Origin of the sequence: Nocardia transvalensis (genome assembly GCF_015477765.1) — a bacterium.
Classification (GTDB): domain Bacteria; phylum Actinomycetota; class Actinomycetes; order Mycobacteriales; family Mycobacteriaceae; genus Nocardia; species Nocardia transvalensis_A.
In genome coordinates this window covers 284,596-457,308 of sequence record NZ_JADLQQ010000008.1, presented here as the reverse complement: position 1 = coordinate 457,308, position 172,713 = coordinate 284,596, and the positions used below count along the sequence as shown (strand labels likewise).

Here is a 172,713-nt window from a genome sequence, read left to right as displayed (position 1 = left end):
TACACCCAAGCCGACCTCGACGCCATCGCCGACGAACTCAACCAACGACCTCGACAAACCCTCGGCTACAAGACACCATCAGAAGCACTCAACGACGCGTTGCGATGACCGCCTGAAGCCGCAGGCATTTCCGGATGCTTCATCCGACCGTTGCTGGCTAGATGTCGTGGGGCGGGTCGTTGGTGGTGGTCTTGTCGAGGGTGCCGCTGACGTAGCGGATTTCCCCGACGCGAATGTCGTCGTTTGTCAGTGGCGGAAGGTCGTTAGCGGCGAGCAGGTCTCGGATGCTGATCGCGTTCAGCGTCCAGCCCCGGTCGGTCAGGTAGGGAGCCGCTTCGTTGCGTTTGCCGTAATGCCGCAGCCCGGCCATGTCGGGAGCGAAACCGTGCGCGCTCCAGCGTTCGGACATCCGGTGCAGGCGTTGTCTGGTCTTGTCCTGTTGGCCGGGTCGGGGGTTCGGCTTGCTTTCGGTGGCTATTCGGCTTTCCGGTGCGCTGAGTTCGGTGATGGTGTCCAGCAGGCGGTCCTGCGCCTCGGGCGGCAGGTAGTCCAGCAGGCCTTCGGCGCTCCACGCGGTCGGGCGGGCGGGGTCGAATCCGGCGGTGCGCAGTGCGCTGGACCAATCGTCGCGCAAATCGGCCGCGACCGTCTTCCGGTCTGTGGTGGGCGCAGCGCCCAGCGCGGCCAGTGTGCGGGTCTTGAATTCGATGACCTGCGGCTGGTCGATCTCGTACACCACGGTTCCGGGTGGCCAGCGCAGTCGATACGCGCGGGAATCCAGCCCCGAAGCCAGAATCACGATCTGCGCGATGCCCGCGTCGGTCGCGTCGAGGAAGAACTCGTCGTAGAACTTGCCGCGCACCTTGCCCACATCGATCCATGTCGGCTCGACCAGGTCGTCGGGAGGCAGGTCGCCGGTCGCCAGCCGGGTCAGCAGGTCGATGCCGACCGCTCGGACGAGAGGTTCGGCGAACGGGTCGTCGATGAGTGAGGGGTCGGCGCGGGTGGCGATCGCCCGGGCCGTCGCGGCCATGGTGGCGGTCGCGCCGACACCGGATGCCGGGTCCCCCGCGTGTTTGTCGCGACTGGTGAAAGTCATGTTCTGCTACCCGAGTTGCTGGAGGAGCCCGGCCGCGTCCTGATAGGCCCAGGTTTCGGTAACCTGCCCATCTGCGAGGCGGTAAATCCTGATCGCCCCGAACTCGACGTGCCGTCCGGTAGCCGGCAGGCCCTGAAACTGGCCGTCATGGGTTCCGGTGAACCACAGCCGCACCACGACGCGGTCACCTTCAGCGATCATGTCGTCGATACGGACGTGCAGATCCGGGAATGCTTCGAAGAGGATCTCGTGGAGTCGTTCGGCTTCGCCGCGAATCGCCGCAATCCAGTACTCCGCCAGCCGATCCGGGCGCTTGTCGTTGAAGACCTCGTCCAGCATGGTCTGGATCCGTTCCTTGTTCCTCGACGCGGACACCTGTCACCTCCATCGTGTAGGACATGCGCCCTAAGAGTAGGACACATGTCCTGTCCGAGGCTAGACTCGGGGCTGTGCCGAAGAGTGGGAATTACGAAGTCCTGGCGTCGAGCTCGGCGGAACTCAAGCGCAAACAGATCATCGAAGCCGCACGAGTCGTGCTGGCCCGAGACGGACTGGGCGGATGCACCGCTCGCGCGGTCGCCGACGCGAGCCCGCTGACCAAGAGCGCGATCCACTATTACTTCCGCGATATCGACGAAATCGTCGATTACGCCGTCGCGGCGCATCTGGACGCGATGCTCACCACGCTGCGCGAGGTCGCCGCCGATGACGCCGCATCCGAGCAGCGCCTGTGCGCGGTTGTCGAAACCTATTTGGCGACGTTCGCGGAACGGCCGTACGCGGCGTTTCTGTGGTTCGAATACTGGATCGCCGCAGGACGACGCAATGCCACCGACGCCGTCGCGGCCATGCTCGCGCAAGTCCAGGAGCTCCTCGAAGACCTACTGTCCGCCGCGCACGCCGCAGACCCTGCCACGTCCTCCCGCCGCCTACACTCCTGGCTCCTGGGCACCGTCGTGCAGCAGCACGTACGCCCGCTGGACCCCGGCGCGCTTCGCGCCGAAATCGACAGCTTCGTGGCCACCCTCACCGGTCCACCGACGACCCGAGCAAGTGAAGGTGGTTGACGTCCGGACTCGCCGACCGGCACACCCACCACCCAGTTCGACGATCCTCGTCGAGGTGATCACATAGATATCCACGCAATACGCTGTGTAATCGGCAATACAGCGCGGTCGGCTGCCGCCGCCGCGATCGATCGCACTGCAAATCTGGAACACGTTTCGCTCATCGGATCACGTACTGGCGGTGGTCCCACGACTGGCAGGGAGGGTGGTCCCTTCTTCACCCTGGCAGGCGATACCCGCCAAGGCCAGCAAGCATCATCACTCGTCCTCCGGGCCAGCTGGCCCTTGGCTGATGTCTAGGGGGCGATCGGGTCGACGGTGAAGAGGTCGGGGTGGGCGGTGCGAATGTATTTGACCGCCGTGCTGGTGGAGAGCCCGAAGATCCGTTGAAGGTGAACGGGGTCGGCGCTGTGGCGGGCCTCGTCCAGAATTCGGTCGATCCGGAGTTTCAGGGGCGAGATCCCGAAGGGCCGGAACATCATCTTCACGGTGTAAGGGCTGATGGGTGGGTGGCTAGGGTCAACGGCGGTGCGTTGAGTGACTAGCAGATGAGGGTTGGCGCTACGTGGCCATCGCCTGTTCCGCTCCCGCAGCCAAGCCGTGATCAAGGTGAGGGTCAACTCGTCCAGGAACACGAGGTGGCGTGTGTATGGCCGCCGTACCACCAGGCGACCGGCCGAACGGTCGAGATCGTCGAGCTCGAGGTGCCGAAGGTCTTGTGTGGCCAGAGCATGGATCGCCACCAGGGCCAGAGTGAACCGGGTCATCGGCCTGTCCGTTTTGTCGATCAGGCCGCGCAAGTGGTCGCTGGGCAAGGGCGTGGGCAGCGGGCGCGCAATGCCCAGCCGGACGCCGCGGGCAGGGTCACGGAAGATACGTCGCTCCTGTTTGAGCGCCGCGAACAGGGACCGCAGGCCGACGTGAACGGCCCGGCGGGAGGGGGCGGGCGCGTTCATGGCGGCCGCTCGGATCTGCTCTTGGGTGATGCTGCGCAGGGAGTCGGCCTCGAAACTCCAGTCCTGCAGCGTCGGCTGAATGTAGCCGAGGTAGTGCCGAATCGTGGACCAGGCCCGGACCGGATGGCGAAGCCGGCCGCTGCCCCGCAGCACCCGCGTCCAGGCGGTCACGTCACCCTGAAACCGGGTCGGCATGGAGTCGATCAGCCGCTGAGCGGCAAGCTGGTCGGTGTCGTCCTCGCCCGACGGGTCCGGCACGAGCAGGTTCTGGTCGCGGAGAAAATGGCAGACCCGCGGGTAGCTGCCGAATCCCGACGAGGCCAGCGCTTTGACGTCGACTTCGTGGATGGGCGCCGCAGCGCCGAGCCAGGCCAGCAGGATTCGCAGTACTCGGGTGTTCGCGTTCCGGGTCTGTCCGAGCCATGCTTGGTCCCGACCGCGCTGGTCGAAGGCATCCAGCAGTGTCTGGGCCTGGAGGGTCAAAGCGGGCAGATTCTCGAGGTTCACCCGATGCCAGTCCCGTGGCAAATCCTCGATCAATGCGATCTGATGAGGGTTGACCAGGTGAGGCGAGAGCGATCGGGCGGCCTCACGTTCGGCCGCAATCTGTTTCAGGCGTTGCCCTTTGCGGCCTCCGCCGCGGTTCTCGTAGCCGAGTTTGCGGGTGTTCAACGTGAGCGCGAGTTCGCCGCCGAACCAGAGCTGGTCGGCCGGCGGTTGGTCTGGGGCGTATTCGGCCAATAGGACCTGGCAGAACCGGCAGAGGTCGTTCTTGATCGGCAGGTGGCGATGGCATCGCCTGCAGGTCCCCGGCGGATGGATCTGGGACCAGCTCCAGCACTGCCGACAGCGTTTCGTGCGGGCGCCTTCCCAGCACAGGCAGTGCTCGCAGCTGCGGAGACCGTCTGTCGGTATTGCCCGCGCTTCGAGTTCGTCCAGCAGCCCGGTGCGGCGTAACGCTTCGGTGATCATCCCGCGCAGTTCAGGAAGATCCTGAAGGTCTTGTTCATAGACCCATGGCTGATCGGCGTCCCGAGCTGCCAGGGCCAGGCGGGCCATCTGTAGGGCCAGGTGCTGCCAGGAGCCGGTCCGGCCGTGTTCGGATCGCAGCTCGGCGATGGTGGTGGCCACCGCCCCGAGGTCGGCGACCGGTCGATCGCTGATGCGCCGAGCATGCTCGATGGTGAACGTCCGATGTAGGCGAAACAAGGTGAGCTGGCCGAGCGGTGCCGAACGACACAAGTCGGGCTCGTCCCGCGTCAGGCGGACCGGCTCCGCCCAGCGTGGAAAACGGAAGGGGTGGCGCTGGTCCGGGTCACGGCGCAACACCTGCGCCTCGGGCTGGACGTCCCCAGTAAGGAGCAGGACAAGTTGAACGCTCCGTGGGCCGGTCGTGGTCCGCTCCATCTCGGCTCGGAGCCAGTCGAGGTCGCATCCTGTCCGGATGTCGATCAGGCAGGCTCGGCAGAGGCTGTCCCGATTGGCCTTGGTGCTGTGCCGGCAACGGCGGCAGCACCCGACCTTCCCGCCGACGGGCTTCCAGGCAAAGCACCGGGCGCAGACATCGACCTGGTTGACCTCTCCCCAGCTCCAGCAGCGTGCGCAGCTGCCGACCCGGGAGAACTTCCATGCCATACCGGATCAGTTCGGCGGCAACGAACGAGGCGCCCGGCCACGTGCCGGCCGCGGGGTCGGCCCGGCCGGCCGCTCGGCCCGCTGTTCCCCGACCGCCCGAGACTGGTCGTCCTTGTGGACCTGGTGGCGTTCGGGTTCGGCTTCCAGCAGGTCGGCGACCGTGCAGTTCAAGGCGGCGCAGATCTTGTCCAGGTCATCGAGCCGGAGGGTGACCGGCTTGTTCGACCACAACGCGGCAACCTTCGACAACGAGGGTTCGAACCCGACTTCCTGGAATGCGGCCTGTAGCTGGGTCGGTCGCCAGATATCCTGCTTGGCGGCCACCCACCGGAGATTCCACTTCATCGACTCACACCTCCCTGCTCAACCGTCGAACCGCGCGATTCGACGATTCCAAGCTGTGTCGTTCCGGATCCGCCTGGACGGACGCGAGGTACCCGACCGTCGTGCTCGCCCACTCGTGACCAAGCAATTTCTGCACGTCCCAGAGCGGCATTCCCGACTCGTAGTGATGGGTGGCGCAGGCGTGACGCAGTAGATGCGGGTGCAGAGTCGTGATCGGGCCCGGCAGACGACCGGCAGCCGCGGTCTTCAACGACCGGCGAAAGGTTCCCGCGGTCACCGACGGCGCGATGGGCAGGTTGAGTCCCGCGACCGCCGTGGGTAGGCGCTCCGACGGCCACAGCGGCGCGAAGGGGTCGGTGGGGTCATCGCAGAACTCTCCCCGGACCTCTTCGACGTACCACCACAACAGCTCTCGCCCTTCGGCGAACAGGAACGCCTCCCGCTCTCGCGGTCCGGATCGTCGTGCGCCCTTGCCCCGGACCAGAAACCGGCCCCACCGGCCGTTCTCCCAATGAACGTCACCGAGCCGGACACCGCAGAGTTCAGCCGCTCGAACCCCTGAGATGTAGGTGATCTTGGCCATCACGTAGTCACGGACGGCCACCGGATACTTGCGTGCCACAGACAGATCCGCCCGCCACGCCGCGAAGAACTCCTTCAACGCCCGCCGCGACGGCGGAATCCGCAAACCGAAATCGCCGCGGTGCACCGGCCGATTGAACACATCGATCGGCGACTCGACCGAGGCACCGAACCGTCGGCTGATCTCTCCCGCGTAGCGCTGCTCCAGGAACGCGAAGTAGCCGTCGATCTGGTTCAGCTTCTTGCGCACCGTCGCCGGCTGCCGACGGCCAGGCCCGGTGAAGTAGCGATCCAGCTCCTTGGCAGTCAGCTCCCAGGGCACGCAGTCGTAGAACGAGCAGATCTCCACCACCGGCCGGATCAGGTGCTGCAACGTCGAAGCCGCCAAACCGGCCACGTCCCGTGCCCACACGTACTCAGCCAGCGTGTCCCGAAAAAACGCCTGCGCGTCCTCCGGATCCGCAGCCGCCGCAACACGACTTTGCAGCGTGACCACATCGGCCAGACCCTGCTCAACACAGCCAGTCGCCGCCGACTCGGCCTCGCCGACAGCACTCCTCACGACCTCGAGACGGGAAGGAGAATCTGCCACGAACCGGCACATTACTATGATTACTCGCAAAATCTGCCAGTTACTGGCAAACCTTCACACGAAATGGTTTCGACTCACGGCAGCATCGTCACCTGGTCCGAAGCACGACAGGAGACCATCTTCCCCGAGGGGAACCCGCACGTACTCCGGTAGGTGGTGCGGGGACCTGCTACGGGTCCATCGAGAAGCGATGCGCCGGTTCGACACCGTGATCAGCAATCCGCCGTTCGGCAGGGCCACTCGGACGGTGAACGCTCCGGGGTATCGGGGTCCGCGGTTCGAATACCACGCGATCGCAGTGTCAGCTCAGGTCGCCCGGCGCGGAGTGTTCCTGCTCCCGCAGTCCTCGGCCCCGTTTCGGTACAGCGGCCGCCCCGGCATGGAGCACGATCACGCCGACGAAGAGTACCGGCGCTTCCACACATCGACCGGGATCACACTGGAGCCCAGCTGCGGCATCGACCCCAGCCAGTACCGCGAGCACTGGCATCAACCGGCCATCGAAACCGAGGTCGTCACCTGCGATTTCGAAACCGCCAACCTCACGCTGCAGCGTCGGCGCGCGTCCACTGTGATCTCGACACGATGCAGCTTCGCCCGACCCGGCTACTCAGGCTCGGCAGCCGCCTGACCGACAGCTGGGTGTCCGACGCCATCCCGGCCGAATCCGCGCTGGTTCGAAATCCATTACCGAGAGGAGTTTTCCTATGTCCGTTGCCACGTCCGTCCGGCACGCCGAGCTGGGTGATCTGGTGAGGTTGCTCAACCTGCAGCAGGCTGCCAAGCTCGACGTCGTCGTCGCGGCCTCGGCGATCCGGGCGCGCGATGGCCTGCTCGATCTATCGGGAATCGAGCCGGTGGTCGATGAACGCGGAGTCACCTCTGTCGAGGGGGCGTATCGTCCGACCGCCGCCGCAGATTCCCACATCGGCGCCAAGCTCAAGATCCCTGTCGGCTATCTGAAGTGGCTGCGTGAGCAACAGCGCACCGATCTCTACGACGCCAATGTCAACGGGCTGCTGCATCCCCCGCCCGGCAGCGAACCGACTGAGACGCAGTCGGATCGGTCGTTCTTGTTGCGGCTGTTCACCTCCGATGACCCCAGTGAGCCTGGGGTGCTACGCGCGTTACTGTCGGATCGGTACGGGATCATCGACAACCTCGATGTGTTGACCGCAGTGCTGGACGGGATCCGGCTCGCCGACGCCGAGGTCAGTGTCCGGTCGTGTGACCTGACGGAATCCTCGATGCACTGCAAAGTGTTCTCCCCCAAGGTATCGGCTCTGGCGCCGGGCTTTCTGGCCAACTACCGCAACCCCTTCGCCAACCCGGAACTCGAGGCCGAACGCCGCCGAGTCGCTGGTCAGCTGGATCGATGGCGGCCGATCGCCGCCCGCGAAGGTCGCGGCTACGCGCCGGGCCGCGAGCCGGTGGTGTTCGCCGGATTCCGGTTCTCCAATTCCGAAATCGGCCATCACGCGGTCACATTGAAACCGGAGCTGGTGATCAGGATCTGCGGCAACGGGCTCACCTTGCCATTGTTCGCCTACACCAAACGCCACCTCGGCGACAAACTCGACATCGGCGCCCTGGCCTGGTCGCAGGACACCTACCGCAAACGCCTCGCGGTGATCACCGCCGAAACCCGCGACAAGGTTTCCGAATGGCTGTCACCGCAGTTCCTCGCGGCACGCATCACCGAACTCGAACGCCACGCCGCTGCCCCGGTCACCCAGCCGGACAAGACGATCGAAGTCGTCGCCAAACAGCTGGGCTTCAGCGAGGACGAACGCGCCGGAATCCTGTCGCACTTCATCGCGGGAGGTCAACTCACCGCCGCTGGAATCGCCCACGCCGTCACCAGCTACAGCCAGACCATCGCCGACGCCGACCGCGCCGACACTCTCGACGGCCTGGCCCTGCAGGCCATGGCCCTGACCTGACCCGCGTTCGCGCACCCGCTCTGGGTGCGCCGCCTTTCCCCACTCTGATTGCGCCGCACCGCGGCCCGTGAACAGGAGGTCCGTTCGATGCCCGAGACGCTCACTCACGCCGACTACGTCCTGGCCGAGCATCTCGGCGCTGCTGGCAGCGCTGCAGCGCTGAGCGAGGCGACGCGGGAACGCTGGCACGCCGATCACCCAGGCTGGCAGGGCAAGCACTGGGCCTACAGCGACCCCGACGAGCACACCGCACGGCACCTGCATCCGATCAACGTCGCACCTCGCCCCAAGAAGCAGCACTGACCCCGCCCTGCGCACCCAGCCAACGGATGCCGACACCTCGCACCGCCAGTTCATCCCGAACAGGAAAGCGCCGGAAAGCTTCTCGCTGTACGGCGCTTTCCTGTCTCACGAGAGGAGGCCACCGCATGCTCACTGACACTGCCGTCGCCATCGAACCCGATTCCACCTCCGATCCCACCGTTTCCACGACCGAGACCGATTCCACCACCACCAGCGATGGTGCGGTCCCGCCGAAGGCCGAGGCGGTGTATCTCGATCCCGCGGAGCTGGAGATCGCCGAGAATGTGCGCCAGAGCTTCCGGCTCGAGGACTACCCCGAGTACACCGACTCGATCCGTGAGCACGGTGTGTTCAACCCGATCAAGGCGATCCGGATGCCCGACGGTCGAATCGTCGTGCGCGACGGGCAAGTTCGCACTCTCACCGCGCTCGCGTTCGAGCAGCCCCGGGTGCCGGTATGGCTGCTCGACGCGGACGACACGGTATCGGACAAGGAGTTGGAGATCGCGCGGATCGTCGAGCAGATCACGGTCAACGACCGGCGGATCGCTCTCACCGACGGCGACCGCGCCGCCGGGATCGCCCTGGCACTGGATCTCGGGGCATCGGTGACCCGGATCGGCAAGGCGCTGCAAACCAAACGCGACGAGATCAAGCTCGCGGGCAAGGTCGGCGCGTCCCCGACCGCGCGCCACCTCGTCGACGACGGGCAGTTCGATTTGGAACAGGCCGCCCTCATCGCCGAATACGAAACCGTCGGCGACACCGACGCAGTCCAGCGCCTGACCAACTGCATACGAAGCTATTTCACCTACGAGGCCAAGAAGATCGCCGCCGACCGTGACGAGCAGCGCATCCACCTGACCGCCGCCCGGCCCTACGCCGAAGCCGGGTTCGGCGTGCTGACCGACTACCCCTACACCGACGCACCCGACGCGACGCTGGTCCCGGCCACCGAACTCGTCGACGCCGACGGTGTCGCGGTCGCCGCCGACCGCATCCACGCCGACCCGAGCGGGTGGCTCGTGTGGCTCGAGTTGGACGACCAGCCGCTGCTCGTCGAGACCGACACCGGCGTCGTCGTCGATCCCGACACCGTCGATTGGGCGACCGCGCGCGACCCCGAACGCACGCCCCAGGACGGGATGCGCCACGCCAACCAAGTCGACCAACGAGACAACTGGCTCGCCGAGTACTTCCTGCCCGTCGACGCGCTCGCCGCAGCGAACCTCAGCCGGACTGTCCCGGCCGACAACGACAGCAACGACGAGAGCCCCGCCAGCGCCGAACACAGCACCGACACCGCCGACGACGAGCTTGCTGCCCGGCGTCGCGCCGACGCCGAAGCTCGAGCTGCCGCCGCCCGGGAGGAACAACGCCTCGCCCTGCGACGGGTGCGCGAGCTCAACAAGCAAGGCGTGGCGGCGATGCAAGCCCGCCGAGAGTTCGTGACTCGGCTGCTTGCCCGCAAGACCCTGCCGACCCAAGCCGTCCGATTCATCACCGACTCTCTGATCGCGGATCCCGGGCTGCTGTCCGAGTACAACGCCCTCGACACCGCGGTGGAATTGCTCGCCCTCACCGGCCAGGGCTACTCCCGTCAAGACCTGCGCCGCGCCATCGAAACCGCCAAACCCGCTCGCTGCCAAGTCATTCTGCTCGGCCTGGTGCTCGGCGGCTACGAAAAACGGACCGCGAAAGACTGCTGGCGCTACGCCGACCGCGGAGTCAAACGCTACCTGACCTTCCTGCGCGAGCAGGGCCACCAACTCGTCCCCGTCGAACTGGCCGCCCTCGGCGAAGTCGACTCCGACCACATCGACATCGACACCCCCGCCGCCGAACCGCAAGCGGCATGACCCTCACCCACTCCAGGACCGGCACCGCCCAACCACGGCGGTGCCGGTCCTGCGCCCAAGGACGGCCAACCGACAACCCAGGAGCCTGGATGCAGATCACCGAACAACCGACCATCACCGCTGTCGCGGTCACCGACGAGGGCTACCGGGCCCGCACCCTGTGCCTGGTCGACCACCATCCCGCCGACGTCATCCTCAACGTCAACATCACCGACCCGTCGTGGTCCCGCTACAGGGTGGGCGTGTTCGACCCGATGACACTCGAATGGCGCCTGGTCTATCACGCCCACGGCACCGACTATCCGCCCGTGCCGACCCATCCCCACGCCGCAGGCACGCTCGAAGCACTCCAGGCCCTGGCAGTCCAGTTGCGTGACACGGCCGAGTGGATTGTGTCGACCGCGCGGGACCTCCGGCCCCGTGGGTAGCTCGGCCCCGCCGATTTCACCAGGCACGAGGAGCTCGCTGTGACTGCTCTCGATCTTCTGCGGTCGGCTGCATTGGCTGCCGCCGCCCGCGGCTGGCCGGTCTTTCCCCTCCGCCCACAGGGCAAAACGCCTGCCCTGCGCCGGTGGCAGCACTACGCGACCACCGAGATGGACCACATTCACCGCTGGTGGTCCTACAACCCGCGATTCAACGTTGCCGTCGTTACCGGTGAACCGAGTGGCCTGCACGTCATCGATCTCGACCCCAGCCATTTCCCCCATCCCGCAACCGATCTGGACGTCGCGTTGGAGCAGCTGGCCGCGTGCCTGGGGGAACCGGCACCGCTGACGTTCACCGTCGCCACCCCCGCCGGCTGGCACCTGTACTACCGCGCGCCGACCGAACTGTCGCTGCCGTGCACGATCGGCCGCCTCGGCGCCGGAATCGACTCTCGCGGATGCGGCGGCTACATCGTTGCACCCGGCTCACGAACCCCGCTCGGCACCTACCGTGTCACCGACCCGCGCCCGATCTCGAACCTGTCCCCACCGTTGGTCACGGCGCTCACCCCAGCGCAGTTGCCTGCGACCCTGTCGAGCGCGGTCGCGCCGACGCACCCGGACTCGTATCTGGCGGCGATTCTGCGCTGCGAAGCGGACCGGGTCGCTCGGGCCCGGCCCGGCCTACGCAACATCACGGTGTTCCGGTCTGCACTGGTCCTCGGTCGCCTGGTCGCAGCGCACGAGCTCACCGAACATCACGCCCGCAGCGTCCTGCTCGATGCTGCCCGCGGACATATCGGGGTCGAAGGATTCACCGCCACCGAACTCGACCACGCCATCACCAACGCCTTCAGGTACACGGCCAACCGACCTCGCCATATTAGGAGGAATTGCATTTGATGCAACATAGTGCGGCTTTCGGGGACGGATGTTTCCGCTGCTCATAGCGGTTTAGGTGCCAGCGGCGTGTCGCACCGGAATTATGTTTCAACTGACCCGTTCCGGAGATGCATCAACGTTGCCTCTGATACAACGTTGGCCGTGACTTCGATGCTCCCGGTTCGGCTCGTTTGGTGTTGGCGGACAACGTTATTCATCTGGATCCGGCACCGACCGCGTTCGAGGCAATGCTGGAGGGGTGGCGCCGTCACCAGTCAGCCAGGTATCTGCGTAATGCGACAATCGACCCGCGAGTGCGCCTGATACGGCGGTTCAACCAGTTCACGGGTTTGTATCCGTGGCAGTGGACTTCGAGCGACGGGGAGGCGTTCGTCGATCATCTCCGCGGCGGGGACCGGGGAATCCGGTTGTCCACGGCGCGCGGCTACGAGGTGACGATCGGCCTGTTCGTCGAGTATCTGCGGGACCCGCGTTATGACTGGATGTCGGTGTGCGAGCAGTACTTCGGCGATGTTCCGAAGCCCATTTTTCATGAGGGCAACTCGAACTGCGCACCGGCTCGAGTACGAGGCGGACCCGCGCCGTCGACCGTTGACCTACGACGATCACCGCTGTCACCGACCTCCCACCGATCGTGATCAGCGACCTGTTCGGCATCGCATCCGGCGCCGCGAGCACATGGGCACGCCTCGCCCAGAACAGCTGGACCGACTACCTCTCCACCTGACACACGTCGATCTCCGAACACTCAGCGCCTCTACCGCACCCTACTCGTCATCGCCTCGACCATGGCCTGGCTCCCATGATCAACAGGTCAGGCCCCAGGAAGCGTTGCGGTTCTTGCGCGACCAGAATCGGGTGGCCGTCAGGTTGCGGATGGGCCGGGTGGTGGTCCTGGTGACGGAGTCCTCCCTGGTGCGCTCTTTCGATTTGCTGCTGCTCAGACCGCCCGAACTTCGGCGAGCCGCTTGACTGCGAACTGGTCGGTCCCGCTGGGGTCCCAGCACACGGCGGCTTCCCAAGCGGCCCGCGCTTGCGCGGCGATGTCGTACGCCTCGTCGTTGAGACCGGCGGCGTTGTGCGGCAGCGCCAGGTCGAGGTCGGCGATGTCGACGTGCGACTCGTCCCAGTCGATCATCGCGACGCGATCCGCGGTCATGCGGATGTTGCGCGGGTTGGGGTCGCCGTGGACGACGCACGTGCTGCGACCGATGACTCGCGACCACGCCGCTCGGCATCGAACGACACCCTCAGGCGGCATCGCGCTGAGGTCGACCTTCGTTCCGGTCTCGGCGTGCAGGAGGTCGGTCGACGATCGCCAGCCCGGGCGTTGGGGCCAGCCGCGCGTGAACCGATGCAACTGGCGGAGTGTCTCGGCGACGCGACGCCAGTCGGCTTCGGTCTCGGGCGGTCCGCCCTCCACGTAGGTCATCACCACCAGACCGTCGGCGAAGTGCCGCCCGTCCATGGTCGGGATCGGCACCGGCACCGGCATCCCTTCACGGTCGAGGTATCGCAACAGGTCGGTCTCCCACGCGAGATCAGCGTCACTGCGTTGGCCGAGACGACCGACTGCGAGGTACCCGTTGACGCGCACGCTCCACACCTCGTTGACGCCAACTCCCCCAGTCAGCGGTTCGACGCGAACGACGTCATCACCCCACTGCTCGAGTGCCTCCCATCCCACCGGCCACATCCTCGCAGAGGCTCATGAAGCGCTCAACGAGATTGCGCCAACCAGTCACGGACGATTGTGTCGGGATGCGCACCGAGGACCTCCCTCTACAGGCCGCCCCAACGTGGTCGAGCCGGTTATCCCGCCCGGTCCGACCAGCCACCTGGTACCGCAGTGGCATCCAGCAATAACGCACGGTTCGAATACTTGCCCTCCACCAGTGCCTGCACCGCTGATCCTCCAGCAGTTCCTCCCTACGCCCAGAGCCATCAGCATCGTCGAGCCACCGAGGAGGCATCAGTGTCGACCCCGCCGCCGCTGCGTTTCGCCGCGACCCGCTGCCCGTACTGCATCACTCGGCGGCATCAGCGTCTCCCCGGGCACCGTCTCGAGCTCTACACCCTCCTCGCGCGCGAGATGCCCTACTGCCCACCGTTTTTCGCCATTCGTCGCGGCGTTCTTCCATGCAGAGTTCGACACTCTGCCCGATCGCAGTCCGCAACGTCTGCGACGGTTCGTCGCCGAGACACATGCCCGATGGCATGACGCCACCGACACCCCGTGCCCGGATTCGAACTAGACATCCGCCCGGTCGCCGACCGCCGCCGTCGGTGATCCGGGGCCAGTTCGCTCACATCGGCGCGGTTTCTCGGGCGGCGCTTCATTTTTCGCGCTTCAGGAAGGACTACCCGATGGAGTCGACGGAGTCGATCGATCTGTGGTTTCCATTGTCCGAAGTCGGTGAGATCGCCGAACACGCTCTTGCCGCCGACGAGCATTCCCCCTCCATCAGCCAGTACGACAACGGCGATCCGGGTGGGCCAGCGTTGGTGTGGGCCAAAGACGATGGCACCTATGTGCTGAGCAACGGACTGCCCCGTCAGCTCGCCGACCCAGCAGATCCCGACGGCTGGTCCAAGGTCGCGTTCGCCGAGGGTTGGGGCCGGGGAACCGGCAGCGAGATCGGCGCCACTCCCGTCGGCGGGGACGATTTCTCCGAGCACTTGGACCTCGACGAACCGGTGACCGGCGGCGGCACATTGATCGACATGATCCGCGACTACACCGACCGCGACGGATGGATGATCATCACCGTCATGCCCGGCTCGTTCGCAGTCTCCTTCACCACCGACACCCCGGCCTGAATCCAGCCTTCTCCCTTCGTTCGCGACGCACACGGCGGCTGAGTCCATCAGTCCCTTTCCCGGCTGGTATAGGCCCCCTTTGGCGGGCACTTCGCCTTGTTTCCGGCCAGCCCAGGTGACCCTCTCCCGCGGCCGCGTCCGTGCCTGTCCAAACGCGCGTCCGGCACAGCACCAGCTACGTCCCGATCTCCAGGGTCGCGCCATCAATTCCGTTCCTGACAAAGGAGTAGCGAGTCATGCCCACAGTCAATACCTACATCGGCAACCTCGTCGCACCGCCCGAACTGAAATACACATCGGCGGGTGTTCCGTTCACACACTTCACCATCGCCGATACACCGCGGCGCTTCGATCGCACGTCCGGTGAATGGAAAGACGGCGACGCATTGTTCTTGCGCTGCAACGCGTGGCGCGACGCGGCAGAGAACCTGGCCAACAGTGAGCTGCCGCGCGGAGCCCGCGTGATCGTCACTGGCCGGTTGAAGCAGCGCACCTATCAGACCCTCGAGGGCGACAAGCGCACCGTGATCGAGTTCGAGGTCGACGAGATGGGTCCGTCGACCCGGTGGGCGACCGCGAAGGTCACCCGCGTTGCCCGAAAGACCTCCAGCAATGGCGCAAGTCAGGGTCCGGCGACCGACGACCCCTGGAACATGCCCAGCGGTCCCGATCCGGTGTTCGCCGGAAGCGCTGTCGGTGGTTTCGCTGACGAGCCCACGTTCTAAAGCCGAACAGCCGTCATCAACGTCGGTCGAGGGGCGCGATGCCCGTCCGGCCGGTCGTCCAGCACGCGCGAGGGCTACCAGAACGGCGGCCGGGGCGGCAGGGCCCGCGCCCGGCACCACCGAATTTCCCTCTCCTTGTCGACGCGCGTTGCGGCTGGCATCAGAAATTCGCTGGTGCACGCCCCGGCGCGTTCCCCACCGCCCCGGCCGCCGTCCCGGTCGACACGCCCTCGAGCTGGCCGACCGGCCAGCCGACCCTCGCTGGGAGGTCACGTTCCCGCGGCGAGGGTCTCCCGCTGCACGCACGAAGGGACTTTCTGATGACCAGCACCGAATCTCAGTCCTTCTCAGAGGCGATCGCTTATATCTCCTACCTGCTGGACCAGGGCCGCCACGACGACGCCCACGACGCGTTCGAGCATGCGCTCACCGAGCTCGCCACCGACGAGGACCTCGATCGACTCACCCGGCTCGCCGACACGTTCACCCGCGCCCCATATCTCAGTGCGCGCGCGTATTTGCGGTCGCTGTGGCGGCGCGCGGACGCGGACCTGAAGCAGTGGCTCGACACCTTCGTCGCTCGCACCGATCCCGGGTTGTATCGTCCCGCCGAGACGCAGCCGCGCTGGATCCGCACCGTTCCGCTCACCGCCGCCTCGGCGGGCGTCCGGCATCTCGCCGCCACCGATGACACACCGGTCATCGATCGCGACCCGTCTACGGCGACCGAGATCGCGGCCAAACGCGCCCGCCGCAAGCCCGAGCACATCACCGCGGTGCTGACCAAGCGTCGCAGTGTGCGCGAGCCGCGTGTGGTCACCGACTACATCCGCACCCGATTTCTGCTCGATACCGACCCCGCGCCGCAGCCGTCGGTGTGGGACCGCCACTACGTGCGCCAGGTCGCCGATCAGGTCCGCGCCGAACGCGACCGAGCCGGACTGCGCACCCGTGAGGACTTCGACGCCCACGCGATCGCCTGCGCCCGAACCGGGCTCACCGTCCGTGACGACGACCGACCGGAATTCATGGCGAACGGCAACGGCCTCGACTATGACCGCGCAACGTTGCCGCCGCTGCAGGGCTGGGTCTGCGTCTACTGCTTCGCCGAACGCGCCTGCAGCGACCACTTCCGCACCGACGCCGACGGACACCGCCTCAGCGATGACGGCCTGTGCCAGCGCTGCCGCGACACCGGCCGCAGTGGAATCGACCCACTCTCCCACGGATTCACGCTCGCCGACGAAGTGGCCGCCTACTGCCAATACCTCACCGATCACTACCCCGCCGCCGCACCCGCCCTGCTCGACAGCCTCCGCCAGCGCTCAATCGGCCAGGTGCGGGGCCTGGTCACCGCGTTCCTCGACCACACCCGCAACCCGTCGACAGCCGAGCAACCGATCACCACACTTACTCCCGTCCAGCTCCGACGCGGCCAGTGCTGTAACTGCCGCGACCACCGGCTGATCGACATCGACGACCTCTGCGAGGACTGCCGACTGCTCTTCCCCGCAGCCGCCTAAACCCGCTCGCCCCCACACGCGAGTCCGCTGTTCTCCGGTCCGCCGCGCTGTCCACTCCCGCGCGGCGGACCGGCCACCACCCGCAATCCATCAACGCATCCGCGCTACGCACACCCTGACTCGACGCGCACTACCGCGCGGTCAGCCGCACACAACCTTGAAGGACATCTATGACATCACGCCGCATCCTCATCACCGGCTCCCGCGCGTGGCTGCATCGGCCCACCATCCGCATCGCCCTCGCCGCCGTCTGGTCACCCTCGGCGATCCTGGTCTCCGGCGCATGCCCGCGCGGCGCGGACTATCTCTGCGAATCCTGTTGGACGCACTGGGGCGGCCGCGTCGAGCGTCATCCCGCCGACTGGCACCGCCACGGCCGCGCCGCCGGATTCGTTCGCAATCAACGCATGGTCGACCTCGGCGCCGACATCTGCCTGGCCTTCATCCACAACCACAGCCCGGGGGCGACCCACACCGCTGAACTCGCCACCGCCGCAGGCATTCCCACCCGCATCTTCCGCGATCCGGTCCAGGCCCACGCCCTCCAGCACGCCGCCTGACCGCTGTCTCAGCGGCGCGGCGCCGTCCAGCCGACGAGCGCCCACCTCACCACCCATCCCTCACTCGCGCAACCAACGCCCTCCCTCCTCAACACCTCTCACATCCTCGCCACCGCACCCACCTCAACCGCACCTTCCCTCCCCAAACCCCTCAACTACGCTCCCCTTCACCTCCCTCACCCCTCCCCACTCATTCACGACAAGCAGACCTCTTGCATTTCAGGTCACAATTCGATAACAACCTAGGGTTATCGTTCAGCTTGATGCAATTTGCGTATCTCAGATCGCTTGAGAGTAACCAGATTTCAGGGGTCTGATGGACATGTGACAGCGACGCTGCACAAAGTCCTAGCGGGAAACGGATATCTGTATTACCTGCGGCAAGTAGCTGCCGCGGACGCAACGAATCGCGGGCCGGGAAGCTTGGCCGATTACTACTCGGCGCATGGGGAAGCGCCAGGCCGCTGGCACGGTTCTGGGCTGGTCGCCTTGGGGATCGATGCGGGCGATCTGGTGACCGAGCAGCAGATGAAGGCCCTGTTCGGGGAGGGCCGGCATCCGGATGCCGACGCGATCCAAGCGCAGGTGGTCGACGTCGAGATGGCCAAGGGCGCGAAGCGGAAAGATGCCGAACGCGCTGCGGAAGAAGCAACACGATTGGGGAATCCATATCGGGTCTATTCGGCCGATAACGCGTTCCGCCGACGCTGCGCTGATGCGTTTTCCGCACACAATATCGCGCAGGGGTTGGACCGCTTCGCGGCGGTGCCTGATGACATTCGCGCTCGCATCCGCACCGAAGTCGCCACCCGGATGTTCCTCGAACAGTACGGGCGCCCGCCTCTGGATGCGCGCGAACTGTCCGGATGGGTGGCACGCAATTCCCGGCCGCAGTCGGCGGCGGTGGCCGGTTTCGACGTCACGTTCAGCCCGGTCAAGAGCGTGTCGGCACTGTGGGCGATCGCGCCGAAGGAGATCTCGGAGCGCATCGCAGCGGCTCACGAACTCGCGGTCGACGACGCCATCAGATGGCTGGAGCGGCACGGGATCTACACCCGGTTGGGCCGCAACGGCGTCCGGCAGGTGGACGTGGAGGGCATCGTGGCAGCGCGATTCACCCATCGCGAATCCCGTTGTGGCGACCCGGATCTGCACACCCACATGCTGATCGCCAACCGTGTCCGCGCTCTGGACGGAAAGTGGCGCACTCTCGACGCCGCGATGATCTACCGCCTGATGGTCACCGTCTCCGAGATCTACAACAGTCGCCTCGAACAGCATCTGGAGGAGGATCTGGGCCTGCAGTTCGTCGAGCGGCCGGGCACTGATCCTGCGAAGCGTCCGATCCGCGAAATCATTGGCCTGCCTTGGGTACTCATCGAACACTGGTCACAACGTGACCGAGCCATCACGACCCGCCTCGGCGAGCTCGCCTCCCTGTTCCAGCAGCAGGTCGGGCGCGAACCACTACCGAAGGAAATGTTCGCGCTGATGGAGCGGGCCACGTTGGAGACCCGACCGACCAAACATGTCTTGCGGTCCTGGGCCGAGCAACGCAGCCAGTGGCGCCGCGAAGCGCAGGCGATCCTCGGCGGCCGGAAAGCGGTCGCGCACGCGGTCTCCCGAGTGTTTCATCAGCCGCGACGACCGCGACCGATATTCGATGCGGCGCGGATCTCGCGCACGGCGGAGCAGGTGCTGGCGACGGTCTCCGCGGAGCGCGGGACCTGGCAGCGCCATCATGTCCGCAGCGAAGCCGAACGCCAACTGCGGGGCCAGGTGTCCCGTGATGAGTGGGAGCACGTGACCGACGCCGTGGTCGATGAGGCGCTCGCGCCACCGCGGATTCTCGCTCGAGGCGATCCCGACATCGCCGCCGAGCCGGTGCTGCGTGACGTACCGGCACTGTATCGGCGACGCAGCGGCGCCAGCGTCCACACCATTGCGGGGGTCCAGTCCTATACCTCGCCGCGCCGACTGGCGGTGGCGGCCCGCCTGATCGACCTGTCGATGCAGACCGGTGCCCGCACGATTCCCGAACACCTGGTGGCATCAGCGATCCGTGAATACAACAACGACCCGCGCAATTCCGAGCGGCAGTTGAACGCTGGGCAGGTCGCGGTGGTCACCGAGTTCGCGACCTCACCGAGCCGGATCGCGACCGTGTCCGCGCCTGCGGGCACGGGAAAGACCACCGCGATGCGGGTTCTGGTCGACGCGTGGCATGCCTCCGGCGGCACCGTTCTCGGTGTGGCGCCGACCGCCGCGGCTGCTGCAGTGCTCGGCGAAGCCACCGGCGCACGCGCGGAAACGGTCGACAAACTGCTGACCGTCCTCGACAACCACACCCCCACACCGGCCAATCTCGCCCTCCAGCACTCGTTCTATCCAGCTCCACTACCGCAATGGGTCCTGCAGATAGACCAGACCACGTTGGTCATCGTCGACGAGCACGTGCGGCTCGGCGACGACAAACGATTGCGACTGCTCGAGTTCCTCGTTGGCAGGGACGCGACGATCCGGTGTGTCGGCGACGACCACCAGTTGCCGTCGATCGAGGCCGGCGGCACCAACGTCGACACCGCTGACGCGACCTTGACCCACGTCGTCCGGTTCACCGACAGGGCCGAAGCGTCGGCCAGTCTGCTGATCCGCGAGGGCGATCCGGCCGGGCTCGGCTTCTATCTCGACCACCAACGCGTCCACGGCGGTGCACCCGGGGCAGTCCAGGACCAGGCATACACGAGTTGGATCGTCGACTATCTCGGCGGCCGCGATGCCATCATGCTGGCACCAACCCACGACATCGTCACCGAACTCAACGCCCGCGCCCGGGCCGAACGCCTCGCCCGCAACCCGAGCCCCGTCGGCGCGGAAGCCAAACTTGCCGACGAGCTTTACGCCTCCGTCGGCGATGTCATCTCCACTCGTCGCAACAACCCGCGTCTGCGGCTGGGCGGGCGGGACTGGGTGCGCAACGGGTACCGGTGGGTCGTCGACGCGGTGCGAGCCGATGGCAGCCTCGTCGTCACTCACCTGCGTCAGGGCCTCCAACGCGGTCATACGACCGTTCTTCCTCCGGCGTATGTGCGGGCGCATGTGCGGCTCGGGTACGCCACCACCATCGACTCCGCGCAGGGCATCACCGTCGGCATCTGCCATGTCGTGCTCACCGGATTCGAGTCTCGAAACCAGCTCTACGTCGCCATCACTCGGGGCGCGCACGCCAACCAGGTCTATGTCCCCACCGCGATCGACGGCAGCGAAGCCTCCTTCTGGACCGAACCCGGCATCATGCCACGCACCGCCGTCGAGGTCCTGCTCCGTATCCTCGCTCGCGACGCCGGCCAGGTCTCTGCGCACTCCGAGCTGCGCGATGCGCTGGACCCGCACAACCGGCTCGGCCGTGCAGTCGACATCTACCTCGACGCGATCGGCCTCGCCGCCGAGCACGCGCTCGGTCGCGAAGCACTCGAACGAATCGACACCGCCGCCGAACGAATCCGGCACGGCCTGACCGACGCCGCCGCCTATCCCGTCCTTCGCCAGCACCTGGCGACCATTGCGCTGTCCGGCCGCGACCCGATCACCGCCCTGCATCAGGCAGCCGGTCAACGCGAACTCGACACCGCCGCCGACGTTGCCGCCGTGCTGGACTGGCGCCTGGACCCCACCGGCGCACACTCCACCAGCGAAGGACCCTTGCCCTGGATCCGCGGCCTACCGAACCGACTTCCCGACGACCTGGTCACCGAACACCTCCGCGCCCGCAGCCGAATCGCCGCCGACCTCGCCCACCAGATCACCCGCGACGCCACCACATGGACGGCCGCGACCGCGCCGATCTGGGCGCGCCCACTGCTCGGCCACCCCCACCTGCTCGCCAGCCTGGCGGTATGGCGAGCCGCCCACCACCTTCCTGACACCGATCTCCGCCCCACCGGACCCACCCGCTACCCCGCACTCGAACGCACTCACCAGCAGCTGCTCGACGCGCGTGTCACCGACACTCTCGGCGACCTCCACACCGCCGTCCACGCCTGGTCCGCTCTCGGAAAACGCATCGACGCCCGCCTCGTCAACGACCCCTGGTGGCCGGTGCTGGCCGACCGCCTCGACACCGCCGCAGCCGCCGGAATCGACATCGAAACCCTCCTCCCCCAAGCCGCCGCAGCCCGGCCGCTACCCGACGACATGCCCGCCGCCGCGCTCTGGTTCCGCCTCGGCTTCGACCCCTCCGCCCTCACCACCGCCACCAGCAACCGAAACCTGCAGCCCACCTGGATGCCCCACCTCCACACCCTGCTCGGCGACGCCGTCGCCGCACAACTGATCACCGACCCCGCATGGCCCTGCCTCGTCGCCGCCATCGACGGCGCCACCGGCACCGGCTGGACACCACAAGACTTGCTCGCCACCGCACACGAACTCCTGCTCACCGCCCAACCCGACCCCAACACCGGCCCGCGCCCCGACCAACTCACCACCGCCCTCACCTGGCGCATCGAAACACTCCTCCAACCCGGCAACCACCAACCCGAACACCCTTCCACCACCGAAACCACAGCCCCCGCAACGAATATGGACACCACAGATCCCACCCCAGAAACATCGTCCTCCGAAACTCCGACGCATCAGACAGCACCAGATTCCCGCGCCATCGACCCGACATCGCATGTGCCCGAACGGCTTCGCGTCATCGCCGAGCTGTTCCGAACCGGCCACATCCACAACGCCGGCAAAACCTTCCGCGAACTTGTCAACGACCTGAGCGACGACGAACGCGACATCATCACCCGCGTCGCCAATACCCTCTACCAGAACAGCTTTCCCGTCGCCCGCGCCCGACTACAGTGGGCCGCCGACCGCTACCCACAACACCGCGCCCTCATTCACGCCTGCACACCAGACACCGATCCCCATGTCTACCAACCCGACACGGCGCCAACCACATCAGGACGAGGCGAGCGCCGCCGCACGGCCCCACGCGACAACGAGCAGACCGACCCACCCTCACACCGCACATCGCCACGACCACCGGACCGCAGCGCCGCAACAATAGACGCCTATCTCGCCACCCGAGCCCACGTCGACGACGACCCCGACCACATGCCGCTCCCCCAAGCCGTCGACCATCACTACCGGTCCACCGCCCACGACAACAATCCGCCCGACGGCTACGCCGTCGACTACGACCACGCCGCAGTTCCCCGATCCAGTGGATTCTGTTGCTTTAGTTGCGGAATCGAACGCGCGGTCATCGCCACCCCACCCGGGCGCCGCGGCGACGACGGCCTCTGCGAGGACTGCCGCGACGACGGGACACCCGCCATCCCCGACCACGACCCCGCCGACCACATCCCTGCCCGCTGCGCCCACATCACCAGCACCTACCCGGCCACCCAAGCACGCGCCAAACTCGCCCACGACTGGCGCCACGCGCCCACGCGTCGCGACCGCCACGCCATCGCCGACTGGGTCCGTCAGCACCCCTTCCCCGACAGCCCTGCCACACCCACGTTCGACCCCAACGACCCGATACAAATCCTCACCGACCACCAACTCACCCAACACATCACTCACGTCCAGCAACGCATCGCCCTCCAAGCCAACGACACCACCCTCTTCGATCCAGCACCCACCAGCCACCACGACAGCGAGTCCGATCAACCGACGGTCCACCGCGGCTGGCTGCGAAACGAGCTCGCCGACCTGACCGCCGAACGCGACCGCCGCGCTCAGCTGACCCCAGAACAAGCCGCCTCCGAACAGGTGTTGCGACAGCATCACCGACAAGACACCGACTCACCCTCGCAGCTCGACTTCAGCCCACCAGATGGGCACGCCCACGCTCCAGACAACGACATCGGCCTATGACGAAGTACCCACTCCCCGGCATCTGCTCAGCCATCAACAGCGGTCGTAGGCACGATCCGGCAGTCCTCGAATTCTGTTGCGGCACTAGCCCGTTTTGTTCAGGATCGTCGACAACAAGGAACCGGGTGAACTTCGGCAACCGGGTACGCAACATCTCGCCCCCAGTCGTGGCCAGCACACGACGGACCTCGCCGACATCGCGACTGAGAACCAACTCGGCATACTCACTGCGCAGACCGACCTGCCGGGTGAACAACTGGTACACGGTGTCCTCGGACAGCTCGAACCGCTTGGCCGTCGAAAACCCCAGCGTCACATACAGTCCCGAAAGAAACTCCGCCTTCGCCGCCACCACCGGCGTCAGCGCCGGCACCTGTCCGGTCAACACCGAGCTGCCGACACTGGCGAACCACGCCAGCACTTCCACCAGCCGACGCACCGCCGTCAGCCCATCCTCCTCGGCAACGACATAGCCGTCGTGCGCCGACCGGTTCCGCAACCGCTGGATATCACGCAACGCCTCTATCACCGTCGCGCTACGAATGAACGGACTGCACCCCTTGATCAGATCGTTGAGCCCCTTGCCCGCCGGATCACCGGGCACGTCATGATGCCGCCACAACTGCTTGAGGATCCGCTCGGCGAACTTCCCCACCAGCGAGACCGTGTACTCCGGATAGCCATCACCCAACGACCGGATCGGACGCTCGAAATCCAACCCCAGATGCCGAGCGATACGCACGTGATCACTGAGCTCCGACTTCAACCGCTACAACCGGCTGTCCAATATCGGACTCATCGCCGTCCGTTCCTATCCGGCCGTCCCGGTGATGAAGGCGAACCTGTCGGCGAACTCGTAGACCTCGCGCGAGGTATCCATCTGCGCGATACCCGCCTCCAACGCGGCGTCGTCGAACTCCGACAACAGCGACATGTACCGGTTGCGCACCATCTGCAGATAGCGCTCACGGGGGAACGACAGCGCAAAGCTCTCGTAGCTCAGCTCGACGGCCAAGCCCGCGTCCCGCACCGCCGCGGCAATCACCTCCGGCTCGGGCTGCAACTGCTCGAACAGCCTCAACGCCGCCGGAAACAACGGGTAGTCGATCCGCGCCGGCAGCATCACAACCAACAACCGCCCCGACGGGCCCAGCATGCCTCCCAAGCCGGTCAGCACCGCGGCCCGGTCAGCCTCATGCACGTGATGGATTGCTTCCTTCACCAGGACCGCATCGAACACGTTGTGCGGCAAAGTGATACGACCCCCGACCACGTCCTCTACCGAAGCCTGGACCGGCAGCAAAGCCGGGTCTTCGGGAAGCTGAGCGAGCATGCCCGCCGACGGGTCCACGCACACCACCCGCTTCGCGTAACCGACGAGATCCCGAGTGAACAAACCGGTGCCGCATCCGATATCAGCGGCCCAGTCCACCGCCCGATCATCGGGGAACAACCGGGACACGATCGCGGAGGTCATCCACGACACGAACTGCGGGCTGTAGGACCAATTCGCCTCGTACTCGGCCGCGAGCCGGTCGTAATGCTCCCGCGCCTGCCCGGACACCCCATCAACCCCCTGTCCCACGGTTTGTCGCTTCAACCATGAACCGGATCCCCGGATAGCGCAGCGATCCTGCGTAGACCTTCCAGAATGATGATCCTTCCCCCGAGGAAAGAGCGTGGAAACATTTGCGCAGAATCATGCGATCGGTGTCTTCGTCCCAATCGTGCAACACGGTCGACAGCGTGATCGTGTCATAGCCGCTCGGAAGCTCATCATCAGCGAGGAAGTCACCCGGCACGGTCGCCACCCGGTGATCCAGGCTCGCATCAGCGATCTTGCGGGCCGCGATGTCACACACGAACGCCAATTCGAACACCGCCGCACGCAGATCCGGAAATGCGCGGCACGCCTCGATCATCAGGGCACCCGAGCCTCCACCGACATCCAGAACAGCTTCGCGCTGAGCCAGATCCGGCACCGCTCGCGCCAGCACGGGGACGGTGAAGCTGGACATCGAGTGCATGGCTTTCCAGAACATCGACAGCAGGATTTGGTCGTCGTTGTCGAAAACACTGGCCTGCTTGTCGGGATCCCAGGTGGTCGGCCGATTCGTCCGCAGTGCCGTAGGCAGATTGGTCCATCCGGGATGCCCGCGGCTGTCGGCATAGCGGATGAATCCATTGAAGTAGTACCGACGCCCCGGCACCAGAACGGTATCCGACAGCGGCGAGTTCACATACCACTCGCCTTGCTTGCCCAACAACCCGAGTGCGCATGCCACCAGAAGCACATCTGTCGGCCGATCCTCGCTACCCAGCGTCTCATCGAGTGCGTAGCTGAGTCGTCGAATCCACTCGCATGCCAGGCAGGGCTATCCACACATGAACCCGGAGAGCTCTGATCTAGTCTGGCATCGGATGCGAACGGGCGCTTGATGATCGATCATGTTGCTGGTGTTCTGATCTTGGACCGCTGATGGTCCTGTTCCCGCATGTGGATGGGTTGAAGATCGACGGGATGGACTCGACAGGACTGCCGGGTGCGGCTCGATGTGAGCACTCGTGGCGAACCAGCCCCGTGCCCGGACTGCGGGAATGTTGTCGCGTCGAGTCCACAGTCGCTACCAACGGCGATTGTCCGACACCGCGATCACCAGCCGGGAGGTCCTGATCCGGTTGCGGGTACGACGGTTGTTCTGCGACAAATCCGACTGTGGCAAAGGACTTTCGCCGAGCAGGTGCCGACGCTGGCGTCTCGGCTTGCCCGCCGAACGACGATACTGCAACGGTTGCTGTGCGCGGTCGCGCTGGTGTTGGGTGGTCGTGCCAGGGCGAATCCCCAGGGCTTCGTCCGAATCTGCCTGCTTGCACCAAACTCCGGGACTGGAGCACAGGCGACCCCAGAACAGACACATACCCCGTAGGCCGACGGTCGATACCCAAACACAGCTGCTATCAACGCGGAGACCGTCCAGCACGAGATCGCCAAAGCACGCCATCCTCAGCAGAATCATCAGCTATGCCTTCGGCTCCAGAACGACCTGAACGCGCCAAACCCAGCCATCAGCCTCCGAATCCTGTAAACGTGATGCGCGTCGAGAAACATGCAGGTCACAAAGTCTCCTCCCCACGCACGTGGGGGTGCGCCGATCGAGGTGAGGATTTCGGTGGCGCTGGTTTCCTCCTCCCCACGCACGTGGGGGTGCGCCGGTGCGTGTCGACGGCGTGGTGACCGATGAATGCTCCTCCCCACGCACGTGGGGGTGCGCCGGTCGACATCTCCACGTTGTCGCCCCAGCGCAACTCCTCCCCAGGCACGTGGGGGTGCGCCGCGTAAGCCCGGCCTACGACGGGACGTGTTCCTCTCCTCCCCACGCACGTGGGGGTGCGCCGGTGATTCTTCCGGCCTACCGCTACGAGCCAGCCTCCTCCCCACGCACGTGGGGGTGCGCCGCCCTATACCGGTCATGTCTCGCCAGGGTCGAACTCCTCCCCACGCACGTGGGGGTGCACCGATAACAAGCGTGGGTGTTGCGACGGCCACCAGTTCCTCCCGACGCACGTGGGGTGCGCCGTTGCAAGCCAATCCTCGGTACCTACAGCTCAGTTCCTCCTCACGCACGTGGGGGTGCGTCGGGGTGCATCGGTCCGACGAACGCGCCACGATCCTCTCTCCACACGTGCGTCCCCGCAGCCAATTTCCACGCGCAGTCCGGTATCAGAAGGCGCGTGTCGCATGTTGCGTCTGGGAGTGCGACTGTTGGCCAGGTGTTTCTTCGCATTTTCTGCGGATTTCTTCATTCACGACGAGCGTGCGGGGCCTTCGATAGTGCATGCTGTGTGCAGCCAGGCGCGAACATCAACCTGGCAATCGTGTTATCCGGTCCGGAAGAGGACAAAGTGGTGTCGTAGAGCGACTCGTACGCAACCAGTGCTCGGGGTCAGAAGTCGATATCGACCATGTCGGCGTCCGATTCGCCTGGCGGGAGGAACCGCACGAGCTGTAACCCGTCGAAATCGGCGATGCGGCGGCGACGTTCGCCGGCGGTTTTGATCTGGAAGCCCTGTTCGTTTGCCGCAGGATGGATGCATACGGCTTCGCCGTCGCCGACCGAGGCGGCGACCGCGTCCCATAGCTCGTTTCGGACCTTTGCTGACACCGCGCCGACATAGAGCCCGGCGGTCGGCTCTATCAGCCACCGGGACAATGCACCTCGAACATGCTCCGGCACCGCAGTTGTCGAGATCACCAGCATCGTTGCCATCAGAATCCGGAGTCCAGGTCGTTGCCGTAGTTGACACCGGAGGGCAACGAGCCCAGCGCCGGATCCCAGAGGTGGGTGATATCGCCTGTTCGATCGGGCGAGTCCCCCGCGGCTTTGGGGTCGATTATCTTCTGGATGGTCGTGATGATCTCCGGCATGAGTTTCAGCAGTCGGAAGTCCTCACGGAGTTTGCGGCCTGCTTCCCTTTCCGGATCGGTCGATGCGTGTAGCGAGAAAGCCAGCGGAACTGTCACTTTCATCTTGAACAGGTCGGCTATGTCGTAGACGAACGCCAGCTGAGTTCCACTGTGTACAAAGCCGAGAGCGGGTGAACAGCCCAGCGCGAGCACGGCTGCGTGCACGACGCCGTACATGCACGCGTTCGCGGCGGATAACGCCAAATTCACTGGATCCTGGCTATCCCAGGAGTTCGGGTCGTAGTTGCGGCGGAATCGCTTGATGCCATATTGCTGGGCGAGGATGCGGTACATGGCTTTGACCCGCTGCCCTTCCAATCCCCGCAGCTGCGAAATTGTGACACCGGCCGGACTGTCGCCGAAGCGGTAGGTGTACATCCGGCTCGCGACTTCGGTGCGGGCACCGGTGTCGGCCCAGGCGGTGGCCTGTCGTTCCAGCCAGGTGGTTGTCAGTGACGCGGGCACGATTCCTGCGTAGCTTCGTACTCCTCCGGCGCCGACGCATACCAGGCTTGTGCCGTGTCGCGCGAAAGTTGCCATTCCGGGCTGCGTAATAGAGGTGCCTGGCCCTAGGAGCACGCAGGCCAGCGCGGCGGTGGGGAGATAGACTTGCTCGATGCCACGAGGGGATTCCACTCGGGCGCAGACGCCGGTGTCGTCCTGCACGATTCGGACTGATTCGAGGTACAGAAACGACAGGGAGTCGGCGATCCGTGGCAGCATCGCCAATGTCGGCGCGCCGAGCTTGCTGCGCGCGGCCGACGGCGTGGTCACCGTGCTACCGCTAAACTCAGCAGGCCACAGCCGTGCGATTTTCCGCGCCCGACGCCGTCACGAACGGCTCGGCGCAGCGACTCGGGGTCGGTCACGGCGGCGATACCGTCGAAGCGGGTGACCGCGTGCCGCACTCGATGCTTCGGGTCCGCCTCTGCTCGGTGTCCTCGGAGGTAACCTGCGGGGGTGGTGGTGAGGGTTTTCAGGTGCAGGCCGCATTCGGGTGCTCGGCGAGTCCACCACTGGCCGATCTCCTCGCCACGGAGTGCGGCGAGTTTGCCCGCATCCTTGTTGCCGCGGCCCAATCGCTTTACGGCGTTTCCGGCGAGGCGGTAGTGGACGAGCAAGTCTGTTTCGAGGGCGTCGAGTAGTGGCGTCAGGTCGCGGATCGCGACGGTGCCGTAGTTCGATGGTATGGCGGTCAGGTTCGGTTCCCGCGAGCTTTGAACGAGTACCTGTGTACCAGTTCGACTTTCGTCGATCCGGTACAGCAGTCCAGCTTGCTTGCGGGGGTTGTCGCCGAGCTCCGGCGGCATCAAACCCATCACGCGCTGATGCATTCTGATTACGTTGCGCACATCCGCGCGCACCATTGGGTTGGCGAGGTTCAGCTCGATACGGGTGAGCCACAGCGTCACGAGACCCCCATGTACTCGAATAACGCCGAGTAGTAGGCGTTGGTGTCCTCCTGCCACAGCTGGTCCGGAATCTCGGTGAAGGGGAACCGGGTGACCGATCGACTGCGGTACCGGCGCTGCAGCGGATCGAAACTTTCAGGGATGTCTGCGAGTTCGGTGATCGTCCCGGCGCGATCGACACAGTCGGCGACGAAGTCGATGCTGGGGCGTTTCGCCGCCGGGATGGGGACCTTGTACTTCAGATCATGGCTGGCGTCTGTGACATCGGCGCGCAGCAGCAGCGGCTGCTCCGGTGGGCAGGAACGCCGCCCCAGATACGGTTGCCACCAGGGGGCATCCAATGCGGCGGCCAGGGTCCCGACAACCTCCTGTGGACCTTGCACGGCAACAGTGAACACGGCATCCGACAGGTAGTGCCGCCGGGTGACGATGGTGCCTTTCCCCGCCTGGCGGCGTTTGCCCTCGGCGGTCAGTGCGGTGCGAGCGGGTTCGTTGCCGCCGCCGATGGTGTGGAAGTCGGAGACGATGGTGCCGGGACGGTCGATTCGAACGGTCAGCTGTAGAGGTTCGAATTCGGTGAGCGGTCGGCCACGTTCGAAACCGCGGGCGGCGGCGAACATTCCGATCAGTCCAGATCGGGTCGGGAAGCGTTGGGTGTCGCGGACCGAGAAGGCGCTGTGCTCACCCCAGCTCTGCAGCGGCGCGGCGAGGCGAAGGATCAGTCCGGTCATGAATGCTCCTGCGCGAACGCCGTGGCCAGGGCGCGGTCGAGAAGATCGGCGAAGGCGTCCACGCGTTCACCGAGTCCGGTGAGGTCGTTGTCATCGATGGAGGCGTAGCCGTCCCAGACGATGCCAGTGTCCTGCCACAGCTTCCGTAGCCGGGACGCGTAGGTCGACAGTGCGTGTCGCGATGGTTCGGCCCAGCCGCCGCCCTGCGCCCGGACCGGCGACTCGAAGGCGGCGGCCAGCGACACTGGCCGGTCGGACCGCACGGCCACATGAATCAGATCCGGCAGAGTTTGGGCGGCAGTGGAGTGTTGCTTTCCCGAGGGAATGGTGCGGGTGAACGCGGTGAGGAACTCTCGGGTCAGTTGCTGAGCCATCGCTGCCTCGTCGACACCGAGATTGCGTTGCAGACCGGCGATGTCGATGTTCGCGTAGCGGTAGAAGACGCCGGCGGAGAACTCGGCATCGCTCATATGACCGCTCCCTTTGTTCTCCGGCCGGTTCAGGTCGTCGACCGCGGTGAAGAAGTCGATCTGCGGCTCCGCGGCATGGGTGGTGAAAGCGTGTGCGACCTGCACCGCACCGTCGACATCGCCGCCGGGCAGTTCGGCGAGCATGCGGCCGAACAGGTGGATCGTGCCGTTTCGCGTCTTGAGAATGTTCGCGACCTCGTCGGATGGCAGCACGGGCTTGCGCTTGGTGGTGCCAGACTGTGCCGCGATCGCGTCGCGGTGTTTTTCCGCCAGGTCGGCAAGCGCATCGAGTGCGGTCACCGGCAGGTACAGCAGCACCGAGCTGCTCCCGTCATCCTCGGTCTTGAGGCCGACGTCCTTACCAGCGACGGCCGACTGCAGCACCTGGGCGCCGGCCGCGTCTGCCAGTTCGGCGGCCCATCCGCGATCCACCAGCCGCTCGCTGACAGCTTGCGCAACGCGCCGCGTCCGTTTCGTTTCCTGGCCGACGGCGGTTTCCACGGCCAAACGTGTCACGCGTTTCCATGCCTGACTCGAGATCCGGGTGCGCTCGACCCCGCCGAAAGTCACTTGTTTGGGCGACCCCAAATCGTCTCTGTTCAGGTTGCCGTACGGGACTGTGTGCAGCAGATGGATGTCGACGAACCGGGCGGTGGTCACTGATCCTCGCTTTCGGAGCTTTCGGAATTCTTCGCGGCGGTTTTCTTCTGGCCGGCTGTCAGTGCGTGGTGGGTGCGGTAGAAGTCCTGCAGCCACCGCTTGGCGATCCGGTCGCGTCCGTACGGCCAGTCGGCCAAGTCGACAACGAGCCGGGGCCAGTCGATTTCGACCAGTTCGGCACGTAGCCGCATGACTAGGCGGGGAAGGTGCTGATGGATACCGTGCAGGTGCTGTCGGCACAGCAGGTGCAGGTGTTTTTCCATGCTGTCGAACTCAACCTTGCCCAGCGCGGCCGCACGTCCCAGCGTCTGCCCCAACGTCTGTCGAGACTCCCAACTATCAGCGTCGAGCTCGACCTCACCGGGGTCTTCGACATGTCCGGCGTCGGCATTGTCGCGGGCGTCATCGCGCGCATTCCGCGGCTGGGCGGCGATCATCGACGCCACTGCGTAGAACGCGCGTTCCGCTGCCTGGCCGGCACCGGCAGGCAAATAGGGCGCGACGATCCTGTGCGCGTTCCTGGCTTGCTCACTGTCCGGGCCATGGCGCAGCGCCCGCCGTAGCGCCGCGCGGCTCCCACTGCTGGAGTTCACGGCGTGAATCACTTCGGCCACCATGACGTTGGCCTGGGTCCGAAGTGTGTCCCGCCTGCTGCTAACGGTTGCTGGTCGGTCAGACATGCTGAGACTCCCTGGGTGTGGAGGTAGCGGCCGCAGCGTAGATGTAGCCGCGCGCGTTCTCGATCGCGCGAATACCACGCGGGGACCGGGTCCCCGCCGTGACCGCGTCATAGATGCCGAGCGCGAGGTCGACGAATCGGCGTGCAGACTCGTCGAAATTCCTTGTCCGGACCTGATGCCAGAAAACGTCTTCCGCGCCGTGCCAGTACCGGCTGGACGCGATCGCGGGCCAAGGGCCCGGCTTGATGTCCTTACGCGTCGGGCGGCCGTTCCCGTTGGACGGGTCGTTGACCGCTATCCACGCATTACTGAGCGCCCTGACCAGATGACGTTCGGCACGCTCGGCGCCAGCTCGCGCCCTGCTGATGGCGAGAACAGACTGTGGGTCGGTCAACACCGCCAGCACCGGCGGGGTCTCCGCGGAATACCACTGCCTGTCGCTAACTTGCGCACGATCTTGATCGAATCCGAAAGCCCGGACCCGCAACCGCTCCAGCATCCCGTCGGGCAGGTGCTCGGCCTGGTCGAAGATCGCAGGGCGGCGCGATTTCGCGATGCTGATGTCCTGCAACAACAGTCCATCGAGGTCACGCCACAACGCCCTGTTCGCGTCCGCCGGCCGCGGATACAGCTCCCCCTTCTGACTGACCTGATAGATGAGGAAGGGATCCTCGGCCGGTCCGTGCGGCAGGCGCCACGCCCAGGTGAGGTAGGCGTCGGCAACGGTTCCCGCGTCCGGCGAAGGCACCAGCAGCACCGCGTGGCGAAACCGACCGACAAGGCAGCCTGCGACCCCTGTCGCCGGTGGTGGTGCCTGGAGCGGATCAGACATGCCGTCGAGTTCCCACGGGGCCTTGTCCCCGTAGTCCTCGTCACAGCCGCCTGGATAGGGGATGCTGGCGACCAGCGACTCGAACACGTTCGCGCCGATCGGGTGATACGACACCAAGCCTCGCAGCGGACCAGCGGTGGTATTGGCCTCTTTCCGATTTCCCACCGTCCTCGCGGTGCAGCGTCCCGGTGCGCCGTAGAAGAGCTGGCCGATCAGATGGTGCGCAGCCTGCGCGGCCGACAACGGCACCGGCACTTGATCGCGATGATGTGTCATCCACGGCTGGTTGTTCCCAGCCGGTCGACCCAGCACCAGTTTGTTCAGGCCGCTGGGCGCGGCACACTCTCGCGCCAGCCGTGGATCCTGCAACCACGGCCGGTCAGGGTCGAACAACCGAAAGCGATCGGCATACCTCTCACCGAAATACACATCGACTGCGACCCGATCGAACCGGCCATGCCGCAGAACATCGTCCCGACGCTCCCGCCACCGCGCCCTGCGACGCCGGTCGCCGCGCCTGCCCGGATCGTCCAGACCCGTAACCCGCGCCGCAATGACGGTCAGAATCCGCCACAGTCCCGCAGCGACCGGTGGCGGACCGACCGCGATGTCCTCGATCACGTGCGCTGCCGCGAACAAATCCCACAACCCCAGCGACGATGGCAGAGCTCCAGGCTCGCATCCGCCACTCCGCAAGCTCGCAGAGGGTAGGTCAATCCCCTCCGGCCCCGCCGCAGACCACCGCAGCGGGACTACTGGCATAATTCGGACGTCACCGGTGGTCACTGTTCAGGCTCCATCATCAGCGACCCGGAACATGCTCGGAACCCGAGGTCCCCACAAGGTGGGGGTGTGCCCGGGGAGGCATGACCTGTGAAGCCAGAGGTTTCCTCTCCTCACACACGTGAGGGCTACTACCGGGACCGGCCAGTGCTGCAGCGAAGAACAGCAGCGTGACCACGGCAACGGGAAGCGACCACTGCCCGGGCAGACGTTTGATGGTGAGCTTGAGTTCCATGGAGACCACGGGGTTGAATCTACAACCTTAGCGGTCAATCCAAAAGGGGGAAGCATGGCAAGTTAACCTTTCATGTGAGTCCAAGCTCGTTGTCCAACCGGCAGACCCTGCCGCCCAACTGCACCCGTCCGGGTCGGTCGGGCCGCTCGACCAGAAGAAGGATTTTGCGTAGGTAAGGGTTCTTGTCCCAGGTTCCCGGTGGAGCGTTCTCAGGAGCTGGATGAGCAATCCAGGTCGCGGGAACGGGAATCGACTTGGCCAGAACGGTTTTCACCTGACCTTTCGTCAATCGGCCCTGGGGCCCCGGGCCGTGCTGCGGCAGTGCGATGGTGTGATCGCGGTCGAGCCATCGGCCGTCGTCGCCGTCGCTGTAGCACCAGACGACTCGTCCGGAGTCGGCGCCGAGCCGAGTGGTGAACATGGCGTCGTCGATCTCGCGATCGGTTAATTCGTATAGGTCGGCATCAAGGTCATCGGGGTCGGGTACGACGACCATGTCGGCCACCGCTCGCTTGACCTGCTCGTCGGCCAAATTCTCGATGTCGTCGGTCGCCATAGTGCCGTCCGCGAACGATTCGTCATACACCTGCTCCATAAGCTCCTGCACGTCATCGGGAATCGTAATCGTGCACTCGACAGGTCCACCCGGAACCGTTGATGCCACACCATTTCCGGCCGATCCCGCCGTTCGTGCCAACAGCACCTCTCGCGTGCGCCGTAGCAGTGCCCGCGGGTAGACGTATGGCCACGACAGCGGCCACTGTCCCGTGTTCATCGGCATCAGTACTTCCAGGCGTGGAGTCTGTGCCCATTCCGCGCGGCGGCTACGAAGGTGGCGATGACCGCGTCCGGCGCGCTGCAGAAGCAGCGCCACGGGAGCGAGATCGCTGATGATCAGGTCGAAATCAAGATCAATCGACTGTTCGATCACCTGGGTGGCCACTACCACTCCGCACGGCCGGTCCCCGTCCTTCCCGTACGCGGCGACAATACTAGTCGTCAGCTCCTCGCGTCGGTCGGCCGGAAATCGAGAGTGCAGCAATGTCAACGACGGCGGCGATCCGCCACTCGCCCGCACGCCGGCGAACCACGCCTTGAGGTCACAGTAGGTCTGCTGAGCCTCGGAGACGGTATTGCAGATGATCCCCGCGCAACCGTCCGCGGAGGTCACCAACGGCTCCAAAACGTCGCGCAACACCAAGATACGGTCAAGACCGCCGTCCGGACTCTGCGGGACCTGGCGCAAGCCAACCGCCAACTCGGTTCGAGGACAACTGAAATCGAACACATCGATAGTGCCTGTGTGTGCATCGGCATACAGCCAGCCGGGGTAGCGGAACGAGAAATCGTCCAGCCGGTGCCCAGCGCCTTGGAGATACGACTCGACCAGCCGTTGTGCGACTCGCTGCGGCAACGTCGCCGACAGCAACACCACCGGAACACCCAGTCGACCGAGCCAGGTCAGTACCCGGCGAAGGAGCTGCTGCATATAGGCGTCGTAGGCGTGGACCTCGTCGACAACCAGAACCTTGCCAGCCAAGCCCAGCATGCGCAGCATGTTGTGGCGACCTCGCACACCGGCGAGCAGCACCTGATCGATCGTCCCGGTGCCCCACGGCGCCAGCAAACCACGCTTGGCGCCCAACAGCCATTCGACGACAGCGATCATGAAACGTTGCGCGGCAGCCTCATTCGAATCCTCGCCGGTAACCACCTCCGCGTCGGGCCCGTCCGGCAAATATGCTGAATTCAGCCAGGCCATGCTGTGCAGCAAGGCTAGAGACGCTGGCTCGACGGCACGACGCGAACCGTACTCCGACAACCGCTTGTACATAGGGTCCGCAGTTGCCATGGTCGGCAACGCGAAAAAGATCCCTGACGCACCCACCGTCTCGCCACACAGCCGAGCAGCAGTCAGCGCAGTCTCGGTCTTGCCGAATCCCATCGGCGCCACGATCAGCAGCACCCCCGGGGCACCGGTCAGCAACCGGGGAAGATTCTCCGCCACCGAGCGTTGCAACGCATTAGGCGTCCTCGGGGGCAGCAGTCGGTGTTCATCCGCGAAACTCCCGGACTGCAAACACAACCGTCCCAAGCCTGCCTCCCGTATCAGCACTGGTGTGTCCACCACTGCCGCACGGAAGTAGCGTTCCAGCGAGTCGCGATCACCCCGCTTCGGCACCCTTGCCAGCCTCGGGATGAGGAAGTCGGCCTGACTGACCAGCCAATCAGCCAAGATTACGACGCCGCACGCCACCGCAGCGGCTGCCGGATCCAGATCGGAAATCGGATCAGGTTCCCCCACAAGGTGATACACCACGTCCACCAAAGCTCGACGCTGAGACTCCCATGCCCCGTCGCCGAGCTCAGGCACCAATACCAGAGGCACAGCAGCCGTACGCCGATCCAGGCGGAAGAAGCAGCCGTGATGGCCACCCAGCAACTGAGCAACCAGAAGCGCGGCGTCCTCGCCGAACTCCTTCTCGACCAATGCCAACCTCAACCAGACATGGGCGGCGTAGTCATGGCCTTGCCGCTCCCCCACAGGCACCGGATACTCCCCGGCACCGAACCCCGCCGGGTCCTGCATCTGAAAACACGCCATTACCTTGCCGATATCGTGCAGTCCCGCCCAGAACATCAGCAGACGCCGAGCATGCTCAACATCCACACCCATTCCATCGGCAAGAAACTTCTGAAGCCCGTCCGAAAGGTACTGCTCCCAAAGCATTCCGGCCGCCGCGCTAGCATCCAGGAGGTGACAGACCAATGGATACGGCCCGGGCAGTCCTTTTGACTTGCCCCACAACCGCAGATCGATCTCACTCTGATCACCCATCATGCCCCTCGGAACAAAGCTCGCGACTACGACCGAGACACTACGGCGACGCACCGACAAAAACCGCGAGACCGCCTGACCGCCTTTGGAATCGCGCTACCCAACCCAAGTGGCGGACAGACCGTCACGATCCTTACACCAACACTCCAACGTATGACACGCCGAACCATACAATTCCGTCCGGTCGGAACATGACGCCGCCAATAACCACGAAACGCCGTACAGGCTCGAAGCAGAGCAGGTCAGCAAGTGTCCTCCCCACGCACGTGGGGGTGCGCCGTGGGCGACCGCAACGGCGGTCGCGCTGATGTCGTCCTCCCCACGCACGTGGGGGTGCGCCGTCGGCGGTGTCGAAATCGGCGGGATCGGCCCCGTCCTCCCCACGCACGTGGGGGTGCGCCGGCCGTGAGAACTTCTTCGGACCGGCACCTGAGGTCCTCCCCACGCACGTGGGGGTGCGCCGCCTCTCGACGAACTGCGTTCCGACACAGCCCGGTCCTCCCCACGCACGTGGGGGTGCGCCGCAGCGAGGGCACAAGCTCATCCGGGCGGTGAGGTCCTCCCCACGCACGTGGGGGTGCGCCGCCCATTCGGTCGGCCACGATCGGCACGATGTCGTCCTCCCCACGCACGTGGGGGTGCGCCGTACTCATGTACCTCCGCGAGGACAAGCCGCACGTCCTCCCCACGCACGTGGGGGTGCGTCGACTGCGGGCCTGGCAATTGGCTCCGTGATCGAGTCCTCCCCACGCACGTGGGGGTGCGCCGCCGTATACGGCGAACTACCTGCGCGGAATTCTGTCCTCCCCACGCACGTGGGGGTGCGCCGATCAGTGGCGGGACTGCGGCATCTGCGACAAGGTCCTCCCCACGCACGTGGGGGTGCGCCGCATGAGCGGGTGGCGTCGCTGCAGGATCGTCGTCCTCCTCACGCATGTGGGGGTGCGCCGAATGTGCGCGTGAGCATTCGAACCGCTTCGTCGTCCTCCCCACGCAAGTGGGGGTGCGCCGCGCGCCCGGGCATGGTGGGCGGCCGTGCGACAGTCCTCCCCATGCACGTGGGGGTGCGCCACAACGGTCGACGACATCCGTACCTCGCTCAATGTCCTCCCCACCACGTGGGGTGCGCCAATGCCCGCGCCTGACGGTCGGGGGCGGTCGCGTCGTCGTGGGGCTTACCGCGCGGCCAACGGCGGCCATTCGGGTCGCTGTGTTCGGCCGCGCGGACGCGGTCGATCAATTCAGTGGGGCCAACGGTTGCCAGAATGCGCAGGACCTCGTCCCATGTCGCGAGCTGGAATCGGTCCACCAGGCGCGCGGCGCCGTCGCTGAGCGCGGCGAATGCAGCAAGCTCTGCGACCGGTAGCCTTCCGGTGATCGCCTCGTCGGCGGCGGCCGGGTCGGCACTGGCAACCCAGAATCCGTTGTCGCCCGGCTGATTGCGGTGCGCCCGCATCGACTCGACGTAGGCAGTCAATGCGTTGGCGTGTTCGGCGGTGCCGCACGGCAGTTGGTCGAGCCGGCTCCGGTACGGTGCGCCGACCAGCGCCTCCCGGTTGTCGGTGATGGTGAACGCGCCACCGGTTGTGGTGCCCAGCAGCAGGGTTGAATCGGCGAGCACGAGGTAGTCCAGATACCCGTCGTCGAGGCGGGTGACGATGACCGTCGCTGACGGGCTGCCGGGATGTCGAAGATCACAGGTGGCGCTGTGCGACGCTGCGACCTGTTCTATCGCTGCTGCCAGTGCATGAGTGAGCCGTATGGGTGCCTGAGCGGTGCGGAGAAGGGTGGCACCGAGGTTGCGCGCGTACCAGGCGACTCCATGCAAGCAACCGGTCGCTGATCTGGGCGGGTTGCCTGCCCCATCGATGAGGACCAAAACCTGGCCGGTGCGGCCCACGAAGTCCTCGTTCTGGCGACCAGGCACCGCTGCGGTAGCGGTGGACACATACATGACTTGACGATGCGGTCGTATGCGGATCCGCGTTGCATCGTATGTTGCGCATGCGACTATTGCGCATGCGACTAAGGTACGGAATCAGCAAGGACAGACGGCTTTCCAACGACCGTTATCGCCGATGTCGCGGAACCGAGTGCTCGACCCAACTGGCTTGATCGTCTAGAAACGCATCATGATCTCGTCACCGATCGCTGCGACCGTGACCCCGTTTCGGCCCGACGGTGCCGTGGACCTCTCTGCGCTCGGTGACTACCTCGGTCTGCTGCACGACGCTGGCGTGACGAGTCTGTTGGTCAACGGTACGACCGGTGAGTTTGCCAGCCTGACCGTGCGCGAGCGCCGCCAGCTCGTGGAGTTCTGCCGTAGTCGCTGGCGTGGCACGCTGATCGCCCACGTCGGTGCCTGCGCCCTCGATGACGCCCTCGATCTCACCGAACACGCGAATGACCTGGCCGATTGTCTGGCGGCGATCGCGCCCTACTTCTTCGCCCACGCCCCCGAAGCAGGGCTCGAGAACTTCTTCGCCCAGGTCTTGGGCCGCGCGCAGAAACCGGTTCTGCTGTACAACTTTCCGCGGCACACCCAGGTCAATCTAAGCCCTGGCATGGTGGCGAGGCTCGCCGCGGATTTCCCCGCCCTGTTCGGGGTGAAGGACTCCGGCAAGGACCTCACCGCCAGCCGGGCATACAAGGCGGCGTCCGCACGGATACAGGTGTTCCTGGGTGACGATCGGGTCGGGCCAAGGGTGCGCGAGCTGGGTGTCGACGGCGTCGTCACCGGTGCCGGTGGCCCGGTGGCCGAGCTTCCGGTTCGCATCGCCGCCGCCGTGGCCGCCAGGGACATCGAGGCTGCGGCGCACCTGCAACGGGTATTCGACCGCTACACCGAGGCCCGGAAAACCCTCCCCCTGAGCGACATCGCCTTCGCCAAGGCCGCCCTCCAGACCCGTCTGCCCGGGTTTCCCGCCCGTGTGCGTCCGCCCCTGACCGCGGCCGAACCCGCTCAGTGGCGCCTCATCATGACCGCAATGCACAACACCCTGACCGAAATGCGGCCACTCGGATAACACCACGGCACCGCCCCGTCACCTGCCTCACCACCCGCTCGCTACAGACGAGACAGCGCGCGGTGCCGCAGTCAGTTGCGGATGACCGAGTCCACCAAGGCGTGAGCAGTTTCCCGCAGACCGCCGGTCAGGACCGCGGACTCGTATGCGGGCCAGTCGGCCAGCTTCGAGACGTCACGATCGGCGCCGCGGATGGTCATGCGGGCGCGGATCTGCTCGGCCGCACTGTCCACCCAGACCGTGATCACCGGCAGCGACTGCGGTGCCCCGACCCGACTCTTCAGGTGATCGGTGAATCGCTCCCCCGCATCACCGGCGGCTTGGATGAGACTCAGGAACGGCGCGTCCACGATCACCGGGATGCGGGCAGCTACAGTCGTTGCCATGCGGATCAGGCCGTCGTAGACGTGTGGGGCGACAACCGACTTGTAGGCGTCGCTGTCGCGATCATCGGGGTTGCCGGTCAGCCGTGTCATCACCGCCGACTCCAGCCCCGGTGCGAAGGCGTCCTTGTCCAGCACCATCGCGCCGGTGACAGCAGCCAGATACCGTGCGGCAGTGGACTTTCCCGATCCGGGAAACCCACACAACACGATCAATCCGCGCCCGTCCAGGCGCCGGGCGCAATCGGCCAACGCCTCCATCACCGATGCCGACAGCACAGTCCTCACCGCGTCGCCATCGTCATTCCATGTAGCATGCACCGGCGTCGAGTCGTCGGTTTCGAACACCCGCATCGTGTCGGTGACTTGCGGCAGGTTCCGCATGACGGCGGCTGTGCCGTCCGATGCTGGGCACGATGACAACTGTGACTGGGATAGTTCGCCGGTTGTGATGCGCCGCAGCCATTTGCGATCAAGCGCGGTCTGCAGGTCGGTGCCTCGATGATGGGCTAGCAGGATCGTGTGGCCCAGCAGGTCGGCGATCTCGTTGTCGACCGAATCATTCAGCTCTGCAGGCGATTTGCCACGAGAGCGCCCCTGCCCCGTGGCGGCGAGGAACTGCTGCACCAGTTCGCCAGCTTCCTCGGCGATCTTCAGCACCAGCCACTCTGGTGTCCGCTGAAATCCGTGCCGCTGCGCGTACTGCCGAGAGACCGCGTCCAGCTGTGCACCCAGCCCATCCCAATCCATGCGCTCACCCTCTCAACTCCGTCCTACAACTAGTCCATCGCAGCTACGTCCGCCGCAAGAACCCACGGTCTCGGCAGCCACCGCTACCCGCAGTAGCCAGCTAGCCACGACTTCTCAGCAGGACTGATCAGCACACGATCAGCATCCGCCGCGCAGCGCTGCTTCAACTTGCACTTCGCCGATCGGCGCTTCCAATCCCCACACAGATGCGGCGGCCTGCAGCTTCTGTGCCAGTTTCCGCACCAAGAACTGCTGGTTGTCCGGGGTGAGACCGCCTTCGGCGATGAGTTTGGCGTAGCGGACAGCGTCGAGGACTGCGGATTTGATTTGCTCGTGGACGAGGTAGATCTGTAGATCGTGCTCCCACTCGCTGTGCGCGGCTTCGGGTTCGGCCGCCGCCCAGGCCGATACAAACCGTTCCTGCTCGTCAGGAAGGTACCTCATTTTGTGCAGGTGGATCGCGACGTCGTAGAGCGGATCGCCGTACAGGGCCAACTCCCAGTCCAAGAACACGGTTTCACCGTTGCGGACGATCATGTTCTTACGGTGCAGATCGGCGTGGATGAGCCGAAACGGTCTGGGTCGCAGGGCGTTCCATGTCCCCACCAACGGTTCGAACGGGTCAGCCGGGATCCGCAGCCGCCGAAACAGACGGGAGTGGCCCCAGCGACGGTCCAGATACGCCTGCCGGGTGACACCCCACAGACGGCGGGCGAACCGCTGCGGGTCGTCATCGAGCCCGCCCGGGGTCGGCGGCAGGGCACTACGCGGGATGGCTCGCAGCTGAGCGAACAGTTGCGCGACATCGGAGGGAACATGCGCCGGTACCGGGTGTCCGCGCGGGGCGAGCTGGTCCAGTACGTCACCGTCGATGTACTCGTGAATTTGATACGCCGGACGCGCGGACTCCCAGGACAGGACAGGAACCGCCGCAATGTGGGGCGCGATCGCGGCCAAGACCTGTGGCTCGGGCCATTGGCGATAGTCCATCAAGTCCGCACCCTCGACAGGGATCCGCACATTGACCGCACGCGTACCGGCCGCCACACGAATGTTGCGGTTGTAGAAGCCCGCAGCGCCCTCCGGATGCGTGCAGGCTTGCCGATAGAGGGAATGCGGGTCGACCGATGCGAACCCTGCGGAATCCGCTGGAGTCGACCGAAACGCCTGGTGTCCTGTGACCATCGGACTCGCCTCCCGTGTCATCGCCCCAGGATGCCATCGACCACCGACAGCTGGGCACGCCCGAGAACACCCATTGGGTTCAGTCTCGGGACGGGATAGGTGCCAGCCAGGCACCGCGTTGTCACGGAAGCTTTGCCTCTCTTGCACGAGTTCGTGGTGGTCGTCGAGGCTGGTGATCTTTTGCCGTCCCTCTGGGGAGGCGTTGACGACGGCCGCCGGTGCCAGGCTGAGAGAGCGCCACGCAATGAATCAACTTTCGGCAACTGGTCCCGAAAGTGGCTGGGCGAAGCCAGAATCGAATGTGTGACTGACCTGGTGTTGACTGCGGAGCGTCGTGACGAACTGGCCGCGTTACTCGGTGACGAGCAGCGTCTGCGAGCCGAGTATCCGAAGGTGGCGGACTACCTGGACGCCGCGCCGATGCTCGCGGGCACGGGTGATGACCAGGCCGATGCCGCATTCGATCTACGGTTCGTACACTACATGGCGAGGGATAAGCCCACTACCGGAAACCCGTATTGGGACATCGTTTCGCCATCGGTGTTCGACCGCAACGGTCGCCGCGTGGTGAACGGCGGTCGGTCGACCGGCAGCGCACGCCTCGGGTATGCCGCCTGATTCGACCAGTTTCGACAGCTGGTCGACCTGCCGGACGAGGCGATGTCGGTGGATCCATCATTGCCCGTCCGGCGGCAGATCAACCGGCATGGGCGGAACCGGCTGGCGTTCGGACACGTCCATCCATTAACGGTGAATATTCCGACACGCCGTCAGCGGGCAACTCACCGACACCTAGTGCCGTGAACCGCCCACCATGGGGTGGGGCGGTGGGAAGATCGGCCCCATGAGCGACGAACCCGAACCTGATCCTCAACCCACGCAGTTGAAGTCGAACCGGACAACCTTCTACTGCCACTGCGGCGGCGTGGCGCAATCGAACAGTCCCACTCCCACCGTTCTGAAATGCCCCAGGTGCGGCGCGAAGTGGATCCCCAGAGCGCTTGCTGGATGGCGGGTCTTCTAAGCCGAGAGGAAGGGCAGTTGTCCGCCTATGACGGCCAGACCATGCCGGCAGCCCACCGGTCTGCTGCGCGCGAAGAAATCTCGTGATCGACGCTGCCGATGCGACAAATCGTTCGCCTGCTAATTGATTCGTGTGCATCAAAAGCAAGGCGAGCCAGATAACGAGGCCGAGCACGAGGCAGATCAGCAGCAGGACAACGACCACCACGAGGACCGCGAGGAGGAGGGCGGGACTGCTGAAGCGCTCCGCGGCTTGGGCTTTGAATCTCGTCCGCTTCCTCCAGATCAAATCCCGTTCTCAACCCATGGCAGCGAGCCGATCCGGCTCCCCGTCCTCGAGCTGACAACGATCATTGGAGTTGGAACTCGCATCAGGGGTGGACGGAGAACATGGTGAGCGACCTCGCAGTACTGATGATCGACATGCAAAACGGCTACATCGCCGACGATGGCCTTCGAGACGCGTTGGGTTGGCCACCGATCTGGCGGCTCCCCGAAGTCGTCGACGAGTGCCGGCAGTTGCTCGACGCGGCCCGGGCTCGTGGCGTCCCGGTGATCTACTCACGGCAGGTGACCAGCCCTGCTGGGACATTAGCGGCAAACCCCCGCGCCGCGCGGCATCTACGCACGCGGCGGTCCCGGCTGCCGAACCTGTCCGCTGAGCAGGTGCAGTGGCGTAGCGAGATCATGGAATCGGTCGCGCCGCGACCTGGCGACATCGTCATGGAGAAAACCCGGCACAGCTTCTTCACCTACACCGAACTCGACCCGGTCCTGAGAAGCCTTGGAGCACAACGCCTTATCGTCGCTGGGCTGCAGACGAACGTTTGTGTGGAGGCCACGGTGCGGGCCGGACTGGAACGCAATTACGAAGTCGCCGTCGCCGAGGATGCCGTCTCCACTGACGGACCCAACCTGCACCAGGCAGGGTTGAACTCTATGCGAGTGCTCTACGTCGAAGTCGCGCCGTGGCGAGCACTGATCGCCGACGGCGCGACCTGGGACCGCGCCTTCACGACACCGAACTACGGCCGCGACCCGCGGTACTGGAGCGAGCCCGTCCCTGCTACCGACTAGTAGCACCCTGACCAGGTCCTGCGTTCATCTGCCGCTATATGTTCAGCTGGATGGGGAGTCGAACGCAGGCCCAGCCGGATCACCGCCTGCTACGGCTTGTGGGCCAGGATGATGCTGTTCGTCGTCACCGATTCGCAGGGGATGCGTTTCACGTCGGTGAAGCCCGCGTCGGTCAGCCAGCGGGTGTACTCCCCGCCCGAGTAGTTCTTGCCGCCTTCGGTTTCGACCAGCATGTTCACCCCGACCAGCGCGGCCCGCGACGGTCCGGTCCGGTCGTCGTCGAGCAGGTCCTCCAGCACAATGATCATCCCGCCGGATGCAAGTGCGCGGAAACACTTTCCGAGCAGCGCACGGCCGGTTTCCTCGTCCCAATCGTGCAGGACCGCGGACAGACCGATGGTGTCGTATCCCGTGGGCAGTGCGTTGTCGGCGAGGAAATCTCCCGGCACGGTAGCGATGCGGGCCTCGAGTCCCGCCGCAGCGATCTTCTGTGCCGCGATCTCGCAGACGTGCGGAAGCTCGAACACGGCCGCGCGGAGCGTCGGCACTGCCTTACATGCCTCGATGACCAAAGCGCCTGATCCACCGCCGACATCCAGAAGCGCATGACGTTCGGCCAGCACCGGCAGCGCCCGCGCCATCACACGCCCGGTGAACGAACTCATCGAATGCATGGCTTCCCAGAACATCGACAGGACGAGTTGGTCGCCCTGGTCGAACACGCTCGACTGTTTGTCCGGATCCCAGGTGGTCGGCCGGTTCGTCCTGACAGCGGTCGCAAGCTCCTGCCAACCGGGGTACCTGCGCCGATCGGCGTACCGGACGAAACCGCCGAAATAGTAAGGACGCCCTTCGACGAGAAACTCATCCGACAACGGCGAATTGCGGTATCGCTCGCCGTCTTTGATCAGAAGCCCCAGGGACGCGCAGGCCGCCAGCAAGATATCGGCAGGACGATCCTGAATTCCCAACTCCCGTGCGACGTCCTCGCGACCGAGCCCGCCCGGTCGAGCAGTCACTTCGAACAAGCCGACCTCGAGTGCCGCGGCCAACGTCGACGCCGCCCAACCACCCTGCACGATCTCGAATAACGGAATCGGGGTCAAACCTTCAGGTGTTTCCCGGTCCGCTGCCGAAGGTTTGGTGTCGATGTCGCTCACTCCTCGCCTCCTCGACCAACTGGCCACGCGCACTTCCCATCACGAAACGCCGACCTCAAGTTGCCCCCTCGCAACAGCCTGACCGTGAGCGATATCTCTACGTCGGCCCAGTACCCGAATACACGCCGACGCTAACAGATAACGCACTGCGCCACACAGCCTTTCGACATAGTTGAAGGGCAAGTGAGCCAATACCTCAGGGACACAGGGCCTCCCACCCTAAGTCGTGCGACTACAGGTGCCTTGGTTTCCTTCGTCATGGACGGTGGTCGCTGTCACGATGGCGAGCTGTACAAGATGTCGATCAGGTTGTCGGCGAACTGCAGCCACTGGGCGTCGCCGAGAACCTCCGCCGTGGTTGAGATGGACCGTGGCGCTGCGGCCATCGCTAGTGAGGTGCGATGCCGACCAGCAGACCGCGGCACTCCGGCCAGTGCCCGTCGCCCATTCCGCGGCTTTCTTGTCGATGACATCGGCATGTTTGGTCAGCGCGTTCCGAGGTCGCGCAGGGCGATGACGCGTGCAGGACATTGCCGAACGCAACACACTGGTCACGGGCGGCGATGGCGAAACGAACCGAGCACCGCCCGGGGTGGGTACCGAAGTATGTCGGTCGAAGGGTTGCTTCGCGTGGGTCGCGGTCGTTTGCTGAAGCAAACTGTTGAGACGGCTCAGTTCGCGCCATTCGGCTATCGGCGCGATGGCTGGTTGGGCAGTGAGAACCTGCAGGCAGACGTGATCGACGCCAGGCGGCGAAGTGGGCCTGTACGCGCTCGGCGATGGCGGCGAGTGCGCCGGGCCCGCCCCGGCCACCAGTGCGCCGACGACCCGGTCGGGCGGGGTGCCGGACAGCTCGTCGAGTCGGCGACGGTAATGCCCAGGGTCGTCTTCGTGTTGGTTCGAAGCGTTACCGTTGGCGTCATGCGTTTCGGCCGATTCCAATCGGGTGATCAGGCCATGTGGGGCTGCGTGCACGACGAGGTGATCCTGCGGCTCTCCCATGCGCCATGGGACAGCCGCAGCATTCGGACTGGTGAAGAGATCGATCCGGCCGCAGTTCGGCTCTTGGCGCCCGCGGAACCGAGCAAGATCGTGGCGGTCGGCCGCAACTACGCCGACCATGCTGCGGAGCTGGGACTAGCCACGGCCGAACGACCCCGGATCTTCTTCAAGCCACCGTCCGCCGTGATCGGACAGGGCGAGACGATCGTCCTGCCGCCCCAGTCGGCCGAGGTGCACCATGAGGCCGAACTCGCGGTGGTGATAGGTCGCCGCTGTCGAAATGTGCCATCCGACAGGGTTTCTGGCGTGATTGCCGGTTACACCTGCGCCAACGACGTGACTGCGCGGGACCTCCAACGCCGTGACGGACAACCAAGTTACGCGAAGGCGTTCGACACCTTCTGTCCGCTGGGGCCATGGCTGGTGACAGATCTCCCGGCGGGATGTCGGGTGCGGTGTCGGGTCAACGATGTGCTGCGCCAGGACGGTGAGGTTGCAGACATGCTGACTTCGGTGACTGAGCTGGTCGCGTATATCTCCGAGGCAATGACCCTGCTGCCCGGCGATGTTGTGCTGACCGGGACCCCAGCCGGCGTCGGCGTGCTCGTCGCCGGTGACACCGTGACTGTCGATATCCCGGGTGTCGGGGAGCTCACGAATCCCGTCGATGCGGCGCGCTGAACATCAGGTCACGCAGGTCCTGCGCCTCCGGCAGAAAACGGACGGGCCTCGGAAGCTGACTGTAGAACTCGCGGCCGTAGCGGATCACCAGGCCCTGATGCTCGGGCGGCACTGCTGCGATGGCGTCGGCGGCGTGGGCACATGCGCTGCGCGGACTATGGGTGACCAGCATGCAGCGTGCGCGGTCGAGTTCGATGAGCGCCGGGTCAAGATGCTCGGCAGGACGATACAGCGCCAATGCTTCGCGGTGCATCTGCTCGGCTTCGGCGGTCATACCCAAATAGGTGTAGGCGCTGCCGGTGGTGAAGTAGAACTGCCGCTCGGTGAATCCGAGCGCGGGATCGCGCAGCGCTGATGATGGCATCGCGTTGAAAACATCTTCGGATGCGGCGAGCCGTGATCGCGCCTCATCGGTTTTGCCGACCTTGGCCAGACTTCGCGCCTGTACTACCAGCGCACGGGCCCGTGCCGGTGTCGGTGCGTCGCCGAGCAATGGTTGCGCCTCAGCGAGGCTACAAAGCGCCTGAGTGGGCGCGCCGTGGTAGAGGCTTACGATTGCGGACCGCACCAGAGCGGTGCCTGCCAGTCGCCGGTCGCCCGATTCCTTCGCTGCGAGCCCGGCAGTGCGAAACCAGTTCTGAGCGCTTCGGCGATCGCCCTGGGCGGCGAGGAAGATGCCCGCGAGTACCGCCAGCTGTCCGCTGACTTGGCACAGTGTCATCCGATTCCGGGTCGACTGCCGCATCGCCAGATGTCGCCGCAGCGCTGCAAAATCGGCGGCCACGTTGGTGAGCAGTTCGGCCGGGGCCACGGATTGATACTGCTGCCCATACGTGCTCGGCAATCCCTCCCACCGGTCGAGAGTCGCCTTGGTGACGCAGTCGGGCGCGAGCACGCGTTCGACACTCCGGCGTAGGTTCTCGAGCTGGTCGAGGACCGAACTTGACACGGCTGCCGATGAAGTAGCTGCGATGCCGCGCAGCAACTGTCGACGGTGCACGTCGTCCTCCTCATCCCCAAGGTGGTCGTCGCCCTGCGGCATCTGGAACCACAGTAGGTCGGGTGGGATGCGCAGGGCATGCGCCCAACGCATGAGCTTTGCCAGATCGGTAACCGGGGGCCCGTGGACGATGCGAGATAGCTGCGGCTGAGATAAGGCGCACCAGTTGGCGACCGTTGCCTGCGAGATCGGTTTCGGGTGCCAACTGTGCTGCCGATACGCCTCCAGGACACGACCGATGTGGTGAGCGTCGAGCGCTGCGGCGATGTCTGGATCACCCCAGAAGGATCGGGGTACTCGAGGTGCCCCGACTTGGGAAGACGCCAACCGGCGATGGCATGCACCGCAAAGCCCGGTGCAGTTGTCTTGCGCCAGGCGCGTACCGCAAGAACAGAAGCGCAAGGGCATGGAGGCTTCCTGATCCGGATTCGCCGCGTGTCTGCGGATAATAGCGTCCACCTCTGACTCGCGCAGCGAAAAAGGCCGTTCGGGCCAATTCATGCGTCGCGCGCATATCGAGCATACGTGAGACATACCACACTCAGGGAGCCATTGCGTTCCAGACGCCCGTCCTTCGCTCCGGCTTTCCGCCGGAATCGAGGCATCGCCAGTTAGCGGGGCACCCGAGTTTCGCTGGGAGGTATCACCGTGGTCCGCCGATCAGCCACACGCCCCATCGACCGCACGACGTGCCCATTCCGGTGGGCCCGCGACCGCCGTCCCCACCGCAGCGCCCTACTCCCCTACCTGTCCGACCTGCTTGCCGTCCTGCAGATCGCTGGCATCGTGCCGAGGTCGTGTCATGTCTGAGCCGCTGCCGAATATGAGCCGTCTGGTCGCGGTGTGGGACGGGGAGGAGAAATCGGCAACATCGCTGGAACACGCCACACAAGTCATGCTCACGATGTGGATGACCTCTCTCGCCGACCTCGATATTCTGCGCCCCGGCGCTTGGTCGGAGCCGAGTCGAATGAACGAAGCGAAGGACCTGGCCCGGACCATCGCGCGCGTCATTGACGACGAAGTGACCTGGCACCTGGGCAATCGAAACGACACCGTGGTCCTGGTCGATGACGACTTGCCCGAGATCGTCACCGTCGGTGAAATGGTCGGCCACCTCGCCATGCTGGCCGTGTTGGTCCACAAATGGCCGCACGACCGCGACGACTGCCCGCTCGCCCCCGCATTCCGCCAGACCGGACACCGCTACAACCGGCTCACAGCAGCCCTAGTGGCAGGTACGCGCCGTCAGCCTCGCCGCCGATCCCATGGCGCGGCTCCTGTCCCCCGGCCACGACGGATCGACCTGGGGGTCCTGCCTCGGCACACCGACGGCTCGGTGCCCTGGAGGCTGTCATGACCGGCCACGCCGACCGCGACCCCACTCGAAGCGTGCCCGATGCGATGGCCGAAGCCGCCGCGTACAGCCAGTGCCAGCTGTATCGGGAGGTTTACCGGATCCCGGCCGAGGTCGTGCCGGACGCTGACGGTATCGCGTGGGTGCAGATGCCAGTCTGCGCCAGCTACAGCGCGGTGTCGGTGCCGACAGGCCTTGCCCGGCACGCGTTGGGGCACCTGCACGTAGCCGCGATCGAGGACCGGCTGGCGCAGCAGACCACGATCCTGGTCTTCCCCGACACCCTCACCCCGCGCCAGCGCGGGGCACTGGACCGGTTGGGGATCACCGTCGCCGCCTACGGCAGCCGCATCCGACTGCCTATCGGCGGCAACGATTACCCGTTGTGGTGGGCCCGAACACCCACTGCGCCCGCCTACTTCGTACGCCTGTCCGAAATCGCCGCGACCGCAGCATCATTCGAGAATGGGCCGCGGCCATGACAGCAGCGATCACAACACCGGAAACCAACGTCCTTCATCACCGCACGACACGCTGTACGGTGCACCGGTACAAGCAGGGCCGGGTTCTCGACATCCTGAAAATCATCCCGCCTCTCGGAACGGTCATTGTCCCCTCCGCCCCGCTGACACTTAGCGAGACCCTCCACCGGATACCTCGCGAGATATGGGCCGCTCTGGTCAAGCACACGGGGGTTGGGTAATGCGGCACAACGACGACGGGATGTCAGCGGCCATCCGCGAACTTCGCACCCGCGCACTCATCGAGCCGTTCGGACCCATCCGGCCCGAGCACGCCACCAACGGGTGGGAACTGCACGGCGACGACAGTGAATGGCGGCTGATCAAACGCACCGAGGGCTTGGTCCTGCGCGTGAAGCCAACCACCCGCACCACGTGCGCGTGGACGGTCAAGGCCGAAGATGGCCGATTCCTGCGGGAAGCGTCCGCGCGAGATGTCGAGGCCGCGAAGGCCGACGCCGAGAACTGGGCCGCCACGAAAAGCGACGGCGCGAACTCTCCGACAGAAGCGGAACCTGCATGACGAGCCTGCCCACAGCCGAGCGACCGCTCGACGCAGTCGCAGGCAATTACAACCGTGCCGCGGCGCTGCACCCCGCGGGACAATCTGCTCCGCTGCCACGGGATGGCCTGACCGCGCAGTTGGCCTGCTACTGGCACCGCTCCGGATGCGGGGACGAGACGCCGCGAGATTCGTTCGGCAGCACACATTCTCGGCGGACCCGCCGACCTGGGGTGAGCTCACGCGTGTTCTTCGATACCAACCATCAGACCGAGGCCGGTGGCCTCCGGGCAACCTGGCGCCCGGACCACCAGCGGATCGTGATCGTGGGCGTAGACAACACAGCCGACGGTTCGGCAGTCATTTTGCTGTCGCCAGGCGACCGCCCCGACCTCGTACAGGCACGGGAACGGTGGCCGGACCTGACGCACCTGTGGGACGCCGTAAGCCGCGACTTCTGGTCCGTACTTAGGAGGCCGGGGTGAGCGTCGACCTCGAGGGCATGGCGCATGATCTCGGCTGCCTGGCCGACGAGATCACCGCTATCGCTGCCAATCTCGGCAGCCTGCGTACCGAAACCACGGCGCGACTTGACGCTATCACCGCACAGCTGGCCGTCATCGTGGCCTGGATCGAACACCAGCGAACCACCTAGTACTCGCTTCTCCTGATGTCTTTCAAATCTTAAGGAACACAATGGAACTGATCTACAGACTCGCCCAGGCGGTCTCTTGTGCGTGACGCCGATAATCGACAATCAGCCGCCGCAGCGCTGTGGGATCCGCGACAGCTCAGTCACGAGACCTGGCGACAGATCGGGATCGACCCGGCCACGCTCAGCTCCGACATCGGCGGGCTCGACCACGTCGACGGGTTCAAACGCTGCGGCGGCTATGACGGCGCCCGGACCTACCTGGTTGATGTATGGGCGCAGATCTATACCGTTACCGACTTCCAGCGGAAGAAGATCGGCGCCGACTTCGTCCCGGTCACCATCGACCACCGCAGCGGGCTAGGCTATCGTCCGGCGTTCCGACCCGCTGACCACTACAGCCTGGTTTTCCCATCGATCCACGGCTCCTACAGCGTCGAGGTACTGAGAGTCGATCCGCGAAGCCAGGTCGAACCCCGAGACCACGCAATCAAGGTCGCCAAAATCGTGGTCCCCCTGCTCCCAGAGTGAGATCGCGATCGGACTGAAAGCCGCCAAGGGGTGCGATTCGCAAGCAGCTCCAGACGGCGCATTGTCCCCAAACCTTCGGTTCGTACCCGCTGATAAGCTTCCTTCACCGAAGCTGGGCTGGCCCATGCCCGGCAGTCGAGACCGAGGGGGTGAGTGGCCGTGGCCTTACCGGACAAGGGGCAGAGGGCTGGGCAGGCGATGTACGAGGCCGCCAAAGCAGGGGAATTCCGGATGCCGGAGGAAGGCGCACTGCGTCTGGCCGCAGCCTGCGACAAGCTGGCGGATGGCCTGTACGACGAAATAGCGGCCTCATCGCGGCTGACTCGAGTCACAGGCTTCCCGGATCTGCCTTCCGGTCGAGCACTGACGCAGGGATTCAGCAACAAAGGGCAAGAGTATATGGATACGCTTGCCGCCTTCCGGGAAGCGGTCCTGCATTACAAGGCCGCCTATCTGGCTGCCGGAAAGAAGTTCAACGAGGCCGATGACGCAAATCGGGCCGCGATCAAGGCGACTGAGGTCTATCTTGAGGACAACACATGACAATCCACGCACCTAGCGACCGCGTCCCACAGCATCGTATTCGCTGGGGCGTGGCGGGTGTGGCGCTGGTTTTGCTGCTGGCCGGATGCGGATCATCGTCAAACGGCACCCCTCGGGCGCAATCGACCACTAGCACCAGTGATGCAACAACTTCGAGCGCGACCGGCCCCGGGATTCGGCCACCATTCCCAACGTTGACAGCACCAGATCTTCAGCCGCCGAAGCAGCAGAACGAGAACCGGCCAGACGTAGCTTTCGACCCCTGCACCTGGATCGATGACGAGACGATCAAGCGCATCGGTTATGACCCCGAATCCCGAAAGCGCGCGACTGACATCCACGCCGAGTACACATTTCTGGGCTGTGAATTCAAGACCCCGAACAAGGCATACGTGCTGAGCATTCTGTCAGGGAATCGCACGATGGACGAAGGCCGGGCCAAGGCGGGCTTGGACGGCGACCAAGTCGAAGACGTCACGATCGACGGCCACGCTGCGATGATTGTCCGCCAGAAGCGGCGAGCATTCTGCAACGTGCTGCTGCAGACAAAGGTCGGCTATGTCGACTTCGGTCGGATCATGTTCGGAGACAAGATCGAAGGCCCGATTCCGGAGCAGTGTGCGGGCATGGTGGATTTGGTGCGGGCTGTCATTCCGCGGATCGGGGACAACTAGATAGAGGGGGCGGGAGGAATGGCCGATGACAAGGCGAAGGATGTCGCTTTCGATATCCAGGTGAAGGTGTCCTCGCTGGGGCATGTGACTGGTTTCGGTCCGGCTGGCAGCGATCCGGCGTATGTGCCGGATCGTGAGGTGTTCGACGCCTATACCCATCAGCAGATCTGGGATCAGGTGCGACAGAAGCTGGATCCGGGCGCGCTGGGGCAGATCGCGGCCGAGTGGAAAAACCGGGCCGACAAGCTGAACGAACTGTTCACCGCGTTCTCCCAAGAGGTGAAGCGCGAATTCACCAGCTGGTCGGGAACATTCGCCGGCGCGGCACAGAAGTCGACGGATGAGTTCGTGTCAGGCGGCAATGAGGCGCATACGACAGCGACTGCGGTGCAGCAGCTGATGAGCCTGAATTCCGAGAGCGCGCAGACGGTCAAGGCGTCGATCCCGCCGCCGCCACCGCCGTATGTGCCCGATCCGGATCCAGTGGCGGAGGCCGCCGACGGTGGTGCTCGGTTGCGGACCTATCAGAATGCGGCGGCGGCTGCGCAAGCGGATGCGCAGGACACTATGAACTTCGTGTACAACCCTACTCAGCCGGCCTCGGGAGACAGCGTGCCTCGGTTCATGCCTCCTCCACCGCCGCCTGGTGATCAACCAGGACCTGGCGGCGACCAGCGTGGATCGGGTGGTACGGGATCGGTTGGCAGCATCGGCAATTCGTCGGGCACAAGCGGAACCGACTCCAGCAGAACCGAAAGCAGTGGCGATTCCGGTGAAGAGAAGCCCGGTGATCAGCCGGCGAGCGACAGTCAGCAACCCGGCAACACCTCGGCCAAGACACAACCATCCTCGACTGGCAGCCCAGCCGCGACCACGACACCGTCCTCACTTACCGGTGGACCGGCTGGCCTGCCCGGCGACGGCTCCCCGGTCCTGACCACGCCGTCGAGCACGACGTCGGCAGGAGCTGGCGGTGGCCACGTCGGTAGCTCGGGACCGGGAGGAATCGGCGTCGGTGGCCCGAGTCTGCCCGGCCGAGGCGGCGGTGCAGTCTCCGGAAGAGCGCCGGGGAGATCGGTTCCGGGTCAGCCGGTGCCGACGACCGCACCGGTCGGGGCGCCGAGTGCTCGGCTTGGCCAGATGCCTGCGGGAGCGCCTGGGATGCCGATGGGCAGTGTGCCACAGGCTGGTCGCGGCAAGGACTCCGATGAGGAGCGCACGAAGTCCAGCCCCGAGTATCTGCGGCGACGGTATGAGGAATTGTCGTCGCTGGATCCATCGGTGCCCCCGGTGTTGGGCGGCGACGCTTTCGATGAGCCACCGCTCTCGCACCGAGGTACAGGCAGCGGGCAGCGGAGGGGCGAATAGTGCGGTGGGTGTTCACGCCCGATGAGTTCACGCACGTGTGGGCTACCGAGACCGGACAAGATCGTCGCCCCTACCCCATCAACCTCGCTCCGCGCGGCACGGTCGGCACCGAAAACGCCAAGGCCGCCCTACGGCTCACCGAGCGGTTTCCGTTCAACGGTGACCCGGACCTGACCGGCACACTGACGTTCCTTGCCCGCAGCGACGTCACCACCATCACCGCGTTCGGTGACCGATACGAGAACGGGACGCGGCTACCGGACCCTGTGCTGGCGCTCGGTGTCGTCTTCTCCGACTGGGGGGCAGCGATTCTCGCCACCACAGACACGGTGACGGTCGTGTCCTGCCATGCCCGCAATGTCGCCAAGCATCTGGTGCGGGCGATCGGTTCGGCGCCAGCAGGATCGTTGCCGACGATGCGGGAGCCACGCCACGCGGTGCTCAGCCCCGACCCAGGGCAGTGGCAGGAGACCGACGCCAGTCGCCGCGCGAAACAGTTCCGGCAGGTGCTGCGCCGGCCGATCGATGCTCGCGGCTACCTCACGGTGACGGTCCTGCCGGAAGATCCGATGTCACCGGCACCGCGGCATCGGACCTGGTTGGACTTCACCGGCGACGGGCGCTACCTCTTGGCAGTCGGCGACCAGATGCTGTTGGCACCTGCTGGTGACGACGGCTTTGCCTCGTACATCAGTCGACTGGCGGAGATCCGCTGACGGGTCACGACGGATGGGAACCCGGTTCGTTACTGCCTGTCGTTGCCGAAGGCGGGCGGGTGCCATCTCTGTGATGACTTCTCGGCTTCATATGGCCTGGCCTCGTCGTGTACTAGCCAGCTCGTGCGCTGGTAGTACGGATCGATGTCATCGTCATAATCGGTCGGCCCGACGAGAGGCGGAGGTGCCGCCCGTCGAAAACTCTCCGGCTGTGGCGCTGCCCCGGATACAGGAGGTAGCTCGGAGGTTGGAACCGGCTGCGGGTCTGCTGGGGGTGTGGGCGTTATGTCCTGGGTCTTGTTCTCTTCCTCTGCGGCCTGTGCCCACATCGCCGCGTATTCGGGCGGCAGGTCGTGATAGCTGCCGGTGTTCACGGTTGGCTCCCTTCACGGTTCACCGTCGGAATTAAGACCACGGTATCGCGCGCTACTGGGGGCTCGGCCCGATCCACTCCGGATACTGCACCGCCACTGGCATCATCGGTGGCTGCCACCCTGGAGGCGCGTCGAGCGTCCCGTCTGGTTGGACCGCGAAGTCTGGGAAACGTTCGTGCCACCAGGGGGTGCAGCCCGGCGCCGGGATCTCATTCGGCCAGACCCCGTTGAGCTCGGTGACATTCCAGGTCCCGAAAACGTCCCAGGTCGGCGGCATGTGTGCGCGAGGGTCGGCATGATCCGGATCGGTGTCAGGGATACCCGGATTTCCAGGTGTGGCGGTCGAATTGTGTAGACCGATCTTCACGGCACGAGTGAGCCATTTTTCTTGTTGCGGAGCATCGCGATCTGCGGCCACGAAATACCAGCATGTAACCGCTGTCACGTCGGTGCTGGTAGCGGAGAGGTCGGCGATATGGGCGAAGATGGTGCGTGGGGCAGGTTTTCGGGCTGGATCTTGCGACGCGAGCCCGCGGAGGAAACCGACCTTGGGATCGTTGGCTTGGACGGCTTTCGATATTGCCCGATCGAAACCGGGATAGGATTGATCGGGACCGACGAAGTAAGCATAAGTCCACGCTTCAAAGCTGGCGCGCACGAGTTCTTCAGATCGATCCGTCAGATTGGCACTGGGTCCCGTCGACCAAACGTATGAGTAGTTGATTTCCGGATAACGCACGGTCCTTGTCGGTCGGGGATCATCCGGCTCACGCGATTCGGGCGCGTGTGAGCAACCTGTTAGAACCGAGGCAAGCAGCATCACGCCGAGGAGCGCACCCCTGCTACCCATCTTTGCGAACGACCGCAGTGTAGCTGTTTTGCATCATGTTGGAATCTCCACCGATCTGGGACACCATCTGTTGAAAGGCTTTCAACTTTTGCTCGTCATTGGCCATCTTCGGCCAGACCGTATCGTAGTCCAGCAACTTTCCCTCAGGACTGAATGCCCATGGGTAATCCTGCTGAAAATCAGGCGGCAGGCCATGGAACTGCTGCCGGAAAGTCAGGATCGCGTTGTAGTCACGGTCGAAGTTGACACCATGCAGCGTCGGAGGAGCATGCGGCTGAGGCGGGGGCCCGATCAGTGCTTGTTTCATCGGATCACCTCCCGAACCCATTGCCCAGCTTCCGAATTTGCCAATGTCGTCCCCGAATCCATAGCCGGTTCCGGTCGACGTCTTCAACAGCTCGTACGCCCAGGACTTCCGCATGTAGGCGGCTTTCGCCGCATCGTCTTGGTCCTTGTATTCATCGGCCGTTTCGAGCAGCATCCCCTTGTCCACGAGCCCGTGCAAGGTACCCGCGGTCGACAGCCAACTGCTGGAGTTCGGTCCAGTTGGATCGACGGCATAGTCGCTTTCCGCAGCCAGGATTTGGTTCATGGCTGCGGCGTTGAAGAACTTGCCAGACTCGGTATCAGTGTTCATCAACGCAAAGATATTGGCGGCGCCGCTGTAGTTGATGACCTCTGGTGCCTTCGGGTTGATCCAGCTCTTTCCATCGTGGGCTACATCGAAGCCCGGCTTGTTGGGCTGGTCGACACCTGCGAGGTCCCCTACGTAGGGAGCCATGCTGTGCGAGACGGTCCGCAACAAGTCGGGGTTGAGCTGACCGACCGACTTCCCATCGGCCCCAGGGATGTTCGACAGTTTCTTCCACGCGTCGTCACTGCTGGCCGCCTCACCGACTGCGGCCATGATGCGTCCGGTCCGTTCCGCGGTGACTACGTCGTTCCGGTCAGCCGGATCCTTGACCGAAGCATCCTGATCACCGAATTGGAACAGTGTCGACGCGGCCTTCCCATCATCGGTCCAATCGTGTTGCAACACATCGGTGATGAACCGCTGGCCGTGGGCCTTATCCGTGGCCACGGCCTCGACTGCTACCTTGTCGCTACCCACGGCACTAAAGATTCCCTCAGTGAGCGCCCGGTCACTGGTGCCCTTGCCGTCGACATTGAACGACATCAGGTCCTTGTCCCGTTGCTGCTCGTATGAGGTCTGGGCTCCCAGGTATTGGCGGCCCACGTCGAGCAGCTGTCGATCGAGTGCACTGCCGGCCTTATACTGGGGGTCGCCCGCAGCAACGATCTTCGCGATCGCCTGATTGTCGGCAACTCCGTTGAGGTAGTACTTGGCTGGAGCGCCGACACCGCTCAGGTTGGGCTCGATCACCGCCAGATCCTTGCGGGTCAGTGACTCCTGTATCTGTTTCGGAAGCAGGTTCGCGTCACCGTGCGCCGGAATCGCTGGGTCACCGGTGATGCCCGCGGTGACGGTGCTGGTGGAGATGAACTGCAGAGAGTTGGCCAACCCTTTCTGGGCATCCGGCGGCAGCTTGCTCATGATCTGCTGGATCTCCTGAGGGCTCTTACCGTCCAGGGATCGGCTGATCTGGTTCAGGTACTCCATGTGCGACGCAGGGATCGTCACCGTATCCCCTCGTTGCAGCGCGGCGGTCTGCTCGGGTGTCAGCTTGCCGGCGTCGATGAGTCGCTGGATCTCGGCGTCGGTCATATGCTCGGGATCGGTGACCAAGTGCTTACCGTCCGCCTTGCCCTGGTCGGCGCCAAGAGCGGCAGCGGAGGCAAAAGCGAGCGCCAGATCGCTGCGGGCACGGTTCAATCCGTCTCGAACGGCGCCGTCAGCGGCCATGGCAGCCCGGGCGGCGTCGCCGAGGTCCCGGTTCATGTCGGCCAGCTTCTGGGCCTCCCCGGACCCGATGACCGACAGGAGCGGCGTGACCGACCAGCCGTTCTGCGCGCACTCGGCCAGCAGGCCGCGAGCCCTTCGCAGCGGCTCGTTGATCGCGTCATGCCCTTGCCGGGCTTGCGTTGCGAGGGCCGTCAGTTTGTCGGCCAGGGTCTGAATGGTTCGCAGGTCCCCGGTTGCACGGTCGTGCGCGGCAACGGCGGCCTTGCCCTCCCAGTAGTTTCCGTCGACCTTGGTGACGGCATCGACGTACTTCTGGAAGATCTCTTCCAGACCGGCGCCGATCTCCTCCCAGGAGTCGGCATACCGGTTCAGGATTCGCGGATTGCAGGTCCGCAGCCACTCCAGCGGCGTCCTCGCGGTCACTTCGGCTGCTCCACAGTCCAGTTGCCGGTCGCGGAGCTGTATACCTGCACCAAGGCGTCGGCCGCACTGTCGTCCTTGTCCTTGAACTGCTTGGCGACGTTCGTCATGACATCACCAGTTTCGCTCAACCGTTCCTTCGCAGTTGGAATCAACGCCCCCTGGATCAGGTCGCGCGTGATCTGCGCGGCTGCAGTACCGGCCAGCAACGGTTCCTCGGCTTTCGTGTCGGGGGCGTTCTTCGCCTTGACCTCGCTAGCCTTCTGCGCGAGATCATGCAGCGTCGCGCTGAGTTTGCCTAGGATTTCGAGGTCAACTTTCAGACTCATACGCCCCCAAATGCGGAGAATCAAACGGAACCCTGCCGAACCGGACGCTATCGCACCGGTCGAACAAGGGTCAAACGCCGCCAGCCGAGTCGTAGCCGTTCGAAGGAAGCATAATCTTCTGGCGCCTGTCAGGCAGTTGCGTGTCGTGGGTCCCCAGGCAGCGGCCTGGCGGCATCGTCGAGCGGCGCCGACGCGGTCCCACATGGCAGGTACCGACTAGGACGAGTGACTGTCATTGTGCCGCCGTAGATTCCCGCCGTGCGGCTCACACGTACAGGATCACGTGAGCCAACACGTTTCAGGCCCTTGACGATGAGCACGAGCATAGTATCACCTCCTCCCCGCTAACGGTCGTTTCTGCAGCGGCCAGTCAGTGGGTTTCCGTGCCGAGTTCGATGGTCGCCCGCGTGTGCCCGTTCTAAGAGAGGTGGATGAGGCAATTACATTGCTGCCTTTAAACAAAGACAGCAAGACAGTATCAGCGGCCGTATGTCAGTACGTCGTTCCGGCCCCATCGGAGTCCAACGTCGCCGGGGATCGAATCGAACGGGTACTCGGCAGAGGCCGGATGGCACGGTGTATCTCGCGCAGCATCCCCGCTTGCCCCGACACGTTGCTATCAAGCTGCTCGACCCGGAACTCGTCGGTGACACCGAGATTCAGGCACGGTTCGAACGCGAGGCCAATCTCGCCGCTCGTTTGGAGCATCCGAACATCGTCGCGGTACAAGACCACGGTGCGGAGGGGCAGGTCCTCTGGATCGCAATGCAATACGTTCCTGGCGCCGAGACCGCCTCGCTCGGCGTTATCGACCCCAAGCGTGCACTCCGAATCATCACTGACACCGCCGAGGCCCACCACAACAGCGTTCTCCATCGTGACGCCATACCCGCAAACATCCTGCTGGCTCATGGCCAACCCGGCCAACCAGACCAAGTACTGCTGGAAGACTTTCGCATCGCACGGCTCCACGACGATGCACAGCAGCTAGTGCGGAACGGATCGTTCACCGCCACTTTGGCCTTCATCCGCCACCGAACAGCTGCCCGGCTTTGCGGTCGGCCCGTTGCTCGCGCAGACGCCACTGCGCTGCCGATCCGCGATGCGAGCATCTGCACCCGTGCCTCTGTGGCGGTTTCGTCGACCGCGATCCTGACGCCGTGATCATCCGGCCCAGCTATGCCGACGACCACTGGACCACGCCATCGCGGACGAATAAAGGACACCGCGAAAAGGTCGGTGCCTCCACCTGCCGCTACCGCAGCTGCTCGGCATATTCACCTAGAACGGCCTCGTTCTCGACGATTTCATCGAAGGCGGCTCCCCAACCCCGACGGTACTGGCGGTGAAGGCACGCACGGCACTTTGATTCGTAAAGGAACACACGCCATTCGGCTAGAAGCGTGCACTCACGAGATCAACTGCCTACCAACAGCTCTACTCACCCGAACGCTCACGCAGCGACGCGGGGCTGGACCGTGACCCGTGTGCCGGATGGGCAGGCAAGTCCACGCCTCGACGGCTGGCCCTATTGGGTTTGGGCAGAGTCAGTTCACAGCGGCGGAAAGCCGGTTGCCCAAGGCAGCTATCGCATCCATGTCACCTCGGATCCCCGGTTGCCAGGGCAGCACCAGTCGGTCCTTGGTTTTGTCGACATACCGCGGGATCACGTGCAGGTGGAAGTGAAACACCGTTTGCCATGCGTCGGCACCACAGCAATTGAGCAAGTTCACCCCATCGGCACCGAGCTCCTTAACTGCCGCCTTGGCAACCCGCTGTGCGGTCAGGGTTACCGCTGCCAGGTCGTCGGCCTGGATATCGAGCAGGTCTCTGCTATGCCGCTTGGGGACAACCAGCAGGTGGCCGTCTGAGCCGGGGTTGATGTCCATAAACGCGTACGTCGTGTCGTCTTCAGCGACTTTCACGCTGGGGACGTTGCCGGCCACGATGCCACAGAACACGCACTGATCGCTCATGACCGCCAGGCTAACGCACGCCGCGGGCGACACCATAGATACTTGGTGACGAGCTGGGCATAGGATTGCGCAAGCGCCATTGAGACGTAGGTGCGCTAGCGGCGCAGCGATGACAACCCGGCACAGCGCCTGCGCTCGTTCATGTGCTACCTAGGTGTCAACGGTGCTCCGCTGGCTAAGTACACCTGCTTAAGACTGAACTGTCGGAAGGTCTCATCAGAGTATGCGCTTTGGGTTTGCTCGTGGTTCGAGTCCACTTGCTCGGTTGGACGTCTGAACTCGATTGAGGGAAGCGGTAAAGCTTTGTCCGAGACCGGCGCCGTACGGGTGTGCTGGGACCGCGAACGGCTAATCTGAGACCAGCCCGTGAGGCTCGTGAGCAGTGCGCTGCGGGTTTTCGGCTAGGTCTTGGACCAGCGCAAACCTGACTGATGGAGGTACTCGGAGCGAACGTGTTCTGCGGAATCGACTGAGCTGAAGGCCACCACGACGTCAGGTTTATTGACAGGGCTGGGAAAATGTTGGCCAAGAAGCGGATTGGCAATGATCTCGCCAGATTCACCGTGCTGCGTGAGCTGCTCGCCGAGGCATGCCTCACCGTCGAGGATCCGTTCCCAGTCTCGATCGAGACACCCGCGTGGGCTGATGGTGACCGCGCTGGTAGCGCTGGGCGGCCGGTGTACGCGATCAATCCGATGGCCGTGCACCGCCACCGGGAATGCCACTCGGTCGCGCGTGCCGAATCCGATCACGCCGACGCGATGACCTCGGAGAACTTCTGCGTGTCAACACTCATCTGCACCGCAAGCTTCCCACCGATAGCGAACTGGCTCACGCGATTCGGTACCCGACTGCGGCAGGTGATCGCTAAGCGCGATTTCACCCTAGCTGACCTCTGAACGGGACCGGACCGGCCAGCGCGGCCCGGCCGCCGCCTGATATAGGCGACATCTACCGATCCTGGAGATCAGGCCGACTTCGGATCTAGCAGATTCACCGTCACTGTGCGTTCGACTACCTCGAATGGTAGATAGCCCCGCCACCTTCGTCCTGCACACGATCGCCATGTTTCAGCTGCACCAGTCGAGTGGGACCCAGGTCTAAAGCGCCTTGGGCAGCTGAGTGTCGGCACCGTTTGCGTAGATATCGCGGTAAAGACGCAGGGCGCTGGCACTGAGCTCGTCCAGGCATCGACCGCGGAAGCGAGCTGGATCGAGTTCGATCGGCAGAGGAATGTCATCGCGAATCGCTGCAGTGAGGGCTGCCGCGACGCCGCCAGCATGGGCGACCCACACGGCCTGCGCGCCCCACAACCCGGGTACGTCGGAGTATGCACCAACGAGTGGCAGGTTGTCCGGTGTCATCGCGAAGACGCCATTGACCCGCACTGTCGGAGTGAATCGGCTTTCAGCGGGGAGCAACCGCATCGCGGACCTAATCGGCGGTGAGAAGATCTCATCGGTCCACGCCAGACCTGCGTCGCCTGTGGCGAGTTCGGTTTGCGTGACCGGTACGGGAGCGTGGTCATAGCTGCCGATGCCGATACGGTCGGTGTGCACCCGCGCGTAGACGTGGTGCTCCGGCCACCGCACGAACGGCCCGGGGCTCAAACTAGCGTCCGGAGCGGAGTACACATAGGGGTGAGCGACCGGGAACAGGGGCAGGTCGATGCCGAGCAAGCTCATCAGGGTTGGGCCCCAGATACCGCCGGCAAGGACGACGTCGTCCGCTCTATATGCGCCGCTGTCGGTGGTCACAGTGAGTTTGCCGCTCTTACGGCAGATACCCGTTACGTTCTCGCCGTTGAGGATTCGCGCCCCCCGTGCGTGCGCCTCGGCGCGAATGGCCGCTGCCAGGACCAGTGGTTCCGCTGCTCCGTCGAGCGGATAGCCCCACGCCGCGCACACCGATTGAGAATCGACCACTGCGGGCACCCGCTGCCGTAAATCGGCAGGAGAAAGCTCCTCTACAGGCAGTCCTACCGCACGGGCACCGGACGCACGTCTCGCGAGCTTAGTAGCGCCTTCGGCACTAGTGGCAATCTCGATTCCGCCGGTTCGACCGAACCCCACACCGACGATGTCGTAGACGGCGGCACTCGCCACAGCCAGATCCGTGAGCACAGGCGCGTTGTTGTAGAGGCCCACGAATCCGGGCGCGTAGCCGGTCGAGCCTCGCAGTGCGTCGCGATGACCGCGCTCAAGCACTACGACCTCAATCTTATTATGCATCGCCAATTCTCGTGCCAATGAGCAACCGACAACGCCGGCACCGACTATGAGTACTGTCCGCGGCATGATTGACCCTCCCTCTCCCTGCTGATGACACCGACTACCGATCGTACTGAGAGCCACGGCCGGAAGTACACTGAGATTGAGACCTCAGTAAGGAAGAAGATTGTGCGGCGAAACTCGCTGCCAGCGTTCTCATGTCGGTGACCCGCAGAGAATTCGAGATATGGAGACATCGCATTACCCTTTGCGTTCCGGTAACCGCGACTCTCCTTTTCCTCCGAATGCATTCCATAGGAGTCCCCGATTCCCAGGTTCGGCCCGCTGCGAGCGTGTACCTGGGTCCATGCAGTGTGGGGGACTTCGTTCCCGTGCAGTTGAAGGCAGCCTGCTTCGCCCTGTTGCGCGACTGGGAACTTGAGCTTGCGCAGCTATCCACCTACCACAACCTCCATTTCAAGAAAGGTCGTGCAGCTACAATAGCAGTGTGTGGCGCGCTGCCATGCCGAAACCGGCAGCGCACCAGCAGGTTACAGTGCGGCTTCGATCGCATCTTTCACGGCGGGATCCTTCGGCTCGGTGCGCGGCCGAAAGCGGCCGAGCACGGTACCGTCGCGCCCAATGAGGAACTTCTCGAAGTTCCACTGGATATCCCCGGCCGCACCCTCGACATCGGCGGCCCGGGTCAGCTCGGTGTACAGCGGATGCCGGTTCTCGCCATTGACATCGTTCTTCGCCAGCAGCGGGAAGTCCACTCCATAAGTGGCGGAGCAGAATTCGGCGATCTCCTCCGCGGTGCCGGGCTCCTGACCCTTGAACTGATTGCACGGGAAGCCGATCACGGTGAACCCGCGCGGCCCGTAGGTTTGCTGAAGTTCCACGAGGCCGGCGTACTGGTAGGTCAGACCACACTTGGAGGCCACGTTCACTAGCAGCACAACCTTCTCACCAGCCAGTTCGGCCAGGGTAGTAGGTTTTTCGTCTAGCGTGCGTAGCGGTATCTCACGAAGGTTCGTCACGAATATAAATCCTAAGGACGAGTTCGCGAATAGTCACCTGTTCAGGCTTAGCGCGCACCACGCGGCTCCGAGGTCCAGTGGGCGCAATCACCGCCGCACGGTCGACAGCACCGACCATCGGCAGTTGCAGCCGTGCAGAACCCCGTCAGCGACGTTTCCCACAAACACCGCAGCGCGTGGATAGTGCCTGAATGCAGCCCGGATGATCGACTGTCTGAAACATAGACACCCGGGCCCAAATTTGGCCGTCGTCGACGGATGCTAGACCGACACGCGATACCTCGCTCCCCAGACCGCGCTAGCCCGGTTGGCGATGCGGGTGGCCCCTATTTCATACCTGTTGGGTGGAGCCACGCTCACACAGTAATGACCAAATAGCCCTTGGCCCTCAAGCTCTCGCAAGTTCCAGTGCGGCTATCACCGCATCGGCCACCAGATCTGGCGTACGGCCGGAGGTAGAGACGACAACACGAGAGACTTCGCAATAGAGCGGGCGGCGTTGCTCCATCAATTTCCGCCACCGCTGCCTCAGGTCGAGTGCTAGCAGGGGGCGTGGCGTATCCAGGTCCAATCGCCTGATGGCTTCGTTGAGGTCGACGTCCAGAAACACCACGGGTAGCCCTCTCAACAATGCCCGGGTGTCCTCGTCGGTCACTGCCCCGCCTCCCAGAGCCAACACTCCCCGGTGTGCGGCGACGGCGACCCGCACCGCACCTCGTTCTAGCAGGCGAAAGTGGGGTTCACCATCCTCCGAAAAGATCTGCGGGATAGGTTTTCTCGCCATCGCCACAATATCGGCGTCGCTATCGCGGAAGGCGACGCCGAGCCGCTCGGCAACCAGCATGCCCACGGTGGTTTTGCCCGTTCCGGGCGGGCCCACCAATACCACCAGTGGCGCGGTCATCGGATCGGGAGATGGTCGAGGAACCCCTGTACGTTCCGGCGAGTCTCGGCCACACTGTCGCCGCCGAACTTCTCCGCCACCGCGTCGGCCAACATCAGCGCGACCATTGCTTCGGCTACGACACCGGCGGCCGGCACCGCACAGACGTCCGAGCGTTGATGGTGGGCCTTCGATGGTTCACCTGTCCGCACATCCACTGTGGATAGCGCATTCGGTACGGTGGCAATCGGTTTCATCGCGGCGCGCATCCGTAGCAATTCACCGGTCGTCAGACCACCTTCAGTCCCACCGGAGCGGTCCGAAGCGCGGCGGATTCTGTTCTCCGTCGCCACGATCTCGTCGTGCGCCTGCGAACCTGGCACTCGCGCGAGGTCGAAACCGTCGCCGAACTCGACCGCCTTGATCGCCTGGATCGCCATGAGGGCGCCGGCCAGTCGCGTATCGATGCGCCGATCCCAGTGCACGTGCGAGCCGAGACCGACCGGTACGCCGTACGCCAGCACCTCGATAACACCGCCAACAGTGTCGCCGTGGCGACGTGCACGGTCGATTTCATCGACCATCGCCTTACTGGTCTCCGGGTCCATACACCGAACCGCATCAGCATCAATTTGATCCAATTGGGCTGGCGTAGGCCAAAGATCGCGCGGAATTCTGACCCCGGCGAGCTCCACCACGTGCGAGACGATCTGAATTCCGACCGTTTCCCGCAGGTACGAGCGGGCCACCGCTCCCAAAGCCACGCGGGCGGCGGTCTCGCGCGCGGAGGCGCGCTCCAGAACCGGTCTGGCGTCGGCGAAACCGTACTTTTGCATTCCCGCCAGATCAGCGTGGCCTGGCCTAGGTCGGGTCAGCGGGGCATTTCTTGCCAACCCCGCCAGAGCAACCTCGTCTACCGGATCAGCGGCCATCACCGTGTTCCACTTGGACCATTCGGTGTTCCCCACCATGATCGTTACTGGGGATCCAATCGTATGCCCGTGCCGTACACCGCCGAGCAGGGCGATCTCGTCACGTTCGAATTTCATTCTGGCTCCGCGACCGTACCCTAGCCGCCGTCGTGCCAACGCGTCGGCCACAAGGCTCGATGTGACAGGGACCCCGGACGGCAACCCTTCCAGAGTCGCCACAAGCGCTGGACCGTGCGATTCACCCGAAGTGAGCCATCGCAACCTACTCATACCGCCGACACCTCTTCTGCCAGCGCGACGAAAACGTGGGCGCCGTTCCCAGACCGGCAAAGAGTACGACTCAAGGTGCGGATGCCTTTCATGTTTGTCCTCTGCTGATGGTGTCGCAGCGATCAGCCCTGCCACGCCGACACCACGAAAAGTGCCTGCTGCGGATTGAGTCTCGGGTCGCAGAAGCTGGTGTACTTGTTTCCGATGTGGTCGACCTGTGCCGCACTCGGGACGCATTCAGTCACGAAGTCAGGCGTCGTTTCCAGGTGCAGTCCACCCGCTACACCACCGGCGCCCTGCACCGCGTTCTGAAATTCCCGGATCTCTCGTGTGATAGTTTCAAGCAGACGGGTTTTGAGTCCGCGAGACGTGGTAACTGTATTTCCATGCATAGGGTCGGTGAGCCAAATGACAGGGTGTTCTGCGGCACAAACCGCACTGACCAGCTCGGGCAATTGCTTGACAACGGACTCAACACCCATGCGAGCGATCAGGGTGAGCCGCCCCGGCTCGCGGTCCGGGTCGAGCCGTTCACACAGCGCCAGCAATTCTTCGATCTCCATACGCGGACCGACCTTGCATGCCACCGGATTCACAACCTTGGCCAACAAAGCGACATGGGCCCCATCCACTTGACGGGTCCGCTCACCAATCCAAGGCCAATGTGTGGACGCTAACCACAGCCCGCCCTCGGAATCGGGTCGCAGTAAAGGAATCTCATAGTCGAGCAGCAGGGCTTCGTGGCTGGTCCATATCCGCGCACCGATATCGATCAGTCCGCCATCAACATTCCACCCCAGGTAGCCCACAGCATCGCGCGCTGCCGTATAGCAAGTCAGCATTCGCTCCGGATCGGGGTACCTGAGCGCGAGATCGGGTTCCGGGCTATTGACCATATGTCCCCGGTATACGGGCAATTCGAGGTCACCTACCTGCTCGGTTGGACTGGATCGGGGCTTGGCAAATTGCCCGGCGATGCGACCAACCCGCAGTACCGGCTTGTGTGTGGTCATGGTCAACGCGCCTGCAAGCATATCCAACAGCCCAGCCTTGCGGGTGATGTAAACCGGGGTGCATTCAGCCGGATCCTCCGCACAATCACCCGCTTGTAACACGTTTGACTCGCCCATTGCGACACGAGCCAGCAATGTTTTGAGCTTCCGAACATCATCGATGTTGACAAGCGCTGGACTAGCGGCAAGCTTTGACCTCACTAGCTGCAGGCGCGCCGAGTCTTCCCATTGCGGTTGCTGCAAGGCCGGTTTTTGATCGAAGTCGAGCAGGGTAGTGCTCACTGATATCTCCAAATGAATAAGCGACGGGCACAGATTTCCTTAGTGGCGTGGGACGCGGTACCCGCTGCGGCGAACAGGATCAACGCTGACTCAGGCGGCAAGCATTCTCAAGAAGGATTCGGCACACGGTACTACGTGGCCGACTACCGGTCAGGACCTTCGATTCGAATCGTGGTTCCGGACGGTTGTGTGGCTCGGCATCGAATACGAAGCGGTCTCGTAACGCCAACCCATGGTCACCGCTTCAAGTAGACGCGGCATGCTGTATCCGCGAATAGGTCCGCCACCGCAACCGGGCCGAGAGGTCGGGCGAGCTCCAGATAAGTGTCAAGCAGTTGCGACAGGGTGCCATAGAGCCCGTCCACCGGAAAGTTCGACCCGACCAGCACCCGTCCGGTGCCGAATGCTGCTATGAGATGCTCGAACCACGGACGAAACGCATCCACCGAGATCCGGTGCAGCACCATCGGTAGACCGCTGAACTTGGCCGTCGTCAACGGGCGCTCGGCCAGCACCGTAATGCCCTGCTCCCAGGCCGCGCGCTCGGCCGGATCGTTGGGGCGGGTCGGGCCCCCGGTGTGCTCGACTACGACCGGCAGATCGGGAAACTTTTCGAGCGTCCGCGCGGCTGCAAGCATCGTGTCCGGATGCACCACGGAGTCATAAACGAGGCCGCGTTCTGCCACCAGACCCAGGATCTCTGCCGCGCGTGTCGTGTCGTACTCCAGCCCCTCCATGATGCGGATTCCTCGGAAGTGCGGGCAAGCGGTCTGGCGGTCCAGCTCGGCGGCGATGTCGGCAATGCCGGAAGCTGGGTCGACCGTGCCGACGATCGCCGCGGGCAGTCCTGTCCGAACAGCGAGCTCCTCCATCGCATCGGTCTCGGAGAGGTGCATACCAGCGCCGGTCGCTGCGCTGACGTGCACGTATCCCTTGATTTGCCACGGCCGGGCTTCGGCAAGGTATGTGTCCTGGTCATAGAGCCGCTGCATGGCGGTTATGTCGCCCAGGCCCATTTCGGGCAGTTCCGCACCAGGGGCCAGATACGGGTACCAGTCGGGCTTCGCGGGGTCCCAGTGGTGGACGTGAGAATCTATGAACGGAACACCGTGGTCCGGCATTGTCGCCTGCCTATCGCTGTCTGTCATCAATATGAGCGGTCTCAGTCGAGCCGGTCGGCCATCAGTTCACCGACCATGATGGCTGTCAGGTGGGTGTTCGCGCGCGGTACCGACGGGAAGATCGATGCGTCGATCACCCGCAGGCCATCCACTCCCACCACCTGGCAGGACGGGTCGACGACCGTGTCCGGGTGTCCCGGAGTGCCCATCCGGCAAGTGCTGGTGCTGTGTCCAGGATCGGCAACACTCGCCAACAGGTAGTCGTCGAGCTCGCTGTCGTCGTCCAACACTGCGAATAGGGCCTCATTCACCTGCTCCAGCGGTCCCGCCAGGATCTGCCTCGTTTCCGGGCGACGGGCCAGCTCGACCGCCGTCCGCACCCCCTCGCGCAACCTGCGCAGGTCACGGCGATCAGAGAGCATCTGCGCACGCACCAGCGGTTGCGCCGCGGGGTCGAGCGAGGTCAGTGTCAGCAGACCGCGCGAGTAGCTTTGGTTGAGCCACACCCTGAACGCCCCCAGCCCTGGACCGGTCTGGTTGTCAGAGACGAACATCAGATCGTTGGAGTACCGCCCCGATTCCGAGCCGGTGCGGACACAGACATTGGTGTGCCGGTCGTGCTGTGACTTCGGTGCCGCAGCCTTGGTCAGCGGCAGCGACACCACCGCCATCGGATGGTCCTGTAGGCCACGTCCCACGGGCAGGTCGGCGTGGACCTCAAGGTCGAGAGAGCGCAGCTCGGCAGCCGGCCCCACGCCAGATCGCAGCAGGATCGCTGGAGAGTGAATCACCCCTGCAGAGAGCACCACGGTATCGGCGTATTCGGTCACCGCCGAACCGTCCGCAACGACGCGGACCCCGACGGCGCGGTTGCCCGCGATCACGACTCGGTCAACCAGCGCATCACCCCGGATGGTCAGGCTAGCTAGGTCTCGAGCCCCTTCCAGATAGGAATCGTTTACCGACACCCGGCGGCCTGAGCGTGAGTTGATCGGGAACGGCGACACACCGGTCGCGCCCGGCGCGTTCACATCCGGCGTCCACAAATAGCCCGCAGCGAGCGCTGACCGGGCGAGGGCTGAGTCGACCCCGCCCCACTGCTCCTGTGGAGTCCGATAGATAGGAGTGGGGCCGCTGAGCCCGTGGTAAGGGGCCTCTCCGAACTCCTCGTCGTTCTCCAACTTCGCGAAATACGGCAGAACCTCGCTGGGTGACCAGCCGATTGCGCCCGAGCTCACCCAGTCGTCGAACTCTTCCACCGGCGGTCGGATAGCAATCTGCCCATTGATCGACGAGCTGCCCCCGACACCCCGACCTCGCCGGTACGGCGCCTGCTGCTGCTTCTCGGTCCGGGAGGATTCCAGCCCCTCCCACACCAGTCCGGTCGCTGCGGCGGGATCGAGCCGAGCGACCATTGGATTCGGGGAGCGCCACACTTCCGGCAGTTGCTCTGCCCGGTAGTCCGGGCCAGCCTCCAGTAAGAGGACCCGCTTACCCTGCTGGGCCGAGCGCACCGCGAGCGGCGCACCGGCTGACCCGGCTCCCACCACGATCATGTCCCAACCACCGTTAACCATGTCGCACCTCGTGTCTGTTGTTCTGCCTTCTCGTCAACCAATCCCGGCGGCATCTGCCAGGATTTACCCTCGCAGTCACCGAAACTCCAGCTCGTCGAAGGTCCCTAGCGCGCGCCAGCGCTGGATGTACTCGTAGTAGGCCAGCGGCCCATCGGGGTAGCCGGAGTTCAGTTGGTGAGAAGGTTCATCCGGATTGCCCTCGTTGTTGTAGAGGCCTGGAGTGCATTCCAGAGAACTCTGGAAGCTCCCCGCGCCGGACAGCACCAGGTCGATCCACGCTTGCTCAGCTGCTTGGGAGGGCTCCACCTCGCGATGCCCTCCATCCAGGGTGCGTCGCACTATGGAGGTGATTGTCTTGGCCGATTCGGCGATGTCGTGGGGGATGTTGGTCAGGAAGTTCGCTCCCTGGAATGGCTGGACGACGAAGGCGTTTGGAAAGTGGCGGACTTGTGAGCCGTGAAAGGTCCGCATACCTTCCGCCCAATGGTCACTGAGGGTGAGCCCACCTCGGCCCGTGACCTCATATCCGGCGCGGAAAGTGAAGGGGGTCGCGACCTCGAATCCGGAGGCGTAGATGATGCAGTCGACCACCCACTCGCGCCCGCACGCCATCACTCCGGCCTCGGTGATGCCTTCGATCCCCTTGCCATCGGTATCCACTAGGTGAGTCGACGGCCGGTTGTAGGACTTCAGGTACTCGTCGTGGAAGCACGGGCGTTTGCACATCTGGGAATACCACGCCTTGAGCTGCTGCGCCGTGTCGTGGTCCTTGACCACTGCGTCGACCCGAGCCCGTATTTGGGACATCTTCTCGAAGTCGGCCTTCTCGCGAACCTTGGCCAGCGTCTCGGGAGTCCGCGCCGCAGCAGGGAGCTGGCTGATGACTGCCTGGATGCGCTTGGCGGGGGCAGTCCAGCCGTCCATCACCAAGTCTTCGGCGACGCTACGGCCCGAGTAGTTGGCGGCGAAGTTCTCCATCCACCGTTGCTGCCAGCCGGACGTGGCCATCTGATGGAACCACTGCGGATCGATGGGCTCGTTGTTGCGGACATCGACCGAAGAGGGGGTGCGCTGGAATACATAGAGCTCCCTACAAGCCTCGGCGAGGTGGGGCACGCACTGCACGGCAGTAGCCCCGGTGCCGATGATGGCGACGCGCTTGTCGCCGAGTCGGTCCATGGGGTCTCCCGCAGGGCTTCCACCGGTGTAGGAGTAGTCCCACCTGCTGGTGTGGAAGGAGTGGCCCCGGAACCGGTCGATGCCGGGGACCCCAGGCAGCTTGGGAACGTTGAGCGGACCGATGCCCATTACCACGAACTGAGCCGTGACCCGGTCGCCCCGGTCGGTTTGGATAACCCAGCGTGAGCCGACGTCATCCCAGGTCACCTTAGTCACGGTTGTGTGGAACAGCGCGTCGGCGTACAAGTCGTAGTGCTTGCCGATCCGGCGGCAGTGCTCCAGGATTTCGGGGCCGTGGGCGTACTTCTCAGTAGGTACGTAGCCTGTTTCCTCGAGCAGTGGCAAATACACGAGGGAGTGGGTGTCGGCCTGGGCGCCTGGGTATCGATTCCAATACCAGGTTCCACCGAAGTCACCGCCCTGCTCGATGATACGGACCCCATTGACCCCTGCCTCCCTCAGACGGGCTCCCGTCACCAGACCTGCAAAACCGCCACCGATGCACACAACGGTCGTGTGATCGGTCTGCGGTGGGCGAGCTGCCACCGGTGTGTAAGGGTCGTCGAGGGAGTTGGCCAACTGGTTCTCCAGTCGGACGTACTGGCGGCTCCCGTCAGACCGAAGCCGCTTGTCACGCTCGACGCGGTACTTCTGGCGCAAGGCGCCCATGTCGGCGCTCACCTGATCGATCCCGTCCGACTCGATGCTCGGCGTCATCGGTTTCTTACCTTTCTTGCAGGGCGGCCGTCACCGCAGGCAGGCATGTTCCCAAACATCCTTCTGGTCGCGGCGATGGGCGGTCAGAGCTCGCCAAATCGGCGTTCGTCTGTGGCGGCGGCGAATACCGACCAGAGCATGCGAATATTTCGAGTCCGTGTAACAAATTTCAGTCCGTACAAACTTGCGGCTGGAGCTGTTGTCAACGCAACATCGACATCACCACCGGCAGCGGACCGAGCGGCCGCACTCGTCGAGTCCATCCTCACCACGCGACCGGCGGAGGCCTTTGTCCCCGCAAGAAGTTGGTTGATGAGTGGGATTGGAGCAGGGTGACTGGCAATCGTCAACTCACCATCAGGAAGCACGCCCGACCGCGACGCAATGCCGTACTGCGGAGTATCGAAGCAATACGCACCGACGATCGAGAGCTTCGAATCCATATAGAAGGTGGATATTGCATGATAAGCGTTTGCAACCAACAGTAATGAACTGCGACCGTTTACGACCGCTTGCGCAGCTTCCTCATATTGTGGGTATAGGTCGATGGGCACAGGCTTGTCAATCCGACAGTCCTGCCAGCTCGCACTGAGGTAATCGCTCAGGTACCGTGCCGATTGTTCGCTACTGGTACCCGCTGGCCCGAGCGTAGCGATTCCCCGCAATAAACCGTCGCGGGTATGCGGGAGCGCGAGATCGATTACCGGTGAACTGAGCGTGGACATGACGAAAATCTCCTTCAGCGACGAAAATTCTACCGGGCTAGATAGAGTGAGAACCAAGTCGGACCTTTGTCGTCCAGGAATGGTGTAGATCGCCATCACGGTGAACGCTCAAGCGGTAGGCCTCGAAGATCGCTTTCGTGGTCGGTCCGGGCCGACCCGCACCAACCGACCGGCCATTGATCTCCACCACTGCAGTGACCTCGCAGGCCGTGCCTGTGAGAAAAATTTCCTCGGCGGTATCTAGTTCGGAAACGTCCACAGGTCTTTCGACAGTCGGAATTCCCAAATCTGCGCCTAGTTCGAGGACGCAAGCGCGCGTTTGCCCCCCGAGAACATCACAGTCGAGGGTTGGCGTCACTAGTTCGCCCTGTGAAACCACAAAAACGTTTGCGGTGCTGGCCTCTGATACCGTCCCTCGCGTATTCAGCAGAATCGCATCATCGAGACCAGCTGACCGAGCCTCGTCCACGGCAAGGGCAATGTTAACATAAGAGCCCGTTATTTTTGCACGAGCGGGAATACAATCCCCGGGAACTCGCCGCCATCTCGAGACGCCGCATCGGATGCTGCCGAGCTCCTTCTTCGCCGGCATTGGAGTCGCATACACTGCGGCCAGGTCCTCGACGCCGTCGAGTCCGACTCCGAAGGGCGTCCCGGCAGCGAGCCGGGACTTGAAAGCAATCGGACGGATATAGAGGTCGCCTTGGTATCCGTTGCGTTCAACGATCTCCAGAACAATATCCCGAATCTCGACGGCCGTCACCCCGGGATCAATACGCACGAGTCGGCAGCTCTCGAAAAGCCGGTCGATGTGTTCCGACAGCCTGACAACATATGCGCATCCATCCCGCTCGCTCCAATAGGCGCGAATCCCCTCGAAAACGCCCGTGCCGTAGTGCAGTCCCTGAGTTGCGATGGTGAGCCCGTACCCGGAAATTCTCGTCCATTTCCCACCTACCCAGCAGATGGGGGTGCCCGACACCGGGCCCTCAATCACCGGGTTGAGCACGAGGGAACTCGATGAGATGGAAGGCGTCATCACCGGGCTCCGTCTCGCTGCAAGGCAATAGCCAATGCTGCACAACGCTCAGGGTCCTCGGCAGCGCGCTTATCATGTACCCGAGAGGCCTTCCAGCTCACCATCGCACCTGTGGTAGCGATGGTTCCGATCGCCCCAACCTTGACAGACGTACTTGCACCTAAGGCTTCGCCAATACGGGCGGCGCAGGCCTGCACATCGAAGGCCTCGGTGACGCGATCGTCCAAGAACTCGAAGACGACCTGCACGCAGTCACCTTGGGCTTCTACGGCGCTGTCAATGACAATCTGATAGCCGTAGCAGCCATGTATGCCCTCGAGCACGACCTGCTCGAGGGCGTAGGCAGTAAACGCCGTGCCGCCGATCTCTGTCACGTCACGGACACGCCCCAGTGGCGTCATGATATCTGAGGGATAACGAGCACCCTCACCGCTGGGACGGAGACGAACCATATCGCCGGTGCGGTATCGAATGAGTGGCTTGCATCCCTGAAAGAGGTGCGTAACGACAAGTTCGCCGACCCGCTCACCAGCCTTGTCAGGCAAGACTCGACGACCGGAATCAGGATCAACGATCTCGTAGTAATTGTTCAGCGGGACTGTCCGGAGCTGACCATCGTCGCGGACAGCCGCCATTATGCTGGCTTCCTGGGAAGCGTACATGCAGTTGTATACCGTTGTGGACCAGACGGACTCAATATTGGACAGCAACGCGGGAGTTACTAGCTCGCCCACGACCATGATGAAGTCCAGGTCGAAATCTGAAATCGAGTAACCACTCTCGATCGCTTCCCGCGCGAGTGCCATAGCCATACCAGGAGTACAGACAAGTGCTGTCACACCGATTTCGGCCATAACCTCCAAGGCACGTTGGTATCCCACCACTGGCGAGTGAGGCCACATTTTGACAACACAATGGCCCAAGTTGCGGAAGACCTCACCGAACGCATCGCCGGTCGAATGAAGTTCGGTCGGCCCCATGACCCCAACCACGTGCTTTCGAGAGTGCCGGCGCAGGATGCTGGCGTAGTTCACAGTAAGCGCGGTGTTACTGACAGTGCTGTCGACGTTGTCCCGCGGGCAGGGCGTGGCTTTGCCTGTGGTGCCAGTCGTTTCGTAGAAGATCCACGCCTCGCTGATCGGTTTTGACAGCACCTCAAGCCCGTGCTCTCTGAGATCATTCTTCGTCGTGAAGGGGAACGTCTCAAGCGATTCGAGAGTTACCTCATTCACCGGATGGCGATCGAGCGCTAGGGAGAGATGGTGTTTATAAAATTTGGACCCCGTAGTGACATGCTCCAGAGTTCGACGTACCGCGGCAGTTTGATGGAGCCTGAGGCTTGCGGCATTCCACTCTGCGCGTTCGAATGCCAGGTGACGAGACAGCGTTTCGCGGGAAAATCGCTCCGTATCGGCATTTAACAGTTCATACATTATGTGCCCTCTCGATTTCTCGATCGTTCAAATCGATCACAGTCCACGATGCAACAGAGCTCCAGGCCGAAACTCCTTCGCGGTGGTGCGGATGTTCGAGATAGCGAGCGACAGCGTCCATATCTTCGAATCTGCCCATGACCGCGAAATCAGCAGAAATAGACCGATTTCCGCAGTCGAATCCTGTCCACCACTCAAGGATTTCAGGAATGTGCTCGCGATGTGACTCCGAAAGCGCTGCGGCTGCTGCTACCCGCGCATCACTCCTCCCGACCCCAGGGTTGAGAGTGAAAAGCACGATGTGGCGTACCGTCATACGACCACTCCCTCATATCGAGATTAGCGGAAACTTTCTTGCGTAAGACTTATCAAAGGAATGTTACTCATATTGTTCCAGCGATCAACTTCACGCGAGGCGCGCATAGTGCAACTTTGCCAGAGAGGGGGCGCAATCGACACTTTGAAATCGAACATCCCCGCATTCTTCGAAGTGAAACCACGCGCGTCTCCACAACACGAATAGGTTCGCTCTTACCTCGCTTTATCTCGGTCTCAAAGTTATGGATATCCGCGCACTTTGGGACACAACCAAATATGATCCACCGGCGGAGCCTTACGCTACGTGGTGCACAGATTTTGACCGCACCAATGCCCATCGCACGGTTTCGCCGTCAGTATCGGCTTCTGCAATCGTCCTAGTATTACCATTGGGCCATATAGCAAATTCATCACTTAGCTTTTCACCTCACAGGAGGAAGCCCACTGGATTCGAGCACCTGAATTATTGACAGTTCTCGACGATTGCTGCGCAATATTCCGCCAAAGCGTAACCAGAAACCGTTCCTGCGCCGCTCTGTCGAGGTTTGCGTCAAATTCTCTTAAATTTTCGACACTCATGAGTGTTACCTCCGCTTAAGAAGCTGCTCTCCGGCGAGGAATCACACGCCGGAATTAGCTGCCGCATGCGATCCATACCCGAACGCAAGCGTCCGGAAGAAGCCGACTTGACAATGAAAATGAATTAAACTCCCCGAAATGAACATGCCATACGTTCACCGATCAACGCGAAAATTAATCTATCACCAACCATCAAAAAGGACTAGCGGTTGTCCAGTCTTTCGCGCCGCATCGGCCCTACTTCCTCAAGGCATGGCACGTACCACGCGCATAGCAAGCACACGGCCGGGACGCCGCACCAGCCCTCGCCGTAGTTGCTATTGGCCGCCGAAATGCCCACAGACAGAGGGTTTCTCGCACAATCGAACAGCAACGTGATCTTGGAGCTGGACTTGCCGCGGTCGACCGGGCTCGGTCCGGTCATATCGCCCCTTTTCCGCTTGCACCGGCGCAGCGTCGATCACCGCCCGAGGCCAGCCGATCAAGCGGCGGCTGCCCAACTCACCCAGCACAACCCGGAGTAGTCGCCGTCAAACACCGGCCTCGGTCGACACGCTGAATCGGCGATGCACGGGCGGCATGCTTACCCCGAACGATGGTGGCAGCAGCCGCCACGCACACCCACTGGCCAGTGCAGTACGTACACCATCGCCGTGCACACCGCTCACTGGCCCGCCGGCGTGGTACCACCGCCCTGCTTGCGCGGACTGAACTCCGGCAACAGCGGCTCCACCCGCTCCCAGAGCCCGTCCAACATAAGGCGTTTCGACAACTCATCGACCACGAGTCGAAGATTATGCGGCACAACCAGATACGGCCCACCGCAAGACGAACCACATACACGTAAGACACGGCCTCAGCGTTGATCGAGTAAGTGTGCCAGTCGTTGCCAATCTCGGGAGCGTTGCCGAGCAAGTTCGGCAACGCTTGGAGTGCAGTGGCTAGGAATATTCTCAATAATTGAATCCCAATCTATGACTTCTCCGAAGGGATTCTCTAGCCAGCGCAGAAGCTTGCGCCCGGTTTCATTGAAACGCAGTGAGGGGTCCCTACGCAGCCGCTGTAACAACTCGGCAGCGTCGGTCCTGGTTGGGACGGGCGCGCTAACGTCTCCGGTAGGCTCATGCGGAGGTTCGGATGTGAGAGACCCGACCACCGCGGGCTCCCGTGATGACACGGGTCGCCGACCGGCCCGCAATAGCTTGCGTACTTCCTTCGCTGTGGTGACCGAGATGCCAGCTAACGAGGCAACCTTCCGTGCCGACGCGTCTGGGTCCGCAGTGAACAGCTCGACAGCACGTTGACGACCTTGTTGCCCATTGGGTCGATGCCACACGCCGTTGCGCGCTATCCGACTGGTCGACTGGGCAGATCTCCCAGTCGACCGCCTGCGGATGGCAGCGACCGTATGGTGCGAAATACCAACGGTCACGGCGATCGAACGGTCCGACCAGTCCGGATACGACGAGAGAATCCGGGCCGCGGCGGCTTTCCGGTCAGCAAGCGACAACGGCAAGCCATGTGCCGCATTCAGTTTCACTGCCAGAACAAAGGCATCCGCGGGACCGCCATCGAAGAACACCGCCGCAATGGTCGTTTCACCGCGCAGCTGAGCCGCATGCAATCGATGCCAGCCGTCGACGACCTGCATCGTCGATCTTTGGACGACAATCGGGGGAAACGCAACCGCCGATTCAGCTAGCATACTTATATGGCTCGTATTCACTCCTGTTCTTCGCGGTGGTGAATCCGCCGGCAACACGTCGGATATCGGAAGATCAACAACATCTGAACACCGCGAAAGGTCGCATACCGACCCCGTCGCGGAAAGGGCTCTGACGACGGGCGAACCGGCATTCCCAGCAGTACTCATTATTCCCCCTGCGGGCCCATTGAATGGGCCAGATTTCCTGTGCAGCCTCGGCAGCAGTTGGCTTGTAACACATCCGCTCCTTCGCATCGCTAACGAGCCTCAGTGCCGAGCCGGACACTCCATTTGGCCACCAGACTTGCATTTCCTATCGCAACTCGACAATTTCAGCTCGTGACGAAGACCCCACCAGCTGTCGCTCGACGAATTACTAGATTTCGGCCGTTTCCGTCATTCCGGATCCTGCCAAAGGAATAACGGACAACCACACCCTCCTGGCATGAAGCGCGGCAACGCACACCGATGTATGGTGCGCGTGTTGGCGGCGGATTGGAGCGGTGCGTCGGTCTTTCCCCTCCAAACTGTTAAGGCCGACGCACCGCTACCCACGATTAGGACGTTCGACCTTCACCACGGGTGGGTGCGTACACGATCGACGAGTCTCGGACTCCGCAGTACGCGCGAGAGATCGTTTCGCCTTGAATGACTGAGAGCGGGCGCAAAGAGCAATGCATCCTCCGGAATTTCCATATGCACGACAGTCCCCTGACGGACCAACGCAGTCGGTTCGACGCCATCGTATTCAGAACCGGCATCCGTGACACAGCACTCGTCGACCTGGCAGAGAACTCCCTGCTCAGGATAGTGATCTAATGCCCGGGCCGGGCATAGATCGGGGGACTGGCTGCCCGGACCGGGCACTCCAGACAGCCGACGAGTTCTAACCGACCTCAGCTCGGAGAACCGTCGGCTGGACACCCAGAGGCAGTCACACCACGAAAATTTTCCGACTGCACCCGGCGCCAATACTGCTGTTGATCACCTGTGAGCTACTGACAGCTATCCGCATCCACTGTTCAGACCCAAGCGTCATGGCAAAGTATGACCATGGAGCTAGCTACTTCCAATCCCGCCCCATCGCCCGTCCCACGACGCACGGCTGCATTAGCGCTAACCGCATCGGTAACGGCACTGATCGCGACCGCCCCAAGCACGGGTTCAGCAGCCGATAGGTATGAGCTGGATGAACCCACACAAACTGCACTGAGCCGCCTTGACAACTACCGGCCGACTGCGACCCAACGGCAATTCCATGAACTACAGATGATGCATGCGATCCGCAATGCGGCAAGCAACCCGCGATACCCTTTCGGAGCAGTTATCGTCGACAACAGCGGGCGACTCATGGCGGAAGGAGTCAATAATAGTTCGGCCCACCCGGGATACCATGGGGAGGTTGTCGCGATCAATGCGTATATCGAGCGGTACGGAAATACCGACTGGTCGAACACTACACTATATACCACAGGTGAGCCCTGTGCCATGTGCATTAGTATGATTGCTTGGGCAAAGATCCCCCGCGTGGTGTGGGCCAGTTCTGTCGAGACAATCCGAAAATCAGGCGTAGGCCAGATCGCTATCAGCGCAACCGAGCTGGCTGCGCGAGCGCATGAGATTTACCAGCCCGAATATCTGTTAGGCGGTGTTGGCGCCGAAATCATGGACATCATCTTCCAAACACGTCCACGCTAATTCGATCGTGCCTTCTGAAACTGTGGGGCCGTGTCCAACTTCAACAGCGCGCTTGCTCTATCCGCCACCAATGACATCTGCGGTACACGCGATTGCAGAGGAGGAGACCGTCCTAGGTTGATGGTGCGATGGCCGCTAGCGTATCGGATGACGGTATGACTTTGCGCGTCGCGCTTCAACAACCGCTATCCACTGTGACGCTAGCGGCGGCTGGTGTCCCAGCGCGCAGTAACATGCTCATGTCTCAGATCCGATCTGGTGCCGCCCGCACCGGCTGCGGTAGTCGCGTTGCGGTACCTCGCCATTAGGCTCACCCGTGAGCCACGGCCCCACTGTCGCGTGGTTCGTGCCTCTTGGCCAGCGCGCAGCATCGGCAGATGATTTGCTAACACCAGTGGAAGCCCTACTCGTGCGCCACATACAGCCTTCCAAAGCCTGCACCCATTACGCAGTCAGCGGCACTGCTATCGCTGCACAATGCCGTCACCCGATCGCTCGCTGGGTCATGATCGGTTGCTTACTCGTTGCCAATCCGCTGCACCCTGGGCCATATACCTGGGAAGTGCTGCCGCCGGGCACTTCCGGCGACCACACGCTCGGTCCGACACCTGGCGATGTCACCCGCCCCTCAGCAGTCAGCCGTGTCTCGGACTGCGGCCATCGCGACGCTGCTACCATCTGGGGCCAATCAGTTCGACTGTTGCCGAGATCAGAGCAGCTCTCCGGGCACCGTCTCGCTGACGAGAAGTTCGTGGTTTCGCAACTAGGGGTGTACTTGTGATAAGGGGGAACGCTGCGGCATCTGATGAGGTGAAGGTGACTTCACCAAGAGATGTCTTTGCAGAAAGATTTGCTGAGCTGTTCGCGGCAGCTGGCAGTCCCTCGATGAGGCGTGTGGCCACGATGGCCAACTCGCGTGCACGCCAGCCGAACAGCGAACGACGTGCGATTCCTGCGTCTTCGCAACGTATAAGCGATTGGGTAGCTGGCCGCAATGTCCCAGCGCGATTTGAATCCCTCGCACCAGTCCTGATTACATTGATCAATATGGCCAGAAGACAAGGCCACCCAATAGATGACCCATTGCTCAACCTTCAGCGCTGGCAACAGTTATGGACAGAATCAACTCGGGCAATCTCGAAGCCGGTAAAGACTGATGCAGCTATTCCATATCTCGGCTTGAAACCGTATCAGCGTGATGACTTCCGCTTATTCTTTGGCCGTAGGCGTGCCACACACGAGCTAGCTGCGTTAGTGCAGGAAATCGCGCAGAGTGAGGAGCCTCACGGGCTTGTCGTCTTAGTGGGAGCTTCTGGCGCGGGGAAGTCGTCGTTACTCGAAGCCGGCCTGATCCCGACCCTCACCAATTCTGAGAACGAGTGGGCCATCGCAACTCTGAATCCCGGAAGCACGCCGATGGCCTCACTACGGGCGACGGTCGAGGCCGTCACAGCGGAATTAGTCAAGCCTAGAGTCTCGTCAACCCCGCCATTGCATCAGGACCCGATTATAGCTGGGCTGAATGGATGGGCGAACGACCGTCAGCGCCTGATGATTGTGGACCAGTTTGAAGAGCTGTTTACCGCATGCGAAGACGACCACGAGCGCGACGCCTTTCTTGCTACCCTCGAACGCGCTGCGGCTCGTCGTCCAGACTACGCATCGATCGTAATTATTGCGGTTAGGGCCGACTTCTACGCGCGATGTCTGGACTATCCGGTCCTGGCCAGCGCGCTCAGCAAACGCAGCTATGTGCTTGATTCGATGCGTCTGGATGAGCTTCGCGAAGTAATCACCGCCCCGGCTGAGTTATCCGGGCTCGTACTGGAGCCCGGCCTTCAGGAGTTGGTAATTACCGAGCTTTGCGGCACAGGAGCCCAGCGTTCAGGCTCGGTGGCAAGTTCCGACACACTACCGCTGCTGTCGCATGTTATGGAGGCGATTTGGCAAAAGCGTGAAGGCCGGCGCCTGACTGTAGCTGGATACCGTGAGTCTGGCGGCGTCGTGGGCTCGGTAGCGACGACAGCCGAACGAGCCTGGAATGGCTTGACAGAGTCACAGCAGGAAGTTGCTAAGCAAATTTTACTCAGTTTGGTGACGATCGGGCATAACTCTCGCGACACCAGACGTACTGCCTCACGCTCGGAGTTGTTGCATACCGTCGGCAACATCAACTCAGCTGAGACAGCATTGGAGACACTGACCGTGGCGCGCCTAATTACGATCGATGGTGACGCGGTGTATCTCACTCATGAGATCGTCTTAGACGCGTGGCCGCGGCTCCGCAGGTGGATCGATGAGGATCGTGCCGGATACTTGGTTCGGCAGCAGCTGGAAGAGGATGCAGCGCAATGGGTGGCGGCAGGCCGTGATGATTCGCTCCTATACCGCGGAGCTCGGCTGGAGTCAGCACAAACCCACTTCGCTACTCCCCCGGTCTCCACAGCAACTAGAGAATTCTTGGAGGCGTCGAACGCTGAGAGGCGTAAGGCACAGCGACGGGCTTTCTTTACCAAGACGATTCTGGCGACCCTCGGAGTCATCGTTCTGGTCATGACAGCAGGGTTTTTCGACAAGAGCCAGACGGCTGAAAGACAGCGCGCTGACGCTATTTTCCAGGAGGTATTGGCCAAAGCCGATAGTCTTCAGGACATCGATCCGTCAGTGTCGGCCCAGCTTTACCTGGTCGCGTACCGGCTTCGTCCCAACGATCCTGACGTCGCAGCTCGCCTATTGGGTACCCAGACCATGGCGCTGGCTACGCCGCTCGCCGGACCCGATAGCCCTGTCTTGGGTATTGCATTTTCACCTCGCGGTTTCCTCGCTTCAACCTATGGAGACGGAAGCGTCCGTCTTTGGGACACCAAGGATCCGTCGCATCCTCACCAGATGGGGATCCCTATTACTGGCATTAAAGGTTTCGTTTCCGCTGCGGGCTTCAGTCCCGATGGCAATTTGCTCGCCATAGGCGGTGAAGATCACGCGGTAAGGCTGTTTGATGTTCAAGACCCGCTAAAGCCTCGATTGTTAGCCGACCCATTGATTGGCGGAAACGGTGCGGTCTACAATGCAACTTTCAGCCCCGACGGCCGTACTTTGGCCGCTTCCAACGACGATCATACGGTGGCATTGTGGAATGTTGTTGATCCCAGTAAGCCAGTCTTGATCGGCCGGATCGACAACCAAGCGGGCGCGATCCGATCGATAGCTTTCAGCCCGAACGGTCGTTTTCTGGCAACCGCAAATGACGACAGGACGGTACGGTTGTGGAGCGTTGCCGATCCAGCCGTGCCGACGCCTATAGGCTCACCGCTTGGCGGATTTTCTACTGTTGTGCACGCTGTCGCGTTCAGTTCTGACAGTCTCAAGCTCGCCGCCGGCGACGATGACGGGATCGTACAAGTGTGGGACTTGACTAATTCTGCAGCACCTCGCCCAGCCAATGCAACGCTGCCGGCTCATACCGGAAAAATATGGTCCCTAGCCTTCGGCCCGGGGGGGCAGACTCTGATCACTGGCGGCACCGAGGGCACCGCGAAACTATGGAACCTGGAAGGTCTACACCCCCGAATGATAGGCAGGCCCCTGACAGGCAGACACGGGGGTGTCTTCGGCGTTGCGATCAGCCCGAATCAACGAATAGTAGCCACAGGTAACCAGGATGGCGTCGTCCGATTGTGGTCACTGCCCGGCGATGCCATTTCCAGTCATGGCGCTATCGACAACATGGCATTAGATCCAAAGAGCAGGATCCTCGCCACCAATACAGACGCAGGAAAGATCCAGATCTGGGATACCCGCGACCCTCATACCCCACATCGGTTGGGCGAGCTGGTGACAAACACCCAAGTCCGAAATCTCGCGATCAGCCCTGGAGGCCGGACCTTGGCTGTCCTCAACCGGGTTCCGTCCGAGTTTCTTCTGTATGACATCTCCAATCCCGGTGAACCGCGACTGTTTACAAAAGTTCCGCTTCGCAACAGTTTTGAGCCCAATGCAGTATTCAACCCTAGCTCATCGATACTGGTTGCTAGCTCTGACGAACACTCCGTCCAGGTCTGGAACATCGCCGACCCCAAGTCTCCTACGCCGCTTGGAGTCCCCGTGCATGTATCGAGCGGATGGGTCACCAGCATGCGGTACAACCGTGACGGCACACTGCTCGTAACCGCCGACAGCCTCGGTACGGTCAAATTATGGGATTTGTCTAACCCCGCCCAGCCCCGGCAGATTGGTCGCGCTCTCTCCGCTAGCGCGGCTTCGATCTATAGCGTCGCCTTGAGCCCCGACGGGCGCACACTGGTCTCCGCAGGAGACGATAAAACTGCCAGAATTTGGGACATCAGCCGACCGACCGAGCCGGTCCCGGTCGGTGATCCACTCACTGGATACAGCTCTGCAGTCAACTCTATGGATTTCAGCCCCGGCGGGAACCTTCTCGCAACAGGTTCTTACAATGGGGATGTTCGGTTATGGAACTTTTCCAATCGTGACCATCCAACGCCGATTACTCTCTCGACCGTGCCATCGACCGCACCGAAGAGGAGTGTGGCCTTCAACTCAACGGATGAATATTTGGTTGTTAGTGGGCATGATGAGGGTCTCCTCATTTGGGACATGGGTATCGATCACGCCGTTAGGAGAATATGCAACGTTACGCAAAATATAGACAGCACACTGTGGGCACAAGTTTTGCCGGGACTGGCCTATAAACCACCGTGCAACTAATACGCTAATAATTGGAATCGTGGTGCTTCTATACGTCAATCACCAACCGCGCCAAGGTGCAAGAACAGTCGCGTCTCGACCGGCTCGGCGTCCTCGGTCAGCGGGGGCGGTATAAGTTTGCGCCCCCGGTAGCTCGGCCGCGAATCGGCGGGCCACACGAGCCAGTGTCCCCCTAGTTCTACACCGCCTTGATCTGTTCCGTGTGCCGGTGCGCGCGTTTGGCCCGGTAGATGTGTGCCATTTGACACGCTACGACCGTGCGGCTGTCGCCCAGCGGGCGGTGTCGGTCGCGGTTTTAGTGGCGTAGCCATTGGGCGGGTGCGGTGTCTTTTTCTGTTGTGGCCGCGACCGGGAGGATCCTTGCGTGGACGACGAGCCGCAGGACGGGCAGCTCGACTGGGGGTGGCGAAGGGGTAAGGAGGGGGCGGGCAAGCAGGGTGGTGTCGCAGCAGGTGCAAGGACCACGGTCGTGACATCGCGGTCGGCGGGCAGGCTCCGCGACGGCCTTCGCGGTGCTCATGCAGGTGCCGGCTCCAAGGCCCTGCTCGAATACCTCACCCGCGCAATGGCCAAAGAGTTCGGCGCACGCGACATGTCGGTCAATATCGTCGCCCCCCGGGCCAATGGACACCCCGTTCTTCTACCCCAGCAGACCCCAGAAGGCGCGGAATGCCACCAGTCCCAGGCCCCTTGGACGGACGCCTGACCCGGCACCGAGGACAGCCACCACTGGTAGAATTCCGGGGGCGCTGGCGGCGGCTGGATCACCTGCCAAGCCATCTTCGCCAAAGGCGGCTACATCACCCGCTGATCCACAGTTCCGGCGCCGTGCCGTACCAGGCTTCGGACGGCGCCCGCACCGCCTTCGCGGTCTGACTCGGCACTCAGGCAGTGCAACCGTTCGGATCGCGCGTTTACCGCGAGCCTCTGCCCAGAATCGGAGGTACGCGCGCGAATTCGTGGATGCGTATCCTCGATCCTATCCAAGCGTGATATCGAGTGCCGAGCCCTATCAGAGCGAGACAAGCCCAGGACCGTCGTGCTCGGTGCGGGGCTCGCTTGCGTAGCCAGCCCAGCTGATCGCCCAGCTTGACGGTTCGACTGTAGCGGACCCGCAGAGCGCGCCACATGCGTCGCTCCCTGCTTGCCTTTATGCACTCCTGTCGGGGATGCGGCGCTGAGACAGGACTCGTACGTCGATTCTCCGACCAAGAAGTATCGGTGTGCAAGAAACATCGGACAGGAGCCCTGGCTTCGCAACCAAGGCGAATGGTGGGTTTCTGAACATCTTCGTGGGCTTGTGGTTACGGTCCCGGTCCCCGTCGACCGACCAGATACCCACTGAGGACGACCGGCTCGTCACCACCAGCACTCGTGTGGGCACCGCGCAGCCGCGCCCACATCTCAGACCACACTTGAAACACGGGCTAAGGGTGTGCCCGGCGCTGTTAAGCGAAGTACCGCGGACACGCGCACAAATTGGTGATTGCCTAGCCGTGAGGGCTATGCTTTGCTCTCCGGTATCCGCTCGGAACGCGAAGGGGGCCTTGATGGCGAAAAAGGTGATCGTCGAATTGGTGGACGACTTCGACGGCAAGTCCAAGGCTGAGGAGACGGTCGTCTTCGGCATCGACGGCTCCACCTACGAGATCGACCTCTCCGTCCTGAACGCCAGCGCGCTGCGTGGTGTTCTCGAGCAATGGACACAACACGCCCGTAAAGTGGGACGAATCCCCAAGAGCAGCAACAAGACCACGCCGCGCACATCCACGAATCGGGGACAGACCGCAGCCGTTCGCGAATGGGCACGTAAGAACGGCTACAACGTGTCGAGTCGAGGCCGAATCCAGGCCGACATCCTCGAGGCGTACAACAGGGCCAGCTAGAACAAGACCCGTACTTGCCGACCGGCGAGACCGCGCCGTCCCTTCAGTCTTCCGCGTGGAGCAGCCCGGCCCGCCGTGCGTGTCACGGGATTCGCGCACTGACGTGACGTTGTCTCGGTCCAGAGATTGGGTGAGGAAGCGAGGACCAACGTGACGAGGTGAGGCGAAACTGCGGAAGATCTCGCTGAGGATCTGCCCCGACCTACCCTGCTGGTACATGATGACACTGGTTACTAGGCGGGAGGCCAACGTTCGGATATCGCAGTGTCGCGTGGACTCATGCGAAGCGTGGACGCCCCGGACAGGTAGCAGGCGGAGATCAGACGGGTTTATGAAATGGCTCGTCGTAGCTATGACCTACCCTCGTGCCCGCCGGTAGAGGATAATGAAGCTGCCTTGAGGTTTGGCGCGTCGGATCATTCGCTCATAACGGTGCGCTGTCCCCGGCCACGGGTTGGTGATTCGGCCGCTTGGGTGGCGGTACCAGCTCAACTTGACTTCTGGCCACACGGTTTTCACGAGTGATAATTGTATCCATTGCCGGTACCGCGCGTCCGCGACAGCGCTCACTTCGAGGGCACCGCCTTTCGACTCTTTCTGCCAGCGTATGCATTTCATGATGTAGGCGATTTGAGCTTCCTTCATGGCGGGGTTGGACCCGCTCGGGTTGAAGCTGTTCGGACCGGCGAGAAGGTACATGTTGGGGAAGCCTCGTACAGTGAGACCTAGGAATGCGTGTGCACCTTGGGCCCACAGTTGGTGAAGCAGCAGACCGTCGCGCCCTCGGATCGTTGTCGGGGTGAGGAATTCGGTTGTTCGGAATCCGGTGGCGAGGATGATCGTGTCGGCGCAGCGGTTGGCTCCGTCGGCGGTTTCGACGCCAGTGGCGGTGACGCGTTCGACCCGGGACGTGACGAGTTCGACGTTGTCGCGGGTGAGCGTCGGGTAGAAGTGGCTGTCGAAGATGATCCGTTTGCCGCCGATCGGATACTTGGGTGTGAGAGCGTCGCGCAGCGCCGGGTCGGTGATGCAGTGCCGCAAGTACGCCCGTGCAAGCCATTCCGCGGGTCGAGCTGACCATCCTCGGTGCATGATCGGTGCCAGCACCAGTTCCGCACCCCAGTGCACGGCCTTCCGGTACAGCTGATGGGCGCCGGGGATGTGCAGTAGAGCGTGGGTGAGTGGGCCGAATTCTGCGGATGGTTTCGGTAGAACCCAGTGTGGCGTGCGTTGGTAGACCGATACTCGGCGCGCGGTGGCCGCGACGTGTGGGAGTAGTTGCGCAGCACTCGCTCCGGTGCCGATCACCGCGACGTGCCGGTCGCGGAGGTCGTGGGTGTGGTCCCAGGCGGCGGTATGGAACATCGTGCCGGTGAACTGCTCGATACCGGGGATGGCGGGGATGTGGGGGCGGTGCAGTTGGCCGACGGCGAAGATGACGATCCCGGTGCGGATGCGTTCGCCGGTGGCTGTAGTGAGGTCCCAGTGGCACAGCTCGTCGTGGTAGGTCGCTTCGGTGATCGCGGTGCCGCACCGCAGGTGCCGGTTCAGGTCGTAGCTACGCGCCACCGAATGCAGGTAGTCCAAGATCTGGTTCTGGCGTGGGTATCGCTGTCGTGTGTCCCGATATGGGGCGAATGAGAACGAATACAGATGCGATGGGACGTCACACGAGCAGCCCGGGTAGGTGTTGTCGCGCCAGACTCCCCCGAGTCCATCAGCTTCCTCGACGATGACGAAATCCTCGATGCCAGCTTTCTTCAGGGCCGCGGCCATGCCCAGGCCCCCGAAGCCGGCTCCGACAATCACTATCGATGTATCGAGATCCGTTGCGGCCCGGGCAGTTCTCGTCCTGGTCGCGATGTGTGTGGTCATCCGATTGCCTCCTTTGCTTTGTGCGCGGCCCGTCGCACCCTCGAGGTCTCTTTCGACCACGGGTCGGTGCTGGAGCGCGGAGCGTTCGCCCGATGTGCGTGGGCATGAAAGCTGTTGTGCTTACGGGGTTTCAGTGGCCTTCCGCCGCCGCGGGGGCCGGCACCGCGGGCTGGTCAATGGATAGCCAGTGCTGGGAGAAGGCGGCCGTGGCCGCGGCCGCCGCGGCAGCCTGCTCGGCGAGTTCGACCGTGCATCGCCCGAGCCCGCATGCCGTGGCGACTGCGTGCACCGGACGGTGGGCGAAGTGTTCGAACAGCCTCAGCGCGAGCAGACTGTCGATGACGCTGCCGGGTGATACGACTCCGGCGATCAGAGTCCAGCCGGGGTCCAGGCTGCGCAGCGGGGTGTAGAAGCGCTGTTCGAGGGGTGCTGGTTCGGCGCCGAATGCGCAGGGGACGTGCACGGCAGGGAGGGGGACGCTGTGGCGGCGGAGCCTGCGGGCTAGCTGGTTGAGTAGCGCGACTGCCGGTGCCAGGCTGGTGGGTTGCAGCAGCGCGGTGTGCTCGTGATCGCCGTAGCACAGATGCAGGCTGGTGTGAGCGCCGACGTGATGCAGCTGGGTGAGGAATCGCGCGAGTTGGCGAGCCACCGTAGCCACGATCACCGTCCGGGTCTTCAGCTCGGTCGCTTTCAGCGCTGCCAGTAGGGCGACTGGGGACTCCAGCTGCCAGGTGATAATCGAGCCGTGAACCGCGGTGACCGCTGCGATCTCGTCGATCACTGCCTGGCTGAACAGGGGAACATTGCGTAACGCTGTGGTGACACTGTCGATGTGGCGGATCGCTTGGCGGGCGGGGAGTTTGTCGGCCAGTGCCGAGCCGGCGAAGGTGAACAGGCTCAGGTCGAGTGGGTTGGGTTGGCTCAGTTGTAATTTCACGTTGCTGAGGCCGATTTCTGGCCGTTCTCGGCGCAGCTGTCGAAACGCGGCGACAACGTCGGCGATCCGGTCGGTCCGGCCCATCAGGAGGTCTTCGGCTTGGAGAGTGATTCCGGATCGGACTCGCGCCGGGGGAATGTGGTTGTAGTCGACGTAATCGTCGCTGCCACTGGGGAATTCGAGGACGTGGTCGCGGGTTGCGAGTTCTCGAAGGTAGGCGATCACCCAGCCGGGATCCAGGTCGCAGGGCAGTGCGGTGAGTGGTTGTCCCCCGCTGTGGTCGAGGATCCATTCCATCGCGTCGCGATAGCTGGTCATCAACGGGGCAGGCAGGCTACCGACGAAGTGCACGCGTCGTTTCATGGCGAATTTCCTTTCCTGATGTGGTGCCGACCCCGCTCGCGGACGGGGCGGCGGTGTCGAAACTTGTGTGGCGGTCAGGGGTTGGTGCGCAGGGCGCGGAAGTCGGGTCCGAATCCGAGGTGCTCGATCCGGGCGGTCGTGCCGGGCATGCCGAACCAGGCCGGTGCGACGGGGGCGCTCGGTAGCCCGGAGATCGGAACGTGCTGGTCGGGGGTGCATCGGTGCAGTGGGCCGTTGGCCGCGTCGAGCACGGCGCGCAGCTGGGGGTCGATGTGGGAGACGAACAGGCTGCTCATGGCGGTTTTGTCGTCGGCGCGGAGGGCGGCTTCGAAGACCGCGTGCAGGGCGGCGAAGCGGATGGCGACACCGCGGTGGGCCCACCATTGCCGACACCAGGTGTATTGGCCGTCACGCTGGTGGCCGGCGATGCGGACCGCGGTCACCGGCAATAGCCACTCGGTGACGAACTCGGTCCAGTGCGCGAACCGCGGCTTCTTCGCTTTCTCGTCACCGTCCTGGCTGTCATCGGTTGATGTCGGCCGTGCACCGAACCATCCCGGCGGTACGGGTGCCCCTGACAGCGGCGGCAGCGCAACGTGTTTCGCCCGTGTGCAGCGGTGCAGTGGGCCGTTGGCGGCGTCCAGAATCCAACGGAAGTGGCCGTCGACGTGGCTGAGCAGATACGTCGAGACCGCGGTGCCGGAGGTGGCGCGCCGGGTGGCTTCGAATGCGCTGTGTAGGTGAGCGATCCGGACCGCGACCGAGCGGTGTCGCCACCACTGGGCGCACCAGGTGTAGGTCTGTTCTCTATTGGCTTCGGCCAGACGCACGGTGACGAACGGCAGCAACCACTGCTCGGCGAAGTCGACGAAGTCCCCGTAGGCCGGGGGCTTCGGCGTCTTCTTGCTCACTCCCCCACTGGGCGGTGTTGTCATAGCTCGACACCCCCGGCGGGGCGGCGGTCATCGGGCGGCCGGGAAATGGCCGGAGGCGGGGCGGGATTGGCGAATCGGCGCAGTGATTCGGTGACGACCGGCGCCAGGTCAGCGTTTTCCCACCAATGGATTTTCCGGATGAGGATGGGCTGGTGACCGGGGAGCCGGATCAAGGCCCGGTCCTTCGGCAGGGCACCAAGTTTGGCGACGTTGAGGATGGGTTCGGCGCGCCAGGTGACGGTCTTCTGGCTGCCGCCGGGGCCGATCGAGCGCGACCGGTCGGCGACCTCGTGGTCGTCGATCATCTTCGCCCATTCCTCGAGGTACCCGACCGCGGCGATGTTGCCGCCGTAGATCTCTATGGACTGGGCTCGCATGATCCGAAGCCCGTTGGCGCCCCACAGGTCTTCGCCCTGCTCGAGCACCTGGATGATCGTCATCAGGATGATGCCGCAACCCGCACAATAGGTGTAGTAGCTCGGCAGCTCCCCGATGCGGGCGCAGTTGGCGGCCTCATCCAGCACCGCCACCAGCGGGACCGCGAGCCGCCCGTCCGGCCGGGCGCGAGCCACGGCCAGCGCCGCTTCGAGGATCTGGCCTACCAGGGCCGCGGTCAGTGGTGCGGCAGAATCCGGGCCGGTCATCGACAGCGCGAACAACGTGTCGCGCGACGTCACGAACTTGGCCGGTTTGAACTCCGGCAGATCATGCTCGGCGGGCCCGTAGGGTGCGTCGACCACGATTTGATCGTCAGCGCCCTCGTAGACGGTGACCTGTTTGCGGGCCGACGGGGTGACCATCCGGGCGTAGCCCTCGTCGGACAGCACGTTGAGGAAGCGGCGAGCCATGTCATACAGGCCGTCTCTTTGCCGCGCGTACAGGTTCTGGGCCTCCAGGATTCGGTCCGCTGCCCGGCGGCGGTTGTGCTTGCGCAGGATCAATGCCGGGGTCTGGTCCTGATCGTGGGACAGCCATTCCGCCGCGTGCAGCAGATCGCCTTGCACGCAGGCCGCCGCGAACAGATACAGGGCCAGCAATTCCTGTGCGCCGCCGTCGAAGTAGGAATCCACGCGCGCGTTGGCCTGCTGGCTAGCCGAGCCGGACGAGCCGGAGACGAAGAACGCGGCGAGTTTGCGTGCCGCGGGCAAGGTGGTCACCTGGGCCAGCAGGTCCACCCAGAAGGTGCACCGTGGGCGACCGTCCACCGCTTGCGGATCACACAACCAGACCCGGCGGCCCTGGCCTTCGCGCCCGCCGACGGTGTGCCGGTACAGGTCTGGCTTGTTCGAGGTCGCCAGCACCGGCCCCCACGCACCCAAAACCGCGGGGATCGCCCACGCCATCGTTTTGCCGGTGCGCTGCCCGGCCGCGATGAATACGCCCTGTTCCGGCGGCACGAACAGTTCGACACCGCCGAGCACGGTCTTGCCCAGCAACGGTCCGGGCAACACCCGGATCTCCGCCGGGGCGTCCTTGAGCAGTCGCTGCGCCGCGATCGAATTGTCGTGCCGCCGCGCCAAGCTAATGGACTTCGGCGGCGCCATGGTCCGCGCCGCCGCGTCGATCTGATCGCGACGTGGCCACCGCCGCCGGGCCCCGAGCGCCCATAGCACCCCCGGTGCGGCGATGATCGCCAGGACGACGGTGGATTGCCACGGCCACCGATGGCGGCCGAGCACCAGCTGCAGCAGCGCGCCAGCGGGGTGTTTGGTCACCGGCAGCCCGGCCCACCAACTGCCCACACTCAACGCCACCCACACCACCAGCAGCACGCCGACCGCGGCGAGGAAGATGATCAGCAGCCACGCTTCCTCCCCGAGCCCGCCGATGCTTCGGCGTCGGGTCTCCCGCGCTCCCCTCATGCCGCCACCCCGCCGGGCCGTGAATGGGCATGCGGGTTCTTCGAAACACACAGGGCGGTAGAGGTTTTCATTGGTTCAGCTCCACTGAGTCGAGCGCACGAGCCGACGCGGGCGTCGACGGATCCAGATCGCCTCGCGCTGCTTCCCAGACCGTGTCGGCGTTGTCGGCGAGGGCTGCGTCGATCGCGGCCTCGATTCCGGCGCCCGACGCGGCGGGTATCTCTGGGTTCGCTCCGGTGTATGCGGTGGAAGGCGTTGGTGTGTCGCCGAGGTCGGGTGCTGTCCTGGCGTCGAGGGCTGCTTGGAGATCCGCGATGCGGGTGTGGAGGTGGTCGACTTCGGCGCGGGCCTGGTCGCGTTGTTCGGCGAGTTGAGTGAGGCGGCCCAGCCGCGGATGTGAGGGTTCGGTGCTCCAGTAGATGCCGTCGCGCCCGAGTAGGTAGGCGCGGTCGACGTCCTCCCGGGACAACCCGGCGCCTATTGCGTCGACCCGAGCCGCTGCGGCGGCTGCTCGCAACTGCTCCAGTCGGTCGATTCTCTGCTGGTCGAGTTCCGCCCGGCCTGCGATCCTTTGGTGATCGAGGTCCTCGCGGGGATCGAATCCGTCTGCGACCGCGTTGTATTCGGCGGTGAGATCTTGTACCTGCCGCAGAAGTTTCGCCTGCCGGGCTTCCCATCGGGCGTCTTCGCTGCCGCTGTAGTCGTAGACGATCGAGGCATTCCGCACCGACGGCGGCAGCAGCTGGTCCCGCAGGTCAACGGCGCTTGCGTGCTCTTCGTCGGCCAGCACCGCATCGGTGGCGGCGATGACGTCACCGACCTGCTCGAGCGAGAGGAGGGCGTCTCGTTCGCCCGATCGCGGTGCACCGAGGGTCTTCTCCACCGCGCTCCGCCGATCGGCTCCGCGCTCGGCATTCGGGCCCGGGTCAGCGTCGGCTACGACATACAGGGGGTGATCGGGCTGATGGCGGTGCGCGTCCTGCTCCGAGCCGCTGATCTGGCCTTCGCCATGACCGGTGAGTTCTCGGGCCAGCCGTAGGATGTGCCACGTTCGCTCCTCGACGACGATGTCGCCTTCGCTGCGGGATGAGGCGATGCGGTCGAATGCCAAGCGCGATTTCTCCGGCCGCATTTCCCAGCCGTTAACAGCCGCGCTGAGCTGCGACCACATCTCACGCCATTCGGCATGTTCGTAGTTGCTCCACCGTGTCGCGAGATCGTTGGCTTGGGAAGCGAATTGCTCTGCCTGCGTGGGTGTTTCCGCGAACGGCGCGACGAGATTCAGCTGGTAGTGCAACGCGAAGTCGGCCAGCAGGCGTCGCTCGATGCGCGAGCTTACGTCCTTGTAGTACGCCGGATCGGTCAAGCCGTGGCGTTCTCTCAGCCATCTCATGGCGCTGCCTCGGGACCGGTCCCTGGTGCCGGATCCGATTTCGGCTGGCTCGCGACATCGTCGCTCTGCCAACCCTTTTCCGCCTGGCCGTCGAGGACTGTGGCGATAGCGTCGTCGAGGTCGCGGCTGGGTTCGGTTGATCGCGTCGTGGTCACCAACGCTCGCCTGTGGTCCGCGGTGGCCGGACCGGCTGCGGAGCCCGTGGGTGTCTGATCACGGGGAGCCTGGTCGAGCAGTGCGGAATACGGTCTGGCGGCCTCTTCGCTCCAGCGCACGCCTTTCGCGCCGAGTTCGCGAGCACGTGTGATGTCGCCTGCGTCGACTCCGCCTTCCTCAGCGGTGCGCACTGCCCGCTGGACTGCCGCGGCGCAGTCGGTCAGGACCTTTACCCAATGCTCTCTGGTGACCGGACCGGAGGTGCTCGCACGGCCAGCTTCGGCGGTCATTTCGTGTTGAATCCATGCCTTGTCCTGCACCTCTCGCAGCAAGGCTTCGTCTGGCAGGTGTTTGGTTGGGTCGCGCGACGCGGCCCTGTCTGTGTCGGAGCCTGCCGGGGCCGCCGACTGTGGTTCCGGGGCTGGCTGCTGTTCGGGCGAGTCGGTTGCGTCGAAGGTGTTGTCGGACATCGTGTTCGCCCCTGTTCGGGTCGATGCGGGCCGCAGTGATTGTCGAAATCGGTTGCGGCGGTGGTGATGTCCCTCGCAATTGATTGACCGGGTGTCGCGTGGATTCGTTGCGGTGTCGGCGCCAGCGGTTACTGCAACGTCGTTCGGTGGTTGGTCACGCTCGCCGGTCGTGGCGATTGGCCGGTGATTCGAGTGCGGTCGTCAATCCGGCTCCCGGCCGATCTCTGCTGTCGTCGTCGGTGGGGAGAGGTCGGTGTTGGATTCGTGTGTCCATTCCCGGTCGACACCGTGCGGCAGCGCTGCCTCGACGGCGGTGCCGGGGTTGCGTTCGAGACGTTGTGCCAGTTCCTTCGTGGCGCGGGTGTGCTCGGCGATGGTCAGCGCGGCGGTTGCGTGTGCGTCCAGTTCCTCGATCGTCGGCGGCAGGGCGCGGATGACCCCGACCGGCTTGCCGGTCTGGGGGTCGACAGGGACCTCGACCGGGATCTCCGGCTCTGTTTTTCTGCTGATGCCTTTCCATGCCTCTTCGAGGGCAAGATCATCGAGGGCCTCGACGGTGGCCGCGGCGAGGCGGCGCATGTCCTCGACACCGTTGTTGGTCCAAATTGTGTTGCCGTCCTGCTCGCCGAGTCCTGCCGCCCCCGCGAGGACGGCGATCCTTCTCCATCGCACGCTCAGAGTCCGCTCAACAGCCAGTATCGCGACCGGGTCGGCACCGAATGCATACTTCCCGTTGGCGGTTCGGAGATTGCGGGCGGCGTTCAGCAACGCCATCGTCCGCAGTTCCAGCCATTCCGTGTGAATCTTGTCGACTAGAAATTCTCGACTGACGCCGGCCGTGGGCGTTGGTGCGCGTGGGTCGGGTTCGGCAAGGTTCGGTGATGGTTGGCGGCTGCTACCGCGCAGACGGGCCCACTCGATGAGGTGAGGCGGAGTTCCGGCCGACGAGGCGGTCTGTTCGGTGTGTTCTCGTTGCGCGGCGAGAGCGTCGAGGTGACTGCGCCAGATTTGCTCGCCGTCTGGGTCGGTTTCGTCGTATCCCAGGCTGGTGACGCGAGTGTGTTCGGCGGCCAGGTCGTGGATCCGCTGCAGCAGTCGCTCCTGCCACTGCTGCACCGACATCGCCTCCGACGCCGGTTCCGGATGGGTCATGATGACGCCTCCATTTGTCTCGTGATTGGATTGCGGCACATTGGATTACGCCCCGTCGTTACCGACCTAGCCCGGGGCCGACGTGCTGGACGGAGCCGGGCTTGCCCTCCGGGCCCTTGGCCAGGTCCCCAGCTCACGGCTCGTTGCCCGGCTCGGGTGCCGGGACGTGTCCGGCCTGCGGCGATGCGGGAGGTTCAGGGGTTCCTTGCCAGTCGCCGTGGTCTGGTTCCGGCAGTGCGGTGTCGATCGCTTCGCCAATCGGGCGACCGGCTGCGCCGGTTTCGGCGCTAGGCGTGCCCTGCGGATTGACCTGTCCCCCGTTATCGCTGCTGGTCACCCCGGCACCTGTCGCGATTTCGGCGCGCTGGTTGAGCGCCTGCTCGAACAGTGCCAGGGAGGGGCTCGCGGGTCGGATGTGCCACGGCAGCCCTTTCGCGCCGAGGTCGAGGGCTCGGGTGATATCGGACGAGGCGACTCGGCCCTTCTCGGCGAGGGCCACTGTCCGCTGCACTGCGCCAGCTATGTCGTCGAGGATGGCTCCCCATTGCTGTCGAAACTCGGCCGTGCCGTCGTCGACCTGGGCGGTGAGGGCCAGCAAGAAATGCTGCTTGTGCGCGGTGTTCTGTACGTCTCGCAGCAGCATTAGCTGGACCGCGCGCACGGCCGGGCCGGACCAGGCGGCCCTGCCCGCATCGGGATCTGTCGGTAGCTGGTTCGATGAAACCGGTTCGATTCCTGTCGGCCAGCTCCCGGTGCTGTCGGGGTTGACGGCGTCGGAGGTGTTGTCGGACATCGTGTTCCGCCCCTTTTGTCTCGGGTTGGTTCGGGCCGCAACCGGATCGTCGAGATCGATTGCGGTGTGGTGATGTCCCTCGCGATAGGTGGGTGATACCTGCGGCGGACGGCGCCAGCGCCGCCGCGGCCAACGTTGCGCGGCCGTCTCTTCGGCCACGATGATGCGCGCGTTCGACGACGCGCCAAGACCAGGTTGTCAGTCCGGCTCCGCACCGATGCCGGGTGTCGTCCGTGGTGGCTCGGGATCCGGGTTTGGAGTGGCTGTCCATTCGAGATCGGCGCCGGTGGGGAGAATGGTCTCGACGGCTGCTCCGGCAGGCCGATCGATCGGGTGGGGCGGCCCGGTGTATGCGCCCGAGGAGTCGGCGATCGGCAGCGCGGCCGTAGCGTTCGCGTCCAACTCCTCGATCGTCGGCGGCAGTACACGGATGTCTCCGACCGGTTGCCCAGTTTGCGGATCGACTAGCACATACGGCGGTACTTCCGGTTCCCGTTGCCGGGCAATACCTCTCCACGCGTGCTCGAGGGCGAGATCGTCGAGTGGCTCGACGGCGACCACGGCCAGGCGTCGCATGTCCTCGACCCCGCCGTCGGTCCAGATGGCCGCGCCCTCCTGCTCGGTGAGACCCGCCACGCCCGCCAGCACAGCGATCCGGGTCCGCTTCACATGCAGGCTCCGCTCGACGGCGGCGACCGCCTCGGGGTCAGCACCGATGTGGAACAAGCCCTCGGGCAGTCGAAGTCGGCGCGCGGCGTTCAACACCGTCATGCGGCGCAACTGCTGCCACTCCAATTTGATCATGTCGACGAGAAATCCCCGCCCGGCCACGGGCATGACCGAGTTGGCGTGCGAGTCGGGTACGACGGTCTCGGCTGGTTGAGGTTCTGGCGGGCGGTAGTTGGCGCCGAGGGTGCGGGCCATTGTGATGGCGATGGGTCGAAGCCCTGCCGACAGCGCAGCTTGCTCGGTGGTCTCCCGCTGCGCGGCGATGCCGTCGAGATGGCTGCGCCAGTTGGCTTCCGCGTTGGCGTCGGTAGCGTCGAAACCTAGTCGGGTGAGGCGGGTTTCTTCCACGGCCAGATCGTGGATCTGTTGCAGCAGTTGCTGCTGTAACTGCTGCACCGACATCGTCTTCGACGATGTCGGTTCCGGTTGGGTCATGATGACACCTCCATCCGGTGTTCGTTATCGGCTTGGGTTGCGGGGTTGTCGGCTACCTATGGGTCCGGTCCGGCATCGAAAACCGGCCCGGTGTGGAGCCGGGACGCCGCCTCTCGGTCGAGGTTGTCCCAGGCGCGCGTGAGGTCCTTGGGAAGGGCCGCGCCGATCGCGGTGGCGATGTGAGCGCCGTCGTCGTGGTTGAGTTCGGCGGCCAACGCGTCGCGGGCTTGATGCAGTAAGTAGGCCGACGGTGGAGGGGAGAGGTTCGGTCCTGGATTTCCTGCCACGTTGAGCTCACGGCGCAGGTTTCCAATTGCCTTGCGGGCATCTCGTTCGATGTCCGAGCTGGCGTATCGGCCCCACAACGCGTCGATGTCGTCGCCGGTGTGGTTGTGCAGGTAGTGGCTGATGTCTTGGCGCCAGTCCCGTCGGGATCGCTCCCAGGTCCGGCCTACTTCCTGTTCGGTCATCCCGCCCAACCGTGCTGTGTATCGGGCCCGGGCCAGCAACACGTCCATGTTGGTGCGGTACTGGGCAATCGTCGGTTCATCGCGATGCTCGATGGCCTCGAGGCTCAGTAGGTGCTCGCGTACAGCGTCGAGGACCGCCATGTCGATCACCTGCTTCACGTCATCGAGGACGCGCTGCGCGGCCCGGCGCCGCCGCAGCGGCGGTGGTGGGGGCAGCAGTTGGTTGTCGTCCCACTCCCGCCCGAGCGCGCCGAGCCGACGAACGCGGTCGACCCACACGCTCGGCGCGCCCGCGGCACGGGCGGCGACTTCGGCAAGTTCTCGCACCCGTCCGATCTCGTTGATCCGCAAGGTCATCGGCATCAACGTGGTGAGATCCTGTCCAGATGCTTGGGCTTGGCGGATCATTTCGGCTTCCTGTTTGGCCAGTAGTTGCACCGCACGTAGCTCTCGGGCCACCTGTTTCGGGAGATCACCGCAGCGCTGCGATCCTTTAGGGTTGATGTTCACGACCACCCTCGGTTTCGAGGCTCATACCGGTTCGATCCCGGTGTCCGGGCCGAGCGGGGGATCTGGGGCTGCGGTCGGCGGGTCGGGCGGCTGCGCCGACCATGCGCCGGGTTCAGGCAGCATGGTCTCGATGGCCTCGGATGCCCCGGCGGCCGGGCGGGAGTGGGGGTGGCGCAGCGGTCTGGGTGGGACCAAGGCTTCTTCGGCGGCGGCGATCATGTCCGTGGGCGTCGGCAGCGTGTGTCCCCGGATGTCGCCGATGATGGCGGTGGTCGTGAAAGGATCCAGGCTGGAGCCGAGCATCCTTTCGATCCCGGCGTGTGCGTGACCAAGCCACCAAAGGTTCAGCTCGAGGTCGTCATAGGTCGCGGTGGTCGCGGCAACGATGCGCCGCCAATCATCAACTGTGCTCGCCCACAACTGTTTTCGTTCGAGTCGCGTCAGATCGATCGAGCCCGCGATGCCGGAGGCCCGCGTCCAGTAGGTGATCATGTTACGTTCGAACTGTCCCGCCGCAGCTGGTTGGGGTTCGGCGAGCACACCCTGTCCATAGAGCCGGTCGCGGCGGGCAGCCGCGATTACCGCCATGTGTTGCAGATGCCATACGTCATCGGCGAGGCGCTCGATCAACGCTTCGCGTGCCCGGTTGGTGCCCACCCTCGGGTCCGGGTAGTGGTCGATGTATCGGATACCGCGGCGCCCCAGCACGAGGACGTCATCGATCCACGGTCTCGGAATGCCTGAGGCCAGCGCTCGTCGTTCGAGATCGCCACAAATTTCCTCGACCAGGATCAGCTCCGCGCGCCAGCCTTCGCGTGCCAGCTCGTCATGGCCGTGGAACTGTTGGTAGCCGCGGCGAAGCATGCCTGTCCGGTGGGCGGCCAAGTCCTGAATCTGTTGCAGTAGCCTGACCCGCCATGCAGGTTCATCCCGCCACGGAATGTCGTCGCGCATGACAGCCTCCTCGCTGAAGAGTCGATATCGGTCTTGCTGATACAGGCGGGGGCGGTCCCCAGCCCCGGAACACCGGCTTTTCTGTGTCCCACCGGCTTTCGTTCATGGCTCCAGCTCCGGCAGCGCAAACGGGTCACGTGGGGGCAAGGCCGTGGGTGCAGTGACGGGAGCCTCGGGTTCGGGTGCCGCGCTGAACTCGACAGCCGCAATCGCTGCGCCTATCGCACGTCCGTCGTCAGGTCCGTGCGCCACGTTGTCCTCGGTCGCGGTGGGCGCGGCCGCGGTGGTCGGTGTTGGTGTGAGCAGGTTTCGGGCCACCTGCACCACTTCCTCCGGAGTGGGTGGCCCATGTTCTGCGTGCTTGCCGGTCAGTCCGCATTTCGCTAGTGCCGTCGCTTGCAGATCCAGAGAGGTGGTGTCCGACCGTGCATGGGCTCGCCACCGCTCGGCCACCGAGGTAGCGCTAGCGCTGCGAACGCTGGCAGTCGCTGCGGTCCAATGGCTTTCAGCGCCCCACAACCGCTCGGCCTCGCTGGCGGTGATATCGAGGGCCCACGCCAGAGCGGCAACGCGCTGGCCGAGGATACGCAGTTTCCGGTCGATCAGCTGCGCGGTGCCGACTTCCCGCAGCCGCCCCTCGTCGCCGTAGGCGGCGACCAGAGTCGCCAGTTCCTGGACCTGCCGAACATCGGCCGCCAGTGTCGCGAGTACATCTGCCCGCTCGACGGGTTCCGGGACACGCCAGTTCAGCCTCGTGTTCCACGGCAACCCGGATGCGCCACGCTCCCGCGCCTGCTCGATCCATTCCCGCGGGACGCCTGCGGCCGCAGCGACGTTCTCCAACTCCCGTACCAGCCGGGCGTCGGCCACTCGCTGCTCGTCCCACGATGCCGACTGCGCACCGCGGTCGCGACCGAACGCGCCTTTTCTCTCGGTCATCTGTTGCGCGTGGATTGCCTTGAGCATCTTGACTTGCCGCGGGGTCGGCATCGGCGTCACCCAATTCGTGCTGCTCATGGTTCGATTCCCGTGTCCAGGCTCGCTACCGACCCCGGAGTCTCGGGAACCGGTCCGGTGGGGAAACTCTCCGGCACCGCACCGGTCAGCCCGGCTGCTTCGATGGCCGCTCCCATCTCGGTGCCGTCCCAGATCACCGGTTCGCTGTCGTTGTCCGGGTCGTGCAGCTGCCCTGCGTAAATGTCGAACGTGAGCTCTTCTGCGACACCGGCCATCGCTTCGGACATGGACGCTGGCCAGCTGTTTTCGGTGTCGTAGTCGTACTGGTGGTGCTCATCGACGGACGTACCGATCAGCTCCGTGGGGTCTTCTCCGGTGTCTTCGGCGTAGCGTTCGCTGTAGGCGTCGGAGTAGGTCTGGTGATCGTCGGACAGATCAGCGGTGCTACGTGCGGCGGCCCAGGCGGCCGCCGACGTGGCCGCGGAGGCGAGCCCCGGATCGCTGATGTCGGCCAGCGTTTCGGTGAACCCCATGGCTCGGCGGCGGCCGTCGATGAGTAGCTTCTTGTACTCCGCGTCGAGGTTGTGTAGATGCGCCGCTTGCGCTTTCCGTGTGGTGTAGCCGTCCATCTGTTGTGCGTGGATTGCGTCCTTGCGGATCCTCTCGGCCCGGTATCCCTGCACCTGGTATCCGTGGATCTTGTTGCGCCGGGCCTCGTTCGCGGTGTGCTCGGCTTCCCGGCGAGCATCGGAGCGCTCGTCGTAGGCCAGCCGCGCTTGTTTGATCTTTACTTCCAGATCGTGGAGCTGCTGCGCCTTCTCGGCGCGGTCTCGGTAGCCCTGCGCCTGCAGTTCGTGGATTTCGCCATTGCGTCTCTGCTCGGATGCTCGATCGGCTTGGCGCTGTTGGAATTCGGCGATCGACCGCGACTCCGCGCCCCGCCGCTGCAGAAGATTCATTGTCATGGCCGTGGTCTGCATGGCTTGGATGAATCCGGTGCGCACTGCTTGCCCGCCTTCGTCAACGGGGTCACCGCCACTCACTGTTTCACCTCCATTGCTGAAATACGCCACCCCGCAGCCTCGTTCGGTCGTTCTGCTTCGACGTAGAGGGCGAACCGGATCGGTGGGGTGTTGTCGCTGGGTTGTTGGGTGACATCGAGCACCCGCGCGGCGCGGGTGCCGGTGTCGGGTGGGTGATCGTCGCCGGTGACGCGGGCTGTGGCGGTGATGGTCGTGCCCGCGCTGGCCCACTGCGCCCACATGGTGCCGGTGATCGGGACCAGCACCCCCGCCGCGGGCTCGGCCCGCCGGGCGTAGTCCGGGTCCATCAGCGGTTTCGCCTGCCGGAACGCGTCGCGCGGGTCAGGCTCGCTGGCCGGTCGATAGCTGAACACCGTTGACGCTGCGGCCGTCATGACTGCCTCGGCGGAGCAGTGATCGACCTGGTCGCGTGGTGCGAACAACGTGCTGTTGCAGCGTGGTTCGGGCTTCGATGCCCGATCGTGGCTGTGACCGCAGGAGCCGAGCAGCGCGATCACAGTGGTCGCGCCGATTGCAGAGATCAGCCGGATTCGGCGGTTCATGGCTCCAACCCCTGCCCGGCGTGAGGTTCCGGGCGCCGATCACCGCCGGGGTCGTCGGTCCAACCCGTGTGGTTATCGATGCCGATGGCGGTCTCGGCGGCTGTACCGGCACCGATGCCGTCCGCTGGCGCGGGCCCCACCTCGTTGACTGCGGCAGTAGCCAGCACTCTCACGGCAGTAGGTGTAGGGAAGGCAGCAGCCGGCTCCCTAGTCGGTGGGTTGCTGGGATCGGGCTCGAGCAGATCGTGAAGCTTCCACACCCGAACTGATGCCTGGCGCGAGCTCAGCGTCCGCCACAGCCGGTCGATACTCGACGTCGACACGGATCGGTACATTTCGGCTCGGTATGGCCGTGTGCGGCAGATCTGCTGCCATACCTGGTCGCGTTCATCGGCGGTCACCGCGGTCAGATCCGCGTAGCCATTCAGTACGAGCCACCTTGAATCCAGGTTTCGCCGAAACGATCGGTCGTCCATGAGCTTCGGCACATCGGTTTCGTCGTGGAGAAGGCTTCGAATGCCGATGGCTTGGCGTCGGCGGCGTTCGGCATCGATGAGCGCCATGTCGTCGACCACGAACGCCAACGCGCTCACCCGGTCCAGGACCACCACTCGCGCGATGTGCACCGGTGGTAGTGGATTGCCTTCGTCCCATGTGACTCCGCGTGCCCCCTGCTCCGCAGCTGTGTCCAGCCACTCACGGGGAATACCGAGTTGCTCGGCGCGGCGCTCGTGGTCATAGCGCCGCTCCGCCAGCGCTCCACGGCTCTCCTCGTAGTCGGACTCCCACTCGTAAGGTCCACGCTCGGCCAGCTGCCGTTCCTCCACGGCGAATTGGTGCAATGATCGAAGAATTCGTCGCTGCCACAACGGAAGTGAACCGACCCGCTGTTCATAGCTCTCTGTCACGCCGACCACATCCGGGTAGGAGATACATCCGATCGCTGACGAACGGGCGAGCGCTTCGGGCTGAACGATATGGCCATCGCTCCAGTTGCGCGTGAGCCGAGTTTCGGTCGCAGTCCTGTGTTTTCGTATAGTCTTGCGTCACAGTCGTTTCCGTTCTTCCGAGGTTGGTTCGTGCGGACTGGCGGGGTGATAGCGCCGGATGTCGATGCGTTCGCCTTTCCATGCCGACAGGGGGGTGGTCTTGACCTGCTGTCCGGTCTGAGGGGCGTGCAGGATCAGGTCGGTGCCGTGGTCGTCTCGGCCGACGTAGATCCCGACGTGGTGGGAATTGCGGTCGCCGGGTTGGGTGAAGAACACCAGGTCGCCGGGCTGACGTTGGTCGAAGGGCACCACTTCGGCGCCGGGGTGGTCCTGTTGAGCCTGGGTGTAGTGCGGCAACCGCACCGTCCCGCCGGACGCCTGGTAGATCGCGAACAACGTGAGTCCGCTGCAATCGAACCCACCCTTGGTCGGTCCGTTCTGGTCGCCACCGCCCCACACGTAGTCCGTGCCCACCCACTGCTGCGCTGCGCGCACGACCGCCGTACCGAACGAGCCGTCCTGAGTGACCAGTGGAGCTCCGCTGCCCTCCGGCCCACAGCCACCTGCTGGTTGTCCCGGTCGCCGGGGCGGCATGGACTCGGGAGCGATGTCGGCGAACATGGCATACAACTTCCGTGCCAGATCCAGTTGCGCGGCATAGGCATTCGGTGCCGACTTCTCCACCGTTTGCGCCAGCTCTGCCGAGGACATCCGTTCGTGCCCGGCTACCGCCGAAGCCTGGTCGTAGAACCAGTTGATCTGGTAAATAGGCGTCATCAAGGCGCCGATTCCGGCAGCGCCCCACACGCTGGCCCGCATCTGGTGTGGTCCCAGTGAATCGTGGTCGTAGCCCAGGCCGTCGTTGCTGTACCGCAGCGACTCCGGTACTGCAGGGTTCGCCAAATTCCGGAACGTGGATTCGGTTGCCTGAGCGGCTAGTTCGGCGATGATCACCGATTCGGGCTGAGCACGCTGCTTCCCGATCGCCACCCCGTTGCGTGCCAGCTGCAGTTGCCGCTCGCTCAGCCCGGCCACCGAGGCACCGGTCGGGCCGTCCACTCCGGCTGCCGCCGATAACGCACACGACTGTGACTGATCCGAGCCGACCATAACGATCAGCAGGAACGCCAGCAGCGGTAGGCTCACGATCAGCGCGAGGCCAGATTTGTAGCCATTCATCGCTCACTCGTCCGCCTCCTGCACGGTCTCGCCTGCGCCCTGGCGAGTGAGGTGGTCGAAACGTCGGTTGGTGTTGTGCACATCGGCAGCACGTTCGGCCGGGGTGAAGATCATGCGGAAAGCGATGCCGGGGTCAGATGCCTCTCCGGTCTTGAGTAGGAAACAGCCTGTGCCGGGTGGGGTTTCTCGCGTCTCGATGACGTCGATGCGGTCGTCGTCGGGCGGATGTGGTGCCGCCCAGGAGGTGACGAGCAGTTCTTCGGTGGCCGTGATCGACACAGCGGAGCGGATGCGCTGGATTTCCTCGGGTCCGACCGGGCCGATGACCTTGGCCCGGGCGCGTTCGAAGAATCCGAGTGCGTTGTATTTCTCGAGATCTTTGAGGGAGTGGCTACACATGATGAGCTCGGCCGCCAGCTCGCGTTGCAGGCGAGTCAGTGCGTCGACGCGGTCGACCATGAATTCTCCGACCCCGAGCACCCGCCAGATCTCGTCCATGACCACCTGGAACGTGCGCGGCGGCGCCAGCCCGGCCCCGGTCAGCGCGTGCGCGGCGGCTACCGCACCGAAACCTTCGGACCAGCAGGTCATTAGTACCGCCGCCAGCAGTTTGCGGTCCCCGATCGGAACCCGGGACACATCCAGGCATACGGCCGGACTGTCGAGGTCGAGGGGGACGCTGGTGTGACGGTCGAAGATCTCCCCCCAGGGTCCTTCGATCAGCGCCCGCAGCGAGCGCCGCAGGGGTTTGGTGCTGGCCCGATACGATTCCGGTGAGTCCTCTTCCGCGAACCGCCGCAGTCGCAGCTCCCCCTGGTCGATGACCGCCAGCAGGTTCGACAGCAGCGGCGGGTTGGCCGGGGTGAATCCGCCTGCGGCGCTGAAAAGTTCACGCAGCCCGGCCGCGATCAGTGTTTCCTCGTAGTCGGCGATCCTCGAGCCCCTGACCAATTCGATCAGGCCCGCGACGATGTTGACCTGTCCCGCCTCGACCTGCACCGCCACCTGACGGCGTTGATCGGGGTCGGCGAGGCGGTCCAGGATCGATCCCAGCGCCCCGACCGCCAGCGGGTTGAGCCCTTGTCCGTAGCCGCGTTCGATCACCTGCCCGCCCAGCCGGTCGATCAGATCCCGGTAGTCGGGTTTGGTGTCGCCCAGGCACAACGAGGTGCGTCCGGCGGCGACGGCGCCGGTCACCAGTCGGCGGATCAGCGAGGACTTTCCGAAACCGTTGAGCGCCAACACGAAACTCGACGGCGCGGTGATGTAGCCGCGCAGGAACCACGACATCGGATCGAAATGCACGGGCGCGCCGGTGATGTAGTGCGTGCCCACCGGTGTCCCCACCACCGGGGCCGCGGCCCCGACACAGAATGGCCACAGGCCGGCCACCTGGACGGTGGTGGCCCGCCACTCCGGCACCGCCGGGACGACCGCCGCGCGTCCACCGCCGGCGCCGGCGTAGCCGCGATCGGTCATCTTGGCCAGCGGTCGAACGAATCCGTCGCGCCGCTGATCTTCCAGCCGCTGGGCGGCGTTCGCGCGCCGATGGTCATCGCTGGACAGCGCCAACCGGGCACGCCACCCACGCAGGCCACGTTCCTTCGCTGCGTCCTCAGCCTGTGCTCGCGCCTGAGGGGTCAGAACGCGGATGCCCGCGATGGTTGTTGTCCGTCCGGGTTGGTGCTTCATCATGCGCTCACCCGCTTCGATACCGAGGTGTGCTCGGGCAGGATCACGCCGATGCCCAGGCTGGCGGCGAAGCTACTGGCCTGGGCGGCGTAGCAACGCCGCACGGTCAGCCGCGATGCCGCCGCCATCGCCGTGACCATGGGCTCGATGCCCGGCAGGTCACCGTCTAGCCTGTCGGTGACCGTGATCAACAATCCGAATCGCGTCAGACCGGCGCCTCGGGCCTGTTCTTTGCGGGCGGCATGGGTGTTCTCCACACGCAGTGACGCGGCCGCCGAGGCGATGCCACGCTCGGTTTGCTCGGCGGCCAGTGCGTCGCGATAGTCGGCGTCGACGATGTCGGTGGCTTCGGCCGCTGAGTGCAGCCGATACACGATGGCGACCCGTTTGCGCGGCACGTCGACCCGCGGGCGCAGCAGGTCCTCCAGCCCGGTCTCCAGCACGGCGCCTCGGGGCGGAAGCGCCATCTCCCAGGTGATTGATCGGCCGCCGTCGTGGAGGAAGTGGTCCCACCGATCGTCGTGCGCGATAGGGCCGACGGTTTCCCACGATTGGGTCTGCACGATGTCGCGGCCGGCGACCTCCACGTCTCGCTGCGAGGCCAGGTCGTAGCGAGTCCGTACCAGCCCCAGCACTTCCCATGCCTCCAGCGGAGTGGCGGGCAGCCCGGCCCGAGCCAGCTGAGACAAAACCCCTTGCAGCCGTTGCCCGATCTCACGCGCTTGTTCGGCGCTGTCGCGCCGCGTGGGACCTCGCCCAATCGCGCGGTAGGTGATCGCGATCCGGGCCTCGATCCGCACCCCGACTCCGCCGATCTCGGCCGCTTCGTGCATCACGGCGCGGGCATATGGCGGGGCGTCATCGCGGACCAGTCGAGCGACCTCGCGGCGCTGTTTCAGTTGGGTTTCCACCACGGTTTCCAGCACCGAGGTCACCGCGACCACCTCGCCGTCGCGCGACTGCGCCGCCAGCGCCTGCCCGTAGCCCTCGACCCAGGCATCGATCTGCGCCTGGTCGAGGAGTTCCTTGCCGCGCGGCAGCACCCGCAGCACCACGGTGTAGTGGTCGGTGCGGCGGATATGGATCAGCGCGAACCGCTTACCGCCCGGCGTTTCGTACTCCATCAAACGCGAATTCGCCAGCAGGCCAGGCAATCTCGCTACACCCGGGATCCGCGAAAACCGCCCCGACCGATACACCAACTCTCCGCGCGATCGCGCCAGCACGAACTGCACCCGCAGCAGGGCGATCTCCCACCCCGTTCGCCCACCGATCGTGACCGCCATCGGGATGAAAACCACGGCGGCACAAGCGGTCACAACTCCGGTTATCCGCAATGAGCGGGTAGCCATGAACGCGAGCATGATCGCCACGATCAGCGTCAGCCCGACCATCGACACACCCCAGGTCAGTCCAAAGAATCCAGCTGAGCGGGGGCGCTCCCAGCGCCCGTACATGCGTGTGGTCATCGCCGCACCTCCCTGGGCCCCGGCGCTTCCGGATCCCAGCCCGTACTTCCGTCGGCCTCGCCGGTCTGGCCGCTGACGGTGTTGTTGAGCCGCTGCGCACCGCCCTGAGCGAGTTGCGCTCCGGCGACCGCAGCACCCGCTGGGCCCGCCGCGGCGGCCGCGCCCCCGCCGGCCGACGATGCCTTGGCCGCAGTCGTGCCACCGGCCGTGCCAGCGCTACCGCTCCTTGCAGGCGCCGCCCCGGCTGAGTTGCCGCCGCTGGAGCCCCCGCTGCTCCCACCGCCGTTGTCCACGGGACGGCTCGGTCTTCCGCCTCCTCCTCCCGAGGGAGAACTTGGCGACGGACCGGGCTGCGGGCCGCCACCGCCGGGCGAACCCTCGCCCTCGCTCATCTTCCGAGCTTGGGAGCGGCTCCCGCCCGAGTCCATTGAGCCCAGCGCGACGCCGAGCGCTCCACCCGCCAATGCGGCGGACGCACCACTGCCACCGCCCAGCGCTGCCACCGCCGGTGCCACCAGCCGCATCAACGCTGGCAGCACCGCCGCGACCATGACGAGCAGAATCAGCCCAAGGAGCACCAGCTGCGGATCTTGCTGCTGCCCATCGCCTTTCGCGCCGATGGCCGCGAACGCGATCGCATAGAGCAGCGCGCCCACGGGTTTCCACAGCACGAAGGCCAGCGCCCACGCCAGCATCTTCTTGTAGGCTTGCGAGCCGGGTCCGGTTCCCGAGGCCGCCGCGGCGATCGGCAGTGCTGCGACCACGACGACGAGAAGGGCTTGGCGTACGACCAGCATCACCAGTTGGACGAGCAGGCTCACGATGCCGAGCAGCCCGACGATCAGCAGCACCCCGGTACCCAGCCCGGGCAACGTCCGCAGATCGAATTCAGCGACGCGAGCGACGACCGCGTTGGAATCACCCCGGGAGGCATCGAAGATCACCCACTCGGAGAATGCGTCACCCGCGCGAGTCCCCAATGTCACGACCGCGGCGAACAACATCGACGCGATCACCGCCCGGCCGAACATCAAAAACGACTCCTGCGCCTCCCCCGCCAAGCCGCCGCGTTTGGCCAGCGCGAGCCGTGCCGCCGCGAACAGGATTCCTGCCGTCATCAGCAAGATCTGAAGACCGCTCGTGTAGTCCCGAATGGCCGTCAGCACCGGCCCCGGCTCACCTTGCGGTGACTCGAGTTCGGGTGAGGGGAGTTCGATCCACCAGGTCAGGATGAATCGCAGGATTTTGCCGAGGCTGTCCAGCAGAGTGTCGACGAGGTTGTCGAGGGCGGAGTTTGCTGCCTTCGCCACAGCGTCCTTGCCCGCATCGGCGAGCATGCACACCTCCATCGGCCCGAATGGCAGATCGCAGAGGATGTCCGGGATTTGACTGTGCGCGGCCGTGGTCATTTGATCCCCGCCCATTGACCGAATCCGGTCAGCGTGTCGATGGAGATCGGTTCGCGCCAAAAGGTTTCGACGTCGTCGGGCACACGGACCCGCCAGTCGCCATCACTCCAGGCCATAGGCCAGGTCCCGTAAGTCCATCCCGCGCGCGCCCGGACCGCTATCTGCACGACAGCGAAGTCGGGTTGATAGCTCGCCAGAACACGCACTCCATCCGGGACCGTCACGTACCGGGCCGAGTTCGGAGTGGTGCGGCTGCGGTCGAATCGATCGATCAGGGCTTGCCCGCCGCCGAGGAACCGGGTTCGCACCACTTGCTGCCAGACGCCATCCGGGGCGGCCAGGGCTCGAGCCAGTGCGTCGCAGGCCGCCAGGGCCGCTCCCTGGGGCGTGTTGGCGAATCCCGACGCGACTCCTGTTTCGATGCGGGCCGGTCCGTCACTGGTCGAGACCGGCAGTGCGGCCCCACCCCATCCCCGCTGCCAGCGCAATCCTGCAGGCGGCACCCAAAGGTAGTCCGGCACAGCGGGATTCGGTCGTTGACTCGGGTCTTGTGCCAGCGCCTCTCCAGCCTCGCTGACAGTGACGTCGAGCCGGTTGCCGAACAGGTCAGCGGTGGGAACCTTCGAAGGCACCGCTGCTTGTCCATTGGCCGCCCGGCTTGTGGTCGCGGGCGGTGTAGGCGACGGCGGTGTCGTATCACGGCTGTCGGTGACGACGAGCCCGACCACCGCTGCGGCGATGAGGGCCAGGCAAATGCCGACGATGGTCAGAAGTCTGCGAGTGCTCATAGTCATGGCCCCCTCACCGCATGACGAGAGTGATAGCGTCGGCCGGTAGCGCGGTGACCGCGCTCACCAGAGGAGAATGCGGTCCGTCGGGCATGGATAGTTTCCAGTCCTCGTCCAGCCACACCACCATGGCGGTGTGGCGAGTCATCGACGAATCCGGTTGCAGGGCAAATATTTCGGTTTCGGCTCGGTCACGGGTGTAGCCGGTGATCCGGTAGCCGAGGATCTTTGGCGGAGCGGTCGCTGCGGCGCTGATCGAAATCTGCGCGCGAGCCACTGCCCAGGCGTCGCGGCCCGGTCCTGGGGCGACCATCCGCTGCCCGATCAGCGCGTATTGGCGATCAGTGGCCACCGACACCCGGACCGTCGCCTGGATCGCCGCCAACCCGGCCCCGACTGGTGACCGGTTGAACCCTGTCGCGACGGTTCCGTCGTCGACGTGTGGCCCCTGGGCGGCTACCGGTAGACGTATCGCCTGAAAGACAACAGATTTCAGGTTCGTCGGCACCGCATGGATATCGGCGGTCTCGGCCGGAACGCTCGGTCGTCCGACCGAGCACCCCACCAGCGCCGTAACCAACACCAGGCAGCCCGTCGCCACGCTGGCGTCGACTCTGAACTTGCGCCTCGTGTATTTCATCGTGTTTTCCAAGGTCCTTCGATGCAGATGTCAATGGGTCGGGAAGAGCGCCGCTGCGATGCCGCTGGCGGCGCCGACGAGCACTGCACCGAGCAGTGATCCGGCGAGTCCTTCGATGGCTTCTTCGCGGTACATCCGGATGGCGAGTTGTCCTCCAACCCACGTCGCTCGAGCGATGCACAACAGCAGTACGATCCAGGCGAGCCAGCCCAGCAGCTGGACCAGCGGTTGGGTCACACTCGGGTCGAGCGGTCGGGCGATCACAGCGGCTCTCCGAGTTCACCGAGTGACTCGTCCACGGTCTCGCGTAACCTGCCGATGTCAGCGTGGTAGGCGATGTCGAGCACTCGGCCGATGACCTCGCCCGCCCGGCCCGGGGTGACGGTCGGCAGGGAATGACCCACGCCCAGCACGAGGTCGTAGTCGGCCCAGATCGTGTCCGCCAGCCGCAAGGCTTGGCTGGGAGGTACGACCCGGTCCAGCTCTCCCGCGACCACGAATGTCGGGATGCCACGCAGCAATTCAGTGACCGGCTCGGTCAGCTGGTACGTGTTGTACGCCTGGAACAGAGCCGTCATGGCGCGGCGGTCGGTGCGCCGCATTCCGGCGATCAGCGCACTGTCGGTCGGGCCGAAGCAGGTCCGTCGCCGGAAGTAGCGGCGCAGCAGCAGGGCCCCGATCGCCGGTTCCACAGCCCCCGCCCCCATCTCCCGCGACCGCAGACGGCGCAAGCAACTGCGGTAATGAGCTGGCAGGCAGGGGAATTCGGGAAACTCCGCAGCTGCGCCGAACAAAACCATGCCTGCCACCGCGGCCGCGTGATGCGGATACCGCTCGGCCCACGCCTGCACCAGCAGCGACCCGGTAGAGTGCGCAGCGACGATCGTGGCCCCGCAGGCGTGCGTCAGGACGGTGTCCAAATCTTCTGCCAGGTCTGAGATTTCGATCCCCCGGCACGGGATTCTCTGTCGTGCCGGGCTATAGCCCCGTTGGTCGAAGGCGATCTGTGCGATGCCGGCGTCCAGATGCTCGTGCAGATGCCGAATCAGTGGCGTCCAGACCGAGGAGTCGCTGAGCAGTCCGTGGATGTAGACGACGGTCGCGGGCGCGGACGGTCGCCCCCATCGTGACGCCGACAGCTCGGCGCCGTCGACGGGAATCGTGATCGATGTGTGGTCGCGATACATGGTTTCTCCCCTGGGGACGGTGTGGGTTCGCGCCAGACACGCAGGCTCCGTGTCAGGCTGTTCGCTTCGCTGATTGGCCGGTGAGATTGGTTGAGAGACAGCGATTTCAAGCTCGGAACTCATCAGGAGCTCACGATCTGATCCATGATCTGCCCGGCACTGGTGGCGACGATGCCGCCCGCGAGTGCACCGAGAACGATCTTGGGCGACTCGACCGCGCCGCCGTGCCACCTCTCCCAGCCGAATTTCCCGCCCGCGTAGATCAGCGCGGCGACCCCTGCGAGGGTCACCAACCAGGCCAGCCAGCTGACGACCCTGGTCAGTCCATCCGCGCCGGGCGGCTGCACAGGCGTGATGTTGATTTCGGCCAGGATGACGACCGATTCGGTGATGAGGTGGGTCATGAGGTGCTCTTCGAGTTCAGGGATTCGCCGCGACTGGCGGCGATCCGGGTGGTGATGGCGCTGCCCGCGAAATGGACGTCGGCCGGTACGGCGTCGGTCAGCCGGGCGCGGCGGCGCGGGGGCGGATCGAACGGCGTGTATTGGGCGAGGTCGTCGAGCTCGCGCACGATCAGTTCGTCGTGCCAGCCGATGGCCCACACCGTGCCGTCGACGAGTTCGGCGACGGTGCGGCGGTACCGGCGAACCACACCCGGGACACGGCCCGGGCGGGCCGCGACCAGCACGAGCCCGACGATGCTCACGCCCTCGGGGGCGAGTCCGGCGTGCCATTCCCGCAGTCGCTCCGCGGCTGCGGTGAGTCCGGGGATACAGCCGCGGGCTGCCACGACTACTCGCTGGGTGGTGGTCGGCGAAGCCGGCCACGCCAGACCGGTGTCGGCCGAATGCGCCCACCACCGCGCCAGGGTCGAGGCTCCGGCTCCCCCGTGCGCGCCGAGGACCGCGAACAGCGGCGGGTGCGGGCCGAGAGTCGGTAGCGGTGCCTGCCGCACGGGGGCGAGACGTTCCGGTGTCGGGGCGGCGATCGTGTCCGGGTCAAGACGACCGGCCGATGGTTCGAGGTCGGAGGAGTTGATGGTGCGGAGCTGGAATGCATTGGTGTGCATGTCATCCCGCCTTCTGGATGTTCGTTATCAGCTGCTGGCCGGTGTCGGTGCGGCGGGTGTTGATCACCTGCAGGTAATCCATCCGCGATCGGTCCGGGTGCAGCTCGACCACATGCACGTCGGCGGTGTTGTCGGAGATGAGGGTGATAGCCACGCAGTGCGAGGTGCCAGCCGGGATCGACGCGATCCCCGCGGCGAGCGACTCGGCGACGATTCCTGTTTCCGGGGCCAGCAGCCGCATCGCCGCGTCGGCCGACCGCGTCCTGTAGTAGGCGAATTCGAATGCCGCGATGACACCCGCGATCGTGTCGGTATTTCCGGCGCCGTCGGTGACCGTCGAACCTGTCAATCCTGCGCATGCCGTGGCGGCAGGTGTGGTGGTTGGCGGCGGTGCCGCTGTCAGGGTGGGTATGGCCACCGGGGCGTCCTGGTGCCGTGTCGCCATTGCCCCGATGATCACCAGTGCGGTGCAGCCGGTCAGCACGGCGGCGAGGGCGATCCAGCCGCGCCGAGGAAGGCGCCAACGGCTGTCACGTGCCCGCTCGGGTAGCTCGGTGGGTTGCGCTGTGGGTTCGGGCAGCCACCGCCATTCGCCGCCGTCGGGCAACACGGGGTGCTCGGGCGGGTCGTGTGGGAGGGGTACCGGGTCTGTGGGTGTCAGCCAGCCCCACCCGTGTGCGGTGTCGGTGGGGGTGTTGCTGCTCGAGGCGGGCATGGTGTGTCACCTCCTTGCTGGCGTGGGGCTTTCGGTGGGTGGGCCCTCCGGGGAGACGGCCCGCGAGGGACAGACCGCACATGTCTCTCTGGCGCAGAGATGGCAGCGACGGCGGTCTCCCCGGAGGGGTCTGGGCGGTGCCGTCATGGCGAACCCGGTTCGGGTGGGGCCGGGGTAGTCGACGATGGTGTGGAGGCGTTCGGCGTCGCGGATGCGGTCGTGCCGGGGCGGCTCGTCGGGGTAGGTGAGTAGCTGGCTGATGGTTGTGGTTTCGGTGCAGGTCGTGGTGTGCCTACTGCGGCGGCAGTGTCCCGGGCGGCGGCGATGAGCCAGTCGGCCGCGACCGTGAGCGGTGGTTCGCCTTGGGGGTTAGCGGGCACTGTGGTGTAGGCGCCGTGGCGGCCTGCGGTGTCGCTGTACTGCGTTTGCATGGCCAGGCTGTAGAGCTGGGACTGGTCGGTCACTGTGGACTGGATCGCGTCGAAGGCTTGATCAACCCAACCGAGTGCGGTCTGCGGTGGCACGAGCTCGGCGACAGCGCCTGCGACTTTGACACCGAGATCGGCGATCGCCGCGGCCGGGTTGGCCAGCCCAATCGTGGCGAGCTCGGCGATCGTGGCGGGTGTCAAGACTTTCTGCGCGACCGACACCACCGCGTTCAGGCCAATCGTTCCCAGCCGGAACAGCACCGCCAGCGCCTGGCCCGGTCCAGGCATGGGGGTGGACGGGTCCGACGCTTCGGCCAATCGCTGACCGAGGGATTTGGTGGGCTGGTAGGACAGCTGGTCGAGGCTGGAGCCGGACAGGTCCTCGGTGACGACACCGGCCGCGGTCTTCCACGCGATCGCCGACAACGCTTGGGCCACAGTCGAGATCGCGGCGACCGGGTCGCGGAAATCCGATTGGTCGGCGATGTTGCGCACAGTCCGCGCCAGCGGCGATCCCGGCGGCGTGTCACAGGTCATGTCTCCTGGTGAGCAGAAGTCGGCGACCCGGCCAGTGAGAGCCCCGTAATCCGCTATTTTCGTGCGGCTTTGGTCAATTCCTGCCCCGGCCGGACCTTGCTCGGTCAGCCGGATGCTCGCGACGTTGTTCCCTGAGGTGCCGGGGACTCGGCCGGGCGTGGTTTGTCCCGGCTTGTCGACCAGTACGGGTGAGCCGACCGGGCGTTGCGGGTTGGCGAACAGTGCGACAGCGGCCACCGCGTCGGCGGGGACCGGGCCCGTGCCAGCTCCGACGCGTTGGGCGAACACCGAAACCGGCACTGCGCCTTGGCCGTATCCCGCGGCAGCGATCTTCGTCTGTGGGCAACGGTGCACGATGTCGCGGGCAATCGATTCGAGCTGGGTGGCTGCGGTGTCGGTGGCTTGGTCGTATGGTTGCTCGTCGCCTTGCTCGGAATGTCCGTACCGGACGTAGACGCGCTGCACCAGGTCGCCCGCGTGTGCCAACAGCGGAGTGAACAGTTGCCCGAGCGCTCCGCTATCGGAGGAAAGGTCCGCGTCCGGCGCGGTCTCCTCCGGTCCTTGAACTCCCACCGCATAGAGGGCGGGGCAGGCTCCCTCGATGGGTGCGGAATTCTCGAGTGTCTGGGCTGCGGCCGGCGTGATCTGTAACGCGGCCAGCAGCACACCGACGATGCAACTTGCGGTGAGAGCCGAACATTGGTGGCCCGCAGACGGAACGCCATCTCCTGACTTGCTGCGCCGCAGCATGTTCCGGCGAGCGCGCGGGCCGCGTGTCGGTTCACTGGTCGGATGCATCGGCTTGCCTTCTGGCAGTGGATGGGTGCGGTGATGCGCTGTGATGTTGTAGGTCGTCGGCCAGCCGTGCGAGCCCTTCGGCCAACGCGGCCGACGCGCAATCGAGGTGCCCGGCGTTGTACTCGCGCCAGGAGACTGGGGTTCCCAGGGCCTCGTAGTCGCGACGCAGGCACATACCTTGTTTGATCGGCACGACCGCGTCATCGGTGCCGTGCAGCAGGTGCACCGGTACCCGTGGCCCGACCCAGCCGAGTCGTTCGCGTTCCAGGACGTAGCGCCACATTGGGTCGTTCCACGGGTCCGGGCGCTCGCACCAGCGGGCCAGCGACTGTGGGTATCGAGTTAGTAGCGTGGTGGCGTCGAGCTTTTCGGCATCGGCGACGGCGTCACGCCCTTCGTCGGTAAGCAGGTGCCGTAACGGCAGGTGTCGATAGGCGCGAGAGAGCCCAGCCAGGCCGGCCAGCCCGAGCGCTGCCCATGGCCCGTTATCCAGGTGCGTCACCAACTCGCCGGGGTCGGCGACGACGGCGGCGGCGGCCACACCCCGTACGTCCAACTCGGGGGCGTAGACATCGCAGAGTTCACCGGCCGACGCCGAAGTCCGCCCGCCGTCGGCATATCCCCACACGATGACCGGCGCGTTGTCGGAGTCGATATCGGGCAGCCGGTAGGTGGCGCGGCCGATATCGAGGGCGCAGTGCGCGGCGGCGCGGCTGGCCAAGAACGTGTGCGGCCCGTCCCCCAGCAGTCCTTCACCGTCCGGGACCGCTACGGTCCACCCACGATCCAGCGCCGCGGTTATCCGGTCGGCTTCGGGATCCGCGCCAGCGGCCAACAGCCGAGACGGCGCATGTACGCCGCCCAGGCCGTGGAAAGCGGGGCAGTACACCAGGATTGGCCCGGCTCCGATCTCGGCGTGGGTGTCCGGGACCAGGATCGTGCCGGAGACGGCGGTGAGTTCGTCGTAGGAGTCGCTGGACACGTAGACGATCTGCCAGGTGTCGGTGTCGCGCAGTTGCGGTGCCGTCGACTTGCGCAGCCGCAGCAGATCGCCCGGTCGACGGCCGGGAGCAACGGAGACCTCACCGAAGAACTCGTCGTGAGCGTCAGCGGTCTGGGTATGGTCGGTCATTGGTGACTCCTGGCGATGTCGTGGGCGATCGCGATCAGCCAGGCGATGCCCGAGGCCAGTTCTCCGCCGGTGGCGTAGCCGTTGTGCGCGAAAACCGTGCCCGCGTAAGCGGCCCACACCGCCGGGTTGATCAGGTCGGCTTGTCGGCGATCAGCTGGTTCCAGGCCGCGGCGAGTTGTCCGGTCAGTTTCGGCAGCAATACGATCGGGTTGGCGGTGACCGCGGCGGCGATATGTGTCCACTGCGCGTGTGCGGCAGCCGCCGTCTCGGCAGATGGTGTCGGTATGCGGGGGTCAGCCGCGTCGATGAGTCGCTGGGCCAGTGGTTTTCGCGGCTGGTAGTCGACGGTGCCGTTGCCGGTCTGGAAGTCCTCGGCCAGGATCATGGTCCAGGCTGAGCCGAGGGTGTCACGAAGGATCGCGTTCAGCGAGCCGAGTGCGGCGAGCGGGTTGCGCAGATCTGCTTGGGCGGCGATGTGTGCGCCGAGGCGCAGCAGTGCGGCGTGGTCGGGTGCCGAGCAGGCTAGATCGCCGATCGCGCAGATCTCGGCCACCCGGCCTGTCAACGCGCCGAAGTCGGCGCCGTTCGCCACAATGCCGCCACCGGCAACGGCTGGGGGGCCTAGTTGCACGGTCGCTACTGCGTTGCCGCTGGTTCCCGGTGCCGGGTCGGGCACTGTTTGGCCTGGCCGTCCTGGGATGACGGGCGCTCCGGGGGGCCGGTCCGGATCCGAATACAGGGCGATCGCGGCAACCCGTTCCGGAGGGACCGGGCCTTTGCCAGCGCCTACCTGTTGCGCGAATGCCGAGACCGCCTGTGCGCCTTGGGAGTAGCCGACGGCCGCCAGCATGGTCTCCGGGCACGCGGCGGCGACATCGGCGGCGGCAGAGGTCAGTCGCGTGAGCGCGTCGCTGACCGACTCGACATAGGGCTCCTGTCCGCCGCCGGGGACCGCGCCGCCGAAAGCGGCGCTGTATCCGATGTAGCTGCGCTGCACAAGATTGGGGACAGCAGCAACCACCGGCCCCAGTAGTGCGCCGACCAGGCCGGTGTCGGTGGTGGGATCGGCGTCGGGCGAGGACTGGCCCGTACCCTGGATCGCCAGGACATACATCGCCGGGCAGCCTGGCCCGATCGGAACTGCCTGGCCAACAGCCGGTTCGGCAGCAATGTAGAGGACTGCGCAGGAGGCAGCGACAGTGCCAGCCGCCGCACGCACGAGGAAGATTCGGCCGATCACTGTTGGCCCACCCCCACACCGGCACCGAAACCGGCGCCGATCGTGCCACCGATAGCTGCACCGACAACCCCCGCAGGTGCTCCGGCGATGGCCGCGCCTGCGGCGGCGCCGGCGGCGGCACCTAGTGCGGTCCCGGCGACTCCCGAGGTGACGGTTCCGATCACCGGCACCGCAATGACCGTTCCCAGTGCCGCACCGGCGATTCCGCCCACCGTGCCGCCGATCAGCCCTCCGACCACGGCCCCCGCTGCCGCGGCCGGTGTCCCGGCGAGGGCCGCACCCGCTGCTCCGCCGACGGCCGCCCCGGCCATCGTTGCTCCGCTGACCCGGTCGGATCGTCCAGCCGGGATGCCGATCGAGTCCAGCGCGGTCGCGATGTGTGCCTCCGCGCCCGCGGCTGTATTGTTGACGCAATCGCGCACCTCGGGCGGCAGCCAGTCCGGCGACGGTGTCTGCCATTGTCCGATCCGGATCGTGTTCTCCGGCGGCTGAATCGGGGCTACCGGCGGCACCGGCTCCGGAAGATGCAGATCTTCCAGTTCCACCGGCGGCGCGGGATCCGGCGGCGGCTCCGGCCGCGGGGCCGGACCATTGCGGATCTCCGGCGGCTGCTCAACATACGCCGGTGCCGCCGGTGCAAGCTCCGCCGGCGGCGGAGCCGGAGCAGGCGCCGGGGGCGGTGGCGGAGCAGGCGCCGGGGGCGGTGGCGGTGGTGTCGTGCCCGGTTGAGCGGGGCTGGTAACCCCTGGCTGGTCTGCGATCACGCCGGAAGTGCTCGCTCCAGCAACCCCATAGCAGCTCAGCATGACTGTGAGTGGAGCCGCGACCGCGACACCACCGCGGCGAAACAACGTGCTTCCTCGCTGACTTCGCATACGCCGAGGTGCGGTAGCAGATTTCGGGCACGGATCCAGCGGCACGCGTGGAGTGCACCCAATCGCGCCCGTCTCGGCGTGAGTTCTCAACGTGGACATGCGAAAATAGCCCCTTCTGCGCGAAAAGTGGTATCAGCGGAGAGAATTGATCGAAACCGCCCCCTCGGGCCCCCCAGCAGCATCACCGCAGCCAGGGGACCCTGGGCAGACAGCGCCTGTCAGAGGAACGGCAAGATCAGCGACAGCACTTGCCCGGCCACCGCCAATCCATTGGACAGCAGAGCTAAACCTGCGTTCACCCAGGACACAATCACGAACGGATCCACTGGCTTCTTCCCTTCGGAGGCGTTTCTATTTGCCGCATCTACGAAACCCCCAACGGACCGAAAAGGCCACAGTCAAATTAGGCGCAAATTGCACCAGAAGCATTTTGCGCCAAATACCGAAAGGGCTATCAACCAGCAGTTTTCGCACCAACTTAGCAGTCAGAGCACCAAAGGCTGATTTATAGATCTTCAGGCTCGCCAAATCCGACCATTATGCCCCTGAGCAGGGCATACCCCAAGATCCACGCCTCCGATGGTTAACAATCCGCAATCGTCGGATTTTGGAAACCGTTGCTCCCTGAGTATCCATTCTGGTAGGAACAAAACCGATAGGTAGGTAGCAGGGGGACCACTGATCGAATCTACCGGCCCCCATGCTCGAAAGCCCCGACGGCAGGTAGCAGGGGGACCATTGATCGAATCTACCGGCCCATGCTCGAAAGCTCTGAAGGGAGGGGGGAACATCGCATGTCCACAGGCCCAAAGGAAGGACCGCACCGCCCTTTTCACCGTACACAAGCACACGTGCCGTCGCTGGCAAGATTCCTGCTCCAGATCCGCGAAGAGCGGCAGATGTCGCGCAGACAGGTGCGCCTGAAGACGACGATCAGCGAGACCCACATCCGGGACATCGAGAAGGGCGTACGCCTGCCCAGCCCGGAGCTGCTACAGGTACTCATCGTCGGATACCAACTCAACGACAGCCAAGCGCGGCACGCCCGAGATCTGCTAGCGCCCCCACTGGATCTCACCCCGACCGAAACGCTCTGCGCCCAGGTACAGCAGCGCCCTCGGATGCTCGACTATCTCGACTACCTGGACCACCAGCAAGGGATTCTCGCGGCCTACACTGATCCGCTCCTCAACATCCTGGCCGCGAACGATCGAATGCTTCGCGCCTTTCCGCTACTCGACCAGGCCGGCAACGTTGCGCCATGGATCTTCGAAGATCATTACTCCGAACACGTGCTGACCGACCGAGACAATGAAAAAGACCAGGTAGTAGCTCTTTTGAAGGGCGCCATGGGAGTCTACCGACATGCCCCGCAGACTGCGCACCTTCTCCGGCGGTTACGCCCGTGCGCCGAGTTCAATCGGTTCTGGCTCACCCGATCCCGCATCGCGTTCGGCCGGGACACCACCGACTACCTGCGCTGGCGAGATCAGGCAACTGGCGTTCACCACGCGGCCTACATCTCGGCCATGAACGTCGAAGTCAAAGACGTCTTGCTTTACCTTGCGGTTCCAGTACCGGACCCGGCCCGCACGGAATGACCCTTACCTGTCCCAATCGCCTTCCGCAAACCACGCCCCCTGTGCGCCCCTCGCCGCGACCTACCCGGCTTCGCAGCGCGCCCGGCTTCCACATCATCACGGCTTCCCAGTGCGGCCACCGCTGTAGTCATCCGCACCATCCCGGGCCCACCACTTCCGTCTCATCTAGATACGGATAGAGCCGGCTTGAAATGTTCCGCTTCTGCAGCGCGCAGCGCTTGATGACCTTGTTAATCAGGGGTGTCAGACCCTCCCGTTACTGTGCTGGGGCGCAATCGGTTCGAGGAGGAGGAGTGACTGTGGATGCCCGGAAGTCATCGAGCAATGGGAGGCTGATCGCCGGTTCAAGCCGCTCACTGCGGTCACCGTCTCCGTCATCTCGCTCAAGGGTTTCGGCAGCTCTTCACCGTCTGATGACCTGGCAAGGCTGGACCAAGATTGCGGGGGCAACGACAACGATGGCCGCGATCGCGGCTCTGTGGTTCACGAACCAATCGCTCCAAGCCACGAACCGTCAGAATACCCTTTCCCAGCAGGTTGCGGTTAGTGACCGTTTGCAAAAGGCAGCAGAGCAACTCGCCTCGGACAAGATCGATGTTCGCCTTGCTGGCATCCATGTGCTCGCACGCCTCGCCGAAGACTCACCATCCGATCATGCGACAGTCTTCTCGATGCTTACGGCATTCGTGCGGACACACGCGACAGCGTCCGAGTGCTCAGCATCGGACCGTGACTGGAGACTGGTTAGTCCTCCGCCTGATATCCAAACCGTCCTCAAGGTGGTGGGGCAGCGTGACAAGATCACTTCGAAATGGCAAGAGCCGATTGACCTCCACAGCACGTGCCTAGTTAACGCGTCGTTGTCAGGGAACCTCCGCAAGATCCACCTGTGGGGCGCGAACCTATCTGGTGCGTACCTCGTTGCTGTAGACCTCTACGACGCACAGCTCCGCGACGCGAAGCTGTGCGATGCGTCGCTCCGGGACGCGGACCTTTACCGTGCCGATCTCGATCACGCTGATCTCGCCGGTGCCGATCTCACGGGCGCTTACCTCGTCGGAGCGAACCTTGCGGGTGCCAACCTGAATGGCACGAAGTTGAGCGGAATCGTATACGACAACACTACGAACTGGCCTGACGGGTTCATGCCCCCAACCGAGTAGCGTGGCACGTGCAAGTACTGGTCGCACTCTCATGCCGCTGGTCGCGCGTTGGCCTGACGCCCAGATCGGTTGGCTGACATGACGAATCGACACGCACATGCCGATTATCGTGGATTCTGAAAGGGCTTTTGCTGAGCTCGGAGCCAACGTCAGCGGGCGCCACCACCCCCCACAGTCATCGGCGAGAAGCGACCAATTCGTCGTCCACCAGCCGGAGCCGACGAGCAAGTCGGACACGAGCACGCGCTCCGGGTCGACGGCATCGCGGATCCGTCGCCACTCCTGCAGCCACGGACACATCGCTCGGATCATCTCCGGTGTCGTACGCGCCTCGCCTCACCCCCAACGGTATCGCGCTAAGTCCGACCTTCGGAGATCCGCGCCGAAATCTCCATCGGTAACCGGCATTCGGATTGGCGCAGCCTGCACCAAATGATCCGAATTGCCTTGACACAGCCGCCCGTTCGGCGCTGCTCTGGAATTTGCGCGAGGGACGCACGGACCGCACACGAAGTGTGAAGGATGTGTGTTGATCTTGCTTGGCTACCGAATCGGTCTCGCCGCCCACTCAGCCAACTTTTGGCAATCAATCGGCCCTTGCGCTCAATCCTCGGATACAGCAGTTTCAACGGCGGATAGCGCCGACAGACTTCAGCCCAGCAACACTCCAGATGCCTGACCGGAGCAACCGCGAGGTCGGTGAATCACGCGAGCATCACCTCATTGTGGAGAGCGAACAGCGGGATCCACCCGATCTGCGCAAGCTCAGTCGCGCTCTCATCGCGCTGGCCAAGCAATCCCAAGACGCCGAGGAGGATTCGTGAAGACCGGGGCTGTTCTTGAAGCAGTCGCCTACCTGCGGGTTTCGGACAAGAAGCAGCTCAACACAGCGATCGATATCGACCCGGACGGGAATTCGATTGCGACCCAGCGCCAAGTCATCGACCGTCGCGCCGAGGCGATCCCGGCCCAGATCGTCAGGGAGTTCGTCGAGCCGGGCGTCTCTGCTCAGACGGTCGAGAAGCGGCGCGAGTTTCAGAAGATGATGACCTTCCTGCAGGAGAACCCTCAGATCAAGTACGTCATCGTGTACGCGCGTTCGCGGGCGTTCCGCAACTACGTCGACGCCGCGGTGACCACACGGCAGCTCGACATGATGGGCGTCAAACTGATCTCGGCCAGAGAGGATTTCGGCGAGGGCATCTACGCCGAGATGATGGCCGCCATCACCGACATCTTCAACGACACTCAAAACAAGCTGTCCGGCCAGGACATCAGTATCAAGATGCTGAACAAGGCGATGAACGGCGGCACCTGCGGGCGCGCCAAACTCGGCTACGTCAATGCCCGCGTCCTCGTCGAAGGACGCCAAGTCAACACCATCAAGATCGACGAGGAACGCGCTCCCCTGGTGGTCCAGGCGTGGGAACTCTACGCGACCGGCGACTACACCATCGAGGACCTCGCAGCCACGATGGCCGATCTCGGGCTCACCTGCCGCCCCACGGGCCGCTGGCCAATCGAGCAGCCGGTATCCGCCACGAAGCTTCACAAAATGCTGGGCGACCCGTACTACGCGGGCTACGTCGTCTGGAAGGGCCAAATCTACGCGGGCCGTCACGAACCGCTCGTATCGCCTGGACTGTTCGCCCGGGTGCAGGAGGTCCTGCGGCACCGCAGCGCCAACGGCAACCGGGACCGTGTCCACAATCACTATCTGAAGGGTGCGCTGTTCTGTCGGCGCTGCCACCTCGACGACCAGAGGTCCCGGCTGGTGTTCAGCGAATCGACCGGCCGCAACGGGACCCGCTACGCCTACTTCGTCTGCCGCAGAAGCAAAGAGGGGCTGTGCGATCTGCCCGCCCTGCCCAGTGCAGCGGTGGAAGACGCGATTGCACAGCACTACCGCACGTTGCAGCTCCCGGACGACTTCGTCGACGAAACCCGCACGCTGCTCGAAGAACTCGTAGCCGACGAGCAGACCTCCACCCGCGAACTGCACGCGAAACTCAATCGGCAGCTGAAGGAAATAGACAAGAAAGAAGATCGACTGGTCGATTTTCTGACCGATGGCTCGATGCCGCAGGCCAAGGTTCGAACGAAGCTGATCGAGCTGAAGAACGAACGCAAACGACTAGAGGCCGCCCTGGTCAACACCTCGGAGGAACTGGGCGTCGGCGCCACCGTGCTCCGCTACGCCCTCGATTTGATAGCTGATCCCTATGCCCTCTATCGAGACGGCAATCCCGAAGTCCGCAGACGGCTGAACGAAACGTTCTATCAACGCTTCTATGTGGATGACTTCTCGACAGATGAATCAGGAGGTGAGATGGCACCGCAGGTAACCGACGAAAAGAAGCAGATCTTCGCCGATCTGCACACCGCTGCTCGTAGCTGCCCAACCCCGCGCAGCCCTGGGTCGAAGGGGGCGGGCAAGTCTCGAAACACGTCACCGGTCGGCGGTTCGAATAAGAGTCTCTGGGTGGGCGCAGACGGGTTCGAACCGCCGACCGCTGGTGTGTAAGACCAGTGCTCTACCACTGAGCTATACGCCCCGGTACCTCGCCGGGGTGTGGGGGCGAAGTACGGTCGCTGGGCCCGGGGGCGGGCGCAGCGGTTTACGAATCTAACGCAGTCAGCGCTTTCTCCCAAGCTGCCTGGTCACGGGGCTCGCCGGGGCCGTTCATCTCCGAGAAGCGGATGATGCCGTCCTTGTCGACGACGAAGGTGCCGCGGTTGGGGAAACCGGTCTTGTCGTTGAATACGCCGTAGGCCTGAGCGACGGCGCCGTGCGGCCAGAAGTCCGACAGCAGCGGGAAGGTGTAGCCCTGTTCGGCCGCCCAGATCTTGTGGGTGGGCGGCGGGCCGACGGAGACGGCGAGGATCTCGGCGTTGTCGTTCTGGAATTTCGGCAGCTCGTCGCGCACCTTGCACAGCTCCCCCTGGCAGATGCCGGTGAACGCGAGCGGATAGAACACGATCAGCACGTTCTTGCGCCCGCGGTAATCGGACAGGCTGACGTCCTGGTTGTTCTGATCCTTCAGCGTGAAATCCGGCGCGACCGTGCCCACTTCGAGCGGCATGCGCAGTCCTCCCTGTGTTCGTGGCGACGTCCACGGGCCCGGCGTGGTCCTGCCACCCGCGGGCCCGTCGCGCGTCGGGCAGCACCTCGCACCGCCCCGGCCGAAACCTTAGCCAAGCGATCGATCAGCGCTGCTTCGAGGGCGTCTTCGGCTGCGTCAGCTTGGTCCCGGTCCATGTCCCCAGGCTGACCGGAGTCGTGGACGTCAAACCCGCCGGCGTCGCCGACTCGGCGATCTCGCTGGGATCGACGTGACCGGGCTGGCCGGTCTTGGGGGTCAGAACCCACACCACACCGTCGTCGGCGAGCGGAGTGATGACATTCAACAGCTCGTCGACCAGGTCGCCGTCACCATCGCGCCACCACAGCAGCACGACGTCGACCACCTCGTCGGTGTCCTCGTCGAGCAGTTCGGCTCCGATGGTCTCCTCGATGTCGGCCCGCAAGGCGTCGTCGGTGTCCTCGTCCCAGCCCAGCTCTTGAACCACCATGTCGTGCGTAATGCCAAGCTTCTGAGCGTAGTTCTGCGCGTCCGCCGCGGCGACCACGGTGGTGTCCTCCTCAACTCCCGACAGTAGATAGGTGCAAGCGAACATGGTTATGCGCCACAACGCAAGCCGATCCGCCTAAATCCATGCCGAAATGTCGCGCAAAAATGAAACAGACCGGCACGGATGCACTATCTTTTCGGGCAGGCGTCGCGGACCACGTTGAGCGCGTCGTTGACCCGTTTGCTGGCGTCGTTGAGGGCTCCGACCGGCGCGGTGTAGGTCATCTTGCGCGTCTCGGCGGCCAGCGCCCGCGCCGCGTTCACGTAGTCGGTGAACTTCTGCGCCAGATCCGGCGGCAGCGCGTCACCGGCCGAGTTCACCCGGTTCTCCACGGTCTTGGCGGCGTTCTCCAGCGTCTCGGCCGAGGCGTCGCGCTTGGCGTCCTGATCGGGCGCGTTGTTGTCGTGCGCGTCGACGAACTCGTTGTATTTGGTGACCGCCACGCCCGTGGTGTCGCGGAACGGAGTGCAGTTGTCGCCGATGGCCTTCGCCTGCGCGGCGGCCCGGCGTGAGGAGGTGGCCGCCGCCGAGGACGAGGCCATCTCGGTCCGGTACGCCGCCGCCTCCGCCTGGTTCACGGTGGCGGTACCGTGGACGGAGTTGGAGCATCCGGCAACCACCACTCCGGTGCCGACCGCGACGGCCGCACACACCAATCCGAACCCGCGTGGGTTCAGCAGTTTCATCGTCTCCCCGCTTCTCGATCGCCTCGACAATGTTCGACCAGCGGCGCCCGCGGGCCCGTCGCGACCGCCGCGGTTGCCTAGCGAACGGTACTGGATTTCCGGCTGACATGATGACCGGGGACGCATCATCGACAAGGATGTGAGGTGCGCCCTAATTGTGAGCGACGGATAGCCCCCGCCTACCAGCGTGGCTACCCGGGGTTAGAGCCATCAGCTTGTCCACCCCTGTACGAGGAGCATTGATTTTGACAGACCTGATGCACCCGAAGTCGTCGAGTTCCACCGCCAACGGCGCCGCCGCCGAAGGTTCGGCCCGCACGCGGCCGACGGGCGCGCGTGTGCGGGTGATCCGCGAGGGGGTGGCGTCCTACTTACCGGACATCGATCCGGAAGAGACCGGCGAGTGGTTGGAATCCTTCGACGAAATGCTCGACCGCGAGGGCCCGGGCCGCGCGCGCTACCTGATGCTGCGCCTGCTCGAGCGCGCCGGTGAACGCCATGTCGCCATCCCGTCGCTGACCTCGACCGACTACGTCAACACCATCCCCACCGAGAACGAGCCCTGGTTCCCCGGCGACGAGGAGGTGGAGCGCCGCTACCGCGCCTGGATCCGCTGGAACGCCGCGGTCATGGTGCACCGCGCCCAGCGGCCGGGAATCGGTGTCGGCGGCCATATTTCGACCTACGCGTCGTCAGCGGCCCTTTACGAGGTCGGCTTCAACCACTTCTTCCGCGGGAAGGATCATTCCGGTGGCGGCGACCACATCTTCATCCAGGGCCACGCCTCCCCCGGCATCTACGCCCGCGCCTTTCTGGAGGGGCGCCTGACCCAGGACCAGCTGGACGGCTTCCGCCAGGAGTACAGCCACGGCGGCCCGGGCCACGGCCTGCCGTCGTATCCGCATCCGCGGCTGATGCCCGACTTCTGGGAATTCCCCACGGTCTCCATGGGTCTGGGCCCGATGAACGCCATCTACCAGGCCCGGTTCAACCACTACCTGCACGATCGCAGCATCACCGACACCTCCGATCAGCACGTGTGGGCGTTCCTGGGCGACGGTGAGATGGACGAGCCGGAGTCGCGCGGCCTGGCGCACGTGGCGGCGATGGAGGGTCTGGACAACCTGACCTTCGTCATCAACTGCAACCTGCAGCGCCTGGACGGGCCGGTGCGCGGCAACGGCAAGATCATTCAGGAGCTGGAGTCGTTCTTCCGCGGCGCCGGCTGGAACGTCATCAAGGTCATCTGGGGCCGCGAGTGGGACGCGCTGCTGTCCGCCGACCGCGACGGCGCGCTGGTGAACCTGATGAACTCCACCCCCGACGGCGACTACCAGACCTACAAGGCCAACGACGGCGCCTACGTGCGCGAGCACTTCTTCGGCCGCGATCCGCGCACCAAGGAACTGGTGAAAGGTCTGTCGGATCAACAGATCTGGAACCTCAAGCGCGGTGGCCACGACTACCGCAAGATCTACGCGGCCTATGCGGCGGCGCTCGCGCACAAGGGCCAGCCGACGGTGATCCTGGCCAAGACCATCAAGGGCTACGGCCTGGGCAAGCATTTCGAGGCCCGCAACGCCACGCATCAGATGAAGAAGATGACGCTGGACGACCTCAAGGTGTTCCGCGATGTGCAGCGCATTCCGATCACCGATGAGCAATTGGAGGCGGATCCGAAGCTGCCGCCGTACTATCACCCCGGCAAGGACGACCCGGCCATCCAGTACATGCTGGATCGCCGCCGCACCCTCGGCGGGTTCCTGCCCGAGCGTCGCTCGGCGGCAAAGCCTCTGCAACTGCCGGGCGACGAGCCGTATCGCTCGGTCCGCAAGGGCTCGGGCAAGCAGAACGTGGCGACCACGATGGCGTTCGTGCGACTGATGAAGGAGCTGCTGCGCGACAAGGAGATCGGTAAGCGGATCGTCCCGATCATCCCGGACGAGGCCCGCACCTTCGGCATGGACTCGTGGTTCCCCTCGTTGAAGATCTACAACCGCAACGGCCAGTTGTACACATCGGTCGACGCGGAATTGATGCTTGCCTACAAAGAGAGTCAAGTGGGGCAGATCCTGCACGAGGGCATCAACGAGGCCGGTTCGACCGCGTCGTTCACCGCGGCGGGCACCTCCTACGCCACCCACGGCGAGCCGATGATCCCGCTCTACATCTTCTACTCGATGTTCGGCTTCCAGCGCACCGGCGACGGCCTGTGGGCCGCGGCCGATCAGCTGGCGCGCGGGTTCGTGCTCGGAGCAACCGCCGGGCGAACCACGCTGACCGGTGAGGGGCTGCAGCACAACGACGGTCATTCGCTGCTGCTGGCCTCCACCAATCCGGCGGTGATCGCCTACGACCCGGCGTTCGCTTACGAGATCGCCCACATCGTGCGCGACGGCCTGCGCCGGATGTACGGCGGCGGCAAGCCGGCGGCGGAAACGACCGTGCTGCCCGGCACCCATCCGCAGATGCAGCACGACGCCTTCGGCGGCGAGAACGTCTTCTACTACATCACCCTGTACAACGAGCCCTACGCACAACCGGCCGAGCCGGACGACGTCGATGTCGAGGGCCTGCTCAAGGGCATCTACCTGTACAAGCGCGGCGGTGAGGGCGATGTGCGCGCCCAGATCCTGGTGGCCGGTGTGACCGTGCCCGACGGCCTGCGCGCCCAGGAACTGCTCGCCTCGGAATGGGGTGTGCAGGCCGATGTGTGGTCGGTGACCTCGTGGAGCGAATTGCGCAAGGAGGCCCTGGCCAAGGAGATCGCCACCCTGCGCGATCCGGGTACCGACGCGGGCGTCCCCTACGTCACGCAGGTGCTCTCGCGGACACAGGGGCCGTTCATCGCCGCCTCGGACTGGATGCGCTCGGTGCCCGATCAGATCCGCAAGTGGGTTCCCGGCGACTACACCACGCTGGGCACCGACGGGTTCGGCTTCTCCGACACCCGTCCGGCCGCGCGGCGTGTGTTCAACGTCGACGCCCAGTCGATCGCCGTCGCCGCGCTCGAGGCCCTGGCCCGGGTCGGCAAGGTCGATATGGCCAGGGTCACCGAGGCCGCCTCGCGCTATCGCATCCACGACGTGGACGCCGCCCCGAAGTCGATGAGCACCGAGGAACAGCTGGCGTGACCCCGGCGAAAAGCACGCCGGGGATAGGGAGAGGTGCGGCTACCCCGGATGACTATGGGGAGAGGTGCGGCTGCCCCGGATGACTAGGGAACGCCCATCGGTAGGGGGTGCGTCGCAACGTCGCACCCCCTCCACGCCGCATCCTCACACCCCCGGCGCGCCTTTCGCCAGGCGGACATGCCCATCAATAGGGGTCATCGGGCAACCGCGCATCCCCGGCAGACCACACTCTCGCATCCCCAGTACGCCGCACCTTCGCCTAACCGGCGCGCCGCAACCCCACGTCTCCGGCACGCCGCAACCTCATGTCCGCGGCGTGCTCTTCGCCGCGGAGGCGCGCCCATTAATAGGGGGTGTGTGGCTGTCGGAACGCCGCAGGAGAATATTGCATGGTGGAACGTAAACCGCCGCGGCCTCGGCGGATCTCCGAGGGCACGTCCGAACATCACGAGGTCTATCTTCCGACCGGGGCGCTGTCCCCGAACCGGCAGAACCGCGACCCGCTGCCGGACACCCTGCTCAAACGGGTGCGGCAGCTGTCGGGGCGGCTGTCGACCGAGGCGATCGCCTCGATGGAGGACAGGCTGCCGTTCTTCGGCGATCTGGACGCCGCCCAGCGCGCCGGTGTCCAGATGCTGGTGCAGACCGCGGTGGTGAACTTCCTGGAGTGGCTGCAGGATCCGGAGAGCGATATCCGCTTCAGCCTCGACGCCTTCCAGGTGATCCCGCAGGATCTGGCGCGGCGGCTGACCCTGCGCCAGACCGTCGACATGGTCCGGGTGGCCATGGAGTTCTTCGAGCAGTGGCTGCCGGCGCTGGCCCGCAACGACCGGCAGCTGGTGGCGCTGACCGAGGCTGTGCTGCGCTATGGACGTGAGCTCGGCTTCGCGGCCGCCTCGGTCTACGCCAGTGCCGCCGAATCGCGCGGCGCGTGGGACACCCGCCTCGAGGCGCTGGTCGTGGACGCCGTGGTGCGCGGTGACACCGGACCCGAAATGCTTTCGCGCGCAGCCACTTTGAACTGGGACGCCACCGCACCGGCGACCGTGCTGGTGGGCACCCCGCCGCGGGATCAGGTCGCGGTGGTGGGGTCGGTGCACACCATCGCCGCGCGCCACGGCCGGGCCGCGCTGGCGGTCGTGCAGGGCTCACGGCTGGTGATGGTGGTCAGCGGCCACCTCGGCGAGAGCGCCTACCCCTCACCGTTCCTGTCCGATCTGCTCGCCGAGGCCTTCTCCGACGGCCCGGTGGTGATCGGCCCGACCACCCGCACCCTGTCGGCCGCGCACGTCAGCGCGGTCGAGGCGATGGCGGGGATGGAGGCGGTGGTGGGCTGGCGCGGCGCGCCACGCCCGGTGCACGCCTCGGAATTGCTGCCCGAGCGGGCCCTGCTCGGCGATCGGGCTGCGGTAGACGCCCTCAACGAGTATCTTGTGCTACCGTTGGCCGCCGCCGGGTCGGCTCTGTCGGACACTCTCGACGCCTACCTGGATTGCGGCGGAGCCGTCGAGACCTGCGCCCGCCAGCTGTACGTTCATCCAAATACGGTTCGCTACCGTCTCAAACGGATCGCCGACATCACCGGGCGTGATCCGATGAATCCGAGGGATGCGTACGTGCTCCGGATCGCCGCCACAGTAGGTCGTCTGACACGAACTCGTAACGAATCGCCGTCTCCTGTCCCAGAAGACTCTCCCGCAACTTTTTACGAAGATCGCGTGTAACGCCCGCCTGGAATCGGTCGATCGCGACAACTCACGTGCCGTTTTGTGGACACCACACAAAAGCTGCCGACAAGCTTCATTCGCGTCGACATCTCCGGATCGGGTCCCCACAGTGTTTTGTAGAGGGCGTGATCGCGTTGTTCGCCCCTGGACAGGGCTCTCAGACCCCAGGCATGCTCGCGCCTTGGCTCGATCTTCCCGGCGCGCGCGACCGCCTCGAACTGTGGTCCAAGGCCTCCGGCCTGGACCTCATCCGGCTCGGCACCACCGCCACCGGGGAGGAGATCACCGATACCGCGGTGACTCAGCCCCTGGTCGTGGCCGCGGCGCTGCTCGCATTCGCGGAGATCCCGACGGATCTGCTTCCGGCGGATACGATCATCGCAGGACACTCGGTCGGCGAACTGGCCGCCGCCGCCGTGGCCGGCGTTATTTCCGCCGACGACGCGGTGCGGCTAGCCGCCATCCGTGGCAGGGAGATGGCGAAGGCGTGCGCGCTGGAGCCGACCGGAATGTCCGCCGTGCTCGGCGGAGATGAGGCTGCCGTGCTCGCCCGGCTCGCCGAACTCGATTTGGTCCCGGCCAACCGCAATGCGGCCGGTCAGATCGTGGCGGCAGGTCGGCTCGATGCGTTGGCGGAACTGGCGGCAAACCCGCCGGAAAAGGCGCGCATCCGCGCGCTGTCGGTGGCCGGTGCTTTCCACACCGCGTTCATGGCACCCGCCCGGGACGCTGTGACGGAGGCCATCTCCGGGATCACTCCCGGGGAGCCGACTCGGACTCTACTGTCGAATTTCGACGGTAAGCCGGTCAGCTCGGGCACTGACGCCATCGAGAAGCTCGCCGCACAGGTGACCCGGCCCGTCCGGTGGGATCTGTGCACCGAAACCGTCCGAGCGGCAGGGGTGAACGCGGTGGCCGAACTGCCACCGGCCGGCACCCTGGTCGGCATCGCCAAGCGGGAGCTGAAAGGCACCCCGAATTTGGCGCTGAAGACCCCCGAGGACCTCCCCGCGTTGGCCGAGCTCTCGGCAACCGGATAGCTTTCTCGCGGCCCGCAGTGATGCGGCCGCGAACGAGCGGACGGAAACGAAAGTCCGCCTCGTACCGAAGAAAGAATCGGACCCCACAGAGTAACAAGAAGGGAGCCACCAAGTGGCCGCTCTGACCCAGGAACAGATCGTCGAAGAGCTCGCGAAGATCATCGAGGAAGTGACGGGCATCGAGCCCTCCGAGGTGACCTTGGAGAAGTCCTTCGTCGACGACCTGGACATCGACTCGCTGTCGATGGTCGAGATCGCCGTGCAGACGGAGGACAAGTACGGCGTCAAGATCCCCGACGAGGATCTGGCCAGCCTGAAGACCGTCGGCGACGCCGTTGCCTACATCCAGAAGCTCGAGGCCGAGAACTCCGAGGCAGCCGAGGAGCTCAAGGCCAAGTTCGGGCACGCGGAGTAAGGGCCGACACCGTGACCACTCCTTCCACCAAGAACGGGAACTTCCCCAACGTCGTCGTAACGAGCCTGGCGGCGACCACGTCGATCGCGGGTGATGTCGATGCGACGTGGAAGGGACTCCTCAACGGCGAGAGCGGTATCGAGACGCTCGAGGATTCCTTCATCGAGGAATACGACCTGCCGGTCCGCATCGGCGGGCATCTCAAGGTCAACCCCGACACTTTGCTGAGCAGGGTCGAGATCCGTCGTATGGCGTACGTCGAGCGCCTCGCCACCGTCCTCGGTCGCGAGGTGTGGAAGAACGCCGGCAGCCCGGAGGTCGACTCCGAGCGACTCGGTGTTGCGATCGGTACCGGACTCGGCGGCGGTGACGCGCTCGTCGATTCGGTCGACAAGCTGAAGACCGGCGGCTATCGCAAGATTTCGCCGCTGGCCGTTCAGATGGTCATGCCGAACGGCCCGTCCGCCGTTGTGGGCTTGGAGTTGCAGGCCCGAGCGGGAGTGGTCACGCCGGTTTCGGCATGTTCGTCGGGATCCGAGGCGATCGCCAACGCCTGGCGCATGATCGTGATGGGCGATGCCGACATGGTCGTCACCGGCGGTGTCGAGGGTTATATCGACTCGGTGCCGATCGCGGCGTTCTCCATGATGCGGGCGATGAGTACCCGCAACGACGATCCGAAGGGCGCCTCGCGTCCATTCGACAAGGACCGTGACGGCTTCGTCTTCGGCGAGGCCGGCGCGCTCATGGTCATCGAGACCGAGGAGCACGCCAAGGCACGCGGTGCCACCATCCACGCGCGTCTGCTGGGTGCGGGCATCACCTCCGACGGTTTCCACCTGGTCGCCCCCGACCCGGAGGGCACCGGCGCAGCGCGCGCCATGCAGCGGGCGATGCAGACCGCCGGGCTGGCGCCCAAGGACGTCACCCACATCAACGCGCATGCGACCGCCACCCCGATCGGCGATACGGCGGAAGCCAATGCGATCTACAAGGCCGGGGTGCAGCATGCCTCGGTCTACGCGCCCAAGTCCGCCCTGGGCCACTCGATCGGTGCCGTCGGCGCCCTCGAGTCGGTGCTCACCGTGCTCAGCATCCGCGACGGCATCGTGCCGCCCACGCTGAACCTGGAGAACCAGGATCCGGAGATCGACCTGGATGTCGTGCACGGCGAGGCTCGTCGTCAGGACATCGAGTACGCGATCAACAACTCGTTCGGTTTCGGTGGGCACAATGTCGCGCTCGCCTTCGGCCGATACTGATCTCGGTATCGGTCACCACAGCGGTCCCGGTGGGGTTTTCGACGATGGACGAACTCGTAACTCGAAAACCCCACCGGGACAACGACATTTGCAGCCGCGTCAGCGACTCGGCATCCCCTCGAGGAGATTACGCGATGACCATCATGGCCCCCGCCCAGGCGGATGCCGCGACCGATCCCCGTGATCCGCTGGGTCGGTTGCAGCGCTTCTTCGATACCGGAACGGTTCTTCCCCTTCATCCTCGTGACAAGTCCGGCGTCCTGGCCGCCATCGGCGAGATCGACGGGGTGCGCACCGTCGCCTACTGCTCCGACGCCACCGTGATGGGTGGCGCCATGGGCGTCGAGGGTTGCAAGCACATCGTGGACGCGATCGACACCGCGATCGACTCCAAGGTTCCCGTGGTCGGCATCTGGCACTCCGGTGGTGCCCGCCTGGCCGAGGGTGTGGAGTCGCTGCATGCGGTCGGTCAGGTGTTCGAGGCCATGGTGCGTGCCTCGGGCCTGGTCCCCCAGATTTCCGTGGTGGTCGGCTTCGCCGCCGGTGGTGCCGCCTACGGTCCCGCACTCACCGATATCGTGATCATGGCCCCCGAGGGCCGCATCTTCGTCACCGGCCCGGACGTCGTCCGCTCGGTCACCGGTGAGAACGTCGACATGGAGACCCTGGGCGGTCCGGCCACGCACGGCAAGAAGTCCGGCGTCAGCCACATCACCGCCAACGACGAGGCCGATGCCATGCACCGCGCCCGCCGGCTGGTCTCGATGTTCGCCGAACAGGGCGAGTTCGATATGGTCGCCGCCGAGCACGGCGATGTCGACCTGCAGGCCATGCTGCCCGAGTCGGTCAAGCGCGCCTACAACGTCAAGCCGATCATCCACGAGCTGCTCGACAACGTCGACGGCGAATCCTCCTTCGAGGAGTTGCAGGGCGGCTACGCGCGCAGCATGGTGACCGGTATCGGCCGCCTCGCCGGGCGGACCGTCGGTGTGCTGGCCAACAACCCGCTGCACCTGGGCGGCTGTCTGGACACCGAAAGTGCCGAGAAGGCAGCGCGTTTCGTGCGGTTGTGCAATTCCTTCGGCCTTCCCATGATCGTGGTCACCGACGTGCCCGGGTACCTGCCCGGCGTCGGCATGGAGTGGGAGGGCGTGGTGCGCCGCGGCGCCAAACTGCTGCATGCCTTCGCCGAGGCCACCGTTCCGCGCGTCACCCTGGTGACCCGCAAGATCTACGGCGGCGCCTACATCGCCATGAACGCCCGCTCGCTGGGCGCGACCGCGGTCTACGCGTGGCCGGGCTCCGAGGTCGCCGTCATGGGCGCCAAGGCCGCCGTGCAGATTCTGCACAAGAAGGCCCTGGCCGCCGCCCCCGAGGAAGAGCGCGAGGCCATGCTCGAGCGACTGACCGCCGAGCACGAGGCCACCGCCGGAGGCATCGGCCGCGCCCTGTCCATCGGCGTCGTCGACGAGGTCATCGACCCCGCCAAGACCCGCTCCACCATCGCCGCCGCCCTCGCCTCGGCCCCGTCGCGACCCACCCACAACAAGAACATCCCGCTGTAAGCGATAGCGAGACCAGGCGGGCGGCCCGGAACTCCCGGCCCGCCCACCTTTTTCGTGCCCACCCTCGCCCATCCCCGCAGTGCCGCTGCCCACTTCCCCGCATGTCCCTCCGGCCATCTCGGCGCCCTCCCCGTCGTCCCGGCATTCCACTTCCGCGATCGCGGCGTGCCACTTCATGATTCCCGCATGCCGGGCCGGGATCTACGCCATTCACGGATCTGTGGATAGCTCTCGGCCTGTGGACAACTCGCTCCACGGCGGGGCGGTCACTTCCGCACCCTGGCGTAGGCTGCGGAAGTCCGCATATCACGGCACGATCGAGGGGGATTCATGGAGGATCTGCAGCACCAGCTCACCGCCGCCCAGGAGGACCTGCGGCGAACCCTGACCGCCCTGGATGCGGCGCAGGCCGATATGCAGGCCCTCGCGGCGGATTTCACGCGCCTCTGTGAGGATTTCGTGCGCATGCAGTACGAGCAGATCGAGCTCCGCCACGATCTCATCGAACTCGAACATCTGGTGGATCACCGAATCACCGTGCTGGAAGAGGAATTACGCCTCCTGCGCGGACGCGAGGCGCCCCCTGAGGGATAGGGGCATGCGGGCAGGGCGAGCCTAGGGCTCGGTAGGGTCGGGCTCGTCCGAGCTACCCACGACCGTGAATTCGATCAGCATCAAGGCCGAGGACTCGGGGGTGGGGATGATCGTGCCCGCCGTGTCGACGACGGTCCAGCCACCGCCGATGCGGCGCAACCGGACCCGATCGACCCGGCCGTGCGGGCGGCCCTGCTGAACGTTGCGACCCACCTCGGCGAAGATGCGGGCGACATCGTCGGGATGCGGGGTATCGCGGTCGTCGACCATGCCTTTCCATTGGATGCCCGGAACCGGTTCGGTGATCCAGCGGATCAGCCGCACGTGTTGCGCATCGGCCAGCACCAGATGGGTACGATCCGACCGCTGCTTGCCCAATGCGGTGAGCGCGGCGGTGTCGAGCGAAATCGGCTCGGGTGCAAGGTGTTCGGTGACATCGTGCACGACTCCGAGCCAGTGTGTGCAGGCATTCCCGCGGCCGTTGCGCAGCGCCAGGCGGTAGCGACGAAGGTCTTCGCCGATGCGTGCGGTGACATCGCCGATCCATCGGGTGTTCTCGACGGGCTCGAGGGTCCGCAGGATCAGATCCATCGACCCGTCGAATCGCTCCACGTACCGAAATGCTTCCGGCACAGTCCAATTCGACCGATCACGCGGAAGCGACCAGCCGAAAGGCGTACCGTCCACCCGGATCGAGCGCGTCCGTGAAGAATAGTCGAATGCGGCAACGGCATACGGTTCGGGCAACGGCGCGCCGAGCGGAGCCATGCAGACCTGAACTGCGTGCACCCGGCCGCCGGGGCCCATGATCGGCAGCGCCGACACCGCCAGTGGCCCCTCGCCTCGGGCCCTCTCCGACAGCTCCGCCTCGGCTGGCTCACACCGCTCGTGGGCTTGCGTGACCACCTCCAATACTGCGGGCGTCACCACCCGCCGCGGCACCCGCCACTGCGCCGGTCGCCCGTCGACCGCGAGAACCGACCATTCCTCGAGCTCCCCCAGGGTCTCGATGAGAACCCGTTTCCCCTCCATGGCTGTACTCCCCTCCTGTTGTGTCCGAGACACTGTGCCACAGCGCGTCGAGAGCGAATGCGCCCGCGCCGTACGGCAGAATTCGAGACGTGGGGTATCAGGTGGAACCGGCCCGGCCGGAGGATCTGAAGGCATGCGCCGCGGTCCTGGCGGAAGGGTTTGCCGACGACCCGGTGCACTCGTTCATCTGGCCCGATGCGCACCGGCGGCACCGGGTGCTCCCGCGGTATTTCGAGCTGTCCCTGCGATACAGCCATCCGCTCGACGGACTGCACCTCGTCCGGGAAGAGTCGGGACGTGTGACCGGTGTCGCCTGCTGGCATCCGCCAACCTGGTCGCAGACGCGTATCGCCCGGATGCGGGCGATACCGCCACTGCTCACCGTGCTGCGGAGTCGCGTTCGGGCCGGGCTGGTGATTCAACACGCGATCGAGCAGTCGTACCCGGCACAGCCGCACTGGTATCTGAATACCTTGGCTACTGCCGCTGTCGTCCGCGGCCAGGGCGCGGGCATGCTGCTGTTACAGGAACGGCTCGAGGTCTGTGATCGAACGGGGTTGGACGCCTATCTGGTGTGCACACGCGAAAGCACGATCCCCTACTACCAACGGGTCGGGTTCGCACTGACCCACCCCGTCCGAGTGCCGGGCGGCCCGACACTGTGGGGCATGCTGCGCCCCGCGCGGTTCACCCCACGTCGCGGCGCAGCCAGGTGATCTCCGCGCCCTCGCCGCCGGTGCGGTACGGCTCGAGGTCGTCGTCCCAGGGGGCGCCGAGGGCATAGTCGATTTCCGCGGCGATTTCGGCGGTGGTGTGGCGGCCGCGGTCGCGGGCGGCGCGAACAATGGCGCGCAGGCGCATCTCGCCCACCACGACATCGCCGTTGGCGCTCGTTGCACCGCGCCACAGTCCGAGGCCGGGAACGAAACTGAAGCGCTCTCCGTCCACTCCCTCGCTGGGGTCCTCGGTCACTTCGAAACGTAAAACCGGCCACGCGCGCAACGCGTCGGCTATCCGCGCACCGGTGCCGACCGGCCCCACCCAGTCGGTGATCGCACGCAGCTGTCCGGGCGCCACCGGTTGAGAGGTCCAGCGCAATGTCGCCGGAGCCTTCAAGGTCGAGGAGAGGGTCCACTCGATGTGCGGGCACAGCGCGGCAGGCGACGAATGGATGTACACGACACCCGCCGTCATGTCCGCGAACTGATTCGATCCGCGCACCAGCACACCTCCAGCCTCGACGTTGGACGTCTTCCCCAACGACCCGTCGAGCCGGCGTGGCCTGAGTTTACTGGAGTGCCCGAAGTTACGGGTGTTACTTTATCGGACCGTGTCGCGAGGCCCCTGCGGCCTCCGCGATCACCGCATCGCTCAGCGTGGGCCATACCGCACGCGCCCAGTCCCCGAAATTTTCGTCGCTCAGCGACACACATGCCACCCCGATCTCCGGATCCACCCACAGAAAGGTGCCGGACTGCCCGAAATGACCGAAGGTGCGCGGCGAGTTCGCCGCACCGGTCCAATGGGGAGTCTTGTGGTCACGAATCTCGAAACCCAGACCCCAATCGTTGGGGCGCTGCGAACCGTAGCCCGGCAGTACGCCATTGGTGCCCGGGAATTGCACGGTGGTTGCCTCGGCGAGCGTTTGCTCGGTGATCAGAGTAGGGTGAAGCAACTCTTGGGCGAATCGCACCATATCGTTCAGCGAGGAGCGCGCGGCGTGGCCTGCCGAACCCGTCAGGACCGAGGATTTCATTCCGAGGGGCTCGAATACGGCCTCGTGCAGATAATCCTCGAATGCGATCGTCGTCTGCTCGGCCACGAACTTGGCGAGGACCTCGAATCCGGCACTCGAGTAGATCCGGCGTTCGCCCGGCTTCGCCATGATCACGGTGGTGTCGAATGCCACGCCGGAGGTGTGGGCCAGCAGATGCCGCACCGTCGACCCCGGCGGCCCGGCCGGCTGATCGAGCTCGATCGCGCCCTCTTCGACGGCGACCAGAACCGCGTAGGCGACAAGCGGTTTCGTGACCGAGGCCAGCGCGAACACGCGTTCGCCATCACCCTCGGCACCCGCCACCCCCTGCGCGGTCACCGCGCCCGCCGCAGTATGCCGGACCGGCCACTGTCGAATCTGCTCCAGTGCACGCACGCCATCGAGCCTACGACCCCGCTCCCCGCGGTAGCGAGCCGCATGCCGGAATACCGTTTGCAGTTACGATCGGTACCGTTATGAGTGCACAACCCACCATCCACGGCGACGTGGACGCAGGATTCGGGCCTGTCGCGGACGCGTTCCGGCGCAACTTCACCCATCACGGGGAGATCGGCGCCGCGGTCGCGGTGTATGCCGGAGATCGGCCGGTCGTGGATCTGTGGGCCGGGTACCGGGATCGAGGGCGCACCCGCGCGTGGGAGCGCGACACCATGGTTCCGGTGTTCTCCTCCACCAAGGGCATGGCGGCCTTCGTGATCGCACATGCGGTCTCGCGCGGACTGCTGGATTACGAGCGGCCGGTGGCGCAGTACTGGCCGGAGTTCGGCGCGCACGGTAAGGATTCGATCACCGTGCGCCAGCTGATCGACCATCAGGCCGGGCTGCCGGTGCTGGATCGGGTTGTGCGGCTACGGGATCTGGCCGATCCGGACGCATTGGCCACGATTCTCGCCGACCAGAAACCGATGTGGCGGCCGGGCACCCGGCACGGCTACCACCCCATGACGGCGGGGCTGTATCAGGGCGAGCTGATTCGCCGGGTCGATCCGGGTCACCGCACGCTGGGCACGGTGTTCGCCCAGGAGTTCGCCAAGCCGCTGGGTGTGGATTTCCACATCGGCCTGCCCGAGGACGAGCCGATGGACCGCATCGCCACCCTGGCCGCCACGCGAGGCCTCGACGTCCTGCGCTACGAGCGAGATCTCCCGCTGCGCGTCGGGGTCCAGCTGTACGCCAAGCGCGGACTGACCTATCGGGCGCTGAGCAGCCCGCGCGTCGGCGCCGCCGTGCGGGCCGCGCGGCGCGAATACCTCGGCGTCGAACATCCGGGCTCCGGCGGTGTCGGCAATGCCCGCGCCCTGGCGCGCGTCTACGGTGCCGCCGCCGCACGCACGGGTCAGCTGCCGATCGACGATGCCCTGCTGGACCGGCTCGCCACCGCCGACACCGCCGACGACGTCCCCGCCGCGGATCTTGTACTGCTGACCCGCAGCCGCTACCATCTCGGCTTCCGGAAGTCGTGCGGCGCCTTCCGTTTCGGCTCCGACAAGCGCGCCTTCGGCACCACCGGCCTCGGCGGTTCGGTCGGATTCGCCGACCCCACAACGGGTCTGGGCTTCGGCTACACGATGAACCGCCTGGGCATGGCCATCCTCGACGACGCCCGCGCCCGCAACCTCCACCAGGCACTCCTGCGCTGCGGCTGACCCCTCGTTCAGCCGCGGACGTCGTGGAGGTGGTGGATCAGGTCGTGGACGAAGTAACGGGACATGGAGTCGACGGTGAACAATGAGCCGTTGCTGCGGCGGGAGGCGCGGCCGCGGTCGGCCGCAGGGACGGATTCGAAAGCGCGGGAGACGGTTTCGGCGGCCTCGGTCAGTTCGGTGGCGACGGTGGCCGGGTCCTGTTCGTGGTAGCGGCCCACTTCCGCGGTGACGTCCTGGTCCCAGTTCTCGAAGACCGGAAGTCCGTCGGCCTCACCGACTTCGGCGCCGAATGCGGCGATGGCGGGCGGCTGTGCGGGCTTGCCGAGCGTGATATCGAGGCGGTAGACGAACATCCGGCACACGTCGCGCACGTGAGCGGCGTACTCCAGCGGCGACCACGTCGAACCGTCAGGCCGCACAGCCACATTCGGCCGCTCGAGCACCGCGCCGAATCGGGTGGCGGCATCGCGCACCAGACCCGGCACGGCCTCGTAGGCGGTGGCGGGTCCATCGAATCCGCACTCGGGGCAGGGCTTGTCGAGGACCCAGGTCCAGTCCTTGTCATCGGGAACGATCGGCATGAACGTAACCTAGACTGGCCGAAAATCAATTACCAGCGATATTCTGCCAACCGTAGGCGAGATACGGACGAACCGTCACGGCGCCCCGTTCACTCCATGAGCCGGTGCGCCCTCTCGAACAGTTCGAGGGTGATCGCGTGCAGGAAGTCGCCGACCTGCTTGGGCGCCTTACCGGCGAAGGCGCGAGCGTGAGTGCCCTCGAGCACGATGCCGAGTTTGAAGCACGCCAGCACCGTGTACCACGTGACATTGCTCAGGTCACGGTCGGAGAATTGTCCGTAGTGCGCAGTCATCTCCTCCGGCGTCGGCAGGCCGCCGACGGCACCCAGCTTGCCGACCAGGGCGGCGCCGGTCGTGCCGGGCTCTGGGCGGGTCGCGATCTGCCAGCCCAGATCCAGCAGCGGATCGCCGATGGTCGACATCTCCCAGTCGACCATGGCCGCCACCTGCGGGCCGTCGTAGCTGAACATCATGTTCGCCAGGTGGCAGTCGCCGTGCAGGATGCCGGGTGTCCACTGCGCCGGGCGATGCCGGTCCAGCCAGTCGCCGACCCGCTCGACGCCCGGAATCTCCGGACCGGGATAGCCCTCGTTGCTGCCATAGGACTCGAGTTCGGCCAGCCAGCGCGGCACCTGCCGCTCCAGGAAGCCCTCGGGCTTGCCGTAGTCGGCCAGGCCGAGCGCGGTGTAATCGAGCGCGCCGAGGCGGGCGATGGCCTCCACCGCCGACAGGCCCATCTGTCGCCGGATCTCCGGATCACCGGCGTGCAGGGCGGGCAGTTCGTTCTGCGGGTTGAACCCGTGGACCGGCTCCATCAGATAGAACACCGCGCCCAGCACCGTCTCGTCGGGGCACGCGGCGATCACGCCCGGAGCGCGCACCCCGGTCCCGGCCAGGGCGCCGAGCAGCCGGGATTCGCGCCGGATCACCTCATTGCTCTTGGCGCGCAGATGTTTCGGCCCGCGGCGCAGCACATACTCGCGGCCGCCGCGGGTGAAGCGCACCATGACGTTCTGGGTGCCGCCGCCGAGCGGGGTCACGTCCTCGAACTCGCCACCGGGCAGTCCCTGCTCTTCCATCCATTTGCCGACGACGGCGAAATCGATCACGTCGCGATCCACATCGGCCGGTTGCACCACAGACATGTCCCACATTGTGCACCACCGCCCCGGACAACTGCGGGCATGTGCCATCAATGTGGTGTGCGGGTGGTTCGCCCGCACCGGCTACCGTGAAGATCATGAGCACGACCCGGCCCCTTTCGCGCGCGGGGGCCGCACCGCCGACCCGCACATTGCTGGTGGACAACTACGACTCGTTCACCTACAACCTGTTCCAGCTCATTGGCGAGGTGAACGGGCTCGAGCCGGTGGTCGTGCGCAACGACGAGGTCGTCGATATCGCCGACCTGCCGCTGGCGGAGTTCGACAACATCGTCATATCCCCCGGCCCGGGGCGGCCGGATATCGCGCGCGACTTCGGCATCTCCCGGCAGTTGATCGAGCAGTGTCCGCTGCCGTTGCTCGGGGTCTGCCTCGGCCATCAGGGCATCGTGCTCGCGGCGGGCGGCGCGATCGTGGCGGCCCCGGCCGCCCGGCACGGCTATCCGGACCGGATCACCCACGACGGTGACGCCCTGTTCGCGGACGTGCCGCAGGATTTCAGCGCGGTCCGCTACCACTCGCTGTGCGCCGACCGGCCCCTCCCGGACACCCTGCAGATCACCGCCACCGCCGCCGACGGCGTGATCATGGGCGTCCGCCACCGCCACCGCCCGCAATGGGGCGTCCAATTCCACCCCGAGTCCATAGCCAGCGAGCACGGCGCCACCATCCTCCGCAATTTCGCCCGGCTGACCCGGGAGCATGCGAGTGGATCCCGGCCGAGAACACGCCGGGTTGACGTCAGCGACGTCCGCAGCCGGGCGGACATGAACGACGACCGTGGCCGGGCGGACGTGGCTGGGTGCTCTGTCCCCGTGTCGAAGATCGACGAGGGTTCGGCGTCCCGGCGCGCTTGTGGCCGCGATGACGACCGGGTCGAGTTGACCGTGCTGCACGAGGTCGTGGAGCGGGCCGTGGATACCGAGGCGGTGTTCGGGCGGCTGTATCAGGAGTCGGAGACGGCGTTCTGGCTCGACAGTGCGCACGAGGAACCGGGGCTGGACCGGTTCTCGTATATGGGGGACGCGGCCGGGCCGTTGGCGGAAGTGGTCCGCTATCGGGTGGGTGAGGGGGTTGTGAGGGTCGAATCCGGAACGGGTAGCCGAGTGGTGCCGGGGACGGTGCTGGACTACCTGTCCGGGCAGCTGCGCCGACGGCGGATCGAATTCCCTGATGTGCCTTTCGATTTCGTCGGCGGCTACGTCGGCTATCTCGGATACGAGGTGAAAGCGGACTGCGGTGCCGCCGCGGGGCATCGCTCACCCGTGCCGGATGCGCAGTGGGTGTTCGCGGACCGGCTGATCGTCGTCGACCACGTCGCCGGACGCACCCATCTGCTCGCGCTCGCCAACGCGAAAACCCATGCGGCGGCCCGGGATTGGCTCGCCGCCTCCCGAGCCGTCGTCACCGCCGCGCCCGACTGGGCCAAACCGGTGAAACTGGAGCTGCCCGCCGACGAGCACGCCGTCACCTCGGGTCTCACCCGCGGCCGCGACCGATACCTCGCCGATATCGCCACAATTCGGGAGCAGCTGCAGGCCGGTGAAACCTACGAGGTGAACATCACCGACAACACTCACATCGACGCCGACTGCCCGGGCCTCGAGGTGTATCGCGTTCTGCGCCGGTGCAATCCGGCCCCGTACGCCGCATTCCTGCGCTTCGGTGACGTGGAGGTCGCGTGCTCGTCACCGGAGCGGTTTCTGAAGATCGACCGCACCCGCACCGTGGAAAGCCGACCGATCAAAGGCACCGCGCCCCGGGGCAGCACCCCCGCGGCCGACGACAACCTGCGCCGCGCACTGGAATTGGATCCCAAGACGCGCGCGGAGAACCTGATGATCGTCGATCTGCTGCGCAACGACCTCGGCCGGGTCTGCGAGGTGGGCAGCGTGCACGTGCCGAAACTGATGGCGGCGGAGACGTATACGACCATGCACCAATTGGTCACCACCATCCGGGGCAGGCTTCGTCCCGACGTCGACGTCATCGATTGCCTGCGCGCCTGCTTCCCCGGCGGTTCCATGACCGGAGCCCCCAAACTGCGCACCCTCGAAATCATCGACGCCTTGGAAACCGAAGCGCGCGGCATCTATTCGGGCACCATCGGCTTCCTCGGCCTCGGCGGCACCGCCGACCTCAACATCGTCATCCGCACCGCGGTGCGCCACGACGGCCACTGGCGCATCGGCGCGGGCGGCGCCATCGTCCTCGACTCCGACCCCGAGGAAGAGTTCCACGAAATGGTCCTGAAGGCCACCTCCGCCTTCCGCGCCATCTCCGAACTGGCCACCCCCCAACCCACCCCCGCCCACCCGTAGTCCACGAACGCCGCACCGGGGCCGTGTCGGACGGGCCTGGCATAGTTCGATTGCGATGAAACCACTCGACGACGGCGGGACGCCGATACCGACTTCGCTGCTCACCGTGTTGCTTTCGTGGCGCTCGGAGCATGCGGTGGATGCGCACGCCGTGCTGCTGTCGGATTCCGGCCGGGTGCGCACCGAACGCGACGTGGTGTTCTTCAACGCCCCGCGGCACCCGTCGCAGGCGGTGACGCTGGATCAGGAGCCCGAACCGCGCACCGCGCGGCTGTCGGTGTCGCTGCCGCGCACGGAGGCGGACGTGGCGCGCCTGGTCGTCGCGGGATCGGTCCGAGACGCGACCTGGGACGAGGTGGTGTATCCGACTCTCACCGTCCTGGATGCCGAGGGACCGGTGGCGCGCTGCGACATCATGACCGCACCGGGACAGCGGGCGATGGTGTTCGCCGAGTTCCGCAGGCGCGACGGCCGTTGGTGGTTTCACGCCGTCCCCCGGGGTTATGCGGACACGGCGGAGTTGTTCACCGCCTTCGGCGTGCCGGTCGGCGAACCGGAACCGGGCCGTCGGCGAGTTTCGCTGCGGCGCAGTGATATCGGCATATCCCAACCCGATAAGCCCGCTCTCCCACCGGATCCGCAGGTGCCCGACTGGCATCCCGACCCGGCCGACGACACGGTCCTGCGCTGGTGGGACGGCAGCGACTGGACGGAGGCGAGAACCCCACGCCTGCCCGAGGATTCGCGAATCTGCATCCGCTGCGGACGCCGCCGCGGCTGGCGGATACTCGGCGCGCCCGGGCCGTGCCGGGCCTGCGCGGGCGAGATCGAAGAGTATCTGGACGGGTGGCGGGCCCGCGCCTGGCGAGTGCTCACCTCCGGCGGTCCGCACGGCGCGCACTGGGAGGACCTGTGGACCGCCCTGCGCTACCGGCGCATCGACGCCGACACCGGCCGCGCCGCCCTGCGCGGTCCGGGCCTGGCGTATGTGGAACGGCTGGCCGCCTTCGCCGTCGCCGACGCGGAGATCAGTCAGGACGAACTCGACGATTTCGAGACCACCGTGGCCGCGCTGGCATTGACCGGCCCGCTGGTAGAGGACCTGAGGCGGCGCCTGCACCGCGGCCGCACCCTGTCGCGCCTGCGCGCGGGCGAACTCCCGGCCGTCCGCGCGCCCGGGCTGCACCTAGACCCCGACGAGACCGTGCACCTGGACATCGCGGCCACCCGGATCCGGCAGTTGGCCCGCGGGCCCAAGGCCACCGAGGGGCGGTTGATCTGTTCCACGAAGAAGCTGCGCTTCGTCGGACCCGAGGCGGGTATCGAATTGCCGTGGTCGCGCATTGTTTCGGTGACCGTCGCCGACGAGACGGTCACGATCGCGGCCACCTCCGCGCGCGGCGGAGCCGAATTCGAGGTCGACGACCCGGACCTGGTCGCCGCCGTGCTGGAAGGGGCGCTGCGCGTGGCCAAACGTCTCGCGCTGGCACCCGGCCGCCGGGATCGGCGGTCGATACCGCCGGAGATCAAGGCGCAGGTGTGGCAGCGCGACGGCGGCCGCTGCGTGGACTGCGGCGCCACTCACTATCTGGAGTTCGACCACATCATCCCGCTCAGCCGCGGCGGCGCGACCAGTGCGGCGAATCTGCAGATTCTCTGCCGCTCCTGTAATCGCACCAAAGGCGCGCGGATCTGAGCCGGGGCGGTCGCGGCGCGGCCGACCCGCTCGGCGAACGGCTCCGGACCGCCTCCCCGGCGTCGGCGGGCCGACGTGTGCGCGCCGACCGAGGCGGCCGTCACATGCCGCGGCCGCTTCGGGCAGGCGTCGATACCGGTCCGGCTGCCGATAATCGCTCATCGGGCGGGCCCAGTGCGACGGCGTGCCGTGAGGACCGGGACTCTGCGGGCGACTTCCCAGCGCGCAGCGGGTTGATCGAGTGGGAGGCGCACCGCACTGTGCGAATCCACATCCGACACGTGCGCCATTGCACGTGCCTGCCGCGCGGGAAGCCGTCGTGACCGGTCCGAGGTGCCGAAGTCGGTGTTCTCGGCATCACCGTCTCGACTGCTTACCCGCTATCCGGATTTACTCCTATCCGGCCCTGAAACATGCGAAGCGGACATCGTGCTGCGATCTACGCCACCCCCCGAGTCCCACGCCCGAGACGGTCAGCGACGCGCGGTCAGCTGGCCAGGGCCTCGGAGGTCGCGGAACGGATTGCGGCCGTGACCGTTTCGGGTTCCTCGAGCATCACCAGGTGACCGCAGTCGGGGAGCACGATCGACCGCACGGGGTTCAGGGCGGCGTTGAGTCGAATGCCCGCCGCCGGGGACAGGATGCGGTTCTTCGCACCCCAGATGGTGGTGATCGGCGGGAAGGTGGGGCCCGGGCGGAAGGTGTCCAAGGCCGCCAGGCGCGGCAGATCGCGGGCGATGGCGGCGGGTGGCAGCAGTCGGCGCGGCTGCGCCCAGCGACCCTGCAGTGCGGCGAGCGACCCCGGGTCCAGCTGCCGTCCCCGCGGGCCGAGTTGCTCCCGCACCAGCATCCGACCCACCAGCACCGGCAACCGGACCGCACCGGCCAGCCCGTCCAGCCGCACGTGACCGGCCGCGCGGGCGGTCCATCCCGTCGGCGTGCGGCGCAGCGTGGCGGCGGTGAGCGGGCTGCTCAGCACGAGGGCCCGCACATTCTGCGGATTGCGCTGGGCGTAGAGCAGCGATAGGGCGCTGCCGAAGCAGTGCCCGACCAGCGTGACCCGGCGCAGCCCCTGCGCGGCGACGAACTCCGATACCAGCCGCAGATAGTTGTCGACGGTGTAGCCGGATTCGGGAGTGCCCGAGTCGCCGTAACCGAGCAGGTCCATCGCGTACACGCGGTGCGTACCCTGCAGCGCGCGGAACTGAGCAGACCAGATGCTGCGGTCGCCGCCGATATTGTGCAGGAACACGATCGGATCGCCCGAGCCGGCGTGCTCGTAGACGACCGGCACACCATGGAAATCGAACACCGGCATCGGGCGCACTCCTCGTTGAGTAGCGGTGCTGCACTGCATCTCCGGCCGTAAGGGCGGCCGTCAGTGCCGTACCCTCTGCCCGGTAACACCATCCATGATAGCCGGTACCGGGTGTAACAGGATGCGTTCGTCGATGCCGCGCCCGGTCAGGACGCGATGGTGCGGCTGCCGGCGCCCGCGCGCAGCCAGGTGAGCAGCTCGGCCATGCCGGTATCCCGGTCCACGATCGGCCGGTATCCGAAATCCCGGGCGGCGGCCGAGGTGTCGTAGGTGGCGGTGCGGGTCATCACCGCCAGCGTGTAGCGCGACAACGGCGGCGACCAGTTCGCGGCGATGAACGGGATGCGCCGCAGTGTCTCGATACCCGCAACGAGGATGCGCACCACGCGCGGGTCCACGGTGCGCGAGGGCGGCCGATGGCCCAGTTCGGTCACCACCTCGGCGAGGAACTTCCACACGTCGGTCCGCTCGGCGTCCGCGACGAAATACGCTTTACCGCCGACATTGTCCGATGCGGCCGCCTTCAGGCAGGCGTCCACGACATTGTCGACGTGACACAGCGAGGCGTACACATCGCGACCGAACGACAGATCCGGCACGGTGCCCTCGGCGGCTCGGCTCAGCAGCCGCACGATGGGGCCCGAGCGGTCACCGGCACCCCAGATCGCCCGCGGCCGCAGCGCACAGGTGGTGAAATCCGGGGTGTTCGCGGCCAGGACGAGACGTTCGGCCGCGGCCTTGGTCTCGCAGTAATGGTTGAGATAGTGGCGCGGGTACGGCACCGATTCATCGATGTTCACCTGGTCACCGCCGTCGCGATCCATCAGCGCGCTCGGACTGGAGATGAACACGAACCGGGACGCGCCGCCGCGCCGGGACGCCGCCAGCAGTCGCTCGGTCGCGGTGACGTTCTCGGTCCAGAACTGGCCGCGGGTGCCGCGCTCGTCCACCCGCGCCGCGCTGTGGAACACCACATCCACCCCGTCGGCGGCACGCTCGAGCGACTTCGCGTCGGTGAGATCACCGATATGCACCCGCACCCGGTCGAGCACCGAGTCCAGGTCCCGCAGATTACTGCTGCGCCGCACCAGAATCGCGACCTCGTCCCGCCCCTCGTCGACCAGCCGCCGCACCAGCGCGCCGCCCAGAAATCCGGATGCCCCGGTCACCAGAACCTTCATCGCTCCTCCGTCTCCGGTTGTGTCCACCGCCAGGTCACTCCGAAAAGCTGGGTCATGGCGACGGTTTCGAGCCGTGGCCGCCCCGCGAGCCGATCGGCGGCCAGGGCGCTCGGGATCTGGGCGGCGTGCCCGACCGTGCTGAGCACGGCAACGACCCACCACGAGGCCCGCAGCAACCCACCGGCCGGAGCCCGGCCCAGGAGTGCCACAACCAACCCCGCCAGCACATACGCCCATCCGAGCAATGGAACCGACCGCAACGCAATGGTTTTCACCGCACCTCCTCCGACTTCACCCGGCGGGCCGCCCAGGCCGCCAGCCGTTCACGGCCGATCTTGGCGTTGTGCCGGATGTCGACCGGGAACCCGGGATGGAACAGAAACGCCGAAACCGGTGCGGCCACCTCGAATTCGCCCCGGCGGGCGCGCAGCGCGGCCTCGACCTCGGCCCGATCGGCGCCCGCCTCGAGCTCCACACACAGCACCGGCCGCTGCGCGTCGCGCGGCCCGACACCGACCAGCGCGGTCCGCGCCACCCCCGGCACGGTGTTGAACACCTGCTCCACCTGCACCGTGAACAGGGGCCCGCTCGCGGTGTGCACGCGCTGGCTCTTGCGGCCGCAGAACCAGACCCGGCCTTCTTCGTCGATCCGGGCCAGATCGCCGGTGCGATGCCAGATCACCTGGCCGTCGGAGATCTTGTTGAACAGATTGGCGCTGGCGGGCCACAAATAACGGGGGCTGACATTCGGCCCGGCCACCACCAGTTCGCCGACACCACCCGAGCTCGCCGACTCCTTCTCGCGCGCTTCGACTTCCGCCCACGTCGGCAACGGGTCGTCGGTGATCGGGATGAGGCGGGCACGCACGTCCAATGCCGGTCGGCCGACGCATACTCCCGCGCCGCGATGCGCCCGCCCGACCAGATCGCCCAGCAGTTCCCGCGATTCGATGGTGGCCATCGGCAGCGCCTCGGTCGCGCCGTACCCGGCGTAGACGCGGGCGTCCTCGGGCAGCACCCGGCGCAGTCCCGCGATGCACCAATCCGGTACGGGCGCACCACCGGAATAGATGCTCTGCAGCGTCGGCAGTGGCGTGGCGTGCTGCTCGAGGTGGCGCAGCAGCGGGATCAGCACCGCGGGCGAGGCGAACATCGTCCGGACGCCGAACCGGGTGACCGCATCCACGACATGGGCGGGATCGGTCGCACCGACCTTGGACGGAATCAGCGGCGGCAGCACACAGCGCGCGCCGAGCAGCAGTTCGAGAATGCCCGCGACCGGCGCGGTGATCAGCGAGGTGCCCGGCGCGATGTGCTCACGCGCGGCGTCCACCTGACCGACCATCGCGCTGATGTTTCCGTGCGTCAGCACCACCGCCTTGGCCGGGCCGGTGCTGCCGGTCGTATAGCCGATCAACAGCGGGTCCTCGTCGGGCGCGGGCTCGCGGGCCGGTACGGGCGCGGTGGGTTTGCGTCCCCAGTCGGCCAGGGTCGGCCCGCACCAGAACCATCGGCGGCCGACCGTCACCGCCACCCGCACCCGGCGGAAGGAGGTGCGAAACAGCAGCCGCACGGCCTGCGCCTCGGGCACCCCGACGAATGCCTCGGCATCGGCGGCTTGTAAGCAGCGCACCATCTTTCGCAGTCCCATCCCGGGATCGATCACCACCGGCACCGCACCGATCTTGAACAGGCCGTAGAGCACGACATACAGCTCCGGTCCGGGCCGGACCAGCACGATGGTTCGCGTCCCCCGCACGACTCCGGCCGCGGTGAACCGCTCGGCGACGGCGTCGGACCAGGCGTCGAGTTCGGCGTAAGTGAGATGGCGATAGTCGGGCAGCCCGGCCGCGGTCGTGCCGTCGGGGTAGATCACCGCCTCGCGGTCCGGATGTGCGGCCACGACGGCGCGGAAGCGATCCAGGGCGCGCCAGTAGGTCACGGCGGTCACCACCTCACCTCACTCGGGTTCGAAGGAACGGGAATACGAATATGCAAGGACATGCGGCCCCCTGAAATCGGTGCGGAATACGAGACGCGGTATCGGTGAGACTACCGCCGTATACCTGTCGCAGCATCGCCCGAGCCGTGCAAAGTCTTTGCGAACCAGCCGCATACGCGGAATGAGCAGCACCGAAGCGATTCCCGCGGAACCCCTACCACCCCTAGTCACCGCCTCCGTGTCACTCCCCACATGCGCGTCCCCTCGAAATTTGTGTCTGGGAATAACTTTCGGATCGCGGTAGATTATCTGTATCCGGCGGTACCGAAACCAGTTCGCCGAACCCCCTACTACCCCCTATTGGGGCTATGGGGGCCTATTCACGAAACCCGCGTGCCACCTTGCCTTTTCGCCCCGTCGCAGGGCGAAATCCATGATCACAAGCGCACACGCCGATCCGGCGACGTGCGGCTACCGCCTGGTAACGTCGGGCCCAGCATCGGGGCTACTGGACAACGACGGCCACCGGATTCGGACTTTCTTCCGAATGCCCTTCGCCGCACCAGAATTCGACCGAACTCGGAAAATCAATCCAGAGAGTAGGGGGCCATGCGTACACGTTTCGAATCGATCGGCGCGTACACACCCAGTACCGTCCGCTCCACGGAAGATGTGATTGCCAGTCTCTCCGTACCCAGGGCATTGGATCTCGAACGCATCACCGGAATAAAGAACAGGCACGTACACGACCGCGATCCCGATCATTACGAATCATCGTTCGAACTCGCGCTGTCGGCGATCGACGACTGCCTGCGGCACTCCGACTATCGTGCCGACGAACTGGACGTGGTGATCTCGGTATCCATCACACGCTTCCGCGGCCCGGATGTGCACTGTTACGCACCGGATTTCGCACTGATGCTGCGTAATGCGATCGGCGCCACCGGGGCACGGCACTTCGACCTGTCGAATGCCTGCGCCGGGATGATGAGCGGCGTGCTCGTGCTCGATCGCATGATCAAAGCGGGCGTGGTCCGCAACGGCCTGGTCGTCAGCGGCGAGCAGATCACGCCCATCGCCGACACGGCCGCCCGGGAGATCAGCCAGCCCTACGATCCGCAATTCGCGGCACTGACCGTCGGCGATGCGGCGGTCGCCGTCGTCGTCGACGACCGCGGCGACGACAATGACGAAATCCACTACATCGAGCTGATGACCACCTCCGCCGGCGCCGAGCACTGCCTCGGCATGCCCAGCGACAAGACCACCGGCATCGCCATGTACACCGACAACCGCGCCCTCGCCAGCGAATCGCGCTATATGCAGGCCATCTGGCGGATGGCGGACTTCCTCGACGCCACCGGGCGCACCTGGGAGAGCGAGAAGTACGACTACTGGATTCACCACCAGTTCTCCGGCCCGGCCATCGAATACATCAGCCAGCTCACCGAGCGGCACTTCAATACGCCGATGCCGCAGGCGCTCAACGTCCTCGAGGAATACGGCAACACCGCCTCCACCTCGCACTTCCTGGTGCTGCACGAACATCTGGCGCAGCAACGGATTCCGAAGGGATCCAAGGTGCTGCTGATACCCGAGGCCTCGGGTGTCATCTCCGGACATCTGGCCGCGACCATTTCCCGACTGGAGGCCTGAGAGCATGAGTACCGCGATCGTTTCCGCCGCCGTCTGCACCGACACCGACACCGGCAGCTATTTCGAGTTGGCCACCCGCGCCGGGCGCGCCTGCCTGCAGCAGGCGGGGGTCTCCCCCGATCGGGTCGGGATGGTGCTCAACGCCGGGGTCTTCCGCGACAGCAACATCTCCGAACCGGCCGTCGCGGCCCTGATCCAGAAGCGGCTGGAGGTGGGCCTGGAGTACCGGACCGGCCGGGTGCCCGCCTTCTCGCTGGACCTGATGAACGGCAGCACCGGGGTGGTGCATGCGCTGGTGACCGCCCAGTGCTTCCTCGCACCCGGTGAGGTCGAATACGCGGTGATCGTCGCGGGTGATACGCACCCGTCGACCAGCCGCGAGGTCGAGGACTTCCCCTACACCGCCACCGGCGCGGCGCTGCTGCTGCGCTCCACCACGGCTGCGGGCGGATTCGGCGACCTGCAGCAGACCCAGTCGACCGGCGCGGCCGAACCGACGGCCTGGGTGGACCTGGCCGTCGCGGGCACCGACGGCCGCTCCGCGCTGTCGGTGCGGACCGGCACCGGCGACCCGCTGGCGGCCGCGGCGGGGGTCGTGTCGGCCTGCCTCGACGCGGAGGGGCTCGACCGCAACGATTTCGCCACCGGCGCGGCCGTGCTGCTGGCGCCCGCGCCGGTGCCCGGATTCCGCGAGCGACTGGCCTACCATGTGGGACTGCCCTCGGTATCGGTCGCCGGAGTCGATCCCGCGCTCGGCGATCCCTATACCGCCGCGCCGGTGCACGCCTATCTGAGCGCGGCCGAGGGGGGCCTGCTCGACACCGCCCGCGCGGTGCTTTTCCTGGCCGCCGACGACAACGGTGCGGCCTGTGTGGCATATCGCCCACAACCTCTCGCGAAGGCCGGTAATATTGCCGACCTACATACCAAACAGGTTGACGTGTAGCATAATTCACGCGGCAGGCCGCCGCCGGCAGGTTGTGGGATGCGCCCCGGCGGCCGCCGAAAACCGTTGTGCACCGGCTGAATTCCCGGGCGTCACACGACGCTCACAGCTGCGACGATGCCGCTTCCCTGCTAGATCTGGCACCTCGAACGAGGCGCACCCCCTTCAGTCGGGCACATCCGATCGACGAAGGGACTGGAACATGCAGCGGTCGGTCGCTCGGGACCGAAGCCGGGCAGTATGTGTCACCGGTGAGAGCCTGATGGAGTTGTTGGGGGGCGCGGATCGGTCACGGCAGCGCGTCGCACATGCGATGGCGGTGCTGGGAATCGCATCCGGTGTCGATCCGGTCGCCACACTGTTGGCTGCCGAACCCGACGAAATACGTGGTGTGGTGGCCGAATTCACCGAAATCGGCGTGGCCGCACAGGGTCGGATCGCGCATCCGACCCTGGCCGCGCGAATACTGCGCGAGCTCCCCGACGAAGAACGTCGCGCACTACACGGGCGGGCGGCAGAAGTTCTGTACCGCAACGAATTTCCCGTTTCGGCGGTGGCGGCCCAGCTGATCGCCGCGGGCGAGGCCCGCACCTCGTGGGCGGCGCAGGTGCTGGTCGAGGCCGCGGACGAGGCGCTGATCAACGACGATATCGACGGCGCCGCACAGCGTTTGGAATTGGCCTATCGGGCCAGTCGGCGCGCCGGCGGCCGCGCCGCGATCGCGACCCGCCTGGTGTCGGTCGAGCGGCGCGTCAACCCGTCTACCCGTACGCGCAATTTCGGACGGCTCAAGGCCGCGCTCTACACCGGCCGGGTGCCCGAATCCGAGCTGCCCTCGGCGGTGCTGCACATGCTGTGGCACGGCCTGGTCCAGCACGCCGATCACGCCCTGGCCCGGCTCGACCGCGGCCCGGCCGGACAGTACTGCGTCGATCCCGCCGTCGATTTCCTGTGCGCCTGGCTGCGCTACACCCATCCCACCCATGTCGAGCGGCATCGCCGCCTGTTCGCCGCCCGCATCCCCGACGGCGGCCGCGCCCGCATCGACCGCGACTCCCCCTACCGGCAGTCCGCGGATCTGCTGGCCGCACAGTCGGTCCAGCATCCGCCCGCCGAGATCGCCGGGCTGGCCCAGCGCATCCTGACCGGCCATCGGCTCGCCTCGACCACCGTCGAGGCGCTGGTCGCCGCCGTCGACTGCCTCATACACACCGATCGGCTCGACACTGCCGAAGCCTGGTGTGCCTCGCTGCTTGCCGAGGCCGAGGCGCGCCGGGCGCCCGCGTGGCGGTCGATCTTCGCCGCCCTGCGTGCGGATACCTTGCTACGCAAGGGCAATCTGACCGGCGCGGTCGACGATGCGGTGCTGGCGCTCAATCTCATACCCGCCGAACATCTGGGTGTCTGGGTGGGGCGGCCGTTAGCGGTGTTGGTGAGGGCGCTGACGGCACAGGGCAAACACAGCGAGGCGGCGGCCCAGCTACGCCGACCGGTGCCGCGGGCGATGTTCGAAACCCGCTTCGCCTTACCCTATCTACACGCCTTCGGTCACCACTGTCTGGCCACCGGCCGCCCGGCCGAGGCGGTGCGGCACTTCCGGCAGTGCGGCAATCTGATGCGGCAGTGGAATCTGGATTTCGCGTGGCTGGTGCCCTGGCGCAACGATCTGGCCGCGGCCTACCTCGAACTCGGCGATCAGCGGAGGGCGCAGGCCCTGGCCACCATGCATCTGGAACTGATCGGCGGGCCCGACCGCCACCGCAGCGGCGGAGTATCGCTGCGCATCCTGGCGGCGACCGGTGACCCGCATCGGCGCGTACTGCTGCTGCGCCGGGCCGTCGCGGTGGCGCGCGCCGGTGGGGACGACCACGAATTGGCCACGGCCCTCACGGAATTGGGTCGTGCGCACCGCTGTATCGGGGATGCCGACAAGGCGCGGCCGCTGCTGCGCGAGGCGGTCCGGCTCGCCGAATCCTGCGGTTCCGCGGCACTCGCCCGCCGGTTGCGGGGCGATCGCACCCCGCCCCCGTCCCCGTCCACGCCGCAGCCGCGGGTTCGCCTGTCCCCCGGCAGTGTCGACGCCCTGAGCCCGGCCGAACGCCGCGTCGCGGAATTGGCCGCGCTGGGCAAACGCAACCGCGATATCGCCGACGCCCTCGCCATCACCACCAGCACGGTGGAACAGCATCTGACCAGGGTCTATCGCAAACTGTCGGTCGCCCGGCGCAGCGAGCTGCGGTTCGTGCTCACCGCCCGCGCGACCGCGGCAGCCGAAACGGCTGTGGGATAGCGCGTCCGGACGAGATCGCCGAAGGAGGGAGCGTTACCACGGACCAACGCAGTCACGCGAACAGATCAGCATCAGCGGTCGCGACCTCGGACGGGCGGCTTCGCCCGCGAATCGGAGGCCGGACTACGCGGAAAGGAACCGCATGGGTGTGTATGCCGCCGAAAGGCCGATCACGACAACCACTGCCGAACCGGGAGCTCCGCCACTGCCCGACGTCGATCCGTTCTACCGGCCGCCGCGGGCACTGGCACAGTACGAACCCGGCGCGCTGTTGCGCTCGCGGCCCGTCCAGGTGGCGCTGTTCGGATTGCTGCCGCTGCGGGTCACCGCCTGGCAGTTGCAGTTTCGCAGCAGCGATATGCACGGGCGACCCGAGGCCGCGATCACGACCGTACTGCTGCCCTGGCAGGCCGATCCGGCGCGACCGCTGATCTCCTATCAGTGCGCGATCGACGCCGTCGCCCCGGCCTGCCTTCCGTCGTATGCATTTCGCCGCGGCGCCCGGGCCTTCGGGGCGATCCCGCAATTCGAACTGCTGCTCGTCGCGAATGCGCTCGCCCGGGGCTGGGCGGTATCGGTGCCCGATCACGTCGGCTCCGACGGGCGGTTCGGCGCACCGCGCGAACCGGGATACCGGGCCCTGGACGGCATCCGGGCCGCCCTCACCTTTCTCGGGCGACCCCCCGGCACCCCGGTGGCGTTGTGCGGGTACTCCGGCGGCGGACTGGCCACGGTCTGGGCAGCCGAGACCGCCGCCGCCTACGCTCCCGAATTGCGCATCGTCGCGGCGGCGGCGGGTTCGCCGGTCGGCGATCTGGAGGCGACGTTCTTCCGGCTCAACGGCTCTCGTTACGGCGGCCTGGCCGCGCTGTGCCTGGCCGGTCTGCGGCGCGGATATCCCGACCTGGACTCCTGTCTACGCGACCACCTGGATGCCGCCTCGCTGGCGCTGCTGACCCGGGCCGAGACCAGCACCACCGTGGCACTCGTGCTGCGCGACAGTCGTTCCCGACTCGACGATCGCGATCGGGCCGCACTGGCGGTGGTTCGGACCCTCCCGGCAGTGCGGGCCGTCCTGGCCGACATCCAGCCCGGAGCCCACCCACCGGCCTTCCCGATGCTGGTCGTGCAGGCGGTACGCGACTCCGTCATCTCCGTCCGCAGTATCGACCGCCTGGTGGCCCGCTACCGGACGGCCGGCACGCCGGTGCGGTATCTGCGCGATCTGGTCGGCGGGCACGTGTCGCTGGGTGCGCTGGCGGCGCCGCTGCTGGCGGACTGGGTAGCCGACCGGCTCGAGGGCCGTCCGCTGCCGCCCGCCACCACGACCACGCAACTGTCGGTGGCCCTGTCACCGCGGGCACTGCGCGGCTACCTGCGGTTGGGCGGGGTGTTGCTGCGGATCCTGACCGGCCGCCCGATCCGCGCGCCGCAGGGCTGAACGACCGACGGGGCACAGGGCCGCCGGTGGTCGAACAGCTGCGCACAGTCGAGTCCGCGACCTACGATGACGCGATGGCCGACGATCAGCTGCTGACCAACCGGCAGAATTGGGACGCCCGCGCGCCCATTCACGCCGCCAGCCGCTTTTATCGCGATCGCGATCCGGGGTTCTGGTTCGCACCGTTCGAGTGGGATGTGCTCGGCGATGTGGGTGGCCGTGACATGGTCCATCTGCAGTGTCATTTGGGCACCGGGACAATCGAATTGGCCCGCCGCGGCGCCCGAGTGGTCGGGTTGGACTTCTCCGCGGAGTCGATCCGGCTGGCCCGCGAAACATCCGGCAACGCGGTGGAATACGTGTGCGCCGACGTGTACGACGCCGCAACGGTCTTGGCGCCCAGCAGTTTCGACATCGTCTACACCGGCAAGGGGGCGCTCTGCTACCTGCCCGATCTGTCGCGCTGGGCGCGCGTGGTCGCCGATCTGCTGCGTCCCGGCGGACTGCTCTACCTCGTGGAGTTCCATCCGCTGCTGCACTCCCTCGGGCCCACACCCCCATCAGGGGTGGACCCGAAACAGCTTGTCCTGCACGATGATTACCTGGAGGGCCGCGGGCCGCTGCGCCGCGACAGCGACCACACCTACACCGACGGACCGCCGCTGACCACCGCCACCACCGTCTACGAATGGCGGCACGGCCTCGGCGAGGTCGTCACCGCACTGCTCGGCGCCGGTCTTCGTATCACCGCCCTCACCGAAACCGACCTGCTGCCATGGCCGCGCTGGCCGCAGATGATCCCCACCGCGGGCGACTGGTGGCAACTACCGCCGGAAGAGCCCCGCCTGCCGCTGCTGTACGGGCTGGCCGCCGTCGCACCCGGATGACCGGACTTGACCTCGAGCCTCCTCGAGGTTTCAGAATGCGGGCATGACGACCTGGATTTGCGATAGGTGTGGACTCGAACACCCGGATTCCGATGTGCCGCCGCAGCAATGCATCCTCGCCACCGATTCCGGCGACGAGGAGCGGGGCGACCTCGGCCCGCACGGGCAGTGGACGACGCACGAGGAGTTGGCCCGCCAACCGCATACGATCAGCTACCGCGAGCACGGGCGCGGCGTCCACAGCCTGCGCCGGGAACCGCGGTTCGCGATCGGGCACTGGTCGTTCGTGGTGCAGACCCCGCAGGGCAATCTGCTGTGGGATCCGCCCGCCGCGCTCGACGAGCAGGCCGTCGGCATGGTGCGGGCGCTCGGCGAGGTGGCGGCGATCGCGACCAGTCATCCGCACATGTTCGCCGCGCAGGTCAGCTGGAGCCATGCCTTCGGCCGCGTGCCCGTGCTGGTGAACGAGCTGGACAAGCAGTGGGTGCCGCGACCGGACCCGGTCATCCGGTTCTGGACCGACCACGCCGAACCGCTGCCCGGCCTCGAACTCATCCATCTCGGCGGCCATATGCGCGGCAGCTGTGTGGCCCGCACGCCCGACGGCACGCTGCTCAGCGGCGACACCATCGCCGGGGCTCTCACTCCCGACTGGGTGTCGTTCCAGCGCAACTACCCGAGGCATGTGCCGCTGTCGGCCGCGGCGGTGCGCCGCATCGTCGACGGCCTGGAGCCCTACGAATTCGACCGGCTCTACACCCTCGGCGGCGACACCATCGACCAGAACGCCAAACAGATCGTGCGCGCCGCGGCCACCCGGCACATCCGGTGGGTCAGCGGGGAGTTCGACCATCTGATCTGAGGGTTTCTGCCTATTTGCTGATTTAACTCTCGACGACTCCTCTATGACCTCCGCCATACCAAGAACGTCCTGGGAAGCGGCGATTTATGGCAGTTGTTACAGTCCGAATGCGGGGGGTTCGCTAATGCTGCCGACGAGGAGTCATCATGCGGGAATTCGGCCTGCCGGCCCTGTTCCACGTGCCGGCGGACGGCAATCTCGCCGATCTCGTGTACCGCAATGCCGAGCGTCATCCGGATACCGCGGTGATCAGCCGCAAGGTCGACGGGCAGTGGCAGGACCTGACGGCGACGGAGTTCCTGGCCGAGGTCCAGGCCGTCGCGAAGGGGTTCATCGCCGCCGGTGTCGGGCCCGGCGACCGGGTGGCGATCATGTCGCGCACCCGCTACGAGTGGACCCTGCTGGACTTCGCGATCTGGTGTGCGGGCGCGGTGACGGTGCCGGTGTACGAGACCTCCTCCGCCGATCAGGTGCGGTGGATCCTCGGTGACTCGGGTGCCGTGGCCGTGGTCACAGAGACCGACCAGCACGCGGCCGTGGTCGACGGGCTCCGCGACGAACTGCCCGCGCTGAGCGATGCCTGGCAGATCGAGGCCGGCGCCCTCGCCGACCTGGCGGATGCGGGCGCCCGGATCGACGACGCGACGCTGCTCGAGCGGCGGTCGGTGGCCACAGCCGACTCGATCGCCACCGTCGTCTACACCTCGGGCACCACCGGCCGGCCCAAGGGCTGTGAGCTGACGCACGCCAACTTCCTCGCCGAAATGGGCAACATCATCGCCCGGTTGGCGCCGCTGTTCCGCACCGGCGAGGCCTCGGTGCTGCTGTTCCTGCCGCTGTCGCATGTGCTCGGGCGGATCGCCGAGATCGGGGCGGCCCTGGCCCCGATCAAGATCGGACATGTCGGCGACGTCAAGAACGTCACCGCCGAACTCGGATCCTTCCGGCCGACGCTGATCCTCGGTGTGCCAAGGATTTTCGAGAAGGTGTACAACACCGCGAGTGCCGCGGCCCGCAGCGACGGCAAGGGCCGGATCTTCGATCGGGCCGCCGATACCGCGATCGCGTACAGCCGCGCCCTCGACGACGGCCGCGTGCCGCTGTCGCTGCGCATCCGGCATCGGATCTTCGACCGTCTGGTGTATCGGCGGTTGCGCGGCGCGCTCGGCGGCCGGGCCACCCATGCGATCTCCGGCGGCGCACCGCTCGGTGAGCGGCTCGGGCATTTCTATCGCGGCATCGGTTTCACCGTGCTCGAGGGGTACGGCCTGACCGAAACCTGTGCTGCCGCAACGTTCAATCCCTACGACAAGACCAAGATCGGCACGGTCGGACAACCGCTGCCCGGGTCCGCCATCCGGATCGCCGACGACGGTGAGGTGTGGCTCGCCGGCCCGAATGTGTCGAATCGCTACTGGCACAACCCCTTGGCGACCGCCGATGCCTTCCACGACGGCTGGTTCGCCACCGGCGACGTCGGCACCCTCGACGAGGACGGCTATCTCACCATCACCGGCCGCAAGAAGGAGATCATCGTCACCGCGGGCGGAAAGAACGTTGCCCCGGCCGTCATCGAGGATCGCATCCGGGCGCATGCCATCGTGGGCGAGGTCTTCGTCGTCGGCGACGGGCGCCCATACGTGGCGTGCCTGGTGACCGTCGACGGGGAGTACTTCCCGACCTGGAAGCGCCTGCACGGCAAGCCTGTCGACGCCACCGTCGCCGACCTCGCCGACGATGCCGACCTGCTGGCCGCTCTGCAGGCCGCGGTCGACGACGGCAATCAGGCCGTCTCCCAGGCCGAGGCGGTGAAGAAGTTCCGGCTGCTCGATGCGGAGCTCAGCGAGGCCAGCGGACACCTCACGCCCTCGTTGAAGCTCAAGCGCGACATCGTCGCCAAGGATTTCGCCACGGAGATCGAGGCGCTGTACGCGCGCTGATTCGCCCTTCGACGGCGGCGGGCACTACCCCGCGATGCGGTGCCCGGCCTCGGTCAGCACGTCGGACGCCTCCTGCAGCCGCTGCTCCGGCACCAGCACCAGATCCGCGTGATACGTGGAGGCCACGAACACCGCGATCCCCGCCTCCGCCAACGGCCCCACCACCGCGGCCAGCCTCCCCACGGCCTCCAGTCCATAGGCGTCCGCCCCACCGTAGAACCCCACCCACCGCTGCCCGTCCTCCCACGGCGGCGCCTCCCGCACCACGGTCAGTCCCTCCGGCGCCCGCACCAGCGCGATCCACTCGTCATCCTCGGGAAATGTCGAGTTCGGCAGGTGCTCCACCACGAACCGCGACGGAACGGTATGCAGACGCTGGGCAGAAGTCATCCCGCAATGCTAGGAGCAGTCACCGACGGAAAGGCCCACCGCGTGACAGCCAGCCCGCGCCCCTGACGGCACTGCGGTGTGGGGGCGGGCGGGGCTCGAACCCGCGACCAACGGATTATGAGTACAACGCGTGAGAACACTGTTCTGAGCTGCGACTCATTTCGCTTCGGCCCGATATCGACATTCTGGAACCTCCAGCCCGGCTTGGCCTTTCCCGCAACGCATGTCTCGCCTGGCCTGATGCGCCGGGTAGCATGTGGTGACACGTCTGGAAGGGGGACATCATGTCGGCGACCAGTCACCCAGAGCAGGTCGATGATCCGCGCGCCCGCTGGCGCCGCCTGCCCGCCGAACCCGCCCGCTATGTCGAGGAAACCGATGTCGACGGGAGCTCGGCAAACTATACGGTGCCCGCCGTCGACCCGACCCAGGACTTCATCCGCCTCTACGGTTAGTGAGGACGCTGGGCGGCGATGAGGTGGCCGTGGCCGGATGCACCAGGCCATCGCAGATCGGACGATCGCGCACGCATTGCAGGCTTGCCCGAACCCGGCGCGGATTCTCGATGTCGGCTGTGGTACCGGTCTGTCGCTTCGACTGCTGGCCGCAAAACTCCCGGCGCACAACGCCTTACAGGAATCGATGCCGCGCCGACGATGGTCGAGGTGGCACGAGAACGCCGCGGCGACGTTTCGTACTGGTGGAGGGCATGTTTTCGATTCGTGCGGTATTCGCTGACGGTCAATCTGCCCTCTCCGAGGGAGTGGGTCGCCGGTGGCCGTGTCGGTGCCGAGCCGGTCCCGCCGACGAAACCGCCGATCAATGAAGGGTGTTGGGGAAGGTGCGGGCGACAGCACCCGAGTACGCCAGCCTCTAGGGAGCGGTTTTTCGGACGGGTTTCAAACGAAATCGCCCCGGAACGCCGAAGGCCCACAACAGAGGGCAGGAGTCCCTGGGGTGCCCAGGCGTCCACAGATCTCGACGAATTCGTTGTCCATGGCTGGTGGCCTCTCGGTTGCGTAATGTGCAACGGAACAGGTCTGTCCAGCATGGAGGAAACCGCAGATCATCGACAACACGAAACCGATTCAGCCGTAAAGTAATCCCGCCCATCCGGCCCCGTCGTCACGGTCGGTTGCGCGGCAATCGACTGGTACACCTCCGGCGGACAGTAGGCCCCCGAACAGTCCGAGAAGTCGAACAAGGCGGGGTTCTCCACCCACTTACCGAACACCCACAACCCGCAGGACAACACCAACAGCACCCCGAACACGATCACGTACTTTTTGAACCACACGCGCGTCATACTAGCCCGATACCGCCCCCCGTATGCCCGCACAGCGATCTTGAACGGCAACCTATACCCCCCCTATGCCCCGAACCACGTTCGGGGCTCCACGGGCCACACAGGCGGCACTTCTGCTGTGACACGACAGCGTTTACCTCAAGCCTTCCCGGATACCCACATCGACGTCTTGACATAAAGGGGAGCCATGACCGGACAGTGTCACCTGCGGGCGGCGAATCCGGTTCGCGCTCCGAATGCGTATTTCCGCTGTTCACGGGCAGTTCGCGGAGTTTGCACTTGGTTGCTCGTGGTGGCTGAGGTAGTGGGCCCAGTCGGTTTGTGCGTAGCGTGCCCATTTGGCGGCGGTGTTGGGAGCGATGCCCAGGATGTCGGCCGCGACGGTAGCCGGTAGGTCGGCCATGGCGGTGATCATGGCGGTGTTGCGGGCAACTCGCAGCGGAAGGCCGTGGCGGCGCATCAGATTGGCCAGTCCGTACGGGTTGCGCGGCCGTGACGGCGGGCGGCCGGGCAACAAATAGCGCGGGCTGATGCCTGCGGTACCGCGGGTCAGCGAGTCGGCGCCCGGGCGGAGGGCCAGGTCGTCCACGAGCTGGGCCAAGGAGGGCGGCAACAGGGTTCGGTGTCGGTCGAGGATGAGGTGGGCGCTGGTGTCGGTGCGGTGGAACTGGTCGATGGTGAGTTCCACGAGCTGGGTGAGGGGGACGGCGTAGAGCCGGACGAGGGCGCCGACGACGCGGACCTCGAGAGGCAGGGTCGGGTCTGTCAGACATCGGCGGAGCTGTTGCTGATGCTGGTCTCGAGTTTGAAAGTGTTGCGGCAGGCCGTGATCGGTGGTGGGGATTTCGATATCGGCGACTAGATGGCGATCGCGGAGCCAGCGCAGAAAGGCGACCAGTGTTTGGTGCTTGGTGCGGTGGGTGTCGAACCAGGCGTCGATGTGGTGCTGGGAGACGGCATTCAACGGGGTGTCGAGGGTTTCGAGCCAGTCGAGGAACTGGATCGCGGCCCGGATGCGGCCGCGATCGGCGCCGGCGGCCTTCTCTCGGTATGGGCCGCGGTCGGCTCGGCGGCGCGCGTCGCGGAAAATGCGCCACGGCCCGGTTCGCATGGCTCTGCGCCCGCGCCGCGGAGCGTGTCGCCAATAGGCAGGTTGACGACCGCTCGCAGGTGGACAACACTTCACGTCGTCTCGTCGGCGGGCAGGCGCTCCGCGGGCGTGATGGGCCGGGTGGATCGGGCGGGCAGGAACCAGGCAAGGGCGGCGGCGATGACACAGATGCCGGCGGAGATCCACAGCACCATGGTGTAGCCGCCCACCGTTGGTTGGCCGTTGCCGCTGACTCGAGCGGCCAGGATGGTGGCGGTGAGCGCGCTGCCCATGGAAAAGCCGGTGAAGCGGACCACCTGGTAGAAGCCCAAGGCGCTACCTGTCTCCCGGGCAGGGATCGCCTGCACGATCAAACCGGGAATCGCGGCGAAGGTGGTGCCCAGTCCCACTCCCAGGACACCCGACATGACGAAGGCCTGCCATAGGGCGCCATGGAAGACGGCGAAGAATCCGCAGCCCAGCGCGGCCACGAGGCAGCCCAGCGTCAGCACCGCCCGGATCCCTACGCGTGTCACCAAGGTTGGCAGGGTGCGGGAGCTGCTCAGCATGAAGAAGGACAGGGGAACTAGGACAAGGCCGGCCACGACGGCCGATGCGGAGAACCCGAATCCACCCGAGCGTGGGGATTGCACGAACTCCGTCACCCCCGAAAGCACCATGTACATCGCGACACCGAGCACCATGGCGCAGGCATCGGCGGAAAACACGGATGGATGGCGCAGCAGACGCAGCTGAACCAACGGGTTCTCGGCGCGCAGCTGCTGCACGGCCCACACCGCGAAGAGCACTACCCCGGCGGCCAATAGACCGATGATCGCTGGCGAACCCCAGCCCCACTCTGTCCCCTCTGCCACTGCCACCAGTGCGGTGACCAGCGCCAGTGCGAGCAGTACCGCCCCGACCCAGTCGAGCCGGTCAGGGGCGCCACGCCCCGCGCTCGACGGTACGACTGCGGCGACACCGATCAACGCGAAGCCGGACACGATCGCGCCGAACCAGTACGCACCCGCCAATCCCCACGCCTCGGCGAGCAATCCGCTGATCGGGTAACCGGCGCCGAGGCCGGCCCCCGCCGATACCGACAACAGCGCGATCATCGGCGCCACCTCGGCCTGAGGCAGTTCGTCGCGAGCGGTGGCCATCGCCAACGGCACCAGCCCGAGCCCGACGCCTTGTAGTCCGCGGCCGACGAGCAATATCGCCAAGCCGCCTGCCAGCGCAGCAACGACACCGCCCGCCGTGACCACGGCCAAGCCGCCGAGCAACGTCACTCGCCGTCGCGGGCCGTCGCCGAGCCGGCCCAGGACCGGGGAACTCACCGCGCCGACGAGCAGCGCCACCGTCAGCGACCACTGCGCCGTGCTCAGCGACTCATGAAAATCGCGAGCAACAGTGGGGATGAGCGGAGCACCGAACGAGCTGATGATGCTGGCGACCAGCGTGGCCAGCACCAGCACCGGCCCGATCAGCGCGCTGCGACGCCTCTCGGTCATCACCGTGCCCCGCCGGTCCGCAGCGTGCCGATCAGCGTCGCAAGATCGTCGTCCGGCTGACCGATGATGCGTGGGGTCAGCACGTGACCGATGTCCATGAGATCTCCTTAGGTAAGTGCGTGCGACTTGCACGCATTTCGTACGCTACAGTCATTGCGTGCGATTCGCACGTATCATTGGCGAATGGCGGATGCGGCACTGGCACGTGACCTGGAACAAGCGCTGGGACAGCTGTTGCTGCGGCGCAACCGGAGCGCGCTCTACGACGCGGTCCTCGATTCGGCGCCGACGGGTGTCGATCGCCAGACCTACCCGGTGCTGAGTGGGCTGGCTCGGCTCGGACCGCAATCGGCGGCGCGGCTTGCCGACGAGGTCGGTATCGACCGATCCGGCGCAAGTCGCTATGCCGACCGACTCGAAGCCGCGGGCCTGATCGAGCGCAGTCCCGACCCCAGCGACGGTCGGGCGACCCTGCTCGCATTGACGCCCAAGGGTCGCGCCGCAGTCACCGGGCTCCGCGACGCACTGACCCGGCACCTCGCGGACCGAATCGCGGACTGGCCCGATTGGCAGGCGCAGGCGCTGATCGACGGTATTCGCCTGCTCATCGACACGCCCCCGGACTGACGCCTTCGAGGCGTTTCAGAGTCCAAGGTTCGTTCAGACGATCGTGAAGCAAATGCGCGACGGTGGCGTGCGGGGATGAATCTCCGTGGGATTGGGACACCACGTCCCTGGCCTCTGGGTGGCCGCTGCCCGTAACGGTGAATTTGTCGGTGCGACAACCGATGATGCGGTGATGCGGCCGAGTTACGAATACACCCGAGTCGACTCGCGCGATCTAGAGCGATGGCTGCGACCCGCTGTACACTCGCCGCATTCGTCGAGGTCAAGGACACTTGGTGGGGCGGGCGGGGCTCGAACCCGCGACCAACGGATTATGAGTCCGCGGCTCTAACCGACTGAGCTACCGCCCCCCGGCCGCAGTGGATATCTGCAGGCGTGGGCGATGCTACCGGGTCGGGGCCGTGCTCGCCTACTCGGACCCGCGGTGGTCGATAGTGTGTCGCCGGGGGATCGAAGGGGACGGATAGGGAGGAACGGGATGGCGGATTTGTTCAGGAACGTTCTGCGGGTGCATCAGTGGGTGTATGAGAAGTCGGATGGGTTGGTGGGGCATCGGCTGTTGATGGGGAATCCGACCCTGTTGTTGCGGACGGTGGGGCGCAGGACGGGGCTGGCGCGGGTCAATGCGCTGACGTATGCGCGGGATGGGGCGGATTATGTGGTGGTGGCGTCCAATGGCGGGTCGCCGCGGCCGCCGGGGTGGCTGGCGAATGTGAAAGCGAAGCCGGAGTGCGAGATTCAGGTGGGGCGGCGGCGGACCCCGGTGACGGCGCGGGCGACCTATCGCGACGATCCGGACTACGCGCGCCGATGGGCGCTGGCGGACAAGGCGAATCACGGCCGGTACGCGCAGTATCAGAAGATGACCGATCGGACGATCGCCGTGGTGGTGCTGAGCCCGCGCGACGCGTAGGCGGGTGCGGCCCGGACCGAGCCGGGCCGCAGGCGGGCCTCACATCGTCAGGATCGTGCGGCCCACGGCGGTGCGGGCCTCGATGGCGGCGTGGGCGTCGGCCGCACGATCGAGCGGAAAGGTCTGTCCCACGACGACTTCCAGATCTCCGGCCGCTGCGCGCAGCAGGGCCTGCCTGCCGAATTCGCCCCAGTCGGTCTCATCTGTGGTGAGGTCCATCAGGGTGATCACGGTAAGGCCCTGCGCCGCAGCGCTTTCGGCGTCGAGTTCGGCGAATCCGCCTGCGGCGTTGCCGTAAGCGATGAACCGGCCGCCGGACGCCACCGCCCCCAGCCCATCCTGCCCGATCCGGCCACCGGCGCCGTCGAGGACCACGTCGACGCCCTCCCCACCGGCCAGCTCCAGAACCAGGTCCGCCCAGCCGGGTTCGTCGTAGTCGACCACCGCGGCACCGAGCCGCCGCGCCAGCGCGAGTTTAGCCTCGCCGCGCGCCGCCGCGATCACCTGCGCCCCGGCGGCGCGAGCGAGCTGAATCAGCAGCGTGCCCAGGCCCCCGCTCGCGGCGGTGATCAGGACCCGCTGCCCCGCCCGCAATTCCGCCCGCTCGGCGACCGCGAGCGCCGTGCGCCCGTCGTGCACCAGCGCCGCCGCGTGCACGAAGTCCAGGCCCTCCGGTAGCTCGGCCAACCCGTCCGCCTGTGCCGGCGCCCGCTGCGCGTAGCCGCCGATGGGCAGTCCGCTCCCGATGCCGCTGGCCGCCGTCGTGGTCGCCACCCGCTTGCCGACCCAAGCCGGATCGACACCCGCACCGACCGCCGACACCACCCCGGCCACCGCACCGCCCGGAATGTAGGGCGGCTGGACCGGGAAGAAGTCGAGACCCCACCCGCTGCGCAGCCGGGTATCGAGGAACATCACATCGGCGGCCGCCACGTCGACCACGACCTCACCCGGCCCCGCCACCGGGTCCGGCACCTCCACGGTCACCAGCACCTCCGGCCCGCCGAACGCTTTCACTTCTGCTGCACGCATTCCCGGTCACATCCCTTCCGTCATCGGATACGCACACCAGCCTCCAACCTGAAGTATCCTTTAGGTCAAGGCGGCGGGGCCGATTGGTGATCGGGCAAAAGGTTCGCTATCCTGAACAACGAGGGGAGTACTTCCCAAGTGCCATGCCGGTCAGTACGGATTCCGCCGTCGGAATCCCCGGGTGGCCGCCCGACATCGGGCGAAGGAGACCTCGGGTGTTCTGCCGTACCCGAGGAGCCCTATGACCACGCTTCAGTCCGCACCGCCGGTCCTACACACCATCGGTACCCCTTGGCTGTGGGCCGCCACGATCGTGGGCGTGCTAGCGCTGTTGGCTCTCGATTTCGCCGTGACCCGCCGCCCGCACGAGGTGTCGATGCGCGAGGCGGTCCGGTGGACGGTGTTCTATCTGGCGTTGCCGATCGCCTTCGGCCTGGTGGTGTGGGCGGCCTACGGCGGCACCCCGGCCACCGAATTCTTCACCGGCTATGTCCTCGAGAAGTCGCTGTCGGTGGACAACCTGTTCGTGTTCATGCTGCTGCTGGCCGCGTTCGCGGTGCCCACGGCGCTGGCACAGCGGGTGCTACTGTTCGGGATCGTCGGCGCGCTCGTCCTGCGCGGCATCTTCATCGCGCTCGGCGCCGCCGCCCTGGCCTCGCTGGATTGGGCCTTCCTGCTGTTCGGCGCGATCCTGCTGGTCACCGCGGCGAAACTGCTGAGGGACGCCGTCACCGGGCACGATCAGGAGGTCGACGTCTCCTCGATGCGGTCGGTGCGGTTGATGCGCCGGGTGATGCCGGTGACCGACGACTACCACGGCACCCGGATGACCGTGCGGGAGGCGGGCAGACTCGCGCTGACCCCGCTGGCGCTGGTGGTGACGGCGGTGATGGCCACCGATGTGGTGTTCGCGGTCGATTCGGTGCCCGCGGTCTACGGCGTCACCGGCGATCCGTATCTGGTCTTCGCCACCAACGCCTTCGCACTGCTCGGTTTGCGCGCATTGTATTTCGTCCTGCAGGCCGCCCTGTCGCGGCTGGTCCACCTGTCCTACGGGCTGGCGGTGATCCTCGGCTTCATCGGCGTGAAGCTGACATTGCACTGGGCCCACGGGATCTGGGACGGTGTCCCGGAGATCCCGACGGTGGCCTCGCTGGCCGTGATCGTCGTGGTGCTGATCGTGGTCACGCTGACCAGCCTGCGAGCGACCCGCCGCAAGAACGGCGAGGTCGACTCGCCCGCTTCGGCTCCCGCCTCCTAGCGCCCTGTCACGTCAGCTTCACGCGGGCCGCGAAGAAGCGGGCCAGGGCGGGGGCCAGGCGGTGGAAGTGGTACTGCAGGTGGGCCTCCGGTGTTACCGGGACGATGGCTCGGTCGCGTTCGACGGCGCGCACGATCTGCTCGGCCACCTTGTCCGGCCCGTACTGCCGCATGCGGTAGAGGTTGTCGTACTTGGCCTGTTTGCGGGCCTCCTCCTCGGCCGACAGGCCCGAGAACTTGGTGGTGGCAACGATATTGGTGTGCACGACGCCCGGACATACGGTGTGCACCGCAATTCCCTTGCCCGCCAATTCGGCCCGCAGGCAGTCGGAGAACATGAACACCGCCGACTTGCTGGTCGAGTACGCGCTGAATCCGCGCTGCGGCATATACGCGGCCATGCTCGACAGATTTACGATATGTCCGCCCAGACCGCGTTCGGCCATGGCCGCGCCGAAGGTGCGGCACCCGTTGACCACTCCGCCCAGATTCACCCGCAGCACCCGGTCGAAATCGCTTGCCGGGGTGTCGAAGAACTCCCCCGCCTGCCCGATGCCGGCGTTGTTGATCAGGATGTCGGGCACGCCGTGCGCGGCCAGCACCGCGGCGGCATGGTCGGCCACCGCGGCCTCGTCGGAGACGTCGAGCGCGTACGCGTGCGCCACGCCACCGGCGGCCGCCACGAGTTCGGCGGTCTCCTTCGCCGCGTCCAGATTGATATCCGACAGCACGATCTCCGCCCCGCGGCGCGCGAATGCCAGCGCCGTCTCACGCCCGATCCCGCTGCCGCCGCCGGTGATCACCACCAGCTGATCCTCGAACGGCCCCCGCTCGCGGCCGACCTCGGCCCGGCGCAGCGTCCGCGGCGCCTCACCCCCGGCGAGGGCCTCGACGAATTCGGCGGTGGAGGTGGCCAACAGCTCCGGATGGGAGAACGGCAGCCAATGCCCGGCGGCGACCTCACGCCGCCACAGCCGCGGCGCCCAGCGCTGCGAATCGGCGTATCCCGCCGGTCGCACGGCCACGTCGCGCCCCGCAATGATCAACTGCACCGGCACCTCGGTGCGACGCTCGCGCGGATTGAGTATGCGCGGAACGATATTGGCGCGATAGATCCGCATCCCGTCGAAGAAGTCCGCCCGGAAGGTCGGTCCCAGCTTCACGTTCTCGGGGGCGGTTTCGTTCATCAGCCCGACGAACCGCTGCCACACCTTTTCCGCCGACAGCGGCCGCAGCACCACTCGCGGCACCCCGGGCGTCATGAACAGGAAGGTGTAGGCCGACGACAGCAGCTGCGTGAACGGCCCCCACACCGCGCCGCGAGACAGCTTGGCGCGCATCCATTTTCCGAGATGATCGAGATTGGGCCCGGACACCGAGGTGAACGAGGCGATCCGCGCCGCGGCACCGGGCTCGCACGCCGCCTCCCACATCTGCACCGACCCCCAGTCGTGGGCCAGTACGTGCACCGGCCGGTCGGGGCTGACCGCCTCGGCCACGGCGAAGAAGTCCGCCGCGAACCGGTCCAGCCGGTAGTCGTCGGTGCGGTCGGTGCGGGTGGAGCGGCCATGGCCACGGGTGTCGTAGGCGACGACATGGAACCGATCGGCCAGCAGCGGGACCACCCGATCCCACAGATGATGATCGTCGGGCCAGCCGTGCACCAGCACCACGGTCTCGGCGCTCGGATCGCCGTATTCGTAGACGGCGAGGTCGAATTCGCCGCTGCGGACGGTCCGTTCCGCCTCGGGGACGAGGACGCGGTCGGTCACGTTGTTCTCCTTGCTCACAGATCCAGCACCAAACGATCACCGGCGCAGCGCGATACGCAGATCAGCATGTCGCCCGCGGCGCGTTCGCCGGGGGTCAGGACGGTGTCGCGATGGTCGACCTCACCCGCCAGCACCCGCACCCGGCAGGTGCGGCAGAAGCCCTGCCGGCACGAATACGCGGTGTCGGGCCGCACCGTCAGCACCCGCTCCAGCGCGGAGCGGTCGGCGGGCACCTCGACCGCCTCACCGGTGCGTGCCAATTCGAGGGTGAAGGGCCTGCCGTCCACCACCGGCGGCGCCGAGAACCGCTCGGAATGCAGTTCCACACCGGGCATTTCGCGCACGGCGGCGGCGATCGCCGCCGTCATGGGCACCGGGCCACAGCAGTAGATCGCGGTGTCCGGGCCGACCCCGGCGAGCAGGTCGGCCGCCCCCGGCAGGCCCTGCGTATCGTCGGTGCGCACGGTGACCCGCTCCCCGAAGCCCTCCACCTCGTCCAGGAACGGAATCGTGTCCCGGCTGCGGCCGGTGTAGACCAGCGACCAATCCACGCCGAGCCGATGCGCCATCCGCACCATCGGCAGGATCGGGGTGATGCCGATGCCGCCCGCCACGAAATGCAGCCGGGCACAGCCGGATCCGTATCCGGGCAGGACGAACGGGAAGGCGTTACGTGGGCCGCGTACGGTCACCCGGCTCCCGGTGCGCAGCGCCTCGTGCACCTCCAGCGAGCCGCCGCCGTCCGGAATGCGCCGCACCGCAATGCGATAGCTGTGCCGATCGGCCGAGTCGCCGCACAGCGAATACTGGCGCAGCCGTCCCGAGGGCAGCTCGAGATCCAGATGCGCACCGGGCCGCCAGGCGGGCAGCTCGCACCCGTCGGGCGAGGTGAGCAGCAGGCTGATGACATCGGTGTCGTGCGCCTCCACCCGGCGCTCGACGACGGTGAGCGTCAGCCGCCGATCGTCGACGCGACCGGCGGGGTCGCGCCGATTGATCAGCATCGTCCAGCGCAGCCGGGTCGTGGCTATCGCATCGAAGACCCGGATCGCCCTGTCGCTGCGCTGCTTTCCGTACAGGTCCGCTGGTGGCTGGGCGGGCGCCGGTAGCCGAGTGCTCACGACGCCAGCGCCCGCGCCGCCGGTGACTTGGCCAGATATGCCACCGCCTGCGCGGTCGAACCCACCGATTCGGGGGTGTAGCCGGGCTGGAACACCGACAGTGCACTCCACAGCAGCGACGGAACTCCCGGCAGCGCCCCGCGCCACATCGAGCCGAACACCCGCAGAACCAGCCGGGGATACCGCATATTCGGCAGCGACGGATCCTGGTGCACAAGGTATTTCGTGCCGCGCAGCACCAGCGAGAGGAAGATCGGGAAGACCAGCAGCATCAGCGCACAGCGGCGCAGATAGCCGATATCGAAGTATTCGGCGACGTCGTGGGCGACGAAGCGGTGCTCGACCTCCTCCGCGCCGTGCCAGCGGAACAGATCCAGCACGTTCGGATCCGCGTCGAACCGCTCCAGATCGGCGTTGAGCACCCAGTCACCCAGGAATGCGAAGAAATGCTCGAGGGTCGCGATGAACCCCAGCCGCTCGACCAGCGTCTGGAACTGCTTCTGCGCGTCCAGGCCGTCGCGCGGGCCCAGGGTCTTGCGGAACAGAAACTCCATCTGCCGCACATACGGTTCGACCTCGATGCCGTGGGCCGAGAGCACCTCGTCCAGCACCCCGTTGTGGGTCTCGGCGTGCATGGATTCCTGGCCGATGAAGCCCAGCATCTGCTCGCGCAGCTTCTCGTCCTTGACCAGCGGCAGTGCCTCGGAGAATGCCTGGCAGAACATCCGCTCCCCCTCGGGCAGCAGCAGATTCAGCGCATTGATCACATGCGAGGCGATCGGCTCCGACGCCATCCAGTGCAACGGGGTATCGCGCCAGTCGAAGTGCACATTGCGGGCATGCAGGGCCACCTCACCCGGGTCGATCGCGCGGCTTCGTGTCCGAATGGGAAGTAACTTCATCGGTACTCCTGGTCTTCTGATCCCGGCACCACTGCCATTGCTTCGTGAGCGTAGCAACAGTTTACCAATATATGCGACCTGGAGTTACACCTAGAAATCGGAGGGCTCAGCGCCTGGTCAGCGGCCGGATGAGCACCTTGCCCTCGGCATCGATGGTGGTGGCCTTAGTGAAGACGTGCCCCGGTTCGACCACGTCGGAGAGCACGACATGCACGGGCTTGGTGACGAAGTTACCGGCGGCGCAGTTGGGGGTGCAGGTGTTCTCCCGCGCGACACCGTCACCCTCGGCCCGGTCCGGGCCCCAGGACTTCCACTCGATGTGCTCCACCCGGATGCCGAGGTCGGCGCAGGCGAGGATCAGGTCGGCGGGACGAACGGCCGGTGGGCGAAAAGAACAGTCGATTACTTCCGGCGGGCCGCCCGGGGCCTTCGAGGCGGCGTCACGAATCGCGTCCGCGGGCGGGGAGTCCGGCGAGCCACAGGCCGACAGCGCGACGACGCCCAGCATCACCGCGCCGAGTATGCGCCGACCGTCCCGCACCCATCCCTTGCTCACCATCGCCGCCCCGCACCCGTCGTCCCATGCCTGGTCGCAGGGTAGCGTATGAGGTCGTCGAGCGCGGGCCGCCACTCGGCGCGCGCGAGCACGGCATCGGCAGTACTATTTGCCATGTATTTGCCCGTTGCATGAGAGCGGAACTCGCCCATGATTCAACCGCGCATCTCCAGTGTCATCGAGCGACGCCTGTTGGTGAACTATCGCGTCGAGCCCGCCGTCGTGGAGCCGCTGATACCGGCGCCGCTGCGACCGCGGCAGGTCAACGGGTGGGCGGTTGCCGGAATTTGTCTGATTCGCCTGGCTCAGGTGCGCCCCACCGGTCTCCCGTCCGCGGTCGGGGTACACAGCGAGAACGCCGCGCACCGCATCGCGGTCGAATGGGCAGGACCCGACGGGATCGAGACAGGGGTCTATATTCCGCGCCGCGACAGTGGTTCCGCTCTGAATGTGTGGCTGGGCGGACGGCTGTTCCCGGGCGTGCACTATCTCGCGGATTTCGATGTGCGCGAGGACAGCGACGATCTGCAGGTCAGCTACACCAGCCGCGATCTCGATGTGCATGTCAGCGTGGAGGGGCAGGTGGCCGACCGTTTCGAAGGCAGCGCCCTGTTCCCCGATCTCGCGACCGCCTCGGATTTCTTCCGTTGCGGCGCAACGGGTTTCTCCGACGGCCGGGATCCGGCATGCCTGGACGGTCTCGAACTGTCCACCGACCGCTGGCGCATCGAGCCGGTCCGCACGCGGGCGGCCCGCTCCAGTTACTTCGACGATCCGAACCGCTTCCCGCCCGGCAGCGCCGCTCTCGACTGCACGCTGCTCATGCGCAATATCACTGCGACGTGGGCACCGGTCACCCCCATGCGGGTCGGCGAGCAATCGGCACCGGCCGGTGGGCGCGGCTGACCGAGCGGCGTCACTCCGGCGCACCGCCGCGCAGCGACTCGCTCCACCGCTCCGACCACGACCACACCGCTTCCAGGGCGCGCCCGAGTTCGACCCCGGCAGTGGTCAATTCGTAGGATTTGTCCGCCCGCTTCACGACCAGGCCCGCATCCTGCAGGGTGTGCAGGCGTGCCGACAACATGCTCGACGAGCAGTTGCCCATGCGGCGGCGCAGTTCCAGGAACCCGAGCGGACCCGGCTGCAGCTCCCACAGCACGCGCAGCATCCAGCGCTGGCCGAGCAACTCCATGGCCGCCAGTCTGGATTCACTTGCACTTCTCATTTCGAACCAGCATAGTTAGTTCTGATTCAGAAGCATTCGAGTGGGAGGACCAGTGGGTGCACGACGAGTTGTAGTGGTGACGGGCGCCTCGCGCGGCATCGGCGCGGAGACGGCCCGGATCCTGGCGGCGCGTGGCGACCACGTGGTACTCAACTAC

Annotated in this window: 151 protein-coding genes, 2 tRNA genes and 2 CRISPR repeat arrays (1 of these 155 only partly in view); of the genes, 59 read left to right on the top strand and 94 right to left on the bottom strand. The window is 65.4% G+C overall.

Features of this window, described 5'->3' with window-relative positions:
* Positions 1-157 precede the first annotated feature (157 nt).
* On the bottom strand, positions 158-1,099 hold the full coding sequence (locus IU452_RS25660) for a class I SAM-dependent methyltransferase (protein WP_195111693.1): 942 nt from the start codon (positions 1,097-1,099) through the stop codon (positions 158-160).
* A 6-nt stretch (positions 1,100-1,105) separates the two neighbouring features.
* Entirely contained in the window at positions 1,106-1,438 is a 333-nt protein-coding gene (locus IU452_RS25655) for an ester cyclase (protein WP_195111692.1), read from the bottom strand.
* Between the two features lie 110 nt (positions 1,439-1,548).
* Between IU452_RS25655 and IU452_RS25650 the strand changes: the two genes are divergently transcribed.
* Positions 1,549-2,166: a TetR/AcrR family transcriptional regulator gene (locus tag IU452_RS25650; RefSeq protein ID WP_324192813.1), complete on the top strand. Its 618-nt coding sequence runs from the start codon at positions 1,549-1,551 to the stop codon at positions 2,164-2,166.
* Between the two features lie 296 nt (positions 2,167-2,462).
* Here IU452_RS25650 and IU452_RS25645 read toward each other — a convergent pair whose 3' ends face one another.
* The 3 genes from IU452_RS25645 to IU452_RS39010 all read right to left on the bottom strand — a co-directional run bounded on the left by IU452_RS25645 (position 2,463) and on the right by IU452_RS39010 (position 6,246).
* A complete protein-coding gene (locus IU452_RS25645) occupies positions 2,463-4,181 on the bottom strand; it encodes a site-specific integrase (RefSeq protein WP_195111690.1) in 1,719 nt (572 codons plus the stop codon).
* 582 nt (positions 4,182-4,763) lie between these two features.
* Positions 4,764-5,102, bottom strand: a complete 339-nt coding sequence (locus tag IU452_RS25640; protein WP_195111689.1) for a helix-turn-helix domain-containing protein — start codon at positions 5,100-5,102, stop codon at positions 4,764-4,766.
* Positions 5,103-5,106: 4 nt separating this feature from the next.
* Complete coding sequence (locus IU452_RS39010; RefSeq protein ID WP_324192812.1) at positions 5,107-6,246, bottom strand: site-specific integrase; 1,140 nt, start codon at positions 6,244-6,246, stop codon at positions 5,107-5,109.
* Positions 6,247-6,466: 220 nt separating this feature from the next.
* Between IU452_RS39010 and IU452_RS25630 the strand changes: the two genes are divergently transcribed.
* The 7 genes from IU452_RS25630 to IU452_RS25600 all read left to right on the top strand — a co-directional run bounded on the left by IU452_RS25630 (position 6,467) and on the right by IU452_RS25600 (position 12,350).
* Positions 6,467-6,907, top strand: coding sequence for a hypothetical protein (locus IU452_RS25630; RefSeq protein WP_195111687.1), 441 nt, complete (start codon positions 6,467-6,469; stop codon positions 6,905-6,907).
* 76 nt (positions 6,908-6,983) lie between these two features.
* A complete protein-coding gene (locus IU452_RS25625; protein ID WP_195111686.1) occupies positions 6,984-8,219 on the top strand; it encodes a hypothetical protein in 1,236 nt (411 codons plus the stop codon).
* Between the two features lie 87 nt (positions 8,220-8,306).
* Positions 8,307-8,522 carry a hypothetical protein gene (locus IU452_RS25620; RefSeq protein WP_195111685.1) on the top strand — a complete coding sequence of 72 codons (216 nt, stop codon included), beginning with the start codon at positions 8,307-8,309 and terminating at the stop codon, positions 8,520-8,522.
* A 125-nt stretch (positions 8,523-8,647) separates the two neighbouring features.
* Positions 8,648-10,381 carry a ParB/RepB/Spo0J family partition protein gene (locus IU452_RS25615; RefSeq protein WP_195111684.1) on the top strand — a complete coding sequence of 578 codons (1,734 nt, stop codon included), beginning with the start codon at positions 8,648-8,650 and terminating at the stop codon, positions 10,379-10,381.
* Between the two features lie 89 nt (positions 10,382-10,470).
* Positions 10,471-10,809, top strand: coding sequence for a hypothetical protein (locus tag IU452_RS25610; RefSeq protein ID WP_195111683.1), 339 nt, complete (start codon positions 10,471-10,473; stop codon positions 10,807-10,809).
* Positions 10,810-10,848: 39 nt separating this feature from the next.
* A complete protein-coding gene (locus IU452_RS25605; protein ID WP_195111682.1) occupies positions 10,849-11,712 on the top strand; it encodes a bifunctional DNA primase/polymerase in 864 nt (287 codons plus the stop codon).
* Between the two features lie 173 nt (positions 11,713-11,885).
* Positions 11,886-12,350, top strand: a complete 465-nt coding sequence (locus IU452_RS25600) for a hypothetical protein (protein ID WP_195111681.1) — start codon at positions 11,886-11,888, stop codon at positions 12,348-12,350.
* A gap of 302 nt (positions 12,351-12,652) precedes the next feature.
* Here the strand turns inward: IU452_RS25600 and IU452_RS25595 are convergent, their stop codons facing one another.
* Entirely contained in the window at positions 12,653-13,399 is a 747-nt protein-coding gene (locus IU452_RS25595) for a phosphotransferase enzyme family protein (RefSeq protein WP_195111680.1), read from the bottom strand.
* A gap of 680 nt (positions 13,400-14,079) precedes the next feature.
* Here IU452_RS25595 and IU452_RS25590 point away from each other — a divergent pair.
* The 5 genes from IU452_RS25590 to mobF all read left to right on the top strand — a co-directional run bounded on the left by IU452_RS25590 (position 14,080) and on the right by mobF (position 23,217).
* Positions 14,080-14,532 carry a hypothetical protein gene (locus IU452_RS25590; RefSeq protein WP_195111679.1) on the top strand — a complete coding sequence of 151 codons (453 nt, stop codon included), beginning with the start codon at positions 14,080-14,082 and terminating at the stop codon, positions 14,530-14,532.
* Positions 14,533-14,768: 236 nt separating this feature from the next.
* Positions 14,769-15,257: a single-stranded DNA-binding protein gene (locus tag IU452_RS25585; RefSeq protein ID WP_195111678.1), complete on the top strand. Its 489-nt coding sequence runs from the start codon at positions 14,769-14,771 to the stop codon at positions 15,255-15,257.
* 320 nt (positions 15,258-15,577) lie between these two features.
* Positions 15,578-16,780 carry a hypothetical protein gene (locus IU452_RS25580; RefSeq protein ID WP_195111677.1) on the top strand — a complete coding sequence of 401 codons (1,203 nt, stop codon included), beginning with the start codon at positions 15,578-15,580 and terminating at the stop codon, positions 16,778-16,780.
* A gap of 170 nt (positions 16,781-16,950) precedes the next feature.
* The gene (locus IU452_RS25575) at positions 16,951-17,340 is read left to right on the top strand and encodes an SLOG family protein (RefSeq protein WP_195111676.1); all 390 of its coding nucleotides are present in this window, start codon (positions 16,951-16,953) and stop codon (positions 17,338-17,340) included.
* A 324-nt stretch (positions 17,341-17,664) separates the two neighbouring features.
* Positions 17,665-23,217 (top strand): MobF family relaxase, encoded by a 5,553-nt coding sequence (gene mobF, locus IU452_RS25570; RefSeq protein WP_195111675.1) that lies wholly within the window; start codon positions 17,665-17,667, stop codon positions 23,215-23,217.
* Here the strand turns inward: mobF and IU452_RS25565 are convergent.
* The 12 genes from IU452_RS25565 to IU452_RS39625 all read right to left on the bottom strand — a co-directional run bounded on the left by IU452_RS25565 (position 23,165) and on the right by IU452_RS39625 (position 38,278).
* Complete coding sequence (locus tag IU452_RS25565) at positions 23,165-23,872, bottom strand: hypothetical protein (protein WP_195111674.1); 708 nt, start codon at positions 23,870-23,872, stop codon at positions 23,165-23,167. The two genes, mobF and IU452_RS25565, sit on opposite strands and share 53 nt — an antisense overlap.
* Positions 23,873-24,028: 156 nt before the next feature.
* Positions 24,029-24,781, bottom strand: a complete 753-nt coding sequence (locus IU452_RS25560) for a class I SAM-dependent methyltransferase (protein ID WP_324192811.1) — start codon at positions 24,779-24,781, stop codon at positions 24,029-24,031.
* A 4-nt stretch (positions 24,782-24,785) separates the two neighbouring features.
* The gene (locus tag IU452_RS25555) at positions 24,786-25,502 is read right to left on the bottom strand and encodes a methyltransferase (protein ID WP_195111673.1); all 717 of its coding nucleotides are present in this window, start codon (positions 25,500-25,502) and stop codon (positions 24,786-24,788) included.
* An 838-nt stretch (positions 25,503-26,340) separates the two neighbouring features.
* A CRISPR array of direct repeats spans positions 26,341-26,735; the repeat unit is 29 nt; unit sequence CTCCTCCCCACGCACGTGGGGGTGCGCCG.
* A 426-nt stretch (positions 26,736-27,161) separates the two neighbouring features.
* Positions 27,162-27,476: a type I-E CRISPR-associated endoribonuclease Cas2e gene (cas2e, locus tag IU452_RS25550; protein ID WP_228818684.1), complete on the bottom strand. Its 315-nt coding sequence runs from the start codon at positions 27,474-27,476 to the stop codon at positions 27,162-27,164.
* An 8-nt stretch (positions 27,477-27,484) separates the two neighbouring features.
* On the bottom strand, positions 27,485-28,456 hold the full coding sequence (gene cas1e / locus IU452_RS25545; protein WP_324192810.1) for a type I-E CRISPR-associated endonuclease Cas1e: 972 nt from the start codon (positions 28,454-28,456) through the stop codon (positions 27,485-27,487).
* Complete coding sequence (cas6e, locus tag IU452_RS25540; protein ID WP_195111671.1) at positions 28,453-29,094, bottom strand: type I-E CRISPR-associated protein Cas6/Cse3/CasE; 642 nt, start codon at positions 29,092-29,094, stop codon at positions 28,453-28,455. The genes cas1e and cas6e overlap by 4 nt, the downstream gene beginning before the upstream one ends.
* Positions 29,091-29,825 carry a type I-E CRISPR-associated protein Cas5/CasD gene (gene cas5e / locus IU452_RS25535; RefSeq protein WP_195111670.1) on the bottom strand — a complete coding sequence of 245 codons (735 nt, stop codon included), beginning with the start codon at positions 29,823-29,825 and terminating at the stop codon, positions 29,091-29,093. Before cas5e ends, cas6e begins: the two co-directional genes overlap by 4 nt.
* Positions 29,822-30,955 carry a type I-E CRISPR-associated protein Cas7/Cse4/CasC gene (cas7e, locus tag IU452_RS25530; protein WP_195111669.1) on the bottom strand — a complete coding sequence of 378 codons (1,134 nt, stop codon included), beginning with the start codon at positions 30,953-30,955 and terminating at the stop codon, positions 29,822-29,824. The genes cas5e and cas7e overlap by 4 nt, the downstream gene beginning before the upstream one ends.
* Positions 30,952-31,572: a type I-E CRISPR-associated protein Cse2/CasB gene (gene casB / locus IU452_RS25525; protein ID WP_195111668.1), complete on the bottom strand. Its 621-nt coding sequence runs from the start codon at positions 31,570-31,572 to the stop codon at positions 30,952-30,954. The genes cas7e and casB overlap by 4 nt, the downstream gene beginning before the upstream one ends.
* A gap of 55 nt (positions 31,573-31,627) precedes the next feature.
* Complete coding sequence (gene casA, locus IU452_RS25520) at positions 31,628-33,229, bottom strand: type I-E CRISPR-associated protein Cse1/CasA (RefSeq protein WP_228818762.1); 1,602 nt, start codon at positions 33,227-33,229, stop codon at positions 31,628-31,630.
* A 326-nt stretch (positions 33,230-33,555) separates the two neighbouring features.
* Positions 33,556-36,324: a CRISPR-associated helicase Cas3' gene (gene cas3, locus IU452_RS25515; RefSeq protein ID WP_195111666.1), complete on the bottom strand. Its 2,769-nt coding sequence runs from the start codon at positions 36,322-36,324 to the stop codon at positions 33,556-33,558.
* Positions 36,325-36,575: 251 nt separating this feature from the next.
* Positions 36,576-37,396: a CRISPR direct-repeat array (repeat unit 29 nt; unit sequence GTCCTCCCCACGCACGTGGGGGTGCGCCG).
* A 27-nt stretch (positions 37,397-37,423) separates the two neighbouring features.
* Positions 37,424-38,278 (bottom strand): protein phosphatase 2C domain-containing protein, encoded by an 855-nt coding sequence (locus IU452_RS39625; protein ID WP_416382365.1) that lies wholly within the window; start codon positions 38,276-38,278, stop codon positions 37,424-37,426.
* A gap of 178 nt (positions 38,279-38,456) precedes the next feature.
* On the opposite strand from IU452_RS39625, the gene IU452_RS25505 reads away from it, so the two are divergent.
* Positions 38,457-39,350: a dihydrodipicolinate synthase family protein gene (locus tag IU452_RS25505; RefSeq protein ID WP_195111665.1), complete on the top strand. Its 894-nt coding sequence runs from the start codon at positions 38,457-38,459 to the stop codon at positions 39,348-39,350.
* Between the two features lie 71 nt (positions 39,351-39,421).
* Here the strand turns inward: IU452_RS25505 and IU452_RS25500 are convergent, their stop codons facing one another.
* Together IU452_RS25500 and IU452_RS25495 are read right to left on the bottom strand one after the other, a co-directional pair.
* Entirely contained in the window at positions 39,422-40,483 is a 1,062-nt protein-coding gene (locus IU452_RS25500) for an AAA family ATPase (protein WP_195111664.1), read from the bottom strand.
* Positions 40,484-40,621: 138 nt separating this feature from the next.
* Complete coding sequence (locus IU452_RS25495) at positions 40,622-41,668, bottom strand: phosphotransferase family protein (protein ID WP_195111663.1); 1,047 nt, start codon at positions 41,666-41,668, stop codon at positions 40,622-40,624.
* Between the two features lie 141 nt (positions 41,669-41,809).
* Here IU452_RS25495 and IU452_RS25490 point away from each other — a divergent pair, with 141 nt between their 5' ends.
* Positions 41,810-42,286 carry a hypothetical protein gene (locus IU452_RS25490; RefSeq protein ID WP_195111662.1) on the top strand — a complete coding sequence of 159 codons (477 nt, stop codon included), beginning with the start codon at positions 41,810-41,812 and terminating at the stop codon, positions 42,284-42,286.
* A gap of 798 nt (positions 42,287-43,084) precedes the next feature.
* Positions 43,085-43,768: a cysteine hydrolase family protein gene (locus IU452_RS25485; RefSeq protein ID WP_416382364.1), complete on the top strand. Its 684-nt coding sequence runs from the start codon at positions 43,085-43,087 to the stop codon at positions 43,766-43,768.
* 89 nt (positions 43,769-43,857) lie between these two features.
* On the opposite strand, the gene IU452_RS25480 is transcribed toward IU452_RS25485, so the two are convergent.
* Entirely contained in the window at positions 43,858-44,928 is a 1,071-nt protein-coding gene (locus IU452_RS25480) for a methyltransferase (RefSeq protein WP_324192809.1), read from the bottom strand.
* A 606-nt stretch (positions 44,929-45,534) separates the two neighbouring features.
* Here IU452_RS25480 and IU452_RS25475 point away from each other — a divergent pair.
* Positions 45,535-46,611: a fumarylacetoacetate hydrolase family protein gene (locus tag IU452_RS25475; protein ID WP_228818683.1), complete on the top strand. Its 1,077-nt coding sequence runs from the start codon at positions 45,535-45,537 to the stop codon at positions 46,609-46,611.
* On the opposite strand, the gene IU452_RS25470 is transcribed toward IU452_RS25475, so the two are convergent.
* A complete protein-coding gene (locus IU452_RS25470) occupies positions 46,583-47,653 on the bottom strand; it encodes a hypothetical protein (protein WP_195111660.1) in 1,071 nt (356 codons plus the stop codon). The genes IU452_RS25475 and IU452_RS25470 overlap by 29 nt on opposite strands.
* 760 nt (positions 47,654-48,413) lie before the next feature.
* Between IU452_RS25470 and IU452_RS25465 the strand changes: the two genes are divergently transcribed.
* The 9 genes from IU452_RS25465 (at position 48,414) to IU452_RS25425 (ending at position 54,475) form a co-directional block, all read left to right on the top strand.
* A complete protein-coding gene (locus tag IU452_RS25465) occupies positions 48,414-48,971 on the top strand; it encodes a hypothetical protein (RefSeq protein WP_195111659.1) in 558 nt (185 codons plus the stop codon).
* Positions 48,968-49,450 carry a hypothetical protein gene (locus IU452_RS25460; protein ID WP_195111658.1) on the top strand — a complete coding sequence of 161 codons (483 nt, stop codon included), beginning with the start codon at positions 48,968-48,970 and terminating at the stop codon, positions 49,448-49,450. Before IU452_RS25465 ends, IU452_RS25460 begins: the two co-directional genes overlap by 4 nt.
* A gap of 220 nt (positions 49,451-49,670) precedes the next feature.
* A complete protein-coding gene (locus tag IU452_RS25455; protein ID WP_195111657.1) occupies positions 49,671-50,012 on the top strand; it encodes a hypothetical protein in 342 nt (113 codons plus the stop codon).
* Positions 50,013-50,472: 460 nt separating this feature from the next.
* On the top strand, positions 50,473-50,646 hold the full coding sequence (locus IU452_RS25450) for a hypothetical protein (protein WP_195111656.1): 174 nt from the start codon (positions 50,473-50,475) through the stop codon (positions 50,644-50,646).
* Between the two features lie 78 nt (positions 50,647-50,724).
* Positions 50,725-51,174, top strand: a complete 450-nt coding sequence (locus IU452_RS25445) for a hypothetical protein (protein WP_195111655.1) — start codon at positions 50,725-50,727, stop codon at positions 51,172-51,174.
* A 159-nt stretch (positions 51,175-51,333) separates the two neighbouring features.
* Positions 51,334-51,717 (top strand): hypothetical protein, encoded by a 384-nt coding sequence (locus tag IU452_RS25440; protein ID WP_195111654.1) that lies wholly within the window; start codon positions 51,334-51,336, stop codon positions 51,715-51,717.
* Positions 51,714-52,391: a DUF3558 domain-containing protein gene (locus IU452_RS25435; protein ID WP_195111653.1), complete on the top strand. Its 678-nt coding sequence runs from the start codon at positions 51,714-51,716 to the stop codon at positions 52,389-52,391. The genes IU452_RS25440 and IU452_RS25435 overlap by 4 nt, the downstream gene beginning before the upstream one ends.
* An 18-nt stretch (positions 52,392-52,409) precedes the next feature.
* The gene (locus IU452_RS25430; protein WP_195111652.1) at positions 52,410-53,759 is read left to right on the top strand and encodes a hypothetical protein; all 1,350 of its coding nucleotides are present in this window, start codon (positions 52,410-52,412) and stop codon (positions 53,757-53,759) included.
* An 8-nt stretch (positions 53,760-53,767) separates the two neighbouring features.
* Positions 53,768-54,475 (top strand): ESX secretion-associated protein EspG, encoded by a 708-nt coding sequence (locus IU452_RS25425; protein WP_324192808.1) that lies wholly within the window; start codon positions 53,768-53,770, stop codon positions 54,473-54,475.
* Between the two features lie 426 nt (positions 54,476-54,901).
* Here IU452_RS25425 and IU452_RS25420 read toward each other — a convergent pair whose 3' ends face one another.
* Genes IU452_RS25420 through IU452_RS25410 form a run of 3 tightly spaced genes read right to left on the bottom strand, consistent with a single transcriptional unit; the run spans position 54,902 to position 58,312 of the window.
* Complete coding sequence (locus IU452_RS25420; RefSeq protein ID WP_228818682.1) at positions 54,902-55,672, bottom strand: hypothetical protein; 771 nt, start codon at positions 55,670-55,672, stop codon at positions 54,902-54,904.
* A 19-nt stretch (positions 55,673-55,691) separates the two neighbouring features.
* Positions 55,692-57,986, bottom strand: a complete 2,295-nt coding sequence (locus tag IU452_RS25415) for a hypothetical protein (protein WP_195111649.1) — start codon at positions 57,984-57,986, stop codon at positions 55,692-55,694.
* Positions 57,983-58,312 carry a hypothetical protein gene (locus tag IU452_RS25410; RefSeq protein ID WP_195111648.1) on the bottom strand — a complete coding sequence of 110 codons (330 nt, stop codon included), beginning with the start codon at positions 58,310-58,312 and terminating at the stop codon, positions 57,983-57,985. The genes IU452_RS25415 and IU452_RS25410 overlap by 4 nt, the downstream gene beginning before the upstream one ends.
* A 576-nt stretch (positions 58,313-58,888) precedes the next feature.
* Here IU452_RS25410 and IU452_RS25405 point away from each other — a divergent pair.
* Positions 58,889-59,476 carry a protein kinase domain-containing protein gene (locus tag IU452_RS25405; RefSeq protein WP_324192807.1) on the top strand — a complete coding sequence of 196 codons (588 nt, stop codon included), beginning with the start codon at positions 58,889-58,891 and terminating at the stop codon, positions 59,474-59,476.
* A gap of 383 nt (positions 59,477-59,859) precedes the next feature.
* Here the strand turns inward: IU452_RS25405 and IU452_RS25400 are convergent, their stop codons facing one another.
* Entirely contained in the window at positions 59,860-60,288 is a 429-nt protein-coding gene (locus tag IU452_RS25400) for an HIT family protein (RefSeq protein WP_195111647.1), read from the bottom strand.
* Positions 60,289-60,806: 518 nt separating this feature from the next.
* On the opposite strand from IU452_RS25400, the gene IU452_RS25395 reads away from it, so the two are divergent.
* Positions 60,807-61,187 (top strand): hypothetical protein, encoded by a 381-nt coding sequence (locus IU452_RS25395; protein WP_195111646.1) that lies wholly within the window; start codon positions 60,807-60,809, stop codon positions 61,185-61,187.
* Between the two features lie 201 nt (positions 61,188-61,388).
* Here the strand turns inward: IU452_RS25395 and IU452_RS25390 are convergent, their stop codons facing one another.
* From IU452_RS25390 to IU452_RS39620, 13 genes are all read right to left on the bottom strand, one after another.
* Positions 61,389-62,585, bottom strand: coding sequence for an NAD(P)/FAD-dependent oxidoreductase (locus IU452_RS25390; RefSeq protein WP_195111645.1), 1,197 nt, complete (start codon positions 62,583-62,585; stop codon positions 61,389-61,391).
* Positions 62,586-63,049: 464 nt separating this feature from the next.
* Entirely contained in the window at positions 63,050-63,538 is a 489-nt protein-coding gene (locus tag IU452_RS25385) for a glutathione peroxidase (RefSeq protein ID WP_416382363.1), read from the bottom strand.
* 388 nt (positions 63,539-63,926) lie between these two features.
* Entirely contained in the window at positions 63,927-64,442 is a 516-nt protein-coding gene (locus IU452_RS25380) for a shikimate kinase (protein ID WP_195111644.1), read from the bottom strand.
* On the bottom strand, positions 64,439-65,623 hold the full coding sequence (aroC, locus tag IU452_RS25375) for a chorismate synthase (protein WP_195111643.1): 1,185 nt from the start codon (positions 65,621-65,623) through the stop codon (positions 64,439-64,441). The genes IU452_RS25380 and aroC overlap by 4 nt, the downstream gene beginning before the upstream one ends.
* 122 nt (positions 65,624-65,745) lie before the next feature.
* Complete coding sequence (locus IU452_RS25370; protein WP_416382362.1) at positions 65,746-66,930, bottom strand: 3-deoxy-7-phosphoheptulonate synthase; 1,185 nt, start codon at positions 66,928-66,930, stop codon at positions 65,746-65,748.
* A 224-nt stretch (positions 66,931-67,154) separates the two neighbouring features.
* A complete protein-coding gene (locus IU452_RS25365) occupies positions 67,155-68,066 on the bottom strand; it encodes an amidohydrolase family protein (protein WP_195111641.1) in 912 nt (303 codons plus the stop codon).
* Positions 68,067-68,080: 14 nt separating this feature from the next.
* A complete protein-coding gene (locus tag IU452_RS25360) occupies positions 68,081-69,616 on the bottom strand; it encodes a GMC family oxidoreductase (RefSeq protein WP_195111640.1) in 1,536 nt (511 codons plus the stop codon).
* 75 nt (positions 69,617-69,691) lie between these two features.
* Entirely contained in the window at positions 69,692-71,512 is a 1,821-nt protein-coding gene (locus IU452_RS25355) for a flavin-containing monooxygenase (protein ID WP_195111639.1), read from the bottom strand.
* Positions 71,513-71,595: 83 nt separating this feature from the next.
* A complete protein-coding gene (locus tag IU452_RS25350; protein ID WP_228818679.1) occupies positions 71,596-72,237 on the bottom strand; it encodes a prephenate dehydratase domain-containing protein in 642 nt (213 codons plus the stop codon).
* Positions 72,238-72,274: 37 nt separating this feature from the next.
* Entirely contained in the window at positions 72,275-73,276 is a 1,002-nt protein-coding gene (locus tag IU452_RS25345; RefSeq protein ID WP_195111638.1) for an aminotransferase class IV, read from the bottom strand.
* Entirely contained in the window at positions 73,276-74,709 is a 1,434-nt protein-coding gene (locus tag IU452_RS25340; protein ID WP_195111637.1) for a phenylacetate--CoA ligase family protein, read from the bottom strand. The genes IU452_RS25345 and IU452_RS25340 overlap by 1 nt, the downstream gene beginning before the upstream one ends.
* Entirely contained in the window at positions 74,702-75,025 is a 324-nt protein-coding gene (locus IU452_RS25335) for a Dabb family protein (protein ID WP_195111636.1), read from the bottom strand. The genes IU452_RS25340 and IU452_RS25335 overlap by 8 nt, the downstream gene beginning before the upstream one ends.
* A 1,437-nt stretch (positions 75,026-76,462) precedes the next feature.
* Positions 76,463-77,479: a ParB/RepB/Spo0J family partition protein gene (locus IU452_RS39620; protein ID WP_195111635.1), complete on the bottom strand. Its 1,017-nt coding sequence runs from the start codon at positions 77,477-77,479 to the stop codon at positions 76,463-76,465.
* An 885-nt stretch (positions 77,480-78,364) separates the two neighbouring features.
* On the opposite strand from IU452_RS39620, the gene IU452_RS25325 reads away from it, so the two are divergent.
* The 4 genes from IU452_RS25325 (at position 78,365) to IU452_RS25310 (ending at position 85,623) form a co-directional block, all read left to right on the top strand.
* On the top strand, positions 78,365-79,009 hold the full coding sequence (locus tag IU452_RS25325) for a nucleoside deaminase (RefSeq protein WP_228818678.1): 645 nt from the start codon (positions 78,365-78,367) through the stop codon (positions 79,007-79,009).
* Positions 79,010-80,056: 1,047 nt separating this feature from the next.
* Entirely contained in the window at positions 80,057-83,737 is a 3,681-nt protein-coding gene (locus tag IU452_RS25320; RefSeq protein WP_195111634.1) for an NACHT and WD repeat domain-containing protein, read from the top strand.
* A 364-nt stretch (positions 83,738-84,101) separates the two neighbouring features.
* Entirely contained in the window at positions 84,102-84,443 is a 342-nt protein-coding gene (locus IU452_RS25315) for a hypothetical protein (protein ID WP_195111633.1), read from the top strand.
* An 844-nt stretch (positions 84,444-85,287) separates the two neighbouring features.
* Positions 85,288-85,623: a histone-like nucleoid-structuring protein Lsr2 gene (locus IU452_RS25310; protein ID WP_195111632.1), complete on the top strand. Its 336-nt coding sequence runs from the start codon at positions 85,288-85,290 to the stop codon at positions 85,621-85,623.
* Between the two features lie 357 nt (positions 85,624-85,980).
* On the opposite strand, the gene IU452_RS25305 is transcribed toward IU452_RS25310, so the two are convergent.
* The 31 genes from IU452_RS25305 to IU452_RS25160 all read right to left on the bottom strand — a co-directional run bounded on the left by IU452_RS25305 (position 85,981) and on the right by IU452_RS25160 (position 117,016).
* On the bottom strand, positions 85,981-87,498 hold the full coding sequence (locus IU452_RS25305) for a flavin-containing monooxygenase (protein ID WP_267467640.1): 1,518 nt from the start codon (positions 87,496-87,498) through the stop codon (positions 85,981-85,983).
* A gap of 130 nt (positions 87,499-87,628) precedes the next feature.
* Positions 87,629-88,798 carry a hypothetical protein gene (locus tag IU452_RS25300; RefSeq protein ID WP_195111630.1) on the bottom strand — a complete coding sequence of 390 codons (1,170 nt, stop codon included), beginning with the start codon at positions 88,796-88,798 and terminating at the stop codon, positions 87,629-87,631.
* Between the two features lie 74 nt (positions 88,799-88,872).
* Positions 88,873-89,733 carry a DUF4913 domain-containing protein gene (locus IU452_RS25295; protein WP_195111629.1) on the bottom strand — a complete coding sequence of 287 codons (861 nt, stop codon included), beginning with the start codon at positions 89,731-89,733 and terminating at the stop codon, positions 88,873-88,875.
* A complete protein-coding gene (locus IU452_RS25290) occupies positions 89,730-91,595 on the bottom strand; it encodes a type IV secretory system conjugative DNA transfer family protein (protein ID WP_195111628.1) in 1,866 nt (621 codons plus the stop codon). The genes IU452_RS25295 and IU452_RS25290 overlap by 4 nt, the downstream gene beginning before the upstream one ends.
* A 67-nt stretch (positions 91,596-91,662) precedes the next feature.
* The gene (locus tag IU452_RS25285) at positions 91,663-92,988 is read right to left on the bottom strand and encodes a hypothetical protein (protein ID WP_195111627.1); all 1,326 of its coding nucleotides are present in this window, start codon (positions 92,986-92,988) and stop codon (positions 91,663-91,665) included.
* Positions 92,985-93,614: a hypothetical protein gene (locus IU452_RS25280; protein ID WP_195111626.1), complete on the bottom strand. Its 630-nt coding sequence runs from the start codon at positions 93,612-93,614 to the stop codon at positions 92,985-92,987. The genes IU452_RS25285 and IU452_RS25280 overlap by 4 nt, the downstream gene beginning before the upstream one ends.
* A gap of 201 nt (positions 93,615-93,815) precedes the next feature.
* Positions 93,816-94,766 carry a hypothetical protein gene (locus IU452_RS25275; RefSeq protein WP_195111625.1) on the bottom strand — a complete coding sequence of 317 codons (951 nt, stop codon included), beginning with the start codon at positions 94,764-94,766 and terminating at the stop codon, positions 93,816-93,818.
* Positions 94,767-94,899: 133 nt separating this feature from the next.
* The gene (locus IU452_RS25270) at positions 94,900-95,559 is read right to left on the bottom strand and encodes a hypothetical protein (protein WP_195111624.1); all 660 of its coding nucleotides are present in this window, start codon (positions 95,557-95,559) and stop codon (positions 94,900-94,902) included.
* Positions 95,560-95,757: 198 nt separating this feature from the next.
* Positions 95,758-96,723: a hypothetical protein gene (locus tag IU452_RS25265; protein ID WP_195111623.1), complete on the bottom strand. Its 966-nt coding sequence runs from the start codon at positions 96,721-96,723 to the stop codon at positions 95,758-95,760.
* 56 nt (positions 96,724-96,779) lie between these two features.
* Positions 96,780-97,703, bottom strand: a complete 924-nt coding sequence (locus IU452_RS25260; RefSeq protein WP_195111622.1) for a hypothetical protein — start codon at positions 97,701-97,703, stop codon at positions 96,780-96,782.
* Between the two features lie 21 nt (positions 97,704-97,724).
* Positions 97,725-98,657 (bottom strand): hypothetical protein, encoded by a 933-nt coding sequence (locus IU452_RS25255; RefSeq protein WP_195111621.1) that lies wholly within the window; start codon positions 98,655-98,657, stop codon positions 97,725-97,727.
* 102 nt (positions 98,658-98,759) lie between these two features.
* A complete protein-coding gene (locus IU452_RS25250) occupies positions 98,760-99,674 on the bottom strand; it encodes a hypothetical protein (RefSeq protein ID WP_195111620.1) in 915 nt (304 codons plus the stop codon).
* Positions 99,671-100,657 (bottom strand): hypothetical protein, encoded by a 987-nt coding sequence (locus IU452_RS25245; protein WP_195111619.1) that lies wholly within the window; start codon positions 100,655-100,657, stop codon positions 99,671-99,673. Before IU452_RS25245 ends, IU452_RS25250 begins: the two co-directional genes overlap by 4 nt.
* On the bottom strand, positions 100,654-101,199 hold the full coding sequence (locus IU452_RS25240) for a hypothetical protein (RefSeq protein ID WP_195111618.1): 546 nt from the start codon (positions 101,197-101,199) through the stop codon (positions 100,654-100,656). The genes IU452_RS25245 and IU452_RS25240 overlap by 4 nt, the downstream gene beginning before the upstream one ends.
* Positions 101,196-102,026 carry a hypothetical protein gene (locus IU452_RS25235; protein WP_195111617.1) on the bottom strand — a complete coding sequence of 277 codons (831 nt, stop codon included), beginning with the start codon at positions 102,024-102,026 and terminating at the stop codon, positions 101,196-101,198. Before IU452_RS25235 ends, IU452_RS25240 begins: the two co-directional genes overlap by 4 nt.
* Before the next feature lie 219 nt (positions 102,027-102,245).
* Positions 102,246-103,367: a C40 family peptidase gene (locus tag IU452_RS25230; RefSeq protein WP_228818677.1), complete on the bottom strand. Its 1,122-nt coding sequence runs from the start codon at positions 103,365-103,367 to the stop codon at positions 102,246-102,248.
* Positions 103,368-103,370: 3 nt separating this feature from the next.
* Positions 103,371-105,062, bottom strand: coding sequence for a hypothetical protein (locus IU452_RS25225; RefSeq protein WP_195111616.1), 1,692 nt, complete (start codon positions 105,060-105,062; stop codon positions 103,371-103,373).
* On the bottom strand, positions 105,059-106,528 hold the full coding sequence (locus tag IU452_RS25220; protein ID WP_195111615.1) for an SCO6880 family protein: 1,470 nt from the start codon (positions 106,526-106,528) through the stop codon (positions 105,059-105,061). Before IU452_RS25220 ends, IU452_RS25225 begins: the two co-directional genes overlap by 4 nt.
* Entirely contained in the window at positions 106,525-107,937 is a 1,413-nt protein-coding gene (locus IU452_RS25215) for a hypothetical protein (protein ID WP_195111614.1), read from the bottom strand. The genes IU452_RS25220 and IU452_RS25215 overlap by 4 nt, the downstream gene beginning before the upstream one ends.
* Positions 107,934-108,731 (bottom strand): hypothetical protein, encoded by a 798-nt coding sequence (locus tag IU452_RS25210; RefSeq protein ID WP_195111613.1) that lies wholly within the window; start codon positions 108,729-108,731, stop codon positions 107,934-107,936. Before IU452_RS25210 ends, IU452_RS25215 begins: the two co-directional genes overlap by 4 nt.
* Before the next feature lie 7 nt (positions 108,732-108,738).
* Complete coding sequence (locus tag IU452_RS25205) at positions 108,739-109,365, bottom strand: hypothetical protein (RefSeq protein WP_195111612.1); 627 nt, start codon at positions 109,363-109,365, stop codon at positions 108,739-108,741.
* Between the two features lie 30 nt (positions 109,366-109,395).
* The gene (locus tag IU452_RS25200; RefSeq protein WP_195111611.1) at positions 109,396-109,629 is read right to left on the bottom strand and encodes a hypothetical protein; all 234 of its coding nucleotides are present in this window, start codon (positions 109,627-109,629) and stop codon (positions 109,396-109,398) included.
* Positions 109,626-110,552 carry an alpha/beta fold hydrolase gene (locus IU452_RS25195; RefSeq protein WP_195111610.1) on the bottom strand — a complete coding sequence of 309 codons (927 nt, stop codon included), beginning with the start codon at positions 110,550-110,552 and terminating at the stop codon, positions 109,626-109,628. The genes IU452_RS25200 and IU452_RS25195 overlap by 4 nt, the downstream gene beginning before the upstream one ends.
* A gap of 122 nt (positions 110,553-110,674) precedes the next feature.
* Positions 110,675-110,956 (bottom strand): hypothetical protein, encoded by a 282-nt coding sequence (locus IU452_RS25190; protein WP_195111609.1) that lies wholly within the window; start codon positions 110,954-110,956, stop codon positions 110,675-110,677.
* The gene (locus tag IU452_RS25185) at positions 110,953-111,621 is read right to left on the bottom strand and encodes a hypothetical protein (protein WP_195111608.1); all 669 of its coding nucleotides are present in this window, start codon (positions 111,619-111,621) and stop codon (positions 110,953-110,955) included. The genes IU452_RS25190 and IU452_RS25185 overlap by 4 nt, the downstream gene beginning before the upstream one ends.
* A 1-nt stretch (position 111,622) precedes the next feature.
* Positions 111,623-112,336 (bottom strand): hypothetical protein, encoded by a 714-nt coding sequence (locus IU452_RS25180; RefSeq protein ID WP_195111607.1) that lies wholly within the window; start codon positions 112,334-112,336, stop codon positions 111,623-111,625.
* Positions 112,337-112,479: 143 nt separating this feature from the next.
* A complete protein-coding gene (locus IU452_RS25175) occupies positions 112,480-113,967 on the bottom strand; it encodes a cutinase family protein (protein WP_195111606.1) in 1,488 nt (495 codons plus the stop codon).
* A 115-nt stretch (positions 113,968-114,082) separates the two neighbouring features.
* Positions 114,083-115,231 (bottom strand): lipase family protein, encoded by a 1,149-nt coding sequence (locus IU452_RS25170; protein ID WP_195111605.1) that lies wholly within the window; start codon positions 115,229-115,231, stop codon positions 114,083-114,085.
* Positions 115,228-115,350 carry a hypothetical protein gene (locus IU452_RS39005; RefSeq protein WP_267467639.1) on the bottom strand — a complete coding sequence of 41 codons (123 nt, stop codon included), beginning with the start codon at positions 115,348-115,350 and terminating at the stop codon, positions 115,228-115,230. Before IU452_RS39005 ends, IU452_RS25170 begins: the two co-directional genes overlap by 4 nt.
* A gap of 11 nt (positions 115,351-115,361) precedes the next feature.
* The gene (locus IU452_RS25165) at positions 115,362-116,345 is read right to left on the bottom strand and encodes a cutinase family protein (RefSeq protein ID WP_195111604.1); all 984 of its coding nucleotides are present in this window, start codon (positions 116,343-116,345) and stop codon (positions 115,362-115,364) included.
* Positions 116,346-116,467: 122 nt separating this feature from the next.
* The gene (locus tag IU452_RS25160; RefSeq protein ID WP_195111603.1) at positions 116,468-117,016 is read right to left on the bottom strand and encodes a hypothetical protein; all 549 of its coding nucleotides are present in this window, start codon (positions 117,014-117,016) and stop codon (positions 116,468-116,470) included.
* A 1,181-nt stretch (positions 117,017-118,197) separates the two neighbouring features.
* On the opposite strand from IU452_RS25160, the gene IU452_RS25155 reads away from it, so the two are divergent.
* The 3 genes from IU452_RS25155 to IU452_RS39615 all read left to right on the top strand — a co-directional run bounded on the left by IU452_RS25155 (position 118,198) and on the right by IU452_RS39615 (position 122,634).
* Positions 118,198-118,947 carry a helix-turn-helix domain-containing protein gene (locus tag IU452_RS25155; protein WP_195111602.1) on the top strand — a complete coding sequence of 250 codons (750 nt, stop codon included), beginning with the start codon at positions 118,198-118,200 and terminating at the stop codon, positions 118,945-118,947.
* Positions 118,948-119,360: 413 nt separating this feature from the next.
* Positions 119,361-120,110, top strand: a complete 750-nt coding sequence (locus tag IU452_RS25150) for a pentapeptide repeat-containing protein (protein WP_195111601.1) — start codon at positions 119,361-119,363, stop codon at positions 120,108-120,110.
* An 820-nt stretch (positions 120,111-120,930) separates the two neighbouring features.
* Positions 120,931-122,634 carry a recombinase family protein gene (locus tag IU452_RS39615; RefSeq protein ID WP_416382369.1) on the top strand — a complete coding sequence of 568 codons (1,704 nt, stop codon included), beginning with the start codon at positions 120,931-120,933 and terminating at the stop codon, positions 122,632-122,634.
* On the opposite strand, the gene IU452_RS25140 is transcribed toward IU452_RS39615, so the two are convergent.
* The 4 genes from IU452_RS25140 to IU452_RS25125 all read right to left on the bottom strand — a co-directional run bounded on the left by IU452_RS25140 (position 122,594) and on the right by IU452_RS25125 (position 124,429).
* Positions 122,594-122,665: transfer RNA gene (locus IU452_RS25140), tRNA-Val, on the bottom strand. The two genes, IU452_RS39615 and IU452_RS25140, sit on opposite strands and share 41 nt — an antisense overlap.
* A gap of 63 nt (positions 122,666-122,728) precedes the next feature.
* Positions 122,729-123,193 carry a peroxiredoxin gene (locus tag IU452_RS25135; protein ID WP_195111600.1) on the bottom strand — a complete coding sequence of 155 codons (465 nt, stop codon included), beginning with the start codon at positions 123,191-123,193 and terminating at the stop codon, positions 122,729-122,731.
* Positions 123,194-123,317: 124 nt separating this feature from the next.
* On the bottom strand, positions 123,318-123,740 hold the full coding sequence (locus tag IU452_RS25130) for a DUF3052 domain-containing protein (RefSeq protein ID WP_195111734.1): 423 nt from the start codon (positions 123,738-123,740) through the stop codon (positions 123,318-123,320).
* Between the two features lie 131 nt (positions 123,741-123,871).
* A complete protein-coding gene (locus tag IU452_RS25125) occupies positions 123,872-124,429 on the bottom strand; it encodes a hypothetical protein (RefSeq protein WP_195111599.1) in 558 nt (185 codons plus the stop codon).
* Between the two features lie 245 nt (positions 124,430-124,674).
* Between IU452_RS25125 and aceE the strand changes: the two genes are divergently transcribed.
* The 7 genes from aceE (at position 124,675) to IU452_RS25090 (ending at position 134,166) form a co-directional block, all read left to right on the top strand.
* On the top strand, positions 124,675-127,563 hold the full coding sequence (aceE, locus tag IU452_RS25120) for a pyruvate dehydrogenase (acetyl-transferring), homodimeric type (RefSeq protein WP_228818674.1): 2,889 nt from the start codon (positions 124,675-124,677) through the stop codon (positions 127,561-127,563).
* Positions 127,564-127,952: 389 nt separating this feature from the next.
* Complete coding sequence (locus IU452_RS25115; protein ID WP_228818673.1) at positions 127,953-129,287, top strand: PucR family transcriptional regulator; 1,335 nt, start codon at positions 127,953-127,955, stop codon at positions 129,285-129,287.
* A gap of 128 nt (positions 129,288-129,415) precedes the next feature.
* Entirely contained in the window at positions 129,416-130,330 is a 915-nt protein-coding gene (locus tag IU452_RS25110) for an ACP S-malonyltransferase (protein WP_195111598.1), read from the top strand.
* 112 nt (positions 130,331-130,442) lie between these two features.
* Positions 130,443-130,745 carry a meromycolate extension acyl carrier protein AcpM gene (gene acpM / locus IU452_RS25105; RefSeq protein WP_195111597.1) on the top strand — a complete coding sequence of 101 codons (303 nt, stop codon included), beginning with the start codon at positions 130,443-130,445 and terminating at the stop codon, positions 130,743-130,745.
* Between the two features lie 11 nt (positions 130,746-130,756).
* Positions 130,757-132,007 (top strand): KasA/KasB family beta-ketoacyl-ACP synthase, encoded by a 1,251-nt coding sequence (locus tag IU452_RS25100; RefSeq protein WP_195111596.1) that lies wholly within the window; start codon positions 130,757-130,759, stop codon positions 132,005-132,007.
* Between the two features lie 134 nt (positions 132,008-132,141).
* The gene (locus IU452_RS25095) at positions 132,142-133,572 is read left to right on the top strand and encodes an acyl-CoA carboxylase subunit beta (RefSeq protein WP_195111595.1); all 1,431 of its coding nucleotides are present in this window, start codon (positions 132,142-132,144) and stop codon (positions 133,570-133,572) included.
* Positions 133,573-133,902: 330 nt separating this feature from the next.
* Entirely contained in the window at positions 133,903-134,166 is a 264-nt protein-coding gene (locus IU452_RS25090) for a hypothetical protein (protein WP_195111594.1), read from the top strand.
* A 21-nt stretch (positions 134,167-134,187) separates the two neighbouring features.
* Here IU452_RS25090 and IU452_RS25085 read toward each other — a convergent pair whose 3' ends face one another.
* The gene (locus IU452_RS25085; protein ID WP_195111593.1) at positions 134,188-135,198 is read right to left on the bottom strand and encodes a GAF domain-containing protein; all 1,011 of its coding nucleotides are present in this window, start codon (positions 135,196-135,198) and stop codon (positions 134,188-134,190) included.
* 89 nt (positions 135,199-135,287) lie between these two features.
* On the opposite strand from IU452_RS25085, the gene IU452_RS25080 reads away from it, so the two are divergent.
* Positions 135,288-135,914, top strand: a complete 627-nt coding sequence (locus tag IU452_RS25080) for a GNAT family N-acetyltransferase (protein WP_195111592.1) — start codon at positions 135,288-135,290, stop codon at positions 135,912-135,914.
* On the opposite strand, the gene IU452_RS25075 is transcribed toward IU452_RS25080, so the two are convergent.
* Positions 135,886-136,419, bottom strand: coding sequence for a DUF3145 domain-containing protein (locus IU452_RS25075; RefSeq protein WP_195111591.1), 534 nt, complete (start codon positions 136,417-136,419; stop codon positions 135,886-135,888). The genes IU452_RS25080 and IU452_RS25075 overlap by 29 nt on opposite strands.
* Before the next feature lie 94 nt (positions 136,420-136,513).
* Entirely contained in the window at positions 136,514-137,350 is an 837-nt protein-coding gene (locus IU452_RS25070; protein ID WP_195111590.1) for a serine hydrolase domain-containing protein, read from the bottom strand.
* Between the two features lie 80 nt (positions 137,351-137,430).
* On the opposite strand from IU452_RS25070, the gene IU452_RS25065 reads away from it, so the two are divergent.
* Entirely contained in the window at positions 137,431-138,621 is a 1,191-nt protein-coding gene (locus IU452_RS25065; protein ID WP_195111589.1) for a serine hydrolase domain-containing protein, read from the top strand.
* An 8-nt stretch (positions 138,622-138,629) separates the two neighbouring features.
* On the opposite strand, the gene IU452_RS25060 is transcribed toward IU452_RS25065, so the two are convergent.
* Positions 138,630-139,202, bottom strand: a complete 573-nt coding sequence (locus IU452_RS25060) for a DinB family protein (protein WP_195111588.1) — start codon at positions 139,200-139,202, stop codon at positions 138,630-138,632.
* 89 nt (positions 139,203-139,291) lie between these two features.
* The gene (locus tag IU452_RS25055) at positions 139,292-140,347 is read right to left on the bottom strand and encodes a phosphotransferase family protein (protein ID WP_416382361.1); all 1,056 of its coding nucleotides are present in this window, start codon (positions 140,345-140,347) and stop codon (positions 139,292-139,294) included.
* A gap of 95 nt (positions 140,348-140,442) precedes the next feature.
* On the opposite strand from IU452_RS25055, the gene pabB reads away from it, so the two are divergent.
* Complete coding sequence (pabB, locus tag IU452_RS25050; protein ID WP_195111586.1) at positions 140,443-142,686, top strand: aminodeoxychorismate synthase component I; 2,244 nt, start codon at positions 140,443-140,445, stop codon at positions 142,684-142,686.
* Between the two features lie 55 nt (positions 142,687-142,741).
* Positions 142,742-144,382 carry a TerD family protein gene (locus tag IU452_RS25045; protein ID WP_195111585.1) on the top strand — a complete coding sequence of 547 codons (1,641 nt, stop codon included), beginning with the start codon at positions 142,742-142,744 and terminating at the stop codon, positions 144,380-144,382.
* A gap of 487 nt (positions 144,383-144,869) precedes the next feature.
* Here IU452_RS25045 and IU452_RS25040 read toward each other — a convergent pair whose 3' ends face one another.
* From IU452_RS25040 to IU452_RS25025, 4 genes are all read right to left on the bottom strand, one after another.
* A complete protein-coding gene (locus IU452_RS25040) occupies positions 144,870-145,700 on the bottom strand; it encodes an alpha/beta fold hydrolase (protein WP_195111584.1) in 831 nt (276 codons plus the stop codon).
* A gap of 146 nt (positions 145,701-145,846) precedes the next feature.
* Positions 145,847-146,881, bottom strand: coding sequence for an NAD-dependent epimerase/dehydratase family protein (locus IU452_RS25035; protein WP_195111583.1), 1,035 nt, complete (start codon positions 146,879-146,881; stop codon positions 145,847-145,849).
* Positions 146,878-147,156 carry a hypothetical protein gene (locus IU452_RS25030; RefSeq protein WP_324192805.1) on the bottom strand — a complete coding sequence of 93 codons (279 nt, stop codon included), beginning with the start codon at positions 147,154-147,156 and terminating at the stop codon, positions 146,878-146,880. Before IU452_RS25030 ends, IU452_RS25035 begins: the two co-directional genes overlap by 4 nt.
* Entirely contained in the window at positions 147,153-148,832 is a 1,680-nt protein-coding gene (locus IU452_RS25025; RefSeq protein ID WP_195111582.1) for a fatty acid CoA ligase family protein, read from the bottom strand. The genes IU452_RS25030 and IU452_RS25025 overlap by 4 nt, the downstream gene beginning before the upstream one ends.
* Before the next feature lie 600 nt (positions 148,833-149,432).
* Here IU452_RS25025 and IU452_RS25020 point away from each other — a divergent pair.
* From IU452_RS25020 to IU452_RS24990, 7 genes are all read left to right on the top strand, one after another.
* Positions 149,433-150,479 carry a 3-oxoacyl-ACP synthase III family protein gene (locus tag IU452_RS25020; protein ID WP_195111581.1) on the top strand — a complete coding sequence of 349 codons (1,047 nt, stop codon included), beginning with the start codon at positions 149,433-149,435 and terminating at the stop codon, positions 150,477-150,479.
* Between the two features lie 4 nt (positions 150,480-150,483).
* Positions 150,484-151,425 carry a hypothetical protein gene (locus IU452_RS25015; RefSeq protein ID WP_195111580.1) on the top strand — a complete coding sequence of 314 codons (942 nt, stop codon included), beginning with the start codon at positions 150,484-150,486 and terminating at the stop codon, positions 151,423-151,425.
* A 262-nt stretch (positions 151,426-151,687) separates the two neighbouring features.
* Complete coding sequence (locus IU452_RS25010) at positions 151,688-153,715, top strand: LuxR family transcriptional regulator (RefSeq protein ID WP_195111579.1); 2,028 nt, start codon at positions 151,688-151,690, stop codon at positions 153,713-153,715.
* 142 nt (positions 153,716-153,857) lie between these two features.
* Entirely contained in the window at positions 153,858-155,156 is a 1,299-nt protein-coding gene (locus IU452_RS25005) for a lipase family protein (protein ID WP_195111578.1), read from the top strand.
* Between the two features lie 74 nt (positions 155,157-155,230).
* On the top strand, positions 155,231-156,043 hold the full coding sequence (locus IU452_RS25000) for a class I SAM-dependent methyltransferase (protein WP_195111577.1): 813 nt from the start codon (positions 155,231-155,233) through the stop codon (positions 156,041-156,043).
* A 43-nt stretch (positions 156,044-156,086) separates the two neighbouring features.
* Positions 156,087-156,905 (top strand): hydrolase, encoded by an 819-nt coding sequence (locus IU452_RS24995; RefSeq protein ID WP_195111576.1) that lies wholly within the window; start codon positions 156,087-156,089, stop codon positions 156,903-156,905.
* 146 nt (positions 156,906-157,051) lie between these two features.
* Positions 157,052-158,845 carry an AMP-dependent synthetase/ligase gene (locus tag IU452_RS24990; protein WP_195111575.1) on the top strand — a complete coding sequence of 598 codons (1,794 nt, stop codon included), beginning with the start codon at positions 157,052-157,054 and terminating at the stop codon, positions 158,843-158,845.
* Positions 158,846-158,869: 24 nt separating this feature from the next.
* Here the strand turns inward: IU452_RS24990 and IU452_RS24985 are convergent, their stop codons facing one another.
* Entirely contained in the window at positions 158,870-159,235 is a 366-nt protein-coding gene (locus tag IU452_RS24985) for an ACT domain-containing protein (RefSeq protein WP_195111574.1), read from the bottom strand.
* 284 nt (positions 159,236-159,519) lie between these two features.
* Between IU452_RS24985 and IU452_RS24980 the strand changes: the two genes are divergently transcribed.
* Complete coding sequence (locus tag IU452_RS24980; protein WP_195111573.1) at positions 159,520-159,690, top strand: hypothetical protein; 171 nt, start codon at positions 159,520-159,522, stop codon at positions 159,688-159,690.
* A 611-nt stretch (positions 159,691-160,301) separates the two neighbouring features.
* Here the strand turns inward: IU452_RS24980 and IU452_RS24975 are convergent.
* The 3 genes from IU452_RS24975 to IU452_RS24965 form a co-directional block, all read right to left on the bottom strand.
* Complete coding sequence (locus IU452_RS24975; protein WP_195111572.1) at positions 160,302-160,541, bottom strand: hypothetical protein; 240 nt, start codon at positions 160,539-160,541, stop codon at positions 160,302-160,304.
* Between the two features lie 253 nt (positions 160,542-160,794).
* Positions 160,795-161,652, bottom strand: coding sequence for a hypothetical protein (locus IU452_RS24970; RefSeq protein ID WP_195111571.1), 858 nt, complete (start codon positions 161,650-161,652; stop codon positions 160,795-160,797).
* A 71-nt stretch (positions 161,653-161,723) separates the two neighbouring features.
* Entirely contained in the window at positions 161,724-163,145 is a 1,422-nt protein-coding gene (locus IU452_RS24965; protein WP_195111570.1) for an MFS transporter, read from the bottom strand.
* A gap of 183 nt (positions 163,146-163,328) precedes the next feature.
* On the opposite strand from IU452_RS24965, the gene IU452_RS24960 reads away from it, so the two are divergent.
* The gene (locus IU452_RS24960) at positions 163,329-163,772 is read left to right on the top strand and encodes a MarR family winged helix-turn-helix transcriptional regulator (protein ID WP_195111569.1); all 444 of its coding nucleotides are present in this window, start codon (positions 163,329-163,331) and stop codon (positions 163,770-163,772) included.
* 273 nt (positions 163,773-164,045) lie between these two features.
* On the opposite strand, the gene IU452_RS24955 is transcribed toward IU452_RS24960, so the two are convergent.
* Positions 164,046-164,122, bottom strand: a tRNA-Ile gene (locus tag IU452_RS24955).
* A 128-nt stretch (positions 164,123-164,250) separates the two neighbouring features.
* Here IU452_RS24955 and IU452_RS24950 point away from each other — a divergent pair.
* Positions 164,251-164,685 (top strand): nitroreductase family deazaflavin-dependent oxidoreductase, encoded by a 435-nt coding sequence (locus tag IU452_RS24950; RefSeq protein ID WP_195111568.1) that lies wholly within the window; start codon positions 164,251-164,253, stop codon positions 164,683-164,685.
* A gap of 39 nt (positions 164,686-164,724) precedes the next feature.
* On the opposite strand, the gene IU452_RS24945 is transcribed toward IU452_RS24950, so the two are convergent.
* Positions 164,725-165,717: a zinc-binding dehydrogenase gene (locus IU452_RS24945; protein WP_195111567.1), complete on the bottom strand. Its 993-nt coding sequence runs from the start codon at positions 165,715-165,717 to the stop codon at positions 164,725-164,727.
* Between the two features lie 241 nt (positions 165,718-165,958).
* Here IU452_RS24945 and IU452_RS24940 point away from each other — a divergent pair, with 241 nt between their 5' ends.
* A complete protein-coding gene (locus IU452_RS24940; protein WP_195111566.1) occupies positions 165,959-166,978 on the top strand; it encodes a TerC/Alx family metal homeostasis membrane protein in 1,020 nt (339 codons plus the stop codon).
* 7 nt (positions 166,979-166,985) lie between these two features.
* Here IU452_RS24940 and IU452_RS24935 read toward each other — a convergent pair whose 3' ends face one another.
* The 4 genes from IU452_RS24935 to IU452_RS24920 form a co-directional block, all read right to left on the bottom strand.
* Positions 166,986-168,749, bottom strand: a complete 1,764-nt coding sequence (locus IU452_RS24935) for an SDR family oxidoreductase (protein ID WP_324192804.1) — start codon at positions 168,747-168,749, stop codon at positions 166,986-166,988.
* A 14-nt stretch (positions 168,750-168,763) separates the two neighbouring features.
* A complete protein-coding gene (locus IU452_RS24930; RefSeq protein ID WP_195111564.1) occupies positions 168,764-169,870 on the bottom strand; it encodes a PDR/VanB family oxidoreductase in 1,107 nt (368 codons plus the stop codon).
* Complete coding sequence (locus IU452_RS24925; protein ID WP_195111563.1) at positions 169,867-170,772, bottom strand: metal-dependent hydrolase; 906 nt, start codon at positions 170,770-170,772, stop codon at positions 169,867-169,869. Before IU452_RS24925 ends, IU452_RS24930 begins: the two co-directional genes overlap by 4 nt.
* 106 nt (positions 170,773-170,878) lie before the next feature.
* Positions 170,879-171,331, bottom strand: coding sequence for a hypothetical protein (locus IU452_RS24920; RefSeq protein WP_195111562.1), 453 nt, complete (start codon positions 171,329-171,331; stop codon positions 170,879-170,881).
* A 147-nt stretch (positions 171,332-171,478) separates the two neighbouring features.
* On the opposite strand from IU452_RS24920, the gene IU452_RS24915 reads away from it, so the two are divergent.
* Positions 171,479-172,234, top strand: coding sequence for a DUF2071 domain-containing protein (locus IU452_RS24915; RefSeq protein ID WP_195111561.1), 756 nt, complete (start codon positions 171,479-171,481; stop codon positions 172,232-172,234).
* Between the two features lie 10 nt (positions 172,235-172,244).
* Here the strand turns inward: IU452_RS24915 and IU452_RS24910 are convergent, their stop codons facing one another.
* Positions 172,245-172,556 (bottom strand): winged helix-turn-helix transcriptional regulator, encoded by a 312-nt coding sequence (locus IU452_RS24910; RefSeq protein ID WP_228818671.1) that lies wholly within the window; start codon positions 172,554-172,556, stop codon positions 172,245-172,247.
* A 52-nt stretch (positions 172,557-172,608) separates the two neighbouring features.
* Between IU452_RS24910 and IU452_RS24905 the strand changes: the two genes are divergently transcribed.
* Positions 172,609-172,713, top strand: partial view of an SDR family oxidoreductase gene (locus tag IU452_RS24905; protein WP_324192803.1) — the start only. The gene runs 636 nt beyond the window's last position; the window shows 105 of its 741 coding nt (coding positions 1-105); its start codon is at positions 172,609-172,611; its stop codon lies beyond the right edge, outside the window.

Bases quoted from the DNA above. Each gene is read 5' to 3' on its own strand.
- IU452_RS25660 (WP_195111693.1), bottom strand. From the start codon at position 1,099: ATGACTTTCACCAGTCGCGACAAACACGCGGGGGACCCGGCATCCGGT.
- IU452_RS25655 (WP_195111692.1), bottom strand. From the start codon at position 1,438: ATGCTGGACGAGGTCTTCAACGACAAGCGCCCGGATCGGCTGGCGGAG.
- IU452_RS25645 (WP_195111690.1), bottom strand. From the start codon at position 4,181: ATGGCCCGCCTGGCCCTGGCAGCTCGGGACGCCGATCAGCCATGGGTC.
- IU452_RS25640 (WP_195111689.1), bottom strand. From the start codon at position 5,102: ATGAAGTGGAATCTCCGGTGGGTGGCCGCCAAGCAGGATATCTGGCGA.
- IU452_RS25630 (WP_195111687.1), top strand. From the start codon at position 6,467: ATGCGCCGGTTCGACACCGTGATCAGCAATCCGCCGTTCGGCAGGGCC.
- IU452_RS25625 (WP_195111686.1), top strand. From the start codon at position 6,984: ATGTCCGTTGCCACGTCCGTCCGGCACGCCGAGCTGGGTGATCTGGTG.
- IU452_RS25620 (WP_195111685.1), top strand. From the start codon at position 8,307: ATGCCCGAGACGCTCACTCACGCCGACTACGTCCTGGCCGAGCATCTC.
- IU452_RS25615 (WP_195111684.1), top strand. From the start codon at position 8,648: ATGCTCACTGACACTGCCGTCGCCATCGAACCCGATTCCACCTCCGAT.
- IU452_RS25610 (WP_195111683.1), top strand. From the start codon at position 10,471: ATGCAGATCACCGAACAACCGACCATCACCGCTGTCGCGGTCACCGAC.
- IU452_RS25590 (WP_195111679.1), top strand. From the start codon at position 14,080: ATGGAGTCGACGGAGTCGATCGATCTGTGGTTTCCATTGTCCGAAGTC.
- IU452_RS25585 (WP_195111678.1), top strand. From the start codon at position 14,769: ATGCCCACAGTCAATACCTACATCGGCAACCTCGTCGCACCGCCCGAA.
- IU452_RS25580 (WP_195111677.1), top strand. From the start codon at position 15,578: ATGACCAGCACCGAATCTCAGTCCTTCTCAGAGGCGATCGCTTATATC.
- IU452_RS25575 (WP_195111676.1), top strand. From the start codon at position 16,951: ATGACATCACGCCGCATCCTCATCACCGGCTCCCGCGCGTGGCTGCAT.
- cas2e (WP_228818684.1), bottom strand. From the start codon at position 27,476: ATGCTGGTGATCTCGACAACTGCGGTGCCGGAGCATGTTCGAGGTGCA.
- cas5e (WP_195111670.1), bottom strand. From the start codon at position 29,825: ATGACCGGACTGATCCTTCGCCTCGCCGCGCCGCTGCAGAGCTGGGGT.
- casB (WP_195111668.1), bottom strand. From the start codon at position 31,572: ATGGTGGCCGAAGTGATTCACGCCGTGAACTCCAGCAGTGGGAGCCGC.
- casA (WP_228818762.1), bottom strand. From the start codon at position 33,229: ATGCCAGTAGTCCCGCTGCGGTGGTCTGCGGCGGGGCCGGAGGGGATT.
- cas3 (WP_195111666.1), bottom strand. From the start codon at position 36,324: ATGGGTGATCAGAGTGAGATCGATCTGCGGTTGTGGGGCAAGTCAAAA.
- IU452_RS39625 (WP_416382365.1), bottom strand. From the start codon at position 38,278: ATGTATGTGTCCACCGCTACCGCAGCGGTGCCTGGTCGCCAGAACGAG.
- IU452_RS25505 (WP_195111665.1), top strand. From the start codon at position 38,457: ATGATCTCGTCACCGATCGCTGCGACCGTGACCCCGTTTCGGCCCGAC.
- IU452_RS25500 (WP_195111664.1), bottom strand. From the start codon at position 40,483: ATGGATTGGGATGGGCTGGGTGCACAGCTGGACGCGGTCTCTCGGCAG.
- IU452_RS25495 (WP_195111663.1), bottom strand. From the start codon at position 41,668: ATGGTCACAGGACACCAGGCGTTTCGGTCGACTCCAGCGGATTCCGCA.
- IU452_RS25475 (WP_228818683.1), top strand. From the start codon at position 45,535: ATGTCGGTCGAAGGGTTGCTTCGCGTGGGTCGCGGTCGTTTGCTGAAG.
- IU452_RS25470 (WP_195111660.1), bottom strand. From the start codon at position 47,653: ATGCCGCAGGGCGACGACCACCTTGGGGATGAGGAGGACGACGTGCAC.
- IU452_RS25465 (WP_195111659.1), top strand. From the start codon at position 48,414: ATGTCTGAGCCGCTGCCGAATATGAGCCGTCTGGTCGCGGTGTGGGAC.
- IU452_RS25460 (WP_195111658.1), top strand. From the start codon at position 48,968: ATGACCGGCCACGCCGACCGCGACCCCACTCGAAGCGTGCCCGATGCG.
- IU452_RS25455 (WP_195111657.1), top strand. From the start codon at position 49,671: ATGCGGCACAACGACGACGGGATGTCAGCGGCCATCCGCGAACTTCGC.
- IU452_RS25435 (WP_195111653.1), top strand. From the start codon at position 51,714: ATGACAATCCACGCACCTAGCGACCGCGTCCCACAGCATCGTATTCGC.
- IU452_RS25430 (WP_195111652.1), top strand. From the start codon at position 52,410: ATGGCCGATGACAAGGCGAAGGATGTCGCTTTCGATATCCAGGTGAAG.
- IU452_RS25410 (WP_195111648.1), bottom strand. From the start codon at position 58,312: ATGAGTCTGAAAGTTGACCTCGAAATCCTAGGCAAACTCAGCGCGACG.
- IU452_RS25400 (WP_195111647.1), bottom strand. From the start codon at position 60,288: ATGAGCGATCAGTGCGTGTTCTGTGGCATCGTGGCCGGCAACGTCCCC.
- IU452_RS25395 (WP_195111646.1), top strand. From the start codon at position 60,807: ATGTTGGCCAAGAAGCGGATTGGCAATGATCTCGCCAGATTCACCGTG.
- IU452_RS25390 (WP_195111645.1), bottom strand. From the start codon at position 62,585: ATGCCGCGGACAGTACTCATAGTCGGTGCCGGCGTTGTCGGTTGCTCA.
- IU452_RS25380 (WP_195111644.1), bottom strand. From the start codon at position 64,442: ATGACCGCGCCACTGGTGGTATTGGTGGGCCCGCCCGGAACGGGCAAA.
- aroC (WP_195111643.1), bottom strand. From the start codon at position 65,623: ATGAGTAGGTTGCGATGGCTCACTTCGGGTGAATCGCACGGTCCAGCG.
- IU452_RS25365 (WP_195111641.1), bottom strand. From the start codon at position 68,066: ATGACAGACAGCGATAGGCAGGCGACAATGCCGGACCACGGTGTTCCG.
- IU452_RS25360 (WP_195111640.1), bottom strand. From the start codon at position 69,616: ATGGTTAACGGTGGTTGGGACATGATCGTGGTGGGAGCCGGGTCAGCC.
- IU452_RS25355 (WP_195111639.1), bottom strand. From the start codon at position 71,512: ATGACGCCGAGCATCGAGTCGGACGGGATCGATCAGGTGAGCGCCGAC.
- IU452_RS25350 (WP_228818679.1), bottom strand. From the start codon at position 72,237: ATGTCCACGCTCAGTTCACCGGTAATCGATCTCGCGCTCCCGCATACC.
- IU452_RS25345 (WP_195111638.1), bottom strand. From the start codon at position 73,276: ATGACGCCTTCCATCTCATCGAGTTCCCTCGTGCTCAACCCGGTGATT.
- IU452_RS25340 (WP_195111637.1), bottom strand. From the start codon at position 74,709: ATGTATGAACTGTTAAATGCCGATACGGAGCGATTTTCCCGCGAAACG.
- IU452_RS25335 (WP_195111636.1), bottom strand. From the start codon at position 75,025: ATGACGGTACGCCACATCGTGCTTTTCACTCTCAACCCTGGGGTCGGG.
- IU452_RS39620 (WP_195111635.1), bottom strand. From the start codon at position 77,479: ATGAGTACTGCTGGGAATGCCGGTTCGCCCGTCGTCAGAGCCCTTTCC.
- IU452_RS25325 (WP_228818678.1), top strand. From the start codon at position 78,365: ATGGAGCTAGCTACTTCCAATCCCGCCCCATCGCCCGTCCCACGACGC.
- IU452_RS25320 (WP_195111634.1), top strand. From the start codon at position 80,057: ATGGCCAGAAGACAAGGCCACCCAATAGATGACCCATTGCTCAACCTT.
- IU452_RS25310 (WP_195111632.1), top strand. From the start codon at position 85,288: ATGGCGAAAAAGGTGATCGTCGAATTGGTGGACGACTTCGACGGCAAG.
- IU452_RS25305 (WP_267467640.1), bottom strand. From the start codon at position 87,498: ATGACCACACACATCGCGACCAGGACGAGAACTGCCCGGGCCGCAACG.
- IU452_RS25300 (WP_195111630.1), bottom strand. From the start codon at position 88,798: ATGAAACGACGCGTGCACTTCGTCGGTAGCCTGCCTGCCCCGTTGATG.
- IU452_RS25295 (WP_195111629.1), bottom strand. From the start codon at position 89,733: ATGACAACACCGCCCAGTGGGGGAGTGAGCAAGAAGACGCCGAAGCCC.
- IU452_RS25290 (WP_195111628.1), bottom strand. From the start codon at position 91,595: ATGAGGGGAGCGCGGGAGACCCGACGCCGAAGCATCGGCGGGCTCGGG.
- IU452_RS25285 (WP_195111627.1), bottom strand. From the start codon at position 92,988: ATGAGATGGCTGAGAGAACGCCACGGCTTGACCGATCCGGCGTACTAC.
- IU452_RS25280 (WP_195111626.1), bottom strand. From the start codon at position 93,614: ATGTCCGACAACACCTTCGACGCAACCGACTCGCCCGAACAGCAGCCA.
- IU452_RS25275 (WP_195111625.1), bottom strand. From the start codon at position 94,766: ATGACCCATCCGGAACCGGCGTCGGAGGCGATGTCGGTGCAGCAGTGG.
- IU452_RS25270 (WP_195111624.1), bottom strand. From the start codon at position 95,559: ATGTCCGACAACACCTCCGACGCCGTCAACCCCGACAGCACCGGGAGC.
- IU452_RS25265 (WP_195111623.1), bottom strand. From the start codon at position 96,723: ATGACCCAACCGGAACCGACATCGTCGAAGACGATGTCGGTGCAGCAG.
- IU452_RS25255 (WP_195111621.1), bottom strand. From the start codon at position 98,657: ATGCGCGACGACATTCCGTGGCGGGATGAACCTGCATGGCGGGTCAGG.
- IU452_RS25250 (WP_195111620.1), bottom strand. From the start codon at position 99,674: ATGAGCAGCACGAATTGGGTGACGCCGATGCCGACCCCGCGGCAAGTC.
- IU452_RS25240 (WP_195111618.1), bottom strand. From the start codon at position 101,199: ATGAACCGCCGAATCCGGCTGATCTCTGCAATCGGCGCGACCACTGTG.
- IU452_RS25230 (WP_228818677.1), bottom strand. From the start codon at position 103,367: ATGAATGGCTACAAATCTGGCCTCGCGCTGATCGTGAGCCTACCGCTG.
- IU452_RS25225 (WP_195111616.1), bottom strand. From the start codon at position 105,062: ATGATGAAGCACCAACCCGGACGGACAACAACCATCGCGGGCATCCGC.
- IU452_RS25220 (WP_195111615.1), bottom strand. From the start codon at position 106,528: ATGACCACACGCATGTACGGGCGCTGGGAGCGCCCCCGCTCAGCTGGA.
- IU452_RS25215 (WP_195111614.1), bottom strand. From the start codon at position 107,937: ATGACCACGGCCGCGCACAGTCAAATCCCGGACATCCTCTGCGATCTG.
- IU452_RS25210 (WP_195111613.1), bottom strand. From the start codon at position 108,731: ATGACTATGAGCACTCGCAGACTTCTGACCATCGTCGGCATTTGCCTG.
- IU452_RS25205 (WP_195111612.1), bottom strand. From the start codon at position 109,365: ATGAAATACACGAGGCGCAAGTTCAGAGTCGACGCCAGCGTGGCGACG.
- IU452_RS25195 (WP_195111610.1), bottom strand. From the start codon at position 110,552: ATGTATCGCGACCACACATCGATCACGATTCCCGTCGACGGCGCCGAG.
- IU452_RS25190 (WP_195111609.1), bottom strand. From the start codon at position 110,956: ATGACCCACCTCATCACCGAATCGGTCGTCATCCTGGCCGAAATCAAC.
- IU452_RS25185 (WP_195111608.1), bottom strand. From the start codon at position 111,621: ATGCACACCAATGCATTCCAGCTCCGCACCATCAACTCCTCCGACCTC.
- IU452_RS25180 (WP_195111607.1), bottom strand. From the start codon at position 112,336: ATGCCCGCCTCGAGCAGCAACACCCCCACCGACACCGCACACGGGTGG.
- IU452_RS25170 (WP_195111605.1), bottom strand. From the start codon at position 115,231: ATGACCGACCATACCCAGACCGCTGACGCTCACGACGAGTTCTTCGGT.
- IU452_RS25165 (WP_195111604.1), bottom strand. From the start codon at position 116,345: ATGTATGTCCTGGCGATCCAGGGTACGGGCCAGTCCTCGCCCGACGCC.
- IU452_RS25150 (WP_195111601.1), top strand. From the start codon at position 119,361: ATGACCTGGCAAGGCTGGACCAAGATTGCGGGGGCAACGACAACGATG.
- IU452_RS25135 (WP_195111600.1), bottom strand. From the start codon at position 123,193: ATGCCGCTCGAAGTGGGCACGGTCGCGCCGGATTTCACGCTGAAGGAT.
- IU452_RS25125 (WP_195111599.1), bottom strand. From the start codon at position 124,429: ATGAAACTGCTGAACCCACGCGGGTTCGGATTGGTGTGTGCGGCCGTC.
- IU452_RS25115 (WP_228818673.1), top strand. From the start codon at position 127,953: ATGGTGGAACGTAAACCGCCGCGGCCTCGGCGGATCTCCGAGGGCACG.
- IU452_RS25095 (WP_195111595.1), top strand. From the start codon at position 132,142: ATGACCATCATGGCCCCCGCCCAGGCGGATGCCGCGACCGATCCCCGT.
- IU452_RS25090 (WP_195111594.1), top strand. From the start codon at position 133,903: ATGGAGGATCTGCAGCACCAGCTCACCGCCGCCCAGGAGGACCTGCGG.
- IU452_RS25085 (WP_195111593.1), bottom strand. From the start codon at position 135,198: ATGGAGGGGAAACGGGTTCTCATCGAGACCCTGGGGGAGCTCGAGGAA.
- IU452_RS25065 (WP_195111589.1), top strand. From the start codon at position 137,431: ATGAGTGCACAACCCACCATCCACGGCGACGTGGACGCAGGATTCGGG.
- IU452_RS25060 (WP_195111588.1), bottom strand. From the start codon at position 139,202: ATGCCGATCGTTCCCGATGACAAGGACTGGACCTGGGTCCTCGACAAG.
- IU452_RS25055 (WP_416382361.1), bottom strand. From the start codon at position 140,347: ATGTCTGTGGTGCAACCGGCCGATGTGGATCGCGACGTGATCGATTTC.
- pabB (WP_195111586.1), top strand. From the start codon at position 140,443: ATGAGCACGACCCGGCCCCTTTCGCGCGCGGGGGCCGCACCGCCGACC.
- IU452_RS25045 (WP_195111585.1), top strand. From the start codon at position 142,742: ATGAAACCACTCGACGACGGCGGGACGCCGATACCGACTTCGCTGCTC.
- IU452_RS25040 (WP_195111584.1), bottom strand. From the start codon at position 145,700: ATGCCGGTGTTCGATTTCCATGGTGTGCCGGTCGTCTACGAGCACGCC.
- IU452_RS25035 (WP_195111583.1), bottom strand. From the start codon at position 146,881: ATGAAGGTTCTGGTGACCGGGGCATCCGGATTTCTGGGCGGCGCGCTG.
- IU452_RS25020 (WP_195111581.1), top strand. From the start codon at position 149,433: ATGCGTACACGTTTCGAATCGATCGGCGCGTACACACCCAGTACCGTC.
- IU452_RS25015 (WP_195111580.1), top strand. From the start codon at position 150,484: ATGAGTACCGCGATCGTTTCCGCCGCCGTCTGCACCGACACCGACACC.
- IU452_RS25010 (WP_195111579.1), top strand. From the start codon at position 151,688: ATGGAGTTGTTGGGGGGCGCGGATCGGTCACGGCAGCGCGTCGCACAT.
- IU452_RS25005 (WP_195111578.1), top strand. From the start codon at position 153,858: ATGGGTGTGTATGCCGCCGAAAGGCCGATCACGACAACCACTGCCGAA.
- IU452_RS25000 (WP_195111577.1), top strand. From the start codon at position 155,231: ATGGCCGACGATCAGCTGCTGACCAACCGGCAGAATTGGGACGCCCGC.
- IU452_RS24995 (WP_195111576.1), top strand. From the start codon at position 156,087: ATGACGACCTGGATTTGCGATAGGTGTGGACTCGAACACCCGGATTCC.
- IU452_RS24990 (WP_195111575.1), top strand. From the start codon at position 157,052: ATGCGGGAATTCGGCCTGCCGGCCCTGTTCCACGTGCCGGCGGACGGC.
- IU452_RS24985 (WP_195111574.1), bottom strand. From the start codon at position 159,235: ATGACTTCTGCCCAGCGTCTGCATACCGTTCCGTCGCGGTTCGTGGTG.
- IU452_RS24980 (WP_195111573.1), top strand. From the start codon at position 159,520: ATGTCGGCGACCAGTCACCCAGAGCAGGTCGATGATCCGCGCGCCCGC.
- IU452_RS24975 (WP_195111572.1), bottom strand. From the start codon at position 160,541: ATGACGCGCGTGTGGTTCAAAAAGTACGTGATCGTGTTCGGGGTGCTG.
- IU452_RS24970 (WP_195111571.1), bottom strand. From the start codon at position 161,652: ATGCGAACCGGGCCGTGGCGCATTTTCCGCGACGCGCGCCGCCGAGCC.
- IU452_RS24965 (WP_195111570.1), bottom strand. From the start codon at position 163,145: ATGACCGAGAGGCGTCGCAGCGCGCTGATCGGGCCGGTGCTGGTGCTG.
- IU452_RS24960 (WP_195111569.1), top strand. From the start codon at position 163,329: ATGGCGGATGCGGCACTGGCACGTGACCTGGAACAAGCGCTGGGACAG.
- IU452_RS24950 (WP_195111568.1), top strand. From the start codon at position 164,251: ATGGCGGATTTGTTCAGGAACGTTCTGCGGGTGCATCAGTGGGTGTAT.
- IU452_RS24945 (WP_195111567.1), bottom strand. From the start codon at position 165,717: ATGCGTGCAGCAGAAGTGAAAGCGTTCGGCGGGCCGGAGGTGCTGGTG.
- IU452_RS24940 (WP_195111566.1), top strand. From the start codon at position 165,959: ATGACCACGCTTCAGTCCGCACCGCCGGTCCTACACACCATCGGTACC.
- IU452_RS24925 (WP_195111563.1), bottom strand. From the start codon at position 170,772: ATGAAGTTACTTCCCATTCGGACACGAAGCCGCGCGATCGACCCGGGT.
- IU452_RS24920 (WP_195111562.1), bottom strand. From the start codon at position 171,331: ATGGTGAGCAAGGGATGGGTGCGGGACGGTCGGCGCATACTCGGCGCG.
- IU452_RS24915 (WP_195111561.1), top strand. From the start codon at position 171,479: ATGATTCAACCGCGCATCTCCAGTGTCATCGAGCGACGCCTGTTGGTG.
- IU452_RS24910 (WP_228818671.1), bottom strand. From the start codon at position 172,556: ATGAGAAGTGCAAGTGAATCCAGACTGGCGGCCATGGAGTTGCTCGGC.